The 230,686-nt window shown below is 59.9% G+C and carries 183 protein-coding genes, 8 tRNA genes, 6 rRNA genes and 4 pseudogenes (1 of these 201 running past the window's edge); 134 read left to right on the forward strand and 67 right to left on the reverse strand.

Going from position 1 to position 230,686, the window contains the following annotated elements:
- The 36 genes from CLU93_RS12305 to tatC form a co-directional block, all read left to right on the forward strand.
- Nucleotides 1-1,667: the 3' portion of a DUF2341 domain-containing protein gene (locus CLU93_RS12305; RefSeq protein WP_099761488.1), read on the forward strand. It extends 115 nt beyond the left edge of the window; the window shows 1,667 of its 1,782 coding nt (coding positions 116-1,782); the start codon falls outside the window, past its left edge; the stop codon is at nucleotides 1,665-1,667.
- Between the two features lie 13 nt (nucleotides 1,668-1,680).
- Nucleotides 1,681-2,091 carry an ExbD/TolR family protein gene (locus CLU93_RS12310; protein ID WP_034753784.1) on the forward strand — a complete coding sequence of 137 codons (411 nt, stop codon included), beginning with the start codon at nucleotides 1,681-1,683 and terminating at the stop codon, nucleotides 2,089-2,091.
- Between the two features lie 10 nt (nucleotides 2,092-2,101).
- Entirely contained in the window at nucleotides 2,102-2,818 is a 717-nt protein-coding gene (locus tag CLU93_RS12315) for a hypothetical protein (RefSeq protein ID WP_257224942.1), read from the forward strand.
- Between the two features lie 37 nt (nucleotides 2,819-2,855).
- The gene (locus tag CLU93_RS12320) at nucleotides 2,856-4,601 is read left to right on the forward strand and encodes a putative porin (RefSeq protein WP_099761490.1); all 1,746 of its coding nucleotides are present in this window, start codon (nucleotides 2,856-2,858) and stop codon (nucleotides 4,599-4,601) included.
- 6 nt (nucleotides 4,602-4,607) lie between these two features.
- Nucleotides 4,608-5,303, forward strand: coding sequence for a hypothetical protein (locus CLU93_RS12325; protein ID WP_099761492.1), 696 nt, complete (start codon nucleotides 4,608-4,610; stop codon nucleotides 5,301-5,303).
- Nucleotides 5,304-5,333: 30 nt separating this feature from the next.
- Nucleotides 5,334-5,825: a YbjN domain-containing protein gene (locus CLU93_RS12330; protein WP_243420076.1), complete on the forward strand. Its 492-nt coding sequence runs from the start codon at nucleotides 5,334-5,336 to the stop codon at nucleotides 5,823-5,825.
- A 210-nt stretch (nucleotides 5,826-6,035) separates the two neighbouring features.
- Nucleotides 6,036-9,140 carry a DEAD/DEAH box helicase gene (locus CLU93_RS12335; RefSeq protein ID WP_099761498.1) on the forward strand — a complete coding sequence of 1,035 codons (3,105 nt, stop codon included), beginning with the start codon at nucleotides 6,036-6,038 and terminating at the stop codon, nucleotides 9,138-9,140.
- A 51-nt stretch (nucleotides 9,141-9,191) separates the two neighbouring features.
- A complete protein-coding gene (locus CLU93_RS12340; protein WP_099761500.1) occupies nucleotides 9,192-10,328 on the forward strand; it encodes a PAS domain-containing sensor histidine kinase in 1,137 nt (378 codons plus the stop codon).
- Between the two features lie 137 nt (nucleotides 10,329-10,465).
- Complete coding sequence (locus CLU93_RS12345; protein WP_099761503.1) at nucleotides 10,466-11,146, forward strand: response regulator transcription factor; 681 nt, start codon at nucleotides 10,466-10,468, stop codon at nucleotides 11,144-11,146.
- Nucleotides 11,147-11,301: 155 nt separating this feature from the next.
- Nucleotides 11,302-12,009 carry a transposase gene (locus CLU93_RS12350; RefSeq protein WP_099761506.1) on the forward strand — a complete coding sequence of 236 codons (708 nt, stop codon included), beginning with the start codon at nucleotides 11,302-11,304 and terminating at the stop codon, nucleotides 12,007-12,009.
- A 194-nt stretch (nucleotides 12,010-12,203) separates the two neighbouring features.
- On the forward strand, nucleotides 12,204-16,904 hold the full coding sequence (locus CLU93_RS12355; protein ID WP_099761509.1) for a glutamate synthase-related protein: 4,701 nt from the start codon (nucleotides 12,204-12,206) through the stop codon (nucleotides 16,902-16,904).
- 69 nt (nucleotides 16,905-16,973) lie between these two features.
- Nucleotides 16,974-18,437, forward strand: coding sequence for a glutamate synthase subunit beta (locus CLU93_RS12360; RefSeq protein WP_070290321.1), 1,464 nt, complete (start codon nucleotides 16,974-16,976; stop codon nucleotides 18,435-18,437).
- A 240-nt stretch (nucleotides 18,438-18,677) separates the two neighbouring features.
- Complete coding sequence (locus CLU93_RS12365; RefSeq protein ID WP_099764359.1) at nucleotides 18,678-19,487, forward strand: ABC transporter ATP-binding protein; 810 nt, start codon at nucleotides 18,678-18,680, stop codon at nucleotides 19,485-19,487.
- A complete protein-coding gene (mlaE, locus tag CLU93_RS12370) occupies nucleotides 19,484-20,269 on the forward strand; it encodes a lipid asymmetry maintenance ABC transporter permease subunit MlaE (RefSeq protein ID WP_096232637.1) in 786 nt (261 codons plus the stop codon). The genes CLU93_RS12365 and mlaE overlap by 4 nt, the downstream gene beginning before the upstream one ends.
- Nucleotides 20,270-20,348: 79 nt before the next feature.
- The gene (gene mlaD, locus CLU93_RS12375) at nucleotides 20,349-20,819 is read left to right on the forward strand and encodes an outer membrane lipid asymmetry maintenance protein MlaD (protein ID WP_096232635.1); all 471 of its coding nucleotides are present in this window, start codon (nucleotides 20,349-20,351) and stop codon (nucleotides 20,817-20,819) included.
- Nucleotides 20,816-21,700, forward strand: a complete 885-nt coding sequence (locus CLU93_RS12380; RefSeq protein ID WP_099761512.1) for an MlaA family lipoprotein — start codon at nucleotides 20,816-20,818, stop codon at nucleotides 21,698-21,700. Before mlaD ends, CLU93_RS12380 begins: the two co-directional genes overlap by 4 nt.
- Before the next feature lie 72 nt (nucleotides 21,701-21,772).
- Entirely contained in the window at nucleotides 21,773-22,408 is a 636-nt protein-coding gene (locus tag CLU93_RS12385) for an MlaC/ttg2D family ABC transporter substrate-binding protein (RefSeq protein ID WP_099761515.1), read from the forward strand.
- A gap of 52 nt (nucleotides 22,409-22,460) precedes the next feature.
- The gene (locus tag CLU93_RS12390; protein ID WP_099761517.1) at nucleotides 22,461-22,808 is read left to right on the forward strand and encodes an STAS domain-containing protein; all 348 of its coding nucleotides are present in this window, start codon (nucleotides 22,461-22,463) and stop codon (nucleotides 22,806-22,808) included.
- A 211-nt stretch (nucleotides 22,809-23,019) separates the two neighbouring features.
- A complete protein-coding gene (locus CLU93_RS12395) occupies nucleotides 23,020-23,937 on the forward strand; it encodes an ABC transporter ATP-binding protein (RefSeq protein WP_099761519.1) in 918 nt (305 codons plus the stop codon).
- A complete protein-coding gene (locus CLU93_RS12400) occupies nucleotides 23,934-24,695 on the forward strand; it encodes an ABC transporter permease (protein WP_099761522.1) in 762 nt (253 codons plus the stop codon). The genes CLU93_RS12395 and CLU93_RS12400 overlap by 4 nt, the downstream gene beginning before the upstream one ends.
- A gap of 58 nt (nucleotides 24,696-24,753) precedes the next feature.
- Nucleotides 24,754-24,990, forward strand: a complete 237-nt coding sequence (locus CLU93_RS12405) for a BolA family protein (RefSeq protein ID WP_010402134.1) — start codon at nucleotides 24,754-24,756, stop codon at nucleotides 24,988-24,990.
- 4 nt (nucleotides 24,991-24,994) lie between these two features.
- Nucleotides 24,995-26,245 carry a UDP-N-acetylglucosamine 1-carboxyvinyltransferase gene (murA, locus tag CLU93_RS12410; protein WP_099761525.1) on the forward strand — a complete coding sequence of 417 codons (1,251 nt, stop codon included), beginning with the start codon at nucleotides 24,995-24,997 and terminating at the stop codon, nucleotides 26,243-26,245.
- A 20-nt stretch (nucleotides 26,246-26,265) separates the two neighbouring features.
- Nucleotides 26,266-26,946: an ATP phosphoribosyltransferase gene (hisG, locus tag CLU93_RS12415; RefSeq protein WP_099761528.1), complete on the forward strand. Its 681-nt coding sequence runs from the start codon at nucleotides 26,266-26,268 to the stop codon at nucleotides 26,944-26,946.
- A 26-nt stretch (nucleotides 26,947-26,972) separates the two neighbouring features.
- Nucleotides 26,973-28,298 carry a histidinol dehydrogenase gene (gene hisD / locus CLU93_RS12420; protein WP_099761531.1) on the forward strand — a complete coding sequence of 442 codons (1,326 nt, stop codon included), beginning with the start codon at nucleotides 26,973-26,975 and terminating at the stop codon, nucleotides 28,296-28,298.
- On the forward strand, nucleotides 28,295-29,251 hold the full coding sequence (locus CLU93_RS12425; protein ID WP_099761533.1) for a DNA-methyltransferase: 957 nt from the start codon (nucleotides 28,295-28,297) through the stop codon (nucleotides 29,249-29,251). Before hisD ends, CLU93_RS12425 begins: the two co-directional genes overlap by 4 nt.
- A gap of 33 nt (nucleotides 29,252-29,284) precedes the next feature.
- Complete coding sequence (hisC, locus tag CLU93_RS12430) at nucleotides 29,285-30,379, forward strand: histidinol-phosphate transaminase (RefSeq protein ID WP_099761536.1); 1,095 nt, start codon at nucleotides 29,285-29,287, stop codon at nucleotides 30,377-30,379.
- A gap of 19 nt (nucleotides 30,380-30,398) precedes the next feature.
- A complete protein-coding gene (gene hisB, locus CLU93_RS12435) occupies nucleotides 30,399-30,989 on the forward strand; it encodes an imidazoleglycerol-phosphate dehydratase HisB (RefSeq protein WP_010402123.1) in 591 nt (196 codons plus the stop codon).
- A 38-nt stretch (nucleotides 30,990-31,027) separates the two neighbouring features.
- Nucleotides 31,028-31,666 carry an imidazole glycerol phosphate synthase subunit HisH gene (gene hisH, locus CLU93_RS12440; protein WP_099761539.1) on the forward strand — a complete coding sequence of 213 codons (639 nt, stop codon included), beginning with the start codon at nucleotides 31,028-31,030 and terminating at the stop codon, nucleotides 31,664-31,666.
- Between the two features lie 63 nt (nucleotides 31,667-31,729).
- Nucleotides 31,730-32,503 carry a 1-(5-phosphoribosyl)-5-[(5-phosphoribosylamino)methylideneamino]imidazole-4-carboxamide isomerase gene (gene hisA / locus CLU93_RS12445; RefSeq protein WP_096232615.1) on the forward strand — a complete coding sequence of 258 codons (774 nt, stop codon included), beginning with the start codon at nucleotides 31,730-31,732 and terminating at the stop codon, nucleotides 32,501-32,503.
- A 60-nt stretch (nucleotides 32,504-32,563) separates the two neighbouring features.
- On the forward strand, nucleotides 32,564-33,325 hold the full coding sequence (hisF, locus tag CLU93_RS12450; protein WP_096232613.1) for an imidazole glycerol phosphate synthase subunit HisF: 762 nt from the start codon (nucleotides 32,564-32,566) through the stop codon (nucleotides 33,323-33,325).
- Nucleotides 33,326-33,351: 26 nt separating this feature from the next.
- On the forward strand, nucleotides 33,352-33,789 hold the full coding sequence (gene hisI, locus CLU93_RS12455; RefSeq protein WP_071074999.1) for a phosphoribosyl-AMP cyclohydrolase: 438 nt from the start codon (nucleotides 33,352-33,354) through the stop codon (nucleotides 33,787-33,789).
- Nucleotides 33,786-34,157, forward strand: coding sequence for a phosphoribosyl-ATP diphosphatase (locus tag CLU93_RS12460; protein WP_034753849.1), 372 nt, complete (start codon nucleotides 33,786-33,788; stop codon nucleotides 34,155-34,157). Before hisI ends, CLU93_RS12460 begins: the two co-directional genes overlap by 4 nt.
- A gap of 15 nt (nucleotides 34,158-34,172) precedes the next feature.
- A complete protein-coding gene (locus tag CLU93_RS12465; RefSeq protein WP_099761542.1) occupies nucleotides 34,173-34,544 on the forward strand; it encodes a histidine triad nucleotide-binding protein in 372 nt (123 codons plus the stop codon).
- An 80-nt stretch (nucleotides 34,545-34,624) separates the two neighbouring features.
- Nucleotides 34,625-34,861, forward strand: coding sequence for a Sec-independent protein translocase subunit TatA (gene tatA, locus CLU93_RS12470; protein WP_071075001.1), 237 nt, complete (start codon nucleotides 34,625-34,627; stop codon nucleotides 34,859-34,861).
- A 48-nt stretch (nucleotides 34,862-34,909) separates the two neighbouring features.
- Complete coding sequence (tatB, locus tag CLU93_RS12475) at nucleotides 34,910-35,443, forward strand: Sec-independent protein translocase protein TatB (protein ID WP_099761544.1); 534 nt, start codon at nucleotides 34,910-34,912, stop codon at nucleotides 35,441-35,443.
- Nucleotides 35,440-36,195: a twin-arginine translocase subunit TatC gene (tatC, locus tag CLU93_RS12480; protein WP_099761547.1), complete on the forward strand. Its 756-nt coding sequence runs from the start codon at nucleotides 35,440-35,442 to the stop codon at nucleotides 36,193-36,195. Before tatB ends, tatC begins: the two co-directional genes overlap by 4 nt.
- A gap of 84 nt (nucleotides 36,196-36,279) precedes the next feature.
- Here tatC and CLU93_RS12485 read toward each other — a convergent pair whose 3' ends face one another.
- The 5 genes from CLU93_RS12485 to CLU93_RS12505 all read right to left on the reverse strand — a co-directional run bounded on the left by CLU93_RS12485 (nucleotide 36,280) and on the right by CLU93_RS12505 (nucleotide 45,673).
- Nucleotides 36,280-36,813, reverse strand: a complete 534-nt coding sequence (locus tag CLU93_RS12485; protein ID WP_099761549.1) for a hypothetical protein — start codon at nucleotides 36,811-36,813, stop codon at nucleotides 36,280-36,282.
- A 166-nt stretch (nucleotides 36,814-36,979) separates the two neighbouring features.
- Nucleotides 36,980-38,842: a DUF885 domain-containing protein gene (locus tag CLU93_RS12490; RefSeq protein ID WP_373629843.1), complete on the reverse strand. Its 1,863-nt coding sequence runs from the start codon at nucleotides 38,840-38,842 to the stop codon at nucleotides 36,980-36,982.
- Nucleotides 38,843-39,007: 165 nt separating this feature from the next.
- The gene (locus CLU93_RS12495) at nucleotides 39,008-39,496 is read right to left on the reverse strand and encodes a hypothetical protein (RefSeq protein ID WP_096232605.1); all 489 of its coding nucleotides are present in this window, start codon (nucleotides 39,494-39,496) and stop codon (nucleotides 39,008-39,010) included.
- A gap of 55 nt (nucleotides 39,497-39,551) precedes the next feature.
- A complete protein-coding gene (locus tag CLU93_RS12500) occupies nucleotides 39,552-43,733 on the reverse strand; it encodes a DEAD/DEAH box helicase (RefSeq protein ID WP_099761552.1) in 4,182 nt (1,393 codons plus the stop codon).
- A complete protein-coding gene (locus CLU93_RS12505; protein ID WP_099761554.1) occupies nucleotides 43,730-45,673 on the reverse strand; it encodes a dipeptidyl-peptidase 5 in 1,944 nt (647 codons plus the stop codon). The genes CLU93_RS12500 and CLU93_RS12505 overlap by 4 nt, the downstream gene beginning before the upstream one ends.
- A gap of 203 nt (nucleotides 45,674-45,876) precedes the next feature.
- On the opposite strand from CLU93_RS12505, the gene hemE reads away from it, so the two are divergent.
- A complete protein-coding gene (gene hemE / locus CLU93_RS12510; protein ID WP_099761557.1) occupies nucleotides 45,877-46,962 on the forward strand; it encodes a uroporphyrinogen decarboxylase in 1,086 nt (361 codons plus the stop codon).
- Between the two features lie 840 nt (nucleotides 46,963-47,802).
- The gene (locus tag CLU93_RS12515; protein WP_099761560.1) at nucleotides 47,803-49,842 is read left to right on the forward strand and encodes a primosomal protein N'; all 2,040 of its coding nucleotides are present in this window, start codon (nucleotides 47,803-47,805) and stop codon (nucleotides 49,840-49,842) included.
- A gap of 1 nt (nucleotide 49,843) precedes the next feature.
- On the opposite strand, the gene CLU93_RS12520 is transcribed toward CLU93_RS12515, so the two are convergent.
- Complete coding sequence (locus CLU93_RS12520) at nucleotides 49,844-50,734, reverse strand: ArgP/LysG family DNA-binding transcriptional regulator (protein ID WP_099761563.1); 891 nt, start codon at nucleotides 50,732-50,734, stop codon at nucleotides 49,844-49,846.
- A gap of 129 nt (nucleotides 50,735-50,863) precedes the next feature.
- On the opposite strand from CLU93_RS12520, the gene CLU93_RS12525 reads away from it, so the two are divergent.
- The 3 genes from CLU93_RS12525 to CLU93_RS12535 all read left to right on the forward strand — a co-directional run bounded on the left by CLU93_RS12525 (nucleotide 50,864) and on the right by CLU93_RS12535 (nucleotide 54,363).
- A complete protein-coding gene (locus CLU93_RS12525; protein ID WP_099761566.1) occupies nucleotides 50,864-52,312 on the forward strand; it encodes a dihydrolipoyl dehydrogenase in 1,449 nt (482 codons plus the stop codon).
- A 163-nt stretch (nucleotides 52,313-52,475) separates the two neighbouring features.
- Nucleotides 52,476-53,597, forward strand: coding sequence for an HD-GYP domain-containing protein (locus CLU93_RS12530; RefSeq protein ID WP_243420074.1), 1,122 nt, complete (start codon nucleotides 52,476-52,478; stop codon nucleotides 53,595-53,597).
- 193 nt (nucleotides 53,598-53,790) lie between these two features.
- Nucleotides 53,791-54,363 (forward strand): FxDxF family PEP-CTERM protein, encoded by a 573-nt coding sequence (locus tag CLU93_RS12535; RefSeq protein WP_180287846.1) that lies wholly within the window; start codon nucleotides 53,791-53,793, stop codon nucleotides 54,361-54,363.
- A gap of 3 nt (nucleotides 54,364-54,366) precedes the next feature.
- On the opposite strand, the gene CLU93_RS12540 is transcribed toward CLU93_RS12535, so the two are convergent.
- On the reverse strand, nucleotides 54,367-54,852 hold the full coding sequence (locus CLU93_RS12540; RefSeq protein ID WP_099761568.1) for an SRPBCC family protein: 486 nt from the start codon (nucleotides 54,850-54,852) through the stop codon (nucleotides 54,367-54,369).
- Nucleotides 54,853-55,061: 209 nt separating this feature from the next.
- On the opposite strand from CLU93_RS12540, the gene CLU93_RS12545 reads away from it, so the two are divergent.
- Complete coding sequence (locus CLU93_RS12545; protein WP_099761571.1) at nucleotides 55,062-57,122, forward strand: UvrD-helicase domain-containing protein; 2,061 nt, start codon at nucleotides 55,062-55,064, stop codon at nucleotides 57,120-57,122.
- Between the two features lie 7 nt (nucleotides 57,123-57,129).
- Here CLU93_RS12545 and CLU93_RS12550 read toward each other — a convergent pair whose 3' ends face one another.
- Both CLU93_RS12550 and CLU93_RS12555 read right to left on the reverse strand, forming a co-directional pair.
- The gene (locus tag CLU93_RS12550) at nucleotides 57,130-57,486 is read right to left on the reverse strand and encodes an addiction module antidote protein (RefSeq protein ID WP_099761574.1); all 357 of its coding nucleotides are present in this window, start codon (nucleotides 57,484-57,486) and stop codon (nucleotides 57,130-57,132) included.
- Nucleotides 57,483-57,863, reverse strand: a complete 381-nt coding sequence (locus CLU93_RS12555) for a type II toxin-antitoxin system RelE/ParE family toxin (RefSeq protein WP_243420073.1) — start codon at nucleotides 57,861-57,863, stop codon at nucleotides 57,483-57,485. Before CLU93_RS12555 ends, CLU93_RS12550 begins: the two co-directional genes overlap by 4 nt.
- A gap of 161 nt (nucleotides 57,864-58,024) precedes the next feature.
- Between CLU93_RS12555 and CLU93_RS12560 the strand changes: the two genes are divergently transcribed.
- The 22 genes and pseudogenes from CLU93_RS12560 to ahpF all read left to right on the forward strand — a co-directional run bounded on the left by CLU93_RS12560 (nucleotide 58,025) and on the right by ahpF (nucleotide 83,604).
- The gene (locus CLU93_RS12560) at nucleotides 58,025-58,243 is read left to right on the forward strand and encodes a SlyX family protein (protein ID WP_070290273.1); all 219 of its coding nucleotides are present in this window, start codon (nucleotides 58,025-58,027) and stop codon (nucleotides 58,241-58,243) included.
- 154 nt (nucleotides 58,244-58,397) lie between these two features.
- Nucleotides 58,398-60,557, forward strand: coding sequence for a M3 family metallopeptidase (locus CLU93_RS12565; protein WP_257224943.1), 2,160 nt, complete (start codon nucleotides 58,398-58,400; stop codon nucleotides 60,555-60,557).
- A gap of 226 nt (nucleotides 60,558-60,783) precedes the next feature.
- The gene (locus tag CLU93_RS12570; protein WP_099761579.1) at nucleotides 60,784-62,934 is read left to right on the forward strand and encodes a M3 family metallopeptidase; all 2,151 of its coding nucleotides are present in this window, start codon (nucleotides 60,784-60,786) and stop codon (nucleotides 62,932-62,934) included.
- A gap of 109 nt (nucleotides 62,935-63,043) precedes the next feature.
- The gene (locus tag CLU93_RS12575; RefSeq protein ID WP_070219603.1) at nucleotides 63,044-63,256 is read left to right on the forward strand and encodes a VF530 family DNA-binding protein; all 213 of its coding nucleotides are present in this window, start codon (nucleotides 63,044-63,046) and stop codon (nucleotides 63,254-63,256) included.
- Between the two features lie 12 nt (nucleotides 63,257-63,268).
- A complete protein-coding gene (locus CLU93_RS12580) occupies nucleotides 63,269-63,547 on the forward strand; it encodes a DUF4404 family protein (protein WP_099761582.1) in 279 nt (92 codons plus the stop codon).
- A gap of 237 nt (nucleotides 63,548-63,784) precedes the next feature.
- Complete coding sequence (locus tag CLU93_RS12585) at nucleotides 63,785-66,046, forward strand: YgiQ family radical SAM protein (RefSeq protein ID WP_218968380.1); 2,262 nt, start codon at nucleotides 63,785-63,787, stop codon at nucleotides 66,044-66,046.
- Between the two features lie 281 nt (nucleotides 66,047-66,327).
- A pseudogene (locus tag CLU93_RS28825) lies at nucleotides 66,328-66,435 on the forward strand (zinc-ribbon domain-containing protein); the annotation flags it as partial.
- A 144-nt stretch (nucleotides 66,436-66,579) separates the two neighbouring features.
- Entirely contained in the window at nucleotides 66,580-67,338 is a 759-nt protein-coding gene (locus CLU93_RS12590) for a hypothetical protein (protein ID WP_257224945.1), read from the forward strand.
- 47 nt (nucleotides 67,339-67,385) lie between these two features.
- The gene (locus tag CLU93_RS12595; protein WP_099761587.1) at nucleotides 67,386-68,108 is read left to right on the forward strand and encodes a hypothetical protein; all 723 of its coding nucleotides are present in this window, start codon (nucleotides 67,386-67,388) and stop codon (nucleotides 68,106-68,108) included.
- 65 nt (nucleotides 68,109-68,173) lie between these two features.
- Nucleotides 68,174-69,316, forward strand: coding sequence for a zinc ribbon domain-containing protein (locus CLU93_RS12600; protein ID WP_099761589.1), 1,143 nt, complete (start codon nucleotides 68,174-68,176; stop codon nucleotides 69,314-69,316).
- An 8-nt stretch (nucleotides 69,317-69,324) separates the two neighbouring features.
- On the forward strand, nucleotides 69,325-70,422 hold the full coding sequence (locus CLU93_RS12605; protein ID WP_099761591.1) for a zinc ribbon domain-containing protein: 1,098 nt from the start codon (nucleotides 69,325-69,327) through the stop codon (nucleotides 70,420-70,422).
- Between the two features lie 163 nt (nucleotides 70,423-70,585).
- A complete protein-coding gene (locus tag CLU93_RS12610; RefSeq protein ID WP_099761593.1) occupies nucleotides 70,586-71,467 on the forward strand; it encodes an EamA family transporter in 882 nt (293 codons plus the stop codon).
- Between the two features lie 208 nt (nucleotides 71,468-71,675).
- Nucleotides 71,676-72,635 (forward strand): sugar ABC transporter substrate-binding protein, encoded by a 960-nt coding sequence (locus CLU93_RS12615; protein ID WP_099761595.1) that lies wholly within the window; start codon nucleotides 71,676-71,678, stop codon nucleotides 72,633-72,635.
- Nucleotides 72,636-72,726: 91 nt separating this feature from the next.
- Nucleotides 72,727-74,280 carry a sugar ABC transporter ATP-binding protein gene (locus CLU93_RS12620; RefSeq protein ID WP_099761597.1) on the forward strand — a complete coding sequence of 518 codons (1,554 nt, stop codon included), beginning with the start codon at nucleotides 72,727-72,729 and terminating at the stop codon, nucleotides 74,278-74,280.
- Between the two features lie 18 nt (nucleotides 74,281-74,298).
- A complete protein-coding gene (locus CLU93_RS12625; RefSeq protein WP_086137501.1) occupies nucleotides 74,299-75,270 on the forward strand; it encodes an ABC transporter permease in 972 nt (323 codons plus the stop codon).
- 9 nt (nucleotides 75,271-75,279) lie between these two features.
- Nucleotides 75,280-76,338: a LacI family DNA-binding transcriptional regulator gene (locus CLU93_RS12630; RefSeq protein WP_099761600.1), complete on the forward strand. Its 1,059-nt coding sequence runs from the start codon at nucleotides 75,280-75,282 to the stop codon at nucleotides 76,336-76,338.
- Nucleotides 76,335-77,246, forward strand: coding sequence for a ribokinase (gene rbsK, locus CLU93_RS12635; protein ID WP_099761603.1), 912 nt, complete (start codon nucleotides 76,335-76,337; stop codon nucleotides 77,244-77,246). The genes CLU93_RS12630 and rbsK overlap by 4 nt, the downstream gene beginning before the upstream one ends.
- Complete coding sequence (gene rbsD, locus CLU93_RS12640; RefSeq protein WP_099761605.1) at nucleotides 77,246-77,638, forward strand: D-ribose pyranase; 393 nt, start codon at nucleotides 77,246-77,248, stop codon at nucleotides 77,636-77,638. Before rbsK ends, rbsD begins: the two co-directional genes overlap by 1 nt.
- Before the next feature lie 134 nt (nucleotides 77,639-77,772).
- Nucleotides 77,773-80,586 carry an EAL domain-containing protein gene (locus CLU93_RS12645; RefSeq protein WP_257224946.1) on the forward strand — a complete coding sequence of 938 codons (2,814 nt, stop codon included), beginning with the start codon at nucleotides 77,773-77,775 and terminating at the stop codon, nucleotides 80,584-80,586.
- Between the two features lie 176 nt (nucleotides 80,587-80,762).
- Nucleotides 80,763-81,158 carry a DUF3597 domain-containing protein gene (locus tag CLU93_RS12650; protein WP_099761610.1) on the forward strand — a complete coding sequence of 132 codons (396 nt, stop codon included), beginning with the start codon at nucleotides 80,763-80,765 and terminating at the stop codon, nucleotides 81,156-81,158.
- Between the two features lie 188 nt (nucleotides 81,159-81,346).
- A complete protein-coding gene (gene ahpC, locus CLU93_RS12655; RefSeq protein ID WP_034780873.1) occupies nucleotides 81,347-81,910 on the forward strand; it encodes an alkyl hydroperoxide reductase subunit C in 564 nt (187 codons plus the stop codon).
- A 98-nt stretch (nucleotides 81,911-82,008) separates the two neighbouring features.
- Nucleotides 82,009-83,604, forward strand: coding sequence for an alkyl hydroperoxide reductase subunit F (gene ahpF / locus CLU93_RS12660; RefSeq protein WP_099761612.1), 1,596 nt, complete (start codon nucleotides 82,009-82,011; stop codon nucleotides 83,602-83,604).
- 70 nt (nucleotides 83,605-83,674) lie between these two features.
- Here the strand turns inward: ahpF and CLU93_RS12665 are convergent, their stop codons facing one another.
- The 8 genes from CLU93_RS12665 to CLU93_RS12700 form a co-directional block, all read right to left on the reverse strand.
- On the reverse strand, nucleotides 83,675-84,022 hold the full coding sequence (locus tag CLU93_RS12665; protein WP_180287847.1) for a CzcE family metal-binding protein: 348 nt from the start codon (nucleotides 84,020-84,022) through the stop codon (nucleotides 83,675-83,677).
- A 135-nt stretch (nucleotides 84,023-84,157) separates the two neighbouring features.
- The gene (locus CLU93_RS12670) at nucleotides 84,158-84,784 is read right to left on the reverse strand and encodes an ABC transporter ATP-binding protein (protein ID WP_099761617.1); all 627 of its coding nucleotides are present in this window, start codon (nucleotides 84,782-84,784) and stop codon (nucleotides 84,158-84,160) included.
- Nucleotides 84,775-85,878: a hypothetical protein gene (locus tag CLU93_RS12675; RefSeq protein ID WP_257224947.1), complete on the reverse strand. Its 1,104-nt coding sequence runs from the start codon at nucleotides 85,876-85,878 to the stop codon at nucleotides 84,775-84,777. Before CLU93_RS12675 ends, CLU93_RS12670 begins: the two co-directional genes overlap by 10 nt.
- A gap of 162 nt (nucleotides 85,879-86,040) precedes the next feature.
- Nucleotides 86,041-86,117: transfer RNA gene (locus CLU93_RS12680), tRNA-Asp, on the reverse strand.
- 57 nt (nucleotides 86,118-86,174) lie between these two features.
- Nucleotides 86,175-86,250: transfer RNA gene (locus CLU93_RS12685), tRNA-Val, on the reverse strand.
- Between the two features lie 217 nt (nucleotides 86,251-86,467).
- Nucleotides 86,468-86,544 (reverse strand) — tRNA-Asp (locus CLU93_RS12690).
- A 54-nt stretch (nucleotides 86,545-86,598) separates the two neighbouring features.
- Nucleotides 86,599-86,674: transfer RNA gene (locus CLU93_RS12695), tRNA-Val, on the reverse strand.
- Nucleotides 86,675-86,773: 99 nt separating this feature from the next.
- On the reverse strand, nucleotides 86,774-88,942 hold the full coding sequence (locus tag CLU93_RS12700; protein ID WP_099761619.1) for a S9 family peptidase: 2,169 nt from the start codon (nucleotides 88,940-88,942) through the stop codon (nucleotides 86,774-86,776).
- 151 nt (nucleotides 88,943-89,093) lie between these two features.
- Between CLU93_RS12700 and dinB the strand changes: the two genes are divergently transcribed.
- Together dinB and CLU93_RS12710 are read left to right on the forward strand one after the other, a co-directional pair.
- Nucleotides 89,094-90,275, forward strand: a complete 1,182-nt coding sequence (dinB, locus tag CLU93_RS12705; RefSeq protein WP_257224948.1) for a DNA polymerase IV — start codon at nucleotides 89,094-89,096, stop codon at nucleotides 90,273-90,275.
- A gap of 116 nt (nucleotides 90,276-90,391) precedes the next feature.
- Complete coding sequence (locus tag CLU93_RS12710; RefSeq protein WP_099761624.1) at nucleotides 90,392-91,288, forward strand: recombination-associated protein RdgC; 897 nt, start codon at nucleotides 90,392-90,394, stop codon at nucleotides 91,286-91,288.
- Nucleotides 91,289-91,366: 78 nt separating this feature from the next.
- On the opposite strand, the gene CLU93_RS12715 is transcribed toward CLU93_RS12710, so the two are convergent.
- Entirely contained in the window at nucleotides 91,367-91,852 is a 486-nt protein-coding gene (locus tag CLU93_RS12715) for an asparaginase domain-containing protein (protein WP_034781194.1), read from the reverse strand.
- A 162-nt stretch (nucleotides 91,853-92,014) separates the two neighbouring features.
- Here CLU93_RS12715 and CLU93_RS12720 point away from each other — a divergent pair, with 162 nt between their 5' ends.
- Nucleotides 92,015-92,788 carry an L-asparaginase gene (locus tag CLU93_RS12720; RefSeq protein WP_099761627.1) on the forward strand — a complete coding sequence of 258 codons (774 nt, stop codon included), beginning with the start codon at nucleotides 92,015-92,017 and terminating at the stop codon, nucleotides 92,786-92,788.
- Here the strand turns inward: CLU93_RS12720 and CLU93_RS12725 are convergent.
- Entirely contained in the window at nucleotides 92,776-93,789 is a 1,014-nt protein-coding gene (locus CLU93_RS12725; RefSeq protein ID WP_099761630.1) for a D-2-hydroxyacid dehydrogenase family protein, read from the reverse strand. The genes CLU93_RS12720 and CLU93_RS12725 overlap by 13 nt on opposite strands.
- Before the next feature lie 328 nt (nucleotides 93,790-94,117).
- On the opposite strand from CLU93_RS12725, the gene CLU93_RS12730 reads away from it, so the two are divergent.
- Nucleotides 94,118-95,989 (forward strand): phosphoenolpyruvate carboxykinase (GTP), encoded by a 1,872-nt coding sequence (locus CLU93_RS12730; protein ID WP_099761632.1) that lies wholly within the window; start codon nucleotides 94,118-94,120, stop codon nucleotides 95,987-95,989.
- Between the two features lie 142 nt (nucleotides 95,990-96,131).
- Here CLU93_RS12730 and uvrA read toward each other — a convergent pair whose 3' ends face one another.
- Nucleotides 96,132-98,981 (reverse strand): excinuclease ABC subunit UvrA, encoded by a 2,850-nt coding sequence (uvrA, locus tag CLU93_RS12735; RefSeq protein ID WP_099761635.1) that lies wholly within the window; start codon nucleotides 98,979-98,981, stop codon nucleotides 96,132-96,134.
- Nucleotides 98,982-99,362: 381 nt separating this feature from the next.
- Between uvrA and ssb the strand changes: the two genes are divergently transcribed.
- Complete coding sequence (ssb, locus tag CLU93_RS12740; RefSeq protein ID WP_046683231.1) at nucleotides 99,363-99,872, forward strand: single-stranded DNA-binding protein; 510 nt, start codon at nucleotides 99,363-99,365, stop codon at nucleotides 99,870-99,872.
- A gap of 82 nt (nucleotides 99,873-99,954) precedes the next feature.
- On the opposite strand, the gene CLU93_RS12745 is transcribed toward ssb, so the two are convergent.
- Nucleotides 99,955-100,260, reverse strand: coding sequence for a hypothetical protein (locus tag CLU93_RS12745; RefSeq protein WP_099761638.1), 306 nt, complete (start codon nucleotides 100,258-100,260; stop codon nucleotides 99,955-99,957).
- A 114-nt stretch (nucleotides 100,261-100,374) separates the two neighbouring features.
- Nucleotides 100,375-100,791 (reverse strand): DNA breaking-rejoining protein, encoded by a 417-nt coding sequence (locus tag CLU93_RS12750; protein ID WP_099761640.1) that lies wholly within the window; start codon nucleotides 100,789-100,791, stop codon nucleotides 100,375-100,377.
- 289 nt (nucleotides 100,792-101,080) lie between these two features.
- Here CLU93_RS12750 and CLU93_RS12755 point away from each other — a divergent pair, with 289 nt between their 5' ends.
- On the forward strand, nucleotides 101,081-101,860 hold the full coding sequence (locus CLU93_RS12755; RefSeq protein ID WP_099761642.1) for an acetoin reductase: 780 nt from the start codon (nucleotides 101,081-101,083) through the stop codon (nucleotides 101,858-101,860).
- Between the two features lie 73 nt (nucleotides 101,861-101,933).
- Here the strand turns inward: CLU93_RS12755 and CLU93_RS12760 are convergent, their stop codons facing one another.
- On the reverse strand, nucleotides 101,934-105,515 hold the full coding sequence (locus CLU93_RS12760) for a M1 family aminopeptidase (RefSeq protein WP_099761644.1): 3,582 nt from the start codon (nucleotides 105,513-105,515) through the stop codon (nucleotides 101,934-101,936).
- A gap of 9 nt (nucleotides 105,516-105,524) precedes the next feature.
- The gene (locus CLU93_RS12765; RefSeq protein WP_099761646.1) at nucleotides 105,525-106,451 is read right to left on the reverse strand and encodes an ABC transporter ATP-binding protein; all 927 of its coding nucleotides are present in this window, start codon (nucleotides 106,449-106,451) and stop codon (nucleotides 105,525-105,527) included.
- A gap of 258 nt (nucleotides 106,452-106,709) precedes the next feature.
- Between CLU93_RS12765 and CLU93_RS12770 the strand changes: the two genes are divergently transcribed.
- Nucleotides 106,710-107,219 carry a GNAT family N-acetyltransferase gene (locus CLU93_RS12770; protein WP_099761648.1) on the forward strand — a complete coding sequence of 170 codons (510 nt, stop codon included), beginning with the start codon at nucleotides 106,710-106,712 and terminating at the stop codon, nucleotides 107,217-107,219.
- A 6-nt stretch (nucleotides 107,220-107,225) separates the two neighbouring features.
- Here the strand turns inward: CLU93_RS12770 and CLU93_RS12775 are convergent, their stop codons facing one another.
- Nucleotides 107,226-108,074, reverse strand: a complete 849-nt coding sequence (locus CLU93_RS12775; protein WP_099761651.1) for a hypothetical protein — start codon at nucleotides 108,072-108,074, stop codon at nucleotides 107,226-107,228.
- A 227-nt stretch (nucleotides 108,075-108,301) separates the two neighbouring features.
- Between CLU93_RS12775 and CLU93_RS12780 the strand changes: the two genes are divergently transcribed.
- Complete coding sequence (locus CLU93_RS12780; RefSeq protein ID WP_099761653.1) at nucleotides 108,302-109,048, forward strand: metallophosphoesterase family protein; 747 nt, start codon at nucleotides 108,302-108,304, stop codon at nucleotides 109,046-109,048.
- Here the strand turns inward: CLU93_RS12780 and CLU93_RS12785 are convergent.
- From CLU93_RS12785 to CLU93_RS12805, 5 genes are all read right to left on the reverse strand, one after another.
- Nucleotides 109,041-110,384, reverse strand: coding sequence for a sigma-54-dependent transcriptional regulator (locus CLU93_RS12785; RefSeq protein WP_099761655.1), 1,344 nt, complete (start codon nucleotides 110,382-110,384; stop codon nucleotides 109,041-109,043). The two genes, CLU93_RS12780 and CLU93_RS12785, sit on opposite strands and share 8 nt — an antisense overlap.
- Nucleotides 110,377-112,284 (reverse strand): sensor histidine kinase, encoded by a 1,908-nt coding sequence (locus CLU93_RS12790; protein ID WP_099761658.1) that lies wholly within the window; start codon nucleotides 112,282-112,284, stop codon nucleotides 110,377-110,379. Before CLU93_RS12790 ends, CLU93_RS12785 begins: the two co-directional genes overlap by 8 nt.
- Before the next feature lie 121 nt (nucleotides 112,285-112,405).
- A complete protein-coding gene (locus tag CLU93_RS12795) occupies nucleotides 112,406-113,416 on the reverse strand; it encodes a porin (protein WP_099761660.1) in 1,011 nt (336 codons plus the stop codon).
- Between the two features lie 108 nt (nucleotides 113,417-113,524).
- Complete coding sequence (locus tag CLU93_RS12800; protein ID WP_099761662.1) at nucleotides 113,525-114,838, reverse strand: dicarboxylate/amino acid:cation symporter; 1,314 nt, start codon at nucleotides 114,836-114,838, stop codon at nucleotides 113,525-113,527.
- A 384-nt stretch (nucleotides 114,839-115,222) separates the two neighbouring features.
- A complete protein-coding gene (locus CLU93_RS12805) occupies nucleotides 115,223-117,556 on the reverse strand; it encodes a catecholate siderophore receptor Fiu (RefSeq protein WP_099761665.1) in 2,334 nt (777 codons plus the stop codon).
- Nucleotides 117,557-117,850: 294 nt separating this feature from the next.
- Here CLU93_RS12805 and nudC point away from each other — a divergent pair, with 294 nt between their 5' ends.
- A complete protein-coding gene (nudC, locus tag CLU93_RS12810) occupies nucleotides 117,851-118,690 on the forward strand; it encodes an NAD(+) diphosphatase (protein WP_099764365.1) in 840 nt (279 codons plus the stop codon).
- Between the two features lie 74 nt (nucleotides 118,691-118,764).
- Entirely contained in the window at nucleotides 118,765-119,331 is a 567-nt protein-coding gene (gene folE / locus CLU93_RS12815) for a GTP cyclohydrolase I FolE (protein WP_035822985.1), read from the forward strand.
- Between the two features lie 47 nt (nucleotides 119,332-119,378).
- On the opposite strand, the gene CLU93_RS12820 is transcribed toward folE, so the two are convergent.
- Nucleotides 119,379-120,221 carry an AraC family transcriptional regulator gene (locus CLU93_RS12820; RefSeq protein WP_257224949.1) on the reverse strand — a complete coding sequence of 281 codons (843 nt, stop codon included), beginning with the start codon at nucleotides 120,219-120,221 and terminating at the stop codon, nucleotides 119,379-119,381.
- A 168-nt stretch (nucleotides 120,222-120,389) separates the two neighbouring features.
- On the opposite strand from CLU93_RS12820, the gene CLU93_RS12825 reads away from it, so the two are divergent.
- The gene (locus CLU93_RS12825) at nucleotides 120,390-120,821 is read left to right on the forward strand and encodes a hypothetical protein (RefSeq protein WP_099761667.1); all 432 of its coding nucleotides are present in this window, start codon (nucleotides 120,390-120,392) and stop codon (nucleotides 120,819-120,821) included.
- Here the strand turns inward: CLU93_RS12825 and CLU93_RS12830 are convergent.
- Nucleotides 120,815-121,180 (reverse strand): hypothetical protein, encoded by a 366-nt coding sequence (locus CLU93_RS12830; protein ID WP_099761670.1) that lies wholly within the window; start codon nucleotides 121,178-121,180, stop codon nucleotides 120,815-120,817. The genes CLU93_RS12825 and CLU93_RS12830 overlap by 7 nt on opposite strands.
- A 324-nt stretch (nucleotides 121,181-121,504) precedes the next feature.
- Between CLU93_RS12830 and CLU93_RS12835 the strand changes: the two genes are divergently transcribed.
- Nucleotides 121,505-123,151, forward strand: a complete 1,647-nt coding sequence (locus CLU93_RS12835) for a methyl-accepting chemotaxis protein (protein WP_099761672.1) — start codon at nucleotides 121,505-121,507, stop codon at nucleotides 123,149-123,151.
- Nucleotide 123,152: 1 nt separating this feature from the next.
- Here the strand turns inward: CLU93_RS12835 and CLU93_RS12840 are convergent, their stop codons facing one another.
- Nucleotides 123,153-123,578: a hypothetical protein gene (locus CLU93_RS12840; protein WP_099761674.1), complete on the reverse strand. Its 426-nt coding sequence runs from the start codon at nucleotides 123,576-123,578 to the stop codon at nucleotides 123,153-123,155.
- Nucleotides 123,579-123,757: 179 nt separating this feature from the next.
- On the opposite strand from CLU93_RS12840, the gene CLU93_RS12845 reads away from it, so the two are divergent.
- A complete protein-coding gene (locus CLU93_RS12845; protein WP_099761676.1) occupies nucleotides 123,758-124,456 on the forward strand; it encodes a glutathione binding-like protein in 699 nt (232 codons plus the stop codon).
- Nucleotides 124,457-124,463: 7 nt separating this feature from the next.
- Here CLU93_RS12845 and uraH read toward each other — a convergent pair whose 3' ends face one another.
- Nucleotides 124,464-124,877 (reverse strand): hydroxyisourate hydrolase, encoded by a 414-nt coding sequence (uraH, locus tag CLU93_RS12850; RefSeq protein ID WP_306594724.1) that lies wholly within the window; start codon nucleotides 124,875-124,877, stop codon nucleotides 124,464-124,466.
- 8 nt (nucleotides 124,878-124,885) lie between these two features.
- Complete coding sequence (locus CLU93_RS12855) at nucleotides 124,886-125,380, reverse strand: GlcG/HbpS family heme-binding protein (RefSeq protein ID WP_099761679.1); 495 nt, start codon at nucleotides 125,378-125,380, stop codon at nucleotides 124,886-124,888.
- A gap of 138 nt (nucleotides 125,381-125,518) precedes the next feature.
- On the opposite strand from CLU93_RS12855, the gene CLU93_RS12860 reads away from it, so the two are divergent.
- Entirely contained in the window at nucleotides 125,519-126,229 is a 711-nt protein-coding gene (locus tag CLU93_RS12860; protein ID WP_099761681.1) for a heavy metal response regulator transcription factor, read from the forward strand.
- A complete protein-coding gene (locus CLU93_RS12865) occupies nucleotides 126,226-127,626 on the forward strand; it encodes a heavy metal sensor histidine kinase (protein ID WP_099761683.1) in 1,401 nt (466 codons plus the stop codon). The genes CLU93_RS12860 and CLU93_RS12865 overlap by 4 nt, the downstream gene beginning before the upstream one ends.
- A gap of 156 nt (nucleotides 127,627-127,782) precedes the next feature.
- On the opposite strand, the gene CLU93_RS12870 is transcribed toward CLU93_RS12865, so the two are convergent.
- The 3 genes from CLU93_RS12870 to CLU93_RS12880 all read right to left on the reverse strand — a co-directional run bounded on the left by CLU93_RS12870 (nucleotide 127,783) and on the right by CLU93_RS12880 (nucleotide 134,100).
- Nucleotides 127,783-131,121: a DEAD/DEAH box helicase gene (locus CLU93_RS12870; RefSeq protein WP_257224951.1), complete on the reverse strand. Its 3,339-nt coding sequence runs from the start codon at nucleotides 131,119-131,121 to the stop codon at nucleotides 127,783-127,785.
- Between the two features lie 174 nt (nucleotides 131,122-131,295).
- Complete coding sequence (locus CLU93_RS12875) at nucleotides 131,296-133,002, reverse strand: methyl-accepting chemotaxis protein (RefSeq protein ID WP_099761688.1); 1,707 nt, start codon at nucleotides 133,000-133,002, stop codon at nucleotides 131,296-131,298.
- A gap of 207 nt (nucleotides 133,003-133,209) precedes the next feature.
- Nucleotides 133,210-134,100, reverse strand: a complete 891-nt coding sequence (locus CLU93_RS12880; protein WP_099761690.1) for a LysR family transcriptional regulator — start codon at nucleotides 134,098-134,100, stop codon at nucleotides 133,210-133,212.
- A gap of 120 nt (nucleotides 134,101-134,220) precedes the next feature.
- Here CLU93_RS12880 and CLU93_RS12885 point away from each other — a divergent pair, with 120 nt between their 5' ends.
- The 20 genes and pseudogenes from CLU93_RS12885 to CLU93_RS12980 all read left to right on the forward strand — a co-directional run.
- Nucleotides 134,221-135,402 carry a serine hydrolase domain-containing protein gene (locus tag CLU93_RS12885; RefSeq protein WP_218968333.1) on the forward strand — a complete coding sequence of 394 codons (1,182 nt, stop codon included), beginning with the start codon at nucleotides 134,221-134,223 and terminating at the stop codon, nucleotides 135,400-135,402.
- Nucleotides 135,399-136,568, forward strand: a complete 1,170-nt coding sequence (locus CLU93_RS12890) for an MFS transporter (RefSeq protein WP_099761692.1) — start codon at nucleotides 135,399-135,401, stop codon at nucleotides 136,566-136,568. The genes CLU93_RS12885 and CLU93_RS12890 overlap by 4 nt, the downstream gene beginning before the upstream one ends.
- A 354-nt stretch (nucleotides 136,569-136,922) precedes the next feature.
- The gene (locus CLU93_RS12895) at nucleotides 136,923-138,206 is read left to right on the forward strand and encodes a nucleotide sugar dehydrogenase (RefSeq protein WP_099761694.1); all 1,284 of its coding nucleotides are present in this window, start codon (nucleotides 136,923-136,925) and stop codon (nucleotides 138,204-138,206) included.
- 9 nt (nucleotides 138,207-138,215) lie between these two features.
- A complete protein-coding gene (locus tag CLU93_RS12900) occupies nucleotides 138,216-139,256 on the forward strand; it encodes an NAD-dependent epimerase/dehydratase family protein (protein ID WP_099761696.1) in 1,041 nt (346 codons plus the stop codon).
- Nucleotides 139,257-139,788: 532 nt separating this feature from the next.
- Nucleotides 139,789-141,678 (forward strand): SLBB domain-containing protein, encoded by a 1,890-nt coding sequence (locus tag CLU93_RS12905; protein WP_099761699.1) that lies wholly within the window; start codon nucleotides 139,789-139,791, stop codon nucleotides 141,676-141,678.
- A 54-nt stretch (nucleotides 141,679-141,732) separates the two neighbouring features.
- Nucleotides 141,733-142,971, forward strand: coding sequence for a GumC family protein (locus CLU93_RS12910; protein ID WP_099761702.1), 1,239 nt, complete (start codon nucleotides 141,733-141,735; stop codon nucleotides 142,969-142,971).
- A gap of 124 nt (nucleotides 142,972-143,095) precedes the next feature.
- A complete protein-coding gene (locus CLU93_RS12915; RefSeq protein ID WP_099761704.1) occupies nucleotides 143,096-144,214 on the forward strand; it encodes a DegT/DnrJ/EryC1/StrS family aminotransferase in 1,119 nt (372 codons plus the stop codon).
- Complete coding sequence (locus CLU93_RS12920; protein ID WP_099761707.1) at nucleotides 144,211-144,909, forward strand: WbqC family protein; 699 nt, start codon at nucleotides 144,211-144,213, stop codon at nucleotides 144,907-144,909. The genes CLU93_RS12915 and CLU93_RS12920 overlap by 4 nt, the downstream gene beginning before the upstream one ends.
- The gene (locus CLU93_RS12925) at nucleotides 144,909-145,892 is read left to right on the forward strand and encodes a hypothetical protein (protein WP_099761709.1); all 984 of its coding nucleotides are present in this window, start codon (nucleotides 144,909-144,911) and stop codon (nucleotides 145,890-145,892) included. Before CLU93_RS12920 ends, CLU93_RS12925 begins: the two co-directional genes overlap by 1 nt.
- A gap of 12 nt (nucleotides 145,893-145,904) precedes the next feature.
- Nucleotides 145,905-146,465: a GNAT family N-acetyltransferase gene (locus CLU93_RS12930; RefSeq protein ID WP_099761710.1), complete on the forward strand. Its 561-nt coding sequence runs from the start codon at nucleotides 145,905-145,907 to the stop codon at nucleotides 146,463-146,465.
- Nucleotides 146,466-146,493: 28 nt separating this feature from the next.
- Nucleotides 146,494-148,008 (forward strand): oligosaccharide flippase family protein, encoded by a 1,515-nt coding sequence (locus tag CLU93_RS12935; protein WP_099761713.1) that lies wholly within the window; start codon nucleotides 146,494-146,496, stop codon nucleotides 148,006-148,008.
- Nucleotides 148,009-148,015: 7 nt separating this feature from the next.
- Nucleotides 148,016-148,927, forward strand: a complete 912-nt coding sequence (locus CLU93_RS12940; protein ID WP_099761716.1) for a glycosyltransferase family 2 protein — start codon at nucleotides 148,016-148,018, stop codon at nucleotides 148,925-148,927.
- A 132-nt stretch (nucleotides 148,928-149,059) separates the two neighbouring features.
- A complete protein-coding gene (locus CLU93_RS12945; protein ID WP_143451733.1) occupies nucleotides 149,060-150,304 on the forward strand; it encodes a hypothetical protein in 1,245 nt (414 codons plus the stop codon).
- Nucleotides 150,305-150,328: 24 nt separating this feature from the next.
- Complete coding sequence (locus tag CLU93_RS12950) at nucleotides 150,329-151,468, forward strand: glycosyltransferase family 4 protein (RefSeq protein WP_099761721.1); 1,140 nt, start codon at nucleotides 150,329-150,331, stop codon at nucleotides 151,466-151,468.
- Nucleotides 151,468-153,432, forward strand: a complete 1,965-nt coding sequence (gene asnB, locus CLU93_RS12955) for an asparagine synthase (glutamine-hydrolyzing) (protein ID WP_099761723.1) — start codon at nucleotides 151,468-151,470, stop codon at nucleotides 153,430-153,432. The genes CLU93_RS12950 and asnB overlap by 1 nt, the downstream gene beginning before the upstream one ends.
- A 99-nt stretch (nucleotides 153,433-153,531) precedes the next feature.
- Nucleotides 153,532-154,788, forward strand: a complete 1,257-nt coding sequence (locus CLU93_RS12960) for a glycosyltransferase family 4 protein (RefSeq protein ID WP_099761726.1) — start codon at nucleotides 153,532-153,534, stop codon at nucleotides 154,786-154,788.
- Complete coding sequence (locus CLU93_RS12965; RefSeq protein WP_099761729.1) at nucleotides 154,788-155,741, forward strand: UDP-glucose 4-epimerase family protein; 954 nt, start codon at nucleotides 154,788-154,790, stop codon at nucleotides 155,739-155,741. Before CLU93_RS12960 ends, CLU93_RS12965 begins: the two co-directional genes overlap by 1 nt.
- A complete protein-coding gene (locus CLU93_RS12970) occupies nucleotides 155,738-156,298 on the forward strand; it encodes a sugar transferase (protein WP_099761731.1) in 561 nt (186 codons plus the stop codon). The genes CLU93_RS12965 and CLU93_RS12970 overlap by 4 nt, the downstream gene beginning before the upstream one ends.
- A gap of 125 nt (nucleotides 156,299-156,423) precedes the next feature.
- The gene (locus tag CLU93_RS12975) at nucleotides 156,424-158,304 is read left to right on the forward strand and encodes an acyltransferase family protein (protein ID WP_099761733.1); all 1,881 of its coding nucleotides are present in this window, start codon (nucleotides 156,424-156,426) and stop codon (nucleotides 158,302-158,304) included.
- Between the two features lie 155 nt (nucleotides 158,305-158,459).
- Nucleotides 158,460-159,543, forward strand: a pseudogene (locus tag CLU93_RS12980) (IS3 family transposase); the annotation flags it as partial.
- A gap of 238 nt (nucleotides 159,544-159,781) precedes the next feature.
- Here the strand turns inward: CLU93_RS12980 and CLU93_RS12985 are convergent.
- The 4 genes from CLU93_RS12985 to CLU93_RS13000 form a co-directional block, all read right to left on the reverse strand.
- Nucleotides 159,782-161,716, reverse strand: coding sequence for a polysaccharide biosynthesis protein (locus CLU93_RS12985; protein ID WP_099761736.1), 1,935 nt, complete (start codon nucleotides 161,714-161,716; stop codon nucleotides 159,782-159,784).
- A gap of 418 nt (nucleotides 161,717-162,134) precedes the next feature.
- Nucleotides 162,135-162,674: a DinB family protein gene (locus CLU93_RS12990; protein ID WP_099761738.1), complete on the reverse strand. Its 540-nt coding sequence runs from the start codon at nucleotides 162,672-162,674 to the stop codon at nucleotides 162,135-162,137.
- A 33-nt stretch (nucleotides 162,675-162,707) separates the two neighbouring features.
- On the reverse strand, nucleotides 162,708-163,307 hold the full coding sequence (locus CLU93_RS12995; RefSeq protein WP_099764369.1) for a MarC family protein: 600 nt from the start codon (nucleotides 163,305-163,307) through the stop codon (nucleotides 162,708-162,710).
- 117 nt (nucleotides 163,308-163,424) lie between these two features.
- Nucleotides 163,425-164,213, reverse strand: coding sequence for an AraC family transcriptional regulator (locus tag CLU93_RS13000; RefSeq protein WP_099761740.1), 789 nt, complete (start codon nucleotides 164,211-164,213; stop codon nucleotides 163,425-163,427).
- 103 nt (nucleotides 164,214-164,316) lie between these two features.
- Here CLU93_RS13000 and CLU93_RS13005 point away from each other — a divergent pair, with 103 nt between their 5' ends.
- The 3 genes from CLU93_RS13005 to CLU93_RS13015 all read left to right on the forward strand — a co-directional run bounded on the left by CLU93_RS13005 (nucleotide 164,317) and on the right by CLU93_RS13015 (nucleotide 168,338).
- A complete protein-coding gene (locus tag CLU93_RS13005) occupies nucleotides 164,317-165,234 on the forward strand; it encodes a DMT family transporter (protein WP_099761742.1) in 918 nt (305 codons plus the stop codon).
- A gap of 40 nt (nucleotides 165,235-165,274) precedes the next feature.
- Nucleotides 165,275-166,189: a toxin-antitoxin system YwqK family antitoxin gene (locus CLU93_RS13010; protein WP_143451734.1), complete on the forward strand. Its 915-nt coding sequence runs from the start codon at nucleotides 165,275-165,277 to the stop codon at nucleotides 166,187-166,189.
- Nucleotides 166,190-166,604: 415 nt separating this feature from the next.
- Entirely contained in the window at nucleotides 166,605-168,338 is a 1,734-nt protein-coding gene (locus tag CLU93_RS13015) for a methyl-accepting chemotaxis protein (RefSeq protein WP_099761747.1), read from the forward strand.
- 22 nt (nucleotides 168,339-168,360) lie between these two features.
- Here the strand turns inward: CLU93_RS13015 and CLU93_RS13020 are convergent, their stop codons facing one another.
- Together CLU93_RS13020 and CLU93_RS13025 are read right to left on the reverse strand one after the other, a co-directional pair.
- Entirely contained in the window at nucleotides 168,361-169,503 is a 1,143-nt protein-coding gene (locus CLU93_RS13020) for an AI-2E family transporter (RefSeq protein ID WP_099761749.1), read from the reverse strand.
- A 160-nt stretch (nucleotides 169,504-169,663) separates the two neighbouring features.
- Nucleotides 169,664-170,602 carry a hypothetical protein gene (locus CLU93_RS13025; RefSeq protein ID WP_143451735.1) on the reverse strand — a complete coding sequence of 313 codons (939 nt, stop codon included), beginning with the start codon at nucleotides 170,600-170,602 and terminating at the stop codon, nucleotides 169,664-169,666.
- A gap of 235 nt (nucleotides 170,603-170,837) precedes the next feature.
- Between CLU93_RS13025 and CLU93_RS13030 the strand changes: the two genes are divergently transcribed.
- Nucleotides 170,838-171,095, forward strand: a complete 258-nt coding sequence (locus CLU93_RS13030; protein WP_143451736.1) for a hypothetical protein — start codon at nucleotides 170,838-170,840, stop codon at nucleotides 171,093-171,095.
- On the opposite strand, the gene CLU93_RS13035 is transcribed toward CLU93_RS13030, so the two are convergent.
- Both CLU93_RS13035 and CLU93_RS27865 read right to left on the reverse strand, forming a co-directional pair.
- On the reverse strand, nucleotides 171,074-172,135 hold the full coding sequence (locus tag CLU93_RS13035) for a GGDEF domain-containing protein (protein ID WP_099761755.1): 1,062 nt from the start codon (nucleotides 172,133-172,135) through the stop codon (nucleotides 171,074-171,076). The genes CLU93_RS13030 and CLU93_RS13035 overlap by 22 nt on opposite strands.
- Nucleotides 172,136-172,324: 189 nt before the next feature.
- Nucleotides 172,325-172,525, reverse strand: coding sequence for a hypothetical protein (locus CLU93_RS27865; RefSeq protein ID WP_143451737.1), 201 nt, complete (start codon nucleotides 172,523-172,525; stop codon nucleotides 172,325-172,327).
- Nucleotides 172,526-172,669: 144 nt separating this feature from the next.
- On the opposite strand from CLU93_RS27865, the pseudogene CLU93_RS28830 reads away from it, so the two are divergent.
- Nucleotides 172,670-172,834: pseudogene (locus tag CLU93_RS28830) on the forward strand (Fic family protein); the annotation flags it as partial.
- Nucleotides 172,835-172,868: 34 nt separating this feature from the next.
- Nucleotides 172,869-173,141, forward strand: coding sequence for a Fic family protein (locus CLU93_RS28570; RefSeq protein ID WP_257224952.1), 273 nt, complete (start codon nucleotides 172,869-172,871; stop codon nucleotides 173,139-173,141).
- 235 nt (nucleotides 173,142-173,376) lie between these two features.
- Here CLU93_RS28570 and CLU93_RS28440 read toward each other — a convergent pair whose 3' ends face one another.
- Together CLU93_RS28440 and CLU93_RS13045 are read right to left on the reverse strand one after the other, a co-directional pair.
- A complete protein-coding gene (locus CLU93_RS28440; RefSeq protein WP_218968335.1) occupies nucleotides 173,377-174,150 on the reverse strand; it encodes a hypothetical protein in 774 nt (257 codons plus the stop codon).
- Between the two features lie 105 nt (nucleotides 174,151-174,255).
- A complete protein-coding gene (locus CLU93_RS13045) occupies nucleotides 174,256-174,654 on the reverse strand; it encodes a hypothetical protein (RefSeq protein WP_099761757.1) in 399 nt (132 codons plus the stop codon).
- Between the two features lie 49 nt (nucleotides 174,655-174,703).
- Between CLU93_RS13045 and CLU93_RS28575 the strand changes: the two are divergent.
- From CLU93_RS28575 to CLU93_RS13060, 3 genes and pseudogenes are all read left to right on the forward strand, one after another.
- Nucleotides 174,704-175,354 (forward strand): annotated as a pseudogene (locus tag CLU93_RS28575) (transposase); the annotation flags it as partial.
- 151 nt (nucleotides 175,355-175,505) lie between these two features.
- Nucleotides 175,506-176,882: a DNA (cytosine-5-)-methyltransferase gene (dcm, locus tag CLU93_RS13055; RefSeq protein ID WP_099764370.1), complete on the forward strand. Its 1,377-nt coding sequence runs from the start codon at nucleotides 175,506-175,508 to the stop codon at nucleotides 176,880-176,882.
- Between the two features lie 3 nt (nucleotides 176,883-176,885).
- On the forward strand, nucleotides 176,886-177,347 hold the full coding sequence (locus CLU93_RS13060) for a very short patch repair endonuclease (RefSeq protein ID WP_099761762.1): 462 nt from the start codon (nucleotides 176,886-176,888) through the stop codon (nucleotides 177,345-177,347).
- Between the two features lie 265 nt (nucleotides 177,348-177,612).
- Here the strand turns inward: CLU93_RS13060 and CLU93_RS13065 are convergent, their stop codons facing one another.
- From CLU93_RS13065 to CLU93_RS13075, 3 genes are read right to left on the reverse strand one after another with little or no spacing between them, the layout of a single operon-like run.
- The gene (locus tag CLU93_RS13065) at nucleotides 177,613-178,371 is read right to left on the reverse strand and encodes a DUF6339 family protein (RefSeq protein WP_143451738.1); all 759 of its coding nucleotides are present in this window, start codon (nucleotides 178,369-178,371) and stop codon (nucleotides 177,613-177,615) included.
- Nucleotides 178,368-179,210, reverse strand: coding sequence for a hypothetical protein (locus CLU93_RS13070; protein WP_099761767.1), 843 nt, complete (start codon nucleotides 179,208-179,210; stop codon nucleotides 178,368-178,370). Before CLU93_RS13070 ends, CLU93_RS13065 begins: the two co-directional genes overlap by 4 nt.
- 1 nt (nucleotide 179,211) lies before the next feature.
- Nucleotides 179,212-181,086 carry a hypothetical protein gene (locus tag CLU93_RS13075; protein ID WP_099761769.1) on the reverse strand — a complete coding sequence of 625 codons (1,875 nt, stop codon included), beginning with the start codon at nucleotides 181,084-181,086 and terminating at the stop codon, nucleotides 179,212-179,214.
- Between the two features lie 136 nt (nucleotides 181,087-181,222).
- Between CLU93_RS13075 and CLU93_RS13080 the strand changes: the two genes are divergently transcribed.
- Nucleotides 181,223-182,605: a type II restriction endonuclease gene (locus CLU93_RS13080; RefSeq protein WP_099761772.1), complete on the forward strand. Its 1,383-nt coding sequence runs from the start codon at nucleotides 181,223-181,225 to the stop codon at nucleotides 182,603-182,605.
- A 359-nt stretch (nucleotides 182,606-182,964) separates the two neighbouring features.
- A complete protein-coding gene (locus tag CLU93_RS13085) occupies nucleotides 182,965-183,360 on the forward strand; it encodes a type II restriction endonuclease (RefSeq protein WP_099761774.1) in 396 nt (131 codons plus the stop codon).
- 661 nt (nucleotides 183,361-184,021) lie between these two features.
- On the opposite strand, the gene gyrB is transcribed toward CLU93_RS13085, so the two are convergent.
- From gyrB to dnaA, 3 genes are all read right to left on the reverse strand, one after another.
- Nucleotides 184,022-186,520, reverse strand: a complete 2,499-nt coding sequence (gene gyrB / locus CLU93_RS13100) for a DNA topoisomerase (ATP-hydrolyzing) subunit B (RefSeq protein WP_099761779.1) — start codon at nucleotides 186,518-186,520, stop codon at nucleotides 184,022-184,024.
- Nucleotides 186,521-186,672: 152 nt separating this feature from the next.
- Nucleotides 186,673-187,779 (reverse strand): DNA polymerase III subunit beta, encoded by a 1,107-nt coding sequence (gene dnaN / locus CLU93_RS13105; RefSeq protein ID WP_034754341.1) that lies wholly within the window; start codon nucleotides 187,777-187,779, stop codon nucleotides 186,673-186,675.
- Between the two features lie 149 nt (nucleotides 187,780-187,928).
- Nucleotides 187,929-189,323 (reverse strand): chromosomal replication initiator protein DnaA, encoded by a 1,395-nt coding sequence (gene dnaA / locus CLU93_RS13110; RefSeq protein ID WP_034781304.1) that lies wholly within the window; start codon nucleotides 189,321-189,323, stop codon nucleotides 187,929-187,931.
- Nucleotides 189,324-189,836: 513 nt separating this feature from the next.
- On the opposite strand from dnaA, the gene rpmH reads away from it, so the two are divergent.
- From rpmH to CLU93_RS13140, 6 genes are all read left to right on the forward strand, one after another.
- Complete coding sequence (gene rpmH, locus CLU93_RS13115) at nucleotides 189,837-189,971, forward strand: 50S ribosomal protein L34 (protein WP_010401996.1); 135 nt, start codon at nucleotides 189,837-189,839, stop codon at nucleotides 189,969-189,971.
- 23 nt (nucleotides 189,972-189,994) lie between these two features.
- Nucleotides 189,995-190,432, forward strand: a complete 438-nt coding sequence (rnpA, locus tag CLU93_RS13120; protein ID WP_099403828.1) for a ribonuclease P protein component — start codon at nucleotides 189,995-189,997, stop codon at nucleotides 190,430-190,432.
- Entirely contained in the window at nucleotides 190,429-190,689 is a 261-nt protein-coding gene (yidD, locus tag CLU93_RS13125; protein ID WP_071075105.1) for a membrane protein insertion efficiency factor YidD, read from the forward strand. The genes rnpA and yidD overlap by 4 nt, the downstream gene beginning before the upstream one ends.
- Before the next feature lie 11 nt (nucleotides 190,690-190,700).
- Nucleotides 190,701-192,431: a membrane protein insertase YidC gene (yidC, locus tag CLU93_RS13130; protein ID WP_099761782.1), complete on the forward strand. Its 1,731-nt coding sequence runs from the start codon at nucleotides 190,701-190,703 to the stop codon at nucleotides 192,429-192,431.
- Nucleotides 192,432-192,616: 185 nt separating this feature from the next.
- Nucleotides 192,617-193,996 (forward strand): tRNA uridine-5-carboxymethylaminomethyl(34) synthesis GTPase MnmE, encoded by a 1,380-nt coding sequence (mnmE, locus tag CLU93_RS13135; RefSeq protein WP_099761785.1) that lies wholly within the window; start codon nucleotides 192,617-192,619, stop codon nucleotides 193,994-193,996.
- Between the two features lie 9 nt (nucleotides 193,997-194,005).
- Entirely contained in the window at nucleotides 194,006-194,305 is a 300-nt protein-coding gene (locus CLU93_RS13140; protein WP_099761788.1) for a hypothetical protein, read from the forward strand.
- Nucleotides 194,306-194,397: 92 nt separating this feature from the next.
- Here CLU93_RS13140 and CLU93_RS13145 read toward each other — a convergent pair whose 3' ends face one another.
- On the reverse strand, nucleotides 194,398-196,095 hold the full coding sequence (locus tag CLU93_RS13145; protein WP_099761791.1) for a M1 family metallopeptidase: 1,698 nt from the start codon (nucleotides 196,093-196,095) through the stop codon (nucleotides 194,398-194,400).
- Between the two features lie 179 nt (nucleotides 196,096-196,274).
- Between CLU93_RS13145 and CLU93_RS13150 the strand changes: the two genes are divergently transcribed.
- Complete coding sequence (locus tag CLU93_RS13150; protein WP_096238196.1) at nucleotides 196,275-196,475, forward strand: hypothetical protein; 201 nt, start codon at nucleotides 196,275-196,277, stop codon at nucleotides 196,473-196,475.
- Nucleotides 196,476-196,478: 3 nt separating this feature from the next.
- Here the strand turns inward: CLU93_RS13150 and CLU93_RS13155 are convergent, their stop codons facing one another.
- Both CLU93_RS13155 and CLU93_RS13160 read right to left on the reverse strand, forming a co-directional pair.
- A complete protein-coding gene (locus tag CLU93_RS13155) occupies nucleotides 196,479-197,114 on the reverse strand; it encodes an Hpt domain-containing protein (RefSeq protein WP_099761793.1) in 636 nt (211 codons plus the stop codon).
- Between the two features lie 93 nt (nucleotides 197,115-197,207).
- The gene (locus tag CLU93_RS13160) at nucleotides 197,208-198,161 is read right to left on the reverse strand and encodes a CAP domain-containing protein (RefSeq protein WP_306594726.1); all 954 of its coding nucleotides are present in this window, start codon (nucleotides 198,159-198,161) and stop codon (nucleotides 197,208-197,210) included.
- Between the two features lie 238 nt (nucleotides 198,162-198,399).
- Between CLU93_RS13160 and pssA the strand changes: the two genes are divergently transcribed.
- On the forward strand, nucleotides 198,400-199,170 hold the full coding sequence (gene pssA, locus CLU93_RS13165; RefSeq protein WP_180287996.1) for a CDP-diacylglycerol--serine O-phosphatidyltransferase: 771 nt from the start codon (nucleotides 198,400-198,402) through the stop codon (nucleotides 199,168-199,170).
- Here pssA and CLU93_RS13170 read toward each other — a convergent pair.
- The 10 genes from CLU93_RS13170 to CLU93_RS13215 form a co-directional block, all read right to left on the reverse strand.
- Nucleotides 199,167-200,093: an aldo/keto reductase gene (locus tag CLU93_RS13170; protein ID WP_099761798.1), complete on the reverse strand. Its 927-nt coding sequence runs from the start codon at nucleotides 200,091-200,093 to the stop codon at nucleotides 199,167-199,169. The two genes, pssA and CLU93_RS13170, sit on opposite strands and share 4 nt — an antisense overlap.
- Nucleotides 200,094-200,240: 147 nt before the next feature.
- On the reverse strand, nucleotides 200,241-201,386 hold the full coding sequence (locus CLU93_RS13175) for a D-alanyl-D-alanine carboxypeptidase family protein (protein WP_071075112.1): 1,146 nt from the start codon (nucleotides 201,384-201,386) through the stop codon (nucleotides 200,241-200,243).
- Nucleotides 201,387-201,499: 113 nt separating this feature from the next.
- Nucleotides 201,500-202,153 carry an alpha/beta hydrolase gene (locus tag CLU93_RS13180; RefSeq protein WP_099761801.1) on the reverse strand — a complete coding sequence of 218 codons (654 nt, stop codon included), beginning with the start codon at nucleotides 202,151-202,153 and terminating at the stop codon, nucleotides 201,500-201,502.
- Nucleotides 202,154-202,201: 48 nt separating this feature from the next.
- Nucleotides 202,202-202,519, reverse strand: a complete 318-nt coding sequence (locus CLU93_RS13185; RefSeq protein ID WP_034781335.1) for a (2Fe-2S) ferredoxin domain-containing protein — start codon at nucleotides 202,517-202,519, stop codon at nucleotides 202,202-202,204.
- A gap of 40 nt (nucleotides 202,520-202,559) precedes the next feature.
- Nucleotides 202,560-203,747 (reverse strand): VanZ family protein, encoded by a 1,188-nt coding sequence (locus CLU93_RS13190; RefSeq protein WP_099761804.1) that lies wholly within the window; start codon nucleotides 203,745-203,747, stop codon nucleotides 202,560-202,562.
- 10 nt (nucleotides 203,748-203,757) lie between these two features.
- The gene (locus tag CLU93_RS13195) at nucleotides 203,758-204,372 is read right to left on the reverse strand and encodes an ABC-type transport auxiliary lipoprotein family protein (protein WP_099761806.1); all 615 of its coding nucleotides are present in this window, start codon (nucleotides 204,370-204,372) and stop codon (nucleotides 203,758-203,760) included.
- 12 nt (nucleotides 204,373-204,384) lie between these two features.
- A complete protein-coding gene (locus CLU93_RS13200; RefSeq protein ID WP_099761809.1) occupies nucleotides 204,385-205,344 on the reverse strand; it encodes an MlaD family protein in 960 nt (319 codons plus the stop codon).
- The gene (locus CLU93_RS13205) at nucleotides 205,344-206,249 is read right to left on the reverse strand and encodes an ABC transporter ATP-binding protein (RefSeq protein WP_099761812.1); all 906 of its coding nucleotides are present in this window, start codon (nucleotides 206,247-206,249) and stop codon (nucleotides 205,344-205,346) included. Before CLU93_RS13205 ends, CLU93_RS13200 begins: the two co-directional genes overlap by 1 nt.
- Nucleotides 206,249-207,382 (reverse strand): MlaE family ABC transporter permease, encoded by a 1,134-nt coding sequence (locus CLU93_RS13210; RefSeq protein WP_099761815.1) that lies wholly within the window; start codon nucleotides 207,380-207,382, stop codon nucleotides 206,249-206,251. The genes CLU93_RS13205 and CLU93_RS13210 overlap by 1 nt, the downstream gene beginning before the upstream one ends.
- Before the next feature lie 57 nt (nucleotides 207,383-207,439).
- Nucleotides 207,440-208,948 (reverse strand): B12-binding domain-containing radical SAM protein, encoded by a 1,509-nt coding sequence (locus CLU93_RS13215; protein WP_099761818.1) that lies wholly within the window; start codon nucleotides 208,946-208,948, stop codon nucleotides 207,440-207,442.
- A 141-nt stretch (nucleotides 208,949-209,089) separates the two neighbouring features.
- On the opposite strand from CLU93_RS13215, the gene CLU93_RS13220 reads away from it, so the two are divergent.
- The 16 genes from CLU93_RS13220 to rrf (CLU93_RS13300) all read left to right on the forward strand — a co-directional run bounded on the left by CLU93_RS13220 (nucleotide 209,090) and on the right by rrf (CLU93_RS13300) (nucleotide 230,669).
- Complete coding sequence (locus CLU93_RS13220) at nucleotides 209,090-210,691, forward strand: DUF2138 family protein (RefSeq protein WP_165829223.1); 1,602 nt, start codon at nucleotides 209,090-209,092, stop codon at nucleotides 210,689-210,691.
- Complete coding sequence (locus tag CLU93_RS13225; RefSeq protein ID WP_257224953.1) at nucleotides 210,688-211,368, forward strand: DUF1175 family protein; 681 nt, start codon at nucleotides 210,688-210,690, stop codon at nucleotides 211,366-211,368. The genes CLU93_RS13220 and CLU93_RS13225 overlap by 4 nt, the downstream gene beginning before the upstream one ends.
- Nucleotides 211,365-215,915, forward strand: coding sequence for an alpha-2-macroglobulin family protein (locus CLU93_RS13230; protein ID WP_218968336.1), 4,551 nt, complete (start codon nucleotides 211,365-211,367; stop codon nucleotides 215,913-215,915). Before CLU93_RS13225 ends, CLU93_RS13230 begins: the two co-directional genes overlap by 4 nt.
- Nucleotides 215,915-217,609, forward strand: a complete 1,695-nt coding sequence (locus CLU93_RS13235; protein WP_099761825.1) for a DUF2300 domain-containing protein — start codon at nucleotides 215,915-215,917, stop codon at nucleotides 217,607-217,609. Before CLU93_RS13230 ends, CLU93_RS13235 begins: the two co-directional genes overlap by 1 nt.
- The gene (locus CLU93_RS13240; protein ID WP_099761828.1) at nucleotides 217,606-218,403 is read left to right on the forward strand and encodes a YfaP family protein; all 798 of its coding nucleotides are present in this window, start codon (nucleotides 217,606-217,608) and stop codon (nucleotides 218,401-218,403) included. Before CLU93_RS13235 ends, CLU93_RS13240 begins: the two co-directional genes overlap by 4 nt.
- A 40-nt stretch (nucleotides 218,404-218,443) precedes the next feature.
- Nucleotides 218,444-219,172 carry a YfaP family protein gene (locus CLU93_RS13245; RefSeq protein WP_257224954.1) on the forward strand — a complete coding sequence of 243 codons (729 nt, stop codon included), beginning with the start codon at nucleotides 218,444-218,446 and terminating at the stop codon, nucleotides 219,170-219,172.
- A 440-nt stretch (nucleotides 219,173-219,612) separates the two neighbouring features.
- Nucleotides 219,613-221,143 (forward strand): 16S ribosomal RNA (locus tag CLU93_RS13250).
- Nucleotides 221,144-221,224: 81 nt separating this feature from the next.
- A tRNA-Ile gene (locus tag CLU93_RS13255) sits at nucleotides 221,225-221,301 on the forward strand.
- Between the two features lie 25 nt (nucleotides 221,302-221,326).
- Nucleotides 221,327-221,402 (forward strand) — tRNA-Ala (locus CLU93_RS13260).
- Between the two features lie 255 nt (nucleotides 221,403-221,657).
- Nucleotides 221,658-224,533 (forward strand): 23S ribosomal RNA (locus CLU93_RS13265).
- A gap of 137 nt (nucleotides 224,534-224,670) precedes the next feature.
- A 5S ribosomal RNA gene (gene rrf / locus CLU93_RS13270) occupies nucleotides 224,671-224,783 on the forward strand.
- 729 nt (nucleotides 224,784-225,512) lie between these two features.
- Nucleotides 225,513-227,043: ribosomal RNA gene (locus CLU93_RS13280) — 16S ribosomal RNA — on the forward strand.
- Nucleotides 227,044-227,122: 79 nt separating this feature from the next.
- Nucleotides 227,123-227,199 (forward strand) — tRNA-Ile (locus tag CLU93_RS13285).
- A 25-nt stretch (nucleotides 227,200-227,224) separates the two neighbouring features.
- Nucleotides 227,225-227,300: transfer RNA gene (locus CLU93_RS13290), tRNA-Ala, on the forward strand.
- A 243-nt stretch (nucleotides 227,301-227,543) separates the two neighbouring features.
- Nucleotides 227,544-230,419: ribosomal RNA gene (locus CLU93_RS13295) — 23S ribosomal RNA — on the forward strand.
- A 137-nt stretch (nucleotides 230,420-230,556) separates the two neighbouring features.
- Nucleotides 230,557-230,669 (forward strand): 5S ribosomal RNA (rrf, locus tag CLU93_RS13300).
- The 16S, 23S and 5S rRNA genes sit together here with 4 tRNA genes alongside, the layout of an rRNA operon.
- The last annotated feature ends 17 nt before the right edge of the window (nucleotides 230,670-230,686 follow it).

Genomic DNA, 230,686 nt, shown 5'->3' on the forward strand with positions numbered 1-230,686 from the left:
CGAAGGCGGGCGCCGTGGGCGGCGATCCCGGCCGCATTCCCGTGCTGCTGCGCTTGCATTCGGGTAATTTCAACTTCGAAGGCGTCAGCGACAGCGGCGCCGACCTGCGCTTTGTGGCGGGCGACGATAAAACGGTGCTGAACCACCAGATCGAGCAATTCAACCCGCTCCTGGGCATCGCCCTGATCTGGGTCGACGTACCGGCCCTGACGGCCGGCACGCCGCAGCAGCTGTGGATGTACTATGGCAATCCGAAGGCGCCCGCGTCCGGCAACGGTCAGCGCACTTTTGATCCCGACTACAGCCTGGTGTACCACTTCAGCGAGCCAGGCGTGCCCTCGCGCGACAGCACCGCCTACGGCAACCATGCCCAGACGGCCGTGCCGGCGCTGGACGGTTCCGTCATCGGTGCCGGCGCCCGCCTGGGTACGGCACCATTGATGCTGCCCGCCTCGCCGTCGCTGGCGCTGGCCGCCGCTGCGCCATTTACCTTCTCGGCCTGGGTACGCCCGGACAGCCTGGGCGCGCAGCAAGTACTGTATGCACGCCGCGACGGCGCCAATGAATTGCTGATCGGTATCGACCAGGGCGTGCCGTTCGTGCAGGTGAATGGCCAGCGCAGCAAGCCGGGCCAGCCGATCCAGGCCGCGCAATGGTCGCACCTGGCGGTGAAAGCCGACAAAGCCAACGTGGCCCTGTACGTGGGTGGCCGTCCGGCCGTCTCGCTGACCACCGCCTTGCCAGCATTGACGACTGCCGCCTCGGTGGGCGCCGATGTGCCGCCTGTCGCCACCGGCACCGCCACCCTGGCCAACTTCACGGGCGCCATCGACGAGCTGCGCCTGTCGCGCACGGCCCGTCCCGATGCGCTGCTGCTGGCCGATGCCGTCTCGCAAGGTTCCGAATCGCGCCTGGCCGTGTTTGGCGCCGATGAACAGCAGGCCGGCAAAAGCCATTTCGGCTTCATCATCGCCGCCATGCCGCTCGACGCCTGGATCGTCGTCGGCTTGCTGGGCCTGATGATGGTCTTGTCGTGGATCATCATGATCGGCAAGGGCCGCAGCTATGGCGCCATCGCGCGCGCGAATGCGCAATTCATGCAGTCGTTCCACGAAGCGGCCGGCGCGCCGCTCGATCACCTGGCGCGCAACGGCAAGCTGAGCAACACCGTGAAGACGGATTCCTCGCTGTGGCGTTTGTATGACGTGGCCATCGACGAAATGCGCCGCCGCCACGACCGTGGCTACGACCTGAACGCCGTGTCCAACGCGACGATCGGCGCCATCCGCGCCGCCATGGATGGCGTGATGGTGCGCGAAAGCGAACGCATGTCGAAGCGCATGATCTGGCTCTCGACCACCATCGAAGGCGCGCCGTACGTCGGCCTGTTCGGCACCGTGATCGGCATCATGCTGGTGTTCGTCGTGGCGGCCATGGCCGGCGCCGTGGACATCAACTCGGTGGCGCCGGGCATGGCGGCAGCATTGCTGTGTACGGCTGCGGGTCTGGGCGTGGCGATTCCCGCGCTGTTCGGCTACAACTGGCTGTCCTCGCGTTCCGATGCCATCGTCGCCGATATGGCTGTCTTCGTCGACGAATTTGCCACGCGCCTGGCTGAAGAGCAGGGCGACGGACGCCAGATGCGTCCCGTGCTGCAACAGGCGTGAGGGGCACATAACCATGGCCACCTCCGCCAAGTTTACCCCCCGCAAGCGTAGCGGCGGCATCAACATCACGCCCTTCGTCGACGTGCTGCTGGTGGTGCTGGTGATTTTCATCTTGACCAGCAACGCGAGCATTCCCGGCATCAAGGTCGACCTGCCCAAGGCCAGCTCGGCCATGGCGCTGGAAAAACCGAAGACCAAGGCCATCACCATCGACAACGCGGGCCAGGTCTTCCTCGATGCCTATCCCGTCACCCTGCCCGAGCTGGAAGAGCGCTTGCGCACGGAAAAGGCCTTGACGCCCGACTTTCCCGTGATCGTGCGCGGCGATGCTGCCGTGCAGTACGCGAAAGTGGTCGAAGTGCTCGACTTGCTGCGCCGCATCGACCTGAACCAGGTGGGTCTGGTGACCGGCAAGCCGGCATGAGGAGCGCAAGGTGAAGCGTGACGACATGATGAAGACGGCCGCCTCGGAAGCGTCGGGCGCGGCGCAGTGGTGGCGCCGCTGGGGCGGCGTAGCCGGCGGCGCGCTGCTGGCCGCTGCGCTGGCCGCGCTGGTCTGGTATTTGCTGTCGGACACGGCGGCCACCAAGCGCGAAGTGGCGGCGCCGCCGATGCTGATGCTGCCACCGCCGCCACCGCCGCCGCCGGAACCGGAAAAACTGCCGGAACCGACGCCAGACAAGGTAGTGCCGGAAGTGTCGGAACCGGAACCGACGCCGGCCGACAAGCCCATGGATGACGCGCCGGAAAGCCCGTCGCCGGACAAGGGCGACCCCGTCACCATCGACGGTGCGGCGCAGGCCGGCAGCGACGCCTTCGGCATCCAGGCCGGACGCGGCGGCGGCATGAGCGGCAGCGGCGCTGGCGGCGGCCTCGGTGCGGGATCGTATGGCCGCTATGTGGCCAATGCCTTGCAGATGGCGTTCGCCCGCGACCCGCGCACGCGCCAGCTGGCATTCGCCGACATCCGCGTCGACCTGTGGCTCGATACGGAAGGCCGGACGGCTAAGGTCCACCTTGTGCAAGGCACGGGCAATGCGCAGACGGATGAGCAGGTGCTGGCCATGGTGCGCGACTTCCGCGCCGATGAGCGGCCACCGGCGTCGTTGCGTTTCCCGGCGCGCGTATCCATTAAAGGCCGCCGCCCATAGCGTCCTTAATTCATATTAATTTTTACCGAAAGAAGCGATGAACCTCATATTTTCCTCCCCACAGCGCCTGCGCCGCCTTCCGCTGGCGCTCGCTGCCCTGGCCCTGAGCGTGGCGGCAGGCGCGGTACAAGCCCAAGCCCAAACCGTTGCACCGGCCGACAGCACCATGGTCAAACTGATCCGCGGCTTGATCCAGAGCGGCGCCCTGAACAAGGATGCCGGCGAGGCGCTGCTGGCGCAAGCGCAGAGCGAAGCGCTGGCCGCCGCGCAAGCCCGTCCGGCCGCCGCGCCGGCCGCCCTGGCGCAGGTACAGCCAGGCGACGTGCGCGTGCCGTATCTTTCACACACCGTGCGCGAGCAGATCCGCGACGAGATCAAGGGCCAGGTCATGGCCGAAGCGAAGGCGGGCGGCTGGGCGGCGCCGAATGAAACGCCGGCCTGGACCAAGCGCATCCGCGTCGAAGGCGATGTGCGCGCGCGCTACGAATCGCGCTACTACGACATGGCCAACAGCAATATCGAGATCGACTGGCGCTCGCTCAACAGCGGCGGCGGCTATGACGTCAATTCGAACACCAACCTGGCACTGCCGGCGCTGCTCAACACGCGCGAAGACCGCAAGCACTTGCTGCGCGCGCGTGCCCGCCTGGGCATCCTGGCCGACATTTCCGACAGCACGCAAGCGGGCATCCGCCTGGCCAGCGGCAACGACGACAGCCCGGTATCGACCACGCAAACCCTGGGCGGTGGCCTGGGCAAGAAAAACATCTGGCTGGACCAGGCCTGGCTGTCGTACCAGCCCGCTTCCTGGCTGAAACTGACGGCGGGCCGCTTCGATAACCCGTTTGTGTCTGGCGATGAACTGTTTTCCAGCGAACTCAATTTCGACGGTATCGCTGCCAAGCTGCAGCAGCCGGTGGGCGAGAGCAAGGACGTTACCGTGTTCGGTACGCTGGGCCTGATTCCGCTCGAGTATTCGTCCGACAATGCGCCTAGCCGCAGCCAGGCAAAAATGTCCAGCGAAAACAAATGGCTGCTGGGCGCGCAAGTGGGCGCGTCGTGGAAGATCAATAGCGACCACCAGTTGCGTGGCGCCCTGGCCTACTACAACTTCCGCAACATCAGCGGAGAATATTCGCAGCCGTGCGCGCTGTACGCGGGCGCCGATGGCTGCAGCACGGACTGGTCGCGTCCATCGAGCATGCAAAAGGGCAATAGCTTGATGCTGCTGCGCAATATCGCGCTCAATCCGCTCGATCCGGCGAATACGCCGCAGCCGCAATTCGTGGGCCTGGCGTCGAAGTTCCGCCTGGCCAATATCAATGCGCGCTGGGATAGCAAGGTGGCCGGCGGCAAGGACTTGCGCATCGAAGGCGATTATGTGCGCAACATGGCCTACGACAAGAGTCAAATGTGGGCGCGCGCCAAGGGCGGCATCATGAACAACTTCGGCGGCACGGGCGGCGTCTCGCAAGCCGATTTCAGGAGCGGCGGCAATGCCTACATGCTGCAGGCGACTCTGGGCAAGGCGAACACGCAAGCGCGCGGTGACTGGAACGTGCTGCTTGGCTACAAGCGCATCGAACCGGATGCCTTGCCTGACGCCTACAACGATTCCACCTTCCACCTGGGCGGCACGAATGCGCGCGGCTACTACCTGGGTGGCGCGTATGCGCTCGACAAGAATACCTGGCTGAACGGTCGCTGGACGTCGAGCCGCGAAGTGTTCGGTTCGGCGCTGTCGATCGACACCCTGCAAATCGAACTGAACGCGCGTTTTTAAGGAGCCATGATGTTGATATTCAACAAAACGCGCTTGCCGCTCCTGCTGCTGATGTTGCTGGCCGGTGGTGCCGCCCAGGCGCAGGGACAGAAGGGGCAAAGCATGGAAGAGCGTTTGCGGGCCGAGTTGCGCAATGTCACGGCGCAATTGCAGCAGACGCGTGGCGAGCTGGAAGTGCTGAAAGCCAAGGGCGGGCCTGCCGCCAAGGCCGCGCCCGCTGCTGCAGCTGCGCCTGCCAGCGATGGCTTGAAAAAGGAGCTGGCCCGCAGCCAGTCGCAGCTGGCGCAAGAGCGCGCGCAACGGGAAAAACTGGGCGAGCAGCAACAGCACAGCGCGGCCGCCGCGCAAGAGGCAACGGCCAACCTGGCGCAATTGCGCCAGGCCAGCGAGCAGCTGGCCGCTACGGGCAAGCAGATCGAAGCGGAGCGTGCGCGCCTCGACGGCGAAGTGGCGTCGCAGCGCGGCGCGCTGGCGCGCTGCGAAAGCAAGAATGCCCAGCTGTATGCGGCCGGGCAGGAAATCCTGCAAGCGTATGAAGGCCTGGACGTGCTGGGCGTCATGCAGGCGCGCCAGCCATTCGCCGCGCAAAGCCGGGTCAAGCTCGAGCAAATCGCCCAGCAGTATGGCGATCAGTTGTACCAGGGCCGCTTTGACGCGCGTCAGACGGCAACGCCGGCCGCGCCCGCAGCAGCCCCCCAATAATTTTATCTTCTTGAAATGAATGGAATGACGATGGAACACACCAACACCAACTTGCTGACCACCCTGAATGCGGAACAAACGGCCGAGGCCATCAAGGCGGCCGGCTGCGCCGTGACGAGCATCGAACACGACGGCGTCGTGCGTCTGCACAGTGCCAGCCATGGCATCGGCTTTCAAGTGCTGTGGGGCAATGAAACGGCGCCCGGCCAGTACGCGGACCTGACCCTGAGCTGCCCGCTGCGCGTGCAGGGCGGCGACTTGCCGGCCGGCTTGCTGGCCGAATGGCACCGCAGCAAGCGTTTTGCCCGCGTGGCCCAGCATGGCGATTTCGTCGTGCTGGAAATGGATGTGCTGGTCGCCGGTGGCGTCAGCAGCGAGTACCTGAATATCAATCTGCAACTGTGGACGCAGATGATGGGCCAGTTCTTTTTGTTTTTGCGCAACTTTACGCCAGCCGATACGAGCACGGCACCGGTAGTCGAGGCCGCCAGTGTGGCGGAAGAAGAAACTGTGCCGGCCTGACAAGAGCCGTCCACAGGCGGCGAAGATGGCCGGTGACGGGCCACTTTTGCCGCTTGTGGGCCCCAAGTGTCGTATTAAATACTTATTTTTTAGGCATCGCGCATTAAAACTGTTCAAAGAGCGTGTGTGAATCAAGCCAGCAACGCCTGTATGGCGGATAATATTGCCTGTTGCCGATTTGGATACGACCTTTACACAAAAATGCGCCCCATGGATTTTACCCGCGACGAAACCAGTGAAACCCCAGTTGCCCCGGCCAGCGCGCCGGGAGCGCCTTTGCCGTATGCCGTGGCCACCTGGCTGCAGCGGGTGGAGGCTGCCGCCCATCCGAAGGCCGTGCTGAGCATTGCCGAACCGGACCCCAAACTCAACGCGCATCGATTGATTTACGTGCTGGCGCCCACCAGCGGTGGCCGCCATGTGGCCCTGTGCCTGTACAAGGCGCGGCTGCGGCCGAATGGCGACGTGGCGGCGGCTTCCCCCATCAGCGAAATCTTTTCGCTGCTGTCGGCGCCTCCCACGTTTTTGACGCCGTTTGATGAAGACCTCGTGCGTTTCTTCGTGGCCATGCGCAGCGGGCAGAACTCGCAGACGGGCAGCGCCACGGAGCCGAAGGGCAAGGTGGGCGCGGCCCTGCTGAAAATGCTGGCCGAGCAAGATAAACTGTTGTGGGCCAATTCCTGGGCCGATGTCGGCAATGGGCTGGTGTACCCGTTGAAGGAAGGTCCCGTGCGTCCCGCGCGCCTGTTCTGGCGCGACGAAGGCAAGACCATGCGCCTGGGCTGGCAAGTGGACCCGCCGGAAGGTGCGAAGCACCATGGCGCCGACCAGATCGACTACATGCTGCCCACCGATCCGCCGTGGTACATCGACAATCTGTCGTGCGGCGTGCTGGAACTGAATCAGGGCGGCTCCGACATTTCCCTCGCCGATCTGCAGGCGCTGGTGGCACAGGCGCCGCCGTTGAATGCGAACGACAAGGTACGCGTGTCGCAACTGCTGCTGGCGCAAGGCTTGCAGCATTTGATGCCGCTGCCGCAACCGTTGCCGCAGCGCTTGCGCAAGGACGTGCCGGCGCAACCGGTCTTGCTGCTCGACAGCGCCCTGCTGGCCGATGGCAGCGCGCAGCGCTGGAGCGATTTCGCCGTGCTGTCCTACGACTACGATGGCGAGCGCGTCGCGTTCGACCCGTCGCAGCGCGTGGTGCGGCAAGTGGGCGAGGTGACGGAAATTATCCAGAGAAATACGCTCGATGAAGCGCGCGCCCTGGCCACCCTGGCCGAGCTGCAATTCAAGAAGCCGGGCTCGGCCCCCTTGAGCGGCTTGAAGGGTGCCTTGCAACTGCCTTCTCAGGCGGAATGGCTGCGTTTTGCCGAGTCCGGCATCGATGCCTTGCGCAAGCAGGGCTGGATCGTGGAAAAGACGGCCAAGTACCGCTACGACGTGAGCGAAGCCGGTGACTGGTACGCGGAGATCGACGACCAGGACCCGGACAGCGGCAACGCCTGGTTCGAGCTGGAACTGGGCATCGTTGTCAACCAGGAAAGAGTGCCGCTGCTGCCCGTGCTGGTGCAGCTGATCCGCAACGCGCCCAACGATTTCAACCCGAAAGTCATCGAGGCGCATGCCGACGATGACCAGATGCTGGCGACCTTGCCGGACGGCACGCGCGTCGCGCTGCCGTGGGGCCGGGTGCGCCCCATCCTCAACACCTTGGGGGAACTGTACTTCAGCGACAAGATCAAACATGCGGTGCGCATGTCGACCCTCGACGCGGCGCGCCTGGAAGAGCTGGCGCGGGGGCTGGAACTGCGCTGGACGGGCGGCGAGCAATTGCGCGCCATGGGCCGCAAGCTGAGCCAGTTCGGCTCCGTGCAAAAAGTGGCGGCGCCAGCCGGGCTGCAGGCCACCCTGCGCGATTACCAGGCCGATGGCCTGGCGTGGATGCAATTCCTGCGCGACCATGACCTGGCCGGTATTTTGGCCGATGACATGGGCCTCGGTAAAACCGTGCAAACCCTTGCGCATATCCTGGTGGAAAAGGAAGCGGGCCGTTTGACGCATCCGGCGCTGGTGATTGCACCGACCAGCCTGATGGGCAACTGGCAGGACGAGGCGGCCAAGTTTGCGCCCAGCCTGAAAGTGTTGCTGCTGCAGGGCAAGGACCGCGCCCAGCAATTCGACCAGATCGACCAATGCGACCTGGTGCTGACCACCTACGCGCTGTTGCCGCGCGACGAGGAAACCTTGCGCGAGCACGATTTCCACCTGGTCATCCTGGACGAATCGCACTACATCAAGAATACGCGCAGCAAGGCGGCGCAAAGCGCGGGCCTGCTGCGCGCGCGCCACCGTCTGTGCTTGTCCGGCACGCCGCTGGAAAATCATTTGGGCGAATTGTGGTCGCAATTCCACTTCCTGCTGCCGGGCTTGCTGGGCGACGAGAAGACGTTCAACACCCAGTTCCGCCATCCGATCGAGCGGCAGGACGATCCGCTGCGCCGCATGCTGCTGAACCGCCGCATCAAACCGTTCCTGTTGCGCCGCACGAAGGACAATGTGGCCAAGGAACTGCCGCCGAAGACGGAAATGGTACGCAAGGTGGAGCTGACGGGACCGCAGCGCGACCTGTATGAAACCGTGCGTCTGGCGATGGATCAAAAAGTCCGCGAAGAAATCGACAAGAAGGGCGTGGCGCGCAGCCAGATCGTCATCCTCGAAGCGCTGCTGAAACTGCGGCAGGTTTGCTGCGATCCCCGTCTGGTGAAATCCTTGCCGGCGAAGAAGCAGTCGGCCGGTTCGGCCAAGCTGATTGATTTGATGCAGATGGTGGAAGACTTGCTCGACGAAGGGCGCAAGATTCTCGTTTTCTCGCAATTTACCAGCATGCTGGAATTGATCGAGGAAGAGCTCGAATCGCGCGACATTCCCTACGCCTTGCTGACGGGCGAGACGAAGGACCGGGGCGCGCAAGTGGCGGCCTTCCAGCAGGGCGCCGTGCCCATCTTCCTGATCAGCCTGAAGGCGGGTGGCGTGGGCCTGAACCTGACGGCGGCCGACACGGTCATCCACTACGATCCGTGGTGGAATCCGGCGGCGGAAAACCAGGCCACGGACCGCGCCTGGCGCATCGGCCAGGACAAGCCCGTGTTCGTCTACAAATTGATCGCAAAGGGCACGCTGGAAGAAAAAATCCAGTTGCTGCAGCAAAAGAAATCGGAGCTGGCGCAATCGATCCTGGCCGAAGGCGAAGCGCAGAAGATGGCGCTCACGCAGGAAGACTTGCAGCAGATTTTCGCTCCACTGGAAGATTAAGGGCGCCGCACGCTTATACTTGGCGCATTCAATTCTCGCCAGGCATAAAGCATGCTGACCTTCCTGCCCTTTTTCCTCTTGCTGCTTGCCGGCGCCATCCTCATGGCGCTGCGTTTCGTCCAGTTGCGCCGCGCCCTGTTGCGCGCGCGGGCGGGCGAAGCGCGGTTCCGCCTGCTGGCCGACCACGGCCGCGACGCGGCCTTCCTGCTCGACGCCACTACCCTCGAATTACTCTACATCAGCCCCACCGCGCAGCGCCTGACGGGCCATGACTTGCCCGTCTTGCGCGAGCACGCGGCGCGCCTGGCGCAAGACGTGCCGGCCCGCTTGCAGCGCTGGCGCGCTGGCGACACCAGCCGTTTGTCCCTGCTGCGCGAAGTGGAACTGCCGCACGCCGACGGGCATCTGCTGGCGCTGGAAATCAGCTCGACCATCGTGCCTGCCGCACCGGGTCGGGGCGAAACCGTCGTGGGCACGCTGCGCGATGTCAGCGCCATCCAGGCGCAGGAAGCCGAGCGGGAAAAGGAGCAGAAGCGCTTCGCCTCGATGCTGTCGCATGAGTTCCGCACGCCGCTGGCGACCATCGACGGCGCCATCCAGCGCCTCGTCTCGACGTCGAAAGACGCCGACGAGGCCACGCGCAAGCGCTATGTGAAAATCCAGACGGCCGTCGACCGTTTGTTGGCCATGATCGACGACTATCTGTCGCCCGAACGCATGGCGGCGCTGGGCCGCGAGCGGGCCGCCGACGGCATCGCGCCGCTGGCCTTGCTGCAGCAGGCGGCCGCCACCGTGCCCTTCAGCCACACCGTGCAGCTGGAACTGGACGAGGACTTGCCGGCCCGGCTGCGCTGCGACGTGCCCGGCATGGCCCTGTGCCTGAAGATCCTGCTGGACAATGCCGTCAAGTTCAGCCCGCCTGGGAGCAGCATCACCGTGTCGGCCAGGCTGGTGCCCGAGGGCGGCGTGGCCCTGTGCGTGCGCGATGCGGGAGCCGGCTTGCGGGAAGAAGAACTGGCCCAGTTGTTCGCAAAAGGTTTCCGTGGAATCGATGCCACGCATCCCGGTGCGGGCCTGGGCCTGTACATGGCGCGCGCCGTAGTGGACGTGCATGGGGGGAGTTTGCAAGGGCATAATCTGCCCGAAGGCGGGGCGCTTTTCCGCATTTGGTTGCCGCTTCCTGTCTAGACAAGGAAAAGCCTTGCTTCCGCTGAAGGCAACCGTGATAATTCCTTGACGTAAACCTATTGTGCCGTCCATCATGGTGCAGAAGTGAATGGCATGGTTTGCCCACGGTAGCTCACTAACGGAAGAATGGCGTTGCAATGACGAAAATACTGATCGTCGAAGACAATCTGGAGTACGCCGAAGACATGGCGGAGTTTCTCGTTGAGCTCGAGCATGAAGTCCATATCACCAGCTCCGCTGGCGGGATGTGGACGGCGTTGAGCCATGGCAATGTCGGCGTGGTGGTGCTGGACCTGGGCTTGCCTGACGAGGACGGCTTCAACGTCATCCCTCGCATGCGCCAGCTGTATCCGCAAATTGGCGTGCTGGTGCTGACGGGGCGTGTCGCTTTCGACAGCCGCATCCTGGGTTTGCGCCTGGGCGCCGACCATTATCTCACCAAGCCGATCAAGTTTCCCGAACTGGCCGCCCACATCGAGGCGCTCGACCGCCGCGTGGGGCCGCAAGACCCTGTGCCCGAGCCGGGCAAGTGGACCTTGAAAGTGAGCGCGCGCCAACTTGAGCTGATGGGCGCCGTCATCGCCCTGACGGAAAAGGAATTCAACTTTCTGCACTTGCTGACCATCAATACCCGCCCCGTGCCGCGCGACGTCATCGTGGCCGGCATGGGCGGCGAAGATCCCGATGCGGGCCGCCGGGTCGACATGCTCGTGTACCGCCTGCGCAAGAAAGCCAAGACGGGTCTGGGGCAGGACTTGCCGCTGCGCAGTGCGTATGGCGAAGGCTACAGCCTGTCGGCCAGTTTTAATCTGTCCTGATCGTCCCTATTGCACCGCCCGCAAGCGGGCGGTGGCATAAAAGGGACAGAGTCCAGCGTTTTTCGGCGTATTTTCAATAAAACAGGGTCAGAGTCGTGCCTTGTATGCACAAGTGTGTAAAATCAAGGCCTTAGCCTTCATTTTATGACTTTGCCATGGCCCGTTTGCCCCGCCTCATCATTCCAGCACTGCCCCATTACGTGATCCAGCGCGGCAGCAATCGCCAGCCGGTGTTCCAGGACGCGGCTGACTACGCGCAATGCTTGTCCTGGCTGAAAGCGGGCGCGAAAATGTTCAAGGTGGCGATTCACGCCTACGTTTTATTGCCTGATCAGCTACATTTGTTGGCCACGCCCAGCGATGCCACCGGGCTGGGACAGCTGATGCAGTGGCTGGGGCGCTATTACGTGCCGTATTTCAATCAAAAATACGGCCGCGAAGGTGCTTTGTGGCAGGGACGCTACAAAACGGCCGTCATCGATGCCGACAATTTCTTCCTGACTTGCTGCCGCTACCTGGAATGCGTGCCCGTGCAAACGGGCCTGGCGGCCCAGGCATTGGACCATGCATGGTCCAGCTATGCCCACCATGCCGGCGTGCGCCCCGATCCCCTCATCACTGACCATGCGCTGTACTGGGCGCTGGGCAATACGCCGTTCGACCGCGAGGCCGCCTATCTGCGCCTGTTCGAGCAAGGCCTGGGCAGCAGCCAGGTGAAAGTGGTGGAAGAGGCTGTATTGAAGGGCTGGCCGCTGGGTTCCGACGCTTTCAAGCAGGCGCTGGAGCAGAAAATGCAGCGGCAAGTGCTGCCTGCCAAGCGGGGCCGTCCCCGCAAAATCGTGGCTAACGCGGACACCAATTGAAAAGCATTCGCATTTAAAACAAAAAATGGTTTCTTTCTGACGTTTTATTGAAATGGTGGTGACTATGTCCCTATTAAATTTTTAGAGCGGCAGAATCACATTTAATTCGACTCCGACCCTAATTGTTGTAGTTGAGTTTTTTGTTGCGTTGCACTACTCTAGGTTTTCGATACTCATATGCAGCGGAGAAGCCCATGAAAGCGCAAGGCCTGTACGACCCAGCCAATGAACACGATGCCTGCGGCGTCGGTTTCGTCGCCCATATCAAGGGCAACAAGACCCATTCGATCGTCGAACAGGGTTTGCTGATACTGAAAAATCTCGATCACCGGGGTGCCGTGGGCGCCGATGCGCTGATGGGCGATGGCGCCGGCATCCTGATCCAGATTCCTGACCAGTACTACCGCGAAGAAATGGCCAAGCAGGGCGTGGAATTGCCGCCGCCTGGCGAATACGGCGTGGGCATGGTCTTCCTGCCGAAGGAACACGCGTCGCGCATCGCTTGCGAACAGGAAATCGAACGCGCCGTGCGCATCGAGGGACAAGTCGTGCTGGGCTGGCGCAACGTGCCCATCGATACGGACATGCCGATGTCGCCCACCGTGCGCGCCAAGGAACCGGTCATTCGCCAGATCTTCATCGGCCGCGGCCCGGACATCATGGTCACCGATGCGCTTGAGCGCAAACTGTATGTGATCCGCAAATCGTCGGGCCATGCCATCCAGGCCTTGAAGCTGCTGCATGGCAAGGAATTCTTCGTGCCGTCGATGTCGGCCCGTACCATTGTGTACAAGGGCTTGCTGCTGGCCGACCAGGTGGGCGTGTATTACAAGGACTTGCAGGATGCGCGCTGCATTTCGGCCCTGGCCCTGGTGCACCAGCGTTTCTCGACGAATACTTTCCCCGAATGGCCGCTGGCCCACCCGTACCGCTTGATCGCGCACAATGGCGAGATCAACACGGTGAAAGGCAACTTCAACTGGATGCGCGCGCGCGAAGGCGTGATGAAGTCGGCCGTGCTGGGCGACGACCTGCAGAAACTCTTTCCGTTGATCTATGAAGGCCAGTCCGATACGGCGTGCTTCGACAATGCGCTGGAACTGCTGTTGATGGCCGGTTATCCGATCGCCCAGGCGATGATGATGATGATCCCGGAAGCGTGGGAAAACCACACGACCATGGATGACAACCGCCGTGCCTTCTATGAGTACCACGCGGCCATGATGGAACCGTGGGACGGCCCTGCCGCCATGGCGTTTACGGATGGCCGCCACATCGGTGGCACGCTGGACCGCAATGGCTTGCGTCCGGCCCGTTACATCGTCACGGACGACGACCTGGTGGTGATGGCGTCGGAATCGGGCGTGCTGCCGATCCCCGAGTCGAAAATCATCCAGAAATGGCGCTTGCAGCCTGGCAAAATGTTCCTGATCGACCTGGAAGCGGGCCGCATCATCGACGACCAGGAACTGAAAAACACCTACGCCAACGCCAAGCCGTATAAAGCGTGGATCAACTCGGTGCGCATCAAGCTCGACGAGATCAAGCTGGCCGAAGGACAAGCCAAGCAAGACCGCGCCCAGGGTGAAAAAGAGCAGCCATCGCTGCTCGATCGCCAGCAGGCGTTCGGCTATACGCAGGAAGACTTGAAATTCCTCATGGCGCCGATGGCCGTGGCCGGCGAAGAGGCGACGGGCTCGATGGGCAATGACTCGCCGCTGGCCGTCATGTCGAACAAATTGAAACCGCTGTATAACTACTTCAAGCAACTGTTCGCGCAAGTGACGAACCCGCCGATCGACCCGATCCGCGAAGCGATGGTGATGTCGCTGGTGTCGTTCATCGGCCCGAAACCGAACTTGCTCGATACCAACAACGTCAACCCGCCGATGCGCCTGGAAGTGGCACAGCCCGTGCTGGGCTTTGACGACATGGCGCGTTTGCGCAACATCAGCGCCCACACGGGTGGCAAGTTCAAGTCGTACGAGCTGGACATCTGCTACCCGCTGGCCTGGGGCAAGGAAGGCGTGGAAGCGTGCCTGGCCTCGCTGTGTGCGGAAGCCGTCGACGCCGTCAAATCCGGCCACAACATCCTGATCGTCTCGGACCGCGCCATTTGCGCCGACCAGGTGGCGATCCCCGCGCTGCTGGCCACCTCGACCGTGCACCAGCACCTGGTGAGCAAGGGCTTGCGTGCCTCCACCGGCCTCGTCGTGGAAACGGGCTCGGCCCGCGAAACGCACCACTTCGCCTTGCTGGCAGGCTATGGCGCGGAAGCCGTCCACCCGTATCTGGCCATGGAAACCCTGGCCGAGATGGCGCACGGCTTGCCCGGCGATTTGTCGGCCGAGAAAGCCATCTACAACTACACCAAGGCGGTGGGCAAAGGCTTGATGAAGGTCATGTCGAAGATGGGCATTTCGACGTACATGTCGTACTGCGGCGCGCAAATCTTCGAAGCCATCGGCTTGAACAAGTCGCTGGTGGACAAATACTTCAAGGGCACGGCCTCGAACGTGGAAGGCATCGGCGTGTTTGAAGTGGCGGAAGAAGCGCTGCGCCTGCACGCGCTGGCCTTCGGCAACGATCCCGTGCTGATGGATAAGCTCGACGCGGGCGGCGAGTATGCATTCCGCGTGCGTGGCGAAGACCACATGTGGACGCCGGATGCGATTGCGAAGTTGCAGCATTCCACGCGCAGCAACAATTTCTCCAGCTATAAAGAGTACGCGCAAATCATCAACGACCAGAGCCGTCGCCACCTGACCCTGCGCGGCCTGTTCGAGTTCAAGCTCGATCCGACCAAGGCGATTCCGCTCGACGAAGTGGAGCCGGCCAAGGAAATCGTCAAGCGCTTCGCTACCGGCGCCATGTCGCTCGGTTCCATCAGCACGGAAGCGCACGCGACCCTGGCAGTGGCCATGAACCGCATCGGCGGCAAGTCGAACACGGGCGAGGGCGGCGAAGATCCGAACCGCTACGTGCAGGAATTGAAGGGCATCCCGATCCGCCAGGGCGACACCATGGCATCCATCGTGGGCGCCGAGCAGATCGTCGTCGATATTCCGCTGCAGGAAGGCGATTCCATGCGTTCGCGCATCAAGCAGGTGGCGTCGGGACGTTTCGGCGTCACGGCCGCCTACCTGAACTCGGCCGACCAGATCCAGATCAAGATGGCACAAGGCGCGAAACCGGGCGAAGGCGGCCAGTTGCCGGGCCATAAAGTGTCCGAATACATCGCCAGCCTGCGCTTTTCCGTGCCGGGCGTGGGCCTGATTTCGCCGCCGCCGCACCACGACATCTATTCGATCGAAGATCTGGCGCAGCTGATCCATGACTTGAAGAATGCCAATCCGCGCGCCTCGATTTCCGTGAAACTGGTGTCGGAAGTGGGCATCGGCACGGTCGCTGCCGGCGTCACCAAGGCCAAGGCCGACCACGTGGTGGTCGCCGGCCACGACGGCGGCACGGGTGCCTCGCCATTGTCGTCCGTGAAGCATGCGGGCACGCCATGGGAGCTGGGTCTGGCAGAAACGCAACAAACGCTGGTCTTGAATGGCTTGCGCAGCCGTATTCGCGTGCAGGCCGACGGCCAGATGAAGACGGGTCGCGACGTGGTCATCGCCGCCCTGCTGGGCGCCGACGAGATCGGTTTCGCCACGGCACCGCTGGTGGTCGAAGGCTGCATCATGATGCGCAAATGCCATTTGAACACGTGTCCTGTGGGCGTGGCCACGCAAGACCCCGTGCTGCGCGCCAAGTTTTCCGGCAAGCCCGAGTATGTCGTCAATTACTTCTTCTTCGTTGCCGAAGAAGCCCGTCAATTGATGGCGCAGCTGGGTATCCGCACGTATGACGAATTGATCGGCCGCGTCGACTTGCTCGACAAATCGAAGGCGATTTCGCACTGGAAGGCGCAGGGCCTGGACTTCTCGGCCATCTTCTACAAGCCGGAAACACCAAGCGGCCAAGCCTGCCGCCATGTGGAATTCCAGGACCATGCGCTGGAGAAAGCACTGGACCACAAGCTGATCGCGCAAGCGCGCGCGGCGCTGGAGAAGGGCGAACGCGTCTCCTTCATCTCGCCCGTGCGCAACGTCAACCGCACGGTGGGCACCATGCTGTCCGGCGAAGTGGCGAAGAAATATGGCCACGCCGGCTTGCCGGACGACACCATCCACATCCAGCTGCAAGGCACGGCGGGCCAGTCGGCCTGCGCCTTCCTGGCGCACGGCATTACGATCGACCTGGTGGGCGAGGGCAACGATTACGTGGGTAAAGGCTTGTCGGGCGGACGCATTATCGTGCGGCCGAATACGGAATTCCGCGGCTGGGCCGTGGATAACATCATCATCGGCAACACGGTGCTGTACGGCGCGATTGCCGGCGAAGCCTTCTTCAATGGCGTGGCCGGTGAACGTTTTGCCGTGCGCAACTCGGGCGCCACCACGGTCGTCGAGGGCCTGGGCGACCATGGCTGCGAATACATGACGGGCGGCACCGTCGTGGTGCTGGGCAACACGGGACGCAACTTTGCGGCCGGTATGTCGGGCGGCATCGCCTATGTGTATGACCCGGCCGGCGACTTTGCTACCAAATGCAACACGGCCATGGTCAGCCTGGACAAGGTCGTGTCGGCAGCGGAACAGCATCTCGACCGCGATGCCTGGCATACCCAGCACCGCGACGGCGTGCCGGAAGCCGACGAGGTCATCCTCAAGCGCCTGATCGAGCGTCACTTCAAGCACACGGGCAGCACCCGCGCCCGCGTCCTGCTGGACGATTGGGCTGCGGCGCGCGGCAAGTTCGTGAAAGTCTTCCCGAACGAATACAAGCGCGCGCTGATTGAAATGGCAGCTGACGCCGCCATGGAAGTGCAAGCCGTCGCCGCCTGAGCCAGCCGAGATGAATGTGAAGGGAGCGGCCGCGCCGCTCCCGCCAGCTAAAAATACAAAGGAACTATCGTGGGTAAAATTACCGGCTTCATGGAATTCAAGCGCCAGGACGAGCACTATCTGGAGCCTGCCGCGCGCCTGAAGAACTACAAGGAATTCGTGCTGCACCTGTCGGATGCGCAAGCCACCGTGCAAGGCGCGCGCTGCATGGATTGCGGCATTCCCTTCTGCACCACGGGTTGCCCCGTGAATAACATCATTCCTGACTGGAATGACCTGGTGTACCGCGGCGCTTATCGCGAAGCGCTCGACATCTTGCATTCGACTAACAACTTCCCGGAATTTACGGGCCGCATCTGCCCGGCGCCGTGCGAATCGGCCTGCACCCTGGGCATTCACGAAGATCCGGTCGGCATCAAGTCGATCGAGCATAAAATTATCGACATGGGCTGGGAGCACGGCTGGGTCACGCCGCAGCCGGCCTCTTTCAGCACGGGCAAGAAAGTGGCCATCGTCGGTTCCGGCCCTGCCGGCCTGGCGGCGGCGCAGCAGCTGGCGCGCGCCGGCCATGCCGTCACCGTGTTCGAGAAGAGCGACCGGGTCGGTGGTTTGTTGCGTTATGGCATCCCTGACTTCAAGATGGAAAAATCGCACATCGACTTGCGCGTGAAACAGATGGAAGCCGAAGGCGTGGTCTTCCGCACCAGCGTGCTGGTCGGCAAGGATTTCCCTGCCCACGTCAACAACTGGGCCAAGGAAACCATTTTCCCGGAAGACCTGGAAAAAGAATTTGACGCCGTCATCATGGCCGGCGGCGCCGAGCAGCCGCGCGACTTGCCCGTGCCGGGCCGCGAACTGAAAGGCGTGCACTTCGCCATGGATTTCCTGCCGCTGCAAAACAAGGTCAACGCGGGCGACAAGCTCAAGGACCAGATCAAGGCGACGGGCAAGCACGTGGTGGTGATCGGCGGCGGCGACACGGGGTCCGACTGCGTGGGCACCTCGAACCGCCATGGCGCCGCCTCGGTGGCCCAGTTCGAACTGATGCCGCAGCCGCCGGAACAGGAAAACAAGCCGCTGGTCTGGCCGTACTGGCCGACCAAGCTGCGCACCTCGTCTTCGCACGAGGAAGGCTGCGAGCGCGACTGGGCCGTGGCCACCAAGCGTTTCGAAGGCAAGGGCGGCAAGGTGGAAAAGCTGATCGCCTGCCGCGTGGAGTGGAAAGACGGCAAGATGAGCGAAGTGCCGAACTCGGAATTCGAGATGAAGGCCGATCTGGTCTTCCTGGCCATGGGTTTTGTTTCCCCTGTGCAGCAAGTGCTGCAAGCGTTCGGTGTCGATACGGATGCGCGCGGCAACGTCAAGGCGACAACGGATGGCGCCGGCTGCTACCAGACTTCGGTGGCCAAGGTGTTTGCCGCCGGCGACATGCGCCGTGGCCAGTCGCTGGTGGTCTGGGCCATCCGCGAAGGGCGCCAGTGTGCGCGCGCCGTCGATGAGTTCCTGATGGGTGCATCGCTGCTGCCACGCTAAGATTTGAGCTGGATCAAGCCAGGGCCACGGCGCGCGATGCGTCGTGGCCCTTGTTCTTTTACTCATGCCGCCGTGTGTGGCGGTGGCGCACGTGCAGGCTCGGGCTTTTTACAATAAAATATCTGACTTTCGATTCATTAGTGTTGTATTCTCCCCCTGTCCCGGGCCGTGCCAGGGGGTGTCTCAGCAGAGGTTGGCGTTTCTGCACTACAATACGCCATTAAAATAGTGAGCTTCGTCGTGCCAAATCTTGTTGAGATCCGTGATTTACACTTTGCCTATGGAGAACGTTCGATTTTATCGGGCCTTCAAATGGATTTCCCACGTGGAAAAGTTGTGGCCGTCATGGGTGGCTCCGGCAGTGGCAAGACGACCGTATTGCGCCTGATCGGCGGGCAGTTGCGCCCCAGTTCCGGCTCCGTGAATATCGACGGCCAGATCGTGCATACGCTCAAAACCGACGAGTTATATCAAATGCGCCGCAAGATGGGCATGCTGTTCCAGCACGGCGCCCTGTTTACGGATTTGACGGCGTTCGAGAACGTGGCGTTCCCCCTGCGCGAACACACGGATCTGAATGAAGAGCTGATCCGCACCCTGGTGCTGATGAAGCTGCACGCCGTGGGGCTGCGCAACGCGGCGCAATTGAAGCCGGCCGAGATCTCGGGCGGCATGGGCCGCCGCGTCGCGCTGGCGCGTGCCATCGCGCTCGACCCCGAACTGATCATGTACGACGAGCCGTTCGCCGGCCTCGACCCGATTTCCATGGGTGTGACGGCCAATTTGATCCGCAATCTGAACGATGCGCTGGGTTCCACGTCTATCCTGGTATCGCACGACGTGAAGGAGTGTTTCGCCATCGCTGATTATGTGTATTTTCTATCATCGGGCAAGATCGTGGCGCACGGCACGCCGGCCCAGATGGCCGTGTCGACGCATCCGTACGTCAAGCAGTTCGTCAATGCCGAAGCGGATGGCCCCGTACCGTTCCACTATCCGGGCAAGTCGCTGGCCGACGACCTGGGCTTGCACGCGGGAGCAGGCCGATGATCGCGCGTTTCCTGGCGGCGATCGGAGCATGGTTGCGGCGGTCAGTACAAGACCTCGGCTTTGCCGTGCGTTCGTTTTTTATCATCATCGCTTCCTCGGGGGGGCTGTGGCGCCGTCCGGGCCTGGTAATCGAGCAACTGTTTTATCTCGGCAGCCGGTCGGTGGTGATCATCGCCGTGTCCGGCCTGTTTGTCGGCATGGTGCTGGGTTTGCAAGGCTATTACACACTGAGTACCTTTGGCGCGACGCAGTCACTGGGGCAGTTGGTGGCGCTGTCCTTGATGCGTGAACTGGGTCCGGTCGTCACGGCGCTGCTGTTCGCGGGCCGCGCCGGCACCTCGCTGACGGCGGAAATCGGCTTGATGAAGGCGGGCGAGCAATTGTCGGCCATGGAAATGATGGCCGTCAACCCGATCCAGCGCGTGCTGGCACCCCGTTTCTGGGCTGGCGTGATCGCCATGCCTATCCTGGGTGGCATCTTCACGGCCGTCGGTGTCATCGGCAGTTATCTGGTCGGCGTCGTGCTGATCGGCGTCGATGAAGGCTCGTTCTGGTCGCAGATGCAGGGCGGTGTGGATGTCTGGAAAGATATCGGCAATGGTACCTATGTCAAAAGCATGGTCTTCGGTATCGCGGTGACGTTCATCGCGCTGTTCCAGGGATATCAGGCACAGCCGACACCGGAAGACGTCTCCGGCGCCACCACGCGCACGGTGGTGATTTCGTCGTTGATGGTGTGGTGGCTCGATTTCATGATGACGGCGTTGATGTTTAGCAAGTAATTACCGATCAGCCAACAATAGCTGGCCTGGGCAGGATGTTGCGCAGGCGGCAGCAAGTAAAAATTATTTAGGATTGTTTATGCAACGTAAATCTATAGATGTCTGGGTCGGCTTGTTCGTCTTGCTGGGTGTGGCGGCATTGATGTTTCTTGCGCTCAAGGCCGGCAATATGAGCTCGCTGTCTTTCAGCAAGACGTATACCATTACTGCCAAGTTCGACAATATTGGCGGTCTCAAGCCTCAGGCGCCTGTCAAGGGCGCTGGCGTGGTGGTGGGGCGCGTGGCGGAGATCCGCTTTGACGACAAGACGTATCAGGCGCTGGTGAAACTCGACATCGAAGATGGCTACAAATTTCCGAAAGACAGCTCGGCCAAGATTTTGACGGCCGGTTTGCTGGGTGAGCAGTATATCGGCCTGGAAGCAGGCGGCGATCTGACGAACCTGGCAGAGGGCGACAAGATAGCCCGTACTCAATCGGCCACAGTGCTGGAAGACCTGATCAATCAGTTCATCTACAGCAAGGCAGCGGAAGGAAAGGACAGCAAATGAGCGAGTCGACCAAACAATCCCAAGGCAGCCTGGCGCGTATCGGCCTGGCCCTGGCCATCGCCGCCAGCGTGAGCGCTTGCGCCACCGGCACCAATCCGCGCGACCCGCTGGAAGGGTATAACCGCGCCATGTTCAAGTTCAACGACACCGTCGACCAGGCGGCCCTGAAACCGGTCGCTACGGCCTACAAGAAAGTCACGCCATCGTTCGTGCAAACGGGCGTGGGCAACTTCTTCGGCAACTTGTCCGATGTGTGGAGCGCCGTAAACAACTTGCTGCAAGGCAAAGGTGAAGCGGGTTTGCAAGACGTCGTGCGCGTCAGCATGAACTCGACCTTCGGTATTCTCGGCCTGATCGACATCGCTTCGCAGGCGGGCATTCCGAAGCATAACGAAGACTTTGGCCAGACCCTGGGCTGGTATGGCATCCAGCCAGGTCCGTACGTGATGCTGCCGCTGCTGGGCCCATCGACCGTGCGTGACACGGTGGCCCTGCCGCTCGATATGACGGGCGACCCATGGCGCTACAAGGATCCGGTCAATGTGCGCAATATCGGTACGGTGACGCGCATCGTCGACAAGCGCGCTGCGCTGCTCGACGCGACCAACCTGATGGAAGCGGCCGCGCTGGACCGCTATGAATTCATCCGCGACGGCTTCCTGCAGGCGCGCGAAAGCAAGGTGTTCGATGGCGATACGGACCGCCGCGACCGCAAAGTGCCAAAAAACGACAGCAGCGATTATGCGCCGGAGTACGATGCGAAACCCCAGGCGGCCCCTGTGGAAGTCCCATCAGCGACCGCTGCGGCCGATGTGGCGCCGGCGGACCTTGTAACATCTGGTAGCAATACCGTGGCTTCCGAGGCCAGGCCCCAGGAGTAAACTCCGGTACAGAAACACCACGGCTGCGATCAACGCCAGCCGGTGCATAGCAACACCATGAAAGGTAGAACCATGAAATTGATGAAACAACTGCTGGCGATGGCGACCATCGCCTTTGCCACCGCCGCCCAGGCTGCCCCCGCGACGGAAGCACCGGACGTGTTGGTCAAACGCATCAGCCAGGACGTGATCGAGACGGCCAAGGCCGACAAGGCGATCCAGGCGGGCGATATCAAGCGCGTCACCGAATTGGTGGAAAGCAAGATCTTGCCGTACGTGGATTTCCAGCGCATGACGGCCCTGGCCGCCGGCCGCTTCTGGCGCGACGCCACGCCGGAGCAGCAAAAGCAGCTGGCCGCGGAATTTCGCACCTTGCTGATCTATACGTATTCGGGCGCCCTGTCGCAGATCAAGAATGAAACCGTGGAATTCAAGCCGCTGCGCGCCGAGCCTGGCGATACGGACGTGGAAGTGCGCTCGCAGGTCAACGTGGCGCGCGGCGAACCCATGCTCCTGAACTACCGCGTGGCGAAAACCCCGTCCGGCTGGAAAATCTATGACATCAACGTGCTGGGCGCGTGGCTGGTGGAAACGTACAAAAGCAGCTTCGCCAGCGAGATCAGCAAGGGCGGCATCGATGGCTTGATCAAGACCTTGCAGGCAAAAAACAAGGCCCTGGCCAGCCGTCCGACCGTCAAAGCCAAATAATCGGCTATCATATAGCTCCTGAACCAGCTCCAGACCAGCGCAGCCCGACGCCATGCCCGACTCTCTCGACACCTTGCAATCCCTGACTTCCCTGACCGTGCACAATGCCACTGTGGCATTGGAGCAGGGTCTGGATGCCATCCGCTCGGGTCAGACCAAGTTCGACTTGCGCAACATCAAGGCTGTCGATTCGGCCGCCGTTTCCGTCATGCTGACGTGGCAGCGCGCCGCGCAGGATGCGGGCGGCGTGCTGGAACTGAAAAACCTGCCGAACAACCTGAAAAACCTCACCAAGCTGTATGGCGTCTGCTCGCTCGTCTCGAGCACTTTGAGCGCCGACGACTGCGGCAGCGCCGACGGCCACGCCGAACGCAGCCCGTCCGACCTGCATCATCATTGATCCTGTCCCACTCCCCGCATCAGCAGTAGCTTTCAAGCCGGCAGGCCAGCAGCGCCGCCGGATTGATCTCCAAGTGTTCCACGAATTTTCCAACTATAATTGACTGTTGCGCCGCCCTCGTCTGAAGGGGGCGCCCTGCACCGGCCAGCCGGCCTGGATGTCTCCGGCAACTGGCGCATCACAACAGACGCATTACACTTGAAACAAGCACATGACCGCAATTCAAATCACGAATGTAGAAAAGAGCTATAAATCGCTCAAGGCGCTGGGCGGCGTGTCGCTGGCCATCGAAGAAGGCGAGTTTTTCGGCCTGCTCGGCCCCAACGGCGCCGGCAAGACCACCCTCATTTCCATCATCGCCGGCCTGATACGCCCCGACGCGGGCAGCGTCAAGATCCATGGCCACGATGTGGTCAAGGACTTCCGCAATGCGCGCCGCAACCTGGGCGTGGTGCCGCAGGAGCTGGTGTTCGACCCGTTTTTCACCGTGCGCGAAACCCTGCGTCTGCAGTCCGGCTATTTCGGCCTGCCGAACAACGACAAGTGGATCGACGAGGTCATGGAAAACCTTGACCTGACCGGTAAGGCCGACACGAATATGCGCGCGCTGTCCGGCGGCATGAAGCGCCGCGTGCTCGTGGCGCAAGCGCTGGTGCACAAGCCGCCCGTCATCGTGCTCGATGAGCCGACGGCCGGCGTCGACGTGGAACTGCGCCAGACCCTGTGGAAGTTCATCTCGCGCCTGAACCGCGAAGGCGGCCACACGGTCGTCTTGACCACCCACTACCTGGAAGAGGCGCAAGCCATGTGCCAGCGCGTGGCCATGCTGAAAACCGGCAAGGTGGTGGCGCTCGATACCATGTCGGCCCTGATCCGCCGCATCGCCGGCTCGCAACTGCAGCTGCACCTGAAACACGGCAGCCTGCCGGCCGACCTGCAGCACCTGGTGCTGCACCCGGAAGAACAGCAGGCGCCAAACAAGTTCAGCTTGCGCGTCAACGAATACAGCGAAGTCGAGAAAATCCTCGCCCGCCTGCGCGAAGCGGGCGTCGAAATCGATGAAATGCAATTGCAACAAGCCGACCTGGAAGATATCTTCTTGCAGATCATGGATAAAGGTACCGTATGATTTCGACAGGATTTCGCACCCTCGTCTACAAAGAGACGCTGCGCTTCTGGAAAGTGGCGACGCAAACCGTGGCCGCGCCCGTGCTCACGTCGATGCTGTATCTGCTGGTGTTCGGCCATGTGCTCGACGGCCGCGTCGAGCCGAGCCCCGGCGTCAGCTACACGGCCTTTCTGATTCCCGGCCTGGTGATGATGAGCGTGCTGCAAAACGCGTTTGCCAATTCCTCGTCCTCGCTGATCCAGTCGAAGATTACGGGCAACCTGGTGTTCGTACTGCTGACGCCCCTGTCGCACTGGGAAATCTTCTCGGCGTATGTACTCGCTTCCGTCGCGCGCGGCCTGGCCGTGGGCTTTGGCGTGTTTGCCATCACTTGCTGGTTCGCCGACCTGTCGTTTGTCGCACCGCTGTGGATCGTCACCTTCGCGTTTCTCGGCGCCGCCATGCTGGGCACCATGGGCCTGATCGCCGGCATCTGGGCGGAGAAATTCGACCAGCTGGCCGCCTTCCAGAACTTCCTGATCATGCCGGCCACCTTTTTGTCGGGCGTGTTCTATTCGATCCATTCACTGCCACCGTTCTGGCAGACGGTATCGCATTTGAACCCCTTCTTTTACATGATCGACGGTTTTCGCTACGGCTTCTTCGGCGTGTCCGACGTCAGCCCGTGGCTCAGTCTTTCCATCGTCGCCGGTTTCCTCGTGATCCTGGCGCTGGCCTCGATCCGCCTGCTGAAAAGCGGCTATCGTTTGCGTCATTAATTACGCCACTGATTGCGGCACATCCCATTACTACCTTATTCAATATCAAGGACTTATCGTGACCACCACTCCAGAACTGATCCACGGCTACCTGTCGGCCGGCCTCGAATGCACGCACCTCGAAGTGGAGGGCGATGGCCAGCACTTCCAGGCCGTGATCGTCTCGCCCGCGTTTGCCGGCAAGCGCCTGATCGCCCGCCACCAGATCGTCTACGCGGCGCTGGGCGACCGCATGCGCGAGGAAATCCACGCGTTGTCGATGAAAACCCTGACACCTGAAGAATTCCAAGGATAAGCACATGGACAAACTCCTCATCAACGGCGGCAACCGCCTGAACGGCGACATCGCCATCTCCGGCGCGAAAAACGCCGCGCTGCCGATTTTGTGCGCCGGCCTGCTGACCGCGGGCGACCTGGACCTGACCAACGTGCCGCACTTGCACGACGTCGCCACCATGCTCAAACTGCTGGGCCAGACGGGCCTGAAGGTACAGCAGGACGGTGACCGCGTGGTCCTCAACGGCAGCGCCATCGACACCCTGGAAGCGCCGTATGAACTGGTGAAAACCATGCGTGCCTCGATCCTGGTGCTGGGCCCCATGCTGGCGCGCTTCGGCGAAGCCAAGGTCTCGCTGCCGGGCGGCTGCGCCATCGGTTCGCGCCCCGTCGACCAGCACATCAAGGGACTGGAAGCGCTGGGCGCCGAGATCCGCATCGAGGCCGGCTACATCTACGCCAAGTGCGCCAAGCTGAAAGGCGCGCGCATCGTCACCGACATGATCACCGTCACCGGTACCGAGAATCTGCTGATGGCCGCGACCCTGGCCGAAGGCGAAACCATCCTGGAAAACGCCGCCTGCGAACCGGAAGTGACCGACCTGGCCCACCTGCTGGTGGCCATGGGCGCGAAGATCGACGGCATCGGCACCAGCCGCCTGGTGATCCAGGGCGTCGACGCCTTGCACGGCGCCTCGCACGCGGTGATCGCCGACCGTATCGAGACGGGCACCTTCCTGTGCGCCGTGGCGGCCACCGGCGGCGACATCACGCTGCGCAATGTACGCACCGATATCCTTGACGCGGCGCTCGACAAGCTGCGCGCCATGGGCCTGACGATGACCTTCGGCGCCGACTGGATCCGCGCCGAGATGTCGGCCCGTCCAAACCCCGTCAGCTTCCGCACCACCGAATACCCTGGCTTCCCGACCGACATGCAGGCGCAGTTCATGGCCGTCAACACGATTGCCAACGGCGCCAGCCGCGTCACCGAGACGATCTTCGAGAACCGTTTCATGCACGTGCAGGAAATGAACCGCCTGGGCGCCGACATCACGATCGAGGGCAACACGGCCATCATCGCCGGCGTCAAGCACCTGCGCGGCGCGCCCGTGATGGCGACCGACCTGCGCGCCTCGGCCTCGCTGGTGATCGCCGCCCTGGCGGCCGATGGCGAAACCCTGATCGACCGCATCTATCACCTCGACCGCGGCTACGACCGCATGGAAGTGAAGTTGTCGGCCGTGGGCGCCAATATCGTGCGCATCAAGTAAAAACAAGAAAAGGAACGAGCATGAACGGATCGAACAACGGTGACAGCTCCCAGCTGATTCTGGCGCTGTCAAAAGGCCGCATTTTTGAGGACACCATGCCGCTGCTGGAAGCGGCCGGCATCAAGGTGCTGGAAAACCCGGAGACCTCGCGCAAGCTGATTTTGGCCACCAACGATCCGAACGTGCGCGTCATCATCGTGCGCGCCAGCGACGTGCCGACCTACGTGCAGTACGGCGCGGCCGATTTCGGCGTGGCGGGCAAGGACGTGCTGCTGGAACACGGCGGCGAAGGCCTGTACCAGCCGATCGACCTGAATATCGCTTCTTGCCGCATGTCGGTGGCGGTGCAGGCCGGCTTTGACTATGAAAAGGCCGTGCATCAGGGCGCGCGCTTGCGCGTGGCCACCAAGTTCGTGCACACGGCGCGCGAGCATTTCGCCGCCAAGGGTGTGCACGTCGACCTGATCAAGCTGTATGGCTCGATGGAGCTGGCGCCTCTGGTGGGCCTGTCCGACGCCATCGTCGACCTGGTCAGCACGGGCAGCACTTTGCGCGCGAATAACCTGGTCGAAGTCGAGCACATCATGGAAATTTCGTCGCGCCTGGTGGTCAACCAGGCTGCGCTCAAGCTCAAGCGCGAGCGCTTGCAGCCGATTATCGAGGCGTTTGAACGCGCTTCGCAAACTAATTCGCAAGCCTAGACACCTTCAGTAGCAGAAAGCCGATTATGCCGATACAGATACGCAAGCTCGATTCAAGCCAGGATGGTTTCCAACAATCGCTCGATACGCTGCTGGCGTTCGAGGCGGGCACCGATGCAGCGATTGAAACGTCGGTCGCGAAAATCCTGGCCGACGTGAAAACGCGCGGCGACGCCGCCGTCCTGGAATACACCAACCGTTTCGACCGTATCCCGCATGGCGGCGCGGCGGAAATGGCGGCTTTTGATATTTCGCAAGCCGAATTGCAGGCGGCCCTGAACGGCTTGCCGTCGGCCCAGCGCGAAGCGCTGCAGATCGCCGCGCAGCGCATCCGCGCCTTCCACGAACGCCAGCGCGAGGAATTGCGTGGTTTTAGCTACACCGAACCCGATGGCACGGTGCTGGGCCAGAAGATCACGCCGCTGGACCGGGTCGGCATCTACGTCCCGGGCGGCAAGGCAGCGTATCCGTCGTCCGTGCTGATGAACGCCATTCCCGCGCATGTGGCGGGCGTGGGCGAAATCATCATGGTGGTGCCGACGCCCGATGGCGTGAAAAACCAGATGGTGCTGGCCGCCGCGGCGATTGCCGGCGTGACGCGCGTGATCACCATCGGCGGCGCGCAAGCGGTCGGCGCGCTGGCCTACGGCACGCAGACGATTGCCGCCGTGGATAAAATCGTCGGCCCCGGCAACGCCTATGTGGCCGCCGCCAAGCGCCGCGTGTTCGGCATCGTCGGCATCGACATGATCGCCGGACCGTCCGAAATCCTGGTGCTGTGCGACGGCACGACGGACCCTGACTGGGTCGCGATGGACCTGTTTTCGCAGGCCGAGCACGACGAGCTGGCGCAAGCCATTTTGCTGTGCCCGGACGCCGGCTACATCGCCAAAGTGGAAGAGAGCATCGCCAGGCTGCTGCCGACGATGCCGCGCCAGGCCACCATCAGCACCTCGCTGCAAGACAGGGGCGCGCTGATCAAGGTGCGCAGCATGCAAGAAGCGTGCGAGATCGCCAATTCCATCGCGGCGGAACACCTGGAAATCTCGGCGGACAACCCGCAGCAGTGGGCCGAACAGATTCGCCACGCGGGTGCCATGTTCCTGGGCCGCTTTTCGTCCGAATCGCTGGGCGACTATTGCTGCGGTCCCAATCACGTGCTGCCAACCTCGCGCACGGCGCGCTTTTCGTCGCCGCTGGGCGTGTACGACTTCCAGAAGCGCTCGTCCATCATTCACGTCAGTGAAGCGGGCGCGCAAACCCTGGGCCGTGTCGCCGCCACCCTGGCGTACGGCGAAGGCTTGCAAGCGCACGCGCGCAGCGCCGAACTGCGTTTGAAGCCGCAGCCATGACGCAGGTGGCGGAGCGGCCGGACTGGGTCAACCGGGTCTATTGCGAAGATGCGCTGGCGGGGCTGGCGCGCATTCCCGATGGCTCGGTGGACCTGATCCTGACGGATCCGCCGTACAACCTGGGCAAGGATTACGGCAACGCCTCGGACCAGCAGTCGGTGGCCGACTACCTGCGCTGGACGGAGGCATGGATCGATGCGGCGCTGCCCAAGCTGAAAGCCAACGGCAGCCTGTATATCTTTCTCACCTGGCGCTATTCTCCGGAGATCTTCGTCATGCTGAAACAGCGCATGGCGATGATGAATGAAATCATCTGGGACCGCCGCGTGCCGTCCATGGGCGGCAGCGTGCGCAGCTTTTCATCGGTGCACGACACCATCGGCTTCTTCGTCAAGCGCAAGGATTACTACTTCGATCTTGACGCGGTGCGCATCGCCTACGACGCGGCCACCAAGAAAGCCCGTTCGCGCTCGATCTTCATCGGCGCGAAATGGCTGGAAGTGGGCTACAACCCGAAAGACTTGTGGAGCGTGTCGCGCCTGCACAAGGAACACCCGGAACGGGCCGACCACCCGACGCAAAAGCCGCTCGAAATCATCGAGCGCATGCTCAAGGCTTCGTGCCCGCCCGGCGGCGTGGTGCTCGACCTGTTCATGGGCAGCGGCACCACGGCCCTGGCGGCGAAACGCTGCGGGCGCGATTTCGTCGGCTTTGAATTGAACCCCGATTATTGCGCCATCATCGAACAGCGCCTGGCGGCACTGGCGCAGGAGCTGGCCGCACCGGCTGCTCCCGCACCGAAGGCTGCCAAGGCGGCCGTGAAGAAGCCGGCGGTGGTGAAAAAGCCGGCCACGGCGAAAAAGCCGCCCGCCGTGAAAAAAACGCCCGCCGTGAAAAAAGCGCCGGCCCGCAAGGCGCGCAGCGCCGGCGTGCCGGAAGACGTCGTCATTTAGTCTCCATTTAATTTCATCAGGAGTGTTTGCAGCATGTCTTTCCTCGATCAGTTAATCAGCAACACCGTGCGCTCCGATGTGCGCGCCGTCAACAGCTACCAGGTAGCCGATGCCAGCGGTTACATCAAGCTCGATGCGATGGAAAACCCGTATCCGCTGCCGCCGCAGCTGCGCGAGGAACTGGGCGCGCGCCTGGCCGGCGTGGTGCTGAACCGCTATCCGCCGTCGTACGCCAGCCTGCAGGCGGCCATCTGCGCCAATCTGGGCGTGCCAGCCGGTTACGACGTCATGCTGGGCAACGGTTCCGATGAACTCATTTCCATCCTGGCCATGGCTTGCGCCCGCCAGGAGCCGGGCCAGCGCGCCGTGCTGCTGGCGCCCGTGCCGGCCTTCGTCATGTATGCGCGTTCGGCGCAGTTTGCCGGCATGGATTTCGTCGGCGTGCCGTTGAACCCGGACTTCAGCCTGGACATGCCGGCCATGCTGGCGGCCATCGAACAGCACCGTCCGGCGCTGGTCTTCCTCGCGTATCCGAACAACCCGACGGGCAACCTGTTTGCCAGCGCCGACATCGAACGCATCCTCGCCGCCCTCGGTGACACCGGCATCGCCGTCGTCGACGAAGCGTATGAACCGTTCGCGCAGCACAGCTTCATGGGGCGCCTGCCCGAATTCGAAAACCTGGTGGTGATGCGCACCGTGTCGAAACTGGGCCTGGCGGGCATTCGCCTCGGTTACATGTCGGCTGCGCCGGCCCTGCTGGCGCAATTCGAGAAAGTGCGCCCGCCGTACAATGTCAATGTGCTGACGCAGGCGGCGGCCGAATTCGCGCTCGAGCACCTCGACGTGCTCAATGCGCAGGCGGATCTGCTCAACAGCGCGCGCGACGCGCTGGCGCTGCGCCTGGCGGAACTGCCCGGCGTGACCGTGTTTCCCTCGAAGGCAAATTTTCTTCTGATTCGTGTGGCTGATTCCGACGATGTTTGTGCAAAACTGCTTGCCCGCAGGGTTTTAATTAAAAATATGAGTAAAATGCATGCTGCGCTGGCCAATTGCCTGCGCATCAGCGTCAGCACCCCGGAAGAGAATTCCCTTTTTTACGATGCCTTCAAGGCATCCCTCGTTTAGCCTATCGCCAGAGCCTCCCATGAACCGCACCGCAGAAATCACGCGCAACACCAATGAGACGCAAGTTCGCGTCGCCCTCAACCTGGACGGCACGGGCCAGCAAAAGCTGAACACCGGCGTGCCCTTCCTCGACCATATGCTGGACCAGATCGCCCGCCACGGCTTGATCGACCTCGATATCGAAGCGACGGGCGACGTGCATATCGACAACCACCATACGGTGGAAGACGTGGGCATCACCCTGGGCATGGCCGTGGCCAAGGCCATCGGCGACAAGAAGGGCATCCGCCGCTACGGCCATGCGTATGTGCCGCTGGACGAGGCGCTGTCGCGCGTGGTGCTCGATTTCTCGGGCCGCCCGGGCATCGAATACCACATCCCGTTTACGCGCGCCATGATCGCCGGCTTCGACGTCGACCTGACGCTGGAATTTTTCCGCGGCTTCGTCAACCATGCGGGCGTGACCTTGCATATCGACAACCTGCGCGGCACGAATGCCCACCATCAGTGCGAAACCGTGTTCAAGGCCTTTGGCCGCGCGCTGCGCATGGCTGCCGAGCTCGACGAGCGCGCGGCCGGCATCATTCCATCGACCAAGGGCAGCCTGTAAGCGCCGCTCTCGCTATACTGTAGATTCCGGGATCAAACATGAATAAAATTGTGGTGGTGGATTACGGCATGGGCAATTTGCGCTCGGTGGCGCAGGCGCTGCGTGCCGTGGCGCCGGAAGCCGATGTGCGCATTTCCGGCCTCGCTGCCGATATCGACAGCGCCGACCGCATCGTCTTGCCGGGCCAGGGTGCCATGCCCGACTGCATGCGCAGCCTGCGCGAATCGGGCGTACTGGAGGCGCTGCTGCGCGCCGCCGACAGCAAGCCCGTGCTGGGCGTGTGCATCGGCGAGCAAATGCTGTTCGACGGCAGCGAAGAGGGTGATGCGGCCGGTCTGGGCTTGTTGCCAGGCAAAGTCGTGCGCTTCCAGCTCGACGGCCAGGTGCAGGAAGACGGTTCGCGCTTCAAGGTGCCGCAAATGGGCTGGAACCAAGTGCGGCAAACGGCGTCCCATGCGATGTGGGAGGGCATTGCCGACAACGCCTATTTCTACTTTGTGCACAGCTATTTTGCTCAACCTCAAGAAGCGGCGCACACGGTGGGCGAGACTGTCTATGGCGCGCCGTTCGCTTGCGCCGTCGCGCGTGATAATATTTTCGCGACACAGTTTCATCCTGAAAAAAGTGCTGCCGCTGGCTTGCAGCTGTACAAGAACTTTGTTCACTGGCAACCTTGATGTGAGCTACGTGACCTTTTCAGCTTTTTTTCGCTTCTTCACTCACTTTAAACCACACTGACCATGCTGCTAATTCCCGCCATCGACCTGAAAGACGGTCACTGCGTACGCCTGAAACAAGGCGATATGGAACTTGCCACCGTATTTTCCGAAGACCCGGCCGAGATGGCCCGCCATTGGCTGATGCAAGGCGCGCGCCGGCTGCACCTGGTCGACCTGAACGGCGCCTTTGCCGGCAAGCCGAAGAACGAAGGCGCCGTCAAAGCCATCCTGAAGGCGGTGCAGGATTTCGCACTGGAAAACGACATCGAGGAAATCCCCGTGCAGCTGGGCGGCGGTATCCGTGACCTCGACACCATCGAGCGCTATCTCGACGCCGGCATCACCTACGTCATCATTGGCACGGCGGCCGTGAAAAGCCCCGGCTTCCTGCACGACGCCTGCGGCGCCTTCCCGGGCCATATCATCGTCGGCCTCGATGCCAAGGATGGCAAAGTGGCAACGGATGGCTGGAGCAAGATGTCGGGCCACGAAGTGATCGACCTGGCGAAAAAATTCGAAGCCTACGGCGTCGAATCGATCATCTACACGGACATCGGCCGCGACGGCATGATGGGCGGCATCAATATCGACGCCACCGTCAAGCTGGCGCAAGCCGTCAAGATCCCCGTCATCGCCTCGGGCGGCCTGCACAATATCGGCGACGTGGAAGCGCTGTGCGCGGTCCAGGCCGAAGGTATCGAAGGCGTGATCTGCGGCCGTTCCATCTATGAAGGCACGATCGACCTGGCGCAGGCGCAAGAACGCGCCGACGAACTGACCGACGCCGCCGTTTAAGCCAGCCCGGCCGGGGTGCGCCTGCGCGTGCCCTGGCCTGGCGACAATCTGGAACCCATCATGCTTGCAAAACGTATCATCCCCTGCCTCGACGTGACCAATGGCCGCGTCGTCAAAGGCGTCAACTTCACGCAATTGCGCGACGCCGGCGACCCGGTGGAAATCGCCCGCCGTTATGACGAGCAGGGCGCCGATGAAATCACTTTCCTCGACATTACCGCGTCGAGCGACAATCGCGGCCTGATCTTCGACATCATCGAAGCGGTCGCCTCGCAAGTGTTCATTCCGCTGACCGTGGGCGGCGGCGTGCGCGTGGTGGAAGACGTGCGCCGGCTGCTCAACGCGGGCGCCGACAAGGTCAGCATCAACACCTCGGCCGTGACGAACCCGCAGCTGGTATTTGAGGCATCGCAAAAGCACGGCTCGCAATGCATCGTCGTGGCCATCGACGCCAAGCAGGTGTCGCCCGGCAAGTGGGAAGTGTTTACCCATGGCGGGCGCACTGCCACGGGTCTGGACGCCTTTGCATGGGCCAAAAAGATGGAAAGTCTGGGCGCAGGTGAAATCTTGCTCACCAGCATGGACCGCGATGGCACCAAGGTCGGCTTTGACCTGGGCCTGACGCGCGGCGTGTCCGACGCCGTCAGCATCCCCGTCATCGCTTCGGGCGGCGTGGGCGGCTTGCAAGACCTGGTCGACGGCATCAAGGTGGGCCGCGCGGATGCCGTGCTGGCCGCCAGCATCTTCCACTATGGCCAGCACACGGTACAGGAAGCCAAGCGTTTCATGGCGCAGCAGGGCATTCCCATGCGTCTGGCGTAAACAAAATAGTACCCAGGATATAGAACATGCAAAACGGAACCATCGTAGCAAGCAATGCCAAGTGGCTCAAAAAGGTCAGATGGGACGAGCACGGCCTGGTGCCCGTGATCGCGCAGGAAGCGGGCAGCAATGACGTGCTGATGTTCGCCTGGATGAACCGCGACGCGCTGGCGCGCACGGTGGAACTGGGCGAAGCCGTGTACTGGAGCCGTTCGCGCAAAAAACTCTGGCACAAGGGCGAAGAATCGGGCCACACGCAAAAAGTGCTGGAAATCCGCCTCGATTGCGATGAAGACGTGGTCTTGCTGAAGATCGAGCAGGCCGGCGGCATCGCCTGCCATACGGGCCGCCATTCGTGTTTCTTCCAGAAATTCGAAGGCGATGAAAAAACGGGCGAATGGCAAATCACCGACCCCGTGCTGAAAGACCCTGAGACGATATACGCGGAAAGCAAGAGCAAATGAGTGAAACTTTAAAGCGCCTGGCCGCCGTGATCGAATCGCGCAAGCTGGCCAACGGCGGCGACCCCGCCACCTCGTATGTCGCGCGCCTGTTTGCCAAAGGCGACGATGCCATTTTGAAAAAAATCGGCGAAGAGGCGACGGAAACGGTGATGGCCGCGAAGGATGCGCGCCGCGACAATGACCCGTCGAAGGTCTTGTACGAATGCGCCGACCTGTGGTTTCACTCGCTGGTGATGCTGGCGCAGTTCGACCTGACGCCGCAGCAGGTGCTCGACGAGCTGGCGCGCCGCGAAGGCCTGTCCGGCCTGGAAGAGAAAGCGGCACGCAAGGATGAATTGCGCGACGCCGGCGAAACAGACAAACACTGACCTACTGGAGCGTGCGTGGATAACTGTATTTTCTGCAAGATTGCTGCAAAACAAATTCCCTCGACCATCGTGTATGAGGATGACGACTTGCTGGCCTTCAAGGACATCAACCCGGCCGCCCCCGTGCATCTGCTGCTGATCCCGAAGCGCCACGTGGCCAGCCTGTCCGACTGCGACGATAGCCATGCGGACATGCTGGGCAAGCTGCTGCGCCTGGCGCCGAAACTCGCTGCCGAATTCGGCTGCGCCGTCACGTATGAGGCCGATGGCACGCCCGCCGGCGGCTTCAAGACCATGATCAACAGCGGCCCGAACGGTGGGCAAGAGGTGTATCACCTGCACATGCATGTGTACGGCGGTCCCCGCCCCTGGCGCGGTCAACACTGATTTCGCTGTGCGCCGGGTTCACGTGTATACTACCGGCATTGGTCGACGCTATTCGGGCACCGTCCCGCAAGGAGAATGTGATGGGTTCATTGAGTATTTGGCACTGGGTGATCGTTCTGGTCATTGTCATGCTGGTCTTCGGCACCAAGAAACTGGGCAATATCGGCGGTGATATCGGCAAGGCCGTCAAAGGCTTCAAGGATGGCGTCAAGGGCGACGATGACGCGCCGGCAGCCAACACCCCTCCTGCTGCGCCATCGCAAGTGGCCGACAAAAGCACCATCGACGTCGAGACGAAAGAGAAAAGCAAGTTCTGATAGCGTGGCGGGGCGCTTGCCTCGTCCGGTAACAGCCCTTGTCCGCTTATGATCGATCTCGGTCTCTCTAAAATCGCCATCATCGGCGTGGTTGCGTTGATAGTCATCGGCCCTGAAAAGTTGCCGAGAGTGGCGCGCATGGCCGGTACCCTGTATGGCCGCGCGCAACGCTACCTGAACCAGGTGAAATCCGAAGTCTCGCGCGAAATTGAAATGGAAGAGCTGAAAAACCTGCAGAAGGAAGTGCAGGATGCAGCCCATTCCGTCAAGCAAAGCGTGGAGAAATCCATGCATGGCGTGGAAAACTCGATCTCCGGCAACCTGGCCGAGGTGGAAAACGCGTGGCGCGGCGATTCCAGCGCGTATGATGGACACCACGATGCGCATGAAGCCATGCTGCGCGCCACCAATGAAGACCTGGCCCGCAAGGCGCGCGAATTCCGCCGCAAGAAGCTGGTGCGCAATTCCGCCATCCCTGGCTGGTACAAGCAGCGCCATGGCGGCAAGCTGCACGTGCAGTCGGCGGCCGCCCGCGTGGCGCGCTTCCGTCCGCGCACCAGTTCCTCCTCCTTTTACTCATGAGTAGCAAATCCCCGGTGGAAGAAACCTTTATCTCGCATCTGGTCGAGCTGCGCAACCGCCTGGTCAAGGCCTCGATCGGCATCGCCGTCGTCTGCGCCGTACTGTTCTATTGGCCCGGCCCCTCGCAAATCTACGATTTTATTGCGGAGCCGATGATCGCCTCGCTGCCGGCCGGCTCGAAAATGATCGCCACCGGCGTCATCTCACCGTTCCTGGTGCCGATGAAAGTGACGTTGGTGATCGCCTTCATCGTCGCCTTGCCCTGGGTGCTGTACCAGATGTGGGCGTTCATCGCGCCCGGCCTGTACACGCATGAAAAGCGCCTGATCGCGCCGCTGGTCATTTCCTCGTCGCTGCTGTTTATGGCCGGCGTGGCCTTCTGCTATTTCTTTGTGTTTGGCCGCGTCTTCCACTTCATCAGTGACTTTTCGCCATCGTCGATCGCGGTGACGCCCGATATCGAAAACTACCTCGATTTCGTCATGTCGATGTGCCTGGCCTTTGGCGCGACGTTCGAAGTGCCCGTGGTGGTGGTGATCCTCGTGCGCATGGGCTTGGTTACTATCGCGAAACTCAAGGAAGTGCGTCCCTACATCATCGTCGGCGCCTTCGTGATTGCCGCCATCGTCACGCCGCCGGACGTGGTCAGCCAGTTCTCGCTGGCCATCCCCATGTGCCTGCTGTTCGAGCTGGGCTTGCTGGTGGCGCCCATCTTCGTCAGGGCCACCCAGGCGCCGGAAGAAGCGTCCTAGACGCTCTACAATACTCGCAAGCAAAAGCCGCTGACCTTCTTCGGGAGCAGCGGCTTTTTTATTGCCAGAGGGGTAGGTGAGTGCTTACTGCAGCATCAGTTTGCTGAGGATGCCCAGGTTGAGCAGGATCAAGGTGCTCATCATCCAGTACACGTGTTTCATGTCCGCGCCCTGGCGCAAGTCCAGGCGTTCCAGGCGGGCCTCGAATTTTTGCTCGGAATTATCAAATCTGGCATCGAACTTCTGCTCGGAGTTATCGAATCTGGCATCGAACTTCTGTTCAAGTGCATCTATTCTGCTATCGAACTTCTGTTCCAGTACATCTATTCGGCTATCAAGTTTCAGTTCCAGTGTATCTATTCTGCTGTCGAGTTTCAGTTCCAGCGCATCTATTTTCACATCCAGGGCTCCTACCCTGGTGTCGACTCTTTGCGACACCAGCTTGATTTCCCCCAGCAGATTGCGTTCCAGCGCCGCCAGCTCACCATGCACGACCACGGCCGACCCCAGCACATCACCCAAGGCTGCCGCATGGGTTTCCGCTTGCTGCGTGGGCACGCCGGCCGAGGCGAGGCGTTTGGCGTATTCGAGGGTGTCGAACTGGATGGGCATATGCATGGACGCTCCTGACTACCACCCTAGCAGAAAAATCGGCGATTGCCAGTGAGGAGTGCGGTGGCGCCTGCCTTCCCGTCAGCTTAATGGGCAGGGGCGCTGGCGGTTTGCGGCGGCGCAAACGGATGCAGCGCCGCAGCGCCCTTTGCAAGCTGACGGCGAGCGCCGCTTAGTTCATCAGTTCCTTGATGACTTTCACGGGCGCGCTGCCGTAGCTGAGGAATTGCTCGTGGAAATCCTTCAGCACGAATTTGCTGCCCAGCGCTTGCTTGCGCTGTTCGCGCAAGTCCATGATTTCGCTGTAGCCGCTGAAATAGCTGGTCAGTTGCACCGAGCTCAGCTGCACGCGGCGCCATTTTTCCGTCGCTTCACGCTTGGTCTGGAAGGCCTGGCGCGTCAGCAGGTCCAGCGCCTGCTCTTGCGTCATGCCCTGCACGTGCACGCTGTAGTCGAGGATGGTGTTGGTGACGCTGCGCAAGTTCCACTTCGAATACATCAGCCACATTTCCGGCGCATTGTTGCCATAGCCCGATTCAAGCATCATGCGTTCGCCATACACGGCCCAGCCTTCGATCATGGCGCCGTTGCCGAAGATGGACTTGACCAGCGACGGCGACTTGTTGGCATACACGAGTTGCGTATAGTGGCCAGGGATGGCTTCGTGGATGTTCAGGATCTGCAAGATCCAGTGGTTGTACTCGCGCAAGCTGCTTTCCGCCTGTTCCGCCGTTTCGCCGTCGAGCGGCGTCACGTTGTAATAGGTGCGGTCCTGCGGACGGTAGGGGCCGGGCGCCTCGATGCTGGCGCCAGCCACGCCACGCTGGTAAGCGGGCGTTTCACGCACGACCAGCGGCTTTTTCGGGTCCATCGTCAGCAGGTTGTGGCTGGTCACCCATTCCTGCAACTCGGGGATCTGGCGGCGGATTTCCGGCACGAAATCGGCGGGCGCCACGTGATTGCTGGACAGCTTGTCGATCACCATGCCGATCTTGGCAGTGCGGTCCGCCGGCTTGGCCGTGGCGCCCATGGTTTTCACCCACAGCTCGTCGGACAGGCTATCCATGTGCTCAAGCAACTTTTCGCGCGCGGCCAGGGCTTTCTGGTACATCTGCTCGGCGCTCACGCTGGCCTGGATATCGTAGGCAAATTTCTGTTCGTACAAGTCCTTGCCGATGCGGAAGGAGCGCGCGTTGCCGTTCTGCGCCAGCGCGGCATCCTGCTCCGTCAGCCAGGCCGCATAGCCTTGCACGGCCGAGCGGGCCGCGGCGATGCGCGCGTTGTACAGCTGTTTTTCGAGCGGCGTCAGGATGGACGCCTGTGCCGTTTTGTTCAGGTCGTCAAGCACGCTGAGCACGCCGGCGCTCTGGGCGATGGCCAGTTGCGTGTGTTCGCGCGTGGGGTTGACGATGCTGGCGCGCGCGGCCGCATAGTATTGCGGCACGCTGGCGATGCGCTTGAGCAGGGTGCGCAGGCGCTGCGGCTGCGCCGCGTATTCCGTGTTCAGGATGAAGTCGATGGAGCCGGCCACGTTGTACTGGGCGGGATTCCATTCGAATTCGCGGAAGGTGGTCAGATACCAGCGGTCCGATTGCAGTTTATTCGTCAGCAAGGCCAGGTCGGTACGTTGCTTGTCCGACATTTTGCTGGCATTCAGCTTGCCGAACTTGCCCAGCCATTCTTCGATGAAGGCCAGTTGCTTCTGGCGGCTGGCCGCGTCGGGAATGCTCAGGTTGGCGGCGCCATCGTACTTGCCGACCGAAATCGCGCTTTCCGGGTCCAGGCGCCACAGGGCCGTGAGGAACTGGCCGCTCAGGTTATTCATGGAGCGGTCGCTGCTGTTCTCGCTGGCGACGGCGGCGACCGTGGCTGCCGTGGCGGCACTGACGACGGCCGCTTTCTTGGTGACGGTTTTTTTCTTGCTGCTGCTGGTACTGGCCTTGCCGTTCTTCTGCGGCTTCTTGGCGGCGCTGGCCGGTGTCAGGGTAAAGGCCAGCATCAATGCGGCGAGCGCAACTTTATTTCTTGTCAGCATAGTTTATCTCTTGAATATTTTGTTGTTTGCCCTCATCAGAAAATAATAAACTGATAATATAAGTAACAAACAACTATTGAAAGGTTGGCTTTGCTTGCCAGGGCGGCCAAAGATTAGCATTAATTGCCGCGCTTGCGCAGTTTTTTGCCAGGCCAGCCAGCCCCGCTAGACGACGATGGCGCTGCCTTGCAGCATCTCCTGCTGACGCGCATTGATGGCCGCCACGGCATCCTTGCCGCGCGCCATGCCGGTGGCGTGGATTTCGATGTCTTGCGTGTAACGCTGGCTGACGCGCACCGTATAGGACTGGAACAGCCAGCTCCAGAAATTGGTTTCGTAGACGGCTTCATCCATGTCGCGCCATTTGACACCCATGAGTTTCTTTTTCCACGGCAAGATGCCGGAGGCCAGCCACACGCCCGCCTCATCAATGTACAGCTGATAGCTGCGGATGGTCAGCAGGCGGTAGCCGACGATCAGGGCCGAGCCGATCAGCACCACGAAGGCGGCGCGCGCGTTGTACTTGAAGGCCAGCGGCAGGGCGGCAAAGAACAGCAGCACGGCAATGACGAAAGTGCTGACATAGGCGGTCCAGGATTTGCCGCACAGAAAGGTGGCGCGCTGGCCGGCGCTGGTGGCGATGTAGTCGGTCATGGGGCAAGAAAGAAGAGCGGAAAAACGATCATCGCATGGAACGCGGCTTCGTCGTTCATTTTTTCAACCCCTCTTGCAGCATGCCCAGCATGTCGCTTGCCGACATGCGCGCGGCTGCATCGCTGCCTTCCAATAAACTGTCGGCCAGGTCGCGCTTATGCTGGTGCAATTCGACGATGCCTTCCTCGATCGTGTGTTTCGCCACCAAGCGGTAAATCGTGACGGGCCGCAATTGCCCCATGCGGTGGGCGCGATCCGAGGCCTGGTCTTCCACGGCCGGATTCCACCACGGATCCATGTGGATCACATAGTCGGCCGCCGTCAGGTTGATGCCCATGCCGCCCGCTTTCAGGCTGATCAGGAAAACGTCGCCTTCGCCCGCCTGGAAGGCATCGACGCGGCGCTTGCGCTCCTGCATGGGCGTGCTGCCGTCGAGATACTGGTAACTCACGCCATGCTGTTCCAGGTGCTGGCGGATCAGGCTCAAGTGGTCGACGAACTGGCTGAAGACGAGCACCTTGTGGCGGTTTTCCAGCAAGCCCGACAGCAGCTCGGCGAAGGCCGCCAGCTTGCTGCTGGCCAGGCCCAGTTCCGGCGCCACCAGTTGCGGATTGCAGCAGGCGCGGCGCAGCTTCATGATTTCCGCCAGGATCTGGATGGCCTTCTTCGACGCCGGCCCTTCCACCATGGCCAGCTTTTCCAGCGCTTCGCGGCGCAGGGATTCGTACAGCGCCGCTTCCTGCGGCGACAATGCCACTTCCAGCACGATTTCCGTGCGCGACGGCAATTCGGACAGCACTTGCGTTTTTGTCCTGCGCAAGATGAACGGTGCGATCAGGCGGCGCAGCCGCAAGCGCGCGCCGGCCGCCGCCCGCTTGTCCTGATCCTTTTCTATCGGTCCCGCAAAGCGCAAATTAAACTGGTCGAGAGTGCCCAGCAAACCGGGGTTGATAAAACGGAACAAATTCCACAATTCGCCCAAATGGTTTTCCAGCGGCGTGCCGCTGGCCAGCATGCGGAAATCCCCTTGCAAGGCCATCACGGCTTGCGAGCGCTTGGTGGCGCCATTCTTGATCGCCTGTGCTTCGTCGAGCACGATCGTATGCCAGCGCACGCCGGCAAACAGGGCCGCTTCCTGCTGCAGCAAGCCATAGCTGGCCACCACCAGGTCGAACGGCTGCAAGGTATCGAGCATGTCGGCGCGGTCACCGCTGCCAAACAGTTTGACCTTCAAGGTGGGCGCAAAACGCTGCGCTTCGCTGATCCAGTTCATGCACACGGACGTGGGCGCCACCACCAGGGTGGGGCCGTTCGGCGCGCGCGCCAGGATCAGCGCCAGCGCCTGCAACGTCTTGCCGAGTCCCATGTCGTCGGCCAGGCAGGCGCCCACGCCCCAGTGCGCCAGGCGCGCCAGCCATGCGTAGCCGGCCAGCTGGTAGTCGCGCAAGTCGGCCTGCAGGGTGCTGGGCAGCTGCGGCTGAAAGTCGTCGAGGGCGCGCAGGCGCAGCAAGTGTTCGCGCCAGAGTTTGTCGGCCTTCACGCCGCCCGCATCGTTGGCCAGCTCTTCCAGCGCGAAGGCGGCCAGCGGGTGGATGCGCACGCCATCGGCATGCGCTTCGCCATACGCGGCCAGCTCGGATAGGCGGCGGTGCAATTCGTCGCTGAGGGCGAGGAACTGGTTGTCGCCCAAGGCCACGAAGCGGCTTTTATTGTTCTGCATCAAGTCGAGCAGGGCGCGCAAATCCATCACCTTGTCTTCATCGATCTGCACTTCGCCGCTGGCGGCAAACCAGTCTTTTTCGCTCTTGATATTGAGGCGCATCTGGCCGCTGTCGATGCGTTTCGACACGCGCATGGTTTCGCCTTCGGGCCAGGCCAGCACCATGCCGCCAGGCTCCAGCGCCTGCAGCTCGACCAGCAGTTGCAAGCCCAGGGCAGGCTGGCCCAGCAGCCACTCGCCGTGTTCTTCTTCCGCCTCTTCCAGCACCAGGCATTTACCGATCAGCTGGCGCTGCGCTTCGCGTTCCCCGTTCAGGTCGCGCCGCGCCTGCACGGCCCGGCCCGCCACGTCGGCAAACACGCTTTCGGCGCCGCTGCCCGGTGCGTAATAGGCGCCGTTGTCGAGCAGTGGGCGGACTAAAATCTGCATCTTCAAACCTTGCTGGTAGGGCAGCAGGTGCACGTGCAGGCGGTGGTCGGCCGTGATGACTTCCGCGTCGCCGGCGCCGCCGCCGATGTCCGATTGCACGGTGACCATGGACGAGATGGCGCCGATCGCCTGCATCACCTGTTTTTCCGCATGCAGCGGTACGGACAGGCCCAGGCCCACGATGGCGCCGATGCGCCGGTGCTCGTCGAGAATGTGCACCACGCGCAAGCGCGTCGGCGTTTCGCGCTGCACCACGACGTTGCCGCCGTTGTCGGGCAATGGCGGTTGCATGCCCAGCCACAGCTGCCCCTCGTGCGACTTGATCAGCAGCTCGGGCGCGCCGGCGATCAGTTCCACGCGCGTGTCGGGATGGTCGAGCCAGAACACCAGCGGGTGGCCCACCAGCAAGATGGCGGCCTTGTCCAGCTCGATTTCATAGCGCGGCGCCGACGAATAATACTGTTTGAACGGTGCGATGCTGCCGGCCGCGCGGGCATCCTGCGGCGTGAGGAAGTCGATGTCGCCTGCCTCTTCGGCCAGGCGTTTCAGGCCCATGGCGCGGCCCTTGCTCCAGCCACCGCGTGCGTCGCGTTTCTGCTCGCGCACTTCCACGGCCGTCAGGCCGAAACGCGGGTCGAACGCCACCAGCCACACGAGGCGCGAGACGCTGCCGATGGCTTCGGCGGGCGCGTTTTGCTGCAGGTTGATCAGCGCGCTCAGCTGGCGCTGCCACGCTTCCTGGCGCTCGAACCACGGCGCCATGTCCGTCAAGCCATGTTGCGCCCGCTTTGAGGTGGCATAGCGCTCCTGCTGCGGCTCGCCCAGCAAGCCCAGCAAGCCGGCCGCCTGCGCCGCAATCAAATCATAGCCGGCCGCGTCGGCTTGCTGCACCAGCAAGCGCAATTGATCCTTGCGCTCGTTCAATTGCGGCAGCGCCAGCCAGTAGTACAGCAAGGCCTGGAACAGCTGCGCCTGCAAGCCCGTTTCCCAGCTGCGCGTGGGGATGCTTTCCGCCAGCAGCACGCCGGCACGCACCAGGCGCAAGGTATTGAACTGCTGGTAGACGATGCTGTCGTGGTTCGGCTGCGCGTGCAGCGCGATATCGAGGTAGGTTTCCGCGCTTTTCAGCAGCTTGGCGTCGTTGCCGCGCAGCAGGGCCAGCACGTACAGGTGGCCGCCGATGCCCGTAAAGCACAGCTTGCGCTTGCCCGCCTCCTTGCGCAATCCTTTCAGGGCTGTTTCAAAGCCCGCCACGGCCTGCGCGTGTTCGCCGCGCAACAGGGCGATGCTGCTGTCGACAAACAGCGCCTGCGGCCCCTGCTGGCCTGCCAGGTAGCGCGCAGCGGCGTCGAGTTCGCCGCACAGCAGGGCATCCTCGGCCAAGGCCAGCGGCAGAGCGGCGCCGATATGGTCGCCGGCCGCCGCCTGGCGCGCGTGGTGCGCGCGCGCATAGCTGCGGATGGCGTGCGCCGTGGCCGGCTCGCGCGGGGCGTTGCCCAGCAGCACGGCGAGGATGTCATCCTGCAGTTGCGGCATGACGAAAGACAGCATTTCCGGCTCGAACGGGCGGCCGAAAATCTCGATCAGCGGATGCAGCTGCTGCGCTTCATAGCAGGCCATGCAGGCGGCCAGGATGGCGGCCACCTGGCGCACTTCGTCATTGCGCAACAGGGCGATGCGCAAGCGCGCCACGCCTTGCCGGTAGCTGCGCAATTCCACATAGCCATCCCAGTTGCGGCGCACGGGATTGATGGTTTCGATGGCCTGGCACAGGTCGCGGAACGCCAGGTGCTCGATGGCGGCGCGCATGGCGGGCCAGCGCAGCTTGGCTTCGCAGGCATAGCCGCGTCCCACCACTTCGGACGCCAGCGCGTGCCGCGTCAAATGCTGCAGCATGCCCGTGACGGTGAGCAGGGCAAACGGCGTGCCGTCCGGCTCGACGACATTGGCGCGCTGTAAGTGTTCATACACGGCATGCTTGCCCACCGGCTCGCCCGCAATCGCCAGCAAGGCCAGGATCATCTGTTCGTGCTGCTCCAGGGCGGTGAATTCGGCTAGCAGTTGCTGGTCCAAGTGTGGGTCTGTCATGCGGGCAAATTGGCAATCTGCACGGGAGGCTCGCCGGCCGCCACGGGCAGGCCGAACACGCGCTGGTAGAAATACAGTTCCGCCTCCAGCGTGCGCACGATGTTTTCCGCCTTGCGGAAGCCGTGGCCCTCGCCTTCGAGCGGTACATACGCGACGGGCACGCCGCGCGCCTGCAGGGCGTCAACCATCAGCTGCGACTGCTGCGGCGGCACCACCTTGTCATCGAGGCCCTGGAAGAAGATCATCGGGCGCGACAGTTTATCCGTGTGGTGGATGGGCGAGCGCTCAAGGTACAGCGCTTCGGCTTGCGGCTGGGGGGCGATCAGGTAATCGGTGTAGCGCGATTCGAACTTGTGCGAATCGTCGTCCAGGCCCTTCAGGTCGGACACGCCATAGTAACTGGCGCCGGCCTTGAAAACGTCGTGGAAAGTCAATGCGCACAGGGTCGTCAGGCCGCCCGCGCTGCCGCCGCGCACGATCAGGCGTTCGGGGTCGGCCAGGCCGTTGGCCGCCAGGTAACGCGCGCCGGCGATGCAGTCTTCCACGTCGACGATGCCCCACTGCCCGCGCAGCGCGTCGCGGTATTCGCGGCCGAAGCCGCTGCTGCCGCCATAGTTGACGTCGAGTACGCCGATGCCGCGGCTGGTCCAGTACTGCGTCGCCAGTTTCAAGGTATTGCTGGCCATGCTGGTGGGGCCGCCGTGGCTGATGACGATGACGGGTGGCAAGGTGCCTGCCGGCGCCTGCACGTCGGTATTGTGCGGCGCATAGAAGAAGGCATACGCCGTGCGGCCATTGCTGCTGGTAAAGCTCAAGCTGCGCGGCACGGACAGGTGAGCCAGCGCGGGCAATTGCGCGATCGATTGCGCCAGCACTTCCAGCTCATGGTTCGACAGGTCGATGCGCGCCAGTTCCAGCGCGATGGTGGGGCTGCCGCCGAGCAGCGCGACGAAGCCGGGGCCCACGCGCAGTTCGCGGATTTCTTGGTACGGGTGGGGAATCGGCTCCAGTTTCGCCTCGGCCACATTCAATTGCGCCAGGTAGCTGATGCCGGCCTGGATATACGTGCAGACGATTTCGTCGTCGGACAGAAAACCGTACATGCTGGCGCCGAAGGTCCAGTGCGGCGTGGCAAATTCCGCTTCCATCGGGCACAGCGCCTCGATGTCGGCGCCGTGCAGGCGGTACAGATTCCACCAGCCGCTGCTGTCGGAAACGAAGTGCAGCAAGCCGTTCGGCGACCATTCCGGCTGGCAAATCGACTCGCGCGCGCCGCCGGCGATCAGGCGTGGCGACCCCAGGCTGCCGTCCGCGTGCACGTCGGCCAGCCACAGTTCCGTGCCTTGCCACGGCAGGCGCGGGTGGTCCCAGCTGATCCAGGCCAGCTGGCTGCCGTCCGGCGACAAACGCGGCGCGGCATAAAAGTCGTGGCCGCGCGCCAGCACCGTGTCGCGCCCGTCGAAGCCGACGGCGGCCAGGCAGTTTTCCGGATGCGCGTGACCTTCTGCCGGATGCTGCTCGCGCACGGCGATCAGGCGGGCACGGGCCGCATCGACGACGAAGTCCGCGTGGCGCGTGTTGCCACCCGTGGTCAACGCTTCGGGCGCGGCGTCGCCGGCCACGCGGTACAGGCAATTGTCGGCGAAATGCGAAAAATACACGGTATCGCCGGCCACGGCATACGCGCCGCCGCCGTATTCATGCACGCGTGTGCGCACATTGAAGGGCGCCGGCGTGAGTTCATCGACCCGCGCGCCGCGCTGGCGCAGCAGGGTGTTGCGGCCGGCCTCGCTGGCGCGCCCGGCCAGCCAGAACACGTCGGCGCCATCCGCCCCGCCCAGGGCCAGCTGCGTCAGCGGCGAGGCGCCAGCGGCGACGATGGCCGCGCTGATCGGCGATGGCCAAATGCCATAAGGGGTGCTGGATGCGGTCGAGGTCATGCGGGCTCCGTGTCGTGGTGGAAAGGGGGGGGGCCTCCAGGCGGCGTCAGGCAGCGCGGCGGCGTGCATCATCATAAAGGAAGGGCCGGCACAACGAAAGTCATCGCTGTGCGTGGCAAATGCTGCAAAGCGGCACCTGAATCAATGATTTGCTGGCGATTGGATGCGATAATACCGCTTCTTCCCAAGCTCGATTGCCTGCCATGCCACAATTTGCTCCGCTCCAGAATGATACTTTCCTGCGCGCCCTGTTGCGCCAGCCGACCGAGCACACCCCTGTCTGGCTGATGCGCCAGGCGGGCCGCTACCTGCCCGAATACCGCGCCACGCGCGAGCGGGCCGGCTCCTTCCTGGGCCTGGCAAAGAATCCCGATTACGCCACCGAAGTGACCTTGCAGCCCCTGGAGCGCTTCCCGCTCGACGCGGCCATCCTGTTTTCCGACATCCTGACGGTGCCCGACGCGATGGGTCTGGGCCTGTATTTCGCCGATGGTGAAGGTCCGAAGTTCGAGCGTCCGTTGCGCACGGAGCAGGATGTGAAGGCCTTGCAAGTGCCGGACCTGGAGTCGCTCGACTACGTTTTCAAGGCCGTCACGCAAATCCGCACGGAACTCAATGGCCGCGTGCCGCTGATCGGTTTTTCCGGCAGCCCGTGGACCCTGGCGTGCTACATGGTGGAAGGCAGCGGCTCGAAAGAGTTCCATACCATCAAGAAGATGCTGTACAACCGCCCGGACCTGATGCACCACATCCTGGCGATTAACGCCACGTCCGTGGCGCAGTACCTGAATGCGCAAATCGATGCCGGCGCGCAAGCCGTGATGATTTTCGACTCGTGGGGCGGTGCGCTGGCCGATGGCGCCTACCAGGAATTCTCGCTGGCCTACATGCAGCAAGTGGTGGCGCAGCTGAAACGCGACAAGGATGGCGTGAAGATTCCCGCCATCGTGTTTACCAAGGGCGGCGGCCAGTGGATCGAACAGATCGCCGACATCGGCGCCGATGCCGTGGGCCTGGACTGGACCGTCAACCTGACGCGCGCGCGCCAGCTGGTCGGGCATAAAGTGGGCTTGCAGGGCAATCTCGACCCGGCCATCCTGTTCGCCAGCCCCGAGCAGATCCGCGCCGAAGTGGCGAAAGTGCTCAACGCCTTTGGCGCGCCGTCGGCAGGCACGGGTCACGTGTTCAACCTGGGCCATGGCATTTCCCAGTTCACGCCGCCGGAATCGGTGGCAGCCATGGTGGAAGCCGTGCACAGCATGAGCCGCGCCATGCGCAGCGGCCAGTAAGCAAGCGCATTGCCCTGGCACAGGGGTAGAGAGGCAGGCTTTCCAGCGAAAGCCTGCCTTTTTCTTTGCTGCGCCTTAGCAAGAAATACCGACTTATGCACAATTTTTTTTGCTGCGGAAATAAGAGGCAGTCGAAAATCCATGCCCGGGGATGCTCTGCAAGTGCTTGATTATTAAGAAATAAAAAATGCCTTGCCCGGCGGACTTTGTTGCAATTGATAAGGTTATTCTTCCGTTCGCCAGCCTTATTCCTTCATTGTCCACAAAGTTATCAACAGATTCTGTGGATAAAATTGAAAAGTATTTTGTTAACCGATACTTAGCGTCGATGTTCAGATTTCACCTGAAGTGCATGTTGCACTGCATGATCATTCAACAATGTTTCGCCGCGCGCCAGGCAAAACCGAACGCTTGCCCGGCAATTGTCAACTTTGCCGCCTATGGTGGAGATTTTTGCGCAAGGCATGCATCAAAACGGTGCTTATTCCTGTATAAAAAAATCAGAAATGGTTCAGTTATGCACAGCGGCGGAAATGCCCCACGGATTTATCGCCTTCCGGGGATCAATTTTTAAGTCATTGATTTTAAATAGTTAATTTTTCTTGCGTGCCCCTCTTGACGGCGATCAAAATTTTCTGTCCACATTTTTATGAAAGTTAATTTTGCTTTGTCCACAAAGTTATCCACAGAATTTTCTTCAGGCATGATGACACGCTGTGCTGCCTGCGGTTAGGCGTTTGACGGACGAAACAAGTATCATGGCCCGCTGGCTTGATGCCTGACCTCCCGCCGCGCGATGGACCCTGCCGCGCGCTTTTTTATAAGATAGGCCAACTCCCCATGTCGCAGTGCCTTTTGACGTCGTGCATCCTGAAAATCGCGCTCGACACGCCCCTGAACGCCCTGTTCGACTACCGCTGGAACGCGGCGGCGGACGTGCCGCTACCGCAAGTGGGGCAGCTGGCGCTGGTGCCGTTTGGCCGGCGCGAAGTGATGGGGCTGATCGTCGGCATCTCAAGCAGCACCGACGTGCCCGCCGCGAAATTGAAGGACGTGCTGGCCGTGCGCAGCCAGCTGGCGCCGCTGTCGGAACAGTGGCTGGCGCTGGCCGCCTTTGCCGCCGATTACTACCAGCGCCCGCTGGGCGAGGTGGCGCTGCCGGGTTTGCCGAAGAATCTGCGCGTGCTGACCACCGTGGCACTGGACCGCGCCATCAAGAAGCTGGCCAAGCTGGCCGATGCGCACGACGGCACGCCGCTGAACATGCCGGCCCTGAATGCCGCCCAGCAAGAAGCGGCCGACGCCATCGGCGGCGCACAGGGTTTCAAGCCGACCTTGCTGTACGGCGTAACGGGCAGCGGCAAGACGGAAGTGTATCTGCAAGCCTGCGCCCAGGTGCTGGCGCGCGACGAGGCGGCGCAAATCCTCATCCTGGTGCCGGAAATTAACCTGACACCCCAGCTGGAAGGCAATATCCGCGCGCGCTTTCCCGGCGTCATGCTGGCCACCTTGCACAGCAGCCTGTCCGAGGGCGAACGCATGCTGCACTGGCTGGCCGCCCACCAGGGCCAGGCGCGCATCGTGCTCGGCACGCGGCTGGCCATCCTGGCGTCCTTGCCGAAACTCAAACTGATCGTCATCGACGAGGAACACGACCCGTCCTACAAGCAGCAGGAAGGCTTGCGCTATTCCGCGCGCGACCTGGCCGTGTGGCGCGCCTGGCAATTGCAGATTCCCATCGTGCTCGGTTCGGCCACGCCCTCGCTGGAAAGCTGGCACCACGCGCAGACGGGGCGCTACCGCAAGCTGGAACTGCGCGAGCGGGCGGTGAAAAATGCCGTCTTGCCGCGCGTCAAGATCCTCGACATGGAGCGCGACAAGCCGAAAGATGGCCTGACCTCGCATCTGGTGGCCGCCTTGAAACTGCGCATGGAGCGCGGTGAGCAGTCGCTGCTGTTTTTGAACCGGCGCGGCTATTCGCCCGTGATCTGTTGTGAATCGTGCGGCTGGATCAGCAATTGCACGCGCTGCACCTCGTTCATGGTGCTGCACAAGCCCGAGCACCGGCTGCGCTGCCACCATTGCAGCCTGGAATTGCGCATTCCCCGCCATTGCCCCACCTGCGGCAACGTCGACTTGCAGCCGCTGGGACGCGGCACGCAGCGGGTGGAAGAAGGTTTGCAGCAATTGTTTCCCGAGGCGCGCATCTTGCGCATCGATGCCGATTCCACGCGCAAGAAGGGCAGCGCGCAGGAAGCGTTCGACACCGTGCACCGGGGCGAAGTGGATATTCTGATCGGCACGCAGATGGTGGCCAAGGGCCACGATTTCAAAAAGCTGACCTTGGTCGGCATTTTGAATCCGGACACGGCCCTGTTTTCCCAGGATTACCGGGCCAGCGAACGGCTGTTCGCCCAGCTGATGCAAGTGGCGGGCCGGGCCGGGCGCGCCGCGCAGACGGAAGGGGGCAGCGTCAGTGAGGTGCTGATCCAGACGCGCTATGCGCGCCATCCGCTGTACGACGCCGTCGTCAACCACGACTACGACCATTTCGCCACGACCTTGCTGGAAGAGCGGGCGCAGGCGGCGTTGCCACCGTACCTGTTCCAGGCCCTGCTGCGCGCCGAGGCGCCCGAGCTGGCCACGGCCATCGAATTCCTGCAGGCGGCCAAGGAGTGTATGGCGCACCCGCAAGTGACCATCAATGACCCGATTCCCATGAGCATGACGCGCGTTTACAACGTGGACCGCGCCCAGCTGCTGCTGGAATCGCCCTCGCGGCCGGCCCTGCAGGCGTTTTTAAAAGAATGGTTAAGTGAGCTGCGCGCCATGAAGTCGCGCGTGAAATGGTCGCTGGAAGTGGACCCGCTGGATATTTAAATTACTGCAGGTAATCGCGCGCCGATTTGACGATCTGCTCGGACAGCAGCTTGGTAAACGGCGTGTCCAGAGTCCACGCATGCCAGCTCAGCGGCATATCCAGGGTGCTGCCCGGCAGCAGATCCACGAGGCGGTCCGTTGCCAGCGCTGGCGCGGCCAGGCGCTGCGGCATCAGGCCGTAAGCCAGTCCATCCTGGACGCAGCCGCGGCGCGCCGCTTCCACGGGTAAAGTATGGTGCGGAAACGGTTCACGCATGCTCAATTTTTCAGCAAGGAAACGTGCCAGCAAGCCGTGCTGACCCACCACGGCGGGCGCCAGCTGCACCGCCTCGGCACTGAAACCATCGCCGAACCAGTGGCCCGCAAACACGGGTGTGGCCACGCAGACATAGCGCAGGGTGCCCAGCGGCGTGACGCTGGTGGCCGCCGCCGCGTCCAGTGCTGTGCCGGACTCGGCCGCCACGCAGCCGAACACGGAGCCGTCGCGCACCATTTGCAAGGCGCTGTCGCTGTCGGCCAGGCGCACGTCGAGCTGGCAGCGCGGCGGCGCCAGCAGGGCGGATAAAGTGTCGGGGAACCACGTGGCCAGGCTGTCGGCATCGATGGCGATGGCGATTTCCGGCATGCTGACGCTGTTGCCCAGGTCGATGTCGAGCGAGGCTTCCATCAGCTTGACGTTGCGGTGATGCACGATCAGGCGCTGACCCAGGCCCGTCGGCACGGCCGGCTGGCCACGGATGATCAGCAGGCGCCCGCTGGCGTCTTCCAGCGCCTTGATGCGCTGCGAGACGGCTGACTGGGTGATGCCCAGCGCCAGGGCGGCCTTGTCGAAACTGCCATGGCTGGCCACGGCGTCCAGCACGGCCAGCGCGCGATAATCGAGTGATCCCATTAGCTCAGCTTATAAATTCTAAAAATGATTAGTTATACTAATACATATATTGCAGCAAAGTAAAACCTTATTTTCGGCAAACGGGTAGTATCGAACGCTGTGAGCAACCTCAGTGGGATGGACAGCACGATGAAAACACTACAAGTGGATGTGGCCGTGATCGGCAGCGGCACGGCCGGCATGACGGCGCACAAGGCGGCGCGCATGCAGGGCAAGCGCGTGCTGATGATCGAAAGCGGGCCGTACGGCACGACCTGCGCGCGCGTGGGCTGCATGCCCAGCAAACTCTTGATCGCGGCGGCCGAGGCGGCCCATGCGGTGGCTGCCGCGCCCGCTTTTGGCGTGCATCCGGGCCCCGTGCGCATCGATGGCCAGCAAGTGATGGCCAGGGTGCGTAGCGAGCGCGACCGCTTTGTCGGTTTCGTCCTCGATGGCGTCAATGCCATCCCCGAGGAAGAAAAACTGCGCGGCCATGCGCGCTTTATTTCCCCCGGCACATTGCAGGTGGATGAACACACGCTGGTGGAAGCGGCCAGCGTGGTGATTGCCACCGGTTCCACGTCCATCGTGCCGCCCGAGTGGCGGGCGGCGGGCGACAGAGTCATCACCAGCGACGCCGTGTTCGAATGGACGGACTTGCCGCAATCGGTGGCCGTGGTCGGCGGCGGCGTCATCGGCCTGGAACTGGGCCAGGCGCTGGCCCGCCTGGGCGTGCGCGTGACCCTGTTTGCGCGCGGCAACAAAGTCGCGCAGCTGACGGACCCGCTGGTGCTGCGCGAGGCGGGCGCCGTGCTGGCGCGCGAACTCGACATCCGCTTCCAGACCACGGTGGCGCACGTGGAAAAAACATCGGATGGCAGCGGCATCGTGCTCACCAGCCGCGATGGCGCGGGCGCGGAAAAAACCGAGCAGTTCGAGTATCTGCTGGCCGCCATCGGCCGCCGTCCGAACGTGGACCAGATCGGGCTGGACACGGCGCAAATCGAGCTCGACCGCCACGGCATTCCCCTGCATGACCCGCACACCATGCAGTGCGGCAAGAGCGCCATCTTTATCGCCGGCGATGCCGACAACGCCTTGCCGCTGCTGCCCGAAGCTGCCGACGAGGGCCGCATCGCGGGCGAGAATGCGGCGCGCTTTCCTGACGTCAAACCTGGCTTGCGCCGCACGCCGCTGGCGATCGCCTTCACGGAGCCGCAAATCGCCACCCTGGGCGCCACCTACCAGCAACTGTGCGTGAGCCACGCGGGCCGCTTTGCCGTCGGTGCCGTGTCGTTCGGCAACCAGGGCCGCAGCCGCGTGATGCTGCAAAACCAGGGCTTGCTGCGCGTGTATGCAGAGTTTGGCAGCAAGCGCTTTCTCGGCGCCGAACTGATCGGCCCACGGGCGGAACACCTGGGCCACTTGCTGGCCTGGGCATGCCAGGCACAGCTGACGGTGCCGGCCATGCTCGACATGCCGTTTTACCACCCCGTCATCGAGGAAGGCGTGCGCACGGCCTTGCGCGAGCTGGCGCTGCACCTGGAAAAAGACCCGGAACACGCACCGGGCTGCGCCGATTGCTCGCCTGGCGTCTGATGCAATTTTTGTATTTAAACAATTTTGTAGACAAGCGCACATGATTGCGCGATCATCGTTGCCACATTGGAATATTGACTAAAAGCAAAAAATATTTCAATTGGTTCATGCCCACGACTTCCTGATGGTAAAAAGGGTGGCGGCTAGCGATGACGGAGACGATGTGAAAATTCGGCGCATTTATGCGGGAGAACTCGCCCTGGGCGTGGCCCTGCCCTGGGACGTGCATGATGAGACGGGCAGCTTGCTGGCCAGGCTGGGCCATGTCATCAGCAGCGAGAACCAGATCGCATTGCTGCTGGCGCGTGGCGTCATCGCCGATACCAGCGCGGACGTGCCGCGCACGGCCACGGAAGCGCCGTCGGCCCTGCGCATGCTGAACCTCGTCACGGCGGGCCTGGCCCTCGTCTTGCCGGCGATTGCCGCCGGGCAGGCGGGCAGCCACGCGTCCTTGGTGCCGCTGGCGCAGCTGGTGGAAGAGGCGGTGGCACTGGACGCCGACGTGGCGCTGGCCTGCATCCTGCACAACCAGGGTGCGGGCGACTTTGCCGTGCGCCACAGCGTCGACACGGCCGTCATCACGGCCTTGCTGGCGCGTGCCCTGAAACTCGATGACGGGGTAATCCGCAGCGTGCTGCTCGCTGCGCTGAGCATGAATGTGGGCATGCTGGAACGCCATGCGGATTTCCAGCACAAGGCGGGCCCGCTGGACGCGCAGGAACGCGCCTATTTGCGCGCCCATCCGCAAGCGGGTGTCGACTTGCTGCGCGCGGCCGGCGTCACGGATGCCGTCTGGCTGCAAGCCGTGCTGCAGCACCATGAAAATATCGATGGCAGCGGTTATCCGCTGGGCACGCAAGGCGAGGCGATCGGCATCGGCGCGCGCCTGATCATGCTGGCCGACCGCTATTGCGCGCGCGTGTCAAGGCGCAGCTATCGCCAGCCCCTGCTGCCGAACGTGGCCCTGCGTGAAATGCTGATGGCCGACAAGGCTACCCTGGATGCGCCGCTGGCCTCGCTGCTGGTGCGCGAGCTGGGCATCTACCCGGTCGGCACCTTCGTCAAATTACTCAATGGGGAAATCGGCGTCGTCACGCGCAAGGGCTTGAATGCCACCACGCCCCACGTGCAGTCGCTGATCGGCCCGCGTGGCGCGCGCCTGGACGTGCCGCTGCGCCGCGATACGCGCGTGGACTTGCACGCGATTCGCGAAGTGCTCAGCGCGGAGCAGGCGGGGCTGCAGTTTCGCCCCGACCAGCTGTGGGGCAGCAGCGCCAGGGCGTGATTGCTGTGTCATTTATGTCACTGTATTTGCAAAAATAATAATTGATTAATTGCAATTACTGCAAAAGATTATTACCATTAGTTTCCTGATGGTTACAAATACAGCGTTGGCCGATAGCGGCGAGAGGTCGTCAAACTCCCGTTGCAGATCTCAGCCATGACCACATGATCCGTATCTACACTGGAGCTTAGCGATGAAAAAACTGATCTGCCTGATGGCCCTGTCCGGCGCCGCCCTGTTGTCCAATGCGCACGCCGCCACGGTGTTTTCCGACAACCACAGTGGTTTGGGCGCCTTGGCCAGCCCTGGCCAGATTACCGATACTTTTACCGCCTCGGCCGGCGCGGCATTGCTGAGTTTCGAGATTCAAGGATATGCCAGTCTGGATGGCGCGAATGATTATGCGGACCTCTTCAAGCTGAGCGTCAACGGCACGACGCTGCTGACGGGCAGCTGGGACCTGGGCGGCGGCGGCGCCAACGTGATTTACCTGAACCCCAACAATGCCACCGTCAATGCCCAGACGAACGGCGCTTTCAGCGGCGGCAAAGCCAGCGTCTACATTCCCATTGCCTTGTTGAGCGGCCTCAACTCGATCACGTACTCCTACTCGGGCAATGCGCAAGGCCTCGGTGACGAAGGCTGGGGCATCAACGCCGTGAACGTGTCGGCCGTGCCGGAACCCGGCACCTACGCCATGATGCTGGCCGGCCTGGGCCTGGTGGGTTTTATGACGCGGCGCAAGGCAGCGAAAAAAGCGGCGTAACGGTCAGTTCAACAGACCCGCATCGAGGCGGCCCTCGGCCGCCAGCTCGCGCATGATGCGCACCGTGTCGATGTCGGATTCCTTGTAGGCGGAGCGGCGGAAGTCGTCGTACAGGGCGTTGGCCGCATCGGTGGCCGCGTCGTGGCCGTCGTCATACTGGAAGCGCACCCACAGGCTCGCTTCATCGGGCATTTCGATGGTCATCACCAGCGAGGACGCGCTGATATCCTGTTGCGCCGGCACGTCGTAGCGCACCTGCAGTTGGGGTATCAGCACCACCTTGTCGTTGATGACCAGCTCGCCATAGCGCAGGCTGCGCGCGAAACCGGCGTCGCTGCGCTCGCTGATCTGGCACTCGTCCAGGTGCGGTACGAACAGCCTAGGCGACTCGGCGCGCAAGACCAGGCCGCGCCAGACTTGTTCCAGGCTCAGGGTGTCGATCAGCGGGTTCAGCGGATCGTTGATTTCAATCAGGTGTTCAAATTTCATGGGACTGTCATTCGGTAAGTGGGCGCGCACGCGCGATACAGGCGGAATGGTACTCCAGGCTTGACATCGCCGCACGCATGGCATGGGCCAAGATGGCGGCAATTGGCGAGATATCAATGCCATTGCCTGTTTTTCACGCAGATCTTGCCGTGCAAATGGGGCGCGCGACGCTGTTACAATGGGCTGCTGTTCCCTGCGGAAATACCCTGATGTCCAAAGCACCACAGTTCGGTCTGAATGCGCCCCAAAGCGAAGCGGTTACCTACCTCGACGGCCCTTGCCTGGTGCTGGCGGGCGCCGGCTCGGGCAAGACGCGCGTGATCACGCAAAAGATCGCCCATCTGATCGAAGACCGCGGCTATGACCCGCGCACCATCGCCGCGCTGACCTTCACCAACAAGGCGGCGCTGGAAATGCAGGAACGCATCGCCAAACTCTTGAAGCAACCGCGCCAGGCCAAGCAGCTGACGGTGTCGACTTTCCACTCGCTGGGTGTGAAAATCCTGCGCCAGGAAGCCAATGGCGTCGGATTGAAAGACCGCTTTTCCATCATGGACAGCGACGACTGTTTTTCCCTCGTGCAAGACCTCGCCATTACCACCGATAAACAGGTGATACGCGGCATCCAGAACGCCATGTCCTTGTGGAAAAACGGCCTGATCGACCCGGACATGGCGCTGGCACAAGCCAAGGAAGAGGATGAAGCGAACGCGGCGCGCATCTACCGCAGCTATGTAGCAACGCTCTCCGCCTACCAGGCCGTCGATTTCGACGATCTGATCCGCTTGCCGGTGGAACTGTTCCGCAACAACGGTCCCGTGCGCGACAAGTGGCAGCGCCGCCTGCGCTACCTGCTGGTCGATGAATACCAGGATACGAATACGTGCCAGTACGAACTGGTGAAACTGATGGTGACGGGCATCGGCAAGAAGCCGATGTTTACGGCCGTGGGCGACGACGACCAGGCCATTTATGCCTGGCGCGGCGCCACCGTGGAAAACCTGAAGACCCTGGAAACGGATTTCCCCGATTTGCGGGTGATCAAGCTCGAGCAGAATTATCGCTCCACCATGCGCGTGCTGAACGCGGCCAATGCCGTCATTGGCAACAACCCGAAACTGTTTGAAAAGTCGCTGTGGTCGGAGCACGGCCTGGGCGAGCCGATCAAGGTGCTGGGCATGCAGACGGACGAGCAGGAGGCGGAGCAGGTCGCCATCATGATTTCGGCCGACCATTTTGAGCGCAAGAACAAGTTTTCCGACTATGCGATTTTGTACCGGGGCAACCACCAGGCGCGCATCATCGAGCAGTGTCTGCGCAAGGAACGCATCCCGTACACGATTTCGGGCGGCCAGAGCTTCTTCGACAAGGCCGAGATCAAGGACATCATCAGCTATCTGCGCCTGCTGGCGAACGAAGACGATGACCCGGCCTTCATCCGCGCCGTGACGACGCCGCGCCGTGGCGTGGGACAGTCGACTTTGGAAGTGCTGGGCGCGTTTTCGGGGCAGTGGCAGTGCTCGCTGTTCCAGGCCGTTTTTAAAGGCGGCATCGAGGCCAAGCTGACGGACCGGCAACTGGGGCCATTGCGCGATTTCTGCAACTTCATCAACGATCTCGAATCGCGCGCCAGCCGTCCCGGCGCGGCCGGCAGCGGCGACAACGCGGCCGAAGTGCTGGACGACATGATGAAGGAAATCCACTACGAATCGTATCTGTACGATGCCTTCGAGGAACGGCAAGCGCAAAGCAAGTGGCAGAACGTGCTGGAATTCGTCAACTGGCTCAAGGAACGGGGCAGGGGCGGCAAGGATCGCGACGGCGAAGAAAAGAACGTGCTGGAACTGACGCAGATGGTGGCCCTGATGACCATGCTCGAAGGCAAGGACGAAGAGCAGGACGCCGTGCGCATGTCGACCCTGCACGCGTCCAAGGGTCTGGAATTCCCGCACGTGTTTCTGGTCGGTGTGGAAGAGGGCATCTTGCCGCACAAGGGCGACCCTGACGCGCCGGCTGAAACCATCGCCGCGCGCATCCAGGAAGAGCGCCGCCTGATGTATGTGGGCATCACGCGCGCCCAGCGCACCTTGCACGTGACCTGGTGCAAGAAGCGCAAGCGGGCGGGCGAGCAAGTCCATTGTGACCCGTCGCGTTTCATCAAGGAAATGCAACTCGACGTGGGCGACGCCGTGCCGACGGAGTCGGAAATCATTTCGCCGAAAGAACGGCTGGCGCGCATGAAGGCCTTGCTGGCCACGCCGAAAGTGTAAGCGGCGTTCAGGCTTCCACGGCGCCGTCCGGCGTGGTTTTTGGCACGATGGCCAGCTGCATGCCCAGCGCATCGAGCATCTTCAAAATGGTTTCGAAGCGCGGCTTGCTGCCTTCGCGCAAGGCTTTATAGGCGCCTTCGCGCGTGATGTCGGCCCGCGCCGCCACCTTGCCCATGCCGTAGGCACGCACCACGTCGTTCATGGCGGCCTGGAACAGCTCGGCGTTGCCGGTGGCGACGATTTCGCTCATGTAGGCGGCCACGGCGGCTTTGCTGGTCAGGTGTTGCGTCGGGTCAAATTTGCTCAGGCCTAATGCTTCCAGGTCGTCGAGATCGAAGGTGTCACTGTGTATGTCCTGGTTCATTTTTTTCGTACTCCTGTCGATGGGCCTGCCGCCGCTTTCCGGATGGCTGACTGCCGGGCTTTCAAGTCCTTGAGGATCGCTTGCGCCTGCTTGATGTCGCGTTGCTGGCTCGATTTGTTTCCACCCAGCAGCAACAAGATCAGGGTGCCCCGATTCGTTTCGTGAAAATACACGCGCCAGCCAGGTCCCGTCTGTAAAAAACGCAGCTCGCACACGCCTTCACCCACTGGCCGCCAGTCGCCCTTTTTTCCGTGCTGCAAATGCTTGATGCGCGCATCGATGGCGGCCGCCGCCACGTCGTGCAGGGAATCTTCCCAGCGCCGGTATTCGGCCGTCTTGCGCGTATCGATCAGGTCAGGCAAGGTGGATACGTCCATTGTAATCGTTTGTTCTCATTCGTCAAGCGGTTTGATTCAGCCATCAGGGAAGAATAGGCAGAAATGGCCGCCTGACCGATGGGGAATGGACGAGGTTTGTGCTGGCTCACGCCGCTGCGGCGGTAGAATGCCGCTTTCAGTCAGGAATCACCGAGAGCACCATGGACAATGCAGAACAGATGGAAACACGTTTCGTCGATATCGAAATCAAGCTGGCGCAGCAGGAAGACCTGGTCGAGTCGCTGAACCAGATGGTGTACCAGCAAGGCAAGCGCATCGACCAGCTCGAAGCGATGCTGCACAAGCTGGGCGAACACGTGCGCGACGGGGCGCAGCAGGCAAACGGCGGACTGGTCAACGAACGTCCGCCGCATTACTGAATCGGCATCGTGGCGCGGAGCGCATGAAAACCGTTCCTTACCGGCAGGCGCGCTACCATCGGTAGCGGCGGGTGACGCAAGTGTGTCAGGCTGTTATTATTTCAGGCTGGCCCGCGACACAATCGCGGCTCTCTTGCGTTTCTTGAAAGAAGACATGACCCGTCCTACAATGCTCGTCATCGCCGCCAGCCTGATGCTGGCACCAGCCGCCGCCGCTTTTGCCGCCACCACCGTGCCCACCACTGCCGCTACCGCGGCCGCAGCCTTGCCCGCCTCGAACCCGTTTGCGCAAGCGAGCAGCCTGCCATTCCACTATCCGCCGTTCGACAAGGTGCAGGACGCCGACTACGCGCCCGCCTTTACGGCCGGCATGGCCGCCAACCTGGCGGAAATCAACGCGATTGCGAATAATCCGAAAGCGGCCACGTTCGACAACACCATCGTCGCCATGGAACGCTCGGGTCAGCTGCTGAGCCGTGTGCGCACCGTGTTTTCCGTGATGTCCGGCTCGAACACGAATGAGACGATCCAGGGCCTGGAACGCGAGCTGGCGCCGAAAATGGCCGCCCACAGCGACGCGGTCATGCTCAACGACAAATTGTTCAAGCGCATCGACAGCCTGTACGCCAAGCGCGCCAAGCTGGGCCTCGATGCCGAATCGAAGCGTTTGCTGGAACGCTATCACACGGATTTTGTACGCGCGGGCGCCAAGCTGTCGGCGGCGGACAAACAAAAGCTGCGTGCCTACAACGGCCAACTGGCGGCCCTGTCGACCAAGTTCGCGCAAAATGTCTTGAAAGAATTGAACGCCTCGGCCGTCGTCGTCGATACGCGCGAAGAACTCGACGGCCTGTCGCCGGCCGCCATCGAAGTGGCTGCCGGCCTGGCCAAGAAGCGCGGCCTGGATGGCAAATACGTGATCGCCCTCGTCAATACGACGGGCCAGGCGCCGCTGTCGCTGCTGACCAATCGCGCCGTGCGCGAACGCATCATGGCCGCTTCGCAAGCGCGCGGCAGCCGTGGCGGCGAGTTCGACAATACCGCCGAAGTGCTGGAACTGGCGAAACTGCGCGCTGAACGTGCCGCGCTGATGGGCTACCCGAACTATGCGGCCTATTCGCTGGAAGACCAGACGGCGCATGACACCACCGCCGTGAACGCCCTGCTGGGCGAGCTGGCGAAGCCGGCCGTCGTCAATGCGCGGCGTGAAGCGGACGATATCCAGAAGGTCATCGATGCAGGCAAAGGCGGCTTCAAGGTGGGCGCTGCCGACTGGGCTTTCTATAGCGACAAGGTACGCGCCGAACGCTACAACTTTGATGAAACGCAACTCAAACCGTACTTTGAAATGCACAGCGTGCTGACCAAGGGCGTGTTCTTTGCCGCAGGCAAGTTGTACGGCCTCACCTTCAAGCAGCGCACCGACTTGCCCGTCTACACGTCCGACATGCTGGTGTACGACGTCTTCAATGAAGACGGCACGCAGCTGGCCATCTTTACGCTGGACCCTTACGCGCGCAGCAACAAGCGCGGCGGCGCCTGGGCGAATGCCTACGTGGGCCAGTCGGGCTTGCTGAACCGCAAGCCGGTGATTGCGAATAACCTCAACATTCCAAAGCCGGAAGCGGGCCAGCCGACCCTGATGACGTTTGACGAAGTCAACACCATGTTCCACGAATTCGGCCATGCGCTGCACGGCATGTTTTCGAACGTGAAATACCCGCGCTTCGCCGGCACCAGCGTGCCGCGCGACTTCGTCGAATACCCGTCGCAAGTCAATGAAATGTGGGCGCTGTGGCCGGAAGTGCTGCAAAACTATGCCAAGCACTACCAGACGGGCGCGGCCATCCCGGCCGAGCTGCTGGCCAAAGTGACGGCGGCCGACAATTTCAACCAGGGCTATAAAACCACGGAATACCTGGCATCGGCCTTGCTGGACCAGCGCTGGCACCAGCTGACCCCGGCACAGATCCCCACCGACGTGCTCGCCTTTGAAAAGGCCGCCTTGAGCGACGCGGGCGTCGATTTCGCCCCGGCGCCGCCGCGCTACCGCACCACGTATTTCTCGCACGCATTCGCGGGAGGCTATTCGGCCGGCTACTACGCGTATCTGTGGTCGGAAAAGCTCGATGCCGACACGGTCGAGTGGTTCAAGGAAAACGGCGGCCTGACGCGCAAGAATGGCGACTGGTTCAGAGCCAAGTTGCTGTCACGCGGCGGCAGCGCCGATGCGCTCGACATCTATCGCAACTTCCGTGGCCGCGATGCGAAGATCGAGCCGCTGCTGCAACGCCGTGGCTTGAACGGTAAGTAAGTCGTCTGATTCCGGCGTCAAAGCCGGGTGCATGAAAAAGGCTGCCAAGCGATTGGCAGCCTTTTTTATTTGGCGATGTTGATTGCAGACCGTGGTAAACCGCGCATTTGGCGTGATGCACCACAGGATCGCCCATGTTGGATGACGCCTGTGTGACAGGCTGCTATGATCTGCCACTGGCCCGCGACGCGATCGCGGTTCTTCCCCGCGCTTCCTGAAAGATGTCATGATCCGTCCACAACTGCTCGTCATCGCCGCCAGCGTCATGCTGGCCCACGCCGCTCCATCCGCCTTGGCCGCCACCGCTGCCAACTCCGCACCCGCCGCCATCAGCGCCCAAAATCCCCTGTTGAAAGTCAGCCCGCTGCCATTCCAGATGCCGCAGTTTGGTCTGATCAAGGATGGTCACTACGCGCCGGCGTTTGCCGAAGGCATGAAACGCCAGCTGGCTGAAGTCAATGCGATTGCCAACAACCGCCAGGCGCCCACGTTTGAAAACACCATCGTGGCCCTCGAGCGCACGGGACAGCTGCTGCACCGCGTGCAAAGCATCTTCAGCAACATGACCTCGACCAATACCAATGCCGTGCTGGAAGCGGTGGAAGTGGATGTGTCGCCCAAGCTGGCCGCGCATGGCGACGCGATCACCCTGAATCCGAAACTGTTTGCCCGCATCGACACCCTGTACGCCAAGCGCGACAAGCTGGGCCTCGATGCCGAATCCTTGCGCCTCTTGGCCCGTTATCACACCGATTTCGTGCGCGCCGGCGCCAAGCTGTCCGATGCGGACAAGGAAAAACTGAAAGCCTACAACGCCGAGCAGGCGGGCCTGGAAACGGCCTTCGCGCAAAACGTGCTGAAGGAAACGAATGCCAAGAGCATCGTCGTCGACACGCGCGCCGAACTGGCCGGCATGACGGACAGCGATATCGACACGGCAGCCGCTGCCGCCAAGGAACGCGGCTTGAACGGCAAGTTCCTCATCGCCCTCGTCAACACCAGCGGCCAGCCGCCATTGGCCGTATTGACGGATCGCAAGACGCGTCAGCGTTTGATGGAGGCGTCGCTGAACCGGGGCAGCCAGGGCGGCGAGTTCGACAACCGCGCCATCGTGCTGAAGCTGGCCAAACTGCGCGCCGAACGGGCCACCTTGCTCGGTTACGCCAATTACGCCGCGTATTCGCTGGAAGACCAGACGGCCAAGACGACGACCGCCGTCAACACCCTGCTGTCGGAACTGGCGAAACCGGCCGTCGCGAATGCGCGCCGCGAAGCGGCCGACCTGCAGCAAGTGGTCGATGCGGAAAAGGGCGGTTTCCAGGTGGCAGCGGCCGACTGGGCCATCTACACGGACAAGCTGCGCAAGCAACGTTTCAACTTTGATGAAAACGAGCTGAAACCGTACCTGGAACTCAACAGCGTGCTGAACAACGGCGTCTTCTTTGCCGCCAATAAACTGTACGGCATCAGCTTCAAGCAACGTACTGATTTACCGGTGTACAACCCGGACGTGCGCGTCTACGACGTGCTGGACGCCAACGGCAAGCCGCTGGCCCTGTTCATCGCCGACTTTTATGCGCGCGGCAACAAGCATGGCGGCGCGTGGATGAATGAATACGTGTCGCAATCGTCGTTGATGGGCACGCATCCCGTCGTCGCCAACCAATTGAATATTCCGAAGCCACCGGCCGGTCAGCCGACGCTATTGACGTTCGATGAAGTGACGACCATGTTCCACGAATTCGGCCATGCGCTGCACGGCATGTTCTCGAACGTGAAATACCCGCGCTTTGCCGGCACCAGCGTGCCGAGCGACTTCGTCGAATATCCATCGCAAGTCAATGAAATGTGGGCCGTCTGGCCGGAAGTGCTGCAAAACTATGCCAAGCACTACCAGAGCGGCGCGGCCATGCCGCAGGAATTGCTCGATAAAGTCACGGCAGCGAAGAAATTCAACCAGGGCTTCATGACCACGGAATACCTGTCGGCGGCCCTGCTGGACCAGCGCTGGCACCAGTTGGCGCCAGCGCAGATTCCGACCGACGTGCTGGCCTTTGAAGCGGCATCGCTGAAAGACGCGGGCGTCGACTACGCACCCGTGCCGCCGCGCTACCGCACCAGCTACTTCTCGCACAGCTTCTCGGGCGGCTACTCGGCGGCATATTATGCCTACCTGTGGTCGGAAAAGCTGGACGCGGAATCGGTCAACTGGTTCAAGGAAAACGGCGGCTTGACGCGCAAGAATGGCGACTGGTTCCGCAGCAAATTGCTGTCGCGCGGCGGCAGCGTCGATGCGCTGCAACTGTTCCGTGACTTCCGCGGCCGCGACGCTACCGTGGAACCGCTGCTGGAACGCCGCGGCTTGAACGCCAAGTAAGCCATCCTCATCTGAAGCTTGCGTTGCGTTGACATGGCGCACGCAAGCTTTCTGTGCCGGCGGCGTAGAATTGAGTAAGATGTAAATAAGTAGGCAGTCGAAAGAGTATATGAGTCAGCAAGATTTGAATGGCATTACCCTGGAAGGTATCGTGACGCGCCTGCACGCCCACTACGGTTGGGACGGCTTGGCCAAGCACATCGATATCAATTGCTTTATCAGCGATCCCAGCATCAAGTCGAGCCTGAAGTTTTTGCGCAAGACCCCGTGGGCCAGGAGCAAGGTGGAACAATTGTTCCTGGACACGCAATTTACTGACTGACAGGAAAAAGATATGGATAGCAAACTCAAGGAATCGTTGCAACAGCTGCAATCGACCATCGCATCTGGCGATCCTGTGGATGAAGAAACGCATGGTTTGCTGCAAAAGCTCAATGGTGATATTCAGCAACTGCTGGAAAAGCGCGCCGCGCAGGAACCGGACGAAGAGTCGACCACCTATGGCCTGGCCGAGCGCAGCCAGGAATTGTCGGCCAAGTTCGCCGTCAAGCATCCGAAACTGGAGCCGGCGCTGCGGGAACTTGGTGAGATTTTGGCGAATATGGGGATCTGATGTAACCCGGGGAAAAGCTGGGGTCAGACCCCTGAAGGGTCTGACCCCAAGGGCCACATTTCCCCAAGTGATTGAAAAATAAACGTTTTTTATACGAAAATCCAACAGTAAAAAGCAGGCCGTCAGGTTGGAAATGGCCAATTCCGGTACAATCCGTACCCTATGAGCTCCCCTACCAATTTATTTGCGACCGTTCCCAAGCGGTCTGCCCGCGCTGCCGTGGCGCCTTTCCTGCCAATGTCGCGTGCCGAGATGGACGCGCTGGGCTGGGACCAGTGCGACGTCATCCTCGTCACGGGCGACGCCTACATCGACCATCCGAGTTTCGGCATGGCCCTGGTGGGCCGCCTGCTCGAAGCGCAAGGTTACCGCGTCGGCATCATCAGCCAGCCCGACTGGCTGTCGGCCGACGCCTTCCGCATCCTCGGCAAGCCGCGTCTGTATTACGGCATTACGGCCGGCAACATGGATTCCATGGTCAACCAGTACACGGCCGACCGCAAGATCCGCTCCGACGACGCCTACACGGCGAATGCCGAACCGAATAAACGCCCGGACCGCGCCGTCACCGTGTACGCCCAGCGCGCGCGCGAAGCATATCCCGACGTGCCGGTGGTCATCGGCAGCATCGAAGCGTCCTTGCGCCGCATCGCCCATTATGATTACTGGTCGGACAAGGTCCGCCGTTCCGTCTTGCCCGATTCCAAGGCCGATCTGCTGATCTTCGGCAATGCCGAACGGGCGCTGGTCGACTTGACGCACCGTCTGGCTGCCGGCGAAGCCATCAAGGATATCCGCGACTTGCGCGGCACGGCCTTCATGGTGCCGGCCGGCTGGCTGCCCGGCGACGACTGGGGTGTGCACAATTCCACCCGCGTCGACGTCCCCGGCAAGGTCGATCCGCACTACAGCCCGTATGAGATGGTGCAGGAAGACAAGACCGCCTGCGCCACGGAAAATGCCTCAAAATCGGCCGAAGTCATCAAGCCGATCCGCATCATGAGCCGCGAAGAGCGCCTGGCCATGGCCAAGGAAAAGCACGACAAGACCGTCGTGCGCCTGCCCGCCTACGATGTCGTCAAGGATGACCCGGTGATGTATGCGCACGCCTCGCGCGTGTTCCACCTGGAATCGAATCCCGGCAATGCGCGTGCCATGGTGCAGGCGCACGGCGAACGCGACGTGTGGCTCAATCCGCCGCCGCTGCCGCTGGCCATGGACGAGATGGATGGCGTGTACGACATGAATTACGCGCGCGCGCCGCACCCGAGCTATGGCAAGGCGCACATTCCCGCCTGGGAAATGATCCGCTTTTCCGTCAATATCATGCGCGGCTGCTTCGGCGGCTGCACCTTCTGTTCGATCACCGAGCATGAGGGCCGCATCATCCAGAGCCGTTCGGAACCGTCGATCTTGCGCGAAATCGAGCATATCCGCGATAAAACCAAGGGCTTCACGGGCACCATTTCCGATATGGGTGGCCCGACGGCGAATATGTACCGCCTCGCTTGCAAAGACAAAGAGATCGAAGTGTCGTGCCGCCGCCTGTCCTGCGTGTACCCGTCCATCTGCGTGAATCTGGGCACGGACCACAGCAAGCTCATTTCCCTGTACCGCAAGGCGCGCGCCATTCCCGGCATCAAGAAAGTGCTGATCAGCTCGGGCTTGCGCTACGACCTGGCCGTGCGTTCGCCCGAATACGTCAAAGAGTTGGTGACGCACCACGTCGGCGGCCTCTTGAAAATTGCGCCCGAGCACACGGAAGAGGGCACTTTGTCGAAGATGATGAAGCCCGGCATCGGCGCGTATGACGAGTTCAAGGAAATGTTCGACCGTTTCTCGCTGGAAGCGGGCAAGAAGCAGTATTTGATCCCGTACTTCATCGCGGCCCATCCGGGCACGACGGACCTGGACATGCTCAATTTGGCCCTGTGGCTGAAGAAAAACAATTTCAAGCTGGACCAGGTGCAAACCTTCATGCCCACGCCGATGGCCATGGCCACGACCATGTATCACACACGCAAGAATCCTTTGCGCAAGGTTACGGCAGACTCGGAAGTGGTGGAAACGGCGCGCAGCGGCAAGATCCGCCGCACGCACAAGGCTTTCCTGCGCTACCAGGACCCGGCCAACTGGCCGATTTTGCGCGAAGCGCTGGTCAACATGGGGCGTGGCGACTTGATCGGCAATGGCGACAAGCACTTGATTCCTGCCTGGACGTCGTCCGAGTCGGGCGGCCTGGCCGCAGGCGAACGCAGCCGCCAGACGCATGGTGCCGGCACGCCGGACAAGTTCAAGGTCACGCCGGGCAAGAACCGCATCGCCCTGGGCGGCACGGCAGCGGCGCCGAAAGCATCGGCTGCCGAGTCGAAAGTGCGGCCCTCGATCTTGTCGACCATCAAAACGAAGGCCAAGCCGGCCGCCGTGCCGATGGGCCGTGGCAGCAAGCCGCCTGCCAAGGGCGGCCATGCCGCGCCAGCACGCGGCGGGCGCAAGTAAGCTACCTTCGGCCCTCGGGCATCGCCTGAAAACCCGGCAACGCACACTGCGTTGCCGGGTTTTTTGCTTTCCGAGCACCAAGATGGTGCGCGACACCTGCTTGGCGGCAGGATTTTTACCAATATTTAAAAATTGAATAGAGCAAAAGGCAATTTTCTCTTGTGGCAACTTGCTGTTTGAAAATATACTCGTTGCATATTTAGCCGTACGGCAACAAAGCTGCCATTCTGGCAAGCGATACAGGCGTATGGCGTCAGCGTTGATATGAAAAGAGATGCCAATTGAAATGCCTTTCCTGCCAGGCCGAGAATAAACCGGGTGCAAAATTCTGTTCTTCCTGCGGCACGACGTTTGCCGTTGCCGCCACCATTGCCGCCCCGCTGCCAGGCAAATCCTGTGGCCAGTGCGGCCATGATTGCAAGGCCGATGCCAGATTCTGCCCCAAGTGCGCGTTCAGCTTTGCCGTGGCGCCCGTGGCGGCAGCGGTGCCGCCGCCTCTGCCGGAACCGGTCATTGCGCCCGCCATCGAGCCCGTGCCTGAACCTCTCCCGACGCCAGTGGTGAAACCTGTCGCGGTACCACCGCCACCGCCCGTGCTGGAAAAGCGCCAGCCTGAAGCCGCACCCGCACCCGCACCCGCACCCGCTCCCGCTCCCGCTCCCGCTCCCGCGCCAGAACCTGCTGCCTCAGCCGCCAGCGTGCCCAAAGCGCCAGATGACAAGCGACCGGATGGCCTCCCCCTCAAGCTGATTGCCGCAGTCGTCGCAGCGGTAGTGCTGCTGGGCGGTGCAGGTGGGTATTATTTCCTGTCAAGCAAGCCGCCAGCGTCGCAGCCGGCACCCGTGCCACCTGTGCCGCCGGAACCTGCGCCTGCTGCCGAGAAGCCGCTGGCCATCAGCGACCCTGTGTTCGATGGCGCCAAGGCGGCCGAGCCTGCCGTGACGCCAGCGGTACCCGCCCCGACGCCCACCCCGGCACCCGCACCGGTTGCCAGTCCTGCGCCCGCGCCCGAGCCGGCACCGGCACCGGCACCTGTCGTGGAAAAGCCGGCCAAGCCCGTCAAGGTGACACCGCCGGCCGCGCCTGTCAACAAGGCTGCCGGACTGGAAAGTGTGATCACGGAGAGCCTGTCGGAAGCGAGCCACTGCATGAGCCAGCGCAAATACGACTGTGCCATTGCCAACGCGAATGCCGTGTTGCGCATGGACAAGGGCAACCGCTACGCGCTCGACATCAAGCGCAAGGCGAAAGACGCGCAAGACAAGGCGCTGTCGCAAATCCAGATCGAGTAAGCCGCGCTGCTTGCCTTCCCCCTATTTTGTTCCTCCCGGAGAATAACGTGAAAAACTTGAAACAAATTGCCAAGCCCATGGTAGCGCTGCTGGTTGTGTCCTCGATGCTGGCCGGTTGCGCCGCGCCGGGTGGCCCTGGCGCCACCGGCACCACCACCGCAGGCACGGAAGCGGCCAGCGGTGAATGCAATACGGCCATGCTGGCCGGCATCGGCGCTGTCGTGGGCGGCTTGCTGGGCGGTGGCACGAATACCGTGCGCGGCGCGGCCCTGGGCGCCAGCCTGGGCGCACTCGCCTGCGTGGCCTTGAACTATCAAAGCCAGCAAGTCAAGACGGCGCAGCAAGTGCAGGCCGACTACAAGGTGGCCAACAAGGGCAAGCTGCCCGAGCAGTCGACCTTGGTAAAGTATGAGACGGCCTTTACGCCATCTTCCGTACGTCCGGGCCAGAAGGCGCAGACCAATTCGTATATCGAAGTGGCAGCCGGCACGCGCGATCCGAACCCGCTGGTGGAAGAAGAGTTGAGCCTGTACAAGCCAAATGGCGACCTGATCAAAACTGTGCGCAAGGTGGTCAGCAGCAACAACGGCAGCGGCGCCTACAAGGGCGGCTTCTCGATTCCCATGCCCGAAGGCGTGCCGCAGGGCATTTACCCCGTGCGTACCGCCTTGTACCTGAATAGCAAGCGTGTCGGCGGCCAGGACGTCAAACTGCAGATCGTCCAGCGCCAGGCGCCTGCGAGCGAGCTGCAACTGGCGCTGGCTTACTGACACAGCAATACCACGGGGCGGCCAGGCAGGCCGTCCCATCCCGATTTCCCCCTTCCAGGCTAGACATGACCATTTCCACAGAAGCACATAAACCGTTTCCCTTTTCCTCCGCCGTGGGATCGCTGATCGAAGCGACCGATGCCATCAAGAATTTCCGCGCGATTGCCCTGCTGGCCCTGACCTTCATCGGCGCGGTGCTCGTCGGCGGCGTGCTGACGATGCTCGCCGGCAGCATGAGCAGTGTCGTGCTGGCCTTCCTGGGCGGCCTGATGGCCTTCCTCGTGATGTTTTACGGTTCCAACGCCGTGGGCATCCTGCTGATGCGCGATGCGCAGGGCCAGCCTGGCATGAGCCTGGTTGATGCCGTGCTCGTCTCGCTGTACACCAGCCACCGCCTGATCGCGGTCGTCTTCCTGGAATTTTTGATCGTGCTGGCGGCCATGATCGCCATCGCCATCATCTTGTTCGTCTGCAAAATCCCCGTGCTGGGCCCCGTGCTGTACGCGGTGGTCTTCCCCTTGTCGGCCATCGTGCTGGGCGTGCTGGTGTTCGCGCTGTTCTACGTGATGCTGCCGCTGGCCGGCCCTGCTGCCTGGTCGGGCGCCAGCGTGTTCCAGATCATTGCCCGCCTGAACCAGATCGTGCGCACCAAGCTGGTGTCGGTGATCCTGCTGGAAGTGCTGTTGTTCCTGATCACGTCGTTTACCGCGCTGCTGATCTTTGGCGTGCTGGGCACGGGCGTGTCGCTGACCACGGGCATGTCGGCTGGCATCCTGGGCCTAGGCGGCGGCCAGATGAACATGTACGCGCTGGCCTCGGGTCTGGGTGGCGGCAGCGGTTCCGGCTATATCATCGCTGCCGGCCTGGGCGGCGGCTTGCTGATGGCGGCCGCGGCCGTTGTGCCTGGCCTGATCTTCACCAAGGGCGTGTGCATCATTTACCTGAACGCCACGCGCAATGTCGATTTCAGCGCCTCGGAAGCGAGCCTGAACGACGGCCTGGCCGTGGTCAAGAAAAAGGCCGAGGAAGCGCGTGAACGTGCGCGCGCCCTGGCCGAGCAGGCGACGGCCCCAGCCGCTCCAGCCGCTCCAGCCGCCCCGGCAGCGCCAGCCGCTGCACCGGCAGACAGCCTGCAATGCCCGAGCTGCAAGGCACCGGTCGCGTCCGATGACGTGTTCTGCGGCGAATGCGCGCATAAACTCAAGTAAGGCAGACCATGGCTCACTTCTGTACCAAATGCGGCACGGCCTATGCCCCGGGCGCGCGCTTTTGCGATGAATGCGGCAATACCTTGCCTGCCACGGCAGCGGCAGCACCGGCGCCGGCACCGGCCAGTCCGGCCGGGGCTGGCGTGCAGCGGCGCCACGTCATGATTGCCGGCGGCGTGCTGGCGGTAGTCATCGTGGCTGGCGGCGCCCTGGCGTGGCTGCTGGCGCCCGAAGCGGCCTCGGCCAGCAGTTTCAGCCGCGCCATCGATGCCCACCTGACGGCCGACGAGGCGGCGCGCGACAAGTTGCTGTGCTTGACCAACTTGCCGTACCAGAAGGAAGAAATCCGCGTAGCCTCGTACGACAGTTCCACGCGGCAATGGCTCGATATCCTCGTGCGTAGCGGGCTGTACGCAGCTCCCGTCGAGCAAAGCAGCGGTGGCTGGCTTGCGCAATCGCAATTTGTCTACGCGCTGGCCGCCCCGGGCAAGGCGGCCTTGCGCGGCGACAAGCTGTGCGTGGCCAAGGGCGTGAAAGTGGCCAAGGTCAGCGGCTACGAGCAGGTGCGCGAGATGGGCGGTCAGCAGGTAGCGATGGCCACTGCCACGCTGGCCTTGACCGATGAGGCGACGTGGCTGGCCAAATCGGCGGACCGGGCACTGATCCTGCAACGCTTGCCGCACGGTGACCTGGAAGTGGAATTGCCGCTGGCGCTGGTCGACAAGCAATGGCAAGTCACCGACCGCGCGCAACTGCAGCAGGCCGCCATGAGCATGGCCATGGCAGGGGCCTTGGGTAATGCGTCGGCCACCCAGGGACCGGGCATGCTGGATAAACTGAAAGGCCTGTTCAGCTTTGGCGGCCACCCGCTGGTGGGCAAATGGAAGGCACCAATGGGCGGTGTGCTGGAATTTACGCGTGACAGCGTCATCGAGAACACCAAGGCAAGCAAAGGCACCTTTACCACCGAGGGCAATGTCGTGACGTTCGCGCCGGAAGGCGCAGGCGGCATGGCCATGCAAATCAGCCTGAGCAATAGCAACAACACGGCTACGCTCAGCATCGGCGGCATGCCGATCACGGTGCTGCAGCGCGTGCGCGATTAAGCATCCGGCGGGTGGCGCAGCGTGCCGCCTTGCATCATTCCAGAAGCCCGGCCATGCCGGGTTTTTTTACGCCCGCCAGGCAGCGGCGCGCCCGTCAATTTATCTTGACATTAAGATAGTACGCGTCCACACTGGGCTTTTATCTTAATGTCGAGATAGTTGCATGAGCTCTTCTTCTGCCCGTCCCGTCTGGGGCGACATTCTGCTCACGGCGCTGGCACCCCTGATCTGGGGTTCCACATATATCGTCACATCCGAACTGTTGCCGCCAGACCGGCCTTTCACGGCGGCCCTGATCCGCGTGTTGCCGGCCGGCTTGCTGTTGCTGCTGCTGATGCGGCGCCTGCCCGCGCGGCGCGAGTGGGGCCGCGTGCTGATTCTTTCCGCACTCAATATCGGCGTGTTCCAGGCGCTGCTGTTCGTCGCCGCCTACCGCTTGCCGGGTGGCCTGGCGGCTGTGGTGGGGGCCATCCAGCCGCTGCTGGTGATGGGGCTGGCATGGGGCGTGGAAGGACGCCGTCCGGCCCGCCTGGCCTTGGGGGCCAGCGTGCTGGGCGTGGCCGGCATGGGCGTCTTGTTATTGTCGCCGCGCACCGTGTGGGAACCCGTCGGCATCGCCGCCGCGCTGGGCGGCACGGCTTGCATGGCGGCCGGCACGTATCTGACGCGGCGCTGGAAGCCGGATTTGCCCGTGCTGGCGTTGACGGGCTGGCAATTGCTGCTCGGCGGCCTGATGCTGGCGCCCGTCGCCTGGCTGGCCGATGCCCCGTTGCCGGCCTTGTCGCTGCAGCAAGTGCTGGCCTACGCCTACCTGTGCCTGGCCGGCGCCCTGCTGGCGTATGCGCTATGGTTTCGCGGCATCGCCAGGCTGTCTCCCGTGGCCGTGTCATCGCTGGGCTTGCTCAGCCCCCTGATGGCCGTCCTGCTGGGCTGGGCCTTGCTGGGCCAGGCCATGACGGGCTGGTCAATGCTGGGCTTGCTGCTGGTGCTGGCCAGCGTGCTGGCGGTGCAGTGGGCCAGCGCCCGTCCCGCAGCAAACAGCTGACTGCCGCGCATTTCCCCTCGGCAGGCTGATCGCATCGGCCTGCCTGTTTCCCTCTGAACGTTCCCTTTTTGCTGCACCGCACATACTGTTTTGCTTGCACTGATGTGTGGCATTGAGGCACTATTCGCTTCGCGCAAACGTTTGCGCGCAATGAAATTCCATAAAAGCATGCTCTACACGTGCTTGACCAATAACTCTGGAGACGCTCATGACATCCCGTATTCGCCTGAAAATGATTGCCGCCGCTGTCCTGGTGTGTGCCTTGCCCGCCGTGCCGGCGATGGCGCAGACACCTGCCAAACCGAAGGTGGCGCTGGTGATGAAGTCGCTCGCCAATGAATTTTTCCTGACCATGGAAAATGGCGCCAAGGCGCATCAGAAGGCGAATGCCGCCAAGTACGACTTGCTGTCGAACGGCATCAAGGATGAAACGGATACGTCGAGCCAGATCAAGCTGGTCGAGCAAATGATCGTCTCGCGCGTCAACGCGCTGGTGATCGCGCCGGCCGACTCGAAAGCGCTGGTGCCGGTGCTGAAAAAGGCCATCGACGCGGGCATCATCGTCGTCAATATCGACAACAAGCTCGACGAGGGCGCCCTGAAAGAAAAGGGCATCACCGTACCGTTCGTCGGTCCGGACAACCGCAAGGGCGCCAAGGTCGTCGGCGACTACCTGGCCAAGCAGATCAAAAAGGGCGATCCCGTCGGCATCATCGAAGGCGTGTCCACCACCTACAACGCGCAGCAGCGCACCCTGGGTTTCCAGGACGCCATGAACGCGGCCGGCGCCAAGGTCGTCAGTGTGCAGTCGGGCCAGTGGGAAATCGCCCCTGCCAACACGGTGGCGGCCGCCATGCTGAACGCCAACCCGAATATCAAGGCCTTGCTGTGCGGTAACGACAACATGGCCATCGGCGCCATTTCCGCCATCAAGGCAGCCGGCAAGACGGGCAAAGTGCTGGTCGTCGGCTATGACAACATCAACGCCATCAAGCCGATGCTGGCCGATGGCCGCGTGCTGGCCACCGCCGACCAGTTCGGTTCGCAGCAAGCCGTGTTCGGCATTGAGACCGTGCTGAAAGCGCTGGCGCAGAAGAAGAAACAGGCCGAGCTCGGTGGCGTCATCGAAACCAAGGTCGAACTGGTCGCCAAGGGCGCCAAGTCCTGATCGCCTGATCGTTTGATCCCGCCGGGGCCGGCGGCGCTTGCTCATCGAGCAGGCGCCGCCGGCCCCGCCGCCACTACCGCGGAGTTTTATCATGCCTACCGACATCCCCCCGGCGCCATCAGCGGCCACCCCTCTATTGACCCTGGATAACATTGGCAAGTCCTATGTCGGCCCCGTGCTGGGCGGCGTCGGCTTGCGCTTCGCCGCTGGCCAGGTGCTGGCGCTGACGGGCGAAAACGGTGCCGGCAAAAGCACGCTGTCGAAGATCATCTGCGGCCTGGAGCAAGCCACGACGGGCACCATGCTGCTCGACGGCAAGCCTTACCAGCCCGCCTCGCGCGGCGCTGCCGAGGCGCTGGGCATCCGCATGGTGATGCAGGAACTCAATCTGATTCCCACCCTGTCGATCGCGGAAAACCTGTACCTGAAAAATCTGCCGCAGCGTTTCGGCTTCATCGACCGCGGCCGTCTGGAGCGCGACGCGCGCGAACAGATGGAGAAAGTGGGCCTGGGCGGCCTCGACCCGTGGACCCTGGTTGGCGAGCTGGGTATCGGCCACCAGCAAATGATCGAGATCGCGCGTAACCTGATCGGTTCCTGCCGCCTGCTGGTGCTCGACGAGCCGACGGCCATGCTGACGCACCGCGAAGTGGAATTGCTGTTCCTGCAAATCGAGCGCCTGAAGGCCGAAGGCGTGTGCATCATCTATATTTCGCACCGCCTGGAAGAACTCAAGCGCGTGGCCGACCGCATCGCCGTGCTGCGCGACGGCCAGCTCGTGTGCGATGACGCTATCGCGGGCCACTCCGCCGCCGACCTGGTCAGCCTGATGGTGGGCCGTTCGGCCGACGATGCGGTGGACCTGAGCGGACGCACCATCGGCGCGCCGCTGCTGCGCGTGCGTGGCCTGGCGCGCGGCAAGGTGGTCAACCCGACCTCGTTCGACTTGCGCGCCGGCGAAATCCTCGGCATCGCCGGCCTGATCGGCTCGGGCCGCACGGAATTGCTGCGCCTGATCTTTGGCGCCGACCGCGCCGACGCCGGCGACGTGTTCCTCGGCGACAGCGAGGTACCCGCCGCCTTGCACTCGCCGCAGGCCGCCGTGAAAGCGGGCATCGCCATGATCACGGAAGACCGCAAGGGACAAGGCTTGTTGCTGCGCCAGTCCATCGCCGTCAACACGACCCTGGCCGCGCTCGACACCGTCAGTGGCGCCGGTTGGCTCAACGAGGCGGCCGAAGCATCGGTGGCCGACGATTACATTCAGCGCCTGGGCATCCGCTCGCGCAACAGCGCGCAAACGGTGGCCGAACTCTCTGGCGGCAACCAGCAAAAAGTCGTGATCGCCCGCTGGCTGTACCGCGACTGCCCCGTGATGCTGTTCGACGAGCCCACGCGCGGCATCGATATCGGCGCCAAGTTTGATATTTATCAGGTGCTGGCCGAACAGGCGCGCCAGGGCAAGGGCCTCGTCATTGTATCGAGCGACTTGCGCGAGCTGATGCTGATCTGCGACCGCATCGCCGTCATGAGCGCCGGCAGCATCGTCGACACCTTCGAGCGCGGTGCCTGGAGCCAGGACGCGCTGCTGTCGGCCGCCTTCTCCGGCTATTTGACCCCTACTTCCACTCCAGCTGCGGCCTGATCCGCCGGAAAGATTCCCATGACCACCCATTCCTCTCCTTCGTATCTGCAGCGCAGCCTGGCCGACCTGAAAAACTATGCGGGCCTGATCGGCGCCTTGCTCGCCATGTGCGTGCTGTTTTCGTTTGCCAGCGAAAATTTCTTCACGCTCGCGACCCTCAGCACCCTGTCGAACAACATCCCGACCCTGGTCGTGATGGCCGTCGGCATGACCTTTGTATTGATCATCGGCGGCATCGATTTGTCCGTCGGCTCCGTCATGGCGCTGGCCGCTTCCGTGCTGTCGCTGGCCGTCGTGCACTGGGGCTGGCCCGTGTGGAGCGCGGCCCTGCTGGGCATGTTCGTCGCCGCCCTGTGCGGCGCGACGACCGGCCTGATTTCCGTCGGCTGGCGCATCCCCTCGTTCATCGTTTCGCTGGGCGTGCTGGAAATGGCGCGCGGCCTGGCCTATCAGGTGACCAATTCGCGCACGGAATACATCGGCAGCGCCGTGGACGGCATCAGCTCGCCGATCGCCTTTGGCCTGTCGCCGGCCTTCATTGCCTCGATCGCCATCGTCGTCATCGGCCACCTGGTGCTGACGCGCACGGTGCTGGGACGCCACTGGATCGGCATCGGCACGAATGAAGAAGCCGTGCGTTTGTCCGGCATCAACACAAAACCGTCGAAAGTGCTGGTGTTTGCCTTGATGGGTTTTCTGGCCGGCGTGGGCGCGCTGTTCCAGGTGTCGCGCCTGGAAGCGGCCGACCCGAACGGCGGCGTGGGCATGGAATTGCAAGTGATCGCCGCCGTCGTGATCGGCGGCACGAGCCTGATGGGCGGGCGCGGTTCCGTCATCAGTACGTTTATCGGCGTGTTGATCATTTCCGTGCTGGAAGCGGGCCTGGCGCAAGTGGGCGTGTCCGAACCCGTGAAACGCATCGTCACGGGTCTGGTGATTGTCGCCGCCGTGGTGCTCGACACTTACCGCCGCCGCGGCGAGCGTTCATAATACTGGCCCATGGCAACCATCAAACAAGTGGCGCAGGTGGCGGGGGTGTCGTTTACCACCGTGTCGCACGTCCTCAACAATACCCGCCCCGTCAGCGACGCGGCGCGCCGCGCCGTGCTGGCGGCCGTGGAGCAATTGCATTACGTGCCCAGCGCGCTGGCGCGCTCGCTGCGCAGCCGCAGCACGGGCACGATCGGCCTGATCATTCCGAATAATACGAATCCGTATTTTTCGGAAGTGGCGCGCGGCATCGAGGACCGCTGCTACGCGGCCGGTTACAGCGTGATTTTGTGCAATTCCGATGACGACCCCGTCAAGCAGCGCGAGTACCTGAACGTGCTGCTGACCAAGCGCTGCGACGGCCTGATCCTGTCCGCGCTGGCCGACAGCGATGGCGAACTGCTGCGCAAGATGAAGGTGCCGGCCGTGCTGCTCGACCGCGCGCCCAGCGACCTGTCCATCGATGCCGTGGCCGTCGACAACCGCGCTGGCGGTGCCCTGGCCGCGCGCCATTTGCTGGGCCTGGGACGCCGACGCCTCGCCTGCATCGCCGGACCCCGCGAAGTGAGCATTTCCAACGAGCGCATCGACGGTGCGCGCAGTGCCATGGCGGACGCGGGCGTGGTCCTGGCCGACGCCCTGTGCTGCCACGCGGACTTTACCAGTGCGGGCGGCTATGCGGCCGCGCTGGATTTGCTGGCGCTGCCGCCAGGCCAGCGCCCCGACGCCTTGTTCTGCTGCAATGATTTGATGGCCTTTGGCGCCCTGCGCGCCGCCGCCGAGCGGGGCATTGCCGTGCCGGCCGAACTGGCCGTGGTCGGCTTCGACGATATCGACCTGGCCAGCTTCGTGCATCCGGCCTTGAGCAGCGTGGCGCAAAACACGCGCGAGCTGGGTCACATCACGGCCGCCTGCCTGCTGGCGCGCATTGCCGACCCCGCCTTGCCGCGCCAGCAGCGCAGCATCGCACCCGAGCTGCACGTGCGCGGCTCCAGCGTGGCCGCCACGGTAACTTCTGCTGTACCTACTTCTTCACCTGCAACTGAACTGATGGGAATGACATCATGATCGTGGTTATCGGCAGCATCAATATGGACCTGGTTTTGCGCGTGCCGCGCATGCCCCTCCCCGGCGAAACCCTGACGGGCGGCGCGTTTCGCACCATTCCTGGCGGCAAGGGCGCCAACCAGGCCGTAGCCTGCGCGCGCCTGAGCGGCAAAGTGGCCGCCGGTGGCCAGCAAGTGGCCATGGTCGGCTGCGTGGGCGATGACGCGTTCGGCGCGACCTTGCGCGCGGCCCTCGTGGGCGACGGCATCATCGACAGCCACATCACCACCTTGCCCGGTGTCGCGTCCGGCATCGCTTCCATCCTGGTCGACGACAACGGCCAGAACAGCATCGTGATTGCCGGCGGCGCCAACGACCTGTTGAGCCCCGCGCATATCGACGCGGCAAAAGAGCTGATCGACCAGGCCGATATCGTCGTGCTGCAGCTGGAAACGCCGATGGCCACCGTCGTGCACGCGATCAAACTGGCCCGCTCCTTGGGCAAGACGGTGGTGCTGAACCCGGCCCCGGCGGCCAGCCTGCCCGAAGGCGTGCTGGAACTGGTCGACTACCTGATTCCGAATGAAATCGAAGCGGCCATGCTGGCCGGCGTCAGCCCGCAAGGCGCGGACGTCCAGGCGCTGGCGGCCGCGCTGCAAAAGCTGGGCAGCGACAACGTCATCATCACGCTCGGCTCCAAGGGCGTGCACGCGGCCCTGTATGGCGGCGATTTCACCTTCCCGGCCGAGGTGGTGCAAGCCGTCGACACGACGGCCGCCGGCGACACCTTCATCGGCGGCTTTGTCGCCGGCCTGGCGTCCGGCATGGACGAGGCCGAAGCGATCCAGCAAGGCCAGCGCGCGGCCGCCTGGAGCGTCACCAAGCCCGGCGCGCAAACCTCGATTCCCCACTTGCACGAGCTGTTCTGATGAAAAAAACACCGCTGCTTAATATTGCGCTGTCGCAAATGATCGCATCGCTCGGTCATGGCGACATGCTCGTCATCGGCGACGCGGGCTTGCCCTCGCAGCCGGGCGTGCCCCTGATCGACCTGGCCCTGACGCGCGGCATCCCCGGCTTCATCGATACCGTCAATACGGTATTGACTGAAATGCAAGTGGAATACCATTTGCTCGCCAGCGAGTTGCCGCAGCACAATCCGGCCATGGCGGCGCAGGTGGCGGCCCTGGCTGTGCCCGATGCGCGCCAGGTGACGCACGAGGAGTTCAAGCAATTGAGCAAGGGCGCGCGCGCCATCGTGCGTACAGGGGAGTGCAGTCCGTATGCCAACATCATTTTGGTGGCAGGCGTCGTGTTCTAGCGCAAACAAACGTCAGATTGTTTGCTAAAAACATCAACGTTATTGTTCCTAGTGAAATAATTATCCATCTGCAAAAGGGGGCGGCTACAATAGTCGTACCCTGCCAGCTCGGCAGTTTCCAGTGGTGTCCTGCCATGCCGATGACAGCATTCGACGCTTTCCGCTGCTGTTTCATTCTGCTGCTGTGCCTGACCACGCCCGCCCGCGCGCTGGAACCTATCTCCCTGCAGCTCAATTTCACGCACCAGTTCCAGTTTGCCGGCTATTACGCGGCCATCGAGCAAGGCTATTACCGCGAGGCGGGGCTGGAAGTCAAACTGGTCGAAGGCAGCGGCGTGCCGCTTGCCGAGGCGGCCGTGCTGACGGGCCAGGCCGAGTATGGCGTGGGTAACAGTACCTTGTTGCTCAGCCGTATGGCGGGCAAGCCCCTGGTGGTGCTGGCCGTGGTGTTCCAGCATTCGCCCAGCGTGCTGCTGATGCGCCAGCATGGCGGCGCGCCCGACGTGCACCGGCTGGTGGGGGCGCCCGTGATGATCGGTGCGGCCACCGATGTGGCAGCCGCATCCGATGAAGTCTCGCTGTTCCTGCAGAAAATGGGCGTCGCACCGGAACAGATGCGCCACTTGCCGCCCAGCTACCGGATCGAGGATTTGATCGCTGGCAAGGTCGACGCCATTGCCGCGTATTCCACCAACGAAGCCGATTACCTGGACCGGGCGGGCTTTCCCTACTACCAGTTTACGCCGCGCACGGCCGGCATCGATTTCTACGGCGACAACCTGTTTACCAGCGAGTATGAACTGCGCCGCCATCCCGAGCGCGTCAAAGCGTTTCGCGCGGCCAGCCTGCGCGGCTGGCAATACGCGATGGCGCACCGCGAGGAAATGGCGCGTCTGATCCATGCCAAATACAGCCAGCGCCATGACCAGGCGCACCTGCTGTACGAGGCGCAGCAGATGGAATTGCTGCTGCAGCCCGTGCTGGTGGAACTCGGCTACATGAATCCCCAGCGCTGGCAGCACATCGCCGACACCTACGCCGCCATGGGCGTGCTGCCGCGCAATGCCACGGACAGCCGCGCCTACCAGGGCTTTTTGTATCGCCCCGTGCCGGGCGCCGACCTGGGCTGGCTGTACCTGTCGCTGGGCGTGGCGGGCAGCTTGCTGGCCGTGTCGGCGGCCTTTCACTTCAGCAACCTGGCGCGCGAGCGCCGCCGCACGGAAGAAACCATCCGGCAAGGGGAATTGCGCTTTCGCACCATGTTCGAGGAAGCACCGATGGGCATCGCCCTGATCGATACCGTGAGCGGACAGTTTCTGGATATCAATCCGCGCTATCTGGCCATCGCCGGGCGCAGCCTGGAGCATATGAAGCGCTCGAACTGGATGGAGATCAGTCATCCCGACGACGTGGCGGGTGAGCAGGCGCACGTGGCGCAGCTGCTGGCGCGGCGCATGCCGGGCTTTCGCCACGCCAAGCGCATCGTGCGTCCCGATGGCGACGTGGTGTGGGTCGATGCCTCGGTGACGGCCATCGCCACGGCGTGCCACGGCGGCCCGCACCACCTGTGCATGCTGGAAGATGTGACGGACAAGCGGCAAACGGAAGCGCTGATCTGGCAGCAAGCCAATTTCGATACCTTGACGCAATTGCCGAACCGCCGCATGTTCCACGAGCGCCTGCGCCAGGCGCTGGCCCAGGGACGGCGCGATACGAGCCGCGTGGCCATCCTGTTCATCGACCTCGACCATTTCAAGGAAGTCAACGACACCCTCGGCCACCACCAGGGCGATATCCTGCTGATCGAAGCGGCGCGGCGCATCCGCGTGGGCGTGCGCGAAACGGACACGGTGGCGCGCCTGGGCGGTGATGAATTCACGGTGATCCTGTCCGACCTCGATGATCTGCAGCAAGTTGACCGCATCGCGCGGCAGATACTCGACGGCTTGCTGGCGCCGTTCCTGCTGGGGCAGGAGCAGGCCTTCGTCTCGGCCTCGATCGGCATCACCCTGTATCCGGACGACGCGGGCACGATCGAGGACTTGCTCAAGCATGCGGACCAGGCCATGTATGTGTCGAAAGGCGCGGGGCGCAACCGCTACAGTTATTTCACGCCCGCCATGCAGGTAGCGGCCGTCAACCGCATGCGCATGGGGGCGGACTTGCGCACGGCCTTGCGCGAACAGCAGATGCAGCTGTATTACCAGCCCATCGTCGAACTGCATGGCTGCACGATTGTCAAAGTGGAAGCTTTGCTGCGCTGGCACCATCCGCAGCGCGGTGTGGTATGTCCGCCGGATTTTCTGGCGCTGGCCGAGAGCAGCGGCTTGATCGTCGACATCGGCGACTGGGTGCTGCGCACGGCGGCCGCGCAACTGCTGCGCTGGCGCGCGCAGGGCCAGGCCATCGGCTTGCCGGGGCTGCAACTGTGCCTGAACCAGTCGCCGCTGGAGCTGCAGCGCGAAGTCGAGGCGCCGGGCACCTGGCTGCGCCAGCTGATGGCGCTCGATGTGCCGGCTTCGGCTATCGTGCTCGACATGCGCGAAGATGCGCTGCTGGGCAGCGGCAGCGGCAGCGGCAGCGGCATGGCGCAGCGGCTGCAGCACTTGCGCGAGGCAGGCTTGCAGATCGCCCTGGACAACTTCGGCAGCGGCCCCGCCTCGCTGACGCAATTGCAGCAATGCGGCATCGACTACCTGAAGCTCGACGGCATGCTGGTGCGCAAGCTGGCGCCCGGTGCCAGCGAACTGGTGTTGTGCGAAGCCATCGTCACCATGGCGCACAAGCTGGGTTTGCAAGTCATCGCCGAAGGGGTGGAGACCGAAGAGCAGCGCGCGCGGCTGCTGGAAATCGGCTGCGATTTTGCGCAAGGCGAGCTGTTTGCGCCGCCGCTGGCCATCGACGCATTCGATGCGCTGCTGCACGCGCGGCGGCCCTTGCACCCTTGAAACCGGCGCGCCCTGCCACCAGATGTCCCCTGGCCCTGCGGGACAGGGCTCCCGGCCTGAACGGGCTTATACTCGACAGGCTGGCGCCTGCGCCCGGCTCCAGCTGTCACCGGTTCGCGTCATGAACCGGGCGCGCAGGCAAACCTTCTTCCATTCACTCAACTCGAGGTGACCTCATGGGCATTTTCAGCAATATCTATAACAAAATCTTCCACCATGCGTCCGACGCCGCTCCGGCAGCCACGCCAGCGGCCGCTACCGACGCGCCAGCGGCGGCACCGGCAGCCGCCGCTGCACCAGCGGTTGTCGTGCCGGTGGTGGACGTGGAAGTGGTGCTGGTCGGCCTGGCCAGCAAGAACGCGGAAACACTCAATTGGCGCACGTCCATCGTCGACCTGATGAAATTGCTTCAACTCGATAGCAGCCTGGCTTCGCGCAAGGAACTGGCGCAAGAGCTGCACTTCACGGGCGATACCAATGATTCGGCCAGCATGAACATCTGGCTGCACCGCCAGGTGATGATCAAGCTGGCGGAAAACGGCGGCAAGGTGCCGGAAGAACTCAAGAACTAAACACCTGGCGGCGGCAGGGGTATCCACTGTCACCGCTATCCAATCCCGTGGGAACTGCCTATCATGGAGTTCCCATGGCGTCGCGATAGCTAAAACTAATTGAAACTATTGTGACAATCAATTTTGCATATGGGTTAAAACCCCTTACACTAGAGTCTTACTGATTCACCACACGAGAGGAAATGATTATGTCGCTCATCAATACCCAAGTTAAACCATTCAAGGCAACCGCATTCCACAATGGCAAATTCGTCGACCTGACGGAAGCGTCGCTGAAAGGCAAGTGGTCGGTATTCGTGTTCTACCCAGCCGACTTCACCTTCGTTTGCCCAACCGAACTGGAAGACCTGGCCGATCACCACGCCGAATTCCAAAAGCTGGGCGTCGATGTCTACGGCATCTCGACCGACTCGCATTTCGCGCACAAAGCATGGCACGATACCTCGGACGCGATTAAGAAAGTGCAATACGCACTGATCGGCGACCCGACCGGTACCCTGTCGCGCAATTTCGAAGTCATGATCGAAGAAGAAGGCATGGCACTGCGCGGTACCTTCGTCATCAATCCAGACGGCTTCATCAAAGTGCTGGAAGTGCATGACAACGGCATCGGCCGTGACGCATCGGAACTGTTGCGCAAAGTCAAGGCAGCGCAATACGTTGCCGCTCACCCAGGCGAAGTGTGCCCAGCCAAATGGACGGAAGGCGCCGCAACGCTGACCCCATCGCTGGACCTGGTTGGCAAGATCTAAGTTTCGATGCACCACGTAGCAAACAAGTAGTTACCGCGATGCCGGACCGGGCGTCCGGCCCGGCATACGCCTAAATATTTGTAAAGGAAGAAAAAATCATGTTAGATGCAACCCTCAAAACCCAACTGAAATCCTACCTGGAAAAAGTGGTGTATCCGCTTGAGCTGGTCGCTTCTCTCGATGACAGCGCAAAAGCCCGCGAGATGAAGGAATTGCTCCAGGAGATAGTCCTGTTGAGCGACAAGATCACGCTGGTCGAGCGCCTTGACGCTGGCGTACGGGTGCCGTCGTTCAGTATCAACCGTACCGGCTCCGACATCGGCGTGCGTTTCGCCGGTGTGCCGCTGGGCCACGAATTTACCTCGCTGGTGCTGGCACTGCTGCAAGTGGGCGGCCACACCATCAAGTTCGACGACGCCGTGATCGAGCAGATCCGCAACCTCGACGGCGATTACGAGTTTGAAACGTTTATTTCTCTCTCCTGCCATAACTGCCCGGAAGTGGTGCAGGCATTGAATGCCATGGCGGTGATCAACCCGCGCATCAAGGTCACCACCATCGATGGCGGCGTGTTCCCGCAAGAAGTGGAAGAGCGCCAGATCATGGCCGTGCCGATGATGTTCCTGAATGGCCAGCATTTTGGCCAGGGACGCACGAATGTCGAGGAAATCCTCGCCAAGCTCGACACCAACGCCGGCGCCCGCCAGGCGGCAGCGTTGTCGAAAAAAGATGTGTTTGATGTACTGATCGTCGGCGGTGGTCCTGCCGGCGCGGCAGCGGCCATTTACGCGGCCCGCAAAGGCATCAAGACGGGCGTGCTGGCCGAGCGTTTCGGCGGCCAGACCCTCGACACCATGGCCATCGAGAATTTTATTTCCGTCAAGGAAACCGATGGTCCGAAGTTTGCCATGGCGCTGGAACAGCACGTCAAGACCTATGACGTCGACATCATGAACACCCAGCGTGCCAGCAAGCTGACGCCAGGCAAGCTGATCGAGATTGAAACGGCGAATGGCGCCATCCTGAAAGCCAAGACCGTCATCCTGGCCACCGGTGCCCGCTGGCGCGAAATCAACGTGCCGGGCGAGAAGGAATACCGCAACCACGGTGTCGCCTACTGCCCGCACTGCGATGGCCCCTTGTTCAAGGGTAAGCGCGTGGCCGTGATCGGCGGCGGCAACTCGGGTGTGGAAGCGGCGATCGACCTGGCCGGCCTGGTAAAGCACGTGACCCTGATCGAGTTCGGCGCGGAACTGCGTGCCGATGCGGTGCTGCAACGCAAGCTGCACAGCCTGCCTAACGTGACCGTGATCACCTCGGCGCAAACCACCGAGATCCACGGCGACGGCAAGATCGTCAATGGCCTGAGCTACACGGACCGGGTCAGCGGCGAGTCGAAAAAGGTCGAGCTGGAAGGCGTCTTCGTGCAAATCGGCCTGGTGCCGAACACGGAGTGGCTGAAAGGCACAGTAGCGTTGTCGCGCCACGGTGAAATCGAAGTCGATGCCCGCGGCCAGACCTCGATCCCCGGCGTGTTTGCGGCCGGCGACGTCACCACGGTGCCGTACAAGCAGATCATCATCGCCACCGGCGAAGGCGCCAAGGCTGCCCTGTCCGCCTTTGACCACCTGATCCGCTCGGACGACGAGGAAGTGGTCGAAGAGTCCGCAGTCAAGGAAGCACTGACGGCGTAACTATTCGCCGTATCAAGAAAAACCGGAACGGCCGCGAGGCCCTTCCGGTTTTTTTATGCGTAGAGGAAACTTAGCTGCCCGTGTACAGCGGGTTGGCGGCCACATACACCTCAATACCATCGACGGGCATGTCCTGCGGCGCGATCTCGCTCAGGGCGAATTTCGTTTGATGGTTAAAAGTTTGCACGTGCCAGGTAAAACGCTGGCCGGCGCGCGCGATGGTGACGGTTTCGCCGCGCGTGACGTTGATGTGGCGGGTGTCGGGCTGCAGCTCGATGCTGCGCTGGGCGGCGGCGTGCGGGGCGCTGCTGCCATAGTCGGCGGGCGTGCCCGTGGGACCGGCGGCAATGGCCGAGGTGGCAAAGGCGGCAAGGGCGGCGCACAAAATCGCCACGGCGCTGCGCTGGGTGTTCAACATAGTCATCTCCAGGAATAAGCCCGGCGCAGTGAATAACCGTGCCGTGTTGTCGTCGTCGCTGCACCGGGATCGCCGGTTTTTGCAGCACGGCATCGTAAGCGTTTCTTGGCCGATTTGCAAAGCTGTATTTCCTGTCTATATTTCCACCGTCGCCGCCAGCGGCACGTCTGGCGCCAGGTGGCTGGTCAGCACGATGCACTGGCGCGCCAGGCGGGCCGGGTCGGACAGGCGCTGGCGCAAGTACGCCATGGCGGATGCGTCGAGGCCATTGAACGGTTCATCGATCAGCAGCAGACGCACGGGCAAGGCCAGGGCCAGGGCCAGTTGCAGTTTTTTGTGCTGGCCCAGCGAGAGGGCGGTGATGCTTTGCTGCAAGGTGGATGTCAGGGCAAACGCGCTCAACTCGTCGCTCAGCAGCGACTGGTCACTGCCCGGGTACAGGGCCAGGTGCAGGTCGAGAAATTCATGCACTTGCAGCCAGGGCAGGGCGGGCGCGTCGCCGCCGCAATAGAAAGCGTGCGCACGGTAGGCCAGCGGCATGCGGACGCTGTCGACGTCATCGAGGCGGATGGTGCCGCGCGCGGGCAGCATGGCGCCGCCCGCCAGTTTCAGCAAGGTTGTCTTGCCGGCCCCGTTCGCACCGCGCAGCCAGTTGATGCCGGGGCCGAATTGCAGATTGCAGCCCTGGAAGACGCTGTGCGTGGGGAAGTGAAAATCGAGGTGCTCGATGTGCAGCACGGGAGAAGAGGCATTCAATTCCATAATTCGCTTCCGATGGCGCTCAAGGCAAGGATAGAGAAAACGACGAGGACGACACGCCCGCGCGCCGTGAGGCGGGGCAGGCCGACGATGGCCAGCAGGGCCACGCTGGCCGTGAGGGCGTAGACCGTGGTCACGCGCTGCTGCAAGGCGGCGGGATTGATGGCGTACAGCAAGACCGCGCCCGCCAGCAACACGGCAAACGGCGGCAGCAGACTGGCGGCGCAAGCCAGGCGCGTCAAGCCCGTGCTGGCCAGGGGCCAGGCGTTCAGCGATGGACGCAGCACGGCGATCTGCTCGCGCACGGCCTTGTCGCCGCGGTCCGTCACAATGATCAGGCTGGCGCTGGCCAGCAAACCCAGCAGTGGGGCGGGCACGAGCGGTGCGCGCAGCAGCCAGGCCAGCATGCTGGCGCCAGCCGTGACCAGCAGCACGCTTTGCTGGATGCCAATCACATTGTCATTGCGCCAGAATGGCAGCCAGAACAACTGGCGCCACAGGAACACAGTGCGCCAGCGGGGAGGCTGCGGCACATAGGCCGTCATCGTGGGCGGGCGCGCCCTGTGTGCGGGGCGCGGGGCGCGCAGGCGCTGCGCCACGATGAGTGTCGTCAGCAGCCAGGCCAGCAGCCAGGCGGCGATGGTGGCGGCCATGCCGGGCACGACAACCGGGCGCAACCAGGGCGGCGACTGCAGCAGCCAGATGCTGGTCGAGACGGCATAGGCGAGGCCCAGCGGCAGCATCAGCACACCGGCCACGGCGATATCGGCTTGCCAGCGCACACGCGTCGGCAAGGGCAGCTGGCGCAGCCAGGCGGCGGTATTTGCCGGCAACAGGCGCTTGCGCAGCAGCCAGGCGGGCAGGCAGGTCAGCAGGACTTGCGCGCCGACCACGCCCAGGGCGGCGGGCCAGGGCAGGGTGACGGCGAGAAAGCCGGGCAGGGCGATGACGCTGAGTAAACCCAGCAAGACAGGACCGGCCAGGAACACGAGGATTTCCATGGAACTGGCCAGGCTGGCGGCAAATTGCAGCAAAGCATGACGGGCCAGGCGCAAGCGCAGGACGAGGTAGGGGGAAAGACTGTGTGGCAGGCGCATCAGGCAGGAGCGGCAGAGTCAGGAGGAGCACTGATTCTAACAGCCGGGGTCAGCCCCCACCCGGACAAGTTAGCGTTGAGCTTGACGTTGGCGGTGTTGAGGATCTGACCCCAGAATGGGAAAAGCCCTTCGGTTCAGAGAACCAAAGGGCTTTTCTTTTATTGGCGGAGCGGACGGGACTCGAACCCGCGACCCCCGACGTGACAGGCCGGTATTCTAACCAACTGAACTACCACTCCAAGCTCGTATGATCTGTGTTGCTGATCCATGAAGCACTGGATAATTTTCTGTATTGGTGGTGGGTGCTGAGAGGCTCGAACTCCCGACCTACGCCTTGTAAGGGCGCCGCTCTACCAACTGAGCTAAGCACCCGCATACCCAGAAAACTATCCCGACGTTTGTCACCACGTCTGGAAGAGGCACTATTATAGGGGGCGCTTTCGTGCTTGTGCAACTATTCTTGAGGGGGAAAAGCAGTTTTTTTGCTGAAAAGCGCAAAAATATTCAAGCAAGGGAGTAATGGCGTGTTTTTGGCTGCTGAAATGGGAAAAGCCCTTCGGTTCAGAGAACCAAAGGGCTTTTCTTTTATTGGCGGAGCGGACGGGACTCGAACCCGCGACCCCCGACGTGACAGGCCGGTATTCTAACCAACTGAACTACCACTCCAAGCTCGTATGATCTGTATTGCTGATCCATGAAGCACTGGACAGTTTTCTGATTTGGTGGGTGCTGAGAGGCTCGAACTCCCGACCTACGCCTTGTAAGGGCGCCGCTCTACCAACTGAGCTAAGCACCCGTTGCTTGTCTCAGAAAACCATCCCGACGTTTGTCACCACGTCTGGAAGAGGCGCTATTATAGGATGGCTAAAATCCTTCTGCAAGCGCTTTTTTCACTTTACTCTGTAATGCCCCACTGCGACAGCATCCACGCCATATTGAATGCATTCTCGGCAATCGCGTTATAGCGGCCCGACGCACCGCCGTGGCCGGCGCCCATATTCGTTTTCAGCAGCAGGGGATTGCCGTCAGTTTTATACGCGCGCAGCTTGGCCACATACTTGGCCGGTTCCCAGTACATGACCTGGCTGTCGTTCAGGCCCGTCGTCACCAGCATGGCGGGATAATTCTTGCGCGCAATGTTGTCGTAGGGCGAGTAGCTGAGCATGTAGTCGTAGGCCGCCTTCTGGTTCGGGTCGCCCCATTCCAGGTATTCGCCCGTCGTCAGGGGCAGGCTGGCATCCATCATGGTGTTCATCACGTCGACGAACGGTACGGCCGCGTGCACGGCGTGGAACAGTTCGGGACGCATGTTGACGACGGCGCCCATCAGCAAGCCGCCGGCGCTGCCGCCCTGGATGATCAGGCGGTTCGGGCTGGTCCATTTTTCGCGCACCAGGTAGTCGGCGCTGTCGATGAAGTCATTGAAGGTGTTTTTCTTCTTCATCAGCATGCCGTCTTCATGCCACGCCTCGCCCATGTCCGTGCCGCCGCGGATATGCGCCTGGGCATAGATGACGCCCCGCTCCAGCAGGCTGATGCGGCTGATGGCAAAACTGGCTTCCGTGGAAATGCCATACGAGCCATACGAGTACAGCAGCAGCGGCGCGGAACCGTCGAGCTTGACGCCTTTCTTGTAGACGATCCACAGCGGCACTTGCACGCCATCGCGCGCGGTCACCCACAGGCGCTGCGTGGTGTAGCGGCTGCCGTCAAAGCCGCCGACGATTTCCTGCTGTTTCAGCACCGTGCGCTTGCCATCCTGCATGCTGACGTCGATGACGGTGGGCGGCGTGACGGGCGACTGGTAGGACATGCGAAATTGCGTGGCGGAAAATTCGGGCGTGCCGGCCGCCGTGGCCAGGTAGACGGGGTCGTCGAACTGCACCGTCTTCCAGTTTTTATGCGCAAAATCAAAGATGCGCGCGCGGTTCAGGGCGCGCGCCTTTTCCATCACCACCAGGTAGCCCTGGAACACGTCGATGGACTGGATCACGGCGTCCTTGTTGTGCGGCACGACGGGTTTCCAGTTCTTTTGCTGCGGGGCAGTGACTGGCGCGCTGACGACGCGGAAATTCTTCGCGTCCTTGTTGGTCAGAATATACAGCTGGCCGTCGCGGTGTTCGATGCCGTAGCGGTGGCCTTTTTCGCGTTTCAGCACGGACTGGAAGCTGCCTTCCGGCTTGCTCGTTGGCAGCAGCAGCACTTCGCTCGTATCCGTGCTGCGCGCGGTGAGCATAAAGTAGCGATGATCGCGCGTGCGGCTCACGCCGATGGCGAATTGTTCCACTGGCTCGTGGTAGACCTGCTGCGGCGTGCCGCCCAGGGCCAGGCGGAACAAGCGGTCCGCGCGCTTGGTGGTGGCGTCTTCCTGCGTCAGCATCAGCGTGGCATTGTCCGCCGCCCAGGCCAAGGACGTGACTCTAGGCATGGTGTCGCCCAGCAACTTGCCCGTCTTCAAATCCTTGACATGCAGTTCGTACTGGCGGAAACCCGTCGTGTCGGTGGTGTAGGCCAGCAATTGCTCATTCGGGCTGATGGCAAACGCACGCACGGCAAAGAATTTGTGGCCTTCAGCCAATTGATTCTGGTCCAGCAGGATTTCCTCAGCTGCCTGCGCATCGTAGGCGCCATGTGCGCCGACAGGGCGGCGGCAATGCAGCGGGTATTGCTTGCCCGCTTCCGTGCGCGTGTAATAGTAAAAGTTACCCTGGCGCGCAGGCACGGACAGGTCCACTTCCTGCATGCGGCCCTTGATCTCCGCAGTCACCTTGTCGGCCAGCGGCTGGATGGGGGCCGTGACGGCCGCCGTGTAGGCGTTTTCCGCATTCAGGTAGTCGATCACGGCAGGATCGGTCTTCTTTTGCAGCCAGCGGTAGTCGTCCGTGACGAGCGTGCCGTGGCGCGTTTCCTGCCAGGCTGTCTTGGCGGCGACCGGCGCGGTGGGCGTGGCAACGGTGGTGGTGGTGTCGGCCAGCGCGGATGGCGCCAGGGTGGACAACAGCAGGGCCGGCAGGATGGATGACCAGGCGGACCGGCGGCGCGCAGCGTGATGGGTAATGGACAAGGCGACTCCTTTGAATAGTTGTGTCAGGATTGTAATCTTGCCATTGAGAAAAGCAACTGCCAGGCACCACCAATGCGTGCGTTTCAACTTGCATCCACGGGCATTTCCAGCGATACTGTATATAACTACAGTATCCTGCCGCGAGGTGTCCTTGACCACATCTGCCTGCCCACTTCCCGAGCCACCCGCCCGCCGCTGGATAGCCCACCTGGACATGGATGCCTTCTTTGCCTCCGTGGAACTGCTGAAATATCCCGAATTGCGCGGCGAAGCCGTCGTCATTGGCGGCGGGCGCCTGCAGCAACCCATGCTGCTGGAAGATGGCACGCGGCAGTTTGCGCGCATGCGCGACTACGTGGGGCGCGGCGTCGTCACCACTTCCACCTATGCGGCGCGCAAGTTTGGCGTGTTTTCCGCCATGGGCATCATGAAGGCGGCGAAATTGGCGCCCGACAGCATCCTGTTGCCCGCCGACTTCGAGGCCTACCGTGAATACTCCGCCCGCTTCAAGCAAGCCGTGGCCCAGTTGTGTCCCATCATCCAGAACGTGGGCATCGATGAAATCTATGTCGACCTGACGGAATACGGCGAGCAGGCGCCGGCCATGGCGGCGCGCCTGAAGGCGGCCGTGTTCGAGGCGACGGGCCTGTCGTGCTCGGTCGGCCTGGCGCCCAACAAATTGCTGGCAAAAATCTGTTCCGACCTGGAAAAGCCCGATGGCTTGACCATTTTGTCGCCCGAGGATATCGAAACCAGGGTCTGGCCCTTGCCGGCAAAAAAGATCAACGGCATCGGCCCGAAGGCGACGGCCAAGCTGGAAGCGCTGGGCATAGTGACCATCGGCGAGCTGGCGCGGGCCGATCTCACCATGCTGCGCACGCAGTTCGGCGACCTGTACACGGGCTGGCTGCGCCAGGCGGCGCTGGGCATCGACGAGCGGCCCGTGCAGACGAGCCGGGAAACCAAGTCCGTCAGCCGCGAGACGACGTTCGAGCGCGACTTGCAGGTGGTGCGCGACCGCGCCACCCTGTCGGAAAAGCTGGAAAGCCTGTGCACGCGCGTGGCGGGCGACCTGGATAAACAATCGCTGGCGGGGCGCACGGTGGGCATCAAGCTGCGCTTCGAGGATTTCAGCACCGTTACGCGCGACATCACCTTGCCCAGCGCCACGGCGGACGCCGCCGCCATCCTGCGCGCCAGCCGCGATTGTCTGCGGCGCGTGCCCTTTGACAAGAAAATCCGCCTGCTGGGCGTGCGCATCTCGACCTTGTCCGATCCGGCCATCGTGACGCGGCAGGCGCCAGCCCAGGCGGAGCTGTTTCCCAGGCTCTAGCGGCGTTTCCTGCAAGATACATACCGCGCCGGACCGCGCTTTTGACGGCATTTTCACGTCGAAAGTGTAGAATGGCGTTCCCCTGGCACTACTGAAACAAACGGAAGACAAAAACTATGTGGTTCAAGAATCTTCAGATTTACCGCCTGCCCGCACCATGGGCTTATACGCCAGAACAACTGGAAGAGGCCTTGTCCTCGAACAAATTTACGCCGGCGACCAGCATGGATCTGATGCGCCAGGGCTGGGATACGCCACGCCCGAATGGCGGTCTGGTGCATGTGGTCAACAAGCAGATGCTGATCTTGCTGGGCACGGAAAAGAAACTGCTGCCAGCCACCGTCATCAACCAGGTGGCCAAGGCCCGCGCTGCCGAGATGGAAGAAGCGCAAGGCTTTGCGCCGGGTAAAAAAGCCATGAAAGAATTGAAGGAGCGCGTGGCCGACGAGTTGCTGCCGCGCGCCTTCAGCATCCGTAGCAATGTCTGGACCTGGATCGACCCCGTCAATGGTTGGCTGGTGGTCGATGCGGCCAGCCCGGCCAAAGCTGATGAAGTCATCAAGCTGTTGCTGAAAGCCGTGGATAAACTGCCGCTGGAAAGCTTGCGCGTGCAGCGCTCGCCCGTGGCGGTGATGACGGAATGGCTGCAGGCCGACGATGCGCCTGCCGGCTTCACGGTCGACATGGACACGGAATTGCGCGCCACGGGCGAAAGCAAGGCCACCGTGCGCTACGTGCGCCACACGCTGGAAGCGGACGACGTGCGCCGCCACATCGCGGCCGGCAAGCAGTGCACGCGCCTGGCCATGACGTGGAACGACAAGATCTCGTTCGTGCTGACGGAGTCCCTGGCCATCAAGAGCGTCAAGCCGCTGGACGTGATCAAGGAAACGGAATCGAGCACGAAGAACGACGACGAGCGTTTCGACGGCGACCTGATGCTGATGACGGGCGAGCTCTCCAAGCTGATGGCCGACGTGGTCGAAGCATTGGGCGGCGAAGCGACTGCATAAACGCAGTCATATCGGTACGAAAAAGGAGCTTCGGCTCCTTTTTTTCGTCTGTGCTGTTAGCCCTGTCCTGGCATCGGCTTACAAGGGCTGGAACACGCCGGCGGCGCGGTTCTTTTGCACATTGTCCCAGGCGAAGATCTGGCCATTCATGGCCACGTACACGCCGGCTGGCAAGGTTTGCGCCACGCCGCAGGCAAAGCCCAGGTTGAACAGGGCATCGGAGTTGTCGATTTCGTAGGGAATCATGGCGCCCGTCAAAATCACCGTTTGCTGCAGGTTCGCCGCGCCCAGCACTTGCGCCGTTTCGCGCATGGTGTCGGTGCCGTGGATGATGACGATGGCTTTCTCCTGTGCTGCGCGGCACGAGGCCAGCACGCGCTGGCGGTCCGCATCCTGCATGTCGAGCGAATCGAGCAGGGGCAGTTGCTCCAATGCGACGGGTGCCGTCATGCGTGCGCGGGCAATCGCTGCCGGCAAATGACTGTCGGAAAAGCCCAGGGTACCGTTCAATTCGTTGTAGTGTTTGTCGAAAGTGCCGCCGGTGGCGAGTATGCGCAAAGTCATGATGTGGTCACGATGTCAGTGGAGAATGACGCGCATGATAGCGTGGATTGTGTGCCTTGCGTGAATGGCGGGCCCGTTGCGGGCCGTTGCGGATCGCATCTGGAAAATTTGGCCATCTGTGAGTACACTGGTTTCTTTGTTTGCCTGCCACTCCGACTCCGTATGAAAGCGCTCGCTCCCGGCACCGTCATTTTTCACCGCCACCGCGGCTATGGCGTCATCACGTCCGTGAATCTGCTGACGGGCTGGATCGCCGCCCGTTTCGGCAGCGAAGCGCGCACCCTGGACCTGAACCTGTCGACCGACGACGTGCAGTTTGCCGATGGCGAAGCGATTTTGTTTCGCCGCGCGCCGCCCGACCGCATGCCGCATGCGCGTCTGATGGCCATGGTGCGCGAGCTGCACCAGGCCGGCTATCAAAAACTGTATCTGTATTCCTGGCCCAAGCCGTCCGGCCTGCACTGGCGCTGGCATTTGTTTACGGGGCCGCGCGACTGGATGCAGCGGCCCTGGCGCGAAGGCTGGTACGGTTCGGGCGCCGATTACAACGTCAACCCCGTGATGGGCTGGGGCGATACGCCCGGTGCCACCACCGGCGAGTTGATCGATGCCCTGGCCCGTTTCGATCCGCAAGGCCTGGCGCAGGCGCTGGGGCGCGACGACGACCATAGCGCGTGGTTTGGCCGCGTCTGCGACGCCTTGTTGCCCAATTACATGTACAGCCTGGACATGCAGCGCACCCCCGGCGAGCCCTTGCAGGACATGCCGCCCGTGCCGGTCGTGGCCGTGCGCGCCGGCGTGGCGCCGTATGCCGGGCCGGACATCGCCTGGCCGCCCGGCTGGGCCGGCCTGTGGCGCGGCCGGCACGCGCTGGCCGCGCCCGCCATCCGCATCACGGGTGAGCCTGACCTTCTCAAGGGGTTTCAGCGCTCCTGAGGGGCTTGCCGCGCATGCTGCAAGACCTCGGGATTGAGCAGACGCGTGCATTGACCCTGCGTAAAATCGACGATGTTTTGCAAGGCGTAGCGGAAATACAGTTCATAGCTGTCACGCTCGACGTAGCCCAGGTGTGGCGTGGCCAGCACGTTCGGCAGCAGCAGCAATGGCGCGCCTGGGGGCAGCGGCTCGTCCGTAAACACGTCAAGCGCGGCGGCGCCCGGGCGCCCCTGCTGCAGCGCCGCTTCCAGCGCACCCTCGGCCACCAGCTCGGCGCGGCTGGTGTTGACGAACAGGGACGTCGGCTTCATGCGCGCCAGATCCTCGCTTGTGACCAGGCCGCGCGTCGTCTCGGACAGGCGCAGGTGCAAGCTCAATACGTCGGCTTGTTCAAAGAACGCTGCGCGCGATGTCGCCACCGTGTCGCCAGCGGCCACGGCGGCCGCGCGGCTCGCTTCGCTGCCCCACACGAGAATGGTCATGCCAAAGGCGCGGCCATAGCCGGCGATCAATTGACCGATCTTGCCGTAGCCCCAGATCGCCAGGGTGCGCCCTTTCAATACCGTGCCGAGCGTGTTGCGCGCCGGCTCGATGGAGGACGTTTGCCACAGCCCTTCCTGTAAATGTTGCGCGTATGGCACGATCTTGCGCTGCGCCGCCATGATCAGCGCCCACGTCAGTTCGGCCGGCGCCGTGGGCGAGCCGATACCTTCCGCGATGGCGATGCCCAGTTCCGTGGCGGCCGCCACATCGATGTGGCCGCTGACCTTGCCCGTTTGCGAAATCAGTTTCAAATTCGGCAGTTTCGACAGCAAGGCGCGGTTGAAACTGCTGCGTTCGCGGATCAGCACCAGCGCGTCGAACGGCGCCAGGCGGATGGCCAGCTGACCCAGGCCCCGCGCCGTATTGCTGAACACTTTGACCTCGTGGCCATCGAGCAATTTGAAGCAATCGAGGCCGCGCACGGCATCCTGGTAATCATCGAGTATGGCAATTTTCATGGTGGATGGCCGATTTTAGTAAGGATTTGGTAGGGAAATAACAGGATACGGGAAATGCTGAATAGCCTACTACATTAGTCAAGCTATTCTCCTACATTTTTGCGAGAATAGCTGATTGGCGGGTGTACAATCGCCGGCACTTTTGAAGCTTCCTGAGTATAGTTATAACGCAAACTGTTCCCGCAGCCTGGGCGCATGATCCAGGTAACCGACACCAGAGCCCTGCCCGCGTGAAGACGCCGCCTGCAGTGAGCCGCAGCCACCTCTCAACGATGCTGCCTGTCTTGCCGGAATGACCAGAATTTCTTTTATTGGTATTGGAGGTAATATGAATCAGCCCGTCATGGGTGGCGTCGCCGCACTCAACGTCCCAGCTTATATTAAACAACAGAAACTGATCAACTGGGTGGCCGACATTGCCGCGCTGACCAAGCCGGACCGCATCTACTGGTGCGACGGCTCGCAGGAAGAGTACGAGCGCCTGTGCGCCGAAATGGTTGCCAGCGGCACCATGAAAAAACTGAATGCCGAAAAGCGCCCGAATTCTTATCTGGCCTGCTCGGACCCGAGCGACGTGGCCCGCGTCGAAGACCGCACATATATCTGCTCGACAACGAAAGAGGCGGCCGGCCCGACGAATAACTGGACCGAGCCTGGCGAAATGCGCCACACCCTGAACGGCCTGTTCGACGGCTGCATGCGCGGCCGTACCATGTACGTCGTGCCCTTCTCGATGGGCCCGCTGGGTTCGCCCATCGCGCACATCGGCGTGGAACTGTCCGATTCGCCGTATGTCGCCGTCAACATGAAGGTCATGACCCGCATGGGCCGTGCCGTGTACGACGTGCTGGGCACCGATGGCGCCTTCGTGCCGTGCGTGCACAGCGTGGGCGCGCCGCTGGCTGCCGGCCAGCAAGACGTGAAATGGCCGTGCAACAGCACCAAATACATCGTGCATTTCCCGGAAACGCGCGAAATCTGGTCTTTCGGTTCGGGCTACGGCGGCAACGCCTTGCTGGGCAAGAAATGCTTCGCCCTGCGCATCGCCTCGAACATGGGCTACCAGGAAGCGCAAGCGGCCGACAACAACCCGGGCTGGCTGGCCGAACACATGCTGATCCTCGGCGTGGAATCGCCGGAAGGCAAGAAGCATTACGTCGCGGCAGCGTTCCCATCGGCTTGCGGCAAGACCAACTTCGCCATGCTGATCCCGCCGGCAAGTTTTAACGGCTGGAAAGTGACCACCATCGGCGACGATATCGCCTGGATCAAGCCCGGTGCCGATGGCCGTTTATATGCCATCAACCCGGAAGCCGGTTATTTTGGCGTGGCGCCGGGCACCAACGAAAAAACCAATTACAACTGCATGGCGTCCATGCGCGACAACACGATCTTCACCAACGTGGCGCTGACGGACGACGGCGACGTCTGGTGGGAAGGCTTGACGAAGGAAGCACCAAGCCACCTGATCGACTGGCAGGGCAAGGACTGGACGCCAGCGTCCGGCACCAAGGCGGCGCATCCGAACGCACGCTTCACTGTTGCTGCCACGCAAAATCCGGTGATCGACGCCGCCTGGGACGATCCGGCCGGCGTGCCGATCTCGGCCTTCATCTTCGGCGGCCGCCGCTCGACTACCGTGCCGCTGGTGACCGAAGCGCGCAACTGGGTCGAAGGTGTCTACATGGCGGCCACCATGGGTTCCGAAACGACGGCCGCGGCCGTGGGCCAGATGGGCGTCGTGCGCCGCGATCCATTTGCCATGTTGCCGTTTATCGGCTATAACATGAGCGATTACTTCCAGCACTGGCTGGACATGGGCGTCAAGGTGGGTAAAGTGAACCCGGCGGCCCTGCCGAAGATCTACTGCGTCAACTGGTTCCGTACGGACGAGGCAGGCAAGTTCGTCTGGCCTGGCTTTGGCGACAATATGCGCGTGCTGAAGTGGATGCTCGAGCGTATCGAAGGCACGGCGGGCGGCGTGGAAAACCTGTTCGGCACGACGCCGCAGTATGGCGACTTGAACTGGGATGGCTTGCCATTCACGCAAGAACAGTTCGACACCATCACGTCGATCGACAAGGCGGCGTGGCGGGACGAATTGAAATTGCATACGGAGCTGTTTGAAAAACTCGCGTATCATCTGCCGCAAGAATTGACAGATCACAAGGCAGCGCTGGAAAAGCGTTTGGCTGAGTAAGCGTTAGTAGTGGGGGAGAAACACGCCGGCAAAGACTGGCGTGCGATAAATGACACGCCGGCAATGACTGGGGTGCTAGCAAAAAGAGAAACGGCGCGGATTGCATGAGCAATCCGCGCCGTTTTTTATTGCGCTGCCGTCCTTATTGCTTGAGCAGCGGCCCCAGGTATTTACCCGTCACGCTGGCCGGGTTCAGCGCCACGTCTTCCGGCGTGCCGGTGGCGATGATCTGTCCGCCGCCGGCACCGCCTTCAGGGCCCAGGTCGACCAGCCAGTCGGCCGTCTTGATGACGTCCAGGTTGTGCTCGATGATCACCAAAGTGTTACCCTGGTCGCGCAGGCGGTGGATGACTTTCAGCAGCAAATCGATGTCGTGGAAGTGCAAGCCCGTGGTCGGTTCATCGAGGATGTACAGGGTGCGTCCCGTATCGCGCTTCGACAGTTCCAGCGACAGTTTGACGCGCTGCGCTTCGCCGCCGGACAGGGTAGTAGCGCTCTGGCCCAGCTTGATGTAGCCCAGGCCCACGTCGAGCAGGGTTTGCAGCTTGCGCGCGATCAAGGGCACGGGCTTGAAGAATTCATGCGCCTCTTCCACCGTCATGCCCAGCACTTCCGTGATGCTCTTGCCCTTGTAGTGCACCTCCAGGGTTTCGCGGTTGTAGCGTTTGCCGTGGCACACGTCGCACGGCACGTAGACGTCGGGCAGGAAGTGCATCTCGACCTTGATCACGCCATCGCCTTGGCATGCTTCGCAGCGGCCGCCTTTCACGTTGAACGAGAAGCGGCCTGCGCTGTAGCCGCGTTCCTTGGCGGTCGGCACGGTGGCGAACAGATCGCGGATCGGCGTAAACAAGCCCGTGTAGGTGGCGGGGTTCGAGCGCGGCGTGCGGCCGATCGGCGCCTGGTCGACGGAAATGACTTTGTCGAAGTGCTCCAGGCCGCTGATCGATTCGTGCGGCGCCGGTTCCGTCTGCGAACCGTACAGATGGCGCGACAGCGCCGGATACAGGGTATCGTTGACCAGCGACGATTTGCCCGAGCCGGAGACGCCCGTCACGCACGTCATCAAGCCTACCGGCAAGCTGAGCGACACTTTTTTCAGGTTGTTGCCCGTCGCACCAGTAATGACCAATTGCTTTTCCGGATTGCTGACATGGCGCTTGTTTGGTACGGCGATTTTCAGCTTGCCGTTCAGGTATTGCGCCGTCAGCGATTTCTTGTTCTTGAGAATGTCTTGCAGGGTGCCTTCGGCGATGATTTCGCCGCCGTGCACGCCCGCGCCGATGCCCATGTCGACGATGTAGTCGGCCGTGCGGATGGCGTCTTCATCGTGCTCGACGACCAGCACGCTGTTGCCGATGTCGCGCAAGTGTTTCAGCGTTTCGATCAGGCGGTCATTATCGCGCTGATGCAAGCCGATCGACGGTTCGTCGAGCACATACATGACGCCCGTCAAACCGGAGCCGATTTGCGACGCGAGGCGGATGCGCTGTGCTTCACCGCCTGACAGCGTGTCGGCGCTGCGGTCCAGTGACAGGTAGTCGAGGCCCACATTGTTGAGGAACTTCAGGCGCGAAATGATTTCTTTCACGACCCTGTCGGCGATCTCTTTCTTGGCACCCGTCAGTTTCAGCTTTTCAAAAAATTCCAGCGTCTCACGCAGCGGTTTTCCCGCCACTTCATAGATGGCGCGCTGCTGCTTGCCGGTGCCGACCTTGACGAAGCGCGCTTCCACGCGCAGGCGCGCGCCATCGCATGAGGGGCAGCATTTTTCATTGATGAACTTGGCCAGCTCTTCCTTGACGGCCATCGAATCCGTCTCGCGGTAGCGGCGCTGCAGATTGTTGACCACGCCTTCAAACGTGTGTTCCTTGATGACGGTGCGGCCCCGTTCGTTGACATAGGTAAACGGAATCACTTGCTTGCCGGAACCGTACAGCACGGCTTGCTGGGCATTCAGTGCCAGCTGCTCGAACGGCATGTCCAGGTCGAATTCATAGTAAGCGGCCAGGTTCGACAGCATCTGGAAATAAAACTGGTTGCGGCGGTCCCAGCCCTTGACGGCGCCCGATGCCAGCGACAGGTTCGGGAACGCGACGATGCGTTTCGGGTCAAAGAATTCGATGTGCCCCAGGCCGTCGCATTCGGGGCAGGCGCCCATGGGGTTGTTGAACGAGAACAAACGCGGTTCCAGTTCCTGCAGGGAATAGCCACACACATTGCAGGCGAACTTGTTGGAGTACACGTGTTCTTGCGCGGTATCCATTTCGTAGGCAATCGCGCGGCCGTCGGCCAGGCGCAGGGCCGTCTCGAAACTTTCCGCCAGGCGTTGCTTGATTTCCTGGTTGACCTTGACCCGGTCGATGACGACGTCGATCGTGTGTTTTTCCGTCTTCTTCAATTTCGGCAGGTCATCGACTTCATAGATCTTCGCCGCATGCGTGCCGCTCTGTACGCGAAAGCGCACGAAGCCCTGCGCCTGCATCTGTTCGAACAGGTCGACGTGTTCGCCCTTGCGATTCGCGACGACGGGCGCGAGTATCATCAGCTTGGTGTCTTCCGGCATGGCCAGCACAGCATCGACCATTTGCGATACGGACTGGGCGGCCAGCGCGTTTTCCGGGTGGTCGGGGCAGTACGGCGTACCGACGCGCGCGTACAGCAGGCGCAAATAATCGTGGATTTCCGTCACGGTGCCCACCGTCGAACGCGGGTTATGCGACGTTGCCTTCTGTTCGATGGAGATGGCCGGTGATAAGCCTTCGATCAGGTCGACGTCCGGTTTTTCCATCAACTGCAAAAATTGGCGCGCGTAGGCCGACAGCGACTCGACATAGCGGCGCTGGCCCTCCGCGTACAGGGTGTCGAAGGCCAGCGAAGACTTGCCGGAGCCGGACAAGCCGGTAATCACGATCAGCTTATTGCGCGGCAAATCGAGATTGATATTCTTGAGGTTATGCGTGCGAGCGCCGCGAATGCGGATCTGTTCCATGTGATTGCCTTGCTTTCAGTGAGTGGTGCGGTCGGCGCATTGTGCCTGGGTGCAGATGAGGAGCCACAACGGGTCAACCTGTAACTATAGCCGGGTTTTGCTCTGCATGCCTGAGGCGTCCATGGGCGGATTGCGCCGCCGGGCGAACGTGCCCCGACAAAGTTTGATACAGATGCGTGCAGACGTTTAAGCACTGTATATAATACCAGTATTCAAGTTTCTTGTTTTCACCTGCCGTGAAAAAAACGTGCTGCCGCACGGGAGAGGGCGTCCGCCAGAAAGCGGGTGCTTTGCGCCGCGTGGTCGCTTATAATCCTCGTTTAGTACACTAAACTACCGCGCGGGACACCGGCTCCCGCTGCAGTTCATCAGGAGTTATTCATGGCATCAGTCAACAAAGTCATCATCGTCGGCAATCTGGGCCGTGACCCGGAAATCCGCTACATGCCTAGCGGCGACGCGATCGCCAACATCGCCGTGGCCACTTCGTACAAATCGAAGGACCGCAATACGGGCGAACAAAAAGAATTGACAGAGTGGCACCGTATCTCGTTCTTCGGCCGCCTGGCGGAAATCGTCGGCCAATACCTGAAAAAAGGCTCGTCCGTCTACGTCGAAGGCCGTCTGCAAACGCGTAAATACACGGACAAGGACGGCGTCGAGAAGTACGCAACCGACATCATCGCGGAACAGATGCAAATGCTGGGCGGTCGCTCCGGCATGGGCGGCGACGCCGGCGGTGGCGATGACAGCTACGGCGGTGGTGGCGGCTACGACGCCCCGGCCCCGCGCCAGGCACCCGCTCCGCGTCCAGCCCCGGCCCCGGCACCACGCCCGGCACCGAAGCCAGCCCCGAACTTCTCGGATATGGATGACGATATTCCGTTCTAATTCGGTCAAGGTCGTTTTTTGTTGCCTGAAGCCTGTTTTCCGAGAGGAAAACAGGCTTTTTGCGTTATGGAGAGAGTAACGCTTACCTTGCAAGCGCTTCCAGGCGCGGCATCCCGATCCAGCCAATCTGGCCCCGGCAGTGCCCGCTCATCACGCGTACATGGGCAAGGGCTATGCCTGTAGCCCCGGGTGTATCATTTTTGATTTCAAGGATGGCAACCGTGTCCCCTTTCAGCGGCTGGCAGGCATGCATGGCATCGCCTTCGATGGTTGCTTCCCTCAACAACACGTTGCTCTCGGTGAGCTTTGCCATGCGTTCGGGCGTTTGCGCTCCTGCCAGGCTGCAGTTGAGTGCCAGGACGATGGCAATGAATTTGGCTTGTTGCATATCTCCTCCATTGAGTCAGTCAGAAAAACCAGCAATGGATAAGATCATCGGCAGGCGCAAAAATTCAATGCCGCTGGCCTGGAGGACAGGTGCGCATGCTGAATCACGCAAACCTCAATCGCGCAGCCGCATCTCCAGGCTGTAATTCGCCACCGCATTCCTGCGCGCCGCGTTGCGCATCAAATACACCTGCACCGTGTACTCGCCATCGGCCGGCAGTTTCGCCTGGTAACTGTTGCCGCTGGTCGAGCCGATGAACAGGGCTTCGACCTGGCCTGGCTGGCGGATGTTGAAGTAATTCGATGGCTGATTGGTCTTGAGCTTGACGCTGAGGGTCTGGCCGGCCTTGCCAGTGAGCGTGTATTCGGCCGTGGCGTAGCCCTTGATCTTGCCTTTCACGCTGCGCGCGTTCTTGCTTGCCGTCAATTCGACGGTTTCCTTGTGGACTGGATCGGCGCTCCAGGCGGGCGTGGTGAAAACGAGGGCCGCCAGCAGCAGGCTGGCGCGGAGGGGCAGTGGACGACGCAGCATATAAAATTTCCTTTGAACGTGGATAAAAACCGGGCGATGGTGATGCCGCCCATCTTACGCCAGCGGCTGCCAGGCGCCTGTACGGCAGCGCGCGCATGGCCAGTTCGAGGATGGTTTTTTTCCCCTTTCTTGATCCAGGTACTTTTTTTGGCTGCGCACGTTTCAAGCTGCGGAAAAATTTCAATTTCAGGTAGGCTGAAGTGTCACTACGCTGCGGAACCGGCCGTGGGCGCTGCTGCGCCGGACCGGTTTTTTGCTGCTCTACTTCCCTGTACTGAAAGGAACGCAAATGGGTATTTCCGGAAAAGTCGCGCTGGTCACGGGTGCCGCGCAAGGTATCGGCAAGGCCATCGCCTTGCGCCTGGCCAAGGATGGCGCCGATATTGCGCTGGTGGATTTGAACCAGGACAAGCTGGACACGGCTGCCGCCGAAGTGCGCGCGCTGGGGCGCCGCGCCGTCACCTTCATTGCCGACGTGTCGCAGCTCGATCAGGTGAGCGCCGCCGTGGCGTTTGCGGAACAAGAATTGGGCGGCTTCGACATCATCGTCAACAATGCCGGCATCGCGCAAGTACAGCCCTTGCTCGACGTCACGCCGGAAGAAGTCGACCGCATCATGCGCATCAATGTGCAAGGGACGCTGTGGGGCATCCAGGCGGCCGCCAAGACGTTCAAGAAACGCCAGCAGAAGGGCAAGATCATCAATGCCTGTTCCATCGCCGGGCATGACGGCTTCGCCCTGCTGGGCGTGTATTCGGCCACCAAGTTTGCCGTGCGCGCGCTGACGCAGGCGGCGGCCAAGGAACTGGCGGCCGACGGCATCACCGTCAACGCGTATTGCCCCGGCGTTGTCGGTACCGACATGTGGGTCGAAATCGACAAGCGCATGGCCGAGCTGACTGGCGCCGAACTGGGTGCGACGTACAAGAAATATGTGGACGGCATCGCGCTGGGACGTGCCGAGACGCCGGAAGACGTGGCGGGGCTGGTTTCCTTCCTGGCGGGGCCGGACTCGGACTACATGACGGGCCAGGCGCCGCTGATCGATGGTGGTCTCGTGTACCGTTAAAACACTGACGGCATAAAAAACAGGCCACGCTGTCGGTGACGGCGTGGCCTGTTTGCGTTGGTTCAAGCTAGCCTTAATTGAAAGTGATTTCCTTGCGGTTATCGCGCGGGACGCGGTCGATCATCTTGTTGTACGGATCAACACCCACTTCGAACGGTTTGTCCTTCACGGTGATGGTGATCACCGGGTCGCTGCCCGACACGCTGCGCTTGTCCGTGAACAGGACTGTTTCATCCTTTTCCTTGGCGTCAGGGGCGCGCGCGAAGATGGCGATTTCCACCGGCTCGTCATAGGCGCGCGCGCTTTCCTTGCCCTTGCCGTCGGATTCCAGCTTGGCCAGGTGCAACTGCATGGTGACATCCCACTGGCCATCCTTGCGCTGTACGGCTGACGCTTGCGTCACGCGGTTGTCGTAGAAAACGATCTTCTCGAACAGGTCCGTGATCAGCGCCTGCTTGTCCTGCGGCGCTTCGGCGCGGATGTAGGCCAGCAGCTCCAGGGTGGTGGTGAACGGTGCCTGCTGGTAACCCTTGTCCTGCAGATAGCGTTTCAGGGCACGGTTCAGGGCTTCCTCGCCGAGCTCGTCGCGCAGGCGGTAGAACACCAGGCTGCCTTTGTTGTAGTGGATGTATTGCTGTCCTTCCACGCGCGCCAGCGGCTGTTCCTCGATGGCTTCGCCGCCGCGCCCGCTCAGGTAGCGGTCCAGTTCATAGCGCAGGAAGCGGCGCATTTTTTCGCGCCCATATTCCTTTTCCATCACCATCAGCGCCGAGTACTGCGACAGCGATTCCATCAGCATGGTGGCGCCCTGTACGTTGGCGCCGATCACCTGGTGGCCCCACCACTGGTGCGCCATTTCGTGCGCCGTGACGTAGAACACGTAGTCGATGTCATCCTTGTCGCGCAGGTCGGCGATGAAGCCGATGCCTTCCGAATACGGAATCGTATTGGCAAACGACTGCGCGAAGCTCTGGTAGCCGGGAAACTCCAGGATGCGTACCTGCTTGTGCTGGTAGGGCGTGAACTGGGTGCTGTAGTAATCGAGCGACTTTTGCACGGAGGTAATCATGCGCTGCGTGTTGTAGCCGTGCTTCTTGTCGAAATAAATTTCGATCGGTACGCCATGCCAGTCGCCTTTCTTTACCTCCCAGCGGGCCGACAGGTAGGCAAAGAACGGCAGCATCGGCTGGTCCATCTTGTAGTGGTAATAGCGGCGGCCATCCTTTTCCCAGCTTGCCTGCAGGTAACCAGGCGCCAGCGCGATCTGCTCGCCGCTGGTGGAGACGGTGGTGTCGAAATTGATCCAGTCCGCCTCATTGCCAAAGACGGTGTTGCCGTAGGCCGACTTGTCTTCCAGCTTGGCCATGCGCTGCGGTTCGCCCAGGCCCCGTTTGCGGCGCTCATTGCGGTCCGTCAATTCCATTTCCTTCGCGTAGCCGAAGTGGGGGAAGAAGGCCTGGTTGTTGAAGAAGCTGCCGTTCAGGTTGACCTGGTCCGGCGCGCCGTCGTTGGTGAAACCCTGATGCGTGACGGCCACCGTGAAGTCGAGCGGCAGGGAGGCGCCCGGCGCCAGGGGTTGGGCCAGCTTGAGGATGCTGAAGCCGAGTTCCTTGTCATCGAGCACGACCTTGTGCTCAGGCAAATTCAACCAGTGCGTTTCCAGATCCGGGTTGAGCTGGATGCGCAGGGTGTCGAGCGGCTGCTGCGTCTTGTTTTGCAGCACGTAGTGGCCCTTGATCAACACCTTGCGTTGCTCAGGATAGATAGCCACATCGGCCTGGACGTCGGTGATCTTCAGCTGCGGCAAGCCCTTGTATTGCTTGTACAGTTTCTCGTAGCGGGCCTGCTTGTCCATGCCGATGTCCGACGTCTCGTACTTGTTCAGCACGTTCGTGTTGTAGAAGATCCAGCCGCCCGTGCCTGCCCAGCACAGCACGACTACGGCCAGGGCGGCGCCGGCGCGGCCTTGCAGGCGCTGGCGGGCCAGGCGCACGCGCGCGCGCCAGTCGACGGACAGGCCGCGCACCCAGAAGGCCCGTGCCAGCATGATGAGCGCCACGGTAAACAGGCTCCAGTACAGGGAGAACCAGGCCCAGCCCGTCAGGAAGTGGCCATAGCCATTCATGTCCGAATACTTGATGGCGGGCGTGCCGCCGAAGGCGTACAGATTGTGTTCCAGATGCAGCATGCCCAGCACGGCTTGCGCCACCATCAGCAGGATCACCAGCAGGTAGCCGATGAACTTGTTATTCGACAGCACTTGCAGGGTGAGGGCGCACAAGCCCATCAGCACGAAGAAGAGGGAGCCGAGCAGGGTGCCTTTCAGGTACAGGCCCAGTTCCACGGGCGCGCCGCCCTTGACGAGCTGGAAACCGATGGCGGTGATGACGCCCACTAACAGGTAGCCGGCGATGACGCCGACCAGGGCCGTGCATTTGGCCAGCAGGGGCACCCAGCCGGGTACGGGCATGGCATCGCTGACGTCGGCGATCTTGACCTGGCGCTCCTTGAAGATCAGCTCACCCGCATAAAAGGTGACGATGATGATCAACAGGAAGCTGAAGCTGTTGTTGATGCTTTGCAGCATCAAATGGGTCATCGGATACACGGCCGTGCCGTACATGTTCTTGCCCACGCTGGAGCCGGCGATCAGGTTGATGATGCCGAACAGCAGCATGACGAGGAAGGGCACGCTCTTGAAGACGCCGGCGGCATCGAAGCGCAGGATCTGCCACCACTGGCGCCAGGCCGTTGCCGGGGTAAAGGTGGGCATGCTGCGCGGCAGGTGCAGCGGCGCGCTGGCGGCCGGTGCGGCCGCTGGCGCCTTGTGCTTGCCGAACAGGCGCTTGCCCGTGCCCGTGCGCTGCGGCTTGAAGAGGATCACGGTGGCGGCAAACAGCACGACGGTGATGCCCAGCCACAGCAAGCGGTTGGCCAGCAGGAAGCCGGACAGTGGCGGCAGGCTGGCATTCGACTCGGCGGCCGTGAAGTAGCGCGTCATGCGGCCAAAGGCGCGCACGCCGAAGGGGTCGAGCAGGACGGCATACCATTCATTGTTGATGTCGCGCGTAAACACCCCTGCCATGGCCCACAGCACGAAAAAGCCCAGCACGCCCACGTAGACGAGCATCATCGAACGCGTGGTGGCCGCCAGCAGCATCAGCAGGGCGCCGATGAAGAGCAGGTTGGGGATCACGATGACGGCGAAGCTCCAGGCATACGCCTGCAGCGAGAACGCGCCCACGCGCTGCGCATCGACCCAGGGCATGACGGGGCCGAGCATGGTGGCCAGGGCAATGGCGACGAAGATCACCAGGCAGGCGACAAAGCCGGCGGCGAAGCGGCCGAACAGGTAATCCCATTTGCGCATGGGCGTGGCGAACAGCATGTCGGCCATGCCCACTTCGCTGTCGCGCAGCACGGCGCCGGCGATGAAGACGGTGACGAGCAACATCGCCAGCAGGCTGAAGATGCCCAGCATCTGCGCCACCACGGTGGGAGCGTTGCGGTTGATGTTGCCGATGGCGCCACCGATCTGCACCGAGTCGCTGGTGGTGGCGCCAAAGGCCATCAGGGCCATGATGATCGCAAAGACCCACAGCAGCGGCTGTTTCAGCTGGTAGACGAGGTCAAACTTGAAAAATTCCTTCCACATGGCGGCCCCTTACGCTGCTACGGCGGCCGAGGTGGCCGGTGCGGCAGCGTGAGCAGCGGCGCCGTGGCGGGCAGCGTTGCGCACATGCAGGAAGTACACGTCTTCCAGATCTGCGGCGATCTGCACGAAGCCGCTGTCGGGCTGGCTGTCGGCATACACATTGATTTGCGGCTTGCCACCCACCAGGCGCGTCGACAGCACGTTCAGGGTTTGCTGGTACTGCGCCAGTTCTTCCGTCGTGACACTGCGGCGCCAGACCTTGCCGTGCAAGGTATCGATGGCCGCCTGCGGCTCGCCCTGCACCAGCACCTGTCCCTTGACGATCATGGCCATGCGCGGGCACAGGTCCGTCACGTCGTCGACGATGTGCGTCGACAGAATCACCACCACTTGTTCGCCGATCTTCGCCAGCAGGTTCAGGAAGCGGTTGCGTTCGTCCGGGTCCAGACCGGCAGTGGGCTCATCGACGATCACCAGGCGCGGTGCACCGAGCAGGGCCTGGGCGATGCCGAAGCGCTGGCGCATGCCGCCCGAATACGTGCCCAGGTTGCGCTTGCGCGCTTCCCACAGATTGGTTTGCTGCAGCAAGGCTTCCACGGCTTCCTTGCGCGGGCCCTTTTCCGTCAACCCTTTCAAGACGGCAAAGTGGTTGAGCAAGGTTTCCGCGCTCACCTTCGGATACACGCCGAAATCCTGCGGCAAGTAGCCGAGCTGGCGGCGCAAGCCAGCCTTGTCCTTGAGCACATCGAGGCCATCGAAATGGATGCTGCCGCTGTCGGGATCTTGCAAGGTGGCAATGGTGCGCATCAGCGAGGACTTGCCTGCGCCATTCGGTCCCAGCAAGCCGAACATTCCGTTGGGAATCTCCAGGCTGACATCATTGATGGCCTTGACGCCATTGGCATACGTTTTGTTCAGCTGTTTGATCGATAGCATGTGCAGCACTCTCCAGAGCTTGGGTCTAAAAAAGCCGGCAGATACCTGTCTGCCGGTCTGTGCAAGGGGATCGCCCTTGTTTTCTATCAACCGCGATGGCGGATGTTACTTAAAGGAAATAATATATAAGCAATTGGGAAAAAAGTAATCTTTTTGCGACCGGAGGCGGAAAGACGGGCATGAAATGCCCCAGGCGGCGATCAGTGACGGTGATACCATCGCGCACTGGATCGACGCCACTGCGGAGCAAATCTTTTCATGCATGCCATACACAAGATCATCGCCTTGCGCGCCATTGCCCCGGGCGAAGAGGAGGCACTGGCGCGGCTGTTTCAACTGTACTGTTATGACAATGCCGCCTGGAGCGGTGAGGCACTGCTGGCCGACGGCCGCTACGACGTGTGCGATGCGGGGCTGGCGTCGTATGTGCATGCAGCCGGCCACACGGCCAGCTGGATCGAGGTCGATGGCGAACTGGCGGGCTTTTTCGTCACGGAGCCTGGCATGGCGGGCGGGCTGGCGGTGCAGGAGTTCAGCGACTTTTTTATTCTGAAGCCGTACCGGCGCCGCGGCGTGGCGCTGGAAGTGGTGCGCAGAGTGCTGCTGGACAGCGCTCAGACATGGCTGGTGGCAACGTTTCGCGCCGATGCCGCTGCCTGCGCGTTCTGGCAGCAGGCGTTCGCGCGCCTGCCGTTTGCCAGGGTCGAGGCGTACGACGATGCGGCCTTGCCGCAGTTTCAGCTAACTCTGCTGAAACCGGCGGCCTGAGGCGGTTTAGAAGCGCACTTTCACATACGCCGACGGTCCCGTCAGGCGAATGTTCAGGTCCGCATCGCGTTCGCTGTCGCGGTGCAGCTTGATTTTCGAGATGCCGTAATCGGCCACGAAACCGATGTTCTTGAACGGAAACCATTCCACGCCGACATTCCCGCCGTAGATATGACCGTTGATGCGTCCGCCATTTTTCTTGATGCCCGACGCTTCCGCATACATGCGCAAGTCCGGCGTGAAGGCGTGGCGCCAGCCCACTTCCAGCAGCGGTGCAAACGCATGCTCGCCGATGGAATCGCGCGCCGTGGCCGTTTCGCCATTGACGACGCCGGTGGCCGTGCCGTTCAGGTTGGCATGGTAGTAGGCGGCACCCAGGCCGATGCCGAAGGTGTCGTTGCCGCTGCCCAGCCACCATTTATAGGCCAGCTTGGCCAGGTCCAGCTTCAGATCCGCATTCGCTGTGGCCGTGCCCGTGACGGGCTGGCCATTGATGATGGTTTCGCCCGTCAGGCTTGGCGTGTAGGATTTGTCGTAGCGGTAGTAGTCGAATGCCAGGCCGTGGCGGTCGCCGATCAGCACATCCGCCTTGATGCGCGGGATGGTGGTATGGCTGGGCTTTGATTCGGGGGCGTCGATGCGGCCAAACTGCGTGTCGGCGCCGATATTGATGCGCGGATCGGCGGAAAACGCTCCCACCGAAATACTGACACGGTCCAGCGTGGGCGATGGCTCGGCCCGCGCCGTGGCGGCCGCCGTGGCCATGCCCAGCACGCCCAGCATCATGGCGCCGCGCAAGGCGAGGTGGTGCGGACGGGGTGGGGACAGGCGGGCGGGGACGGACGTAACAACCATGGGACAACTCCTCAGGATAAAGTGAAACTGTCGCGATGCTTGGGCGGCCCACGCTGGGCAACAGTGCAATGAGGAAATGGTAGCAACTGTTACATTTAGATCACGTAGCCGCACGGCGCAAGTGGTCGTCGGATTTGTCCTACCGTGTGTAACAGCCGGTACCCACACCGGCATTGCCTGCAACGCAGGACGCGGGCAGAATGGTGTGCAAGAAGAGGAGACACTGCATGAAAATCGCCGCCATTTCCGATATCCACGGCAACCTCGATGCGCTTGAGGCCGTGCTGGCCGACATCGCCCGGCGTGGCGTCGACGTGACCGTCAACCTGGGCGATATCGTCTCGGGCCATCTGCAGCCGCGCGCCACGGCGGCGTATCTGATGGGGCTCGGCTTGCCCACCATCCGCGGCAACCACGAGCGCCAACTGCTGGGCGACCCGGCCCGCATGGGCGTGTCCGACGCTTTTGCGCGCGCGCAACTGCTGCCCGAGCAACTCGCGTGGATCAATGCGCTGCCCGCCACCTTGCGCTTGCGCCACGATGTGCTGCTGGTGCACGGCACCCCGACAAGCGACCTCGTGTATTTTCTCGACAGCGTCACGCCGCAGGGCAGCCGCGCCGCCACGCCGCAAGAGGTGGCCGACCGCGCGGGCGCGGCCGACGCGGCCCTGATCCTGTGCGGCCACACGCACATGCCGCGCCAGGTGCGCCTGGCCGATGGGCGGCTGATCGTCAACCCGGGCAGCGTCGGTTTGCAAGCCTACGACGACGATCATGCTTATCCGCACGTGATGGAAAACGGCACGCCGCATGCGCGCTATGCGATTGTCGAACAGGCGATGGACGGCGCCTGGACGGCGCAGTTGCACGCCGTGGAATATGACTGGGAGCAGGCGGCGCGGCTGGCGCTGGCGAATGGCCGGCCCGACTGGGTGGCGCCGCTGCGCACGGGCCGGGTCGGCCTGCTTACCTGAACTCTTCCGCCACTAGGTTGTACTTTTGCATCTTGTGATACAAGGTCTGTTTCGGCAAGCCGAGCACTGTGCTCACTTCGCTGACGTTGCCGGAATATGCGCGTAGTTCCTGTTCGATCAGTGCGCGTTCGAAGCCGTTCACCTGCTCCGCCAGAGACAGGGGGCTGGCCTGATTGCCCGCCAGCAGGCTCGAAGCACCGCCGGCGATGCCCAGCACGAAGCGGTCGGCGATATTGCGCAGTTCGCGCACATTGCCGGGCCAGGAATGGGCCATCAGATTGCGCATCTGCGCGCTGGAGACCACGGGCGCGGCGCGGTTGTAGCGGGCGGCCGCCGCCAGCACGAAGTGCTCGAACAGGATGGGAATGTCTTCGCGCCGTTCGCGCAAGGGCGGCAAATGCAGCACGATCAGATTCAATCGGTAGTACAGGTCGCTGCGGAATTTCTGCTGCTGCGACAAGTCTTCCAGGTCCAGCTTGGCCGCCGCGATGACGCGCACGTCGACGGGCGTGGGCACGTTGGAGCCGAGCCGTTCGATATAGCGTTCCTGCAGCACGCGCAGCAATTTCACTTGCAGGGACAGGGGCAGGCTTTCGATTTCGTCGAGGAAAAAAGTGCCGTGGTCCGCGTGCTCGATCTTGCCCACCTGCCGCTTGGCCGCGCCCGTGAAGGCGCCCGGTTCGTGACCGAAGACTTCGCTTTCAAATATGCTTTCGGGAATCGCGCCGCAGTTGACGGCGACGAAGTTATGCTTGCGGCGATGGCTGAAGTCGTGCAGGCAGCGGGCCACCATTTCCTTGCCCGTGCCCGTGTCGCCATAGATCAGGACGTCGGCCGGTTCGTCGGCAACGTCGAGTATCAAGCGCCGTATGTCGCGCATCGCCACGGAATTTCCCAGCAGGCGTGATTCGATGCCGCCGCCGTCCTCGAGCTGGCGGCGCAGGCTGTGCACTTCCAGCGTGAGTCGCCGCGTTTCCAGCGCGCGCAGGATGACGTCGACCAGTTGCTCGGACGAATACGGCTTTTCGATGAAATCGTAGGCTCCCGTGCGCATGGCGTGCACGGCCATGGTGATGTCGCCGTGGCCGGTGACGAGGATCACGGGCAGGTTGGCATCGAGCGCCTTGACCGCTTGCAGCAATTCCAGGCCGCTCATGCCGGGCAGGCGCACGTCGCTGACGACGATGCCGGGAAAATCCGGCGTCAGCAGTTTATAGGCCAGTTCGGCCGAGTGGAAGGCCAGCACGTCCAGGCCGGCCAGCTGCAGTGCCTGCTCGCTGCCTTCGCGTACGGTGGGGTCGTCTTCGACCAGCAAGACCTTCAAGCCGTCAAACATGTTTTTCCTCCTGCGTTGCAATCTGTAGTTCGATGGTGAAGATGGCGCCGCCGCCGGGGGCGTTTTCGGCGCGCAGCACGCCGCCGAACTGGCGCGTGATCTGTTCGGAAATGGCCAGGCCCAGTCCCAGGCCCAGTCCTTGCGGTTTTGTTGTGAAGAACGGTTCGAACAGGTGTTCGTACACTTCCGTCGACAGGCCGGGCCCCGTGTCGGCCACATGGATCAGCACGTGTTCGGGCGTGCATGCGACGGACACGCGCAGGCTGCGCACGTCGCTGCCGTTCATGGCGTCGAGCGCGTTCGCGTACAGGTTCACCAGCACCTGCTCCAGGCGGTTGCTTTCGCACATGGCGAAGATGTCTTCAGGCGGCAGTTGCAGGGTGAAACGCACATTTTCCACCTGCAGCCGGCGCTCGACCAGGAACAGCGCATTGCTGATCGCCGTGGGGATCGAGACGGAAGTCAGGCTGGTTGTCGATTTGCGCGCAAAAATCTTCAATTGACCCGTAATAGTCCCCATCCTGGCCGCAATTTGCGAGATCTTCGCCAGGTTGCGCCGCGCATCGTCGAGCCGTCCGCGCTCGAGCAGGATCACGGCATTGTCGGACATGGTGCGCAGCGCCGTCAGCGGCTGGTTGAGTTCATGCGTGATGCTGGCCGACATTTGCCCCAGCACGGCCATCTTACCGGCTTGAAACAATTCGTTTTGCGTGATGTGGAGTTTTTGCTCGGCCTTGCTGCGCACCTCGATTTCCTGGCTCAGGCTTTGCGTCATGGCATTGAGTTCCGAGGTGCGTTCCTCGACCATGGCTTCCAGGTTGTCGTAGGCATGTTGCAAGTCTTCGCGGGCGCGCAATTTTTGCGCCACGGCTGCGCGGCGCTGGCGCAGGTAAAAGAACAGCAGCATGAAAAAACCCAGCAGCACGCAAGAGAAGGCGGCCGCCGCGCGCGCGCTGGCTTTTGCCTGTGCCAGGTCGGACAGGTAGATAAAAGTCCAGCCTTGCGGCGATTTGAGCTTGATCTGCGTCATGACGCTGGAGCTGATCTTTGGTGGCGTGTCGGCGTGTTCCTGCTCGCGCACGCTGATCACGCGCGCGCCATTGCCCAGCTGGCGGTCCGAGATGAAGGGGATGGCTTCGAGCTGCTTCGAGTAATACTGGCGCGTGCGGTTGAGTTCTTCGACGATGGCGGGCGACAGCGGCGCCAGGGTCTTGTATTTCCAGTCCGCCATGGAACTGAGAAAGATCACGCCGTGCTCATCGGCCAGCATGACCTTGTCCGCGCCTTGCACCCAGCGTTTTTCCAGGGTTTCCAGGTTCACCTTGACCGTTGCCAGGCCCAGCATGTGGCCATTCTGGTAGATGCCATGGGCAAAGAAGTAGCCGGGTTCGAGCCGCGTCGTACCGACGCCATAAAAACGCCCCGGCGTGCCCCGCAGGGCGTCCTGGGCGTAGGGGCGGAACGAGATATTGTCGCCAATAAAGCTGTCGGGCTGCTGCCAGTTGCTGGCGGCCCGCGTGTTGCCGTCGAGGTTGCTGATGAAAATGGTCGACGATTTCGCCTGGGCATTCATCTGCTCCAGGTAATGGTTGACCGTATCGACCAGCACCGGGTCTTCCGGATGTTGCAGCAGGCGGATCACGTCGCGGTTCAGTTCCAGCGTCTTGGGCAGGAAATCGTATTTCTCCAGCGCGTTTTCCAGGCTGCTGACATACACCTCGAGGCGCTGCGCGCCACTCGCCTGCAACTTGCCGATGGCGATGCGTTCGGTCCAGAAATACACGAGCCAGACGGTCGTCAGGCACGCTGCCAGCACCACGCCCCAGGCCAGCGTTTCACGGCCCGAGCGTTGCGCCAGACGCTGGCGCCAGGAAAGGGAGGGTTTGTTACTGCTATTCATAAAATCAGCTGCCAACTTGCAAGAACCTACAGTATCGCATTTAAATATTGCGTAAAAAGAAAAAGCCGCCGGATATGCATCCGGCGGCTCACGCTTTTATTTTACGGACAGCTCAACGTCCTTAGAACGTGTGGCGCATGCCCAGGTTGAAACCGCTGTTACCGGTGCCATCGTCGGTGGCATTGCCAACCTTGTAGGTAGCGCCGTTCTTGTTGCTGATGTGGCCGTAACCTGTGTACAGGTCGCTGCGCTTGGACAGCGCATAGAAGGCGCCGATGGCCCACTGCTGGGCATCACGGTTGGCAATGCTCTTGTCGTTGTGGCGGATGTACGACGCGACCAGCTTGGTGGCGCCGAACGGAGCGCTGAAGCCGACGAGGATGTCATTGCTCTTGCTGTCGTTGCTCTTGTTGTCGTCGATGGCGCGGTTGTCTGCATAGCCGAAGTTGCCTTGCAGCACGCCGAAGTCGTAGCGCGTGGCCAGCAGGGTGTTGCGCGTTTGGATGGTCGCCAGCGCATTTTCCAGGCGGTGGTGCGTCAGGGTCACGTTCAGCGGACCGTCGATGTAGTGCACGGCGCCGCCCATGCTGCGGCTTTTCGCATTGTCGCCGGCCACTTCGCCAAAGCCATACGCCAGGTCGGCCGACAGGCGGCTATAGGTCGGCGTGCTGTATTGCACCATATTATCGACGCGGTAATTCGTCGTCGACATAATGTTCGACGCTGTGCCGGCCAGGCCGATGACGAACGGATCGGCCACGTCGCGCAGGGCCAGGTAGTACGGCGTGTATTGGCGGCCCAAGGTGACGGCGCCGGCGCTGCCGGTCAGGCCGACGTACGACTGGCGGCCGAACAGCCGGCCGCCCTGGCCCGAGGTGCCGGTATCGATGTTGAAGCCACTTTCCAGCACGAAAATGGCGGCCAGGCCAGCACCGAGGTCTTCCTTGCCTTTGAAGCCGATGCGCGAGCCGGAGGCGATGCCGGAGGCGACGCGGTTCAGGCGGTCGCCGGCCGCATCCTTGTCGAACACCAGGCCGGCGTCAGCCACGCCATACATGGTCACGCTCGATTGCGCCAATGCGCCGCCGGAAGCTGCGCCAAGGGCCAGCAGGGTAAACAGGACTTTTTTCATGAAAATCTCTCTAATAAGTTGGAATGACTACTGATCGCACTACCTGACTGCTTGTTACTCAACATGGACAACAAATAAATGGCCCGCTTGTGGCGGGCCATGGCGCTATCAGGCTTTGCTAGCGTGGTCAGCTTCGCCCCAATGGCTTTCCGTGTTCTGGTTGGCGGCGTTGGCCGCAGCGGCTTCTTCCTCGGTGGCCAGGCCACCCTCCCACTTGGCGACGACGGCCGTGGCGACGGCATTGCCGACCGCGTTGGTGGCCGAGCGACCCATGTCGAGGAATTGGTCGACGCCCATCAGCAGCAGCAAGCCCGCTTCCGGGATATTGAACTGGTTCAGGGTCGCGGCAATCACCACCAGCGAGGCGCGCGGCACGCCGGCCATGCCTTTCGAGGTCAGCATCAGCAGCAGCAGCATGGTGATCTGCGTGCCGATCGACAGGTCGATACCGTAGGCTTGTGCAATGAACAGCACGGCGAAGGTGCAGTACATCATCGAGCCGTCGAGGTTGAAGGAGTAGCCCATTGGCAACACAAAACTGGAAATCTTGCGGTCCACGCCGAACTGGTCGAGCGCCGTCAGCAGTTTTGGATACGCCGCTTCCGAGCTGGCCGTCGAGAAGGCCAGCAGGAATGGTTCGCGGATCAGGCCGACGAGCTTGAAGATGCGCGGGCCGATGACGACGAAGCCAGCGCCGATCAGCAGGGCCCACAGGCACAGCAGGCCTATGTAGAAGCCGCCCATGAACTTGGCGAACGTGACCAGCACGCCCAGGCCGTGGGTGGTGATGACGGAGGCCATGGCGGCGAACACGGCCAGCGGGGCCAGGTTCATGATGGTGCCGGTGATGCGCAGCATGACTTGTGCCAGCTGGTCGACAACGGCCGTCAGGGTCTTGCCCGATTCGCCCAGGCCGGCCAGTGCGCCGCCGAAGAAGATCGAGAACACCAGCACTTGCAGGATTTCATTGTTGGCCATGGCCTCGATCGGCGACTTCGGCACCAGGTGCGTGAAGAAATCTTTCAAGGTGAAGGCGGCCGTTTTCAAATTGGTCGACGCGTGTACGTCCGGCAGCGGCAGGCCCAGGTTGGTACCCAGCTGCATCAGGTTCGACAGCACCATGCCCAGCGCCAGCGAGACCAGCGAGGCAACCACGAACCAGCACATGGCTTTCAAGCCGATGCGGCCCGCCGTCTTGCCGTCGCCCATGTGGGCGATACCGACTGTCAGCGTGGAAAATACCAGCAGCGCAATGATCATCTTGATCAGGCGCAAGAAGACGTCGGTGACGATGGAAATATTGCCAGCGATCTGAGCGCTGAGCTTGGCATCAGGGAAGGCGGTGTTGCATCCATAACCGACGGCAATGCCGAGGATCATGGCAATCAGGATGTACAGGGTTAATGGCCGTTTCTTTTTCATTTTGACTCCTCCGGTGAAACGCCGCTGTGAGCGGATTATTGATAGCGAGCAACTCAAGCTTGGAGTCAGTATTTCTCAAAAACAAGCCTTTGCGTGCCAGCGATTATTTGCAGCAAAACCTGTACATAGCAAAGGATATGCCTGAAATGGGAATTTGCGACCTAACTTCTTAAGTTGTTGATTTAAGGAAGCTTTTTTGTTGCTTAGATGTCGCAATTTGGCGTGCTTGCGCGAAATATTGGACGCGAAGGGTGATCGCTGTATGACTTTTCATACGCTAGTCGCGGCAGGGTGGTGGTGCGGCAAAAAGACAAGATTATCAGGACAATAAAAAAGCCCCTCCGAAGAGGGGCCCGATGTGGCGCAGTTTCTATGCTATTGATTTCAGAACTTGATATTTGCCGTCAGGCTGAACGAACGGGGCTGACTTGGCGTGTAGCGGAAGCCGGACTTGTTGATGGCCGCCACATAGGTCTTGTCGGCCAGGTTGTAGGCGTTCAACTGCACGTCGAGGTTTTTGTTGACGGTATAGGTTGCCATGGCGTCGACAACCCAGTACGCATCCACGCGGGCTGGCGTGCCGACGGCGCCATCGGTACCGCGCAGCATTTCACCCACGTAACGCGCGCCGCCGCCGATCTTCAGGCCAAACGGCAGGGTGTACGAAGTCCAGCTGGTGAACGCCTGTTTTGGCGTGTAGCTGAGGTTATTGATGCCGCTGGCCGTGACGACCTTGCCCGACTCGACCTTGGTATTCATGCGCGTGTAGCCAGCGCTGACCAGCCAGTTCGGCATGACTTCGCCGACCACGCCGATTTCGATGCCTTCCACGCGCTTCTTGCCGGTCTGGTAATAAATGGTCGGGATCACAGGATCCTGTTCCACCTCATTCTTGACGGTGGTCTGGTAGACGGCGGCCGACAGCGACAGTTTTTGCTTCAGGAAGTCCCACTTGGTACCGATTTCCTTGGTGATGGTTTCCTGCGGGTCATATTTCGGGTTTTGCGCGCTGCTGGCGCCGGTGCTCAGCGCAAAATTGGTGCCTGGCGGCGCCTTCGACGTGGCCAGCAAGGCGTATACGCTGCTGTCCGGCGTCGGCTTGTACATGGCCGAGATCTTGCCGTTGGCGAAGGTGTCGTTCAGGGTGATGTGAGCAGGAATTGGCGTGCCCACTGGCAATGGCTGTACCGCTGGCGCCTTGACGGCCGTTTGCAGGGTGACGGCGTCATAGCTGGTGTTGAAATGGTCGAAGCGCACGCCGCCGTTGAAGATCCACTTGTCGCCGAACTTGATGGTGTCGAACACATACAGGCTTTGCGTGTTGACTTCGCCTTCCGTGAAGGCGCCGCTGCGCACGGGGTTGTGGCCGGTGACGGTGTCACGCGGATTCGGATGGTACAGATTGGCATCCGGCAAGGTACCCAGGCTGGCAGGCACATAGCTGTAGTTGGTCTGCTTTTCGCTGGTGAACTCGGCGCCGGCCACTACGGAGTGCTTCAGCACGCCCGTGTCGAACTGTGCGCTGACCACGGTCTGGTTGGTCAGAATCGTGTTTTCCTGATCCTTCACGGTGCGCAGCGAGCGCGCCATGGTCCAGGTCGACGGATCGGTCGGGACCGGTGTCTTCAGGTTGGCCATGCTGCCCATGAAGGCCGTCAGCAGGTAATCCTGCTTGGTCTTGCCGTAGCGCGTGGTGTTCTGGAGCTGCACGTTGGGCGAGAAATCATGGTCGATGCGCAAGGTGCCCATGTCGGCCTTGACCTTGTCGTAGTCCGCGGTGGAACCGTAGAAATTCTTCGTGTCGACCCTGGCGGCGCCGTTCAGGAAGGTGCGGATGACCGGTTGTTCCTTCGTGGCGACGTCCGGCGTCGAGTAGCCAGGCAAGCCGATGGTCGGCACGCCGCCGTCGGGCACGTTGTTTTGGTCCACGTGCAGGTAGCTGGCCGTGATGCGCGTCGGTTTGCCGATGCCGAAGGTGACGGTGGGCGCGAAGGCCCAGCGCTTATTGGTGACTTCATCGCGCGCCGGGTTGCCGCTGTCCTGCGTCATCAGGTTCAGGCGCATGGCCGTGCCAGAATCGCTGTCGAGGACGCGGTTCCAGTCGGCCGTGGCGCGTTTCTGCTTGCCGCTGCCCGCCGTCAGCAGGGAATTGAACTTGTTTTCCATGCTGGCCGTCTTGCTGACCAGATTGATCGAACCGGTGGGCGAGCCGCGGCCGCTGTCCGTGCCCGCCGGGCCCTTCAGCACATCGATCTGTTCGATGTTGAAGACGTCGCGCGAAATGGAGCCCACATCGCGTACGCCATCGACATAGATGCTGCCGGACGAATCGAAACCGCGCATGTAGACGGCGTCGCCCGTGTTCGTGTTGCCGTTTTCGCCGAGGAAGAAAGTGCCGACGCCTGGCGTGTTGCGCAGTGCGTCCGTCAGGGTCAGCGCGCCTTGCTGTTCGATCAATTCCTTCTTGATTACGACGATGGTTTGCGGCGTATTGACCAGCTCTTCTGTGTATTTCGGCGACGAGGCTTTTTCGGCCTTGAAATCATTTTCCTTGGAGCCCACGACCTTGATTTCGTTCAGGGTTTGCTGCGATGCCGGGGCACTCTGGCCGGCCGGGTCGGCCGCCTGGGCGGCGACGGGCAGCAGCATCACGGCCAGGGCGGCGCCGATGTGCTGGTTGAAACGGGTTGCGGCGTGTTTGCGGCTCTTGATTGCCATCTTGCTCTCTCGATAAGTTCAGGTTGGTAGTTCCTGGCTGGCTCTGCGCCGCGGTGCTTGGGCACGCGGGCAAGTGGCTGGCGATGGAGACGGAATAGGCGGTATTGTAATAACTGGGCGCTATTTCGTAAATGAGAATCGTTATCAGTATCGTTTACGCAACGGATTGGATGTACCGCAAAAAAAACACTGTCATGGCGCATGAATCCTTGCTTTGCAGCTTCGCCGCTGCTATGCGCGCAAGCGTCCGGCAGCGGGAGTATGATGAGCAACCTTTACAAATTTCCGCCCAGCATGCTGCAGACTCCTGATGCCTTTGTCCCCCTGATCGACCCACCCGAACCGGCTCCGGCCGCCACCGAGACGCTGACGTTTGTCTTTCACCGCGGGCGTTTATTGTTGCGCTCGCCTGAGCTGACCCTGCCCACGGCCGCCGAGGCGGCCGCGCTCGATATCGACCTGAGCCGCGCCCAGCCCGTGGGCCTGTGGCAGGGCCGCTATTGCCAGACCGTCTGGACGGATGCGGAGCTGCTGCCCGCCGATAGCGCCCTGGCCTGGCACGCCATGCGCTCGCTCTTTAATGCCGTCGATGATGGCTTTCTGGGCCTGGCCAGCCGCGCCGTGCAACTGGCCGAGTGGGCGCGCACGCACCGCCATTGCGGCGTGTGCGCCACGCCCATGCAGCGCACGCGCGGCGAACGTTGTTTTACTTGCGCCGCCTGCGGCATGCTGGCGTATCCGCGCATCTCACCGGCCATGATGGTGCTGATCCGCAAGGGCGATTCCGTGCTGCTGGCCATGCACAAGCATTCGCCATCGCAGCGCTTCAGTCCGCTGGCCGGTTTCCTGGAAGCGGGCGAATCGATCGAGGAAGCCGTGCACCGCGAAGTGATGGAAGAGGTGGGCTTGCGCGTGCATAACTTGCAGTACTTCATGAGCCAGTCCTGGCCGTTTCCCCACTCGCTGATGATTGCGTTTACGGCCGATTACCTCGACGGCGAGATCCGTCTGGACGAGAACGAGATCGCCGAGGCGCGCTGGTTCGGCCCCGGCGATACCTGGCCGGAAGCCAGTTCCAGCGTGTCGATTTCGGCGTTGCTGGTGCGGGCGCACCGCCCGCCGGCAGTATCGTAAAGCGGGGGCTGCTCAGGCAGCTTGCCGCATTTTCTATATACTGGCGGCAATTGAAAATTTTAGGGTGGTGTAGCATGTCTCAAGAAGAATTCTCCGAAAACGACTGGCGTCGGCTGATCAGCAGCTTTGGCGAAGATCCGCAGCGTCCCGGCTTGCTGGAAACGCCGGCGCGCGTGGCCAAGGCGTGGAAGCACTGGACGTCCGGCTATGGCCAGGACCCGGTGGACTTGCTGAAAGCCTTTGAAGATGGCGCGGAACAGTATAACGAGCTGATCGTCGTACGCGGCATCCCCGTCTACAGCCATTGCGAACACCATCTGGCGCCGTTCTTTGGCAAGGCCACCATCGGCTACGTGCCCAATGGCAAGATCGTCGGCCTGTCGAAACTGACGCGCCTGGTCGATTGCTTCTCCAAGCGCCTGCAAGTGCAGGAACGCATGACGATGCAGATCGCCAATGCCCTGATGGAAGTGCTGGAACCGAAATCGGTGGGCGTGGTCGTACGCTGCCGCCACCTGTGCATGGAAAGCCGCGGCATCCGTACGCCGGGCGAAGAAACCATCACCTCGGCGATGCTGGGCGAGATGCAGCCGAACCTGGCGCTGCGCACGGAATTTTTGGCCCTGGCGCGCGAAGTCTGATTATTTGGGCGACGATGCAGGACGAAGGCGGCTGATGCCGCCTTTTTTTATATTCTTCCGGATTCCCGTTGCGCCAGATACCGCGCTGGTGGCTTGCCCACCGCCTTGCGGAACATGGTGACAAAACCGCTGGTGTTTTCATAACCGAGTTCGAGCGCCACGGCTTTCACGCTGCGCCCTTGCGCCAGCCCTTGCAAGGCCAGGATGACGTGCAATTGCCGGCGCCAGCGGCCCACGCTCATGCCCATTTCCTCCAATGACTGGCGGGTCATGCTGCGCTCGCTCATGCCGATGCGCCTGGCCCATTCGGCCAGGGTGCTTTTATCGGCTGGTTGCGCGAGCAGCAGGGCGGCCAGGCGGCGCAGGCGCGCATCGCGCGGTATCGGCAAATGCAAGTCTTCCACCGGCGCCGAGGCCAACTCATCGAGCAGGGTGGCCACCAGGCGTTCCTGCGCGCCGTGCAGCGCGGTCAGGGTGGGAAAGCAGGCCGCCTTGGCGATCAGTTCGCGCAGCAAGGGCGAGACGGCTACGGTGCAGCAGACGGTGGGTAAGGCCGGTGCCATGGCCGGCTCGACAAACAGGCAATAGCATTGCGCCTCGCCCACGCCCTGCGCGGCATGCATCAGGCCGCCCGGTATCCACACGGCGCACTGGGGCGGCACGATCCACACGCCGCTTTCCACCTCGCAATGAATCACGCCCCGCGTGGCATACAGCAGCTGCCCCTTGCGGTGCTGGTGCGGCGCCTGTTCCGCATCCTCGGGCACGCTGGCCAGGCCCACGGCCAACAAGGGACGCAGCACGCCATCGACGTCGAAATCGATGATGGAGGCGCCGGTGTCCAGGCCCAGGTGGGCCATCAGCATGCTGGGCAAGAGGGGATGGGGCATGGGAAGACTTTGGCTGGATTGAATAATATTGTGGCCATTTTATGCAATGACGCGCCATGCCGCCAACGCTATCGTATGGGCATCCGCCGCCCCGCTTCAACGGTAACCGCCGCCGCCCGTGTTCTGATGAAGGTAAGGAGGAACGGCCACCCCTTGAAGGAGTCTCCCATGCAACTCGATATCACCGATTTCCCCCTCGTCTGGATGCGCCGCGACGGCGCCTCCAGCAGCCCCGACGATGCCTTGTTCGCCCAGTTCGAGAACTTGCTGGCGCGCCAGCAGGCGTTTGTCATCCTCAGCGAAGAGGGCCTGGACGAAGAGGGGCATGCGCATCCGCAGGAAGAGCGCAAGCGCGCCGTACTGTGGATGAAGCGGCACAAGGCCGCCCTGCGCGCGTATATCCAGGGCATGGTGCTGGTCGAACCGAGCGCCGCGAAGCGCCTGGCCGGCAAGGCCTTCGCCGTCCTGTTCGGCCAGTTCTGGGGCTATCCCCTGCATTTCGGTACCAGCCGCGACGACGCGCTCGACATCGCGCAGCATTTGCTGAAGGCCTGGCTGCCGCCGCAACTGCCGTCAGGCAACACGGCTATGCATCAGTAGCGATAATCGTTGACGAAGTGTTTTGTAAAATTGTACTTGCTGCCGCCATCGAGCAAGTCGACCAGGCGTTTCGGCGCCGAGGCCGACATGAAGGCGTCGGCGGCGCCGCCCGTGCTGCGGAACCTCATGCCGGGGCTGAGGATCTGGCTGGCGCCGATTTTCAGGTGCTGGAAGCTTTTCGTTTTCTCATTGTTGAGGATGAAGTGCAATTCCTGCTTGAAGGTGAGAAAAGGGATCTTCAGCCACCAGCCTTCGTCTGTGCCATAGCTGGCGACGCTGGCAAAATGCGTGTTCTTGTCCGTCAGGGTGGGTTTGCCCAGGCGGTCGTTGATGCGTTTCATGGCTTCATTCTTGGTCATGCTGTGCTTTCGTGATTCATCGTGATTCGTCAAGTATACGGCGTGCATTTTGACACACGCACGCCACCCCCGCCTGCCTTGCCTGCGCCTATCTGCATGCTTTTTTGCCGCAATGCAGCATCAATTCTCATCAATTGTCTCAACGCTTTAACAACACCAGGCCAAAATCATTGCCTTCTGGCATTGTAAATATCGGTCGTTCGAGCGTATGCTGGAGACGTCTGAACGGTGCCGCCAGAGCACCGTCGCCGCCGCATTCCTGGCCTGCAGAGCTGGAAGCAGGCCACGCCCCTTCGCCGCACAATAGAGAGTTGGAGACACAGCATGAAGAAATTGACGTTCCAGCAGAAGTTATGGATCCCCCTGATTTGCAGCCTGTTATGCATCACCGTTATTTTTGTCTATAACGCGCTGGAAATTCGCAAGATCCGCATCGAAGAGCGCAGCGCCGACCTGAGCAATGCCGCCGATCTGGGCCTGGGCGCCGTCAAGATGTTCGGCGACCTGGCCGCCAGCGGCGCCCTGACGCCGGAAGAAGCGCAGAAGCAGGCCACGGCCGTCATCAAGAGCATGCGCTTTGGCGAGACTGGTTATTTGTCCATCATCAACCTCGATGCCGTTGTCGTGATGAATCCCGCCGCGCCGCAAACCAACGGCAAGAACATGTCGGATTTTAAAGATGCCAACGGCACCTATCTGTACCGCGACATCGTTGCCGTCGGCAAGAGCGATGCGGGCAAGGGCTTCGTCCACTATTACTTCCCCCGTCCCGGCCAGAAGAACGCCGAACCGAAGATGAGCCGCGTGGTGGCCTACAAGCCGTGGAGCTGGACCATCGTGGTGGGCGTGTACATGGACGATATCGACGCGGCCTTCCGCCAGTCGCTGATCACCTCGCTGGGCGTACTGCTGCTGGTGTGCGGCTTGCTGGCCGCCGTCGTCGTGGCGATCAACCGCAGCCTGCGCCATGCGCTGGGCGGCGATCCCGAATATGCGGCCGACGTGGCTGCCCAGATCGCGAATAACGACTTGAGCGGCGTCGTGCGCACGCATGCCAACGACCGGCACAGCGTGCTGTATGCGATGAAAACCATGCAGGCCAACCTGGTCGACGCGATCAGCGAGATACGTCACAGCGCCGAAACGATCGCCACGGCATCGAGCGAGATTGCCAGCGGCAATATGGACTTGTCGGCACGCACGGAAATGCAGGCCAGTTCGCTGGAAGAAACGGCGGCTTCGATGGAGGAATTGACCTCGACCGTGACGCAAAACGCGGGCAATGCCGTGCAGGCAAATGAACTGGCGCAGTCCGCCTCGGCCGTGGCGCGCCAGGGCGGCGCCGTGGTGGCGCAAGTGATCGGCACCATGGACACTATCAACGCCTCGTCGCGCAAGATCGTCGACATCATCGGCGTCATCGATGGCATCGCCTTCCAGACAAATATCCTGGCCTTGAATGCGGCGGTGGAAGCGGCACGCGCCGGCGAGCAGGGCCGCGGCTTTGCCGTGGTGGCGTCGGAAGTGCGCAACCTGGCGCAGCGCTCGGCGGGCGCGGCGAAGGAAATCAAGGAACTCATCGGCGCTTCCGTCGACAGCATCGCGGCCGGCAGCGCCCTCGTCGCACAAGCGGGCACGACCATGGATCAGGTGGTGGCTTCCGTGTCGCGCGTGACCGACATCATGGCTGACATCACGGCCGCCTCGCACGAGCAAAGCACGGGCATCGGCCACGTCAACCAGGCGATCACGGAAATGGATAGCGTGACGCAGCAAAATGCGGCACTGGTGGAAGAGGCGGCGGCAGCGGCGGCCAGCATGCAGGACCAGGCGGCCGTGCTGGCGCAACTGGTGACGCGCTTCAAGCTGTCGGCGCAGGAGCCGGCGACGGCGTCGCGCCTGGCGGGCAGTTCGGCTGGCGCGCCACGCGCCGTGGCGAAAAAGCCGCTGCGCAGCCTGGCGGCGCGCTGATTTACTGGGCTGGCGCCGCCGCTGGCGGCGCCGGCTCGAATTCCAGCTTGTCATCGACGACCACGAATTGCCCGACCGGTTGGCCCAGGTCGGCTTTCGGGTCGTTTTCCATTTCCGTCAGCTCATTGCAGGTGTTCGTTTCCGCCTGCCACAACTGCTTGCCCATGCGGATATTCCACAAGCCATCGCCGGCCGCAAACAGCTCGACGGTGATGTCGGCCGGTGCATCGGTGGACAGGATATGCAGGCGCTGGCATTGCGGCAAATTGGTGGCCATCAGCTGCACTTCCACGCTATCTTGCCAAAAATAACGTTGCTGGCGGCGCACGGTCAGGGAATGCTCTTGCCCATCGAACATGTAGATGGCGAAGTCCTGGACACAGCCTGACAGCAGGACGGACAGCGTGACGATCAGGAGTTTGCGCATGGTCGGCTTTCTTTGTTTGTGCACTGGAATGTCGGGATGCCTGCGTGACGGGGCGAGTGCAAGCTTGCGCCGCCTGGGTGCCGTCTTGTTTTTCGCTTACGTGGCATTATATCCATGCACACCAGTTGCGGCGCGACAATAGTTACGCCCTCCCCATGCCAACGAGCTGAAAGACGACGATGATCGACCTGTATTACTGGACCACGCCCAACGGGCACAAGGTGACGATGTTCCTGGAAGAAGCGGGCATCCCCTATAACATCATTCCCGTACATATCGGCAAGGGCGAGCAGTTCAAGCCCGAGTTTCTTGCCATCGCGCCCAACAACCGCATCCCCGCCATCGTCGACCAGGCCCCGGAAGATGGCGGCGTGCCCCTGTCCCTGTTCGAGTCGGGGGCGATTTTGCAATACCTGGCCGAGAAAAGCGGGCAGTTCCTGCCGGCCGACGTGCGCGGGCGCGCCGAAGTCATGCAATGGCTGTTCTGGCAAATGGGCGGTCTTGGCCCCATGGCCGGACAAAATCACCATTTCGTGCAATATGCGCCCGAGCCCATCGAGTATGCCATCACGCGTTACGTCAATGAAACGAACCGCCTGTACGGCGTGCTGAACAAGCGCCTGGCCGACCGTGCATTCGTGGCCGGCGACACGTATTCCATCGCCGACATGGCGATCTACCCGTGGATCGTGCCGCACGCGCGCCAGCGCCAGAAGCTGGAGGATTTTCCGCACCTGGCACGCTGGTTCGCGGCCATTGCCGCCCGTCCCGCCACCGTGCGCGCGTATGCCCGCGCGGCCGAAATCAACGTGCAGCCCACCGTCAGCGGCGATGCGAAAAGCGTGCTGTTCGGGCAGACGGCCAAGACGCTAGCCTGATCAACGGTCAGTTACCGCGATACGTGGAAAAGCCGAAAGGGCTGAGCAGCAACGGTATGTGATAGTGCTGGTCAGTCTTTTCCACGTGAAATTGCACGGGAATTTCCGGGAAAAAAGTTTCCTGTTTCAGCCGCGCATAGTGTTCGCCTGTTTTAAACACGATGCGGTAATCACCCGCCTGCATGGGCGCATCCACCGGATACATGGCTGCGATGCGCCCCTGCGCATTCGTCACGCCACTGCTTAATTGTTTCCAGTCATGGTCCTTCTTTTGCTCCAGGGTCACCGTCACGCCCGCCGTCGGCTGGCCGCTCTGCAGGTCGAGGATGTGCACGCTCAAGGGATTGGCGGCGGCCAGGGCCATGCCCGACAGGCTGGCGAAGGCCAGGGCGGCGCTGATTTTTTTCAAATAGGTCATCATTGTCTCTTTCAAAGGGTGGGGGAATCGAGTTCGGGAATGGCCGCCAGGGCGGCTTGGGCGCAGGCGCGGTCTTGCAGGGCGCCACCGCCACCGGCGACGCCGATGGCGCCGACCACTTCGCCCCTGGCGCGCAAGGGCAGGCCGCCGCCCAGCAGCAACAGTTCCGGCAGTGTCGTCAAATTGGCCATGTCGGGATTGCCGCGCGCGGCCACGGCCAGTGCCTGGGTATCGTTTTTCGCCGACAGGGCCGTGTAGGCCTTGCGCCGGCTGGCCTCCGTGTTGTGCGGCCCGACGCCATCGGCGCGCTGCACCGTCACGATATTGCCGCCACGGTCCAGTACGGTGACGACGATGTGCCGTCCTTGCGCCTGGCAAGCGGCCATGGCCGCATCGGCCAGCTTGTTGGCCGCTGCCAGAGAAAGCTCATCGACTTTGCGCAATTGAGCGTGGGCGGGACTGGCCAGCAGGCACAGCAGGGTACTGCCGAGTAACAGGGTTTTCATGGGGCGGTCCGTTGAATAAAGTGACGCCAGTATGGCCAGTGTTACCCTACGAGAAGATGATCGCCACATGACATTTTTATCATCCGCGGCCGTCTGCGCGCGGCGTAAAATGGTTTTATATTCTTTTAGAAAGCGGCCATGCGCATCCTCGTGATTGAAGACGAACCAAAGACGGGCGACTATTTGCTGCGTGGCCTGGCCGAGTCCGGCTTCACGGTGAGCCTGGCGCGCAACGGCCGCGACGGCTTGCACATGGCGAGTTCGGACGCGCCCGACTTGATCGTGCTCGACGTCATGCTGCCCATCATGGATGGCTGGCAAGTGCTGCGCGCGCTGCGCTTGCAGGAAGGCGGCGCGGATGTGCCCGTGATTTTCCTCACGGCGCGCGACGAAGTGCAGGACCGTGTGAAAGGGCTGGAACTGGGCGCCGACGATTACCTGGTGAAACCGTTCGCGTTTGCCGAACTGGTGGCGCGCATCCGCACTTTGCTGCGGCGCGGGCCGCCGCGTGAAGATGACGTGATCCGCATCGGCGACATGGAAATCGACGTAATGAAACGCAAGGTCAGCCGGCAAGGGCAGCGCATCACCCTGACGGCCAAGGAATTCGGCTTGCTGCATTTACTGGCGCGGCGCCAGGGCGAGGTCTTGTCGCGCTCCATCATCGCTTCGCAAGTGTGGGACATCAATTTTGAGAGCGACACCAACGTCATCGACGCGGCCATCCGCCGCCTGCGCAGCAAGCTCGACGATCCGTTCGAACCCAAGCTGATCCACACCTTGCGGGGCATGGGCTATGTTTGCGAATTGCGCGCGCCATCCGCTCCAGACAGCGGCGCGGCCGCATGAAGCTGGCAGAACTGCGCCGCTCGCTGACCTTGCGCGTCACGCTCGTCTTCGTGCTGATCGTGGCGCTCGTGTCGGCCGGGCTGGGCATGCATTTGTACCGCTCTTTTGTGGCGGAAATCGAGCGCCGCGACGATATTTTATTGCTGGGAAAATTGCGCCAGATCCAGCAATTGCTGGGCAATGCGGGCACCCTCGACATCATCCGCGAGCGGCCCCAGTATTTCCGCGACACCATGAGCGGGCAAGAAAACTCGCTGGTGCGCATCGTGCGCGCCGATGGCACGCGTTTGATCGATGTCAATCCGCATGGAGAGACGGTGGCGCATGCTGTTCCCGTGGCCGTCGATGCACCCGTGACCAACAGCGACATCGTCAGCTGGACCAGCCGCGACGGCTATCCGGCCAGGGTCGTGGCGGCCAGCGCGCGCATCGGCGACCCGGCGCAGATGGCCGACATTTCCGTGGCCCGCGTCTACGGCGACCGCACGGCCATGTTTGCCGCCTACCGCTGGCAGATCGTCGTGTCGGTTGCCATCAGCGCGCTGGTGGCGGCCTTGCTGGCCAGCGTGATGCTGTTGCGGGGATTGCGTCCGCTGCGCAATATTGCCGCGCATGCGGCCTTGGTGCGGCCCGGCAAGCTGGGCCAGCAACTGGAGGCGCGCGATGCGCCCACGGAATTGCTGCCCCTGATCCAGGCCTTGAACGCCATGCTGGCGCGGCTGCAGGAAGGCTATGCGCGGCTGTCGCAGTTTTCCGCCGACCTGGCGCATGAATTTCGCACGCCCGTCACCAATCTGCTGGGGCAAAGCCAGGTCATGCTGGCTCGCCCCCGTAGTGCGCAAGAGTATGAACAGCTGGTGTCGTCGAATGTGGAAGAGCTGGAACGGCTGTCGCGCATGATCGACAGCATGCTGTTTCTGGCGCGCGCGCAGCAGGATGAAATGGTGCTCGTCAAGCAGACCTTGCCCGTGCAGGACGAGTTTTTGCGCCTGGCCGATTTCTTTGAGGGCCTGGCCGAAGAACGCGAGCTGGCGCTGGCTTGCCACGGCAGCGGCACGGTGATGGCCGAGCCGCAACTGCTGCGCCGCGCGCTGGGCAATCTGCTGTCGAATGCGATCCGCCATGCGGCGCCGGGCAGCACGATACTGTTACGTTCGCATGCGACGAAGGAGGGCGTGGAACTGAGCGTGAGCAACCTCGGCCCCGCCATCCCCGCGCGCCATTTGCCGCACCTGTTCGAGCGTTTTTACCGCGCCGACCCGGCCCGCAGCGACTCGGCCGCCTCCACAGGATTAGGGCTGGCCATCGTCACGGCCATCCTGCAATTGCACGGCGGCAGCGCGACGGTCGCATCCGACGCGGCCGCCACGACATTTACCCTCGTTTTCCCGGCGTAATTGACTGGGGTGGTGTCGGATTACGCTACGCTAATCCGACCTACGCCGCATTCCGGCGCAGGGTAGGTCGGATTAGCGAGGCGAAGCCACGCGTAATCCGACAAGAGCCGCCAATAATATTGTCGGATTACGTGGTTCCGCATGGTCTCGGGGCCGTTACCCCATCTCCACCAAAAACTCATGCATGCCCGTATGCGGCAATTGCGCGCACGCCGGTGCAAAGTGCGGCAACTGTCCCCACAGCAAGGGGTTGCCGACGATGTACACATAGTGTTGCGCGCGCGTCAGGGCGACATTGAGCAGGTTTGGCGTGGCCGCCGCCCATTGTGCGGCACCGGCCGTGCTGTCGTCGGCGCCCAGGACCAGCATCACCACGCTTTGTTCCTTGCCCTGGAAGGTGTGCACGGTGCCCACCATCTGGCTGCTCCATTGGCGCAATTCGCGCGCCGTCGGTGCCTTGCCGTAGCCGAGGCGACGGTCCCAGTCCATATCGACGATGCGCGAGCGCAATTCGTTGCGCACCGCCTTGAACGGCGTAATCACATACATGTCGGGCAATTTGCCGTCGCGGCGATACAGTTTCAGCAGCACTTCCAGCACGAAATCGAGCTGCACGGGCACCACTTGCTTGTAGCTGACGGGACCAAGAGCGTCGATCCAGCGGCTGGGGCCACGCGTCAGGCCGCGTGCACCGTCCGGCGGCGTGCGGTCGCTCAAGCCATAGACCATCTTGTCTTCATAGGCGATGCTGTTGGCCAGTGAAAACATCGGTTCCACGCAGCGGCGGTGCACGCGCAGGGGGCTGCCGATCCACAGCGGCTGGGCGCTGCCGGCGCCGACGACTGCGCCATAACGGTTGGCCTTGTCGGCCAGTGTCTGCACGGAAACGGAAGTTGGCGCGTAACTGCCATCCTGCGTGTGCGGCGACAGGGCGGACAAGGTTTGCACGAGGCGGCCCGGCACCGTGAACACGGGTTCGATCTGCAGCGGGTCGCCCACGACGACGGCACGCTTGGCACGCCACAGGCTGCCCAGCGCCGCTTGCGGCACGGCCTGGCCCGCTTCATCGATGAACAGCCAGCCCAGCGATTCGGGGCCCATGCCCTGGAACTGGCGCGCGAACGAGGCGAACGTGGTCGACACGACAGGCACCACCATGAACAGGCTGTGCCAGACCATGGCGATGTGCGACTGGTCGTAGGCGCGCTTGTTTTTCAGCAATTTCGACACGGCCAGCAAGTTGCCGCCAAAGCCGGGCCCGCCCTTCTTCGCCACTTCCGCCAGCCACGCTTCATGCAGGGCCAGGGCCTTGGCAAACAGGCGCGAGCGCAGGCGCGCCAGCGCCGGTTCATGCCACAGGCCGCCAATTTGCAGCGCGTCGCCGTCCAGCTCGTCCAGGGTGGCCGGGGCGATGATGGTGGGGAAACGCATGCGCGCGCGGCGCAGCAGTTCCGTGCTGTCATCCCATTCGCGCTGGCGCGATTGCGCCGTGCGCAGGGCGATGTGCAGGCTGTTGCGGGCGCGCTCGCAGCGCGGTTCCAGCTCGCCTTTCAGCAGCAGCTTGATGGCGGACACGTCGCGCGCGGCCTGGCGCTGCGCCTCGGCATTGGCGATTACGGCATCTTTGTAGGCGCGCGCCGGGGCCGTGCGGAACAGGCGGGCGAAAAAGCCGGGCTGCGTCAGCGCCACCAGGCGTTCCTCTTCCAGCAATTCCTTCTTGCTGGCCAGCAGGGTGTCCTGCTGCGCCAGCGCGCCGGACAGGGCGCCATTCGCCGCATCCATTTCTTGCTCCGCAGCGATCAGCGCCTGTTGGCTGGCCGCAATGAAGTCGGCTTCCGTGCAAGTGCCCACGGCTTGCCACAGGGCAGCGTACTGGGCGTGCTCGGCCAGGGCCTTTTCCACCACGTGTTCCGTCTCGCGAAACTCGCGCGCCGCCTGGGCGAAGCTGACGCCCTGATAGCTGGCCAGCCATTGGCGGATATTCTGTGCGTTCGGCGTCTTGCGCGCCGTGGTTTTATCCCAGTCGTCGTCATAGAAATTGCTGACGAAGCGGCGGCGGTTCGCGCTATTGCCCAGCGCACAGGACATCAAGCCCCATGGCGCCTCTTGTTCGGCCAGAGCGCGGTTGGCGCCATTGCCGTCGGCCACGACCCGGCGCGCCACGCTTTCAAAGTAACGCGTGCGTGCCCATTCCTTGCCCAGCTGCTTGGGCTTAGGTAAATCACCTGAAATGTTTTCCACCGCCGCATTGTTCGACGAGGCGACGACCATTTCAAAGCCCGTCAGTTCCGGGCGCAAGCGCGCGATGGTGATCGGGTCGCGCACGCCTTCGAAGGCCACGGCCACCTTGCCGATGAAGGCGTCGCCGGCGCGGTCCAGGCAGGACAGCACGCTGGCGCGGCGCACGATGTTGTCAGCGAACAATTCGCGCAACAAGGTCGTCTTGCCCGTGCCCGGCGGGCCATTGACGGAAAAGATGCCGCGTTCGCTCAAGCCCGTGCGCGCGCCATGGATGGCGAACTGCTGCATCAGGCTCATGGCGTAGCTGGCGTCTTCCAGCCAGTGGCCGCGGTTCATATTGCCCGGATTGAGCATGGCGGCCAGCGCCTGGCGTCCAGCCGGGCTGTACAGGTCGATGCGCTCATCCTGCGCCAGCGGCGTCAGGTAGGCGGCGACGGTGGCGGGCAGCTTGCCGCCGCGCACGGCGCGGATGATCTGCTCCAGGTCGTCGAGGTAAAAACTGTTGAGGATATCGATCGATGGTTCCACCGCGTCGCCGAAGTCCAGGCTGCGGTTCTGGCTGGCCTCAGCCAGGTCGGTTTCCGCCACGGCGGCGCGTTTCTTGCGCGTGCGCAATTCGAGCACGGCCAGCGGCTGGCCGGCGGCCGGGTGGAAACCGGCCCAGTCGCGCAGCAGGTCGGCCAGGGCCGCGATTTCCATGCCGGACAGGGGCGATGAGACATTGCCCGCCTCGTCCGTCACTTGCTGCGCGGCGCGGCTTGCCGCGAAATTGCGCAAGCTGTCTTGCAGCGCCAGCTGGCTGTCGCTGAAGGCGTCCAGGCTCAGGCCCGACCAGTCCGGCGTGCGCGCGCGGCCCAGGGCCCACGGCAACGTCGACACGGAAACGGGATCGAATTGCGGCTCGCCCAGCGCATTGAGATTCAGGCGGGCAAAGCACGAGCGTCCCAGCAGCTCTGTTTTTTCTGTGTCGGCGATGTTTTCCGGGCCGTTGGCCGGTGGACAAGCCTTGTTGATTTCCGCCTTGTCGAACACGCCGAGGAACAGCGAGAAGCCGTCGATCTCGCGGTCGGACGGGACTTGCCATTGCGTGGCGAACTGCAGCGGCAATTGCGCCAGCTGTTCGCGGTGCAGGAGACGCACGGTGGACTGGTCTTCAACGTCCGTGATTTGATTCAGGTCAAACGGGATAAAGAATTCGATCTTGTGCCAATACTCCAGGATAGCCAGGAGGCGCTGCTGTTCTGCCTGATTCATGATGACCAATATTTTGTAAAGCGAGCGAGGATTGTAAAGGGTATGCGCGGCGCGTGTTTTGCACTTTCGCCTATTGCGCGGGCTTTGCCGCAAAAAAAGTGGCGATGGCGGACGAAAAAAAGCCAGGCAGCAACTTCCTGCCTGGCTTACATGTCTGGAGCTTGCTGCTATTACTTAAAACTCTTCCCATTCGCTCTCGGCAGCCGCATTGCTGCGGCGTGCCGGTGCGGCTGCCACGGCCTGGCGCGCGGGTGCGGGCTTGGCTGCGGGGCGTGCGATGGCGGCCGCTACCGCTGCTGTGCGCACAGGCGTCAGCCTGGCTGCGCTGGCGACATGGTTGCCTGTCTTGAAGAATCCCACCACGTGCGCCAGCTCGCCCGCCTGTTCCTGCATGCTTTGCGAGGCGGCTGCCGCTTCTTCCACCAGGGCCGCGTTTTGCTGCGTCACTTCATCCATCTGGGCAATGGCCATGTTGATCTGCTCGATGCCGATGGTCTGCTCGTGCGTGGCGGAGGTGATTTCTCCCATGATGTCGGTCACGCGCACGATGCTGTCGACGATGTCGCCCATGGTCTGGCCCGCTTCATTGACGAGGCGCGAACCCGTGTCCACGTTGGCCACCGAGGCGGCGATCAGTTCCTTGATTTCCTTGGCGGCCGAGGCCGAGCGGTGCGCCAGGTTGCGCACCTCTGTTGCCACCACGGCGAAGCCGCGTCCCTGCTCGCCCGCGCGCGCCGCTTCCACGGCCGCGTTCAAGGCAAGAATGTTGGTCTGGAAGGCGATGCCGTCGATGACGCCGATGATGTCGACGATTTTCTTCGACGATTCGTTGATGGTGCCCATGGTGTCGACCACTTGCGAGACGATGCTGCCGCCGCGCACGGCCACTTCCGACGCGCTTTTCGCCAGCTGGTTCGCCTGGCGCGCATTGTCCGCGTTCTGTTTCACGGTCGAGGTCAGTTCTTCCATGGCCGACGCCGTCTCTTCCAGCGAACTGGCTTGCTCTTCCGTGCGGGACGACAGGTCGAGGTTGCCGGCGGCAATTTCGCTCGATGCCGTGGAAATCGCCTCCGTGCCGTGGCGCACTTGCGCCACCACGCCCAGCAGGCTGGTGTTCATGGCTTTCAGGGCACCCAGCAGGCGGCCCGTTTCATCGCTGGAATTGACGACGATGTGCGAAGACAAGTCGCCGGACGCCACGGTTTCGGCCACGCTGACGGCCGCATTGATGGGCTGGGTGATCGAGCGCGTGATGATCCAGGCAACAAAAGCGCCCAGCAACACGGCCACGCTGCCCAGGATGATCATGTAGGCGCGCGCGCTGGCGCTCAGTGTTTCGGCATCCGTCGCCGCTTGCGCCGCCTGCTCGGCTTCATACGCGACCAGGCTGTCGAGCGCGCCCAGCACGATCTTCAGGCTGGGTGCCGCCTGCTGCGTCAAAAAGGCGATCGCCTCTTCCGTCTGGCCCGCATTGCGCAGCTCGATGACCTTGTTGTTCAGCGGCGCGCCCGATTTCAAGGCGGCGTCCAGTTCGGCCATCAGCGCCGTTTCCTTGTCCGTCGAGATTTTCTTTTGCAAGGTTTCCTTGGCGGCGCCGTATTTCTTGCGCGACTCGCCGATTTTCGCCAGTTCCGCCTGTACCAGCGCTTCCGTCGGCGCCACCACCACGCTGGTGATCGCCAGGGTAATGTTGCGCACGTTGTCGCTCATGGTGTTGGCCGCAGCCATCTTGACGTTCTTGTCGGCCACGATGTCGTGGGTGCGTGCGCTCAGTTGGCCCATGGAATACAGGCCGACGAGCAAGACGGCCACCAGCAGGCCGAGGACGACAGCAAATCCGATCCCGAGCCGGGTGCCGATTTTGAATTGTGTGAGTGACATGATTGCTTTCGTATTGCGGAAGTGAGGGAAAACGTCGACAAGCCAGGACTACGGGTTTATACGTAAGGGCGGCGAGTCTGTAATTGTTCCTCAAAATTTCGCACTGCAATATAAAAACTTGTATCAAGTCCGTGAAAAGTTTTAAAAATGGTAGCAATTTAAATAAGTTGTCGTGTGGAAACAACGCGCGCGGCGCTGGATGCGGGCTCAGTTTTCCGGAAACACGTGGGTGGCCAGGAAATCGATGAAGGCGCGCAGTTTCGGCGTCAGGTGGCGGCTGCTGGGCCACAGGATGCGCAAGGCGCCGTCGTGCTGGCGGTGCGCGTCCAGCACCGGCTGCAAGCGGCCTGCGGCGAGCGCCGCGCGCACGGCAAAGTCGGGCAGGGCGGCGATGCCCAGGCCGCTTTCGGCAAAGTGCAGCAGGGTCTCCACATTGTTGCAGTTGAGTAGTGCCGGCAAGCCCGCCGCGTGCAGGGCCGGCCACTCGGGCAGGGGCCAGGCTTCGATCTTGCCGCTGCTGGGAAATTTGTACAGCAGGCAAGTGTGCTGCGCCAGCTCGGCGGGCAAGGCTGGTGTGCCGTGCCGCGCCAGGTAGGCGGGTGCGGCCACCAGCTGCAACTGGAACTGGCCCAGTTGGCGGCTCATCAAACGGCTGTCGGCGCTTTCGCCCGCGCGCACGACGGCGTCGTAGCCTTCCTCGATCACGTCGACCCGGCGGTCGCTGAAATCGAGGTCGAGTTCCACTTGCGGATAGGCGCGCGCAAAGGCCGCCAGCACGGGATTGAGCAAGCTGCCCACCTGTGGCAGGCTGACGCGCAGCCGGCCTTGTGGTGCGCTCTTGCTGTTCGTTAACTCCAGCTCGGCCGCTTCGATCTCGCCCAGGATGCGCCGGCAGCGTTCGAGGAATACCGTGCCTTCGCTGGTCAGCGCAATGCTGCGCGTGCTGCGGTGAAACAGGCGCACGCCCAGGCGTGCTTCCAGCCGCGCGATGCTCTTGCCGATGGCCGAGGCGGAAATACCGAGCACCCGGCCCGCCGCCACGAAACTGCGCGTTTCCGCCGCCTGCACGAAGGCCGTGAATCCCGCCAGGTTATCCATGTCGTCCCTTGTCATCACTGATTGCGGATGCCAACGTCCGCACAGACAGAAACTATAGCCTGTTTTTCTTTGATCGCGCCTGGCTTACCTTGGCAGCCTGATCATTTGAAAGGCTACGCCATGATGTACAACTTCTCTCCCGCGGCCTTGTCCGCCCGCATCGATCCCTTGCTCGATGCCGTCTTGCAGCAGCAGCGCCTGGTGGGCGCCGTGGTGCTGGTGTGCCAGCGTGGCCAGGAAATCTATCGCCGCGCTGCAGGCTACCTGGACCGCGAGGCGGGCACGCCCATGCGCGAGGATGCCGTCTTTCGCCTGGCCTCCGTCAGCAAACCCATCGTTTCCACGGCCGCGCTGGCGCTGGTGGGGCAGCATCGCCTGGGCCTCGACGATCTGGTGGCGCGCTGGCTGCCGTATTTCACGCCGTGCCAGCCGGACGGCGCCGTGGCGGCCATCACCGTGCGGCATTTGCTTACGCACACGGCAGGGCTCGACTATGGCTTTTTCCAGCCGCCGGGCGGCGCGTATGCGCAGGCGGGCGTGTCCGACGGCATGGATGCGTCCCGTATTTCCCTGGCAGACAATCTGCGCCGCCTGGCCACCGTGCCGCTCGCGTATGCGCCCGGCGAGCGCTGGGCGTATTCGATCGCCACCGACGTGCTGGGCGCCGTGATCGAAGCGGTGACTGGTTTGCCGCTGGCGCAAGCCGTGGCGCTGCTCGTGACGGCGCCGCTGGCCATGCGCGACACGGGTTTTATATGCACGGATGCGGCGCGCCTGGCCGTCGCGTATGCGGACCGCGCAGCGGGAGAATTGCAGCCGCGGCGTTTGCGCGACGAGGGCGAAGAGCATCTGCCGTTTCTCGACGGCATGGCAGGTTTTACTTTATCTCCGGCCCGTGCCCGCGATGCGCACGCTTATCCATCGGGTGGCGCCGGCATGCTCGGCTCGGCGCCCGACTTCATGCGCCTGCTGGAAACCTTGCGCCAGGGCGGCGCACCGCTGTTGCCGCCTGCGCTGGCACGCCAGCTGGGAGAAAATCAGACTGCTGCGTTCGACTTGCCGTTCTGGCCCGGTCGTGGCTTCGGCCTGGGATTTACCGTATTGACCGATCCGCAACTGGCCGCCACGCCGGAAGCGGCGGGCACGTGGCGCATGGGCGGCACGTATGGCCACTCGTGGTTTGTCGACCCGGCACGCGAACTGTCGGTGGTGGCGTTCACGAATACGGCGCTGGAAGGCATGGCGGGGCCGTTTGTCACGGAACTGTGCCAGGCAGTGTATGGCGTGGGGCAAGGGCAATGAGGCCTATCGTCTTCCTCGCGCTGGGCCTGTTCGGCGTGTATTGCATCGAGTTTGGCGTGGTCGGCATCTTGCCGATGATTATGCAGCGCTTTGGCGTGACGGCGGCGCAGGCGGGCTCATTGGTGAGCCTGTTCGCACTGGTGATCGCCGTGGGCGGTCCCTTCCTCGTGCTGCTGGCCACGCGCTGGCGCCGCAAACCGGTGCTGATCGTCTCCCTGCTGGTGTTCGCGCTGGCCAGCGTGGCCTCGGCGTATGCACCGCGCTTCGGGTGGCTGCTGGCGTTGCGCGTGGTGCCGGCCCTGTTCCACCCCGTGTATTTCTCGCTGGCCATGGTGGCCGCCGCCGCCCTGTATCCGCCGCAGCAAGCGGCGCGGGCCGGCGCGCATGCGTTCACGGGCACCAGCATGGGCATGGTGCTGGGCATCCCGCTCACCACCTGGATCGCCGCGCAGTCTGGCTATGAGGCATCGTTCCTCGCTTGCGCGCTCGTCAATGCGCTGGCGGCGCTGGGGCTGTACCTGTTCCTGCCCGACACGCCGCAGGAAGCGCCGCTGGCGTATGGCCGTCAATTGGCCGTGCTGCGCAACCCCGCCCTGTGGTTCACCATTGCCGCCGCCGTGTTCGTCTTTGCCGCCATGTTTGCCGTGTATGCATATGCGGCCGCGTACCTGCAGCAGGTGGCGGGCTTGTCGGCGCGCCAGACGGGGCTGGCGCTGGTGGTGTTTGGCGTGGGCGGCGTGGCGGGTAATCTGTTCGCGGGGCGCCAGCTGGGCACGCACGTGCTGCGCACGGTGGTGCTGCAGCCCGTGCTGCTGGGGCTGGCGTACTGGCTGTTGTATGAGTATGCGGGCGGCGATATCGGCTGGGCGGCACTGGCCATGCTGCTGCTGTTCTGGGGCGCCGCGCATACGAGCGGCCTGATCGTGACGCAAGTGTGGCTCAGCAGCGAAGCGCGCGAGGCGCCCGCGTTCGCCATCGGCGTGTATATCGCCGCCATCAACCTGGGTGTGACCGTTGGGGCCGTGGCGGGCGGCCTGGCCATTGCACGCTATGGCATGCAGGGCGTGATCGCCAGCGGCTTGCTGCTGGCCGTGCTGGCGTTGTTGCTCATTGTGCTCAAGGCGTGGCGCTACCGCAGCCACGCAGCTGGCGTGATGGCGGGGTAGAGGACATAGCAGATTGACATTGGCCTTGCCGGCTTGGATGGCGATGGCGGGAGGGCTGGCCTGGCTGTCATTTGTAGGGTATGGCGATGCGAATTCTGGTGCCGCTGATTTGTCTCAGTTGCACCACGGAAATTAAATAAGTTGGATCGAGGTCCATAGTGTCGCCTCACAATAGGCGAGCACGGGACAGGCGCACGACTGCAGAATGGTTATGAATTCTGCTATAGTCTCGGATGTTGTCCGGTACTAACGCTCATTTATACCGGACGGGCTCCTCTTTCGCTGGTCGCCATTTCGCTGTGCGGTGATGCCTAATTAGCCTCCATGTTTCCTTCAATATCGCCTTATATATCCATGCAAAATCGTAAAATTTCAGTAGTTGGCCTTGGCTATGTTGGTTTGCCTGTCGCCGTAGCGTTTGGTCGCAAGATGCGCACCATAGGATTCGATATCAACGAAACGCGGCTAACGGAGTTGCGCGCTGGTCATGATCGCACCAATGAAGTTACCGGTGCCGACCTGGGTGATTCCGATATCCTGTTTACTTCCAGTACTGTGGAACTGGCGCAGGCCGATTTCCATATCGTTGCCGTTCCTACGCCTGTGGACGATGCGCACCAGCCGGATCTGACCCCCGTGGAGCGCGCTTCGGAAACGGTAGGCAAGGCGCTCAAGCACGGTGACATCGTGGTCTACGAGTCGACGGTGTATCCTGGCGTGACCGAAGATGTGTGCGTGCCCATCCTGGAACGCGTATCGGGTTTGAAGTGCGGCGTGGATTTCACCGTCGGCTACAGCCCGGAGCGCATCAATCCAGGTGACAAGGAACATACTTTCACGAAAATTATGAAAGTGGTTTCCGGCCAAGACCAGGCCACCCTCGATATCGTTGCCGACGTGTACGCGTCGGTGGTGACGGCAGGCGTCTACAAGGCCGCCAGCATCAAGGTGGCCGAGGCGGCCAAGGTGATCGAAAACACGCAGCGTGACTTGAACATCGCATTGATGAACGAGCTGTCGCTGATCTTCGAACGCATGGGCATCGACACCAACAGCGTGCTCGAGGCAGCTGGCACCAAGTGGAATTTCCTGAAATTCAAGCCGGGTCTGGTGGGCGGCCATTGCATCGGCGTCGACCCTTACTATCTGACGCACAAGGCTGAAAAGCTTGGCTACCATTCGCAAGTCATTCTTGCCGGACGCCGCATCAACGATGGCATGGGTGCCTACATCGGCCAGCAGACGATCAAGCAGCTGATCCGTGCCGGCCACAATGTCGCGCAAGCCACGGTGACCGTGTTTGGCCTGACCTTCAAGGAAAACTGCCCGGATTTGCGCAACTCGAAGGTCATCGATGTGATCCGCGAACTGCAATCGTTCGGCGTGACGGTGCAAGTGACCGATCCTGAGGCGGATTCGGCCGAAGCGGAACATGAATATGGCATCAGCCTGACGCCGTTGGCGCAGCTGAAACCGGCCCACGCAGCCGTACTGGCTGTGGCGCATCATGAATACGCAGCCTGGAGCGTGACGCAATTCCAGCAGGTGCTGGCGGACGGCGCAGTAGTGATCGACGTCAAGGGCATTTGCAAGCCGGCCGAGTTCGAAAGCGCCGGCATTCCCCTGTGGCGACTGTGAAAGAGATTAATGCAAGCATATGAACAAATCTGCGCCGAGCTGCGCAACCAACCCAAGACCTGGCTGATTACCGGCGTAGCCGGCTTTATTGGCTCGAACCTGCTAGAGGCATTGCTGAAGCTGGGGCAGAACGTGGTGGGCCTGGATAATTTTGAAACCGGCCACCGTCATAATTTTGACCGCGTGCAGGCACTGCTGACGCCGGAGCAATGGCAGCGTTTTCGTTTCCACGAAGGCGATATCCGTGAACTGGCCGACTGCGCACGCGCGGTCGAGGGTGTCGATTACGTCTTGCACGAAGCGGCACTGGGCAGCGTGCCCCGTTCGCTCGAAAATCCGATTCGCACCAATGACACGAATATCTCCGGTTTCCTGAACATGCTGGTGGCGAGCCGCGACGCCAAGGTCAGCCGTTTCGTTTTTGCCGCCTCCAGTTCAACCTATGGCGATCACCCTGGCCTGCCAAAGATCGAAGACCGTATCGGCAAGCCGCTGTCGCCGTACGCAGTGACCAAGTACGTCAATGAGTTGTATGCGGACGTGTTCGGCCGCTGCTATGGCCTGGAAACGATAGGATTGCGCTACTTTAACGTGTTTGGCCCGCGTCAGGACCCGGAAGGCGCGTATGCGGCCGTGATACCCAAGTGGTATGGCGCCTTGCTGCGTTCCGAGCCGATCTACGTGAATGGTGATGGCGAAACGAGCCGCGATTTCTGCTTTATCGCCAATGTCGTCCAGGCCAACATCCTGGCCGCGACGAGCACCAATCCGGAAGCCGTCAATCAGATCTATAACCTGGCCCTGGGTGACCGCACCACGCTCAACGAGTTGTTCGCATTGATACGCGAACGCGTGGCGCGCGGCATGCCTTCGGCGGCGCAGGCCGAAGTCGTGTACCGCGCCTTCCGCGACGGCGACGTGCGTCATTCGCAGGCTGACATCAGCAAGATTTCCACGCTGCTCGGTTATGTGCCGACGCACCGGGTAGCCGAAGGTCTGGACGAAGCCACCGCATATTATGTCGATTCGATAACGACATCGAAGAACTGATTCAATAGCAAGAATGGAAGAATGCCACAGAAAGTCGCCCAGGCGGCATTTGTAGGCGCCTTGGTTTTTTGTCATGCGCGAGCGAGCTTCAGCGTTGTCTGCACCACCACTGTTACAAAAGTCGGTGGCGCATGGCGCTTTCCCCACGTCCATTTCACGAATCCTTCTGGTATCCTTGGAGTGCCGCTTTTCGGCATCGGACTGTGGCGCAGCGTTGGCGCCGCTGGTAATGTGTTTGCCAGTCACCAATCCTGGCGCTGGTGTGCAATGAGTCCCTGAATGATTTCATCCGAGTAAAGTGGTTGCCCATGTAGGTGATCAGTCGCTACGTCACCTGGCCCGGCCGCAGCATCGTGGATGAGCGAATGCTGGCTGTTGACAGCATGGCGCGGCACGATGTGCGTCCCGTGCCCTGTTGGGTATCCTTAGGCATGGAGAAAGTCGGCCGCGCGCGGCAAAAAATTGTGAATGCAGTGGTGCGGATATATTCGGGCACCAATTGAATCAACCTTATCACACAAAAAAGACCAGCATGAAAATGTACTGTAACGTAGCAAAGCCGATCCTCAAGCAACTGATCCTTTCATCGTGCCTGTTTGCTGTGGCGTCGACATCGGCTTGGGCCCAGAGTAACGCACTGGGGGGGCGCGGTGCCAATGCCGCGAATACCGAGCCATCCGGTACCATGCCCCTGCCTAGCCTGACAGGCAACGACACGCGGCAGGCGCAAGCTCCCTTGCTGACGCGACCAGGCAAGACCAGCAGCGATGTGAAGCCGTCGTTCGAGGCCTATGCTGAAACGGTCACTGGCAAGAACCTGAATATCTTTGGCAAGGACTTGTTCAGCGATGTGCCTTCCACCTTTGCACCGTTTGATGGCGCGCAAGTGAACTCGGATTATGTGGTCGGCGCTGGCGACGAATTGCAGATACGCGGCTGGGGTATGGTTGATATCGACATCAGCGCTACGGTCAACCGCAGCGGAGAGATCTATATCCCTCGCGTTGGCGCGGTCAAGGTCAGCGGAGTGGCATACCGCGACCTGCAGGGACACTTGAAAAAAGCGGTGAGCAAAATGTTCACCAATTTTGACCTGACAGTCAGCATTTCGCAGACGCGGGCCGTGCAAATCTATGTCGTCGGCCATGCCATGCGCCCTGGCACATACACACTGGGCGCCATGAGCACCTTGCTGAACGCCTTGTTCACATCGGGCGGACCGAATGCCGCAGGTACGATGCGCAACATCCAGGTCAAGCGCGGCTCCAAAACGGTGACAACGTTCGACTTGTACGATGTACTGGTCAAAGGCGACAAGAGCCACGACATCGCCCTGCAGGATGGCGATGTGATCTATATTCCGGAAGTCGGCCCTCTGGTGGCACTATCCGGCAATGTCAAGAAGCAAGCCATCTTCGAATTGAAGGGCAGCACTTCACTGGCCGATATCGTCGGCTGGGCGGGCGGTGTCGATTCCGCAGCGGAAGCAAAACGCATTCTGATCGAAAAAAACGTCGATAACAATTACCAGACCGTCGTGGATATCACGGCCGAGTCGGAAAACATCAGCAGTCGCCTGGCGGGCATACCGGTGAAGGCAACCGACATCCTGCGCGTCTTTGCTCCTGGCGCGGTACCGGTGCAGATACAGATTCAAAACGAATATGTGCGCGTGTCTGGCGAAGTCAAGCAAAGCGGCGTGTTCCAGCTGAAGAAAGGCGAGACGCTCCGGGAACTGGTGACCCGTCTTGGCGGCACCACCGATAACGGTTACATCTACGCAATGCAGTTGAATCGTGAATCCGTGCGGCGCCTGCAGCAGGCAAAGCTGGACGAGGCGGCAGATCGCTTCGAGCGTGACCTGGAGTCGAATGCAACGCAACGTATCGGCAACTCCAGCGACAAGGATAATGCCGTCAAGATCGCCGTCGAATCGGAACAGCAGCGCAATATTGCGAAACGGTTGCGCGCGATCAAGGCCGAAGGGCGGATCGTGCTGGAGTTGCAAAATGGTAATGCACAAGTGAAAGACTTGCCGGACCTGCCTTTGCAGGACGGTGACAGTGTCTTCATTCCGCGCCGTCCGCATACGATCGATGTCATTGGTTCGGTGTTCCAGCAAAATGCCTTTGTGTACCGCCCTAGCCGTACCGTCAACGATTATCTGGAGCTTGCCGGCGGTCCGACCGTCACGGCGGACAAGTCTGAAATGTATGTAATTCGCGCCGATGGCACAGCCCAAAGCGGCCGCAGCAGCGGCTGGTTCAGCGGCGTGGGTGGTAACCCCATGAGTCCGGGTGATACCGTGGTTGTGCCGGAGAAAATCGAGCGCAGTTCGTTTATGCAGAGCTTCAAGGAATGGACGACGATCTTTTACCAGTTCGGCCTGGGCGCTGCCGGACTTAAAGTGCTGAAAAACTAAATGGCCTTCATGGTATGAGAGTACCTAGCCCGAAACCGATTGAAAGTAAAGACGATGCCAGAACAACAGCACAACAGTAGACAGGCAAATGATATTGCAAATTTGGAGGAGAAAATTCATTCCCTAGACTTGTTAATCGTACTGGTAAGCAAGAAGAAAATGATCGTCGGTATGGCGATAGGTACAGGTTTATTAGCAATGGGCATAAGTTTTCTAATACCGAATACTTTCAGCAGTACTGCAAAAATTATGCCGCCTCAGCAGCAAAACTCTGGTATGGCGGCTATGTTAGGTCAGTTAGGTGGAATTGCCAGTGCTGCGGGAGGCATAGCTGGAATTAAGAATCCGAATGATCTATACGTGGGATTGATGGAAAGTCGTACCGTATCCGATAAATTGATTGACCGTTTTAAGCTCAAGACTCGCTACGGAAAAGAAACAATGGACGATACTCGCAAAGCTTTATCTGGCTTTGCTACTATCTCCAGCGGAAAAAAAGATGGTCTGATATCAATCAGTGTTGAAGATAAAGATCCAAAATTTGCCGCCGAGTTAGCGAATGCTTATGTTGATGAACTGGCGAAGCTTACCCAAACGATGGCAATCACAGAGTCATCGCAACGACGTATGTTTTTTGAGAAACAACTGAAGGATGCAAAAGAGCAGTTGGCCAAAGCTGAAATCGCTTTGCGTGCCACCCAGGAAAAAACCGGCATGATCCAGCTGGATGGGCAAGTGCAAGCCATCATAGCTAATGTTGCCCAATTGAAGGGCAGTATTGCAGCAAAAGAAATCCAGTTGAATGCGATGCGTACCTTTGCCGCGCCACAAAACCCTGAACTGTTACGTTCTCAGGAGGAGTTGCGCGGCATGCAGGCTCAGTTGTCAAAACTGGAACGTAGCCAAGCCGGAAAAGGCGACTTGATGGTGCCAATCGGTAGCCTTCCCGAGGTCGGCGTCGAGTATGTGCGTAGTCTGCGCGATGTGAAATATTACGAAACGGTATTCGAACTACTAGCCAAGCAATTTGAATTGGCGAAAATAGATGAAGCCAAGGATTCATCGCTGATTCAGGTGCTGGACCTAGCAGTTCCTGCGGAGAGAAAATCCAAACCAGCCCGCGGGCTGATTACCTTAATGGCTACCATTGCCGGAGGTCTTATGGGAATTGGATTGGCATTTGCTGGCCTAACTTACCGAGAGTCTCACCGTAATCCAGCAACTAAGGAGCGGTGGGACAAATTGTCAAGGGCATGGAAAAATTCAGCGCACGAAGATAGTCGGCGTAGTTGAGTGATGGAAGCAAAGGTATCAGGTAATTGACAAAAAAATCACCGATACCTGGCCTCGTTTCTCGAGGTGCAAGGAGGGAATAGGATTACCCATTCCCTTTTTTTTAGGTTTCATTTGGAGTATTATGAGCAATACCAAACCTATTTACGTCACCCAACCTTATTTACCTCCCCTTGGGGAGTTCCTGCCATACCTGGAAAAAATATGGGATAGCAAGGTATTGACGAATGGCGGTCCATTTCACCAGCAGCTGGAAAAGGCGCTGTGTGCGTACCTGGGCGTGGAACATCTCGCGCTGTTTTCCAACGGTACCATTGCCTTGATTACCGCCTTGCAGGCGCTGCGGATCACGGGCGAGGTGATTACCACCCCGTATTCCTTCGTCGCGACCGCCCATTCCCTGCTGTGGAACGGCATCAAGCCGGTGTTTGTCGATATCGATCCGGATACGCTCAACCTCGATCCCAAAAAAATCGAGGCGGCCATCACGCCACAAACCACCGCCATCATGCCCGTGCATTGCTATGGCCACCCATGTGACGTGGATGCGATCCAGAAAATTGCCGACAATTACAATTTGCGCGTCATTTACGACGCGGCGCATGCCTTCGGGGTACAAAACAAGGGCGGCAGCATTCTGCGCTGCGGCGACCTGTCCGTGCTCAGTTTCCATGCCACCAAGGTATTTAATACCTTCGAAGGCGGTGCCATCATTTGCCCGGATGCGAAGACGAAATTGCGCATCGACCAGTTGAAGAACTTTGGTTTTGTCGACGAACTGACGGTCGTGGCGCCTGGCATCAATGGCAAGATGAGCGAGATCAATGCGGCCTTCGGCGTATTGCAGCTGCAACATGTCGACCATGCCCTGGCTCGGCGCCGCGAGATCGACGAGACCTACCGCGCCCTGTTGCGTGATGTCAAAGGCATCAGTTGCGTGCAGGATGCCGGCGAAGTGGTAGCCAACTATTCCTATTTCCCGATTTTAATCGATGCCGACTATCCTTTGAGCCGCGATGGCCTGTATGACCGCCTCAAGGAACATGCCGTGTTTGCCCGCCGCTATTTCTACCCGCTCATCACTGATTTCCCGATGTACCGCGGCTTGCCGTCCGCGCACCGCGACAATATTCCCGTTGCCACGGCGGCGGCGCAAAAGGTGTTGTGCCTGCCGATTTATCCTGAGTTGACGGCTGAGCAACAACGGAAGATCGTGGACCTCGTCGTGGCGCCAACCGCATGAAGCTGGCAATCATGCAGCCCTATCTGTTTCCATACATAGGGTATTTTCAGCTTGTTACCGCGGTAGACAAATTTGTCTTTTACGATGACGTGAATTTTATCAAGAATGGCTGGATCAACCGGAACAGGCTGTTTCTGGCCGGTGAGGTACGTTACATCACGGTGCCCCTGGCCGGGGCCAGTCCTTTCCTTAAAATCAACCAGATAGCTGCGCAAGGCGGTGGCATCTGGCAGAAAAAAATGGCCGAATCCTTGCGCCATTCCTATCGAAAAGCTCCGTTTTTTTCCGAAGTTAACGGCATTTTTTCCGAAGTTATTTTTTCGGATGATCTGAATATCGCCGAGATGGCCAAGAAGAGCGTTGTACTGATCGCCGATTACCTGCAATTGCAGACCGATTTTGTCATGTCGTCTGTCGAATATGAGAATGCGCATCTGCACAGCGCCGAGCGCGTCATTGATATTTGTGAAAAAGAGAAGGCGAAGCAATACTACAACCTGCCAGGTGGGCGGGACCTGTATGATGCGGCGGCATTTTCCAGCCATGGCATCGATCTGCATTTTCTCGATACAAAAATAGAACCCTATGCTCAGGGTTCTGCCGATTTCCACCCTGGTTTATCGATGCTGGATGTGCTGATGTTTAATGATCGCGCCGCAGCAAAGCAAATGCTAACTGGCAACCCGGTGATTTGATGAACAGCGCTATTGGCGGGTATTTTGAGCTGGAATTTCCCAAGGCTAAGCCATTCTTGTATCCGGCGGCTTATGAGTTCCAGTCCGCGCGGGCGGCTTTCCTGGCTTTGTTACGGACGGGGAAACCGTCCAGGGTCTACATGCCGCATTACATCTGCGATTCAATGGTTGCACCGCTTGAAAATGCCGGAGTGGAATGCCTGTTCTATTCCATTGATGGCGAGTTCAACATCATCGGCGATGTCGAGCTTGGCGAAGCGGATTGGTTATTCTATGTGAATTATTTTGGCGTCTGTGAAAAAAATATAGATGGCTTGTTCCATCGCTACAACCCTCGCCAGCTCATCCTGGACCATTCGCAGGCATTTTATTCGCCTCCCCGCGATTGTCTGGCCACGATCTATTCTGCACGCAAGTTCTTTGGCGTGCCGGATGGCGGTTTATTGCTCACCGGTCTGCCAATTGCTGAGCCGCAGGAGAGCGATCAGGAATCGTTGTCGCGCGCAATATCCGGCTTAACACGTCTGGCGAAAACGCCGGAGGCTGGCTATGCAGACTACCAGAAGGCGGAACATTCGCTGGAACAGTGCGAGCCGCTAAAGATGTCGCAACTGACCCGGCGCATATTGCATGGTATCGATTTTGAAGCTGCAAAAACCAGGCGTAACGAGAATTTCGACTTCCTGCACAGGCACTTGGGCAGTCTGAATCAAATTGAATTGGATTTGCAGAACATGGATGGTCCGCTTTGCTATCCTTTTCTTGTAGATTCTGTAGAGTTACGGTCACATTTAATACGCGAGAGAGTCTTTGTGGCTACCTATTGGCCGGAGACGATAGCACGTGTCAGCAATAACAGTCATGAGTCGAAATTTGTGAAGAGTTTACTTCCATTGCCATGTGATCAACGTTATGGTGTAGATGCAATGCTGCGTGTGGCGGAAATATGCCTGGATTTTCTTTCTCGAAAAAAATTACTTTAGTTGGAGCCTAAGATGAATATTAATGGAAAAGTTGTTACCTTGCGCGCCCCTGAACTTGCGGATATTCCGCAGTTACATAAATGGAGTAATGATCCGGAAATTTGGAAAATGCTTGGTGGCTGGCATTTTCCTTTCTCGAGTCGCTCCACGGAGGAGTGGGTCCGTAGCCGGAAGGACAATAATCTTACCGATCATGTTTTTTGTATAGACACACCTGAACATGGTCTGATTGGAACTGCCAATATTGTAAATATTGACTGGAAAAATAAAACAGCATTCCATGGAATGATGATCGGCCAGGAAAATATTAGAGGCAAAGGTTATGCACTGGATGCTTTATTCTCCATCATGCGCTATGCCTTCATGGAACTGGGATTAAATCGTCTCGATGGGGATATGATTGCGTATAACGAAAGATCGATAAAATTCTATATCGAAAAAGGTGGTTGGAAACATGAAGGCGTACGTCGTGATTGGTTTTATAAAGACGGTACATATCATGACAAAGTTATTGTCGGTGTGACTAAATATGATTATGCTGAAATTTTGGAAAAAAATAACTATTGGGGTTGATTTTTCAATCTGAATCGAAAGTGCCACCTTGTCTTTGAAGAAAAATATACTTGCTAATTATGTGGGTCAAATATATGTGACCCTAATTGGTATTTTATTAGTGCCGCTGTATGTTAAGTATATGGGAGCCGAAGCATATGGTTTGGTTGGTTTTTATGCCATGTTGCAAGGTTGGTTTCAATTACTCGATATCGGATTAACACCAACCATGGCACGCGAAACTTCGCGTTTTCGTGGTGGGGCAATTGATGCTTTAAGCTTGCGGCGACTGCTCCGTGCCTTGGAAGGATTTTTTGCGTTAATTGCAATAATTTGTGGCGGCGCAATGATGCTAGGTGCCAATTTTATTGCAAGCACGTGGTTGAATGTGCAGGAATTGCCGCTGCATGAAGTCAGAAATGCAGTATTGTTGATTGGTATGATAGTGGCTTTAAGATGGATCTGTGGACTTTACCGCGGAGCCATCAATGGATTTGAGCGTTTAGTGTGGTTAAACGGTTTCAATATTTCAATTGCTACATTACGCTTTGCTTTTATTATTCCATTTTTGATTTATGTGGGTGCAAGTCCCACTTATTTCTTTTCCTATCAACTAGTGGTCGCAGTAATTGAAGTTTTCATATTGGTAGTGCAAACCTATCGCATTTTTCCGAAGAGTAATGTTGCCAGACGGTTGCCATGGCAATGGGAACCATTACGTTCGGTGCTGAAATTTTCGCTGACAGTTGCTTTTACAAGTGCAGTTTGGATTTTTATAACCCAGACAGATAAATTGATTTTATCAAAATTATTATTACTTTCGGATTATGCTTACTTTACCTTGGGAGTGTTGGTCGCAAGTGGTGTATCGGTAATTAGTGGACCGATTAGTGGAGCGCTGTTGCCCCGACTGACCAAGTTGAATGCAGCCGGTGACGATAATGGTACTCTGCAGCTTTACCGAAACGCGACACAGATGGTTTGCGCAATAGCCATCCCGACAGCTCTTACATTGGCTTTCTTTTCCGAACAGGTGCTGTGGGCCTGGACCGGTAATGCGACAGTTGTAAGTAAAGCGGCACCTATATTGACCCTATATGCGTTGGGAAATGGCATATTGGCATTGGCCGCATTCCCCTATTATTTGCAATACGCGAAGGGTGATTTAAAGTTACATCTGGTTGGCAACGCATTGTTCGTTGTATTTTTAATACCGATGTTGATTTGGTCTACATTAAATTTTGGTGCTATTGGCGCTGGCTATGCCTGGGTAACAGCAAATGCCCTATATTTCTTTGCCTGGATACCTAAAGTGCATAATAGATTTGCAAGTGGTTTGCATATGAAATGGTTATTAAAGGACATTTCCGGAATAGTATGTCTGACAACAGTTTGTGCAGCATTTTTGCGGCTATGTCTTGTTTTCCCCGAGGATCGTTTACAGATCGGTTTTCTCCTGGCTGGGATTGGATTACTCATATTGTCAGTCGCTGTGGCTGCCTCCCCATTTTTGAGAGATAAGATGCATGATGCATGGCGTATGCGATTTTCAAAATTCAATTAAAGAAATTATGGCTGATAAAACCCCTAAGGTCTCCGTTTGCGTGGTGACCTACAATCAGGAAAAATTTATTAGACAATGTTTGCAAAGCATTGTTGATCAAGTAGTGAATTTTGATATTGAAGTCATTGTTGCAGACGATTGTTCTACGGATGGTACGCGAGACATTATTAAGGAGTTTTTTAATAAATATCCAAAATTAATAAAACCTGTGCTTAGAGATAAAAATATAGGCCCAGGTGAAAATTATATAGATGTACACCAGCGAGCCTGTGGTCAGTACATTTCACATGTAGATGCCGACGATTATTTTTTGCCTAATAAGCTGCAGTTGCAAGCTGACTATTTGGATGAAAATAGTCAATGTAATTTTGTTTGGCACAGAATGCAGGTTATGAATGATGCAACTGGAATCATTGTAGATGATTTAATTGATGTTTCTCAGTTTCCTCAACATGGTTTTGATCGTGGAGATATTTTGCAGTTAATGGCGATTGGAATGAACAGTTCAAAGATGTATCGATCTGCTGTTAGAGATTTTGATTTGCCAAGCTTTCCGGTCATGGATTTTTTTGCAAATGTGGAGCAGGTCGGACAAGGAGTAGCGAATTTTGTTGGCGATACTCCGCTTGGAGTCTATAGAGCTGGTATCGGAGTCGCATCAGCAGGGAATAAAACAAAAATTATTTTGCAGAAGAGTTTTTTATACTTTACTGAAAAATATCCCGAATATAAGAAGGATATTTGCTCTGCGGTAATTTTGATCTTGGCCTCGGCGATCAAGAACAGGCGCTGGTCTATTTTTTCTCTGTATCTGCCATTGTTGTTGAAAACATTTTCCATCGGCGTTTTTTTCAAAATATGGAAATGGCGGAAAATAATTCCAATGTTGAAAATTCCGGCAGCTGTTCGCTCAGTTTAACGGAGTATTCTTGAACAATAGTCGGGTTCGATTGGCTATTGTTTTCAATATTTTCCAATATTCCGTTTATTAATTGAAATAAAATATTATGAAAAATATAATTTATTTTTCACTCTGTAGCAGGTTGATTATATGAATAAAATGAGTTTGCCAACTGGCTGTTTTGCATTCTTCTTGCTTTTTATTATGATAATGCATCCCTATACAATTTATGGGAAGCCAGGTGTTTTTGCTGTTTTCTTTTTTGTGATTGTTGCTTTAAGAGATGGTATCGAGCGTGGTTTTTTTCAGGACTTCGTGCTCCCATCTTTTTTCCTTTTTATTTTGGGACTTATTGGAGCAATATCTTCAGTTGCTAATGGTATACCTCAAATAAATCACCCTTTTGCAGTATTTTCTTTTTTGATTATGCTTTTTGCGGCGAAAGGTGTCTTTGTATTTTTTAAGAAAAGAAATGTTGAACTGGACGACTTTGTTTTTCTAATTTTAATGGTTGTGGCATTAAATTCGGTTATTGTGTTAATTGAACTTCAGTTTGATGGCGTTAGGCAAATTATTGAACAGAATCTGGATCAACTGACTGAGGCATCGATTAATTATTCGGAGGGATTTCGTTTAAGAGGGGTCGCGTCATCAGGTGGCGCAGGACTATCGATTTCAGTACCAGCAGCAGTAATTATTGCATTGTATCTTTTCGATAGAGGCCGTATCGGTATTTTTTTATTGATCGTTTTGTTCATATTGTTTTTCACCTCGGTGATGGTTATTGGTAGGTCTGGTATCGTATTGTTGGCTGTCCCTGCTGTTTGTTACATAACTCTTCTATTGTTAAAAAAAGGCGGAGTTAAATCCCTATTAAAGGGTTTTTTCTTGGTTTTTCTATTTTCAATTCTTGTCGTCCCAATATTTTATCAATACATTTCCGACTTCTTTACGGAAATGTTCGGTGACGCATTTATGAAATATGCTTTTGGATTCCTCCTTGACGGTGGCGACGGAATTCAAGAAGAAGGCACTGTTGGCGCAGTCGCCGAGTTTCTTACCGTATTGCCATTGCAATTCCCTCAAGCGCTGGTGGGTTATGGATTTTACGGTGGTAGTGCATTTTATCCCTGGAGTGATTCAGGTATTAGCCGGATGTTCTTGTCCATTGGCTTTGTCTTTGGAACTATGTTTTATTTTATTCTATTAAAAATATATTTTTTACCTTTTAAGAAGAATAAATTTTTGATAGGGGCGATGGTGCTTTTGTTGCTTGCGGCGGAAGCAAAGGAAGTTTTGCTATACAGTGGTGTCGCATCTCGAATGTTTATTCTTCTGCTTGTGTATTGTTATTATGACGGACGTTTAGATAAAAAAGTTCTTCGAGAGAAATAGTTTGACTTTTGGAAATTGAAACGTATGAAAATTCTGCACATTATTATTGGGCTCAACGTTGGTGGCGCGGAGTTGATGCTCAGGCGTTTGATCGAAACGCATCAGGGGAGTGTGGACTATCTTCACAGAGTGATCTCACTGACTAATTTGGGCGTCGTCGGTGAGCAATTGAAAGAACTGGGTGTGGATGTGCGTGTTTTGAATATGCGTTCATTGCTGGATGTGCCGCGTATCATTTCTCAATTGAAGGAAATTATTCGTATCGATAGACCGCAAATTGTGCAGACCTGGATGTATCATGCCGACCTGCTCGGCGGTATTGCTGCGCGCTTGGCGGGTAACAGAAACATTATCTGGGGTATACGAACCACCGATGTGCAGGCTGGCGGTTCACGCGCCACAACCCTGGTCAGAAAGGTATGTGCCTGGCTGTCCAGCAAGATTCCACATACTATCGTGTGTGCAGCCGATGCCTCGCGCCGTGCCCATATTACGGTTGGCTACGATGCCACGCGCATGACGGTGGTGCCGAATGGCTTTGATCTGACGCGACTGGTCGCCACGCCGGAGCAGCGTGTCGGATTGCGTCAGATGTGCGGCTTTGACGATACGCACGTTGTCGTTGGCACGCTGGGACGTTTCAATCCTGCCAAGGATCACGCTAATTTCGTGCGCGCTGCTGGCTTGGTGGCGCAGGACCACCCCGAGGTGCGCTTCCTGATGGTGGGCCGTGAACTCACCAGCGACAATGCTGTCCTGATGCACTGGATTCAGCAGACCGGCTGCGCAGATCGCTTTGTGTTGCTCGGTGAGCGCGCCGACGTGGCTGTCTGCCTGTCGGCAATGGATATATTTGGCCTGTCGTCCCGTACCGAAGGCTTCCCGAATGTCGTGGGCGAGGCCATGGCGATGGGCGTGCCCTGTGTCGTGACCGACGTGGGGGATGCGGCCATGCTGGTGGCGGATACCGGTGTTGTTGTTCCTAAGGAAGATTCTTCAGCCTTGGCACTTGGGCTGGGGCAGTTGCTGACGCTGGAAGCCGATGTTCTGCATGCGCAGGGACAGATGGCTAGGCAAAGAATTGTTGCAGAGTTTACAATAATGCGCGCCCGGGATCGTTTCGAGGCAGTCTATCAACGCGTTGCAAATGAAAGTATTCACTGATGTGTGGATTTGTAGGTTTCTTCGGCTCTCCTGTTTCTCACGATGGTGGCGTATATGTTCCCCTGCTTAAGCGCATGGCGGACACCATTGCCCTTCGCGGCCCGGATGATGAAGGCTATTGGAGCGATGCAGAGCAGGGTATCGGCCTCGGGCACCGTCGCCTGGCCATCGTCGACTTGTCGCCGGCCGGCCATCAGCCCATGCCGTCGGCCGCCGGCCGTTATGTGGTCGCTTTCAATGGCGAAATATACAACCATCTGTTGCTGCGCCAGGAGCTGGAAAAAAGTGGGGTGGCGCCAGCTTGGCGCGGCCATTCGGATACGGAAACCTTGCTGGCGGGCTTCGATGCCTGGGGCATCCGCGAAACGCTGGTGCGCGCCATCGGCATGTTCGCCATGGCGATATGGGACCGGCAGACTGCCACCTTGACCCTGGCGCGCGACCGCATCGGCGAAAAGCCGCTGTATTACGGCTGGCAGGGGCAGGGTAGCGGCGCGGTCTTCATGTTTGGCTCCGAACTGAAGGCCTTGCGCGTGCATCCGGCGTTCGAAAACCGCGTCAACCGCGGCGCACTCTGTCTGCAGCTGCGGCACAACTATATTCCCGCGCCCTACTCGATTTATGAAGGTATCGCCAAACTGCCGCCAGGTTGCTTGCTGACAATATCATTGAAGCAACGTGAACCGCAGTTAAGTACGTATTGGTCCGGTGCCGGGATAGCCGAGGCTGGCGTCGCTGCGCCGTTCAAAGGTACGCCGGAGCAAGGTGTCGATGCGCTGGAAGTCTTGCTCAAGGATGCTATCCGGCAGCAAATGATGGCCGATGTGCCATTGGGCGCCTTTCTTTCCGGTGGTGTCGATTCGTCCACCGTAGTGGCACTGATGCAGGCGCAATCGGCGCGGCCAGTCAAGACTTTTACCATCGGCTTTCACGAGGCAGGCTACAACGAGGCTGAGCATGCAAAAGCGGTAGCCCGGCATCTGGGGACCGACCATACCGAACTGTATGTGACGGCAGAGCAAGCCATGGCCGTAATTCCACGGCTGCCGCAGTTGTATGACGAACCGTTTTCCGATTCGTCGCAGATTCCGACCTTCCTCGTCTCGCAACTGGCCAAGGAGCATGTGACGGTGGCCTTGTCCGGCGATGCCGGTGATGAGTTACTGTGCGGCTATAACCGCTATCAGTTGACGAATAGACTGTGGGGCAAGCTTTCCGCCGCTCCTGTTCCATTGCGTCGCCTGGCGGCGAAGGGCTTGACGGCAGTGTCGCCGGCGGCCTGGAACAAGGTCGCCGGCGCGGTCCGTCGTGTCGTGCCTGGCGCCGTGCCATTCGCCAACGTCGGCGACAAGCTGCACAAGGGCGCCGGCGTATTGGCCAGCGCTTCTTGCGACGCGCTGTATTTGAACCTGGTATCGCATTGGCTCGACCCGGCGGCTGTCGTCATCGGCGGCAGCGAGCCGGCTACCCTGCTGACCGGCGCCGCGCCTTCTCTCGACGGCCTGGACCGGGTACAGCGCATGATGGCGCTCGATATGCTCAGCTATCTGCCGGACGATATCATGGCCAAGGTCGACCGTGCCGCGATGGGTGTTTCATTGGAAACGCGCGTACCGTTCCTCGACCATAGGGTGGTGGAGTTTGCCTGGAGCCTGCCGCAATCGATGAAGCTGCGCGATGGCCAGACCAAGTGGGCCTTGCGCGAGGTGTTGTACCGGCACGTGCCAAGGGCCTTGATCGAGCGGCCGAAAATGGGTTTTGGCGTACCAATCGGCAAGTGGCTGCGCGGTCCCTTGCGCGACTGGGCCGAGGCGTTGCTGGACGAGTCCCGGCTGCGTCGCGAGGGTTTTTTCGATCCCTTGCCAATTCGACAAAAATGGGCCGACCATCTGTCGGGGCAGCGCAATTGGGAAGCCCATCTGTGGGATGTGTTGATGTTCCAGGCCTGGCTGGAAGCGCAGTGAAAATGAATAGAGTATTGGCATTCAATGAATTGCCAGAAAGCATGCTGAAACCGTGTCGCCATAGGCGCAGACGGGATCGGCAGATTGATGGAATAGATAATGATAGATGAACAAGCGAAGCCCGCGTCTGCCGAGGGCGCCAGGAAATTTCTTGATGGGGATGGTACCTCGCCCCGTCAATCCGGGCAGGCGAGCTGGCAGGTGAAGGCGCCACATGCCGCCACGCGGACCAAGCTGTTGTTTGTGGTGACCGAAGATTGGTATTTTGTTTCGCATCGACTGCCGCTCGCTGTCGCGGCCATTGCCGCCGGCATGGAGGTGTCGATCGCCACCAACGTCAGTAGCCATGCCGAGGTGATTCGCCAGGCTGGCATCAAGCTGTATCCGTGGAAACTGAATCGGGGTTCGACGGGCTTGCTGGCCGAGTTCAAGGCCCTGTGCGGCTTGTTGAAAATTTATTGGCAGGTGCGTCCGGATATCGTGCATCAGGTTGCCATCAAGCCCGTCCTCTACGGTAGCCTGCTGGCAAAATTGCTGCGCATTCCACGAGTCGTCAACGCGCTTGGCGGCATGGGGGCCATTTTCAGCGATACGTCAGGCAAGCGCGGCCGTTTGCGTGCCGGCGTCCTGGCAGGTTTCCGCTCCTTGTTGAACCGCCGAGGCAGTTTGCTGATCCTGCAAAATCCCGACGATTGTGAACTCATGGTCAATGGCGCGGCGATCGCGCGTGAGAATATCCGCCTGATACGCGGCGCCGGCGTTGACGTGCGGGTATTTGACGTCGTGCCGGAGCCGGAGGGTACGCCGCTGGTAGTGCTACCGGCTCGTATGTTGACGGACAAGGGAGTCGTCGAGTTCGTCGAGGCCGCCAGGCTGCTCAAGGCGCAGGGCGTGCAGGCACGCTTTGCGCTGGTGGGGGGGACCGATGAATGCAATCCGGCCTCCGTGCCACCTGCCAGCTTGAAGGATTGGGTCGATAGCGGCACGGTGGAGTGGCATGGCCGTCGCGACGACATGCCTGCCGTATACCGCAGCGCTACCCTGGTGTGCCTGCCTTCGTACCGCGAGGGTTTGCCCAAGGCCTTGCTCGAGGCGGCCGCTTGCGGACGCGCAATTGTTGCCACCGACGTTCCCGGCTGCCGTGAAATCGTGCGCCATGGCGAAAATGGCTTGCTGGTCGAGGTGCGCGATGTTGCTGCATTGGCCAAGGCGATGGCGACATTGCTGTCCGATACCGCCACGCGCCAGGCCATGGGCGCGGCCGGTAGACAAATGGTATTACAGGAGTTTTCTGAGGAGAAGGTTGTGGCGGACACGCTGGAGATTTATCAGGAATTGATGATGGTGGCAGACTGATGGCAAAAGTATTGGTAACAGGGGCTGCTGGCTTTGTCGGCGTCGCTTTGTGCAAGGCGCTGCGCGCGCGCGGCGACGAGGTCATCGCTGCCGTGCGCAGCGGGGCGCAAGCGGGACAGATGAACGTGGGCGATATCGGTCCCGATACCGACTGGAGCACCGCGCTGCAGGGCTGTGATGCTGTCATCCATCTGGCCGCGCGCGTACACGTGATGGCGGACCGCGAGCAGGATCCCATGCGCGCGTATCGCAGCGTGAATGTCGATGCTACCCTGAATCTGGCGGCACAGGCGATGCGACACGGAGTCAGGCGCTTTGTCTTCGTCAGCAGCGTCAAAGTGAATGGCGAGGCGACCACGGACCGGCCGTTCAGCGCGGCCGATGTGCCCATGCCGTGCGACCCGTATGGCCAGTCGAAGCTGGAAGCCGAGCGCGGCCTGGCGGCTCTGGCGGCGACAGGTTGCCTGGAGGTGGCGATCGTGCGTCCTCCGCTGGTTTATGGGCCTGGCGTCAAGGCGAATTTCCTCAATTTGATGCGCCTGGTCGAACGGGGCTTGCCTTTGCCTTTTGGGCGGGTTCGCAATGCGCGCAGCATGGTCGCGCTGGATAACCTGGTGGACTTGCTCATTGTGTGTACGCACCACGCGCGTGCTCCAGGCGGTACATTCATGGTGTCTGACGGCGCGGATCTGGGGATCGCCGAGTTGGCCAAGATGATCGCTACGGCGATGGGCAAGACAGCGTTGCTGCTGCCCGTACCGCCGGCCTGGATGCGCCTCGGCGCTGCCTTGCTGGGCAAGCGCGCCGTGGCAGACCGTTTGCTTGACTCCTTGCAAGTCGACATCGGCGCGACGCAGGCAACTTTGGACTGGCATCCGCTTGTTAGCCAGCAGGCAGCCATTGCCGAAAGTGTCGCCTATTTCAAAGCCTTTGATCGTAGTGGTAAAAAATGAAACGTTTCCTGGATTTACTTTGTGTCGGCATGGCGATGCTGGTTTTCGCCGTGCCGTTTGCGCTTCTCGTCATCGTGGTGAAGCTGACTTCGAAGGGTCCCGCCCTGTATTGGTCAAACCGTGTCGGACGTAATAACGCGCTTTTTTCCATGCCCAAGTTGCGTACGATGCGTGTCGATACGCCTGTCGTGGCGACGCATCTGCTGAATGATCCCGATCAATTCCTGACGCCGGTCGGTGGTTTTCTGCGCAAGAGCAGCCTCGATGAATTGCCACAGCTATGGTGTATCCTGCGTGGCGACATGAGTGTCGTTGGACCAAGGCCGGCGCTGTATAACCAGCACGATTTGATCGCCCTGCGTACGGCCCAGGGCGTGCACAGCATTCCGCCCGGACTGACTGGCTGGGCCCAGGTCAATGGCCGTGATGAGTTGCCGCTGGACGTGAAGGTGCAACTCGACGCCTATTATTTGAAGCAGCGCTCGCTCTGGCTGGATATCAAAATTGTTTTCCTGACGGTCTTGAAAGTCGTACGCCGGGACGGTATTACTCATTAACTTGTCAGACAGATCATGTCATATTTTAACTTATTATGTTTTTAGTCCATTAAGTAGATTATCGCGACGAAAATATTTTCGAAATGCAACTTGATACGCACGCATATTTCTGAAAAAGGGTGTGAATGAATAAAAATCAATATCGGCCAGACATTGATGGTCTTCGCGCCATTGCTGTGTTGTCTGTGCTCCTTCATCATTTGAGTCCTACCATTTTACCTGGTGGATTTGTGGGAGTGGACATATTTTTCGTTATTTCTGGTTATTTGATTACTTTGCAAATTTACAAAGAGGTTTGCGAAAAATCTTTTTCTGTTAAGAATTTCTATAAGAGAAGAATTAACCGAATTATCCCTGTATTAATTGCGGTAATTTCCGCCACATTTATTGCGGGAATGTTTCTGCTCGCCCCCGTAGATCTGATTAAACTCGGGAAAAGCACGATTTATGCGATGCTTGGATTATCCAATATATTCTTTTGGCGAGAATATGGTAATTACTTTGCAGGAAATTCCAGTGAGGCCCCACTTCTCCACACATGGTCTCTTGGTGTTGAAGAGCAGTTCTATCTTATCTGGCCATTAATCATAATTCTGCTATCAAGGTTGAGTAGAGCGTGGATGGCAAGTGTACTTTTATTTCTTGCAATTGGTGCTGTGGTTGTTTCTGAGATGGGAGTCAATATTGCAGCATCTGCTTCTTATTATCTATTGCCATCTAGAATATTTGAGTTGATGATGGGGGGGCTATTGGCATTTTTTGTTGCAAATAAGCGGAGTGCCTCTCAGGGTTTTGCGATTTTTTGGTTCCTAATTGGAATTTTATTAATTCTTTACTCAATATTGTCGCTTGATAAGTCCTCTAGTTTTCCTGGCCTAAATGCAATAACACCATGTTTGGGAGCTGCATTAATTATTTGGTCTGGTACTAATCAGCAACCTGTACATTGGATTTTGACAAATAGGGTCATGGTTTCTATCGGATTAATTTCATATTCTTTATATCTTTGGCATTGGCCGATTATTGCTTATTTAAATTATGTAAATATAAATATTTCTGTTGCTGTTGTTGTTTTTGTAGTTTTTTCATCATTTTTCTTGGCATGGCTGACTTGGAAATTTATCGAAATTCCAATGAGGATGACTGGTGTTTCCTTATCTTTTTCTAACGTATTTATTCGACGATTTGCTATACCCGTTTTAGTGGTATTTTCAATGGGTTTGGCAATGGTTTACACTAGTGGATTACCAAAACGATTTTCTCCTCGTGTGGCAGAATTCGAGAAAGCGATAGAGACTAAACCAGATGTCTTGCGTAATGGGTGTCATGTTCCGACGGCTATGTACGGCACACCGCCAAACGATAAATGTAGGCTGGGGATAAAAAAGGTTGAACTTGATGGAGTTTTGATTGGAGATTCTTTTGCAAATCATTTCAGTGGGATGATAGACTTGATGGCCAAGGCAGAGGGGAAATCTTTCATGGATTATACGATGGATGGATGTCCTCCTATTTTGGGATTCGACACAGGTAAAGGAGCTGCTTATTCTGGTCGTTGCATAAAAAGAAATGATGCTGTTTACTCTCTACTTACAAGTAATCGTTATGCCCATGTAATTTTAGCTAGTAGTTGGCCAAGAGATGAAAAGGCTGGCGGGCAACTTGTAGAGTCTATTGAGACAATTTTAAAGGTTGGATCAAAGTTAACTGTAATATTAGCCAACGAAAGTATAGATCGGGCTAGTAGTTGTCCAATTCGTAGGCTTATGAGTGGCTCCGTAGAGCTCTGTCAAGGTCCGAGAAATGGCTACCCATTATATTTCAATGAAATTAAATCTCGTTTCCCTAGTGTCCATTTCCTCGATCCAAATCGCGTAATTTGTCGTGGCGATTTTTGTGATCCAGTACTTGATGACATTCCACTATATAGAGACGATGTACACCTTAATGATATGGGCGCGAGACTTGTTGGAAAGTATTTGATAGATATGGGCGAGAAAATCTGAATTACCAATAGCGGCCAATTTTTTGGCCGTTATTTTTACATCACCGTCACGTTTGAGGGTAAATATCCAACCTCGTTTTATCAAGTAATCCCCCCCCAGCAAATGATCGCGTTTAAAAGCGGAATTTTCTAAATTCAGATTTTTGAAAGGTCCGCATGAAAATGTCCTATTTTACCGATAGCCAGATCATCGCCATCCTCAAACAAGCCGAGGGCGGCTCACCAGTCCCTGAGCTTTGCCGCGAGCACGGCATCAGCAACGCCACGATCTACAAATGGCGCTCCAAGTTCGGCGGCATGGACGCCTCGCGGATGGCCGCATGAAGAAACTTGAGGACGAAAACCGGCGCCTGAAGAAGATGTATGCCGAGGAGCGCTTGAAAGCCGAGATCGTCGCGGAGGCCCTGACAAAAAAATGGTAGCGCCATCTCAGCGGCAGGAGATGGCGCAATGGGCCGTGGCCCAGCGCTCAGCCACCATAGGACTGGCCTGCCAAGCGTTCGGCATCAGCCAGACCTGCTATCGCTATCGCGCCAAGCTCGACGCGGAAAACGCTGTCGTGGCTGACTGGCTGGTACGCCTGACCAACAACCAGCGCAACTGGGGCTTCGGTCTGTGCTTCCTGTATTTGCGCAATGCGAAGGGGTTTAAATGGAACCACAAGCGCGCCTACAGGATCTATCGCGAACTGGAACTGAACCTGCGGATCAAGCCGCGACATCGCCTGGTGCGGAAAAAGCCGCTGCCGCTGGCCGTGCCTGCGCAGATCAACGACACCTGGTCGATGGACTTCATGCATGACCAACTGGCCGACGGCAGAAGCATTCGATTGTTCAATGTGTTCGACGACTACAACCGTGAGGGACTCGGCATCGAGGTCGATTTCTCCTTGCCCTCCGAACGCGTCATCCGCTCCCTCGACAGGATCATCGAATGGCGTGGCAAACCCCAGGTCATTCGCTGCGATAACGGCCCCGAGTACATCAGCGCCGTGACGCTGGCCTGGGCCGCCAAACGCGGCATTCGCATCGACTTCATCCAGCCTGGCCAGCCGCAGCAGAATGCTTATGTCGAGCACTATAACCGCACTGTGCGCTACGATTGGTTGGCCCATCACCTGTTTGAAACGCTCGATGAGATCCAGGATTTCGCAACCCGCTGGCTGTGGACTTACAATCACGACCGGCCCAACATGGCACTTGGCGGCATCACACCAAAACAGAAGCTTGCCTTGGCCGCTTGTCCTCTACTTTTAGCGCCATCAAAAAATGCGGGGATTACCCGTCTAACCGACAGTGTGTAGTGGAAGGTAATGGGTATAAAGCATCAGATAGACAAGCAAGATCGTTTCCAACAGTAATTGAAAGCTGATGCGAGACTTATTAATATACTAATATATGGTTTTTAATAAAAACCCCAAACATGGTAGCCATGTCTGGGGTTCAGTGCACTACCAAGCACTCTCAGGTTTCACCCGCTTAGCTTGATATGGTCACGTTATTCCTGATCTTGATTTCGTCCACCTGAACCTGTTGCCAGATGGTATCGGCGATCTCCGATGCGGGCCGGTATTCGCTGACCATTTTCAGCAACTGGGCACGGATTGCCGCGTGGTCGAAGCGCTGGCAGGCGTCGTTGAGTTGCTTGAGCATGATGTCGAGGAAGGGCCAGTCGATTTCCGATTCCTGGGCGCGCATGATCAAGGGATGTTCGGTACCGGTTACGTTGTTTCCTATGAGTAATTCTTCGTACAGTTTTTCACCGGGACGCAGGCCGACATAGCGGATTTCGATCTTGCCGTCCGGCGTGGAAGGGCTGAGCACTTCCTGGCCACTCAGGTGCACCATGCGTACCGCCAGGTCGACGATGCGCACCGGTTCGCCCATGTCGAGCACGAAGACGTCGCCACCGGTGCCCATCGAGCCGGCTTGCAGCACCAGTTGTGCCGCCTCCGGAATGGTCATGAAGTAACGGGTGATATCCGGATGGGTCAGGGTAATCGGGCCGCCGCCGGCGATTTGCCTGCGGAACAGCGGCACCACGGAACCCGAGGAGCCAAGCACATTGCCGAAACGTACCATCGAGAAGCGCGTGCCGCCGCCCTGGCGGGCGAATGCCTGCAGCACCAGTTCGGCCAGGCGCTTGGTGGCGCCCATTACGTTGGTTGGGCGCACGGCCTTGTCGGTTGATACCAGGACGAAACACTTGACGCGGGCGGCAACGGCCGCCTTGGCCAGGCTGAGCGTGCCGAAGACATTGTTCTGGATGCCTTCGATGGGATTGTGTTCGACCAGCGGCACGTGCTTGTAGGCTGCCGCATGGTACACCGTGTGGATCTCGAACGTGTGCATCAGGCGCTGGCATTTTTCCGTGTCGAGCACGGAACCGATGCAGGCGACCAGTTCGATGTCGAGTTCATGGCTGGCGCAGTAGCCGCGCAATTCCTGTTCGATTGTATACAGCGCATATTCTGAAATATCGAGCAATACCAGTCGCTTCGGATTCAGGGCAACGATCTGACGGCACAGTTCGGAGCCGATCGAGCCGCCGGCGCCGCTGACCAGGACGGCCTTGCCGTGGATGCATACCGATAAGAGCTTCGGATCGGGCGCGACCGGGTCGCGGCTGAGCAAGTCTTCGATTTCGATTTGGCGCACGTCTTCGACGCGGGCAATACCCTTGACCAGGCTGGTGATCGATGGCGTGACCTTGATCTTCAGTTGCAGGGTCGACAGGCGGTCGAGGATTTTGCGTTGCTCGCGACGCGAGATCGACGGTAGTGCCAGCAGCACGGTGCTGATGCGCATGCTTTTTGCCAATTGTTCAATCTGCTTCGCCGGATAGACCTTAATGCCGTGGATGGTGGTATTTTGCCGTTGTGCGGAATCATCGATAAAGATGACGGGCAGGTATTCGCTGCTTGGCTTCAAGGCATTGGCCAGCATGCTGCCTGCCTTGCCTGCGCCATAGATGGCAACGCGGGTCTTGTTGGAGCGCTCGCGCAAACCGACGAAATAGCCGCGCGCGGTATAGCGACTGGCCAGTACGTAGATGATGGAGGTGACCCAGTAGATCAGGAAAGGGGGCAGCGATAAATGCCCCGGCTGCAGGATATGTACGATGATGGCCAACATGAGTACCGACAGCGTGCTACCCAGCACCACTGTGGAAATGATCTTCTGGTCGATATAGCGCACTACGGCGCGGTACAGGCCCAGTTTGATAAAGATTGGCACGGCGGTGATGGCCGCGGCAAAAGCCGGCCATTTGTATTCGATGAGGAGTGCCATGCTCAGGCTGTCGAAATGCAGGAACAGCGCAAAGTAGAACATTATTGGCAGGCAGACGAGGTCGGCACCAGCCGCTATCATCTGTTTGTGCCGGCGGGATAACTTCAAAAATTTGTTTTTCATACGTCAAAGAATCCATTCTTTGCAAACAAAGCGGACACCAATCTGCTTATGGAAAGTTTGCTTCGCCGAACGTCGTTCGGATTGGCCCGGGAGAGGGCTTGATCAGGTACTGTCGCCATACTGCCGGGACGAGGCTGCTGGGTTGGCTTTCCTGTCCACTGGTCACCAAATTGGCAGGCAAACAGGTCGCCGAGTGGGATAAAGATTGCTGCCGATGGGGAACAAACGTCATGGTAACGCATTCGATGAGGAATTGATATCGCGCACGCTACGAATTCACCGCACTATTGCCTTAAAGTGCTTGCAAAGTTCGAATGATTCATGTAATCCGAAAATATATTTTATAACCGGATATTTCTGTTAACTTGCCTGATTTTTATCAGGTATCAACATATATATAATACTTTCCCGGAATTCCTCAGAGATGGTTGGGAATGCGGAACAGCAGGTCGGTATCGCCCAGGTCGACACCGGTTTGCGACAGCAGGGTGCTGGCCTGGCCCCGGTGGTGCGTCTGGTGATTGAAGAAATGCATGAGCAGGCTGAAGAATTCGCGCCGGTTCGGCCCCTTGCTGTTGCGGTAATCGAGCAAATGGTCCAGGTCTTCTTCGCGGATGGAGGCGGCCCAGTCGATGATGAGCTGGTCCAGCCACAGCCGGTGCGCATGCATGGCGGCAAAATCCTCGGCCGCGAACAGCGGGTGCGTGAGCGAGGCGGGCGGCGTGATGGCGCGGATGGGGTCGAGCAGGGGAAAGCCGGCCGGATGTTTTGCATAGCGCTGCAGCCACAGGGTGTCGCCCACCATCACGTGGTTCAGGGTGGCCAGCAGGGAGCCAAAAAAGGCGCCCCGCTCGCGCTGCAGCTCGCCGGGCGGCAGGCTGGCCGCCGCCGCGTAGACCTTGGCATTCATCCACTGGTTGTAATCGGCCATCAGGCAAATGTGGGCGCAACGGCTCATGGACAAACCTCCGTGAATGAATGAAAGGCTATTTTATACAGACTTCAAAAATGCGCGTATGCCGGCCAACAACATTTCAATGGCCATCGCCGTCAGGATCAAGCCCATCAGGCGTTCGAACGCCGTCATGACCCGTGGACCGAGCGCCCGCTGCAAGCGTTCGGCGCACAGGAAGACGGCCAGCCAGACGACGGCCACGGCCGTCAGCCCCGCGACGTGGGCGATCACTTCATTGACTTCATGCGAGGAAAACAGCAGCACGGTGGCCAGGGCCGACGGGCCGGCCAGCGCGGGGATGGCCAGCGGCACGATGAACGGTTCGCCGGCCATCTCGTGGTCGCTATTGCCCGCGTTCGGTTGTGGGAACACCATGCGCATGGCGATCAGGAACAAAATCACACCGCCGCCGATGCGCAGCGCCACTTCCGACAATTGCAAGGCGTTCAGGAAGTGGCGGCCGAAGAACATGAATAGCAGCAAGATGCCGAAGGCGATCATGCATTCGCGCACCACGACTTTCCAGCGCCGCTCGATGGGTACCCGCTTCAGGGCATTGACGAACAGGGAAACGTTGCCGAACGGATCGGTGACGAGCAAGAGCAGGATAAATGTCTGGAAGAAATTCTGTGTCATGGTGGTGTGATTGAGGTCAACATCGCTGCCAGGATGGGCGCGCTGCGATAAGGCTTGCGATGATAACAAGAGAGGTGACTCTCGCCCATGATTATTGATGCATAGCAGCATTTTTTTTTATGCAGCGATGACTTTAGCCTGGTAAAACGCGGTGGGCGTGGTGCCGAAATGTTTCTTGAACATGGCCGTAAACGCACTCTGGCTGGTGTAGCCGTTGTCCATGGCCACGTCGATGACCTTGCTGCCGTGCGCCAATTGTTCCAGCGCTCGCAGCAAACGGGCTTGCTGGCGCCACTGGCCAAAGCGCATGCCCGTCTGTTTCTGGAACAGCCGGTGCAGGCTGCGCTCGGTGATCGCCAGTTCCTGCGCCCAGTGCGCCACCGTCACTTGTTCTCCCGGTTGTGCCATCAGCCGCGCGCAAATGCCGCGCAGGCGCGCGTCCAAGGGCAGCGGCAGATGCAGGGGCAGCACGGGCAGGCTGTTTAGCTCGTGCAACAGCAGTTGCAGCAGATGCCAGTCGCGGCTGCCTTGCGTGAAATCGGGCGCGATGTCGACGGCTGCCACGATCAGTTGCCGCAGCAGGGGGCTGATGTCGAGCACGCAACTGTGGCGCGGCAGCAATGGTGAACTGGCGCAATCGATGAAGACGGTGCGCATTTTGACCGCGCCGCTCATGCGCACCTGGTGCGCGATGCCGGGCTGCAGCCATACGCCGCGCGTGGGCGGCACCACCCAGCGCCCGCCTTGCGCTTCGATGGTCATCACGCCCTCGATGGCGTACAGCAATTGCGCATGCGTGTGGCGGTGCACGGAAATCACGTGGCCATGCGCATAGTCGACGGCCAGCGCCATGGCGCGCGCCGTCACGGGCAGCAATTCCTGAAAGGTGGGGGAGGAACAATCCATAAAAATAAGGTCAGTTTTGCGATAGGAATGGACATTTTAGCGCGAGAAGACGCGACGTGCCTGCGGCATGATGGTTCCCCCGCAATGATTTATGGAGCCTCGCATGCCTGTGCGCGCCTATCTGTATCCGTTTCTGGCCATGCTGCTGTGGGCCGGCAACGTCGTCGTCTCGAAGCTGGCTGCGTCCAGCATCGCCCCCACGGCCATTACCTTTTATCGCCTGGTGCTGGTCTTGCTGGTGATGACGCCGTTTATCGCCCGCTCCCTGTGGCGCAACCGCGCCGCCATCCGGCGCCAGTGGTGGCAGCTGGCCCTGTGCGGCGTGATGTCGATGGCGCTGTTCCAGAGCCTGTCTTATCGCGCCGCCGAATCGACGACGGCGACGAACATGGCCATCGTCACGGCGCTGGCGCCGCTGATGACGGCCCTGCTCAGCGTGCTGCTGCTGGGCGAGCGCCTGACGCTGGGCATGGCGGCCGGCGGCGTGCTGTCGTTTGGCGGCTTGCTGTACCTGGTAGGGCGCGGCGATATGCTGGCCTTGCTGCAGCAGGGCGTGCATGCGGGTGACGCGCTGATGCTGCTGGCCTGCCTGATCTTCGCCCTGTACGGCGTGCTGCTGCGCCGTTGGCGTTTAACGATTCCCGCCTGGCAAGCCATTTATTGCCAGGCGCTGGCGGCCCTGGCGTGCATGCTGCCGCTGTTCCTGCTGTTGCCGCCCGGTAGCGCCAGGCTGGACGCCACCACCTTGCCCCTGATCGGCTATGCGGGCATCGGCTCGTCCATCGTGCTGTCTTACCTGTGGATCGAAGGCGTCAAACTGCTGGGGCCGAACCGCTGCAGCATCTACGTCAACCTGTTGCCTTTGTTGACGGCCTTGCTGGCCATCGCCTGGCTGCACGAAAGCATGCATATGTATCACCTGGTTGGCGGCGGTATCTCGCTGCTGGGCGTGCTGCTGGCGCAGACGGTGCAGCGACCGTTGTTTGGCCGCTACCGTCCTGGGGTGTCCGGTACTGCCTGAATGGCCATGCATAATGGCGCTTTTGGGCAGTGGAGTTGGCATGCGGAAAACATTTGGGATGAGCACGATGGCGGCGCTGCTGGCGCTGGGCACCCTGGCGCCAGCGCAAGCGGCGCGGTTTTACGAGGGTAAGCTGATGGCCACCGCCAGCACCGTCGAACGCGGCGCGAAAACCATGGACGAGGCGCAGGTGCGCACGGCGCTGGCCCATGTGCCGCTGATCGACCACAGCATAGCCTACGCACCCACGGGCGTGGCCGAGTTCGACGCCATCGAGCATGCGCATGGCACGCTGGTCGGCTATTTCAATATCGACGGCGAGTTACTGCCGGACAAACCGGCCGACGCGCCCGCGTTTGCCTATAAAAAAACCTTCCAGGAAAAAGAGGGCCATTTTCTGACCGTCACGTATCTGCTGGGCAAGGGCTGGCAAGGGAGCCGCGCACCCAGTTACCACGTCAAGTGGATCACCTGGGAAACGCAGCCGCAGCGCTTTGCCGCCAGCCAGGATGGCGTATTTATCGAATACGACGTGAATTGCTGCGTGGGCAGCGTGTTTGCCCGTGGCCTGTATGCGCAGGGCAAGCGTACGGGCGTATGGCACTTCGAGGAGCCGGACACCATCCGCTCGTCTGGCGCCTTTGTCGACGACAAGGCCGAGGGGCCGTGGACGTATGAGAGCGGCGATGAAACCACCACGGGCATGATGCAGCGGGGCCAGCGCACGGGCCGCTGGGAAGTGAGCCCGGGCGTGGCCGAATGGCGCGCAGCGGACATGCACAGTTTCACCGGTTATGACCATTTTGTGAAAGACCGCTTGAACGGCCCCAGCGAGCGCCGCATCGATGGCGTGGTGCAATGGCAGGGCAACTATGTGAATGGCAAGAAGCAGGGCCAGTGGGTCGAACCTGGCGGTGGCGGCTTGTATGTCGACGACGTGAAACAGGGGCAGTGAAAGAAGGCGATGCCGGGGCAAATACTGACTATGCTCGACGGCAAGCTCATTACGGAAACCATGTATTAACATACCTGGCATTCCCACGCGGCCGCGCACGATTGCGACATGCCAGTTCTGCGCAAAAAACATCATCCGCTTGTTACAAAGCGTGAAAATCCCGGCTGCATATTGCTACAGCTAATCTTTCCCTGTATCTTGCGATCAGGAAATTAAAAGTACAGGAAACCTCAACCCTGTTGCCCCGTATTTCACTCCTGACGATGATGAGCGGGCCGCCTTCCCCCAGCCGCCAGTCACGCTCCATCGACCGAATTTTGTCCTGAACAATTAAGAATTGCCCCGCCCATCTGGTGCTTGCCGTTATCCGTCCGGCATGCGCAAGCATGGTTGCGCCCTTACCAAGGAAAATTGCATGCTGTCGAATATAACAATAAAAATGCGCCTGATTGCCACCATGAGTGTGCTGGGCGTGCTGATCGCCTTGCTGGGCGTGATGAGTATCATCAGCCTGAAATCGGCCAACAACAGCCTCAACGAGGTCTACAGCAACCAGCTAGCCTCGACGCAGGCGATCGGCGAATCGCAAATCGCCCTGGGCCGCGCCCGTTTTACGATGGACCGCGTGATGGTGCACCCGGATGCGGCCGATGCCAAGGATATCCTGGCGCGCTCCGAGCAATTCATCGAGGCTTCCAACAAGTCCTGGAAGGTGTACCTGGCCTTGCCGCAAAGCGCGGAAGAAAAGCGCCTGTCCGACGACATGGACAAGAAGCGCAACGACTATATTAACAATGGCATGCTGGCCATGAGCAAGGCTTTGCGCGAAAACAATATCGAGCAGGCGGACAAGCTGATGATGACGGGCTTGTCGGTTCTCTACCGTACCTTGGACCAGGCTGCCGAAACATTGACGCAATTCCAGGCCACCTCGGCCGCCGCGATGTATGCGGAAAGCCAGGCCAGTTACCGCACGCAAGTGACCATGGCCATCATCGGCATGATCGTCGGCGCTTTGCTGACGATTATTTCCAGCTTCTTGCTGCTGCGCGCCATCTTCGGCCCGCTGGACCAGGCTCTGCGCCATTTCGGTGCCATTTCGGACGGCAACCTGGCCAACGACATCGTCATCACGCGCAACGATGAAATGGGCGCTCTGCTGACGGGCTTGCAGAAAATGCAGGAACGCCTGTCGACCACCGTGCGCGGCGTGCGCGACGGCAGCGGCGCCATCGCCACGGCCAGCAATGAAATCGCCTCGGGCAACCTGGACCTTTCCAGCCGCACGGAGCAGCAAGCGTCCAGCCTGGAAGAAACGGCCTCCTCGCTGGAAGAGCTGACCTCGACCGTCAAGCAGAATTCCGACAATGCGCGCCAGGCGAACCAGCTGGCCGTCTCCGCCTCGGACGTGGCCGTCAAGGGTGGCGCGCTGGTGGCGCAAGTGGTCGATACCATGGGCTCCATCAGCGAATCGTCGAAAAAGATTGCCGACATTATCGGCGTGATCGATGGCATCGCTTTCCAGACCAACATCCTGGCCTTGAACGCGGCCGTGGAAGCGGCCCGTGCGGGCGAGCAAGGCCGTGGCTTTGCCGTCGTCGCCACAGAAGTGCGCAACCTGGCGCACCGCTCGGCCAGCGCCGCCAAGGATATCAAGATGCTCATCGAAGCGTCGGTGCAGAATGTGGGTGCCGGCAGCGCGCTGGTCAGCCAGACGGGTACGACGATGGACGAAATCGTGGCCAGCATTCGCCGCGTGACGGACATCATGGGCGAAATCAGCGCCGCCGGCCACGAGCAGGAACTGGGCATCGGCCAGATCAATCAAGCGGTGGCGGAAATGGATACCGTGACGCAACAAAATGCGGCATTGGTGGAAGAAGCGGCAGCCGCTTCGGAAGCGATGCAGGAGCAGGCGGCGGCGCTGGCCGAAATGGTCAGCATTTTCAAACTCGACGCCGCCCACAGCGGCCCGGCAGCGGCCAAGCCTGCCTTGCGCAAGCCTGTCGTGGCCGCCGCCAGCACGGCCTTGAAACGTCCGGCAGTGCGCCTGGCGCCGGCCCGCGCTGCGGCAGCACCTGTTGCCGCCGCCAAGCCGCGTCCAGCCAAGCCCGCCGCGGATAGCAGCGGCGAGTGGGAAGAGTTCTAAGTGACTGCTTAAATTACTGCGCTTACAGGGCCACCTTGCTGCCCTGTTCCTGCAGCAGCGCCGCCTCGGCCAGGGCCTGGGCGCGCGCTTCCTCTGCCGCCTGTTCCGCTTTCTCATGCGCATCATGGCGCGCCTGCAAGGCCGCCCGTGCGCGCACGAAGACGATCTTGATGGCCGCCATCACGGGCACGGACAGGAAGATGCCCACCACGCCCCCCAACTGGTCGCCGGCCAGCAAGCCGACGATCACCATCAGCGGGCTCACTTCCACGCCTTCGCTCATCAGGTACGGATTGACCACGTAATCCTGGAACAAACGGTAGGCGGCGATAAAGCCGATCAGCCAGAATACGTGATCGAAGCCGCTGAAACCGGCCACGACCACAGCGATGATGGCGGCCGCCAGCGGACCGGCAAACGGGATGAATTCCAGCAAGGCGGCGGCGCCCGCCAGCAGCAGGCTGTACGGCACGCCCATCAGGGAAAAGGCGATGCTGTAAGACACAAACGTGGCGATCGACAACAGCAGCAGCGCGCGTACATAGCGCGACAGCAAGATGTCGAGGTCATCGATGATGGCGCCCCAGAGCTTCTTGTTCGGGCGGTTCAGCAAGGACAGCAAGCCGTCGCGCATGTCCGGCCCTTCCTTGATCAGCAAAAAGCTCAGCACGGGCACCAGCACCAGATAGATCAGGTTGCTGGCCGCATGCATGACGGTCAAGCCCAGTTCCTTCGCCAGCGGCATGGCTTGTCCCGTACCGCTGCTCAGCTGCGTCTGCATGAATGACAGCAGGCGCGCGCGCAAGGGTTCCATGAATTCCGGCAAGGGGATGCGCTCGGCAAAATTATTGCCTTTAAGCAGTGTTGGCAATTGATCGCTGAGCTTGATAGCCTCTTCCTCGATGCGCGCCCCGAAGATGGAGCTCAGTATCGCCACCAGCAAGATCACCACCAGGAAGACGATGCCGATATTGGCCGTGCGCGGCAGGCGCTTCGGCCCATGGCGCTCCAGCAGTCCGATCAGCGGATACACGAGATAGCTGAAGAAAACGGCAAACACCACCACGATCAGGGTCGACGAGACCTTGTAGGTGAGAAATAACAAGAAGGCGATGAGGAAAGCCGTCCACACCATCTTGGCAACGCGCAAGTTAAAACCGAACATATGATTCCTTAGGGCAGGATGCGACGCAAGCGTGGCAGGCTTGAAGGGCAGGGTGGGCGAGGCAGGGAGTGGGCCGCGCCGCACGGCCGGAAATCATACCGCAAAATGCCAAAATGCCATGCTCCTGTGCGTGATGGCAATGTTTCCCCTGCGCTCACGCTTATTTTGTCTGCCAGCTGGCTACGGTGATGAAGACGCTGTCTTTCTTGCCCTGTTCGCGCAAGGTCACCGTGTAGCGGCCGCTGGCATCGTTGCCCGTCAACACGACCTTGTCGTCATGCCCCTTCACTTGCGCGCCCTTGGCCAGCTTGGCGTAGGTGTTGAGCACCCAGTGGAAATCGGCATAGCTGCGCAGGGTGATGCTGGCATCGGGCATGGGCTCGTCGCCGGCCTCGGCCGCTTCCGTGGGCGTGCCGGTCAATTCCGCGTTCGGCAACAGCAGGTGCAGCAAGCTGGCGGGAAAGCCGGGCGGCACGTCGCGCGCTTCCCAGCCGGGCTGGCCGGGGCGGGTGGTAATGTATTCCACCACAGCAATGCTTTGCCGCTGCTCCGGCGCAGCCTGTGCCAGCATCGGTGGCCGCTGCCGCGCCCACACCAGCAGCGGCGCGGCCATCTCGTCCTCTGCACCTGGTGGCAGGAACAGTGTCAGCACGGCATGCGTGGACGGCAGGCAGGCGGGCGCACAATGGCCATTGACGAGGCCCAGCGCCAACAGCTTGCGTTGCGGGTCGAACAGCATGGCGGCGCGCCATGCACCGCGCGTGCCGGCATCGATGGAGGCCAGCACCGAGCGCCCGTCGGGCAACATGGTGCGCGTGATGTCGTCCAGTGACTGCATGCTGTCGAGTACCTGGAGCGCGACCAGGGTGTCGTCCTGCGTATAGCTGCCACGCGCATAGCCGAGCAGCCTGAAGACGTCGGCGCGGATCTCGGGATGCTCGTTCAGGCTGAGCGGCGGCGACGGCACGGAGACGGGCACGGTGGCGGCCACGAAGGCGGCATCCTCGGCAGAAATGGCTTGCGCCATGCTGGAAAGCGGCAGGCACAGGGTGGCGCACAGCGACAGCATGCGCAGAGTGAATTTTCCTGGGGTGTTCAATGGCAATCCTTGTCGAGACGCCATACCGATCCGCTTGCCGGCATGCGCGCGCCGCGATCTTAGCATTTCAGGAATGAAACGCTTTCTGCTAAGCTTGGCTATTGAATCACTGTCCCCCGTTGTCATGGCCAAGATCACCATTTCCTGCAGTATTCCCGTCGACGATGAGGTCGTGACCGAGTTCCTGCTTAAGTACGTGCTCCAATCGCGTCTCGGCGCGGCCAGGAGATTGCGCATGGGAGAGAAGGGCTGTTTCTATACCTGTTCCTTGTACACGGACGAGCACGCCAAGGTGAGCCGTTTGATCCGCCGCATGCTGGCCTTCTTTGAGAGCAAGGACATCCCCTTGACCATCCTCAAGATCGGCGCCCTGGACAGCTGGTACGAGGTGGACCCGGAGCAGCGCGACCCATGGAAAATTTCACCGCAAGCCTTGCTGGCGCTGCTCGACGCCACGCCCAACGGTGATGTTCAGGCGGCGTTGAGCACGTAGCGGTTCTTGCCGCTTTTCTTGGCCTGATACAAGGATTCATCGGCACGCCGGTAGCTGTGCGACAAGTCCGCTTCCTTGAGCATTTCCGCCATGCCGATGCTGACGGACACCTTGCGTTCCGGCACGAAAGCCGCCTCGACGCTATCGACCAGTTGCGCGGCAAAGGCGCAGGCCGCGTTCTTTTCGCCCAGGTAAATGATGGCGAATTCCTCGCCGCCCAGGCGGCCGCACAGGTGCTCGCCACACAGCCCCGCGATGACGTCGGCGATCTTTTTCAGCACCTCGTCGCCCGCGTCATGGCCGTACACGTCGTTGATTTGCTTGAAGTCGTCGATGTCGATCATCAGGAAAAACGCGGGTGTGTGCGCCGTACGCTGCAGGATGCGGGCGCTTTGTGTAAACATGCGTCGGTTGTTGAGTCCGGTCAAGCCATCCTTGTAGGCCATCGTCGCCAGTTCGCGCTGGGAACGGTAGTTATGGATGCGCAAGACGAGAAAATAGATATTCAGCGCCAGGCCGATGATCACGCTGATGGTGACGGCCAGCACGGGCCAATGCTGGTCGGCCTGGCCCGCATGCACGGGAAACTGCCCCAGCCCCAGGATGGCCCACACGCCCAGTGATACGCCCAGGTAATACGCGATGCCGCTAAAGATGGGGGCCGTCGTCAGGGTGATCATCACGCCCAGCGGCAACACCCAGAAAGCGGGGTCTTCCGTGCCCAGCATCAGTGCGCGAAAGCCGAAAGCGATGAACAGCACGCTGATGGTGCCGCTGACGATGATGGCCTGCAGCGACCTGGCATAAACGGTCAGCAGCAGCCCCACCAGCATACCCGCCACGCCCAGCGCCGCCTGCGCATGATCGAGCGAAGCGCGCGACAAGGTCAGGCTGAACGTGACCAGCCAGCAAGCCAGGCCAAACGTCAGGATCGCTATCGAAATGAAATGCAGTTCCTTGAAAAAGCGCTGCTGCTGCTCCCGTTCTCCTGAAAAGAACAGGTAATAGAAGGCAGGAGACAGGCTGCGCGAAGTGAACATTGCATTTGTCCAGGCAGACAACACGCCTTGCGGCAGGGAAGCCTCCCGGCAACGGCAGGCGGCATGGCGCGCGTACAAAAGTAGTTGCGCTCTGGAACTAGTGTACTGGTTTCTGGGACGGGATGGTGAGACGGGCGTGGAAAACGATGAGCACTGTCCTGCTGCCGCCACAGTATGAAGGAAGTGCGCTTATTGTTCGATCAACATTGCTATAGCGACGCCATGCCGCAAACCGTCTGGCGCAGCAAGACCAATCAGGATATCGCCGCCAGGATCGTCGGCGTCTTGACGCGATGTTGGATGGCAAGTTGGAGCCAATGTTGCAAACCTTTGGCGAAGTGCTTTGGCCGAAGGCGGCTTGATAGCGCCAGCATAAAATAAGGATTTCATTATTTCATTTTTCTCCTTAAGTTAAAGTAAGGCCTCCATTCATGTTAACTTCAGCGAATCTATGCAACGTGGACTCACAGGGAACGGATACGGCAAGGGCAGCCCATCAGTTTTCGATTGCAGACGGAAGTGCATCAAGTGCTGATGACGTCGGGCAGGGGCGTGCAGCGCAGCCATGGCGAATTTCGCCGCAATCAAGTGTGGATCGGTGGCCATCGTGCCGACGAGGCAACGTTCGTGCCGCAGTCAGCCAGCCAGCTCGCTGACTGCTGGACGGCACTGGAAAACTTCATCAACGACGTGCCGCAGCCGACTGCCGCCATCATCAAGGCGGCACTTTCGCATGTGCAATTTGAAACCATCCATCCATCCTTCCTTCCATCCCTTCCTGGATGGCAATGGCCGCCTCGGCCGCATGCTGATACCGCTGATACTGGTGGAAGCCCGTATTTTGCAGGAATCGCTGCTGTATTTTTCCGTGTTTTTCAAACAGCATCGTGAAACCTACTACAGCTTGCTGCAACAGGTACGTATCAGCGGCAACTGGGAAGCATGGCTGCTGTTCTTTGCCGATGCCATCGCCGCCACCGCTAATCAGGCCGCCAGCACGGCCTAGGCGCTGACGCAGCTGCTGGCGCAAGACAAGGCACGGCTGGCGGAACTGGGGCGCTTGGCGGGTTCGGCCAGGCAAATCCTCAATGCGCTGATTCTCATCCCATCTTGAATATTGCCGCCTTGAGCAAGACCACCGGCTTGACCGCCGCGACGGTGGGCAAGGCGCTCGATGCCATGGCAAGTACGCTAGGCATGGTGCTGGAAGTGATCGGCAAAAAACGCAACCGCGTGTATGCCTACGCCGAGGCCGTGCGCATAGGCATGCCCGCCAAGCCGGCTGGCGCGATGATCTTGCCACCGCTGGAACTGCTGTTAAATTCGCTTTCCGGCAGCAGCAAGGGCTTTAGGATGGCAGGAAAACGCGGCGGCATATCACGCACTTGCCAGCCCGGCTTGCTTGGTTCGCCAACGAAGTACTCCACCTTCGCAATCTTCTGCTGCTCTTCCGGTTCGGCCAGGTCCAGCGGGGACGGCAACTGCCGCGCCCACACCAGCAGCGGCGCTGCCACGTCTTGCTGTACGCCGGCCGGCAAAAACACCGTCAGCACCCCTTGGGTATCTGGCAGGCAAACTGGTACCGCATCGCCAACGGCTGGCTTGCAATGCTCATTGACCAGGCCGACCGCCTGCATCTTGCGCTGCGCATCGAACAGCACGGCGGCGCGCTGCGCACCGCGCTGGTCCGGATTGATGGAAGTGAGCACCATGCGCCCGTCCGGCAACATGGTGCGCGTGATATCGAACTGCGAGCGCAGGCTGTCGAACACCTGGCGCGCGATCAGCGTGCCGCCCGCCGTGTAATTGCCGCGCGCATAGCCCACCATCTTGATCATCTCGGCGCGCAACACCGCATGCTCGCTCAGGCGCCCCGGCGGCGACTGCAGCGTCTTGGTCGCGGCCACGAAAGCGGCATCATCCAACGGCGCATCTTGCGCCATCGCCAACATGGGAGCAGACAGGGCCGCGCACAGCGACAGCATGAGGACAGTGGTTTTTGCGGGAAAGTTCAATGATGCTCCTGTTCGTGAGGCCATGCCGGTCCATATGCCGGCATTTGCGGGGGAGTATATTATCATTTCAGAAACAATTTTCTTTTGATAAGCTTTGCTAATGAATCACCAGGAAGCTATGCCGGCCCGGACCGTCACGGCTTCATCGCGGCCGCGAAACGTCCAGGTATTCATCCATGGTGATTCACCATTTGCCCAGCGCAGGCCGCGCTTTGCAGCTTCTTCGCTGATCTTGCCACCTGACAGCTCAACATTCGCCCGCGCAAAGTCGAGCGCCTCATGGCGCTTGCGTTGTTCTTCGCTCATCCCGGACCGTTCTAGGCGCCTTTGTTCTTGCACCTCCTCGTAGGCAGGGATGCTCGCTGCATACTGCTCGCGCATGCGCTGGAACGCGGCAGCGTCGCTTTCTTTGACCAGCCGCAGCTCTTCGCGCTCCTGCGCCGTGATGAAGTACTGACGAGCATGAGTGGCAAGCAGCGCACTTTCTTCTTTGGTAGTGGACATTATTTTTCCTTTCGCTATTAGCGTTCACGCTGCTATAGACCGGGTATGGGCAAAGAAGCCAACTAGCCACGTAGTTACCGGCCACTATACTGCCGGTCCGAACCAAGTCTGGTGCTGGGATATTACATGGATGGCAGCCCCAGTGAAGGGTGCAATATTATTACTGGTATATTGTGTTCGACATATTCAGCTGCAAAATCGTCGGCCAAGAGGTACATGTGGTCGAATCGGTGGAACTGGCTCCGCTGCTGGTGCGCCGTACCAACTTCGCTGAAGAGTTGGCGGGTCGGTCGCCCACTAGTGCGCTATTCTGAAAATGGTACCGCCATGAAAAGTTCGACCATGCTCGTCATGCTGGAGCAACAGTCGGCAGCGTGTGAGCAACGACGATGCCTACGCAGAGTCGCTGTTCAGGATATGTAAGTACCGCCATGAATACCCGCGCAAATCGTTTGGGACTATAGAAGAAGCGCGGGAATGGACGCAAAAATGCGTGCGCTGGTACAACCACGAACATAAGCACAGCAGCTTGAAGTTCGTAACACCGTCGCAGCGCCACGCACGTTTGGATGCGCTGATTCTGCAACGTCGTGATGAGGTCTATCGCGCGGCTAAAAACCACAATTCTCGGCGCTAGTCGCAAAACACGAGGAATTGGAAACGGGACGATCAGGTCTGGTTGAATCCAGAACGGATTTAGCCAGAAGCACTACAGTAAGCAACTTTGACATGACGTGACAACTACGTTGACAAACACGGTTATTTCATATGGAAATCGTCAAATTACTTTACTTATCTGGGTCAAATAAGTGATAATGCATCACAAATTTGACCCAGAAAGCAAGAAGGACATGGCACCAGACAATGATGGATTTAAACTCCTGAAAAAAGCTCTTGAGAGTTATGATCAGAAATATATTGCTGAGTATCTGAACAGAGAATCGCCTGACTCCTGGAGTCGGGAAAAGATTAACCGCTGGCTCAGCGGCAAGGCCAGCCCGCGGCTTAGCCATCACGAATATGAGCACCTTGAAGCGCTTTTGCCAAAAGCACCGGCGTCCCATCCACATTATGATTTCGATTTCATCGATCTATTCGCCGGTATCGGCGGCATCAGGCGTGGTTTTGAGGAGATCGGTGGGCGTTGTGTTTTCACTAGCGAATGGAACCCCTTCGCGGTGCGCACCTATAAGGCAAATCACTACTCCGACCCGCAACACCACACCTTCAACGATGACATTCGTAAAGTAACGTGGAGTGACAGACCAGAAAAAAGCGAAGCTGAAGCCTATAAATACATCAACGAAGAAGGGGTGCCGGATCACGATGTACTGCTCGCTGGCTTTCCATGTCAGCCATTTTCCATCGCCGGCGTCTCAAAGAAAAACTCCTTGGGTCGGAAGCACGGTTTCGAAGATGAGACGCAGGGCACGCTGTTCTTCGATGTAGCCCGCATTATTGCTGCTAAACAGCCAGCTGCGTTTGTCCTTGAAAACGTTAAGAACCTCAAGAGCCATGACAAAGGTAATACCTTCCGTACCATCATGAAGGCACTCGACGAACTGGGCTACTGGGTGGCGGACTCGGAACAGATCGGCACGAACGACTATAAGGTCATCGACGGCAGCCACTTCGTCCCCCAGCACCGTGAGCGTATCGTTCTCGTGGGTTTCCGGAAAGATCTGAATATTCATGATGGTTTCACACTGAAAGATATCAGTCAGCACTACCCGTCAGACAGGCCTAATCTGAGTGAGATCCTTGAGGATGAAAAGAAGGTCGACCCGAAATATATCCTTACCGAAAACCTCTGGCGCTATCTGTTTAACTACTCCATCAAACACAAGGCCAAGGGAAACGGCTTTGGGTACGGACTGGTAAAGCCAGAAAAACTAAACGAGGTGACGCGTACGCTGTCCGCGCGCTACCATAAGGATGGCTCGGAAATTCTGATCGACCGCGGCTTCAACTCGGACCTCGAGTTTGACCACAAGAAGAACATCAAGAACCGGCCGCGCCGCCTTACGCCATCTGAGTGCGCGCGATTGATGGGCTACGACCGCCCGGGCGAATCTAACTTCAAGATTCCCGTGTCGGATACTCAGGCCTACAGGCAATTCGGCAATTCCGTTGTCGTTGGCGTCTTTGCAGCCGTCGCCAAACTGATGAAAAGCCGAATTCTTCAAGCAAAGAGCTTGCAGGAACAGCGGAAGAAGTTGACGGCCTGAACAATGACCGACGTGCATACCCCGGAACGCCGTAGTAGGAATATGAAGGCTATCCGGAGCAAAAATACCGGCCCTGAAGTACTGCTCAGAAAGCTACTGTTTTCACGCGGGTTCCGCTATCGCCTGCACGTCAGCAGCCTCCCAGGAAAGCCTGATATAGTGCTGCCGAAATACCGCACCGTGATCTTCATGCACGGATGCTTCTGGCATGGACACGACTGCCATCTCTTCACTCTTCCGCAGACTAGGCAAGAGTTCTGGATGAAAAAAATCAGCGCCAATCAACAACGCGATCAGCGTGATATTTTTGCGCTGCGAAGCGCTGGCTGGCGAGTCATTTCTGTATGGGAGTGTGCTCTTCGGGGGTGGTTGAAATGGGATGCAGAGATGCTTGGCGATCACCTTACGCAGTTAATCACGAAAATCCACACTGACATGGGCAGTTTAGAGGTAAGACACCGTTAGAAATCAATGTATGTCGTCTGCCATCGTCAAGAGTGGCGACTCCTGATCGAACCATGGAGACACATAGCGCTTGATCAGCGCTGCAGCCGGTGGTGGCATTACCCATGCAACCTGCATCGGGAAGCAAGTTCTCGGGGCGTACGTGGGCAGCTATCGCCCGCCACAGAGAGGAGAGGACGAACCGCGCTGCTTTTCCAAAATCCAGCAAGCAGGCTGCGACGTCACTTAGTGGTCTACGGCACGAGCAACGCCAACAGCAAACGATTTAGAACGTCTCTTTTCCAGAGTGAAGCATGCGCGCTTTTGCAAAATCTAAGCACTGGGCAAGATGTGTCCGAATTTCTTCCTCCATCATTGCTTCAAACACAATACCGCCACTTCGGTTGTTTACCTCTAGCATGAAGTGAGCTACCGCTTTGTCGTGGGTGGCGAACCAGTCAATGACTTCAGGCATGTGGAAAATTTCACGGATTAGCGGTTGCCGGTTGGCAGTATCGGCACGATCAATAATTTGCATCCGAATATTGGCCCTTGCCAGAAGGCAGTGTAAACCGTATTCGACATCTTCAGGATACGCGAGTGCGGCGATGTGACCATTCCACCAAAGACGTCCGATTGCGTTATCGTCGCGACAAGCAGGAAGACCTGCTGCGAAAAAATGGATACGTACGGCGTTAATGAGATCACTCTTCTTAATTAGCCAACGTTGCCGTGCATAGTCCAGACATTCGACGTGACAAAGCCGCGCCCAGAGGCGCTCTTCTCTAGCCAAGGCGGCTGTCATGCCAGTCATTCCCGTGTAAATAAGGAGTGAGTTATTTATCTCTGCTTCAGGAGTATTTGCAGCATCCAGTTTTGCGGCGATAGCAGGGTCCCACCGTGCGATCGTTGTCTCAATCGACCAACCGTTCTGCATTGAAAGATCAGCAAAGCCGTTGGATTGGTACCTATCGAAATTAATTTGCAAGTCATTTGAAAGCCGGTCAACAACGGAGGCCGAAAGTAATTTAAGCGGTTCAGTCACAGTGCATCCTCTTTTGATTCGATCAGTTGATTCAGCGCGGAAAAGGGCATTGCCAGCAACCGTTGCGCGTGGTTTAGCAAATCGGGCTTCTCAACATCAATGCCTTCAAGCTCGCACCTCCCCCTGAACGGATGGAGCCATCGGTATTGTTCAAATTGCTCATATCCGTCAGCGAGCTGGTCAAGGACCTGCATAACGACTGGGATGTAGAGAGAGTTCATAATGACGTTACGGGTAATTTCGTTCTCTTCCCTGAGACTCTGAACAAGCAGATAGGTCTTTTCGTTCATGTGTACCGTAATTTTTTCAGATTCGGTATCAATATCGAATCGCCCTTCTGGAACCTGATCCGAAGCGATTATTTCGAAAATCGACTCAATTGATGCCAGTGGTGGTCGGGTGACGTCGATGGTTTGCTCATCGTCAAGCGCGAGAATCTGCCCTCGCTCGATGTCACAACCATTACCAAATTCGGCATGCGCGCCTTCCGGACTGTAGCCGTCGATGCGCTTGATGGACCAAACCATCGGCCTCAGTTGAACCCGTCCTAACAGTGCGCCGGGTGCAAAATGAAATAGCCCTGTCGGAAATCCGAGCCGCTGAAGGCGTCGTAATCCTGTTTCTTGGCACCTAATCAAACAGCCAAATGTAGCGTCACCCTCCTGTATCAGTTGTACAATATTCGGATGCTCCAGCTTCGCCGAAAAGTAGATTGACACTTGGCTTCCTTCGTCTTTTTCGCGGAAAGTGATTTCAGTATCAATGCTCGCACCGGCAATATCTTCCGACCACGGCGCGAGAACTGGGTGCGGATAGCTAGTCGTTTCTGAAATTTTCATCTTAGATGACCTCATGTACCGACGCTGGCACCAGCGCGAGCGCGCTTAGTTCGATCGGTCCGCCAAACGGCGCTTCGAACGTCAGGTCTACGATGATGCGCTGTCCGGCTTTCGCGCTTGTCCTGATTCGACCGTTCAAGACCTTGCCCACTGATGCATTAACAACAGTAAGCATGACATCCTCTTTGAGACCGAATGCTGCGATTGTGAGTTCGATTTCGCAATCCGACTCAGGGGTGAGGAATACGCGCCGCTTGCTCGCGTCCTTTGGATCCGTAAGCCTTGACCGAATTCCGTGTAGCGGTATGGTCTTTCGGAGCCTAGGAAGCGGGCCACCCGTGTCCCCCTCAGATTTAGTTTTTCCACTCTTCCCACTACCGGTGCCCCTGCCCCCGCCTGTACCCGGTCCCGGCATTCCCGGATTTCGCTTTCGGCTTCCCTTTTGCGCTTTGCCGTATTTAAAAGCCTCAGGGTCCTTTTCGTCATTACCAACTCCGCCGCTAGTCGCAGACGCGCCTTCGGCAAATAAATGAGAAAGTTCATTGAGCTGGCTGCGGTGCGTGTCATCGATTTTGGCAGCTGAACGAATAATTACCCGCACTTGCTTGATCAGGTTCTTTATTGCTTTCCGTGCGACTTCCCGTTCTTGGTTATCAATAATACGCTCCGGCTCAAACGCGTCATGAGCCGGATTCTCCAGCTGCTTCAACAAGCTGCTTGGCGCGTATCCCGCCGGGGTCTGCGCCGGTTCAAGGACCGCTATGAATTCTCTCGTTGCAGGAAATCGCTTCATTGGTTCCGCGAACTTTGAAAAATTATCAGCGATATAGATGCCGTTTCTCAGCACATGTACCTCACGTGGCAAGTCCTTTTCAATCAGCAGACTGAGCGTGAAATCACCGAGGTCAGGCACGCTGATGGTGTGTTTTGAAGCAGCATCGGATCTTGTGCAATCGAGAAGACGACGAGCTCGATTCAACTCGTCTGACTCATCGGCATCAATTGCAATCTGCTGCAATTCTAATGACGCCAGAATACTGTCTAGTGATGCTTGGTTCATACGCTTCGAGTCGCCTACAGTGAATTCAATTTCGCTGCGGTCAATGGCAAGGAAAAAATTGGTCACCAGTGAGAGCGTAACCCGGCCGTCCCAGTTTTCGGTTTCCCTGAAACCGACGGAAAAAATGGAGGTTCCGATCTCATCGCGGGACAACCATGAGGGAACTTCGGATTTGTCCTCGATCGCTGAGAAGTCCGTATTTCCCCAATATCCTTCCGCAGAAAATTTATTTTCGCCGTCAGTATGAGAGATTAGCCGCAATCGTCCCTGCGCAGCGAATTTCTTTTCTTCTGTTGAGCTATCTCGGTAGCAGCTCGTGTAGATGACCGTCTGGAGATCCGATACCGCATAGGCGGCGTTTTTGCCGATACCAAAGGAGCCAGCAGACGTGACGTCAGATTTGTTTGTCACGCCATCTCCTTTCACCAGCGCAGCGAAGACTGAGGTCGGATCGGTGGTGGGGCCTGTAAGACCAGTGGTATTCCTGTCAGAAATCTCAAGTATTTTGATGCGCGGCGCATTAATCGTTGCGTAAGCACGTTCCAGATGTAGCTTTGTTTTTCCGTCTACGGGAGCGGCGAGGCAGCTCGTGATCGACTTCTGGAGCTCGTCGGCAAACGGAACTTTCGCACGGTCAATCGACAGGAGCCTGAAGCAGACATGAACGGGCCCGTTGCCAGCGGCTGCGTCACGGCTGTTCTGACCGGTCTCGCGGGCGCAGCTTCGATAGGGCGAGCCGCGAAAAGTCTCGAATCCTGCGTAGGCGAGCCCCTCGATCTTCGAAGCCTCGTTTTTCAGGAACCTGATTTCAGCCATGTAAATACCTTTATTAGTAATTGAGCGGACACGCACTTTTATAATTGAAATGTTGCGCGGTAGTCTGTATCGTCAGTGCTGTGGTAATACTTTGCGCATTCCGCAGCGCTGATTTTACATCTACAGAAAGTGATGTGTGACTACTGGCAACTTATTTCAGGACGATGTCGTTGACAACAGCGCAGAGCTGATCATTCGGCTGACCAAATGTGCGAACAGCATATTTCTCAAGAAACTTGCTCTCAACGACTGGCAGTGGACAGAGGATCCAGACAAGCATCAGGACGGTGCTTACATTTTCAAGACTGAAAGAGACAGCGGTTTTTTCCCTCCGCTGACACCTGCTAAGATTAAGCCTGGCGGTAAACCCATCTTTGAGGCATTGTTTAATATATCTTGGCCTGCGCTCGACTGTCCGATCGTCAAAGAAGCCAGACTCGTCAACTGGCGCAGCAAAGATGAGGAAACTCATCTAACAAGAGTTGCCCGTGAGGCATTCGCCGGGCTGAATCCTGCTTCTTTGCTCCTGATCGCAAAAACCGGGGTCGGAGCTGATGCCCAGTACAGCGCTACTACTGTCGATTCATCCTCCTCTGGTTATCGATACATTGTGGACCTGTTCGATCTTCCCCCGCAGTTTTGTTCCGGAATTTTCGAACCTGAACGCGTAATACGGACGCAGCAGGAAAAACTGTTTGAGTTTATCGGTAAGGCGCTTTCTGCCTTTCAAGCTGGTGAAATCCGCGCTTTTGCTTTGTCTCATTTATCCATACCCAAGCCACGCGAAATGGCGCGACTCGCTCAAGAGGAGTACCAAGCCCTTCACGGAAACATCGACTTCAACCCCTTCAAAATGAAGGCCCCAGGTGATGCCGTGCTCGATATCAGCAGGGGGCTTGAATACGAGATCTTCAAATCATTTGAGATACGGCGTCGGTCAATGGAACTGGTTCAACTCATTCTGGGGACGGATCCTGACGCAATCAGTATCAATCAGGTCCTGATGAACATTGTCACCGAATTCTCTCAAATTGATGGAATTCTTCTTTCTGCAGCTCAGACTCGAAAGTCACGTGCCGGAGCGTCGTTCGAACTGCACATTGAACGTATGCTGGCCGACGGCGGCATCCCACATGAAGTGCAAGTTGTTGCCGACGCGAAGAAACGACCCGACTTCGTTCTGCCATCGTTTGCAAAGTACATAGACCCACTACGCGACCGAGATGGTGCCTTGGTCCTCAGTGCGAAAACGACTCTGCGGGAGCGGTGGAAACAAGTCCACGGGGAGATGAGGAACTGCGACCTTTTCCTTGCCACCGTCGACGAGAGTATCGCGGAAAATGCAATAAAAGATATGGCACGGCAGGGTATCATTCTGGTGGTGCCGGAATCGCTCAAGAAGTCAGACACAACGGTATATAAGTTGCAGCCCAATGTAATTTCATTCAAAACATTTTTCGAGGAAGAACTCCGGTCAAAAAGGATGGGTATCTGGCGAGGTGACCAAGTGGTCTCATAGGTGTTGATCTTCAGTTCGCGTACGATCATCAACATCAACATCAACATCAACATCAACATCAACTACCAGTGCGCGCGCCATGGCTGCACGCTTGGCGGTGGCAATTCAGTGCAATAGTCAACATTAATGCCAGCCTCGCCCATCGGAATATTTATAAAAATTTAACACAATAAGGAAAAATTAGCAAGAAGAATTGTGCGTAATTGCTGGCTTGACGTTTAGCTAGATTGGTCCGGGTAATGTCGAGATGTTCGTCTGGCGCTTTTTTCATCCTAATCAAAATAGCTAACAAAGTCCCTTTGGGGAAATTTTGTGTAACAATAGGTACAAAGGTCTTTCAATATATCTGAGGAGTTGGGATGTCAAGTAATCCATTGATTTTAAAGCCTGCCTGTTTGAAAACTTTATCAGCAGTCGAGGCAAGGCCGGAACGCTCAAGACAACACGAATTTAATGGCGTGTCGCAATTGAAAGACATGTTCGGCCTCGAAAAATTTGAAAAAAATGCTGTGTTTCATCTTCGTGGTAAAGCGCTATCAGACAATGCAAAAGTCACGTGGTATGACGCTAGGGCGGATCATCCGACGCGTACAGAGCACCGTCTGTATTTCCAAAGAAACGCGGTCATGGACCAAGCTCAGGAGGGTGACAATATCTTGATCGGCTTTGATCGTGCTGGAGTTTTGAACTGTGTCCTAATCAAGACAGGGGCTGAGGGATACAAAGCAAATATCCCTTCTTGGCAAGCAGTCTAAACACTATCCCGAGTTTGCTGGGCGCCCTTAGACCAAAATACCACCCTCAGGGTGGTTTTTTTATGTGCGCCAGTATGGGCGCACTCTTGCGGGTGCAAATCCCGTCGTTAGCTGGTGACATATAACGAAGTGAAGCGCAACTGCTGGAGGGCGACTGACTGTGGGGAGGAAGCGTGAAGCGAAACCGCGAGCCGATGTACAAGAACCGGATAGAAGGTGCTGCTGAGCAGGAGAGCGGGCATGAAACCGCGAAGCTCTCGTGGCCAAAGCGAAGTGGCGTAAATCCGGTGGTTGCGCAGCGAAGGAGTGCGTCCTTACTTGGAGAGATCTCGCCTCACGTCTGAAAGGGCGAAGGTGGAAGCGGAAGCGAGATGTCAGCAGAGGTCACAGTAGTTTCTTTTTTCGAGGTTACTGGCCGAATGACAAGGAGCGTAAACACTATGTCGATGGGAAAAGCACTGCATCAGATATCCGCGTCAGCGGAGCACTGTATGACAGGCAATAATGGATCGCTTACCGACATATTCACATTGGCGGTGTTACTAAAGAAGTGAAAGGCGTTTTGGTCGTAGTAGTTAAAAGTTGATGTCATCGTCGCGAGTATCAATATGATCAAAAAAAAGGCGACACATCGTGTCGCCCCCTCTATCAACAATACCACTTAAACGTCGATGTTACCAGCGCGCAGCGCATTATTCTCAATAAACGCCCTGCGTGGTTCCACGTCGTCGCCCATCAGCGTCGTGAAGATTTGATCTGCCGCAATGGCGTCTTCGATCTGCACTTTCAACAAGCGGCGTACGGTCGGGTCCATCGTGGTTTCCCACAGCTGGTCCGGGTTCATCTCGCCCAGACCTTTGTAGCGCTGTTTCGAGACGGTGCGTTCGGCTTCGTCGCGCAGCCATTGCATGGCTTGGTGGAAGTCGACCACGGCGATTTCCTTCATGCGCTCGCCTTCGCCGCGGCGCACGAAGGCGCCTTCGCCGATCAGGCCTTCGAAGGTGGCGGCGCCGCTGCTCAGCACGGCGTAGTCCGGGCCTTGCACGAAGTCGGCGTCGATGGCCGTCACTTTGATGTTGCCGTGGTGCATGCGCTCGACGCGCAGCATGTGTTTTTCCGACAAGTCGTCGGACCGCACGTGCACGCGCACGGCGCTGTCGTTGATGGCTGTCTGCAGGGCCCGGGCGGAGGTTTCCGCCAGGTCCAGCGTCGACAGGTCCAGCTGCACGCCCGTCATGATGGCCGTCAGGGCGGCGCGGTCGATGACGCGCGTCAGACGCGTCATGATGGTGTTCGACAGGTTGAACTTGCGCACCAGTTCCGTCAGCGTTTCGCCGGAAATGCCTTCCGCGCCGGTGCGCGGCACCAGCACGGCCGTGTTCAGCGCCACCGTCATCATGTAGCTCGCTTCTTCGGCGTCATCTTTCAGATAGCGCTCGTCGCGGCCCGATTTCACTTTGTACAGCGGCGGTTGCGCGATGTAGATGTGGCCGCGCTCGACCAGTTGCGGCATCTGGCGGTAGAACAGGGTCAGCAGCAGGGTACGGATGTGGGCGCCGTCGACGTCCGCATCGGTCATGATGATGATGCGGTGGTAGCGCAGCTTTTCGACGTTGAATTCGTCCGGTCCGATCGAGGTGCCGAGGGTGGCGATCAGGGTGGTGATCTGCTCGGACGACAGCATTTTCTCGAAACGGGCTTTTTCCACGTTCAAGACTTTACCGCGCAGCGGCAGAATCGCCTGGAACTTGCGGTCGCGTCCTTGTTTTGCCGAGCCACCTGCCGAGTCACCCTCGACGATGTACAGTTCGCACAGGGCGGGGTCTTTTTCCTGGCAGTCGGCCAGCTTGGCCGACAGGCCCAGGCCATCCATGATGCCTTTGCGGCGCGTCAAGTCGCGGGCCTTGCGGGCCGCTTCACGGGCGCGCGCCGCTTCGACGATCTTGCCGCAAATGATCTTGGCGTCGTTCGGTTTTTCTTGCAGGTAATCGGCCAGGGTCTTGGCGACGATCTCTTCGACGGGGCCGCGCACTTCCGACGACACCAGCTTGTCTTTCGTCTGCGACGAGAATTTCGGTTCCGGCACTTTCACGGACAGCACGCAGGTCAGGCCTTCGCGCATGTCGTCGCCGCTGATTTCCACTTTCGCCTTTTTGGCGAACTCGTGTTCATCGATGTATTTGTTGATCACGCGCGTCATGGCCGCGCGCAAGCCAGTCAGGTGGGTGCCGCCGTCGCGTTGCGGGATGTTATTCGTAAAGCACAGCACCTGTTCGTTGTAGGCATCGTTCCACTGCATCGACACGTCGACCGAGATGTTCGTGCCCTGGTCCGACAGACGCTCGCCCGTGGCCTGGAAAATGGTCGGGTGCAAGACCGACTTGGCCTTGTTGATGTACTCGACGAAACCGCGCGTGCCGCCTTCGAAGGCGAAGATTTCTTCCTTGCCCGTGCGCTGGTCGGACAATTTGATCTTGACGCCATTGTTCAGGAAGGACAGTTCGCGGATGCGCTTGGCCAGGATTTCGTAGTGGAATTCCACGTGCGTGAAAATCTCTTCGTCGGCCCAGAAATGCACGTCGGTGCCGCGCTTGTCCGTCTCGCCGATGACCTTGATCGGCGAGGTGGCGATGTCGCCCACCATGACGATCTGGCGGTCTTGCGGCACGCCGCGCACGAATTCCATGTGATGCACTTTGCCATCGCGGCGGATAGTCAGTTTCAGCAATTTCGACAGGCCATTGACGCAAGACACACCCACGCCGTGCAGACCGCCCGATACCTTGTACGAGTTCTGGTCGAACTTGCCGCCTGCATGCAGCTCGGTCATGACGATTTCCGCCGCCGAACGCTTCGGATCGTGCTTGTCGTCCATTTTCAGGCCGGTCGGCACGCCGCGGCCATTGTCGGTGATCGAGATCGAATTGTCGCTGTGGATGGTGACGTGGATGTCGGTGCAGTGGCCGGCCAGCGATTCATCGATGGAGTTATCCAGCACTTCGAATACCAGATGGTGCAAGCCGGTGCCGTCCGAGGTGTCGCCAATGTACATGCCCGGGCGTTTGCGCACGGCTTCCAGGCCTTCCAGGATCTGGATGGAGGAGGCGCCGTATTCTTCCGTGATGGCCTGGATCGGGGTGTCTTGTGGATTCTCGGACATGGACTGCTTTCTCAAATAACGATTGCTGATTGATTCGGGGCTGCTGGCTGATGACCGTAGGTCGGGTTAGCCGGAACGGCGTAACCCGACAGACGGCGCTCAGCATGTCGGATTACGCTACGCTAATCCGACCTACGTCACTGCTGTGGTCTTTAGATCCGCATCGGCATGACGACATACTTGAAGTCGGCATTGTCAGGGATGGAGATCAGGGCGGACGAGTTCGAATCACCGAGCGCGATGTTGACGTATTCGCATTTCAGGTTGTTCAGCACGTCCAGCAGATACGTCACGTTGAAGCCGATGTCGACGGAATCGCCGCCGTAGTCGATTTCCAGCTCTTCGACGGCTTCTTCCTGGTCCGCATTGGTCGAGCTGATCTTCATGCTGCCCGGGGTGATGATGCAGCGCACGCCCTTGAACTTGTCGCTGGTCATGATGGCGGCACGTTGCAGCGAGCGCAGCAGTTCATCGCGGCCGATGGTGAAGTCGTTTTTGTAGCCTTTTGGAATCACGCGCGTGTAGTCGGGGAACTTGCCTTCCACCAGCTTCGAGATCAGCTCGATGTCGGCAAAGGTCAGTTTCACCTGATTGGCGGCGATGTCCAGCTGCACCGGCTCATCGTTCTCTTCCAGCAGGCGCTGCAGTTCGATGATGGTCTTGCGCGGAATAATCACTTCCTGGCGCGCAAACGTCTGCTCGGTGGCGACCTGGCAAAACGCCAGGCGGTGGCCATCGGTGGCCACGGCGATGACATTATTGCCATCCAGAACCAGCAGCAAGCCGTTCAGGTAATAGCGGATGTCTTGCTGCGCCATCGAGAAATGCACCATGTTGAACAGGTGCTTCAGCGTTTTTTGCGGCAGGGTGACGGACGCGTTGTAGCTTTCCGCCTGTTGCACGGTTGGAAACTCTTCCGCCGCCAGGGTTTGCAGGGCGAAGCGCGACTTGCCCGTTTGCACGGTCAGGCGCTTGTTCAGCAGGGTCATCGTGACGTCGCCCGATTCGGGCAGGGCGCGCAAAATGTCCAGCAGTTTGCGCGCGGCCACGGTGGTGCCGGTGACGTCCGCGCCGGAACCGATTTCCGCGTGCGTGGTGATCTGCACTTCGGTGTCGGTCGACAGGAAGGAGACATTTTCACCGTCTTTGCGGATGAGGATATTGGCCAGAATCGGCATAGTGTGCCGACGCTCGACAATACCGCTCACGATCTGCAGTGGCCGGAGAAGGGTATCTCGGGTGGTTTTGACCAATTGCATATTTATCCTCAATGTATAGGTTGAACAGTACGATGTTTAACGTATTAATTTAACAATTGTTGCCATAGGGAGCCCCGACAGACCGGCTGCGGCGCCCTCCCAGATGATAAGGGTAAAGCACGTTTTGAGCCAGTCTTGCCAAATGGTGCTTAGCCCTTCAACGTTTGCTCCAGTACATGCAATTCGTGGTTGCATTCCGGGTTCTTGGTGCGGTCCAGCGCGATCTTGCGCACGGCATGCAGCACCGTGGTGTGGTCGCGGCCGCCGAACAGCTCGCCGATTTCCGGCAGGCTCTTCTGTGTCAATTCCTTGGCCAGGTACATGGCGATCTGGCGCGGCCGGGCGATATTCGCGGGCCGGCGCTTGGAATACATGTCGGCGACCTTGATATTGAAGAAGTCGGCCACCGTTTTCTGGATGTTTTCCACGGAAATCTGGCGGTTCTGCACCGACAGCAAGTCCTTCAGGGCTTCCTTGACGATATCGATAGTTATATCTTTGCCATGGAAACGCGAGTACGCCAGAATTTTGCGCAGCGCGCCTTCGAGCTCGCGCACGTTCGAGCGCAAGTGCTTGGCGACAAAGAAGGCCACGTCGTCGGAGAAGGTCACGCCTTCCTGCTTGGCTTTTTTCAACAGAATCGCCACGCGCATTTCCAGTTCCGGCGGCTCGATGGCCACCGTCAGGCCCGAGTCGAAGCGCGAAATCAGGCGGTCGTCCATGCCCGTGATTTCTTTCGGATAGGTATCCGAGGTGATGATGATCTGTTTCTTTGCGGCAATTAATGCCTCGAACGCATAGAAAAACTCTTCCTGCGTACGGCTCTTGCCGCCAAAGAACTGGATATCATCGATCAGCAGCATGTCGAGCGAGTGATAGTAGTGCTTGAAGTCGTCGAAACCCTTGCGCTGGTAAGCGGTCACTACGTCGCGAACGTACTGTTCTGCGTGGATGTAGCGGATCTTTGCGCCCGGATTGTCGGCCATTACCTGGTTGCCGATGGCGTGGATCAAGTGGGTTTTACCCAGGCCGACGCCGCCGTAGAAGAACAGCGGGTTATACGACACGCCCGGGTTGTTCGCCACCTGGATGGCGGCGGCGCGCGCCAACTGGTTGGCCTTACCCGTCACGAAGCTGTCGAAGGTCAGGTCGGTGTTGATGCGGCTCTGCTCGCGGCGCGGCGCCGCGCCGATGCTCAGTTCCGGCACGCTGGGCTGCGGTTCCGCGGCGCGCGCGCTGGGCGCGCCGCCATTCGGATCGCTGGCCGGGGTGCTGGCGGTGACGGGCTTCTTCGGCAGGGCCAGGCGCGGGTCGAGCACGAACTGCACTTCCGTGGGCGCTTCGAAGTACTGTATGGCCAGGGCAGTGATGCGGCTGGCGAACTGGGTCTTGACCCAATCGAGCTTGAAGCGATTGGGCGCAGCAATGCGCAGCTTGCCCTCTTCGTAATCGAGAGGGATAAGCGGTTTGATCCACGCACTGAATTGTTGCGGTGTCAGCTCCAGTTCCAACTGCGCGGAACAGGCCTGCCAGAAATTATCCATGTATGTCTATGTGAAAAGGTGTGGGAGGGCGTATCGATTCTGCCCTGCGTTCACCGTGTTGCAAGGCCGGCGTCGCGCGAGGGCTCGCCACACGTAACGCGCTATTCTACTCCCGACTGCCAAAGTTATCCACAGGCACGGCTGTTATTTTTCTGTGGCGGGGTGGGGCGCCGTGTGTATAAGAGGCGACTTATCCCCCGGTTATCCCGATGCAGGCAGTGCTGGCGCGGCCTGTGGCGGGGGCGTGCCGGTGGATGGGGTTCGGCGCGAAAATTTCCGGGCGATCACTGCAATCCTTGACAAGAGGGGGGCATATGCTGAATAATTCAGGGTTCCCCGCCCGTATTCCGTGTTTATTCATTTGGAACGACAATATGGACTAAGCGTGGATTAAGCGGGCGATGAGATTGGCCAGCTTGTGCCTTGGCATAAGTGCGCGATTGTCATTGGCACCAAAAACTGACGGGACGTCAGACCCGATTTTGCATTTTTTTTGTTTTTAGCGAGACCAACATGAAACGTACTTACCAACCTTCCGTCGTTCGCCGCAAGCGTACGCACGGCTTCCGCGCTCGTATGGCTACCCGTGGTGGCCGTGATGTGCTCAACGCACGTCGCGCAAAGGGCCGCAAACGTCTGGCCGTATAGGCTTGTCGTTGACAGCTGATCGCGTGGCTAGCTGTACTCCAGTCGGCAATCAACGCGAAGGTTCACACGACTTCGCGCGCGTTCGGCGTATCGTTAAAACGGATGAATTTTCATCCGTTTTTCGTTTGCGCCCTTCGCAAAAAACAGCGCATTTTGTGCTGTACACCCGACACAATCAATTGCCGCATGCGCGGCTGGGGGTCGTTGTGGCGAAGCGTTTCGCGCCACGCGCGGCGACCCGCAACACGATCAAGCGCGTCACGCGCGAGCTGTTTCGCAACAGCGCGATGCCGCCGGTCGACTGCGTGGTGCGTTTATCGCGCGCCGTCAACAGCAAGGATGGCCCGGCCACCACGACCAAGCTCAAAGCCGAGCTGCGTGAAGAATTGAGCCGCCTGTTCGCGGCGCAAATCGCCGCCCAGGCCCGCTCTGTTGCTGCGCCACCACCGTCCGCGCCATGAAAACCCTGCTGCTGTTCCTGCTGCGCGCTTATCAGTTGCTGATCAGCCCCATGCTGGGACAGAATTGTCGTTTCTATCCGAGTTGTTCGCATTACGCGATGGAAGCGCTGCGCGTGCACGGTACTGCCAAGGGCAGCCTGCTGGCTGCCAAGCGGCTGTGCCGTTGCCACCCCTGGAATGAAGGGGGCGTCGACCCGGTGCCGCCGGCCGACCCTAAACAATCTTCAACGACCGCTTGCGGTTGCAACCACTCCTGACAAATACCCTAATGGATATCAATAAACGTACCATCCTGTGGATCGTGTTTTCCGTCTCGCTGGTAATTCTCTGGAACGAATGGATGATCTCGAACGGCAAGCCGTCGATGTTCTCCGCGAACACGGAACAAACCGCCAAGGCGCCTGCGACCCCTGCCAAGACGGCTGCCCTGCCAGCTGCGGCAGGCGTGCCTGCCCTGCCGGGTGAGGCTGTCGATCCCGCCGCGTTCAAGCGCGAAGTGATTACCATCACCACCGACGTCATCAAGGTCGACATCGACACCCTGGGCGGCCAGGTCAAGCGTCTGGAATTGCTGAAGTTCAAGGGCGCGGGCAATCCGGGCTGGTTTGGCGGTTGCTTCGGCCTGTTCAAGGTATGCCAGCCTGATGACGGCAAGCAAAACGAAGTGCTGTTCGACGAAGGCGCGAACCATACTTACCTGGCGCAATCGGGCCTGGTCGGCGGTCCATTCCCTACCCATGCGAGCGGTTTCACCGTGCAGCCTGGCGTACGTACCCTGACCGATGGCAAGCAAATTCAACTGGTGATGGAAGCGGTCGAAGGCGGCGTCAAGCTGACCAAGACGTTCACGTTCAAGCGCGGCGACTACGTCATCGACGTGCGCCACGACGTCGCCAACGTGGGCGCGGCACCTGTCACGCCACAGCTGTATCTGCAACTGACGCATGACGGCAACAAGCCGGTCGGCGATTCGTTCTTCAACAGCAGCTTCACGGGCCCGACCCTGTACACGCCACAGGACAAGTACCAGAAGCTGACGTTCGAGAAAATCGAAAAAGCCGCAGTGGAAGACGAGAAGAAGGGCAACGACAACGCCATGAAGGGCTTGCACCCGGCCACGGCGAATGGCGGCTGGTTTGCGATTTCGCAACACTTCTTCGTGTCGGCTTTCGTTCCGCCAGAAAACGTCAAGCGCGACATCTTCACCAAGAAGGTCGGCCCCAACCTGTACGCCATCGGCAACGTGCTGCCCCTGCCTACCCTGGCGCCAGGCGCCACGGCCAGCATGGACAGCAAGCTGTACTCGGGTCCGCAAATCGCGCATCTGCTGGAAAACGTCTCGCCTGGCCTGGAACTGGTCAAGGATTACGGCTGGCTGACCATCATCGCCAAGCCGATGTTCTGGGTCATGGAACAGATCCACAGCGTGCTGGGTAACTGGGGCTGGACCATCATCGCCTTCACGATCCTGATCAAGCTGGCGTTCTTCCCCTTGTCGGCTGCCGGCTACCGCAGCATGGCCAAGATGAAACTGGTCACGCCGAAGATGCAAGCGATCCGCGAACGCTTCAAAGGCGATCCGCAAAAGATGAACCAGGCCACGATGGAGCTGTACAAGACGGAAAAGATCAATCCGCTGGGCGGCTGCCTGCCGATCCTGATCCAGATGCCCGTGTTTATCGCGCTGTACTGGGTACTGAACGCGTCCGTGGAAATCCGCGGCGCGCCATGGATCGGCTGGATCACCGACCTGGCCCAGCATGACCCATGGTGCATCCTGCCCGTGCTGTATGCGATTTCGATGTACATCACGACCAAGCTGAACCCGGCTCCGGCCGATCCGATGCAAGCGAAGATGATGCTGTTCATGCCTTTGGCATTCTCGGTGATGTTCTTCTTCTTCCCGTCGGGCTTGGTACTCTACTGGGTCGTCAACAACGTTCTGTCGATCGGCCAGCAATGGGTGATCACCAAGAAATACGCGCCTGCCGCCAAGTAATTCCGGCCAGCGAACAGAAAGCCCGCCTAGTGCGGGCTTTTTAATTCTTGTAGGTCGGATTAGCGTGGCAAGGCCACGCGTAATCCGACACTATCGCCAGCGTGTGCTGCGTCGGCTTACGCGCTGCGCGCTAAGCCGACCTACGTTGCTGCACCTTCCCTTGCCGTACCTATTACAATATCCCCATGAAACTCGACTCTTCCCCTATCGCCGCCATCGCCACCGCCCCAGGGCGCGGCGGCATCGGCGTGGTACGCGCCTCCGGCAAAAACCTCGCACCGCTGATGACGGCCCTGTTCGGCGCGCAGCAACTCAAACCGCGCCACGCCACCTATTTACCGTTCACGGAAAGTGACGGCAGCATCATCGACCAGGGCATCGCCATCCACTTCAAGGGCCCGCATTCGTACACGGGCGAAGACGTGCTGGAATTGCAGGGCCATGGCGGTCCCATCGTGTTGCAGCTGCTGCTGGCGCGCGTGCTCGAAGCGGGCAAGGACAACGGCTTGCGCCTGGCCGAGCCGGGCGAATTCACGCGCCGCGCCTTTTTGAATGACAAGCTGGATCTGGCGCAAGCCGAAGCCGTGGCCGACCTGATCGACGCGTCCACGGAAGCGGCCGCCAAGTCCGCCTCGCAATCGCTGTCGGGCGCGTTCTCGAAGACGATCCACGCGCTGGTGGAACAGGTGACGGGTTTACGGATGCTGGTCGAGGCGACGCTGGACTTCCCGGAAGAAGAAATCGATTTCCTGGAAAAATCGAACGCGCGCGGCCAATTGAAAGCCGTCATCGAAGCGCTGCATAAAGTGTTTGCGCAGGCGGCGCAGGGCGCGCTGCTGCGCGAAGGTCTCAATGTCGTGCTGGCGGGCCAGCCGAACGTGGGCAAATCGTCGCTGTTGAACGCGCTGGCGGGCGCCGACGTGGCGATTGTGACGCCGATTGCCGGCACCACGCGCGACAAGGTCAGCGAAACCATCCAGATCGAAGGCATTCCGCTCAACATCATCGACACAGCCGGCATCCGCAGCGCGGGCGACACCGTCGATGCCGTCGAGCGCATCGGCATCGAGCGCACCTGGGGCGAAATCGGCAAGGCCGACGTCATCCTGCACCTGCTCGATGCCGACCATGGCCCCACCCTGGCCGATGAAACCATCGTCGCCGCCTTCCCCGAAGGCGTGCCCGTGGTGCGCGTGTGGAACAAGATTGATCTCTCTGGCCACAAGCCCGGCGTCGACAGCTTGCCGGACGCCACGCACGTGTATCTGTCGGCGCACGAGCACATCGGCATCGACTTGCTGCGCGCCGAGCTGTTGCGCATCGCGGGCTGGCAGCAGACGGGCGAATCGCTGTACCTGGCGCGCGAGCGCCATCTGATCGCCTTGAAATCGGCCGGCAAGCACCTGGACATCGCCGCCGCGCACGCGGCGCAGGATGACCAGTCGCTGGACCTGTTCGCCGAAGAGCTGCGCCTGGCGCAGGTGCAGCTGTCGAGCATCACGGGCGAGTTTTCGCCTGACGATTTGCTGGGCGTGATCTTCAGCCGTTTCTGCATCGGCAAATAAGGAGGTTCGATGAAGCTGCTGCCTGTTCTGCTGTTCAGTTGTCTGCCCTTGCTGGCTGGTGCGCAGGAAAAATTGCCGAAGGACGTGGCGCAGTTTGTCAATAACGCCCAGATGTGCGAGCATTTCGCCGGCGAGTGGGATGACAACGACAAGGCGCGCCAGCGCGAGATCACGCAAGCCGTGGCCAGCTCGTGCGGGCAGGCGCAGCGGCAGTGGAAGCGGCTGCGCGTGAAATATGCAGGGCAGCCGGAAATTCACAAAGTCATCGACGAGCATGCGAATGATGCGGTCAGGAGCTTTCGGAAATAAGTCCGAACCGTGAAAGGCCGGGGTCAGACCCTCAACACCGCTAACACAAAGATCATCGCTAACGTGCGAGGGGGGGCTGACCCCAGGTTTTGTTACCCCTTCTTTCCTTTTACCTGTTCTTCCCTGAACTTCTGGAACGTCTCGATATGCTCGGCGCGGCGCAGCACGCGTGAGCGCGGGTCGAGCGTGTACGTGGTGCCGGCCGGCAGGGGCAGTTCGCCAAAGCCCAGCGACATGGAAACGGTATGGATTTCCTTGCCGATACGCACTTCCACCGGCATCGGAAAGGCGATGTCAGCCGGCGTCTTCCATACCAGGCGCAAGGTGTCGCCGTCACGCACGGCGGACAGTTCCGGCAGCGCGGCCTGGTACAGATAGGTCTGGAAGAACCAGTCGTAGTTGCTGCCCGTGACTTTGTAGACGATGTCCATGAATTCCTTGGTGCTGCCATAGCGCGGCTGGAACTGGCCCGGCTGCGGCTGTTCCGTGCCGTAGACGAGCAGGCGCACGGCGCGGAAGAAGGCGTCGTCGCCGATCAGGCCGCGCAAGGTGTGCAGCACCAGCGCCCCTTTCACATAAATATCGCCGCCCGGTCCGCCCTTTTTCAGGTCATACACTTCTTCCTCGGTTTTCGGCTTGCCCGAGACCATGGGTGCCTTGTTGACGATGCCTGCGCGCATTTGCTGCAACGAAGCAAAATACTCCTGTTCTCCCCGCAGATATTGCATGTACAGCGGCTGCATATATGTGCCGAAGCCTTCGTGCAGCCACATGTCGTCCCAGTTGCTGTTGGTGAGCTGGTTGCCGAACCATTCATGCGCAAACTCATGTTGCAGCAGATCATCGTAGCCATAGCTGGTCCTGGCGAATTTGTTGCCATAGGCATTGATGGTCTGGTGTTCCATGCCCTTGTGCGGCGTTTCGGCGACACCGACTTTTTCATCGCCAAACGGGTAGGGGCCGATGACGCTTTCAAAAAAATCTAGCATGGGCGGCAATTCCGCGAACAGGGCGCCCGCCTTGGCCTCGCTTTCCGGCAGATACCAGAATTGCAGGGGGATGCGGTTGCCGTAGCGGCTAGCATACTCGCCCTGCAGGCTGCGGTAGGGCGCCACGTTGAGGGCGATGCCATAGGTGCTCGGGTGTTTGGCGCGCCAGTGCCAGGTGCGCCAGCCGTCGGCCTCATCCATGCCAAGCGCGATGCCGTTGCCGGCCGCCACCAGCGGCGCCGGCACGATGATGTGCTGGTCGATCAGCTGTGCCTTGCCCATCGGATGGTCGATACACGGCCAGAACAGGTCGCAGCCTTCGCCTTGCACGGCGCTGGCGATCCATGGCGCGCCATCGGCCGTGCTCGACCACACCATACCGCCATCCCACGGCGCTTTCACGGCGACGTGCGGCACGCCGTGGTAGACGATGCGGATGGTGGTGCGCGCGCCGGCCGCGAGGGTGGCAGGCAAGGTCATGCTCAGGCGTCCGTCCGGGTTGGCATAATCCTGTGGCTGCAGCGCCTTGCCGTCGATTTCGATGGCATCGACGGGCAAGTTGCGGTCCAGGTCCAGCGCGAAACGCGAGATCGGCTGCGTCGCCAGGAAGGTCAGGCGCGCATCGCCGGCGATGCTGCGGCTGGCCGGGTCGATGCGCAAGGTCAGGTCGGCGTGTTCGAACACCACCGCCAATTGCTCCGGCGTGCGTTCGGCGCCCGAATTGAGGGTGTAGGCGGTGGGCGCGCGCGTGGCGCAGGCGCTAAGTAGCAAGCAGGAGAGCAGCAGGGGGATGTGTTTCATGGCGAAGGCGCAAGTGAACGGAACACTGATTGTAGTGTGAAGTGATAACGTTGTCGTTTGGAAATTTCAAGACGCCGAGGGGGCAAGCGTGGCCGCCGTTGAGAAATGTCATGGGCTTCAAACTGTGCTGACGTAATCTTGCTGAGCGGCCTTGAAGTGCCGCTAGGAAAGGAAGCGCCATGGACAGCAAACAGCCGGATGTCGTGGAATGCGAGGATGAGGTAGTGGCGCGCCCACTGCCCGCCATGCCGGAATTGATCGCCTCCTTGCCGCCGAAAGGCGCATGTTGGTACTGCGACAAGCCGCTTGATGCCGTGCGCCGTTTCTGTTGCAAGAGTTGTGGCGTGGCGTATGCGGAAGAGGCGCAGTACAACAGCTGAGCGCTATCGCCGCCGCAGCAGCGCTGCCAGCGCGCCATCGAAATCGAATTCGTGCGCAGCGGCCGCCACTTCCTGGTAGACGTTGACGCCCAGGCTGGCGGCCAGCAGGCTGGCCGAGTTTTCCAGGATGTCGATGGCCGCGCCATCGCCTTCGCGCAGATGGCTGGCCAGGCGCGCCAGCAGCAGCTGGATGGCCGGTGCGGCCGGGTCGGGCGCCATGTCTTGCGCCGCCGTGTGGGTGCTCTCCGGCGTGCCCAGCATGCTGCTGACCGCGCCGAGCAATTGATCCTGCGCCAGTTCCAGCTGCAGCATTTGCCGGGCCAGGTCGGGCGCCTGCGCACGCAGTGCCGACTCCAGGGTTGTCGCCAGGCCGTGCACGTGGCGTGCACCGATCATGCCGGCGGCGCCTTTCAGGGTATGCGCCTTCAGGCGCGCGGAAGCATAGTTGCCCGTGTCGAATTCGGCGCGGATCTGGCACGGCGTGGTGCCGTGGTCATGCAGGAAGCGGCGCAGGATTTTCAGGTACAGGATGCGGTCGCCCATGATGCGGCCCAGTCCGTTCTCGACGTCGAGAATACGGACCATGTCGGATGCCGCCAGGGCGGCATCATCATCGCAAGTGGCGTGTGGTTTCAGCATGCTGTGCAGAGAGCCCCAAAACGTGTCACTGTCGTAAAGCAGAAAGTACTATTTTACATCCTGTCGTGCTCAACACCGCGCCCGCTTGCCACGCTAGCGCGTGCTGAATGACCAGCTGCGCGTGATGTCCGCGCCATTGACTTTGCCGATGAAACTCACGTCATAGGTGGTGGCCGCCAGCAGGGGCGCCAGCGGAATGATGGATGCGGCCGAGACCGGCGTATGCGCATCGTTGCCGCTGGTGAGCAGGCGTACCGCCAGGTCCGCGCCGGCGCCGCGCTGGCGCACGCTGAACGCCGTCACGCTGACTGGCGTGCCGTAGTTGGCATGCACACTGATCGGGTAGCCGACCACATCCTGGTTCGGCACGGGATCGGGCGCTTCGTTATCGCTGGAGAAACTGACGGCCACTTTTTGCTGCCCGCTGAAGGGATAGGTGATGATCTGTCCCGCCGCGAGCCCGGTACCATAGTTGCGGTTGCCTGCCAGGTCGGTGGTGAAATACGCGTAGCCGGCGCCACTGACAGCCGCGCCCGCGCCGCCTTCTTTGAAGAGCGGCTCGAAAATGACGAAGCGGTGATAGATGGCCGTGACCAGTTCTTCCGCCAGGTAAAAGCCGGACGTGTTGCTGGCGCCGGCGATGACTTCGCCCTGCAGCGACGTGACGACGTAGCTGGCCTTGGCCAGGCGGTCGCCCAGTGTGACGCCGGTAAAGCCGGGCTTGCCCTGCACCTGTTCGTGCGCCACCGTATTGTTGAGGTTCAGATAGCTGGAATGGCCCAGGGCGGCGCTGTCGATCAAGCCGTTGCGTACCAGTGGCGACAGGCCGATCTGGCTGCGCCGGTAGTTGAACCAGTTGAAGCCATCGGTGGCAATATTGTTGCTGAGCGCGGGAGCGCCCGGTTCCTGTACCAGCTGCCCTGCCGGGGTCGAGGTGTTTTGCGCAACATTGCTGCTGTCGCTGCTGCCTCCGCCACAGGCGCTCAACAGGGCTGCGCTCAGCAGGGCGGGTATCCAGCGTTTCCAACGCAGTGACGAGACAATCAAGTTGACTCCTGTATAGGTGGGCGGACAGAGGTGGGGGCCGGCGTGCTGCCCGGTGAAACGATTCTAAGGTATTTTGATAGCGCGTAGAGCATCCATGAAAAGATATGTCGTGCGCTCGTGCGCGGACGCTCCCGCAGCTGCGCAGGGTAGAATGAGCGCAGCGCAGCGTTTGCCGCTGCATTGCCTCATTCCCGCTACTTAGATTGCCCATAATTTGAACACCTTGCCCAAGTCGCGCCTGCAGCGCGCCAAATACGCCTTGCCCAGCATGGTGACTTTGCTGTCGATAGCCTGCGGCTTTGCCAGCATCGTCATTTCCGTCGATAACGCCCCGGTGGGCGACGCGGATGCCTACCGCCTGGCGGCAGCGCTGCTGGTGCTGGCCGGCGTGTTCGATGCACTCGACGGCTATGTGGCGCGCCTGACGAACACCAGTTCGCAGTTCGGCGTGCAGCTCGATTCCATCGCCGACGTGATGAATTTCGGCTGTGCCCCCGCCGTCTTGTTGTACTGCTATGGTTTTGTGCAGATGGGCGTGCACGATCCGCTGCTGCTGCGCTTTGGCGGCATGGCCAGCTTCTTCTTCGTCGCCTGCGGCGCCATGCGTCTGGCGCGCTTCAATGTGAATGTGGGGCGCACCGACCCGCTGTATTTCGTCGGCATGCCGATCACGGCTGGCGCCGCCTGCGTGGCGGCCGTGGTGGTGGCCTGGCCGGCGCCCATCGACTCCATGCTGCACAGCTATCTGCTGATGCTGCTGCTCGTCGGCGTGGGCAGCCTGATGGTGTCGACCTTGCGATTCCCCAGCTCCAAGCAAAAGAAAAGCCTGGCCGCGCTGCTGGTGCTGATCCTTGCCGTCGCCCTGCTGGTGTGGCTGAAGACCAGTTTCTTTGCGCTGTTCTTCGCCGTCTACATCGCCGCCACCCTGGCGCTGAACCTGGCGTGGTATCTGGGTTGGCGCGGTATTGCGCTTCCCCAGGTTTTCAACGACCCGGATGAAATAGACTAAGCCACCTCGTGCCCGCGCGCGGCGCGCAGGATGGCGAACCAGTCGCTGCGGCTGAGTGTGAACTGCGTGCCTTCCACAGCCACGCCGACCGCTTCGATGCGGCCCGTGCCCGTCAGCGGCAGGGGCCGGCAAGGCAATTGCATGATCCACGCAAACACCACGCTGGCAAACGGCCGCTGCAGCTGGTCGGCGATCTGCTTGATGACATTGCGCAAATTTTCCACATTCGCATCGCCGCCCTGGAACAGCCGGCCGCCGGCCAGCGGCGACCAGATCATCGGCGCCACTCCCACGTCTTGCAAGCCGTCGAAGGTTTCGTCGAACAGGGGTGCCACGTGCAGCGGCGAAAACTCCACCTGGTTCGTCACCAGCGGGAAACGCCGGTGCAGGCACTCGAACTGGTGGCGGCTGAAATTCGATACACCAAAGTGCAGCACCTTGCCCGCTTGCTTGAGCTGGGTGAACGCGCCGGCGATCTCGTCGAAATCCATCAGCGGGTCGGGACGGTGGATCAGCAGCAAGTCCAGGCGGTCCGTGTGCAGCTGGCGCAAGGTCTGTTCCACGGAGCTGGTGATATGCGCCGCGCTCGTGTCGTAATGCTGGATGGCATGACCGGGGCGGTGCGGCGAGAGCAGCTTGATGCCGCACTTGCTGACCAGCTCCATCTTGTCGCGCAAGCCCGGCTGCAAGGCCAGCGCTTCGCCAAATAGCCCTTCGGCGCTGTAATCGCCATAGATATCGGCATGGTCGAAACTCGATACGCCCAGCGCCAGGCATTGCTCGATGAAGGCCAGGCGCTGCTGCGCCGACATATTCCACTCGCCGATGCGCCACATGCCGGCGACGATGCGCGACAGTTCGGGGCCGTTGGCACTCAAACGGCTGCGCGGTGCTTGCAGGCTGGCGGGAAATACATGGCTCATGGGCTGGCTTTCTGATGGTGGCGTGAAGGGATACCCTATGATTATAGCCAGCTACGCTACAGCATGCTGTGGAGACAGCGGCGGCGAGACAGGCGAAAAAAATGCCCGCAGCATCTGCGGGCATTTTTTATGGAATACGAGAAAAAATTACTTCATCCACAGACGCATCGAATCCCAGGCGCGGCCGAAGATCGTGGCCTGGTTGATGGTTTCCAGCGCCACGACAGGCAGTTCCAGCAGGACTTTATCGTCGACCATCATTTTCAGTTTGCCGACAGGAGCGTTCTCGGCCAGAGGCGCGACCAGCGGGTCCTTGCGTTCCAGCACAGGTTTCATCTTGGCAGCCATGCCTTTAGGCACGGTGACGAGCACGTCGCGGGCAAAACCGATTTTCACGGTGCCTTTCGAGCCCTTCCACACTTCCGGCGTGGCCACGGCCTGGCCTTTCGAGTACAGCTTGACCGTATCGAAGTTCTGGAAGCCCCAGTTCAGCAGCTTCTGGCTTTCCTGCGTACGCGCCTGGTCGGAGGTGGTGCCCAGCACCACGGAAATCAGGCGGCGCTCGCCGGTGCCGCCCGGACGGCGGGCCGAGGCGATCATGCAATAGCCGGCCGCTTCCGTGTGGCCCGTCTTCATGCCATCGACGGTCGGGTCCAGCCACAGCAGGCGGTTGCGGTTAGGCTGGGTGATCTTGTTGTACGTAAAGCTTTTCACGGAATCGATTTTGTAGAATTCCGGGTAATCGGCGATCACGCGCTTGGCCAGCACGGACAAGTCTTGTGCGGTGGAATAGTTATCGGGGCTAGGCAAGCCATGCGGATTGCCAAAACGCGTGTTTTTCAGGCCCATGCGCTGTGCTTCGCGGTTCATCAGCACGACGAACGTACCTTCATCGCCGGCAACGGCTTCAGCCAGCGCCACGGCGGCGTCGTTACCCGATTGAATCATCAGGCCGTGCAGCAAGTCGTCGATCGAGACGGGCGTGGCCGGGTCGATGAACATCTTCGAGCTGCTCGAATCGACTTTCCAGGCGCGCACGGAGACATTTACTTTTTGGTCCAGCGCCAGTTTCTTTTCGCGGATGGCGGCAAACGTCAGGTAGGCCGTCATGATCTTGGTCAACGATGCCGGCTCGATGCGCGCGTCCGGATCTTGCGAAGCAATGATCTGGCCACTCGTGGCATCAAGCAACAGCCAGGACTTGGCGGCGATGGTCGGGGCTGGAACGCTCTGGGCGAAGGCGGCGGATAGGAAAAGTACACTGGAGGCCAGTGCCGCTAAGAGTTTTTTCATGGAGGCTGGTCTGCGAAAAAGATGAAGGCTGAGGGCCATGCCGTTGCAACTTACATGGCCGCGTGGAAAAAACGGATCAATTATAGCCGTGGAGGCGGTAGTAAGCCCACACTTCAATGATCATCGGCTGCGATTGCGGGTTTGTCACCATGCCACAGCGCAATCACGAGGTTCTTGATGTGGTTGAGCTTGCGGTGGAAAAAGTGGTCGGCGCCGGGGATCACGATCACGGGAATGTCCTGTGGACGGGCCCAGTCGAAGACGGCGGACAGGGGAATCGTGTCGTCCAGTTCGCCGTGGATCAAAATGCTGTCGGCGGGAATGTCGGCCATGGCCCATTTGCCGGCCGCACTGCCGATCAGCGCCAGGCGCTCGACGGGCGTGCCGGCGGCGGCCAGGCGTTCCTGCAGTTTCGATTGCACGAAGGTGCCAAACGAGAAGCCGGACAAGGCCACGGGCAAGCCCGGATACAGGCCGACCATGTGTTGATACAGCAATTGCATGTCGTCCGTCTCGCCCGCGCCATGGTCGTGTACGCCTTCCGAGGCGCCCACGCCGCGGAAGTTGATGCGCGCCACTACGTAGCCGAGGGCGACAAACGCGCGCGCCAGGGTTTGCGTGACCTTGTTATCCATCGTGCCGCCGTACAACGGGTGCGGATGGGCAACGAGGGCGATGCCGCGCGGGGTGTCTGCCGGGAAATCGAGCAAGCCTTCCATGCTGCCTGCATGGCCGGCGAGGGTAAATTTTTCCGAATTTCTGTTCATGATGCTCATACTGGTGGCGTAGGCTTAAATTAGGATTAAAGATGGGGCTTAGATTTTCAGGCGTTCTACGATCTTGCCGCCCACCAGGTGCGTATCGATGATTTCATCGATATCGCTGGTGTCGACATAGGTGTACCAGGTCGCTTCCGGGTAGATGACCAGCAGCGGGCCTTCTTCGCAGCGGTCCATGCAGCCGGCCTGGTTGATGCGGATCTTGCCCGCGCCATTCATGTCGAGTTCCTTGATGCGGCGCTTGCAATGCTTTTGCGCCGCTTCCGCGCCATGGTCGCCGCAACTGTTGCGGCCGTCTTCACGTTTGTTCATGCAGAAAAAAACGTGGCGTTCAAAATACGGTGCGTCGCTCATACTGTGCTCCTGCTGAATCGTCAATGCGCCATGATAACGCTTATGGGTGGTCTTCGCGACGCTGGCGCTGCACATCATCCTGCCGGTTCAAACGGTGCGAGGGCAGGCACAGGAACCACAGGGCCATGAAGGGCCACAGCAAGGCCAAAAATTGCGCCGCGCCATTGAAGTTCAGGAACTTGCCTTGCACCCAGCCTTGCAAGGTGGACATGAAGTATGGGTTGATCGGCGTCGTATTCACCATCACCAGGCTCAGCAGCAAGGTGGCGGCCGCGATGCGGCGCTGCGCCACATGGGGCGCGAAGGCCAGGCCGCCCAGCATGATCAGGCCGATCAAAAAGCCGCCCTGGGCACCCGGCGTGATCCAGACGAAGGCGTTTTCGGGCGAAAACAGCAGCGCGCTGGCCATCGAACGCACGATCAAGGCGGCGGCGATGAGGAGCAGCATCAGCGCGGCACGCGGCGCGGCGCGGCGTAGCAGGCATAGCAAGGTGAGCACGGCGCCCGTCATGCCGCAGGCCGTGATGATGGTTTCTGATAGCCAATATTGCTCGACCGTCAATATCACATCGGGCCGCAGATATGCGGCCAGGTCGATCTCCATGCCCATCAGACTGGAGGCCCAGTCCGACAGGATGGGCAGCAATTGGCCCAGGCCGAACAGATAGCCTTGCGGATAGATTTGCGCCAGCGGCCACAAGGCCAGCAGCACCAGGCCCTGGCTGGCGTGCTGGGCAAACCAGCGCTGGCGCACGCGGTACAGATGGCTATGGTCGAGCAGTTTGCGCGCCGTCAGGGCGCCGATGATGGAACCGATCAGGCAGCCGGCCGAGTTCGTATAAAAGTCGAGATTCGACGATACGCGGCTGGGCAAATAGGTTTGCACGGCCTCCATGCTGCCGGAAATCAACATACCGCACAGGCTGGCGATCACGACGGCAAAGAAACCAGTAATCCTTGGAAACAGCGAATACACGATCAATGCGCCCAGCGGGATGTAGCCGACGACGTTGATGCCCACGTCAAAGCCCGTCCAGTAACGGGGCATGCGCGTGTTTTCCAGGAAAGTCAGCGGCGACAGGCCATTGCTGTGCCAACCCGTGAACGGGAACCAGCTGGCGTACACGATCAGGAAGACGTAGGCGAGCAGGGTCGCGCGCGATACGGGCGACGAGCGTGCGGGCGGCAGTGGCGCGGGCGGGCTGGCGGAGGCTGCGGGGTCGGTCATCGTGCTGCGGTCACTCTTTCGGCAGGTTCAGTGTGCCCAGCCATGCCAGCAGGTCGGCGGCGATGGCGTCCGAGGCCGCCGCCAGCGCCTGTGCGCCGCCCTGCGCGTCGGCACTGCCGGCCGGTCCGCTGCGGCTGAAGGTTTTCTGGTCGATCAGGCGGTGGCCGCGGAACAGCGAGGCGCGCAGCGACACATGGCCGCTGCTGCGCGTCTGCGTATCAAAGTTTTGCGAAAAATCATCGACATCGATGCGCAGCAGGGGCATGCCGGCGGCCGCGTCCGTGGTCGACAGCACTTTCACGCCGCTTTGCGCGATGCGCGTTTTCAGGCGCTGGCTCAGCAGTTGCAGCGGCGGCGTGTTCCAGCGGTTGTAGGCGTACGGGCGCGACTGCTGCGCATCGGCATACAGCAGCCGGTAATACATGCGCTGGCTGTCCAGCCAGGAAGGGCCGTTGGCGTCGGCGATCACCAGCACGGGCACGGCTGGCGCCGCCGCCTGCACGGCCGCCTGCGGCGCGGCAGGGCCGAAATCATAAAACGTGGGCACGGGGCCGCGGCTGGCGCAGCCGCCCAGCAGGAAGGCGGCGGCCAGGATCAGTGCGCTGAGATTGCGTGGGATAGGCATGCGGTGTTCTCCTTATTTGCCCGGTGCCGAAAAACCGGGCTCGCCCGGGCCGGGCGGGATGTCTGGGGCGCCGAACAAGATGCTCTGCGGCTGTTCATTGAGCGTGCTCATGGTGGTTTTCAGGGCGCGCATCGAGGAGCGCGCCTCGCCGCTCAGCTCGATTACTTGCGGCAGCACTTCCAGCGATACGCCATTGGCCACCGTTTCCACCGAATTGCCGACCCGGTCGACCGTGCCATTGACCTTGTCGAGCACGCCGCCTGGCGCCTGGATGTCGTTGCCCAGCTTTTTCCACGTGGCCGTCAAATCCGACACGTTCTTGCTGGCCGTGCTGACGGCCGTCAAGGTTTGGCGTGTTTGTTCCGTCAACTGCGGCAATTGCGTCAGGGTCGGTTCCAGCTGCTGCGGAATGGCGCCAAAGGCCTTGGCTGCCTTGCCCACTTCATTGAAGGCGCCCAGCATGGCGGCCTGGTTGTCGGGGCTGAGCAGATTATTCACCTTGTTGGTGATCTGCTCGGCCTGGTCCAGGATGCGCTTGCCGCGCTTTTCCAGCTGGTCGAGCAAGCCGGCGCGCAGGGGGATCAGCGAAGGCTTGTCCTTGCTGGTGCCCAGCAGTTTCGAACCCACGTGCTCGTCGTCGAGCTGGATGTAGGCGATGCCCGTCACGCCCTGGTAACCGAGGCTGGCAAAGGTGGTGTTGGTGACGGGGGTGTCGGGCGCCACGCTGATGTGCACGAGGATTTGCCCCGCCTTTTGCGTGTCGAAATCGATGGCGTCGACCTTGCCCACTTCCAGGCCCCGGTAACGCACGGTCGCCTGCGGGTTCAGGCCCGGCACGGACAGGGTGGTGGCGAGCAAATACGGCACTCTTTCCACACGGTCGCGGTTGAACCAGACGCCGAACAGAATGGCCGCCACCAGCAGGGTGAGTGTAAAAAATCCCGTCATCAGGGCATGTGATCTGTTTTCCATTACTTCTCCGCTTTCTTGTCTGTGCCGGCATCGTCGCCTGGCTGCGCCGCCTTGCCTGCCGCCGCCTGTTTTTCATCGAGGACGGCCAGTGCGCGCTTGCCGCGGTCGCCGAGGAAAAATTGCTTGATGAACGGGTGGTCCACTTCGATCACCTCGCGCGTGGGGCCGATGGCGATCACGTGTTTTTCCGCCAGCACGGCGATGCGCGTGGACAGGGCGAACAGGGTGTCGAGGTCATGCGTGACCATCACCACCGTCAAGCCCAGTTCGCGGTGCAGCGACTGGATCAGGGCGACAAAACTTTCCGACAGATCCGGGTCCAGGCCCGCCGTCGGTTCGTCGAGGAACAGCAGCTTCGGTTCCAGCGCCAGCGCGCGCGCCAGGGCCACGCGCTTGATCATGCCGCCCGACAAGTCCGACGGCATTTTCAGCGCATGTTCCGGACCCAGTCCCACCATGTTCATCTTTAATAATACCGCGTCGTGCACCAGTGCCTCGGGCAGCACGCGCAATTCGCGCATCGGTTGCGCCACGTTGTCGAACACGGTCAGGGCCGAATACAGGGCGCCTTGCTGGAACAGCATGCCCCAGTGGTTGCGCAATTGCTGCAACTGGTCGGAACTTGCCTTGTTGATATCTTCGCCAAAGACTTTGACGCAGCCCCGTGCCGGATGTTCCAGACCCAGCATCTGGCGCAGCAGCACCGTCTTGCCCGTGCCGGAGCCACCCACGATGGACAGGATTTCACCCCGTTCGATTTCCAGGTTCAAGTCCTGGTGCACGACGGTGCGGCCGAACTTGGTCCACAGGTTGGTGATTTCCACCACGGGCGCGCTGCCATGCAGGTTGAACTGGCCATCCTTGCCCCCGCTCACCTTGCAAGCGATATCGGTGTCGTCCGCCATCAGTAGCCCACTCCATTGAAGACGATGGCGAACACGGCGTCGGCCAGGATCACCACGGTGATGGCCGTGACGACGGCGGTGGTGGTGCCGTGCCCCAGACTTTCCGTATTGGCCTTGATGCGCAGGCCGAAGTGGCAGGAGACAAGCGCGATCAGCATGCCGAAAATCACGCCCTTGCCCAGGCCGATCATGTAGTTGGCCAGCGGCACGGCGTCCGGCAGCTTCTGGATGAAGTAGCGCGCCGACAGATTCAATTCCACCTTGGCCGCCACCATGCCGCCGATCAGCGCGGCCGTATCCGTCCAGATGACGAGCAGGGGCATGGAAATGGCCAGGGCCAGCACTTTCGGCATGATCAGGCGGAAACCGTGCGAAATGCCCATCACCAGCATGGCGTCGAGCTCTTCCGTGACGCGCATGACGCCCAGCTGGGCCGTGATGGACGAGCCCGAGCGGCCGGCCACCAGGATGGCCGCCAATAACGGCCCCAGTTCGCGGATGACGCTCATGCCCAGCAGGTTGACCAGATAAATATCGCCGCCAAAGGCGCGCAGCTGCTGCGCCGACAGATAGGACAGCACGACGCCGATCAGAAAGCCGACCAGGGCCGTGATGCCCAGCGCCTGGAAGCCCGCATGGAAGATATTGGCGGAAATTTCACGCCACGGCCCGCGCATGGGATGGCGCGCAAAGCGGCCGATATCCTGCGTCACCTGGCCGACAAGGGCAATAAAACCCTTCAAATGTTCGAAAAACAGCAGGATGGTCATGCCCAGCTTCATCACGGGCGTGAGGCGGTTGGCGCGCGAAGGCGGCGTCTCCAGGGGGCCCGTCTCTTCGATGCGCCGGAAAAACTCTTCCTGCGACGGCGCCAGGGTCAGCTGCGCGGGGCGCTGCTTGCCCCAGGCATTCCAGAACAGCTGGGCGCCGATATGGTCCATGCTGTCGATCTGCGACAGGTCCCATTGCACCTTGGTGTCGCCCTGCAAGGGCTTGAGCTGGGCGTCGATGGCCTTGATGGCATTGTCATGCGCGAGCGCGTGCACCTGCCAGGTGCCGCTGGCAGTGACAAGGGCTCCCTGTTGGGAGCTGGTCTGGGAGAGGGTCAGTTTCGGCGATTGTACAGTCGGCATCGTGCCAGTTTAAGGGAGAATGGCGCAGACCGCCACCGATGTTCAATCGTCACGCTTTCAGGAGGCCAGATGGCGCGCCTGCCGCTGCGGTATTGCCGCCTCCAGGTGCGCCTTCGGCTGGTCGCTGGTCTTGGCGTGGTTTGCCGCTTGCGCGCCGCCCGCATAGTCGCTGGCCACGAGGGCATTGGCCTCGACCGCACTCATGCCGCGCGTCTGCAGCCATTGCGCCACCAGCTTGGCCAGGCGTTCCATGGCGATGCGGTGCGTGGCGTCCGTATGGGCGTACAGCCAGTTCGAAAAGTCCATGAAGTTTTCAAACGGCGACTCGCCCAGCATCCATTGCACCGTATTGGCGAAGCGGCCCGAGTTGGCCACCAGGTCCCAGTAGCGGGCGAAGCGCACCAGGCGCTGCATGCTCATGAAATCGAGCTGTTTATTCGCCAGGATGGTATACGGCGGGTGCGGGTCGAACACCATGCCGTAATTTTCCGTATGGCGGATGATGGGCGTGCCGCGCAGCCGTTTTAGTATGCCGAACTGGATTTCATGCGGTTTCAAGGCCACCAGCTTGTTGAAACCGGCCGCGAAGCTCGCTTCATCCTCGCCCGGCAAGCCGGCGATCAAGTCCACGTGCAAGTGGGCGTTCGATTCTTCGCACAGCCAGCGGATATTGTCGGCCGCCTTTTGATTATCCTGCTTGCGGCTGACCAGCGCTTGCACCTCCGGATTGAAACTCTGGATGCCGATCTCGAACTGCAGTGCGCCGGGCGGGAACTTGCTGATGCCTTCTTTCAAGGCATCGGGCAGATGGTCGGGCACCAGCTCGAAGTGGGCATAGATCGGATCGTCTGGATTCGCCTCGATCTTGTCCAGAAAGAACTGCATGATCTTCAGGCTGGTCTTGATATTCAGGTTGAAGGTACGGTCGACGAACTTGAACAGTCGGGCGCCGCGCGCATGCAGTGATTCCATCTCGGCCAGGAAGTTCTCCAGGGCGAAGGGCCAGGCCGTCTTGTCCAGCGCCGACAGGCAAAATTCGCACTTGAACGGGCAGCCGCGCGACGCTTCCACGTAAATCGTGCGGTGGCGGATATCGTCGTCTGTATACAAGGAGTAGGGCAGTTGCAGTTCCGCCAGAGGCGCTTGCACGCCGGCATGGATCTTCATCAGCGGTTTCGGGCCGTTGAGGATCTCGCCGCACAGCTTGGGGAAGGTGACGTCGCCCCAGCCCGTGATCAGGTAATCGGCCAGCTTGACGATCTCTTGCTCACCCGCCTCGTGCGACACTTCCGGCCCGCCCAGCACGATGATGACGTCGGGCGCCACGCGCTTGAGCATGGCCACCAGTTTGGTGGTTTCCTCGACGTTCCATATATACACGCCAAAACCGATGATGCGCGGCTTGTTCGTCAGGATGCGCTCGACCAGTTCCGTTGTCTTGGTGCCGATGACGAATTCCTGCAACCGCGTCTGCGCTTGCAACGGCCCCATATTGGCCAGCAGATAGCGCAATCCCAGCGAAGCGTGGGTGTAGCGGGCGTTCAGGGTGGAAAGCAGGATGGTCATGGCAGCGATGGAAACGGCGAAACCGCTATTTTACGCTGTCGCGTCACCGGTGCGCTGCGGCCACAAATGCCATGTTACCATTTGTCAATAATTACTAACTTGGCAATGCTTCGGCAGGGCAACAGGGGATACACGGTGCTGGTGAAAAAAGTACTCAATAACAAGGTCCTGCTCGGCTCACTTGCTGGCGTGGCGCTGGTGGCGGCTGCACTGGTCGGCTACCGCGCGTTTGGCTGGGGCGCGATGGGGCCGGTCAACGGCCTGAAGCTGGATTTATCCAGGCCCGATGCGCTGGTCCGCACGAAAAGCCTGTCGGCCTTGCCGCGCGACCTGCTGACGGTGCCGCTGGCGCGCGACGTGCTGCGCGAGGATTTCCTGTTCTATTACGAGCAAAGCGAAGACCGGCTGGGGCTCAAGGGCAGCCTGCGCCGCATCGCCTACGAACATGAACTGGGCTGGGGCGACCAGTTGCTGCGCATGGTGCTGGACCAGCCTGCGGAAGTGGCCTTGTGGCGCGATGCAGACGGCTCGCTCAAGCACTTTTCGATTGCCGTGTCGCGCAGCCAGCTCACGCGTTTGCTCGAGGAGGCGGGCAAGATCGCCTTGAAGGATACGCAAATGCGCGTGGCCGGCAGCTTGCGCGTCGATGGCGACAGCGTGCCCGTCTACGCGCTCAATTACGCCTGGCAGCGCACCTTGCTGTTTGCCGCGCATGGCCAGCGTCTGGTCATCCTGTCCCATCCCGGCATGCTGTATGGCGGCAGTGAAGGCAAGCATGGCGATGGCACGGCCGAGAAAACCGTGGCCAGCCTGCTGGCGCCGGAGCCGGCCAAACAAAACGTCTTTCACGCGCAATTCCATCTCGATCCAGCCGCGCCCGAGGGCCACAGCATCGCCGTCAAGGCGGATTTCCTGTCATTCGGCTACCAGCCTTTCTTCGGCGCGTTAGAGGCGCTGCGCTTCGATTTTCAACACGGCGCCTGGCAATCGAAGGTGCTGCTTAATGCCGATAAATTGAAAAACGGCGGCTACGACAGCAGCGCCCTGTGGCCGCAGTTGCCGCACAACCCGAGCGCCTGCTTCAGCGTGCCGGTCGACTGGACCGCGCTGCAGCCCGTGCTCAAGCGCCTGGGCAGCAAGACCTCGGAACCGGTGGCGCCGCTGGCCGGGCACTTGCAAGGCCCGGCCGCCGCCTGCTGGTACGGCACTTCACGCCTGCATACGCCCGTGTTCGTGGCCACGCGCAGTGCGCAGGCCGGCGATGACGCTGTCTATGGCAGCCTGTTCGAGGCGGCCATCGGCGGCAAGGACCCCGTGCGCAAAACGACCGGTAAAGATGGCGCCGTTCGTTGGGAACGCAGTGTCGCCACGGCCCTGGGCCAGTCCACACCGGCGCTGGCCGTGGCCGGCAATACGGTGGTCTTCTCGGCCGACGGCAAGCTGGTGGACCAGGTACTGGCCGTGCGCCGCAAGCAGGCGCCGGCGGCCAGCGACCTGCTGCCCGATGCTTCCCGTACCATCGGCCTGATCGCGCCGGCGTCGCTGGCCCGGCTGATCCAGCTGGAAGCCTTCGATACCCTGCCGGCGAATAATGAACCGGTACTGCGCGCAGCCGCCAATGAACACCTGGTGCCGCGCCTGAACGCCTTGAAAAAATACCCGCCGCTGCGCATGGTGCTCAAGCGGCAGCCCGCCAGCGGTATTTCGTGGGAAACGCTGGAATGGCAAGAGGCCGCGCGATGACGCTGTGGCATGGGCGGCATGCGCGCCGTGCCGCCTTGCGCTGGATCGCGGCCTGCGCCACCACCGTGGCAATGCCCGCCTGGGCCCTGCGCACAGCCGCCGAACCGCAAGTGCAGCTGTCGCAGGCGCAGAGCCGCGCCTTCCAGGCTTGGATGCTGCGCATCGTCAACGCGCAGATCGAACGGGGACCGTCGCCGCGCTGGACGCACCGCGATTGCGCCGGCCTGGTGCGCTTTGCCGTCAACGAGGCATTGAGCGTGCATGACGCGAAGTGGCTGCATGCGAACGGTATTGCCAGCGACCGGCGCCTGCCGCCCGAGCTGGAACTGGACGCGAAGCAGGCCGCCTTGCGCAACCGCTGGGTGCAAACGGGCGGCAAGGTCGGCCATTTCGTCACGGCGCTGGCGCTGGTACAGCACAACAGCCGTTTCATCGCCCGCGAAATCAGCCAGGCGCTACCCGGCGACCTGCTGTTTTTCGACCAGGGCGACGAACAGCACCTGATGGTCTGGATGGGGGCGCGCATCGCTTACCACACCGGCACCGTCACCCCCGACGACAATGGTCTGCGGACCGTCGATATCAAAGAACTCACGAGCTGGAAGGACACGCGGTGGCAACCTGTGGTCAACAATCCCAATTTCGCCGGGGTGTTCCGGCTGGCGTTCCTGTCATGAAGCTGCTATTTATAGGCCTGCTGGCGCTGCTCATGCTGGGCAACGCCTCCGCGCAGCAGCGCGAGTCCAGCAACGAGTCTAGCAACTACGCCACCTTCAAGGGCGAACCCTTCTTCCTGCTCTCGGACGCCAGTTACGGCAGTCTTGATGAAGCGCGCGTGCGTCTGGAAGTGCCGGGCCGTGACATGGGACGCATGAACCTGGAAGCGTATTCGGGCGCCGACATCGTCATCTACCGTGTGCCCGAACCGATGGAATTCCTGAAAAAACAGCGCAATCTGCACCGTATCCAGGTGGAAGGCAATTACCAGGGCGAAGGCCTGGCCAACACCTTGAGCTTTCTGTGGGATCGCTGGTGGAAACAGTCGCGCCTGGCCTGGCGCAAGCTGTTTTCCGGCGAGGCGCGCCGCGCGGTAACGAAGGAACAGCCGCAGCTGGCGACGAATGACGCCATCCGCCGGCCGACCGTGTTCGCCAACCATCCGCAGTACAAACCGATCAAGGGCATGGAGCTGGTCGACAGCTTCCGCTATCCGATCTGGCAGGCCAAGGCCATCGCACCGCCGAAGGGCGTCAAGCTCGATGGATCGAGCAGCGACTTCATCGTCGCCGGCGCCGGCAATGTGATGATCCCGCTAGGCAAGCGCAAGCCGGGCTTGTACCTGGTCGAAGCGATCATCGGCGAGCACCGCGCCACCACGTTGGTATTCGTGTCCGATACGGTGGCCGTCACCAAGGTATCGTCAGGCCAGATGCTGGTCTGGACGGCGCGGCGCGACAACAGCGCCGCCGTGGCCGGCGCCAGTGTGGCGTGGACGGACGGCACGGGCGTGCTGCAGTCAGCGATCACCGGCGCCGACGGTGTCGCGTCGCTCGAACGCGGCAGTCCCGAACATACGTATGTGCTGGGCCAGGACCGCGCCGGCGGCGTGTTCGTGTCCGAGAATTTTTACTATGACAGCGAAATCTATAACACCAAGATTTATGCGGTGACCGACCGGCCCCTGTACCGGCCCGGCGATGAAGTCAACGTCAAGTTCCTGGGTCGTGAATTTACGTCCGCGCGCGCATCGCAGGCTGCGGCCAGCGCGCCTGTCAGTCTCACCGTGCTCAATCCGAACGGCACACCGCTGCTGACGCAAACGCTGCAGCTGTCCGGTGACACGGGCGCCGACACGCGCTTCCGTCTGCCCACGGAAGCCACCGCCGGCGGTTATGAACTGCGCTTCAATTACAAGGATGGCGTATATGGCGCGGCCTTCCGTGTGGCCGAATACGTCAAGCCGCACTTTGAAATCAACGTCCAGCCATCGAAGCCGGAATTCAAGACGGGCGAGGTGGTCAAGGGCAGCATCGCGCTGCGCTACCCCGATGGCAAACCCGTGAAAAACGCGAAGATGACCCTGTCGCTGCGCGGCCAGCAAAACACCATGGTCGAGGGGGAGCTGCGTTACAGTGGCCTGTTCCCCGTGGCCTTGAAGACCGAGGAAGTGACGAGCGATGGCGGCGGCAATGTGGACTTCACCTTGCCGCCGGCCGCCGATCCCTCGCGCTACATATTGACCGTGCTGGCGACCGATGGCGCGGCCTACCGCGTCAAGGCGACGCGCGAGCTGATGATAGAACGCTCGAGCAGCAGCTACCAGTTGAAGGCCACGCGCCAGTTTTCCGATCCGGGACAAAACGTGCATTTCGACTTGCTGGCCGATGGTCAGGGCGCGGCCAAGCCCGTGCGCTGGCAGATGGTGCAGCTGGAAAAACAGAGCAAGACCGAAGGCGCGTTCGACCCCAACGCCAAGGGCTGGGATGTGACATTCCCGGCCTCGGGTTCGTATCAGCTGACGCTGCGCGACGAGCGCGGCAACCTGCTGGCCGCCGCCAGCCACTGGGTGTCGGGTGATGGCGTGCAGACGACGCCGGGCAGCATCGAGATCGTGCTGGACCGCGCCCGTTATCGTCCGGGCGACACGGCCGAGGCCTTGATCACCTTCTCCGACAAGGTCGACCAGGCGCTGTTCACGCTCGAACGCGACAAGGTAGAACACCATGGCTTGATGGCCGGCGCAGCTGATTGGTATCAGGCGAAGCGCGTGGCGCCGCGCCAGTGGAGAGTGCGCATCCCGGTAAAAGAAGAGCATGGCCCGAACATGACGTTCTCGGTGGCGTACACGCGCAATGGCGATTTCGTCTTCGAGAACGCCGGCCTGCAAGTGATCGAGCCGCGCATCGCGCTGCAGTTCAAGAGTGACAAGGAAGTCTACCAGCCGGGCGAGAAGGTGACGCTGGATGTCAAGGCCACCCTCGATGGCAAGCCATTGAGCACCCTGGTGGCGCTGGGCGTGGTCGATGAAATGATCTATGTGCTGCAGCCGGAAATCGCGCCGGACATCGGCGACTTCTTCTACCATCCGCGCCGCAACAACGTGCGCACCACGGCCAGCCTGTCCTTCATCAGCTACGACATGGCACAGGGGCGCACTGCCGGTGCGCCCGCGCGCCACAACTACAACGAGCGCGGCGTCAAGGTGCTGGAACGTCCGCGCCGCGACAATATCGACACGGCTTACTGGGCGCCATCGCTCAAAACCGACGCGAATGGCAATGCACGCGTGAGTTTTACCATGCCCGACGCGCTGACCCGCTGGAGGATCACCGGCCGCGCGATGGATGAACAGGGGCGCGTCGGCCAGCGCACTGCCTATCTGCGTTCCGATAAAAACTTCTATGCCAAGTGGACGGCGCCCGACTGGATGCGCGCCGGCGATGCGCCGCGCGCTTCGGTAGCCGTGTTCAACCAGACGGGCAAGGAGCAGGCGCTCGACGTCGTCCTCTCCGGCGGGGCACAGCCGAAGACGGAAAAACTGACTGCCAAACCGGGTGTCAACTACGTTGAGTTCCCGCTCGCGGCAGGCAGCGGACCGCTGCGCCTGGAGCTGAAACAGAATGGCAAACTGGTCGATGCGTTAGAGACGGCCATGCAAACCTTGCCCACCGCCTGGAGCAGCCCGCGCTCCTTGGCGTTGCCGCTCGATGGCGCCACCGCGGATATTCCACTCAAGCTGCCAGCGGATGCGCGCAATATCCGCGTCTCGTTCGCGCAGGGCGCGGCCAGCCACTTCGCGCGCATCGCCGACGACCTGATCGACTATCCGTATGGCTGCGTGGAGCAGACGGCGAGCCGCTTGATTCCGCTGGCGCTGGCCACGCAAAGCCTGGGGCCGGACACCGGCGCGGCAAGCGAACGGCTGCAAACGCTGCTCACGGCGCAGCGCCTGCGCCTGGTCTCCATGGCTGGTCCGAATGCCGTCTTCGGCTGGTGGGGCAATGCCACGGCCGGCAATGCCTTGATGACGGCCTACGCCTATTACGCCGACTGGTACGCGGCGCGCGCGCTGCACATCGAGTTGCCGCCCGAGCACTGGAACAAGCTGCTGGCCGTCTACAGCGAACATGGTTTGAAGGATGCGATGGGCGACCGCGCGCTGGTGTTGTGGATGGCGCGCGAGATGGGCCTGCCCACCCAGACGCTGGCAGCCGGCCTGGTGGACGACAGCGGCATCGCCGTCCTGGGCGGCAAGCCGCGCCAGGCGGGCGACAGCGGCAGCCTGCTGCTGGGCGGCGCCTCTGACCGCGAGGCGCAAGCGATGGCGCTGGGTCTGGTGGCGCTGGTCGCCAGCCAGAATGGCATCGCCTTGCCGCATGGGCTGCAGCTGCAAGTGGCCAGCGCCTGGCAAGTCTTGCGCGAATCGAAAGCGCCGGTGGCGCAGGCCTTGCTGATGCTGGCTGGCGAAGTGCCCCCATCGCAGGCCGACGCGGTACTGGCCGGCGTGCGCGCCGAAATGCCGACCCTCGACCGTGCGATGACGTTGATGTGGGTGCAAAAGAAGCTGGGTGGCGCATCGTTCGGCAAGGGGCCTGCCGTGGCGCTGGACGGCGCCTGGCAAAAACGCGACAGCCGCAGCGGCCAGCCGCTCTGGCGCTGGCTTGACGCCAAGGGCTTGCCTGACAAACTGCGTCTCGCTGCATCGACCGCAGCGCCGGCCGGTACGGTGGCCGTGCTGCAGTACGACAGTCACGCGGCCGAAGCGCAAACCTTGCCGGTCGCCGTCGAACGGCGCATCCTGCGCATGAAGGCGGGCAAGGGAGGCTATACGACAGAACTGGTCAAGCCGGGCGAGGCGTTCAGTACGGACGCGCTGTACCTCGATGAAATCACCTTGAAAGCGGCACCGGGTGCGAAGCACCGCTTTGGCTTGCTGGAAGTGGCGCTGCCGCCAGGCGCCATGGTCGAATCGACCACCTGGGGCATGGTCATGGCGGGCGACAAGCCGACTGCGCTGGAACGTGCACGCCACACGGAGCGCCGCGACGGCTATGGCGTGCCGATCGAGCCTTTGGCCGGCGAGGTGACGGTGCGCCATTTGCTGCGCTTCGCGCAAAAGGGCAGTTACGTGCTGCCGCCGGCGCGCTTTTACCGCATGTATCAGCCGGAGCTGAAAGCGTTCGAGGGCGGCGGCAAGACCATGCGCGCGCTGAAGGTCGAGTGATGCGCGCAGCCCTTCCTGCATTGATGGCGACCCTGCTGCTGGCCGCACCTGCCTGGTCGCAGTCATTGTCAAAATCGCTGGATGTCGCCTGGTGGAAGGATGGCAAGACGGAAGTGCGGCAGCTGCGCCAGGGCGGCGTGGCGCTGCCACTCTCGCCGCCGTTTGACGGCACGCGGCAAGTGCCGCTGGCCAGCCTGTGGAAGCTGTTTGTGTATGTATATGCGACCGATAACAAGGTGGCGATGCCGGACTACCGCTGCGGTGGCCGCGATCCGGAAGAAGTGTATTGCTGCGATGCGGGTCAGAGCATTGGCCACGACGCGGCGCTGGCGCAGTCCTGTGGTCCATTTTTTTCGCCGAAACGCCTGATGATTGCGCCGGCGTCATGGCGCCAGTACTGGACCGGCCGCCTGGGTAGCGCACCGGCAGGCGACTTTGCCTGGCTGGCCAATCCCGCGCAGCTGGCACCAAATCGCATGGTGCGCCTGGACAGCCTGCTGCGCGCGCTGGACAGCATACCGGCAGCCAGCCGCCAGGAAGCCGAAGCGGCCCTGCTGCGTGTGGTGCTGGACGGGCGCGGGGCCGGGACGGCGCGCTGGTTCGGCAGCCAGTTACGCGTAAAAACGTATTCCTGGCACCAGGCGGGTGGGCGGATAGGTGGCGCGGCAGGCTGGCTGTCCGATGGCACGCCGATCTGGTTTGGCGGCGCGGGCGGCAGCAGCAATGTCTTTGAGCAGTGGGCGCCCAGGCTAGCCGCCAGCTTGCCGCCAGTGGGTGCGGCCGACGATGGCGGCTGCGTGGTGGTCGATTACTTCAAGCGCTATCCGATCCGTGCCGTGCGCGGCGAGGGTGGCATGGCCGTACCCGGGCCGCTGAATGGCCGCTACCATGTGCAATTCGAGAATGGCCAGAACCTCGCCTTGCGTAGCAACGGTGAGCTGATGCTATTGCAGGAGAAGGGCGGCCGCCCGCAATTGCGCGGCCGCTTCGGCGTCAATGAATATGTGGCGCGTGTGCTCGACCGCGAAGCGAATGCTGGCGAGCCGGAAGCGGCCAAGGCGCTGGCAATCGCCGCGCGCACGTACCTGCAGCAGAACGCGATGACTGTGGCGGGCTGCCAGCAGATCGCCGACAGCAGCGCAACCCAGCGCGTCAGCCCCAGCCCCGCCACGCCGGCGGCGCTGGCGATTGCGCGCTGGACCGACCAGCTGATCGTCGATGGCGTCACCGTGCGCTATCACAGCACCTTGCCATCCGAGGGCACGATGGCGTGGAGCGAGGCGGTGCGCCAGGCCAGACAAGGCAAGCACTATGATGAATTGCTGGCGACGGCCTATCCCGGCGGCGCGCTGAGCACCTTTGGCAATACCGGCGCGCGTTGCCGGCGCCTGGTGCAGAATGAGGATTGGCTGGCGCGCTCCGTGCCGCGCTGGCAGCGCGTGCTGCTGCGCGAGGCCGGCTACGAAGCGCCGCCGCAAGCGCCGCTGGTCTGTGCCCTGTCCAGCGGCGCGCCGTATTCGGAGCAGTCGCGTAACCGCATCTTCATGCGGCCGCTTGCCTCGCGCGAAGACCGCATCACCTTGGCCCATGAATATTTACACCTTGGCCTGCGCCGTCATCCGCGTGGCCAGGACGAAGAATATGTCGAGCGGCTGGCCCGCCGGCTGGTCGACCTTAACCTGGAGTCGATATGAATGTATTCGTCCTGATCGCGGGCGCAGCTGTGCTGGCCCTGGCCGGGCCTTGTGTGCAGGCCGCCGACAAGAGCATGACCACCCCCGTCGGAGGCTGGAACCGCGCGGGATTGACGGACAAATCCAATGAGCTGGCGGTCAATTATCCCTACTCGCTGATTGATCGTGGCGCGCAGAGTGGCCGGCGCATGATACGCGGCGAGCTTGAGAAGGCGGGCAAAAGCCGGCCTGTCCACAAGCTGGTGGTCAATGGCAATCCGACGCCGCTGTACACGGACGATGATGGCCGCTACGCGCGCGCCTATTCTTTCGGCTCCGGCTCGAACAGCATCGAGATCCGCTCGCCCGACGGCAAGCCGGTCAAGCGCGTGCAGTTTTATGAGGCGCACCGCAGCCGGCCGCAGCCCATGATCCGGATTATCGCGGCCTGGGACGACAGTCAGGCCGAGGTCGACCTGCATGTGGTCACGCCCGATGGCCAGCATGCATTCTGGTCGCACCCGACCCTGAGCAACGGTGGCGGGCTCGATGCCGATACCGTCGACGGCCCGGGGCCGGAAAATTTCATGATGACGTCGCCGATGCGCGGGCTATACCAGGTATGGATCAATTACTGGGGTAATTTCAGCGGTGAGGGCTATCACTTTGACGAGAACACGCGCCAGCGGCCCGTCATTACCAGCCGCATTACGCTGGTATTCAACGAAAACACTGCGCGCGAGCGGCGCGAGGAGTTTGTCGTGCCCTTGCGCGGTATCGGCGAACTTACGCTGGTCAAGACTTTCAAGTATTGAGACGATGAAGACACTACCTCTTTACCCTTTGTGCTCTCTGTTGCTGCTGCCATTGTGGGCGCAGGCCCAGGTCACCATCGACGCCCCAAGGAGTGGCTGGCGCAATTCGGCCGGCGCTAGCGAGGAATACACGCAAGCGGTCAACTACCCCGCCGCGTCGGTCAACCTGCAGCCGGGCCAGGCCGAGACGGCGCAGATACGGGGGCGTATCGCGGGCGCTATCAAGGGCAAGCCCGCCACCCTGGTGGTCAACGGCGTGGCGATGCCGATGGAAGTGGGCGAGGACGGCAGCTATGGGCGACCGTATGGCTTCGGCAGCGGCTCGAATAGCGTGGAAGTGCGCTCGCCCGATGGCCGGAGCCGCGCACGCACCCAGTTTGTAGACAGCTACCAGGGCAAGACGCAGGCGCGCCTGCGTATCGTGCTGTCGTGGGACAGCCCCGGCACCGACCTCGATCTGCATGTGGTCACGCCGGACGGTGGCCACGCCTGGTATGGCAATCGCGTCTTGAAAGATGGCGGCGCGCTGGATGTGGATGTGACTACCGGCTATGGCCCGGAAATCTTTTCCAGTGCCGCGCCCCTGAAGGGCAACTATCACGCCTATGTCAATTACTACGGCAGCGGCGAGAACACCGCCATGTTGACGGTTGCCCGCTTATCGATCATCACCAACGAAGGCACGCCGCGTGAAAAGCTGCAGAGCTTCCAGGTGCCGATGCGGGCCGCCGGCGAGCTGACCTTGGTGAAATCGTTTGTCTTGCCATAAAAATGGCCGCAAATAGCCCTTGCCGGGTGCGTGGGGCAGGGCTATAATTCGCCCCCTCGCTGAACGATGCATGCAAATGCCGAGTGAAGCGGGCAAAAAAGAAGGTTGACGAAATAGCCGAAACGCTTCATACTCTTCCTTCTTCGCAGCTGACAAACACAACGCTTTGTCGATAGCGCGAGAGTAGTAAATAAGCAGTACCGAATACCGTTCTTTAACAATTAACAGTCGATAAGTGTGGGCATTTGATGTAAGTGCAGCGTCAATCTTCGGATTGGCGTCTAACTTAAAATATCAAATGTTCACAAGAAATAATGAAATAGGATACTTCTTCGGAAGTAGCCTGTCAGTTTTTTGAGTGAGCAAATCTTTTGCAATGCAAAAGATTTGGATGGTAGTGATACTGTCCGACCTGTCAGAAATGACATTAAACAGAGATTAAACTGAAGAGTTTGATCCTGGCTCAGATTGAACGCTGGCGGCATGCCTTACACATGCAAGTCGAACGGCAGCACGGAGCTTGCTCTGGTGGCGAGTGGCGAACGGGTGAGTAATATATCGGAACGTACCCTAGAGTGGGGGATAACGTAGCGAAAGTTACGCTAATACCGCATACGATCTAAGGATGAAAGTGGGGGATCGCAAGACCTCATGCTCGTGGAGCGGCCGATATCTGATTAGCTAGTTGGTAGGGTAAAAGCCTACCAAGGCATCGATCAGTAGCTGGTCTGAGAGGACGACCAGCCACACTGGAACTGAGACACGGTCCAGACTCCTACGGGAGGCAGCAGTGGGGAATTTTGGACAATGGGCGAAAGCCTGATCCAGCAATGCCGCGTGAGTGAAGAAGGCCTTCGGGTTGTAAAGCTCTTTTGTCAGGGAAGAAACGGTGAGAGCTAATATCTTTTGCTAATGACGGTACCTGAAGAATAAGCACCGGCTAACTACGTGCCAGCAGCCGCGGTAATACGTAGGGTGCAAGCGTTAATCGGAATTACTGGGCGTAAAGCGTGCGCAGGCGGTTTTGTAAGTCTGATGTGAAATCCCCGGGCTCAACCTGGGAATTGCATTGGAGACTGCAAGGCTAGAATCTGGCAGAGGGGGGTAGAATTCCACGTGTAGCAGTGAAATGCGTAGATATGTGGAGGAACACCGATGGCGAAGGCAGCCCCCTGGGTTAAGATTGACGCTCATGCACGAAAGCGTGGGGAGCAAACAGGATTAGATACCCTGGTAGTCCACGCCCTAAACGATGTCTACTAGTTGTCGGGTCTTAATTGACTTGGTAACGCAGCTAACGCGTGAAGTAGACCGCCTGGGGAGTACGGTCGCAAGATTAAAACTCAAAGGAATTGACGGGGACCCGCACAAGCGGTGGATGATGTGGATTAATTCGATGCAACGCGAAAAACCTTACCTACCCTTGACATGGCTGGAATCCTTGAGAGATCAGGGAGTGCTCGAAAGAGAGCCAGTACACAGGTGCTGCATGGCTGTCGTCAGCTCGTGTCGTGAGATGTTGGGTTAAGTCCCGCAACGAGCGCAACCCTTGTCATTAGTTGCTACGAAAGGGCACTCTAATGAGACTGCCGGTGACAAACCGGAGGAAGGTGGGGATGACGTCAAGTCCTCATGGCCCTTATGGGTAGGGCTTCACACGTCATACAATGGTACATACAGAGCGCCGCCAACCCGCGAGGGGGAGCTAATCGCAGAAAGTGTATCGTAGTCCGGATTGTAGTCTGCAACTCGACTGCATGAAGTTGGAATCGCTAGTAATCGCGGATCAGCATGTCGCGGTGAATACGTTCCCGGGTCTTGTACACACCGCCCGTCACACCATGGGAGCGGGTTTTACCAGAAGTAGGTAGCTTAACCGCAAGGAGGGCGCTTACCACGGTAGGATTCGTGACTGGGGTGAAGTCGTAACAAGGTAGCCGTATCGGAAGGTGCGGCTGGATCACCTCCTTTCTAGAGTTTGCACGAATCAGGTAACTGGTTCACGCATCAAATGTTCACACTTATCGGCTGTTAATATAAAGAACAGCATTTGGGGCTGTAGCTCAGCTGGTTAGAGCACCGTGTTGATAACGCGGGGGTCGTTGGTTCGAGTCCAACCAGCCCTACCAGTTTCTGTAGTCTGGAAATACCCTAGGGGGATTAGCTCAGCTGGGAGAGCACCTGCTTTGCAAGCAGGGGGTCGTCGGTTCGATCCCGTCATCCTCCACCAAAAGTTCAAACGTAAATCAGTGCTGATAAGTGCACCGGGATTTAGGTTTGGTCTTTTCGAGATCAAGTGCTGTATGTTCTTTAACAATCTGGAAGAAGTAAAGATTATTTATTGATCAAGTCTATGCGTGCAGCAATGCATGAGGCGACTTGATGGGTAATGATTGTATGTATCAACAAACAAGCAACAACGTTGTACTTTCTTATCCCTGTAGCGCTCTTTCCTCATGCAAATGATGAGAGGCTAACGTTATAGGGACAAGCGAATAAGTGCACATGGTGGATGCCTTGGCGATTACAGGCGATGAAGGACGTAGTAGCTTGCGATAAGCTGCGGGGAGTGAGCAAACACACTTTGATCCGCAGATTTCCGAATGGGGCAACCCACCCTTTTAGGGTATTGCATACTGAATACATAGGTATGCAAGGCGAACGCGGCGAACTGAAACATCTAAGTAGCTGCAGGAAAAGAAATCAACCGAGATTCCCAAAGTAGCGGCGAGCGAAATGGGAAGAGCCTGTACGTGATAGTCGGACCGATAACAGAATCCTCTGGAAATAGGAGCCATAGTGGGTGATAGCCCCGTATGTGAAATTGGACCGGTGATACTAAGCGTACGACAAGTAGGGCGGGACACGTGACATCCTGTCTGAATATGGGGGGACCATCCTCCAAGGCTAAATACTCGTAATCGACCGATAGTGAACCAGTACCGTGAGGGAAAGGCGAAAAGAACCCCGGAAGGGGAGTGAAATAGATCCTGAAACCGTGTGCATACAAACAGTAGGAGCGGACTTGTTCCGTGACTGCGTACCTTTTGTATAATGGGTCAGCGACTTACATTCAGTGGCAAGGTTAACCATATAGGGAAGCCGTAGAGAAATCGAGTCCGAATAGGGCGATCAGTCGCTGGGTGTAGACCCGAAACCAAGTGATCTACTCATGGCCAGGATGAAGGTGCGGTAACACGCCCTGGAGGTCCGAACCCACTAATGTTGAAAAATTAGGGGATGAGCTGTGGGTAGGGGTGAAAGGCTAAACAAACTTGGAAATAGCTGGTTCTCTCCGAAAACTATTTAGGTAGTGCCTCAAGTATCACCATCGGGGGTAGAGCACTGTTATGGCTAGGGGGTCATTGCGACTTACCAAACCATTGCAAACTCCGAATACCGATGAGTGCGAGCTTGGGAGACAGACGTCGGGTGCTAACGTCCGGCGTCAAGAGGGAAACAACCCAGACCGCCAGCTAAGGTCCCAAAGATTGGCTAAGTGGAAAACGAAGTGGGAAGGCTAAAACAGTCAGGATGTTGGCTTAGAAGCAGCCATCATTTAAAGAAAGCGTAATAGCTCACTGATCGAGTCGTCCTGCGCGGAAGATGTAACGGGGCTAAGCCAGTCACCGAAGCTGCGGATATCCTTTATTGGATATGGTAGGAGAGCGTTCTGTAAGCCTGCGAAGGTGTCTTGTAAAGGATGCTGGAGGTATCAGAAGTGCGAATGCTGACATGAGTAGCGATAATGGGGGTGAAAAGCCTCCACGCCGTAAGCCCAAGGTTTCCTGTTCAACGTTCATCGGAGCAGGGTGAGTCGGCCCCTAAGGCGAGGCAGAGATGCGTAGCTGATGGGAAGCAGGTTAATATTCCTGCACCGTCGTATGATGCGATGGGGGGACGGATCGCGGAAGGTTGTCCAACTGTTGGAATAGTTGGTTTTTGGCTCATAGAAGGCACTTAGGCAAATCCGGGTGCGCAATTCAAGGGGTTGAGACGAGTGCACTTGTGCATGAAGCAATCGGAAGTGGTTCCAAGAAAAGCCTCTAAGCTTCAGTCATACGAGACCGTACCGCAAACCGACACAGGTGGGCGAGATGAGTATTCTAAGGCGCTTGAGAGAACTCGGGAGAAGGAACTCGGCAAATTGGTACCGTAACTTCGGGAAAAGGTACGCCCCGGTAGCTTGATTGGTTTACTCCATGAGGGTGAAAGGGTTGCAATAAACTGGTGGCTGCGACTGTTTAATAAAAACACAGCACTCTGCAAACACGAAAGTGGACGTATAGGGTGTGACGCCTGCCCGGTGCTGGAAGATTAAATGATGGGGTGCAAGCTCTTGATTGAAGTCCCAGTAAACGGCGGCCGTAACTATAACGGTCCTAAGGTAGCGAAATTCCTTGTCGGGTAAGTTCCGACCTGCACGAATGGCGTAACGATGGCCACACTGTCTCCTCCCGAGACTCAGCGAAGTTGAAATGTTTGTGATGATGCAATCTACCCGCGGCTAGACGGAAAGACCCCATGAACCTTTACTGTAGCTTTGCATTGGACTTTGAACCAATCTGTGTAGGATAGGTGGGAGGCTTTGAAGCGGGGACGCTAGTTCTCGTGGAGCCAACCTTGAAATACCACCCTGGTTTGTTTGAGGTTCTAACCTTGGTCCGTTATCCGGATCGGGGACAGTGCATGGTAGGCAGTTTGACTGGGGCGGTCTCCTCCTAAAGTGTAACGGAGGAGTTCGAAGGTACGCTAGATACGGTCGGACATCGTGTTGATAGTGCAATGGCATAAGCGTGCTTAACTGCGAGACTGACAAGTCGAGCAGGTACGAAAGTAGGACATAGTGATCCGGTGGTTCTGTATGGAAGGGCCATCGCTCAACGGATAAAAGGTACTCTGGGGATAACAGGCTGATTCCTCCCAAGAGTTCATATCGACGGGGGAGTTTGGCACCTCGATGTCGGCTCATCACATCCTGGGGCTGTAGCCGGTCCCAAGGGTATGGCTGTTCGCCATTTAAAGTGGTACGTGAGCTGGGTTTAAAACGTCGTGAGACAGTTTGGTCCCTATCTGCCGTGGGCGTTGGAAATTTGAAGGGGGCTGCTCCTAGTACGAGAGGACCGGAGTGGACGTATCTCTGGTGTACCGGTTGTCACGCCAGTGGCATTGCCGGGTAGCTAAATACGGAAGAGATAACCGCTGAAAGCATCTAAGCGGGAAACTTGCCTTGAGATGAGATTTCCCAGAGCCTTGAGCTCTTTGAAGGGTCGTTCGAGACCAGGACGTTGATAGGCTGGGTGTGGAAGTGCAGTAATGCATTAAGCTAACCAGTACTAATTGCCCGTACGGCTTGTCCCTATAACCTTAGCAGGTACAGAGGATAAGACGGTACAACGTTGTGCGTTTGTTGATACTACTATTCATTACCCAATCTTTGCTTCTTCCAGATTCAGGCTTTGTCGCTCCACTGAGGACAAATGCCAGTACAAGTTATGCCTGATGACCATAGCAAGTTGGTCCCACCCCTTCCCATCCCGAACAGGACCGTGAAACAACTTTGCGCCGATGATAGTGCTGCAACCAGTGTGAAAGTAGGTTATCGTCAGGCTTGTTATTCGCAGTAGAGAAAAACCCCGCCAGCAATGGTGGGGTTTTTTTTCGTCTGGCGCTTTATTCCCCAGGCATGACTGAAAATGCAGTCGTCAGCCCGTACGAATCTCCGCATTGATGCTCCTGCAGTCACCAGGCCGGCGCCGAGCTGGTACAGCTGCATGTGGATCAGCCCGTTAATATGCAAGCTTCAATGGGCACCAGGGCATTCAGAATAGTGTTACCTGGTCAATTTGATGGCGATATGGCATCGCACCATTAAATTTCACATTTTCTTAGAATAAACCTTGCTGCCTGCGTATAGCTTTGCTATAGTTCGCCTCCCCAATGAGACGCAGCAGTTTGCGAAACAACGGGATCGCTGGAAACGGTGAGGGTAGTAAAAAAGAAGGTTGACGAATTAGCCGAAACGCTTCATACTCTTCCTTCTTCGCAGCTGACAAACACAACGCTTTGTCGATAGCGCGAGAGTAGTAAATAAGCAGTACCGAATACCGTTCTTTAACAATTAACAGTCGATAAGTGTGGGCATTTGATGTAAGTGCAGCGTCAATCTTCGGATTGGCGTCTAACTTAAAATATCAAATGTTCACAAGAAATAATGAAATAGGATACTTCTTCGGAAGTAGCCTGTCAGTTTTTTGAGTGAGCAAATCTTTTGCAATGCAAAAGATTTGGATGGTAGTGATACTGTCCGACCTGTCAGAAATGACATTAAACAGAGATTAAACTGAAGAGTTTGATCCTGGCTCAGATTGAACGCTGGCGGCATGCCTTACACATGCAAGTCGAACGGCAGCACGGAGCTTGCTCTGGTGGCGAGTGGCGAACGGGTGAGTAATATATCGGAACGTACCCTAGAGTGGGGGATAACGTAGCGAAAGTTACGCTAATACCGCATACGATCTAAGGATGAAAGTGGGGGATCGCAAGACCTCATGCTCGTGGAGCGGCCGATATCTGATTAGCTAGTTGGTAGGGTAAAAGCCTACCAAGGCATCGATCAGTAGCTGGTCTGAGAGGACGACCAGCCACACTGGAACTGAGACACGGTCCAGACTCCTACGGGAGGCAGCAGTGGGGAATTTTGGACAATGGGCGAAAGCCTGATCCAGCAATGCCGCGTGAGTGAAGAAGGCCTTCGGGTTGTAAAGCTCTTTTGTCAGGGAAGAAACGGTGAGAGCTAATATCTTTTGCTAATGACGGTACCTGAAGAATAAGCACCGGCTAACTACGTGCCAGCAGCCGCGGTAATACGTAGGGTGCAAGCGTTAATCGGAATTACTGGGCGTAAAGCGTGCGCAGGCGGTTTTGTAAGTCTGATGTGAAATCCCCGGGCTCAACCTGGGAATTGCATTGGAGACTGCAAGGCTAGAATCTGGCAGAGGGGGGTAGAATTCCACGTGTAGCAGTGAAATGCGTAGATATGTGGAGGAACACCGATGGCGAAGGCAGCCCCCTGGGTTAAGATTGACGCTCATGCACGAAAGCGTGGGGAGCAAACAGGATTAGATACCCTGGTAGTCCACGCCCTAAACGATGTCTACTAGTTGTCGGGTCTTAATTGACTTGGTAACGCAGCTAACGCGTGAAGTAGACCGCCTGGGGAGTACGGTCGCAAGATTAAAACTCAAAGGAATTGACGGGGACCCGCACAAGCGGTGGATGATGTGGATTAATTCGATGCAACGCGAAAAACCTTACCTACCCTTGACATGGCTGGAATCCTTGAGAGATCAGGGAGTGCTCGAAAGAGAACCAGTACACAGGTGCTGCATGGCTGTCGTCAGCTCGTGTCGTGAGATGTTGGGTTAAGTCCCGCAACGAGCGCAACCCTTGTCATTAGTTGCTACGAAAGGGCACTCTAATGAGACTGCCGGTGACAAACCGGAGGAAGGTGGGGATGACGTCAAGTCCTCATGGCCCTTATGGGTAGGGCTTCACACGTCATACAATGGTACATACAGAGCGCCGCCAACCCGCGAGGGGGAGCTAATCGCAGAAAGTGTATCGTAGTCCGGATTGTAGTCTGCAACTCGACTGCATGAAGTTGGAATCGCTAGTAATCGCGGATCAGCATGTCGCGGTGAATACGTTCCCGGGTCTTGTACACACCGCCCGTCACACCATGGGAGCGGGTTTTACCAGAAGTAGGTAGCTTAACCGCAAGGAGGGCGCTTACCACGGTAGGATTCGTGACTGGGGTGAAGTCGTAACAAGGTAGCCGTATCGGAAGGTGCGGCTGGATCACCTCCTTTCTAGAGTTTGCACGAATCAGAAATGATTCACGCATCAAATGTTCACACTTATCGGCTGTTAATATAAAGAACAGCATTTGGGGCTGTAGCTCAGCTGGTTAGAGCACCGTGTTGATAACGCGGGGGTCGTTGGTTCGAGTCCAACCAGCCCTACCAGTTTCTGTAGTCTGGAAATACCCTAGGGGGATTAGCTCAGCTGGGAGAGCACCTGCTTTGCAAGCAGGGGGTCGTCGGTTCGATCCCGTCATCCTCCACCAAAAGTTCAAACGTAAATCAGTGCTGATAAGTGCACCGGGATTTAGGTTTGGTCTTTTCGAGATCAAGTGCTGTATGTTCTTTAACAATCTGGAAGAAGTAAAGATTATTTATTGATTGGTTTGCCGTAAAAAGCAAATCGATGGGTAATGATTGTATGTATCAACAAACAAGCAACAACGTTGTACTTTCTTATTCCTGTAACGCTCTTTCATCATGTAAATGATGAGAGGCTAACGTTATAGGGACAAGCGAATAAGTGCACATGGTGGATGCCTTGGCGATTACAGGCGATGAAGGACGTAGTAGCTTGCGATAAGCTGCGGGGAGTGAGCAAACACACTTTGATCCGCAGATTTCCGAATGGGGCAACCCACCCTTTTAGGGTATTGCATACTGAATACATAGGTATGCAAGGCGAACGCGGCGAACTGAAACATCTAAGTAGCTGCAGGAAAAGAAATCAACCGAGATTCCCAAAGTAGCGGCGAGCGAAATGGGAAGAGCCTGTACGTGATAGTCGGACCGATAACAGAATCCCCTGGAAATGGGAGCCATAGTGGGTGATAGCCCCGTATGTGAAATTGGACCGGTGATACTAAGCGTACGACAAGTAGGGCGGGACACGTGACATCCTGTCTGAATATGGGGGGACCATCCTCCAAGGCTAAATACTCGTAATCGACCGATAGTGAACCAGTACCGTGAGGGAAAGGCGAAAAGAACCCCGGAAGGGGAGTGAAATAGATCCTGAAACCGTGTGCATACAAACAGTAGGAGCGGACTTGTTCCGTGACTGCGTACCTTTTGTATAATGGGTCAGCGACTTACATTCAGTGGCAAGGTTAACCGCATAGGGAAGCCGTAGAGAAATCGAGTCCGAATAGGGCGATCAGTCGCTGGGTGTAGACCCGAAACCAAGTGATCTACTCATGGCCAGGATGAAGGTGCGGTAACACGCCCTGGAGGTCCGAACCCACTAATGTTGAAAAATTAGGGGATGAGCTGTGGGTAGGGGTGAAAGGCTAAACAAACTTGGAAATAGCTGGTTCTCTCCGAAAACTATTTAGGTAGTGCCTCAAGTATCACCATCGGGGGTAGAGCACTGTTATGGCTAGGGGGTCATTGCGACTTACCAAACCATTGCAAACTCCGAATACCGATGAGTGCGAGCTTGGGAGACAGACGTCGGGTGCTAACGTCCGGCGTCAAGAGGGAAACAACCCAGACCGCCAGCTAAGGTCCCAAAGATTGGCTAAGTGGAAAACGAAGTGGGAAGGCTAAAACAGTCAGGATGTTGGCTTAGAAGCAGCCATCATTTAAAGAAAGCGTAATAGCTCACTGATCGAGTCGTCCTGCGCGGAAGATGTAACGGGGCTAAGCCAGTCACCGAAGCTGCGGATATATAGCAATATATATGGTAGGAGAGCGTTCTGTAAGCCTGCGAAGGTGTCTTGTAAAGGATGCTGGAGGTATCAGAAGTGCGAATGCTGACATGAGTAGCGATAATGGGGGTGAAAAGCCTCCACGCCGTAAGCCCAAGGTTTCCTGTTCAACGTTCATCGGAGCAGGGTGAGTCGGCCCCTAAGGCGAGGCAGAGATGCGTAGCTGATGGGAAGCAGGTTAATATTCCTGCACCGTCGTATGATGCGATGGGGGGACGGATCGCGGAAGGTTGTCCAACTGTTGGAATAGTTGGTTTTTGGCTCATAGAAGGTACTTAGGCAAATCCGGGTACGGAATTCAAGGGGTTGAGACGAGTGAATTTATTCATGAAGCAATCGGAAGTGGTTCCAAGAAAAGCCTCTAAGCTTCAGTCATACGAGACCGTACCGCAAACCGACACAGGTGGGCGAGATGAGTATTCTAAGGCGCTTGAGAGAACTCGGGAGAAGGAACTCGGCAAATTGGTACCGTAACTTCGGGAAAAGGTACGCCCCGGTAGCTTGACTGGTTTACTCCAGAAGGGTGAAAGGGTTGCAATAAACTGGTGGCTGCGACTGTTTAATAAAAACACAGCACTCTGCAAACACGAAAGTGGACGTATAGGGTGTGACGCCTGCCCGGTGCTGGAAGATTAAATGATGGGGTGCAAGCTCTTGATTGAAGTCCCAGTAAACGGCGGCCGTAACTATAACGGTCCTAAGGTAGCGAAATTCCTTGTCGGGTAAGTTCCGACCTGCACGAATGGCGTAACGATGGCCACACTGTCTCCTCCCGAGACTCAGCGAAGTTGAAATGTTTGTGATGATGCAATCTACCCGCGGCTAGACGGAAAGACCCCATGAACCTTTACTGTAGCTTTGCATTGGACTTTGAACCAATCTGTGTAGGATAGGTGGGAGGCTTTGAAGCGGGGACGCTAGTTCTCGTGGAGCCAACCTTGAAATACCACCCTGGTTTGTTTGAGGTTCTAACCTTGGTCCGTTATCCGGATCGGGGACAGTGCATGGTAGGCAGTTTGACTGGGGCGGTCTCCTCCTAAAGTGTAACGGAGGAGTTCGAAGGTACGCTAGATACGGTCGGACATCGTGTTGATAGTGCAATGGCATAAGCGTGCTTAACTGCGAGACTGACAAGTCGAGCAGGTACGAAAGTAGGACATAGTGATCCGGTGGTTCTGTATGGAAGGGCCATCGCTCAACGGATAAAAGGTACTCTGGGGATAACAGGCTGATTCCTCCCAAGAGTTCATATCGACGGGGGAGTTTGGCACCTCGATGTCGGCTCATCACATCCTGGGGCTGTAGCCGGTCCCAAGGGTATGGCTGTTCGCCATTTAAAGTGGTACGTGAGCTGGGTTTAAAACGTCGTGAGACAGTTTGGTCCCTATCTGCCGTGGGCGTTGGAAATTTGAAGGGGGCTGCTCCTAGTACGAGAGGACCGGAGTGGACGTATCTCTGGTGTACCGGTTGTCACGCCAGTGGCATTGCCGGGTAGCTAAATACGGAAGAGATAACCGCTGAAAGCATCTAAGCGGGAAACTTGCCTTGAGATGAGATTTCCCAGAGCCTTGAGCTCTTTGAAGGGTCGTTCGAGACCAGGACGTTGATAGGCTGGGTGTGGAAGTGCAGTAATGCATTAAGCTAACCAGTACTAATTGCCCGTACGGCTTGTCCCTATAACCTTAGCAGGTACAGAGGATAAGACGGTACAACGTTGTGCGTTTGTTGATACTACTATTCATTACCCAATCTTTGCTTCTTCCAGATTCAGGCTTTGTCGCTCCACTGAGGACAAATGCCAGTACAAGTTATGCCTGATGACCATAGCAAGTTGGTCCCACCCCTTCCCATGCCGAACAGGACCGTGAAACAACTTTGCGCCGATGATAGTGCTGCAACCAGTGTGAAAGTAGGTTATCGTCAGGCTTGTTATACGCAGTAGA

This window comes from Janthinobacterium sp. 35 (assembly GCF_002754575.1).
GTDB lineage: Bacteria > Pseudomonadota > Gammaproteobacteria > Burkholderiales > Burkholderiaceae_D > Janthinobacterium > Janthinobacterium tructae.

What these genes read in the sequence shown, in the direction of transcription:
- CLU93_RS12310 (WP_034753784.1), top strand. Translation starts at nt 1,681, where the DNA reads ATGGCCACCTCCGCCAAGTTTACCCCCCGCAAGCGTAGCGGCGGCATC.
- CLU93_RS12320 (WP_099761490.1), top strand. Translation starts at nt 2,856, where the DNA reads ATGAACCTCATATTTTCCTCCCCACAGCGCCTGCGCCGCCTTCCGCTG.
- CLU93_RS12325 (WP_099761492.1), top strand. Translation starts at nt 4,608, where the DNA reads ATGATGTTGATATTCAACAAAACGCGCTTGCCGCTCCTGCTGCTGATG.
- CLU93_RS12330 (WP_243420076.1), top strand. Translation starts at nt 5,334, where the DNA reads ATGGAACACACCAACACCAACTTGCTGACCACCCTGAATGCGGAACAA.
- CLU93_RS12335 (WP_099761498.1), top strand. Translation starts at nt 6,036, where the DNA reads ATGGATTTTACCCGCGACGAAACCAGTGAAACCCCAGTTGCCCCGGCC.
- CLU93_RS12340 (WP_099761500.1), top strand. Translation starts at nt 9,192, where the DNA reads ATGCTGACCTTCCTGCCCTTTTTCCTCTTGCTGCTTGCCGGCGCCATC.
- CLU93_RS12345 (WP_099761503.1), top strand. Translation starts at nt 10,466, where the DNA reads ATGACGAAAATACTGATCGTCGAAGACAATCTGGAGTACGCCGAAGAC.
- CLU93_RS12350 (WP_099761506.1), top strand. Translation starts at nt 11,302, where the DNA reads ATGGCCCGTTTGCCCCGCCTCATCATTCCAGCACTGCCCCATTACGTG.
- CLU93_RS12355 (WP_099761509.1), top strand. Translation starts at nt 12,204, where the DNA reads ATGAAAGCGCAAGGCCTGTACGACCCAGCCAATGAACACGATGCCTGC.
- mlaE (WP_096232637.1), top strand. Translation starts at nt 19,484, where the DNA reads ATGATCGCGCGTTTCCTGGCGGCGATCGGAGCATGGTTGCGGCGGTCA.
- mlaD (WP_096232635.1), top strand. Translation starts at nt 20,349, where the DNA reads ATGCAACGTAAATCTATAGATGTCTGGGTCGGCTTGTTCGTCTTGCTG.
- CLU93_RS12380 (WP_099761512.1), top strand. Translation starts at nt 20,816, where the DNA reads ATGAGCGAGTCGACCAAACAATCCCAAGGCAGCCTGGCGCGTATCGGC.
- CLU93_RS12385 (WP_099761515.1), top strand. Translation starts at nt 21,773, where the DNA reads ATGAAATTGATGAAACAACTGCTGGCGATGGCGACCATCGCCTTTGCC.
- CLU93_RS12390 (WP_099761517.1), top strand. Translation starts at nt 22,461, where the DNA reads ATGCCCGACTCTCTCGACACCTTGCAATCCCTGACTTCCCTGACCGTG.
- CLU93_RS12395 (WP_099761519.1), top strand. Translation starts at nt 23,020, where the DNA reads ATGACCGCAATTCAAATCACGAATGTAGAAAAGAGCTATAAATCGCTC.
- CLU93_RS12400 (WP_099761522.1), top strand. Translation starts at nt 23,934, where the DNA reads ATGATTTCGACAGGATTTCGCACCCTCGTCTACAAAGAGACGCTGCGC.
- murA (WP_099761525.1), top strand. Translation starts at nt 24,995, where the DNA reads ATGGACAAACTCCTCATCAACGGCGGCAACCGCCTGAACGGCGACATC.
- hisG (WP_099761528.1), top strand. Translation starts at nt 26,266, where the DNA reads ATGAACGGATCGAACAACGGTGACAGCTCCCAGCTGATTCTGGCGCTG.
- hisD (WP_099761531.1), top strand. Translation starts at nt 26,973, where the DNA reads ATGCCGATACAGATACGCAAGCTCGATTCAAGCCAGGATGGTTTCCAA.
- CLU93_RS12425 (WP_099761533.1), top strand. Translation starts at nt 28,295, where the DNA reads ATGACGCAGGTGGCGGAGCGGCCGGACTGGGTCAACCGGGTCTATTGC.
- hisC (WP_099761536.1), top strand. Translation starts at nt 29,285, where the DNA reads ATGTCTTTCCTCGATCAGTTAATCAGCAACACCGTGCGCTCCGATGTG.
- hisB (WP_010402123.1), top strand. Translation starts at nt 30,399, where the DNA reads ATGAACCGCACCGCAGAAATCACGCGCAACACCAATGAGACGCAAGTT.
- hisH (WP_099761539.1), top strand. Translation starts at nt 31,028, where the DNA reads ATGAATAAAATTGTGGTGGTGGATTACGGCATGGGCAATTTGCGCTCG.
- hisA (WP_096232615.1), top strand. Translation starts at nt 31,730, where the DNA reads ATGCTGCTAATTCCCGCCATCGACCTGAAAGACGGTCACTGCGTACGC.
- hisF (WP_096232613.1), top strand. Translation starts at nt 32,564, where the DNA reads ATGCTTGCAAAACGTATCATCCCCTGCCTCGACGTGACCAATGGCCGC.
- hisI (WP_071074999.1), top strand. Translation starts at nt 33,352, where the DNA reads ATGCAAAACGGAACCATCGTAGCAAGCAATGCCAAGTGGCTCAAAAAG.
- CLU93_RS12460 (WP_034753849.1), top strand. Translation starts at nt 33,786, where the DNA reads ATGAGTGAAACTTTAAAGCGCCTGGCCGCCGTGATCGAATCGCGCAAG.
- tatA (WP_071075001.1), top strand. Translation starts at nt 34,625, where the DNA reads ATGGGTTCATTGAGTATTTGGCACTGGGTGATCGTTCTGGTCATTGTC.
- tatB (WP_099761544.1), top strand. Translation starts at nt 34,910, where the DNA reads ATGATCGATCTCGGTCTCTCTAAAATCGCCATCATCGGCGTGGTTGCG.
- tatC (WP_099761547.1), top strand. Translation starts at nt 35,440, where the DNA reads ATGAGTAGCAAATCCCCGGTGGAAGAAACCTTTATCTCGCATCTGGTC.
- CLU93_RS12485 (WP_099761549.1), bottom strand. Translation starts at nt 36,813, where the DNA reads ATGCATATGCCCATCCAGTTCGACACCCTCGAATACGCCAAACGCCTC.
- CLU93_RS12490 (WP_373629843.1), bottom strand. Translation starts at nt 38,842, where the DNA reads ATGCTGACAAGAAATAAAGTTGCGCTCGCCGCATTGATGCTGGCCTTT.
- CLU93_RS12495 (WP_096232605.1), bottom strand. Translation starts at nt 39,496, where the DNA reads ATGACCGACTACATCGCCACCAGCGCCGGCCAGCGCGCCACCTTTCTG.
- CLU93_RS12500 (WP_099761552.1), bottom strand. Translation starts at nt 43,733, where the DNA reads ATGACAGACCCACACTTGGACCAGCAACTGCTAGCCGAATTCACCGCC.
- CLU93_RS12505 (WP_099761554.1), bottom strand. Translation starts at nt 45,673, where the DNA reads ATGACCTCGACCGCATCCAGCACCCCTTATGGCATTTGGCCATCGCCG.
- hemE (WP_099761557.1), top strand. Translation starts at nt 45,877, where the DNA reads ATGCCACAATTTGCTCCGCTCCAGAATGATACTTTCCTGCGCGCCCTG.
- CLU93_RS12515 (WP_099761560.1), top strand. Translation starts at nt 47,803, where the DNA reads ATGTCGCAGTGCCTTTTGACGTCGTGCATCCTGAAAATCGCGCTCGAC.
- CLU93_RS12520 (WP_099761563.1), bottom strand. Translation starts at nt 50,734, where the DNA reads ATGGGATCACTCGATTATCGCGCGCTGGCCGTGCTGGACGCCGTGGCC.
- CLU93_RS12525 (WP_099761566.1), top strand. Translation starts at nt 50,864, where the DNA reads ATGAAAACACTACAAGTGGATGTGGCCGTGATCGGCAGCGGCACGGCC.
- CLU93_RS12535 (WP_180287846.1), top strand. Translation starts at nt 53,791, where the DNA reads ATGAAAAAACTGATCTGCCTGATGGCCCTGTCCGGCGCCGCCCTGTTG.
- CLU93_RS12540 (WP_099761568.1), bottom strand. Translation starts at nt 54,852, where the DNA reads ATGAAATTTGAACACCTGATTGAAATCAACGATCCGCTGAACCCGCTG.
- CLU93_RS12545 (WP_099761571.1), top strand. Translation starts at nt 55,062, where the DNA reads ATGTCCAAAGCACCACAGTTCGGTCTGAATGCGCCCCAAAGCGAAGCG.
- CLU93_RS12550 (WP_099761574.1), bottom strand. Translation starts at nt 57,486, where the DNA reads ATGAACCAGGACATACACAGTGACACCTTCGATCTCGACGACCTGGAA.
- CLU93_RS12555 (WP_243420073.1), bottom strand. Translation starts at nt 57,863, where the DNA reads ATGGACGTATCCACCTTGCCTGACCTGATCGATACGCGCAAGACGGCC.
- CLU93_RS12560 (WP_070290273.1), top strand. Translation starts at nt 58,025, where the DNA reads ATGGACAATGCAGAACAGATGGAAACACGTTTCGTCGATATCGAAATC.
- CLU93_RS12565 (WP_257224943.1), top strand. Translation starts at nt 58,398, where the DNA reads ATGACCCGTCCTACAATGCTCGTCATCGCCGCCAGCCTGATGCTGGCA.
- CLU93_RS12570 (WP_099761579.1), top strand. Translation starts at nt 60,784, where the DNA reads ATGATCCGTCCACAACTGCTCGTCATCGCCGCCAGCGTCATGCTGGCC.
- CLU93_RS12575 (WP_070219603.1), top strand. Translation starts at nt 63,044, where the DNA reads ATGAGTCAGCAAGATTTGAATGGCATTACCCTGGAAGGTATCGTGACG.
- CLU93_RS12580 (WP_099761582.1), top strand. Translation starts at nt 63,269, where the DNA reads ATGGATAGCAAACTCAAGGAATCGTTGCAACAGCTGCAATCGACCATC.
- CLU93_RS12585 (WP_218968380.1), top strand. Translation starts at nt 63,785, where the DNA reads ATGTCGCGTGCCGAGATGGACGCGCTGGGCTGGGACCAGTGCGACGTC.
- CLU93_RS12600 (WP_099761589.1), top strand. Translation starts at nt 68,174, where the DNA reads ATGACCATTTCCACAGAAGCACATAAACCGTTTCCCTTTTCCTCCGCC.
- CLU93_RS12605 (WP_099761591.1), top strand. Translation starts at nt 69,325, where the DNA reads ATGGCTCACTTCTGTACCAAATGCGGCACGGCCTATGCCCCGGGCGCG.
- CLU93_RS12610 (WP_099761593.1), top strand. Translation starts at nt 70,586, where the DNA reads ATGAGCTCTTCTTCTGCCCGTCCCGTCTGGGGCGACATTCTGCTCACG.
- CLU93_RS12615 (WP_099761595.1), top strand. Translation starts at nt 71,676, where the DNA reads ATGACATCCCGTATTCGCCTGAAAATGATTGCCGCCGCTGTCCTGGTG.
- CLU93_RS12620 (WP_099761597.1), top strand. Translation starts at nt 72,727, where the DNA reads ATGCCTACCGACATCCCCCCGGCGCCATCAGCGGCCACCCCTCTATTG.
- CLU93_RS12625 (WP_086137501.1), top strand. Translation starts at nt 74,299, where the DNA reads ATGACCACCCATTCCTCTCCTTCGTATCTGCAGCGCAGCCTGGCCGAC.
- CLU93_RS12630 (WP_099761600.1), top strand. Translation starts at nt 75,280, where the DNA reads ATGGCAACCATCAAACAAGTGGCGCAGGTGGCGGGGGTGTCGTTTACC.
- rbsK (WP_099761603.1), top strand. Translation starts at nt 76,335, where the DNA reads ATGATCGTGGTTATCGGCAGCATCAATATGGACCTGGTTTTGCGCGTG.
- rbsD (WP_099761605.1), top strand. Translation starts at nt 77,246, where the DNA reads ATGAAAAAAACACCGCTGCTTAATATTGCGCTGTCGCAAATGATCGCA.
- CLU93_RS12645 (WP_257224946.1), top strand. Translation starts at nt 77,773, where the DNA reads ATGCCGATGACAGCATTCGACGCTTTCCGCTGCTGTTTCATTCTGCTG.
- CLU93_RS12650 (WP_099761610.1), top strand. Translation starts at nt 80,763, where the DNA reads ATGGGCATTTTCAGCAATATCTATAACAAAATCTTCCACCATGCGTCC.
- ahpC (WP_034780873.1), top strand. Translation starts at nt 81,347, where the DNA reads ATGTCGCTCATCAATACCCAAGTTAAACCATTCAAGGCAACCGCATTC.
- ahpF (WP_099761612.1), top strand. Translation starts at nt 82,009, where the DNA reads ATGTTAGATGCAACCCTCAAAACCCAACTGAAATCCTACCTGGAAAAA.
- CLU93_RS12665 (WP_180287847.1), bottom strand. Translation starts at nt 84,022, where the DNA reads ATGTTGAACACCCAGCGCAGCGCCGTGGCGATTTTGTGCGCCGCCCTT.
- CLU93_RS12670 (WP_099761617.1), bottom strand. Translation starts at nt 84,784, where the DNA reads ATGGAATTGAATGCCTCTTCTCCCGTGCTGCACATCGAGCACCTCGAT.
- CLU93_RS12675 (WP_257224947.1), bottom strand. Translation starts at nt 85,878, where the DNA reads ATGCGCCTGCCACACAGTCTTTCCCCCTACCTCGTCCTGCGCTTGCGC.
- CLU93_RS12710 (WP_099761624.1), top strand. Translation starts at nt 90,392, where the DNA reads ATGTGGTTCAAGAATCTTCAGATTTACCGCCTGCCCGCACCATGGGCT.
- CLU93_RS12715 (WP_034781194.1), bottom strand. Translation starts at nt 91,852, where the DNA reads ATGACTTTGCGCATACTCGCCACCGGCGGCACTTTCGACAAACACTAC.
- CLU93_RS12720 (WP_099761627.1), top strand. Translation starts at nt 92,015, where the DNA reads ATGAAAGCGCTCGCTCCCGGCACCGTCATTTTTCACCGCCACCGCGGC.
- CLU93_RS12725 (WP_099761630.1), bottom strand. Translation starts at nt 93,789, where the DNA reads ATGAAAATTGCCATACTCGATGATTACCAGGATGCCGTGCGCGGCCTC.
- CLU93_RS12730 (WP_099761632.1), top strand. Translation starts at nt 94,118, where the DNA reads ATGAATCAGCCCGTCATGGGTGGCGTCGCCGCACTCAACGTCCCAGCT.
- uvrA (WP_099761635.1), bottom strand. Translation starts at nt 98,981, where the DNA reads ATGGAACAGATCCGCATTCGCGGCGCTCGCACGCATAACCTCAAGAAT.
- ssb (WP_046683231.1), top strand. Translation starts at nt 99,363, where the DNA reads ATGGCATCAGTCAACAAAGTCATCATCGTCGGCAATCTGGGCCGTGAC.
- CLU93_RS12745 (WP_099761638.1), bottom strand. Translation starts at nt 100,260, where the DNA reads ATGCAACAAGCCAAATTCATTGCCATCGTCCTGGCACTCAACTGCAGC.
- CLU93_RS12750 (WP_099761640.1), bottom strand. Translation starts at nt 100,791, where the DNA reads ATGCTGCGTCGTCCACTGCCCCTCCGCGCCAGCCTGCTGCTGGCGGCC.
- CLU93_RS12755 (WP_099761642.1), top strand. Translation starts at nt 101,081, where the DNA reads ATGGGTATTTCCGGAAAAGTCGCGCTGGTCACGGGTGCCGCGCAAGGT.
- CLU93_RS12760 (WP_099761644.1), bottom strand. Translation starts at nt 105,515, where the DNA reads ATGTGGAAGGAATTTTTCAAGTTTGACCTCGTCTACCAGCTGAAACAG.
- CLU93_RS12765 (WP_099761646.1), bottom strand. Translation starts at nt 106,451, where the DNA reads ATGCTATCGATCAAACAGCTGAACAAAACGTATGCCAATGGCGTCAAG.
- CLU93_RS12770 (WP_099761648.1), top strand. Translation starts at nt 106,710, where the DNA reads ATGCATGCCATACACAAGATCATCGCCTTGCGCGCCATTGCCCCGGGC.
- CLU93_RS12775 (WP_099761651.1), bottom strand. Translation starts at nt 108,074, where the DNA reads ATGGTTGTTACGTCCGTCCCCGCCCGCCTGTCCCCACCCCGTCCGCAC.
- CLU93_RS12780 (WP_099761653.1), top strand. Translation starts at nt 108,302, where the DNA reads ATGAAAATCGCCGCCATTTCCGATATCCACGGCAACCTCGATGCGCTT.
- CLU93_RS12785 (WP_099761655.1), bottom strand. Translation starts at nt 110,384, where the DNA reads ATGTTTGACGGCTTGAAGGTCTTGCTGGTCGAAGACGACCCCACCGTA.
- CLU93_RS12790 (WP_099761658.1), bottom strand. Translation starts at nt 112,284, where the DNA reads ATGAATAGCAGTAACAAACCCTCCCTTTCCTGGCGCCAGCGTCTGGCG.
- CLU93_RS12795 (WP_099761660.1), bottom strand. Translation starts at nt 113,416, where the DNA reads ATGAAAAAAGTCCTGTTTACCCTGCTGGCCCTTGGCGCAGCTTCCGGC.
- CLU93_RS12800 (WP_099761662.1), bottom strand. Translation starts at nt 114,838, where the DNA reads ATGAAAAAGAAACGGCCATTAACCCTGTACATCCTGATTGCCATGATC.
- CLU93_RS12805 (WP_099761665.1), bottom strand. Translation starts at nt 117,556, where the DNA reads ATGGCAATCAAGAGCCGCAAACACGCCGCAACCCGTTTCAACCAGCAC.
- nudC (WP_099764365.1), top strand. Translation starts at nt 117,851, where the DNA reads ATGCTGCAGACTCCTGATGCCTTTGTCCCCCTGATCGACCCACCCGAA.
- folE (WP_035822985.1), top strand. Translation starts at nt 118,765, where the DNA reads ATGTCTCAAGAAGAATTCTCCGAAAACGACTGGCGTCGGCTGATCAGC.
- CLU93_RS12820 (WP_257224949.1), bottom strand. Translation starts at nt 120,221, where the DNA reads ATGCCCCATCCCCTCTTGCCCAGCATGCTGATGGCCCACCTGGGCCTG.
- CLU93_RS12825 (WP_099761667.1), top strand. Translation starts at nt 120,390, where the DNA reads ATGCAACTCGATATCACCGATTTCCCCCTCGTCTGGATGCGCCGCGAC.
- CLU93_RS12830 (WP_099761670.1), bottom strand. Translation starts at nt 121,180, where the DNA reads ATGACCAAGAATGAAGCCATGAAACGCATCAACGACCGCCTGGGCAAA.
- CLU93_RS12835 (WP_099761672.1), top strand. Translation starts at nt 121,505, where the DNA reads ATGAAGAAATTGACGTTCCAGCAGAAGTTATGGATCCCCCTGATTTGC.
- CLU93_RS12840 (WP_099761674.1), bottom strand. Translation starts at nt 123,578, where the DNA reads ATGCGCAAACTCCTGATCGTCACGCTGTCCGTCCTGCTGTCAGGCTGT.
- CLU93_RS12845 (WP_099761676.1), top strand. Translation starts at nt 123,758, where the DNA reads ATGATCGACCTGTATTACTGGACCACGCCCAACGGGCACAAGGTGACG.
- uraH (WP_306594724.1), bottom strand. Translation starts at nt 124,877, where the DNA reads ATGATGACCTATTTGAAAAAAATCAGCGCCGCCCTGGCCTTCGCCAGC.
- CLU93_RS12855 (WP_099761679.1), bottom strand. Translation starts at nt 125,380, where the DNA reads ATGAAAACCCTGTTACTCGGCAGTACCCTGCTGTGCCTGCTGGCCAGT.
- CLU93_RS12860 (WP_099761681.1), top strand. Translation starts at nt 125,519, where the DNA reads ATGCGCATCCTCGTGATTGAAGACGAACCAAAGACGGGCGACTATTTG.
- CLU93_RS12865 (WP_099761683.1), top strand. Translation starts at nt 126,226, where the DNA reads ATGAAGCTGGCAGAACTGCGCCGCTCGCTGACCTTGCGCGTCACGCTC.
- CLU93_RS12870 (WP_257224951.1), bottom strand. Translation starts at nt 131,121, where the DNA reads ATGAATCAGGCAGAACAGCAGCGCCTCCTGGCTATCCTGGAGTATTGG.
- CLU93_RS12875 (WP_099761688.1), bottom strand. Translation starts at nt 133,002, where the DNA reads ATGTCACTCACACAATTCAAAATCGGCACCCGGCTCGGGATCGGATTT.
- CLU93_RS12880 (WP_099761690.1), bottom strand. Translation starts at nt 134,100, where the DNA reads ATGGATAACCTGGCGGGATTCACGGCCTTCGTGCAGGCGGCGGAAACG.
- CLU93_RS12885 (WP_218968333.1), top strand. Translation starts at nt 134,221, where the DNA reads ATGATGTACAACTTCTCTCCCGCGGCCTTGTCCGCCCGCATCGATCCC.
- CLU93_RS12890 (WP_099761692.1), top strand. Translation starts at nt 135,399, where the DNA reads ATGAGGCCTATCGTCTTCCTCGCGCTGGGCCTGTTCGGCGTGTATTGC.
- CLU93_RS12895 (WP_099761694.1), top strand. Translation starts at nt 136,923, where the DNA reads ATGCAAAATCGTAAAATTTCAGTAGTTGGCCTTGGCTATGTTGGTTTG.
- CLU93_RS12900 (WP_099761696.1), top strand. Translation starts at nt 138,216, where the DNA reads ATGCAAGCATATGAACAAATCTGCGCCGAGCTGCGCAACCAACCCAAG.
- CLU93_RS12905 (WP_099761699.1), top strand. Translation starts at nt 139,789, where the DNA reads ATGAAAATGTACTGTAACGTAGCAAAGCCGATCCTCAAGCAACTGATC.
- CLU93_RS12910 (WP_099761702.1), top strand. Translation starts at nt 141,733, where the DNA reads ATGCCAGAACAACAGCACAACAGTAGACAGGCAAATGATATTGCAAAT.
- CLU93_RS12915 (WP_099761704.1), top strand. Translation starts at nt 143,096, where the DNA reads ATGAGCAATACCAAACCTATTTACGTCACCCAACCTTATTTACCTCCC.
- CLU93_RS12920 (WP_099761707.1), top strand. Translation starts at nt 144,211, where the DNA reads ATGAAGCTGGCAATCATGCAGCCCTATCTGTTTCCATACATAGGGTAT.
- CLU93_RS12925 (WP_099761709.1), top strand. Translation starts at nt 144,909, where the DNA reads ATGAACAGCGCTATTGGCGGGTATTTTGAGCTGGAATTTCCCAAGGCT.
- CLU93_RS12930 (WP_099761710.1), top strand. Translation starts at nt 145,905, where the DNA reads ATGAATATTAATGGAAAAGTTGTTACCTTGCGCGCCCCTGAACTTGCG.
- CLU93_RS12940 (WP_099761716.1), top strand. Translation starts at nt 148,016, where the DNA reads ATGGCTGATAAAACCCCTAAGGTCTCCGTTTGCGTGGTGACCTACAAT.
- CLU93_RS12945 (WP_143451733.1), top strand. Translation starts at nt 149,060, where the DNA reads ATGAATAAAATGAGTTTGCCAACTGGCTGTTTTGCATTCTTCTTGCTT.
- CLU93_RS12950 (WP_099761721.1), top strand. Translation starts at nt 150,329, where the DNA reads ATGAAAATTCTGCACATTATTATTGGGCTCAACGTTGGTGGCGCGGAG.
- asnB (WP_099761723.1), top strand. Translation starts at nt 151,468, where the DNA reads ATGTGTGGATTTGTAGGTTTCTTCGGCTCTCCTGTTTCTCACGATGGT.
- CLU93_RS12960 (WP_099761726.1), top strand. Translation starts at nt 153,532, where the DNA reads ATGATAGATGAACAAGCGAAGCCCGCGTCTGCCGAGGGCGCCAGGAAA.
- CLU93_RS12965 (WP_099761729.1), top strand. Translation starts at nt 154,788, where the DNA reads ATGGCAAAAGTATTGGTAACAGGGGCTGCTGGCTTTGTCGGCGTCGCT.
- CLU93_RS12970 (WP_099761731.1), top strand. Translation starts at nt 155,738, where the DNA reads ATGAAACGTTTCCTGGATTTACTTTGTGTCGGCATGGCGATGCTGGTT.
- CLU93_RS12975 (WP_099761733.1), top strand. Translation starts at nt 156,424, where the DNA reads ATGAATAAAAATCAATATCGGCCAGACATTGATGGTCTTCGCGCCATT.
- CLU93_RS12985 (WP_099761736.1), bottom strand. Translation starts at nt 161,716, where the DNA reads ATGAAAAACAAATTTTTGAAGTTATCCCGCCGGCACAAACAGATGATA.
- CLU93_RS12990 (WP_099761738.1), bottom strand. Translation starts at nt 162,674, where the DNA reads ATGAGCCGTTGCGCCCACATTTGCCTGATGGCCGATTACAACCAGTGG.
- CLU93_RS12995 (WP_099764369.1), bottom strand. Translation starts at nt 163,307, where the DNA reads ATGACACAGAATTTCTTCCAGACATTTATCCTGCTCTTGCTCGTCACC.
- CLU93_RS13000 (WP_099761740.1), bottom strand. Translation starts at nt 164,213, where the DNA reads ATGGATTGTTCCTCCCCCACCTTTCAGGAATTGCTGCCCGTGACGGCG.
- CLU93_RS13005 (WP_099761742.1), top strand. Translation starts at nt 164,317, where the DNA reads ATGCCTGTGCGCGCCTATCTGTATCCGTTTCTGGCCATGCTGCTGTGG.
- CLU93_RS13010 (WP_143451734.1), top strand. Translation starts at nt 165,275, where the DNA reads ATGCGGAAAACATTTGGGATGAGCACGATGGCGGCGCTGCTGGCGCTG.
- CLU93_RS13015 (WP_099761747.1), top strand. Translation starts at nt 166,605, where the DNA reads ATGCTGTCGAATATAACAATAAAAATGCGCCTGATTGCCACCATGAGT.
- CLU93_RS13020 (WP_099761749.1), bottom strand. Translation starts at nt 169,503, where the DNA reads ATGTTCGGTTTTAACTTGCGCGTTGCCAAGATGGTGTGGACGGCTTTC.
- CLU93_RS13030 (WP_143451736.1), top strand. Translation starts at nt 170,838, where the DNA reads ATGGGAGAGAAGGGCTGTTTCTATACCTGTTCCTTGTACACGGACGAG.
- CLU93_RS13035 (WP_099761755.1), bottom strand. Translation starts at nt 172,135, where the DNA reads ATGTTCACTTCGCGCAGCCTGTCTCCTGCCTTCTATTACCTGTTCTTT.
- CLU93_RS27865 (WP_143451737.1), bottom strand. Translation starts at nt 172,525, where the DNA reads ATGAAATCCTTATTTTATGCTGGCGCTATCAAGCCGCCTTCGGCCAAA.
- CLU93_RS28570 (WP_257224952.1), top strand. Translation starts at nt 172,869, where the DNA reads ATGTGCAATTTGAAACCATCCATCCATCCTTCCTTCCATCCCTTCCTG.
- CLU93_RS13045 (WP_099761757.1), bottom strand. Translation starts at nt 174,654, where the DNA reads ATGTCCACTACCAAAGAAGAAAGTGCGCTGCTTGCCACTCATGCTCGT.
- dcm (WP_099764370.1), top strand. Translation starts at nt 175,506, where the DNA reads ATGGCACCAGACAATGATGGATTTAAACTCCTGAAAAAAGCTCTTGAG.
- CLU93_RS13060 (WP_099761762.1), top strand. Translation starts at nt 176,886, where the DNA reads ATGACCGACGTGCATACCCCGGAACGCCGTAGTAGGAATATGAAGGCT.
- CLU93_RS13070 (WP_099761767.1), bottom strand. Translation starts at nt 179,210, where the DNA reads ATGAAAATTTCAGAAACGACTAGCTATCCGCACCCAGTTCTCGCGCCG.
- CLU93_RS13075 (WP_099761769.1), bottom strand. Translation starts at nt 181,086, where the DNA reads ATGGCTGAAATCAGGTTCCTGAAAAACGAGGCTTCGAAGATCGAGGGG.
- CLU93_RS13085 (WP_099761774.1), top strand. Translation starts at nt 182,965, where the DNA reads ATGTCAAGTAATCCATTGATTTTAAAGCCTGCCTGTTTGAAAACTTTA.
- gyrB (WP_099761779.1), bottom strand. Translation starts at nt 186,520, where the DNA reads ATGTCCGAGAATCCACAAGACACCCCGATCCAGGCCATCACGGAAGAA.
- dnaN (WP_034754341.1), bottom strand. Translation starts at nt 187,779, where the DNA reads ATGCAATTGGTCAAAACCACCCGAGATACCCTTCTCCGGCCACTGCAG.
- dnaA (WP_034781304.1), bottom strand. Translation starts at nt 189,323, where the DNA reads ATGGATAATTTCTGGCAGGCCTGTTCCGCGCAGTTGGAACTGGAGCTG.
- rpmH (WP_010401996.1), top strand. Translation starts at nt 189,837, where the DNA reads ATGAAACGTACTTACCAACCTTCCGTCGTTCGCCGCAAGCGTACGCAC.
- yidD (WP_071075105.1), top strand. Translation starts at nt 190,429, where the DNA reads ATGAAAACCCTGCTGCTGTTCCTGCTGCGCGCTTATCAGTTGCTGATC.
- yidC (WP_099761782.1), top strand. Translation starts at nt 190,701, where the DNA reads ATGGATATCAATAAACGTACCATCCTGTGGATCGTGTTTTCCGTCTCG.
- mnmE (WP_099761785.1), top strand. Translation starts at nt 192,617, where the DNA reads ATGAAACTCGACTCTTCCCCTATCGCCGCCATCGCCACCGCCCCAGGG.
- CLU93_RS13140 (WP_099761788.1), top strand. Translation starts at nt 194,006, where the DNA reads ATGAAGCTGCTGCCTGTTCTGCTGTTCAGTTGTCTGCCCTTGCTGGCT.
- CLU93_RS13145 (WP_099761791.1), bottom strand. Translation starts at nt 196,095, where the DNA reads ATGAAACACATCCCCCTGCTGCTCTCCTGCTTGCTACTTAGCGCCTGC.
- CLU93_RS13150 (WP_096238196.1), top strand. Translation starts at nt 196,275, where the DNA reads ATGGACAGCAAACAGCCGGATGTCGTGGAATGCGAGGATGAGGTAGTG.
- CLU93_RS13155 (WP_099761793.1), bottom strand. Translation starts at nt 197,114, where the DNA reads ATGCTGAAACCACACGCCACTTGCGATGATGATGCCGCCCTGGCGGCA.
- CLU93_RS13170 (WP_099761798.1), bottom strand. Translation starts at nt 200,093, where the DNA reads ATGAGCCATGTATTTCCCGCCAGCCTGCAAGCACCGCGCAGCCGTTTG.
- CLU93_RS13175 (WP_071075112.1), bottom strand. Translation starts at nt 201,386, where the DNA reads ATGAAAAAACTCTTAGCGGCACTGGCCTCCAGTGTACTTTTCCTATCC.
- CLU93_RS13180 (WP_099761801.1), bottom strand. Translation starts at nt 202,153, where the DNA reads ATGAACAGAAATTCGGAAAAATTTACCCTCGCCGGCCATGCAGGCAGC.
- CLU93_RS13185 (WP_034781335.1), bottom strand. Translation starts at nt 202,519, where the DNA reads ATGAGCGACGCACCGTATTTTGAACGCCACGTTTTTTTCTGCATGAAC.
- CLU93_RS13190 (WP_099761804.1), bottom strand. Translation starts at nt 203,747, where the DNA reads ATGACCGACCCCGCAGCCTCCGCCAGCCCGCCCGCGCCACTGCCGCCC.
- CLU93_RS13195 (WP_099761806.1), bottom strand. Translation starts at nt 204,372, where the DNA reads ATGCCTATCCCACGCAATCTCAGCGCACTGATCCTGGCCGCCGCCTTC.
- CLU93_RS13200 (WP_099761809.1), bottom strand. Translation starts at nt 205,344, where the DNA reads ATGGAAAACAGATCACATGCCCTGATGACGGGATTTTTTACACTCACC.
- CLU93_RS13205 (WP_099761812.1), bottom strand. Translation starts at nt 206,249, where the DNA reads ATGGCGGACGACACCGATATCGCTTGCAAGGTGAGCGGGGGCAAGGAT.
- CLU93_RS13210 (WP_099761815.1), bottom strand. Translation starts at nt 207,382, where the DNA reads ATGCCGACTGTACAATCGCCGAAACTGACCCTCTCCCAGACCAGCTCC.
- CLU93_RS13215 (WP_099761818.1), bottom strand. Translation starts at nt 208,948, where the DNA reads ATGACCATCCTGCTTTCCACCCTGAACGCCCGCTACACCCACGCTTCG.
- CLU93_RS13225 (WP_257224953.1), top strand. Translation starts at nt 210,688, where the DNA reads ATGACGCTGTGGCATGGGCGGCATGCGCGCCGTGCCGCCTTGCGCTGG.
- CLU93_RS13230 (WP_218968336.1), top strand. Translation starts at nt 211,365, where the DNA reads ATGAAGCTGCTATTTATAGGCCTGCTGGCGCTGCTCATGCTGGGCAAC.
- CLU93_RS13235 (WP_099761825.1), top strand. Translation starts at nt 215,915, where the DNA reads ATGCGCGCAGCCCTTCCTGCATTGATGGCGACCCTGCTGCTGGCCGCA.
- CLU93_RS13240 (WP_099761828.1), top strand. Translation starts at nt 217,606, where the DNA reads ATGAATGTATTCGTCCTGATCGCGGGCGCAGCTGTGCTGGCCCTGGCC.